General features: G+C 66.5%; 229 protein-coding genes, 1 tRNA gene and 5 pseudogenes (1 of these 235 only partly in view). 125 read left to right on the forward strand and 110 right to left on the reverse strand.

Annotation, left to right across the window (positions count from 1 at the left end; genetic code table 11):
- Positions 1–1,021 carry the 3' portion of a thiolase family protein gene (locus AC1D0A_RS02480; RefSeq protein ID WP_476945248.1) on the forward strand. The gene continues 170 nt to the left of window position 1, outside the view, so the window shows 1,021 of its 1,191 coding nt (coding positions 171–1,191); its start codon lies beyond the left edge, outside the window; the stop codon is at positions 1,019–1,021.
- A gap of 204 nt (positions 1,022–1,225) precedes the next feature.
- Here AC1D0A_RS02480 and AC1D0A_RS02485 read toward each other — a convergent pair whose 3' ends face one another.
- A complete protein-coding gene (locus AC1D0A_RS02485; RefSeq protein ID WP_243177695.1) occupies positions 1,226–2,029 on the reverse strand; it encodes an IclR family transcriptional regulator in 804 nt (267 codons plus the stop codon).
- Between the two features lie 119 nt (positions 2,030–2,148).
- Between AC1D0A_RS02485 and AC1D0A_RS02490 the strand changes: the two genes are divergently transcribed.
- The 10 genes from AC1D0A_RS02490 (at position 2,149) to AC1D0A_RS02535 (ending at position 11,309) form a co-directional block, all read left to right on the forward strand.
- Positions 2,149–2,640, forward strand: coding sequence for a tripartite tricarboxylate transporter TctB family protein (locus AC1D0A_RS02490; protein ID WP_243177693.1), 492 nt, complete (start codon positions 2,149–2,151; stop codon positions 2,638–2,640).
- Positions 2,641–2,653: 13 nt separating this feature from the next.
- The gene (locus AC1D0A_RS02495; RefSeq protein WP_243177691.1) at positions 2,654–4,156 is read left to right on the forward strand and encodes a tripartite tricarboxylate transporter permease; all 1,503 of its coding nucleotides are present in this window, start codon (positions 2,654–2,656) and stop codon (positions 4,154–4,156) included.
- Between the two features lie 64 nt (positions 4,157–4,220).
- Positions 4,221–5,222: a tripartite tricarboxylate transporter substrate binding protein gene (locus AC1D0A_RS02500; RefSeq protein WP_243177689.1), complete on the forward strand. Its 1,002-nt coding sequence runs from the start codon at positions 4,221–4,223 to the stop codon at positions 5,220–5,222.
- 36 nt (positions 5,223–5,258) lie between these two features.
- Entirely contained in the window at positions 5,259–5,888 is a 630-nt protein-coding gene (locus tag AC1D0A_RS02505; RefSeq protein ID WP_243177688.1) for an RraA family protein, read from the forward strand.
- A 20-nt stretch (positions 5,889–5,908) separates the two neighbouring features.
- Positions 5,909–6,697, forward strand: coding sequence for an NAD(P)-dependent oxidoreductase (locus tag AC1D0A_RS02510; protein ID WP_243177686.1), 789 nt, complete (start codon positions 5,909–5,911; stop codon positions 6,695–6,697).
- An 81-nt stretch (positions 6,698–6,778) separates the two neighbouring features.
- Positions 6,779–8,116: a TRAP transporter large permease subunit gene (locus AC1D0A_RS02515; protein ID WP_476945115.1), complete on the forward strand. Its 1,338-nt coding sequence runs from the start codon at positions 6,779–6,781 to the stop codon at positions 8,114–8,116.
- Positions 8,117–8,128: 12 nt separating this feature from the next.
- A complete protein-coding gene (locus AC1D0A_RS02520; protein WP_243177683.1) occupies positions 8,129–8,386 on the forward strand; it encodes a hypothetical protein in 258 nt (85 codons plus the stop codon).
- Positions 8,383–9,372 (forward strand): cyclase family protein, encoded by a 990-nt coding sequence (locus AC1D0A_RS02525; protein WP_243177681.1) that lies wholly within the window; start codon positions 8,383–8,385, stop codon positions 9,370–9,372. Before AC1D0A_RS02520 ends, AC1D0A_RS02525 begins: the two co-directional genes overlap by 4 nt.
- Before the next feature lie 198 nt (positions 9,373–9,570).
- Positions 9,571–10,026 carry a MarR family winged helix-turn-helix transcriptional regulator gene (locus tag AC1D0A_RS02530; RefSeq protein WP_028275528.1) on the forward strand — a complete coding sequence of 152 codons (456 nt, stop codon included), beginning with the start codon at positions 9,571–9,573 and terminating at the stop codon, positions 10,024–10,026.
- The gene (locus AC1D0A_RS02535; RefSeq protein WP_476945116.1) at positions 10,023–11,309 is read left to right on the forward strand and encodes an MFS transporter; all 1,287 of its coding nucleotides are present in this window, start codon (positions 10,023–10,025) and stop codon (positions 11,307–11,309) included. Before AC1D0A_RS02530 ends, AC1D0A_RS02535 begins: the two co-directional genes overlap by 4 nt.
- A gap of 224 nt (positions 11,310–11,533) precedes the next feature.
- Here the strand turns inward: AC1D0A_RS02535 and AC1D0A_RS02540 are convergent, their stop codons facing one another.
- The 3 genes from AC1D0A_RS02540 to AC1D0A_RS02550 are packed head-to-tail and all read right to left on the reverse strand — an operon-like array spanning position 11,534 to position 13,553.
- Complete coding sequence (locus AC1D0A_RS02540) at positions 11,534–12,166, reverse strand: energy-coupling factor transporter transmembrane component T family protein (protein ID WP_028275529.1); 633 nt, start codon at positions 12,164–12,166, stop codon at positions 11,534–11,536.
- A complete protein-coding gene (locus tag AC1D0A_RS02545; protein WP_243177677.1) occupies positions 12,163–12,909 on the reverse strand; it encodes an energy-coupling factor ABC transporter ATP-binding protein in 747 nt (248 codons plus the stop codon). The genes AC1D0A_RS02540 and AC1D0A_RS02545 overlap by 4 nt, the downstream gene beginning before the upstream one ends.
- Positions 12,906–13,553 (reverse strand): biotin transporter BioY, encoded by a 648-nt coding sequence (locus AC1D0A_RS02550; protein ID WP_243177676.1) that lies wholly within the window; start codon positions 13,551–13,553, stop codon positions 12,906–12,908. The genes AC1D0A_RS02545 and AC1D0A_RS02550 overlap by 4 nt, the downstream gene beginning before the upstream one ends.
- Positions 13,554–13,868: 315 nt before the next feature.
- Between AC1D0A_RS02550 and AC1D0A_RS02555 the strand changes: the two genes are divergently transcribed.
- Positions 13,869–15,467 carry an ABC-F family ATP-binding cassette domain-containing protein gene (locus AC1D0A_RS02555; protein WP_028275532.1) on the forward strand — a complete coding sequence of 533 codons (1,599 nt, stop codon included), beginning with the start codon at positions 13,869–13,871 and terminating at the stop codon, positions 15,465–15,467.
- Positions 15,468–15,492: 25 nt separating this feature from the next.
- On the opposite strand, the gene AC1D0A_RS02560 is transcribed toward AC1D0A_RS02555, so the two are convergent.
- Genes AC1D0A_RS02560 through AC1D0A_RS02575 form a run of 4 tightly spaced genes read right to left on the reverse strand, consistent with a single transcriptional unit; the run spans position 15,493 to position 17,609 of the window.
- Positions 15,493–15,972 carry a YbaK/EbsC family protein gene (locus AC1D0A_RS02560; protein WP_230011473.1) on the reverse strand — a complete coding sequence of 160 codons (480 nt, stop codon included), beginning with the start codon at positions 15,970–15,972 and terminating at the stop codon, positions 15,493–15,495.
- A 3-nt stretch (positions 15,973–15,975) separates the two neighbouring features.
- Positions 15,976–16,854, reverse strand: coding sequence for an SURF1 family cytochrome oxidase biogenesis protein (locus tag AC1D0A_RS02565; protein WP_476943911.1), 879 nt, complete (start codon positions 16,852–16,854; stop codon positions 15,976–15,978).
- The gene (locus AC1D0A_RS02570) at positions 16,855–17,148 is read right to left on the reverse strand and encodes a hypothetical protein (protein ID WP_476943910.1); all 294 of its coding nucleotides are present in this window, start codon (positions 17,146–17,148) and stop codon (positions 16,855–16,857) included.
- Positions 17,145–17,609 carry a DUF3099 domain-containing protein gene (locus AC1D0A_RS02575; protein ID WP_476945117.1) on the reverse strand — a complete coding sequence of 155 codons (465 nt, stop codon included), beginning with the start codon at positions 17,607–17,609 and terminating at the stop codon, positions 17,145–17,147. The genes AC1D0A_RS02570 and AC1D0A_RS02575 overlap by 4 nt, the downstream gene beginning before the upstream one ends.
- Positions 17,610–17,759: 150 nt before the next feature.
- Between AC1D0A_RS02575 and AC1D0A_RS02580 the strand changes: the two genes are divergently transcribed.
- From AC1D0A_RS02580 to AC1D0A_RS02590, 3 genes are all read left to right on the forward strand, one after another.
- On the forward strand, positions 17,760–18,485 hold the full coding sequence (locus tag AC1D0A_RS02580; RefSeq protein WP_230008961.1) for a beta-ketoacyl-ACP reductase: 726 nt from the start codon (positions 17,760–17,762) through the stop codon (positions 18,483–18,485).
- A 184-nt stretch (positions 18,486–18,669) separates the two neighbouring features.
- A complete protein-coding gene (locus tag AC1D0A_RS02585; protein WP_476945118.1) occupies positions 18,670–19,089 on the forward strand; it encodes an Hsp20/alpha crystallin family protein in 420 nt (139 codons plus the stop codon).
- Between the two features lie 148 nt (positions 19,090–19,237).
- Entirely contained in the window at positions 19,238–20,014 is a 777-nt protein-coding gene (locus AC1D0A_RS02590) for an SDR family oxidoreductase (RefSeq protein ID WP_028275539.1), read from the forward strand.
- Between the two features lie 99 nt (positions 20,015–20,113).
- Here AC1D0A_RS02590 and serB read toward each other — a convergent pair whose 3' ends face one another.
- Entirely contained in the window at positions 20,114–21,121 is a 1,008-nt protein-coding gene (gene serB / locus AC1D0A_RS02595) for a phosphoserine phosphatase SerB (protein WP_476945119.1), read from the reverse strand.
- 132 nt (positions 21,122–21,253) lie between these two features.
- Here serB and AC1D0A_RS02600 point away from each other — a divergent pair, with 132 nt between their 5' ends.
- From AC1D0A_RS02600 to AC1D0A_RS02620, 5 genes are all read left to right on the forward strand, one after another.
- Positions 21,254–22,039, forward strand: a complete 786-nt coding sequence (locus AC1D0A_RS02600; protein WP_026266341.1) for an ABC transporter ATP-binding protein — start codon at positions 21,254–21,256, stop codon at positions 22,037–22,039.
- Between the two features lie 18 nt (positions 22,040–22,057).
- Positions 22,058–22,843: a sulfite exporter TauE/SafE family protein gene (locus AC1D0A_RS02605; RefSeq protein WP_476945120.1), complete on the forward strand. Its 786-nt coding sequence runs from the start codon at positions 22,058–22,060 to the stop codon at positions 22,841–22,843.
- Positions 22,844–22,876: 33 nt separating this feature from the next.
- Entirely contained in the window at positions 22,877–23,686 is an 810-nt protein-coding gene (locus AC1D0A_RS02610) for a TrmH family RNA methyltransferase (RefSeq protein WP_476945121.1), read from the forward strand.
- 170 nt (positions 23,687–23,856) lie between these two features.
- The gene (locus tag AC1D0A_RS02615) at positions 23,857–24,114 is read left to right on the forward strand and encodes a type B 50S ribosomal protein L31 (protein WP_018772953.1); all 258 of its coding nucleotides are present in this window, start codon (positions 23,857–23,859) and stop codon (positions 24,112–24,114) included.
- A 124-nt stretch (positions 24,115–24,238) separates the two neighbouring features.
- The gene (locus AC1D0A_RS02620) at positions 24,239–25,345 is read left to right on the forward strand and encodes a lipoate--protein ligase family protein (RefSeq protein ID WP_476945122.1); all 1,107 of its coding nucleotides are present in this window, start codon (positions 24,239–24,241) and stop codon (positions 25,343–25,345) included.
- A 75-nt stretch (positions 25,346–25,420) separates the two neighbouring features.
- Here the strand turns inward: AC1D0A_RS02620 and pepN are convergent, their stop codons facing one another.
- Positions 25,421–28,063 (reverse strand): aminopeptidase N, encoded by a 2,643-nt coding sequence (gene pepN / locus AC1D0A_RS02625; RefSeq protein WP_476945123.1) that lies wholly within the window; start codon positions 28,061–28,063, stop codon positions 25,421–25,423.
- Between the two features lie 34 nt (positions 28,064–28,097).
- Complete coding sequence (locus AC1D0A_RS02630) at positions 28,098–29,123, reverse strand: YeiH family protein (protein WP_243177660.1); 1,026 nt, start codon at positions 29,121–29,123, stop codon at positions 28,098–28,100.
- Between the two features lie 142 nt (positions 29,124–29,265).
- Here AC1D0A_RS02630 and AC1D0A_RS02635 point away from each other — a divergent pair, with 142 nt between their 5' ends.
- Genes AC1D0A_RS02635 through AC1D0A_RS02645 form a run of 3 tightly spaced genes read left to right on the forward strand, consistent with a single transcriptional unit; the run spans position 29,266 to position 32,631 of the window.
- Positions 29,266–30,864: a circularly permuted type 2 ATP-grasp protein gene (locus AC1D0A_RS02635; RefSeq protein ID WP_476945124.1), complete on the forward strand. Its 1,599-nt coding sequence runs from the start codon at positions 29,266–29,268 to the stop codon at positions 30,862–30,864.
- Positions 30,857–31,783 carry an alpha-E domain-containing protein gene (locus tag AC1D0A_RS02640; RefSeq protein ID WP_026266338.1) on the forward strand — a complete coding sequence of 309 codons (927 nt, stop codon included), beginning with the start codon at positions 30,857–30,859 and terminating at the stop codon, positions 31,781–31,783. The genes AC1D0A_RS02635 and AC1D0A_RS02640 overlap by 8 nt, the downstream gene beginning before the upstream one ends.
- Positions 31,780–32,631: a transglutaminase family protein gene (locus tag AC1D0A_RS02645; protein ID WP_028275546.1), complete on the forward strand. Its 852-nt coding sequence runs from the start codon at positions 31,780–31,782 to the stop codon at positions 32,629–32,631. The genes AC1D0A_RS02640 and AC1D0A_RS02645 overlap by 4 nt, the downstream gene beginning before the upstream one ends.
- A gap of 114 nt (positions 32,632–32,745) precedes the next feature.
- On the opposite strand, the gene AC1D0A_RS02650 is transcribed toward AC1D0A_RS02645, so the two are convergent.
- Positions 32,746–33,243 carry a pyridoxamine 5'-phosphate oxidase family protein gene (locus AC1D0A_RS02650; protein ID WP_028275547.1) on the reverse strand — a complete coding sequence of 166 codons (498 nt, stop codon included), beginning with the start codon at positions 33,241–33,243 and terminating at the stop codon, positions 32,746–32,748.
- A 158-nt stretch (positions 33,244–33,401) separates the two neighbouring features.
- Here AC1D0A_RS02650 and AC1D0A_RS02655 point away from each other — a divergent pair, with 158 nt between their 5' ends.
- Positions 33,402–35,102 (forward strand): GAF domain-containing sensor histidine kinase, encoded by a 1,701-nt coding sequence (locus AC1D0A_RS02655; RefSeq protein WP_476943904.1) that lies wholly within the window; start codon positions 33,402–33,404, stop codon positions 35,100–35,102.
- A gap of 33 nt (positions 35,103–35,135) precedes the next feature.
- Here the strand turns inward: AC1D0A_RS02655 and AC1D0A_RS02660 are convergent, their stop codons facing one another.
- Positions 35,136–35,867 (reverse strand): response regulator, encoded by a 732-nt coding sequence (locus AC1D0A_RS02660; RefSeq protein ID WP_028275549.1) that lies wholly within the window; start codon positions 35,865–35,867, stop codon positions 35,136–35,138.
- Positions 35,868–36,167: 300 nt separating this feature from the next.
- Here AC1D0A_RS02660 and AC1D0A_RS02665 point away from each other — a divergent pair, with 300 nt between their 5' ends.
- Positions 36,168–36,617 (forward strand): universal stress protein, encoded by a 450-nt coding sequence (locus AC1D0A_RS02665; RefSeq protein ID WP_243177654.1) that lies wholly within the window; start codon positions 36,168–36,170, stop codon positions 36,615–36,617.
- Positions 36,618–36,640: 23 nt separating this feature from the next.
- On the opposite strand, the gene AC1D0A_RS02670 is transcribed toward AC1D0A_RS02665, so the two are convergent.
- The 3 genes from AC1D0A_RS02670 to glgC all read right to left on the reverse strand — a co-directional run bounded on the left by AC1D0A_RS02670 (position 36,641) and on the right by glgC (position 40,208).
- A complete protein-coding gene (locus AC1D0A_RS02670) occupies positions 36,641–37,108 on the reverse strand; it encodes a pyridoxamine 5'-phosphate oxidase family protein (RefSeq protein WP_476945125.1) in 468 nt (155 codons plus the stop codon).
- A gap of 114 nt (positions 37,109–37,222) precedes the next feature.
- Positions 37,223–38,731, reverse strand: coding sequence for an SDR family NAD(P)-dependent oxidoreductase (locus tag AC1D0A_RS02675; protein ID WP_476945126.1), 1,509 nt, complete (start codon positions 38,729–38,731; stop codon positions 37,223–37,225).
- A gap of 61 nt (positions 38,732–38,792) precedes the next feature.
- Complete coding sequence (gene glgC, locus AC1D0A_RS02680; RefSeq protein ID WP_476943686.1) at positions 38,793–40,208, reverse strand: glucose-1-phosphate adenylyltransferase; 1,416 nt, start codon at positions 40,206–40,208, stop codon at positions 38,793–38,795.
- A 102-nt stretch (positions 40,209–40,310) separates the two neighbouring features.
- Between glgC and glgA the strand changes: the two genes are divergently transcribed.
- Positions 40,311–41,516 (forward strand): glycogen synthase, encoded by a 1,206-nt coding sequence (glgA, locus tag AC1D0A_RS02685; protein ID WP_243177650.1) that lies wholly within the window; start codon positions 40,311–40,313, stop codon positions 41,514–41,516.
- Positions 41,517–41,625: 109 nt separating this feature from the next.
- Here glgA and AC1D0A_RS02690 read toward each other — a convergent pair whose 3' ends face one another.
- Both AC1D0A_RS02690 and AC1D0A_RS02695 read right to left on the reverse strand, forming a co-directional pair.
- Complete coding sequence (locus tag AC1D0A_RS02690; protein WP_476945127.1) at positions 41,626–43,806, reverse strand: acyl-CoA dehydrogenase family protein; 2,181 nt, start codon at positions 43,804–43,806, stop codon at positions 41,626–41,628.
- Positions 43,807–43,881: 75 nt separating this feature from the next.
- Positions 43,882–44,625, reverse strand: a complete 744-nt coding sequence (locus AC1D0A_RS02695; protein WP_476945128.1) for a TetR family transcriptional regulator — start codon at positions 44,623–44,625, stop codon at positions 43,882–43,884.
- Positions 44,626–44,686: 61 nt separating this feature from the next.
- On the opposite strand from AC1D0A_RS02695, the gene AC1D0A_RS02700 reads away from it, so the two are divergent.
- From AC1D0A_RS02700 to AC1D0A_RS02710, 3 genes are read left to right on the forward strand one after another with little or no spacing between them, the layout of a single operon-like run.
- On the forward strand, positions 44,687–46,072 hold the full coding sequence (locus AC1D0A_RS02700) for an acetyl-CoA C-acetyltransferase (protein WP_028275556.1): 1,386 nt from the start codon (positions 44,687–44,689) through the stop codon (positions 46,070–46,072).
- A 10-nt stretch (positions 46,073–46,082) separates the two neighbouring features.
- Positions 46,083–47,423 carry a 3-oxoacyl-ACP reductase gene (locus AC1D0A_RS02705; protein WP_476945129.1) on the forward strand — a complete coding sequence of 447 codons (1,341 nt, stop codon included), beginning with the start codon at positions 46,083–46,085 and terminating at the stop codon, positions 47,421–47,423.
- Complete coding sequence (locus tag AC1D0A_RS02710; protein ID WP_476945130.1) at positions 47,420–48,334, forward strand: MaoC/PaaZ C-terminal domain-containing protein; 915 nt, start codon at positions 47,420–47,422, stop codon at positions 48,332–48,334. Before AC1D0A_RS02705 ends, AC1D0A_RS02710 begins: the two co-directional genes overlap by 4 nt.
- 81 nt (positions 48,335–48,415) lie before the next feature.
- On the opposite strand, the gene AC1D0A_RS02715 is transcribed toward AC1D0A_RS02710, so the two are convergent.
- From AC1D0A_RS02715 to AC1D0A_RS02735, 5 genes are all read right to left on the reverse strand, one after another.
- Complete coding sequence (locus AC1D0A_RS02715) at positions 48,416–49,567, reverse strand: FUSC family protein (RefSeq protein ID WP_476945131.1); 1,152 nt, start codon at positions 49,565–49,567, stop codon at positions 48,416–48,418.
- Positions 49,568–49,648: 81 nt separating this feature from the next.
- Positions 49,649–50,767, reverse strand: coding sequence for a serine hydrolase domain-containing protein (locus AC1D0A_RS02720; RefSeq protein WP_476945132.1), 1,119 nt, complete (start codon positions 50,765–50,767; stop codon positions 49,649–49,651).
- Positions 50,767–51,834, reverse strand: coding sequence for a glutathione S-transferase family protein (locus AC1D0A_RS02725; RefSeq protein WP_243177637.1), 1,068 nt, complete (start codon positions 51,832–51,834; stop codon positions 50,767–50,769). The genes AC1D0A_RS02720 and AC1D0A_RS02725 overlap by 1 nt, the downstream gene beginning before the upstream one ends.
- 9 nt (positions 51,835–51,843) lie before the next feature.
- On the reverse strand, positions 51,844–52,632 hold the full coding sequence (locus AC1D0A_RS02730) for a M50 family metallopeptidase (protein ID WP_476945133.1): 789 nt from the start codon (positions 52,630–52,632) through the stop codon (positions 51,844–51,846).
- Positions 52,629–52,982 (reverse strand): TraR/DksA family transcriptional regulator, encoded by a 354-nt coding sequence (locus AC1D0A_RS02735; protein WP_028275564.1) that lies wholly within the window; start codon positions 52,980–52,982, stop codon positions 52,629–52,631. The genes AC1D0A_RS02730 and AC1D0A_RS02735 overlap by 4 nt, the downstream gene beginning before the upstream one ends.
- A gap of 156 nt (positions 52,983–53,138) precedes the next feature.
- Between AC1D0A_RS02735 and malQ the strand changes: the two genes are divergently transcribed.
- Together malQ and AC1D0A_RS02745 are read left to right on the forward strand one after the other, a co-directional pair.
- Positions 53,139–55,382, forward strand: coding sequence for a 4-alpha-glucanotransferase (gene malQ / locus AC1D0A_RS02740; protein ID WP_476945134.1), 2,244 nt, complete (start codon positions 53,139–53,141; stop codon positions 55,380–55,382).
- A gap of 120 nt (positions 55,383–55,502) precedes the next feature.
- Positions 55,503–56,561: an alkaline phosphatase family protein gene (locus AC1D0A_RS02745; protein WP_476945135.1), complete on the forward strand. Its 1,059-nt coding sequence runs from the start codon at positions 55,503–55,505 to the stop codon at positions 56,559–56,561.
- Positions 56,562–56,691: 130 nt separating this feature from the next.
- On the opposite strand, the gene AC1D0A_RS02750 is transcribed toward AC1D0A_RS02745, so the two are convergent.
- Complete coding sequence (locus tag AC1D0A_RS02750; protein WP_476943676.1) at positions 56,692–56,961, reverse strand: hypothetical protein; 270 nt, start codon at positions 56,959–56,961, stop codon at positions 56,692–56,694.
- A gap of 240 nt (positions 56,962–57,201) precedes the next feature.
- On the opposite strand from AC1D0A_RS02750, the gene AC1D0A_RS02755 reads away from it, so the two are divergent.
- The 3 genes from AC1D0A_RS02755 to AC1D0A_RS02765 all read left to right on the forward strand — a co-directional run bounded on the left by AC1D0A_RS02755 (position 57,202) and on the right by AC1D0A_RS02765 (position 61,990).
- The gene (locus AC1D0A_RS02755) at positions 57,202–58,719 is read left to right on the forward strand and encodes a CYTH and CHAD domain-containing protein (protein WP_476945136.1); all 1,518 of its coding nucleotides are present in this window, start codon (positions 57,202–57,204) and stop codon (positions 58,717–58,719) included.
- A gap of 30 nt (positions 58,720–58,749) precedes the next feature.
- Positions 58,750–59,889: an AI-2E family transporter gene (locus tag AC1D0A_RS02760; protein ID WP_476943674.1), complete on the forward strand. Its 1,140-nt coding sequence runs from the start codon at positions 58,750–58,752 to the stop codon at positions 59,887–59,889.
- Positions 59,890–60,010: 121 nt separating this feature from the next.
- The gene (locus AC1D0A_RS02765; protein WP_476945137.1) at positions 60,011–61,990 is read left to right on the forward strand and encodes an APC family permease; all 1,980 of its coding nucleotides are present in this window, start codon (positions 60,011–60,013) and stop codon (positions 61,988–61,990) included.
- Between the two features lie 116 nt (positions 61,991–62,106).
- Here AC1D0A_RS02765 and AC1D0A_RS02770 read toward each other — a convergent pair whose 3' ends face one another.
- From AC1D0A_RS02770 to AC1D0A_RS02790, 5 genes are all read right to left on the reverse strand, one after another.
- Positions 62,107–62,964: an oxygenase MpaB family protein gene (locus AC1D0A_RS02770; RefSeq protein WP_476945138.1), complete on the reverse strand. Its 858-nt coding sequence runs from the start codon at positions 62,962–62,964 to the stop codon at positions 62,107–62,109.
- Positions 62,965–62,989: 25 nt separating this feature from the next.
- Complete coding sequence (locus AC1D0A_RS02775) at positions 62,990–63,955, reverse strand: hypothetical protein (RefSeq protein WP_476945139.1); 966 nt, start codon at positions 63,953–63,955, stop codon at positions 62,990–62,992.
- Complete coding sequence (locus AC1D0A_RS02780; RefSeq protein ID WP_476945140.1) at positions 63,952–64,437, reverse strand: hypothetical protein; 486 nt, start codon at positions 64,435–64,437, stop codon at positions 63,952–63,954. Before AC1D0A_RS02780 ends, AC1D0A_RS02775 begins: the two co-directional genes overlap by 4 nt.
- Before the next feature lie 64 nt (positions 64,438–64,501).
- Positions 64,502–64,975 carry a hypothetical protein gene (locus tag AC1D0A_RS02785; protein ID WP_476945141.1) on the reverse strand — a complete coding sequence of 158 codons (474 nt, stop codon included), beginning with the start codon at positions 64,973–64,975 and terminating at the stop codon, positions 64,502–64,504.
- Between the two features lie 693 nt (positions 64,976–65,668).
- Positions 65,669–65,751, reverse strand: a tRNA-Leu gene (locus AC1D0A_RS02790).
- Between the two features lie 164 nt (positions 65,752–65,915).
- On the opposite strand from AC1D0A_RS02790, the gene AC1D0A_RS02795 reads away from it, so the two are divergent.
- Complete coding sequence (locus AC1D0A_RS02795) at positions 65,916–67,232, forward strand: M20/M25/M40 family metallo-hydrolase (RefSeq protein WP_028275570.1); 1,317 nt, start codon at positions 65,916–65,918, stop codon at positions 67,230–67,232.
- Between the two features lie 16 nt (positions 67,233–67,248).
- On the forward strand, positions 67,249–68,412 hold the full coding sequence (locus tag AC1D0A_RS02800) for an acyl-CoA dehydrogenase family protein (RefSeq protein ID WP_476945142.1): 1,164 nt from the start codon (positions 67,249–67,251) through the stop codon (positions 68,410–68,412).
- Positions 68,413–68,487: 75 nt separating this feature from the next.
- On the opposite strand, the gene AC1D0A_RS02805 is transcribed toward AC1D0A_RS02800, so the two are convergent.
- Entirely contained in the window at positions 68,488–68,721 is a 234-nt protein-coding gene (locus AC1D0A_RS02805) for a DUF5703 family protein (protein WP_018772920.1), read from the reverse strand.
- A 39-nt stretch (positions 68,722–68,760) separates the two neighbouring features.
- Here AC1D0A_RS02805 and AC1D0A_RS02810 point away from each other — a divergent pair, with 39 nt between their 5' ends.
- Positions 68,761–69,033 (forward strand): hypothetical protein, encoded by a 273-nt coding sequence (locus AC1D0A_RS02810; protein WP_223916379.1) that lies wholly within the window; start codon positions 68,761–68,763, stop codon positions 69,031–69,033.
- A gap of 24 nt (positions 69,034–69,057) precedes the next feature.
- Here AC1D0A_RS02810 and AC1D0A_RS02815 read toward each other — a convergent pair whose 3' ends face one another.
- A complete protein-coding gene (locus AC1D0A_RS02815; RefSeq protein WP_243177614.1) occupies positions 69,058–69,993 on the reverse strand; it encodes an aldo/keto reductase in 936 nt (311 codons plus the stop codon).
- Positions 69,994–70,043: 50 nt separating this feature from the next.
- On the opposite strand from AC1D0A_RS02815, the gene AC1D0A_RS02820 reads away from it, so the two are divergent.
- On the forward strand, positions 70,044–70,877 hold the full coding sequence (locus AC1D0A_RS02820) for an undecaprenyl-diphosphate phosphatase (protein ID WP_028275574.1): 834 nt from the start codon (positions 70,044–70,046) through the stop codon (positions 70,875–70,877).
- A gap of 15 nt (positions 70,878–70,892) precedes the next feature.
- On the forward strand, positions 70,893–72,173 hold the full coding sequence (mshC, locus tag AC1D0A_RS02825) for a cysteine--1-D-myo-inosityl 2-amino-2-deoxy-alpha-D-glucopyranoside ligase (RefSeq protein WP_476945143.1): 1,281 nt from the start codon (positions 70,893–70,895) through the stop codon (positions 72,171–72,173).
- A 75-nt stretch (positions 72,174–72,248) separates the two neighbouring features.
- Here mshC and AC1D0A_RS02830 read toward each other — a convergent pair whose 3' ends face one another.
- Positions 72,249–72,767: a DUF1269 domain-containing protein gene (locus AC1D0A_RS02830; RefSeq protein WP_476943666.1), complete on the reverse strand. Its 519-nt coding sequence runs from the start codon at positions 72,765–72,767 to the stop codon at positions 72,249–72,251.
- A 113-nt stretch (positions 72,768–72,880) separates the two neighbouring features.
- Positions 72,881–73,786, reverse strand: coding sequence for a PAC2 family protein (locus AC1D0A_RS02835; protein ID WP_018772914.1), 906 nt, complete (start codon positions 73,784–73,786; stop codon positions 72,881–72,883).
- Between the two features lie 153 nt (positions 73,787–73,939).
- Here AC1D0A_RS02835 and AC1D0A_RS02840 point away from each other — a divergent pair, with 153 nt between their 5' ends.
- The 19 genes from AC1D0A_RS02840 to AC1D0A_RS02930 all read left to right on the forward strand — a co-directional run bounded on the left by AC1D0A_RS02840 (position 73,940) and on the right by AC1D0A_RS02930 (position 95,961).
- On the forward strand, positions 73,940–74,749 hold the full coding sequence (locus AC1D0A_RS02840; protein WP_476945144.1) for an HAD family hydrolase: 810 nt from the start codon (positions 73,940–73,942) through the stop codon (positions 74,747–74,749).
- A complete protein-coding gene (locus tag AC1D0A_RS02845; RefSeq protein WP_028275576.1) occupies positions 74,742–75,929 on the forward strand; it encodes a site-2 protease family protein in 1,188 nt (395 codons plus the stop codon). Before AC1D0A_RS02840 ends, AC1D0A_RS02845 begins: the two co-directional genes overlap by 8 nt.
- 101 nt (positions 75,930–76,030) lie before the next feature.
- On the forward strand, positions 76,031–77,161 hold the full coding sequence (locus AC1D0A_RS02850) for a tRNA (adenine-N1)-methyltransferase (RefSeq protein WP_476945145.1): 1,131 nt from the start codon (positions 76,031–76,033) through the stop codon (positions 77,159–77,161).
- An 84-nt stretch (positions 77,162–77,245) separates the two neighbouring features.
- Positions 77,246–79,057 carry a proteasome ATPase gene (gene arc, locus AC1D0A_RS02855; protein WP_243177610.1) on the forward strand — a complete coding sequence of 604 codons (1,812 nt, stop codon included), beginning with the start codon at positions 77,246–77,248 and terminating at the stop codon, positions 79,055–79,057.
- Complete coding sequence (gene dop / locus AC1D0A_RS02860; protein ID WP_028275578.1) at positions 79,054–80,727, forward strand: depupylase/deamidase Dop; 1,674 nt, start codon at positions 79,054–79,056, stop codon at positions 80,725–80,727. The genes arc and dop overlap by 4 nt, the downstream gene beginning before the upstream one ends.
- 90 nt (positions 80,728–80,817) lie before the next feature.
- Positions 80,818–81,021, forward strand: coding sequence for a ubiquitin-like protein Pup (locus AC1D0A_RS02865; protein WP_026266331.1), 204 nt, complete (start codon positions 80,818–80,820; stop codon positions 81,019–81,021).
- An 86-nt stretch (positions 81,022–81,107) separates the two neighbouring features.
- Complete coding sequence (gene prcB, locus AC1D0A_RS02870; protein ID WP_476945146.1) at positions 81,108–81,950, forward strand: proteasome subunit beta; 843 nt, start codon at positions 81,108–81,110, stop codon at positions 81,948–81,950.
- 1 nt (position 81,951) lies between these two features.
- Entirely contained in the window at positions 81,952–82,659 is a 708-nt protein-coding gene (prcA, locus tag AC1D0A_RS02875) for a proteasome subunit alpha (protein WP_243177607.1), read from the forward strand.
- Position 82,660: 1 nt separating this feature from the next.
- On the forward strand, positions 82,661–84,025 hold the full coding sequence (gene pafA / locus AC1D0A_RS02880; RefSeq protein ID WP_243177605.1) for a Pup--protein ligase: 1,365 nt from the start codon (positions 82,661–82,663) through the stop codon (positions 84,023–84,025).
- Between the two features lie 111 nt (positions 84,026–84,136).
- Positions 84,137–85,072: an FKBP-type peptidyl-prolyl cis-trans isomerase gene (locus tag AC1D0A_RS02885; RefSeq protein WP_243177603.1), complete on the forward strand. Its 936-nt coding sequence runs from the start codon at positions 84,137–84,139 to the stop codon at positions 85,070–85,072.
- Positions 85,073–85,120: 48 nt separating this feature from the next.
- Positions 85,121–85,516 carry an FKBP-type peptidyl-prolyl cis-trans isomerase gene (locus tag AC1D0A_RS02890; protein WP_028275583.1) on the forward strand — a complete coding sequence of 132 codons (396 nt, stop codon included), beginning with the start codon at positions 85,121–85,123 and terminating at the stop codon, positions 85,514–85,516.
- Between the two features lie 107 nt (positions 85,517–85,623).
- Positions 85,624–87,657 carry a helix-turn-helix transcriptional regulator gene (locus AC1D0A_RS02895; protein WP_476945147.1) on the forward strand — a complete coding sequence of 678 codons (2,034 nt, stop codon included), beginning with the start codon at positions 85,624–85,626 and terminating at the stop codon, positions 87,655–87,657.
- A 5-nt stretch (positions 87,658–87,662) separates the two neighbouring features.
- Entirely contained in the window at positions 87,663–88,058 is a 396-nt protein-coding gene (locus AC1D0A_RS02900) for a hypothetical protein (RefSeq protein ID WP_028275584.1), read from the forward strand.
- Between the two features lie 35 nt (positions 88,059–88,093).
- Positions 88,094–88,363 (forward strand): Sec-independent protein translocase subunit TatA, encoded by a 270-nt coding sequence (gene tatA, locus AC1D0A_RS02905; RefSeq protein ID WP_028275585.1) that lies wholly within the window; start codon positions 88,094–88,096, stop codon positions 88,361–88,363.
- A gap of 48 nt (positions 88,364–88,411) precedes the next feature.
- Positions 88,412–89,206, forward strand: a complete 795-nt coding sequence (gene tatC, locus AC1D0A_RS02910) for a twin-arginine translocase subunit TatC (protein ID WP_028275586.1) — start codon at positions 88,412–88,414, stop codon at positions 89,204–89,206.
- A gap of 24 nt (positions 89,207–89,230) precedes the next feature.
- Entirely contained in the window at positions 89,231–92,170 is a 2,940-nt protein-coding gene (locus AC1D0A_RS02915; protein ID WP_476945148.1) for a DEAD/DEAH box helicase, read from the forward strand.
- A gap of 117 nt (positions 92,171–92,287) precedes the next feature.
- Positions 92,288–93,964 (forward strand): amidohydrolase, encoded by a 1,677-nt coding sequence (locus AC1D0A_RS02920; RefSeq protein ID WP_476945149.1) that lies wholly within the window; start codon positions 92,288–92,290, stop codon positions 93,962–93,964.
- Positions 93,965–94,429: 465 nt separating this feature from the next.
- Positions 94,430–95,176, forward strand: coding sequence for a polyprenol monophosphomannose synthase (locus AC1D0A_RS02925; protein WP_476945150.1), 747 nt, complete (start codon positions 94,430–94,432; stop codon positions 95,174–95,176).
- A gap of 47 nt (positions 95,177–95,223) precedes the next feature.
- The gene (locus AC1D0A_RS02930; RefSeq protein ID WP_476945151.1) at positions 95,224–95,961 is read left to right on the forward strand and encodes a VOC family protein; all 738 of its coding nucleotides are present in this window, start codon (positions 95,224–95,226) and stop codon (positions 95,959–95,961) included.
- A gap of 116 nt (positions 95,962–96,077) precedes the next feature.
- Here the strand turns inward: AC1D0A_RS02930 and AC1D0A_RS02935 are convergent.
- From AC1D0A_RS02935 to AC1D0A_RS02950, 4 genes and pseudogenes are all read right to left on the reverse strand, one after another.
- Positions 96,078–96,221, reverse strand: a pseudogene (locus AC1D0A_RS02935) (RNA polymerase-binding protein RbpA); the annotation flags it as partial.
- A gap of 396 nt (positions 96,222–96,617) precedes the next feature.
- Complete coding sequence (locus AC1D0A_RS02940) at positions 96,618–97,574, reverse strand: SPFH domain-containing protein (protein ID WP_028276337.1); 957 nt, start codon at positions 97,572–97,574, stop codon at positions 96,618–96,620.
- An 87-nt stretch (positions 97,575–97,661) separates the two neighbouring features.
- Positions 97,662–98,123 (reverse strand): NfeD family protein, encoded by a 462-nt coding sequence (locus AC1D0A_RS02945; protein WP_028276336.1) that lies wholly within the window; start codon positions 98,121–98,123, stop codon positions 97,662–97,664.
- Positions 98,124–98,357: 234 nt separating this feature from the next.
- Positions 98,358–99,221 carry a methyltransferase domain-containing protein gene (locus tag AC1D0A_RS02950; protein ID WP_243177592.1) on the reverse strand — a complete coding sequence of 288 codons (864 nt, stop codon included), beginning with the start codon at positions 99,219–99,221 and terminating at the stop codon, positions 98,358–98,360.
- Between the two features lie 154 nt (positions 99,222–99,375).
- On the opposite strand from AC1D0A_RS02950, the gene AC1D0A_RS02955 reads away from it, so the two are divergent.
- Positions 99,376–101,445, forward strand: coding sequence for a S9 family peptidase (locus tag AC1D0A_RS02955; RefSeq protein ID WP_476945152.1), 2,070 nt, complete (start codon positions 99,376–99,378; stop codon positions 101,443–101,445).
- A gap of 33 nt (positions 101,446–101,478) precedes the next feature.
- On the opposite strand, the gene AC1D0A_RS02960 is transcribed toward AC1D0A_RS02955, so the two are convergent.
- The 5 genes from AC1D0A_RS02960 to AC1D0A_RS02980 are packed head-to-tail and all read right to left on the reverse strand — an operon-like array spanning position 101,479 to position 106,365.
- Entirely contained in the window at positions 101,479–102,150 is a 672-nt protein-coding gene (locus AC1D0A_RS02960) for a peptide deformylase (protein ID WP_243177588.1), read from the reverse strand.
- A gap of 9 nt (positions 102,151–102,159) precedes the next feature.
- Complete coding sequence (locus AC1D0A_RS02965; protein WP_476945153.1) at positions 102,160–103,113, reverse strand: hypothetical protein; 954 nt, start codon at positions 103,111–103,113, stop codon at positions 102,160–102,162.
- Positions 103,114–103,155: 42 nt separating this feature from the next.
- The gene (locus AC1D0A_RS02970; RefSeq protein WP_476945154.1) at positions 103,156–104,349 is read right to left on the reverse strand and encodes an FAD-dependent oxidoreductase; all 1,194 of its coding nucleotides are present in this window, start codon (positions 104,347–104,349) and stop codon (positions 103,156–103,158) included.
- Positions 104,342–105,076 (reverse strand): class I SAM-dependent methyltransferase, encoded by a 735-nt coding sequence (locus tag AC1D0A_RS02975; protein WP_243177582.1) that lies wholly within the window; start codon positions 105,074–105,076, stop codon positions 104,342–104,344. The genes AC1D0A_RS02970 and AC1D0A_RS02975 overlap by 8 nt, the downstream gene beginning before the upstream one ends.
- Before the next feature lie 38 nt (positions 105,077–105,114).
- Positions 105,115–106,365 (reverse strand): type III polyketide synthase, encoded by a 1,251-nt coding sequence (locus AC1D0A_RS02980; protein WP_476945155.1) that lies wholly within the window; start codon positions 106,363–106,365, stop codon positions 105,115–105,117.
- A 104-nt stretch (positions 106,366–106,469) separates the two neighbouring features.
- On the opposite strand from AC1D0A_RS02980, the gene AC1D0A_RS02985 reads away from it, so the two are divergent.
- The 4 genes and pseudogenes from AC1D0A_RS02985 to AC1D0A_RS03000 all read left to right on the forward strand — a co-directional run.
- Positions 106,470–106,919, forward strand: coding sequence for a helix-turn-helix transcriptional regulator (locus tag AC1D0A_RS02985; protein ID WP_028276331.1), 450 nt, complete (start codon positions 106,470–106,472; stop codon positions 106,917–106,919).
- Positions 106,916–107,335, forward strand: coding sequence for a VOC family protein (locus tag AC1D0A_RS02990; protein ID WP_223916337.1), 420 nt, complete (start codon positions 106,916–106,918; stop codon positions 107,333–107,335). The genes AC1D0A_RS02985 and AC1D0A_RS02990 overlap by 4 nt, the downstream gene beginning before the upstream one ends.
- Positions 107,336–107,439: 104 nt before the next feature.
- Positions 107,440–109,854, forward strand: coding sequence for an ATP-binding cassette domain-containing protein (locus AC1D0A_RS02995; protein WP_476945156.1), 2,415 nt, complete (start codon positions 107,440–107,442; stop codon positions 109,852–109,854).
- 65 nt (positions 109,855–109,919) lie between these two features.
- Positions 109,920–110,060, forward strand: a pseudogene (locus AC1D0A_RS03000) (TetR/AcrR family transcriptional regulator); the annotation flags it as partial.
- Between the two features lie 97 nt (positions 110,061–110,157).
- Here the strand turns inward: AC1D0A_RS03000 and AC1D0A_RS03005 are convergent.
- The 6 genes from AC1D0A_RS03005 to AC1D0A_RS03030 form a co-directional block, all read right to left on the reverse strand.
- Positions 110,158–112,143 (reverse strand): CocE/NonD family hydrolase, encoded by a 1,986-nt coding sequence (locus tag AC1D0A_RS03005; protein ID WP_476945157.1) that lies wholly within the window; start codon positions 112,141–112,143, stop codon positions 110,158–110,160.
- Positions 112,136–113,104: an MBL fold metallo-hydrolase gene (locus AC1D0A_RS03010; RefSeq protein WP_476945158.1), complete on the reverse strand. Its 969-nt coding sequence runs from the start codon at positions 113,102–113,104 to the stop codon at positions 112,136–112,138. The genes AC1D0A_RS03005 and AC1D0A_RS03010 overlap by 8 nt, the downstream gene beginning before the upstream one ends.
- Positions 113,101–114,033, reverse strand: coding sequence for an alpha/beta hydrolase (locus tag AC1D0A_RS03015; RefSeq protein WP_476945159.1), 933 nt, complete (start codon positions 114,031–114,033; stop codon positions 113,101–113,103). Before AC1D0A_RS03015 ends, AC1D0A_RS03010 begins: the two co-directional genes overlap by 4 nt.
- Positions 114,034–114,036: 3 nt before the next feature.
- Positions 114,037–115,179, reverse strand: a complete 1,143-nt coding sequence (locus tag AC1D0A_RS03020) for an FAD-dependent monooxygenase (RefSeq protein ID WP_476945160.1) — start codon at positions 115,177–115,179, stop codon at positions 114,037–114,039.
- Between the two features lie 79 nt (positions 115,180–115,258).
- Positions 115,259–116,212, reverse strand: coding sequence for a phosphotriesterase family protein (locus AC1D0A_RS03025; protein ID WP_476945161.1), 954 nt, complete (start codon positions 116,210–116,212; stop codon positions 115,259–115,261).
- 50 nt (positions 116,213–116,262) lie between these two features.
- On the reverse strand, positions 116,263–117,273 hold the full coding sequence (locus AC1D0A_RS03030; protein WP_476945162.1) for a phosphotriesterase family protein: 1,011 nt from the start codon (positions 117,271–117,273) through the stop codon (positions 116,263–116,265).
- Between the two features lie 318 nt (positions 117,274–117,591).
- Here AC1D0A_RS03030 and AC1D0A_RS03035 point away from each other — a divergent pair, with 318 nt between their 5' ends.
- The 7 genes from AC1D0A_RS03035 (at position 117,592) to AC1D0A_RS03065 (ending at position 124,684) form a co-directional block, all read left to right on the forward strand.
- Entirely contained in the window at positions 117,592–119,328 is a 1,737-nt protein-coding gene (locus AC1D0A_RS03035; RefSeq protein WP_476945163.1) for an MFS transporter, read from the forward strand.
- 48 nt (positions 119,329–119,376) lie between these two features.
- Positions 119,377–120,549: a cytochrome P450 gene (locus AC1D0A_RS03040; RefSeq protein WP_476945164.1), complete on the forward strand. Its 1,173-nt coding sequence runs from the start codon at positions 119,377–119,379 to the stop codon at positions 120,547–120,549.
- Entirely contained in the window at positions 120,546–120,740 is a 195-nt protein-coding gene (locus AC1D0A_RS03045) for a ferredoxin (protein WP_243177561.1), read from the forward strand. Before AC1D0A_RS03040 ends, AC1D0A_RS03045 begins: the two co-directional genes overlap by 4 nt.
- The gene (locus AC1D0A_RS03050; protein ID WP_476945165.1) at positions 120,737–121,984 is read left to right on the forward strand and encodes an NAD(P)/FAD-dependent oxidoreductase; all 1,248 of its coding nucleotides are present in this window, start codon (positions 120,737–120,739) and stop codon (positions 121,982–121,984) included. Before AC1D0A_RS03045 ends, AC1D0A_RS03050 begins: the two co-directional genes overlap by 4 nt.
- Before the next feature lie 28 nt (positions 121,985–122,012).
- Positions 122,013–122,627, forward strand: a complete 615-nt coding sequence (locus AC1D0A_RS03055; protein WP_476945166.1) for a TetR/AcrR family transcriptional regulator — start codon at positions 122,013–122,015, stop codon at positions 122,625–122,627.
- A 35-nt stretch (positions 122,628–122,662) separates the two neighbouring features.
- Positions 122,663–123,136, forward strand: coding sequence for a MarR family winged helix-turn-helix transcriptional regulator (locus AC1D0A_RS03060; protein WP_476945167.1), 474 nt, complete (start codon positions 122,663–122,665; stop codon positions 123,134–123,136).
- An 84-nt stretch (positions 123,137–123,220) separates the two neighbouring features.
- The gene (locus AC1D0A_RS03065; RefSeq protein WP_476945168.1) at positions 123,221–124,684 is read left to right on the forward strand and encodes an MFS transporter; all 1,464 of its coding nucleotides are present in this window, start codon (positions 123,221–123,223) and stop codon (positions 124,682–124,684) included.
- A gap of 74 nt (positions 124,685–124,758) precedes the next feature.
- On the opposite strand, the gene AC1D0A_RS03070 is transcribed toward AC1D0A_RS03065, so the two are convergent.
- The 4 genes from AC1D0A_RS03070 to AC1D0A_RS03085 all read right to left on the reverse strand — a co-directional run bounded on the left by AC1D0A_RS03070 (position 124,759) and on the right by AC1D0A_RS03085 (position 128,424).
- On the reverse strand, positions 124,759–125,517 hold the full coding sequence (locus AC1D0A_RS03070) for a maleylpyruvate isomerase family mycothiol-dependent enzyme (protein WP_476944317.1): 759 nt from the start codon (positions 125,515–125,517) through the stop codon (positions 124,759–124,761).
- Positions 125,517–126,353, reverse strand: a complete 837-nt coding sequence (locus AC1D0A_RS03075) for a fumarylacetoacetate hydrolase family protein (protein ID WP_459384731.1) — start codon at positions 126,351–126,353, stop codon at positions 125,517–125,519. The genes AC1D0A_RS03070 and AC1D0A_RS03075 overlap by 1 nt, the downstream gene beginning before the upstream one ends.
- Positions 126,353–127,483: a cupin domain-containing protein gene (locus AC1D0A_RS03080; protein ID WP_243177549.1), complete on the reverse strand. Its 1,131-nt coding sequence runs from the start codon at positions 127,481–127,483 to the stop codon at positions 126,353–126,355. The genes AC1D0A_RS03075 and AC1D0A_RS03080 overlap by 1 nt, the downstream gene beginning before the upstream one ends.
- 119 nt (positions 127,484–127,602) lie before the next feature.
- On the reverse strand, positions 127,603–128,424 hold the full coding sequence (locus tag AC1D0A_RS03085) for an IclR family transcriptional regulator (protein WP_459384729.1): 822 nt from the start codon (positions 128,422–128,424) through the stop codon (positions 127,603–127,605).
- Between the two features lie 49 nt (positions 128,425–128,473).
- Between AC1D0A_RS03085 and AC1D0A_RS03090 the strand changes: the two genes are divergently transcribed.
- Together AC1D0A_RS03090 and AC1D0A_RS03095 are read left to right on the forward strand one after the other, a co-directional pair.
- On the forward strand, positions 128,474–129,799 hold the full coding sequence (locus AC1D0A_RS03090; protein WP_476944319.1) for an MFS transporter: 1,326 nt from the start codon (positions 128,474–128,476) through the stop codon (positions 129,797–129,799).
- Positions 129,792–131,078, forward strand: coding sequence for an FAD-dependent oxidoreductase (locus tag AC1D0A_RS03095; protein ID WP_476945169.1), 1,287 nt, complete (start codon positions 129,792–129,794; stop codon positions 131,076–131,078). The genes AC1D0A_RS03090 and AC1D0A_RS03095 overlap by 8 nt, the downstream gene beginning before the upstream one ends.
- Positions 131,079–131,330: 252 nt before the next feature.
- Here the strand turns inward: AC1D0A_RS03095 and AC1D0A_RS03100 are convergent, their stop codons facing one another.
- From AC1D0A_RS03100 to AC1D0A_RS03120, 5 genes are all read right to left on the reverse strand, one after another.
- Positions 131,331–132,428 carry an AAA family ATPase gene (locus AC1D0A_RS03100; RefSeq protein WP_476944321.1) on the reverse strand — a complete coding sequence of 366 codons (1,098 nt, stop codon included), beginning with the start codon at positions 132,426–132,428 and terminating at the stop codon, positions 131,331–131,333.
- An 886-nt stretch (positions 132,429–133,314) separates the two neighbouring features.
- On the reverse strand, positions 133,315–133,557 hold the full coding sequence (locus tag AC1D0A_RS03105; protein ID WP_476945170.1) for a hypothetical protein: 243 nt from the start codon (positions 133,555–133,557) through the stop codon (positions 133,315–133,317).
- 7 nt (positions 133,558–133,564) lie between these two features.
- Positions 133,565–133,978 carry a hypothetical protein gene (locus AC1D0A_RS03110; RefSeq protein ID WP_243177539.1) on the reverse strand — a complete coding sequence of 138 codons (414 nt, stop codon included), beginning with the start codon at positions 133,976–133,978 and terminating at the stop codon, positions 133,565–133,567.
- Positions 133,979–134,116: 138 nt separating this feature from the next.
- Positions 134,117–134,338 (reverse strand): hypothetical protein, encoded by a 222-nt coding sequence (locus AC1D0A_RS03115; protein ID WP_243177538.1) that lies wholly within the window; start codon positions 134,336–134,338, stop codon positions 134,117–134,119.
- A gap of 75 nt (positions 134,339–134,413) precedes the next feature.
- Entirely contained in the window at positions 134,414–134,713 is a 300-nt protein-coding gene (locus tag AC1D0A_RS03120) for a hypothetical protein (RefSeq protein ID WP_243177536.1), read from the reverse strand.
- A 256-nt stretch (positions 134,714–134,969) separates the two neighbouring features.
- Between AC1D0A_RS03120 and AC1D0A_RS03125 the strand changes: the two genes are divergently transcribed.
- Positions 134,970–135,461 (forward strand): hypothetical protein, encoded by a 492-nt coding sequence (locus AC1D0A_RS03125; RefSeq protein WP_243177534.1) that lies wholly within the window; start codon positions 134,970–134,972, stop codon positions 135,459–135,461.
- Between the two features lie 275 nt (positions 135,462–135,736).
- On the opposite strand, the gene AC1D0A_RS03130 is transcribed toward AC1D0A_RS03125, so the two are convergent.
- Entirely contained in the window at positions 135,737–137,671 is a 1,935-nt protein-coding gene (locus AC1D0A_RS03130; RefSeq protein WP_476945171.1) for a glycoside hydrolase family 15 protein, read from the reverse strand.
- Positions 137,672–137,883: 212 nt separating this feature from the next.
- Between AC1D0A_RS03130 and AC1D0A_RS03135 the strand changes: the two genes are divergently transcribed.
- Both AC1D0A_RS03135 and AC1D0A_RS03140 read left to right on the forward strand, forming a co-directional pair.
- Positions 137,884–138,327 (forward strand): VOC family protein, encoded by a 444-nt coding sequence (locus AC1D0A_RS03135; protein WP_476945172.1) that lies wholly within the window; start codon positions 137,884–137,886, stop codon positions 138,325–138,327.
- 77 nt (positions 138,328–138,404) lie between these two features.
- The gene (locus tag AC1D0A_RS03140; RefSeq protein ID WP_476945173.1) at positions 138,405–138,995 is read left to right on the forward strand and encodes a dihydrofolate reductase family protein; all 591 of its coding nucleotides are present in this window, start codon (positions 138,405–138,407) and stop codon (positions 138,993–138,995) included.
- Here the strand turns inward: AC1D0A_RS03140 and AC1D0A_RS03145 are convergent.
- Together AC1D0A_RS03145 and AC1D0A_RS03150 are read right to left on the reverse strand one after the other, a co-directional pair.
- Entirely contained in the window at positions 138,964–139,293 is a 330-nt protein-coding gene (locus tag AC1D0A_RS03145) for a DUF5808 domain-containing protein (RefSeq protein ID WP_476945174.1), read from the reverse strand. The genes AC1D0A_RS03140 and AC1D0A_RS03145 overlap by 32 nt on opposite strands.
- The gene (locus AC1D0A_RS03150; protein ID WP_476945175.1) at positions 139,217–139,669 is read right to left on the reverse strand and encodes a DUF1648 domain-containing protein; all 453 of its coding nucleotides are present in this window, start codon (positions 139,667–139,669) and stop codon (positions 139,217–139,219) included. The genes AC1D0A_RS03145 and AC1D0A_RS03150 overlap by 77 nt, the downstream gene beginning before the upstream one ends.
- A 207-nt stretch (positions 139,670–139,876) precedes the next feature.
- Between AC1D0A_RS03150 and AC1D0A_RS03155 the strand changes: the two genes are divergently transcribed.
- From AC1D0A_RS03155 to AC1D0A_RS03205, 11 genes are all read left to right on the forward strand, one after another.
- Positions 139,877–140,104: a hypothetical protein gene (locus tag AC1D0A_RS03155; protein WP_476945176.1), complete on the forward strand. Its 228-nt coding sequence runs from the start codon at positions 139,877–139,879 to the stop codon at positions 140,102–140,104.
- Between the two features lie 191 nt (positions 140,105–140,295).
- A complete protein-coding gene (locus tag AC1D0A_RS03160) occupies positions 140,296–140,988 on the forward strand; it encodes a histidine phosphatase family protein (RefSeq protein WP_243177522.1) in 693 nt (230 codons plus the stop codon).
- A gap of 24 nt (positions 140,989–141,012) precedes the next feature.
- A complete protein-coding gene (locus AC1D0A_RS03165; RefSeq protein WP_243177520.1) occupies positions 141,013–141,567 on the forward strand; it encodes a DUF3090 domain-containing protein in 555 nt (184 codons plus the stop codon).
- Positions 141,567–142,334, forward strand: a complete 768-nt coding sequence (locus AC1D0A_RS03170) for an SCO1664 family protein (protein ID WP_243177517.1) — start codon at positions 141,567–141,569, stop codon at positions 142,332–142,334. The genes AC1D0A_RS03165 and AC1D0A_RS03170 overlap by 1 nt, the downstream gene beginning before the upstream one ends.
- Positions 142,335–142,649: 315 nt before the next feature.
- On the forward strand, positions 142,650–143,081 hold the full coding sequence (locus AC1D0A_RS03175) for a LexA family protein (RefSeq protein WP_223916267.1): 432 nt from the start codon (positions 142,650–142,652) through the stop codon (positions 143,079–143,081).
- 8 nt (positions 143,082–143,089) lie between these two features.
- Positions 143,090–144,388, forward strand: coding sequence for a Y-family DNA polymerase (locus tag AC1D0A_RS03180; RefSeq protein WP_476945177.1), 1,299 nt, complete (start codon positions 143,090–143,092; stop codon positions 144,386–144,388).
- A gap of 42 nt (positions 144,389–144,430) precedes the next feature.
- Complete coding sequence (locus tag AC1D0A_RS03185; protein ID WP_243177513.1) at positions 144,431–144,751, forward strand: hypothetical protein; 321 nt, start codon at positions 144,431–144,433, stop codon at positions 144,749–144,751.
- 6 nt (positions 144,752–144,757) lie between these two features.
- Positions 144,758–145,138, forward strand: a complete 381-nt coding sequence (locus AC1D0A_RS03190) for a hypothetical protein (protein ID WP_243177512.1) — start codon at positions 144,758–144,760, stop codon at positions 145,136–145,138.
- Positions 145,139–145,284: 146 nt separating this feature from the next.
- Positions 145,285–146,223, forward strand: coding sequence for an NmrA family NAD(P)-binding protein (locus tag AC1D0A_RS03195; RefSeq protein WP_243177511.1), 939 nt, complete (start codon positions 145,285–145,287; stop codon positions 146,221–146,223).
- A gap of 111 nt (positions 146,224–146,334) precedes the next feature.
- Positions 146,335–146,937 (forward strand): hypothetical protein, encoded by a 603-nt coding sequence (locus AC1D0A_RS03200; protein WP_476945178.1) that lies wholly within the window; start codon positions 146,335–146,337, stop codon positions 146,935–146,937.
- A 115-nt stretch (positions 146,938–147,052) separates the two neighbouring features.
- Complete coding sequence (locus tag AC1D0A_RS03205) at positions 147,053–148,075, forward strand: LLM class flavin-dependent oxidoreductase (protein ID WP_476945179.1); 1,023 nt, start codon at positions 147,053–147,055, stop codon at positions 148,073–148,075.
- A 199-nt stretch (positions 148,076–148,274) separates the two neighbouring features.
- Here the strand turns inward: AC1D0A_RS03205 and AC1D0A_RS03210 are convergent, their stop codons facing one another.
- From AC1D0A_RS03210 to AC1D0A_RS03230, 5 genes are all read right to left on the reverse strand, one after another.
- Positions 148,275–149,111 (reverse strand): ABC transporter permease, encoded by an 837-nt coding sequence (locus AC1D0A_RS03210; protein WP_476945180.1) that lies wholly within the window; start codon positions 149,109–149,111, stop codon positions 148,275–148,277.
- Positions 149,108–150,052 carry an ATP-binding cassette domain-containing protein gene (locus tag AC1D0A_RS03215; protein WP_243177506.1) on the reverse strand — a complete coding sequence of 315 codons (945 nt, stop codon included), beginning with the start codon at positions 150,050–150,052 and terminating at the stop codon, positions 149,108–149,110. Before AC1D0A_RS03215 ends, AC1D0A_RS03210 begins: the two co-directional genes overlap by 4 nt.
- Before the next feature lie 32 nt (positions 150,053–150,084).
- Positions 150,085–150,930: a DUF4097 family beta strand repeat-containing protein gene (locus AC1D0A_RS03220; protein ID WP_476945181.1), complete on the reverse strand. Its 846-nt coding sequence runs from the start codon at positions 150,928–150,930 to the stop codon at positions 150,085–150,087.
- 82 nt (positions 150,931–151,012) lie between these two features.
- A complete protein-coding gene (locus AC1D0A_RS03225; protein WP_028276302.1) occupies positions 151,013–151,501 on the reverse strand; it encodes a hypothetical protein in 489 nt (162 codons plus the stop codon).
- A 119-nt stretch (positions 151,502–151,620) separates the two neighbouring features.
- Entirely contained in the window at positions 151,621–152,265 is a 645-nt protein-coding gene (locus AC1D0A_RS03230) for a DNA alkylation repair protein (RefSeq protein ID WP_476945249.1), read from the reverse strand.
- A gap of 344 nt (positions 152,266–152,609) precedes the next feature.
- Here AC1D0A_RS03230 and AC1D0A_RS03235 point away from each other — a divergent pair, with 344 nt between their 5' ends.
- Complete coding sequence (locus tag AC1D0A_RS03235; protein WP_243177498.1) at positions 152,610–153,509, forward strand: C2 family cysteine protease; 900 nt, start codon at positions 152,610–152,612, stop codon at positions 153,507–153,509.
- A gap of 9 nt (positions 153,510–153,518) precedes the next feature.
- Here the strand turns inward: AC1D0A_RS03235 and AC1D0A_RS03240 are convergent, their stop codons facing one another.
- Positions 153,519–154,097, reverse strand: coding sequence for a histidine phosphatase family protein (locus AC1D0A_RS03240; protein WP_476944154.1), 579 nt, complete (start codon positions 154,095–154,097; stop codon positions 153,519–153,521).
- Between the two features lie 72 nt (positions 154,098–154,169).
- On the opposite strand from AC1D0A_RS03240, the pseudogene AC1D0A_RS03245 reads away from it, so the two are divergent.
- Together AC1D0A_RS03245 and AC1D0A_RS03250 are read left to right on the forward strand one after the other, a co-directional pair.
- Positions 154,170–154,256: pseudogene (locus AC1D0A_RS03245) on the forward strand (AAA family ATPase); the annotation flags it as partial.
- Between the two features lie 249 nt (positions 154,257–154,505).
- On the forward strand, positions 154,506–155,093 hold the full coding sequence (locus AC1D0A_RS03250) for a hypothetical protein (RefSeq protein ID WP_476945182.1): 588 nt from the start codon (positions 154,506–154,508) through the stop codon (positions 155,091–155,093).
- 89 nt (positions 155,094–155,182) lie between these two features.
- Here AC1D0A_RS03250 and AC1D0A_RS03255 read toward each other — a convergent pair whose 3' ends face one another.
- The 11 genes from AC1D0A_RS03255 to AC1D0A_RS03305 form a co-directional block, all read right to left on the reverse strand.
- Positions 155,183–155,935, reverse strand: a complete 753-nt coding sequence (locus AC1D0A_RS03255; RefSeq protein ID WP_243177492.1) for a lytic transglycosylase domain-containing protein — start codon at positions 155,933–155,935, stop codon at positions 155,183–155,185.
- On the reverse strand, positions 155,923–156,243 hold the full coding sequence (locus tag AC1D0A_RS03260; protein WP_476945183.1) for a DUF4193 family protein: 321 nt from the start codon (positions 156,241–156,243) through the stop codon (positions 155,923–155,925). Before AC1D0A_RS03260 ends, AC1D0A_RS03255 begins: the two co-directional genes overlap by 13 nt.
- Before the next feature lie 88 nt (positions 156,244–156,331).
- Positions 156,332–157,750, reverse strand: coding sequence for an LLM class flavin-dependent oxidoreductase (locus tag AC1D0A_RS03265; protein WP_476945184.1), 1,419 nt, complete (start codon positions 157,748–157,750; stop codon positions 156,332–156,334).
- The gene (locus AC1D0A_RS03270) at positions 157,747–158,694 is read right to left on the reverse strand and encodes a TauD/TfdA dioxygenase family protein (RefSeq protein ID WP_243177490.1); all 948 of its coding nucleotides are present in this window, start codon (positions 158,692–158,694) and stop codon (positions 157,747–157,749) included. Before AC1D0A_RS03270 ends, AC1D0A_RS03265 begins: the two co-directional genes overlap by 4 nt.
- 25 nt (positions 158,695–158,719) lie before the next feature.
- Positions 158,720–159,610 carry an ABC transporter permease gene (locus AC1D0A_RS03275; protein WP_476945185.1) on the reverse strand — a complete coding sequence of 297 codons (891 nt, stop codon included), beginning with the start codon at positions 159,608–159,610 and terminating at the stop codon, positions 158,720–158,722.
- Positions 159,610–160,548, reverse strand: coding sequence for an ABC transporter ATP-binding protein (locus AC1D0A_RS03280; RefSeq protein ID WP_243177488.1), 939 nt, complete (start codon positions 160,546–160,548; stop codon positions 159,610–159,612). The genes AC1D0A_RS03275 and AC1D0A_RS03280 overlap by 1 nt, the downstream gene beginning before the upstream one ends.
- Positions 160,545–161,600 (reverse strand): ABC transporter substrate-binding protein, encoded by a 1,056-nt coding sequence (locus AC1D0A_RS03285; RefSeq protein ID WP_043435509.1) that lies wholly within the window; start codon positions 161,598–161,600, stop codon positions 160,545–160,547. The genes AC1D0A_RS03280 and AC1D0A_RS03285 overlap by 4 nt, the downstream gene beginning before the upstream one ends.
- A gap of 257 nt (positions 161,601–161,857) precedes the next feature.
- Complete coding sequence (locus AC1D0A_RS03290) at positions 161,858–162,088, reverse strand: hypothetical protein (protein ID WP_476945186.1); 231 nt, start codon at positions 162,086–162,088, stop codon at positions 161,858–161,860.
- 137 nt (positions 162,089–162,225) lie between these two features.
- Positions 162,226–162,843: a TetR/AcrR family transcriptional regulator gene (locus AC1D0A_RS03295; RefSeq protein ID WP_243177485.1), complete on the reverse strand. Its 618-nt coding sequence runs from the start codon at positions 162,841–162,843 to the stop codon at positions 162,226–162,228.
- Positions 162,844–163,003: 160 nt separating this feature from the next.
- Complete coding sequence (locus AC1D0A_RS03300) at positions 163,004–163,681, reverse strand: PAS and ANTAR domain-containing protein (RefSeq protein WP_243177483.1); 678 nt, start codon at positions 163,679–163,681, stop codon at positions 163,004–163,006.
- 52 nt (positions 163,682–163,733) lie between these two features.
- Positions 163,734–164,198, reverse strand: a complete 465-nt coding sequence (locus AC1D0A_RS03305; protein ID WP_476945187.1) for a YegP family protein — start codon at positions 164,196–164,198, stop codon at positions 163,734–163,736.
- A gap of 342 nt (positions 164,199–164,540) precedes the next feature.
- Here AC1D0A_RS03305 and AC1D0A_RS03310 point away from each other — a divergent pair, with 342 nt between their 5' ends.
- From AC1D0A_RS03310 to AC1D0A_RS03335, 6 genes are all read left to right on the forward strand, one after another.
- Positions 164,541–164,903: an ArsR/SmtB family transcription factor gene (locus AC1D0A_RS03310; protein ID WP_028276286.1), complete on the forward strand. Its 363-nt coding sequence runs from the start codon at positions 164,541–164,543 to the stop codon at positions 164,901–164,903.
- 79 nt (positions 164,904–164,982) lie between these two features.
- The gene (locus AC1D0A_RS03315; RefSeq protein ID WP_243177480.1) at positions 164,983–165,417 is read left to right on the forward strand and encodes an SRPBCC family protein; all 435 of its coding nucleotides are present in this window, start codon (positions 164,983–164,985) and stop codon (positions 165,415–165,417) included.
- A 206-nt stretch (positions 165,418–165,623) separates the two neighbouring features.
- Positions 165,624–166,391 carry an SDR family NAD(P)-dependent oxidoreductase gene (locus AC1D0A_RS03320; RefSeq protein ID WP_476945188.1) on the forward strand — a complete coding sequence of 256 codons (768 nt, stop codon included), beginning with the start codon at positions 165,624–165,626 and terminating at the stop codon, positions 166,389–166,391.
- A 211-nt stretch (positions 166,392–166,602) separates the two neighbouring features.
- Positions 166,603–167,538 carry a polyphosphate kinase 2 gene (gene ppk2 / locus AC1D0A_RS03325; RefSeq protein ID WP_028276283.1) on the forward strand — a complete coding sequence of 312 codons (936 nt, stop codon included), beginning with the start codon at positions 166,603–166,605 and terminating at the stop codon, positions 167,536–167,538.
- Positions 167,539–167,625: 87 nt separating this feature from the next.
- A complete protein-coding gene (locus AC1D0A_RS03330; RefSeq protein ID WP_476945189.1) occupies positions 167,626–168,153 on the forward strand; it encodes a DUF427 domain-containing protein in 528 nt (175 codons plus the stop codon).
- Positions 168,154–168,408: 255 nt separating this feature from the next.
- A complete protein-coding gene (locus AC1D0A_RS03335; protein ID WP_476944579.1) occupies positions 168,409–169,422 on the forward strand; it encodes a patatin-like phospholipase family protein in 1,014 nt (337 codons plus the stop codon).
- A gap of 27 nt (positions 169,423–169,449) precedes the next feature.
- On the opposite strand, the gene AC1D0A_RS03340 is transcribed toward AC1D0A_RS03335, so the two are convergent.
- Positions 169,450–170,514: a hypothetical protein gene (locus AC1D0A_RS03340; protein ID WP_243177473.1), complete on the reverse strand. Its 1,065-nt coding sequence runs from the start codon at positions 170,512–170,514 to the stop codon at positions 169,450–169,452.
- A gap of 97 nt (positions 170,515–170,611) precedes the next feature.
- Here AC1D0A_RS03340 and AC1D0A_RS03345 point away from each other — a divergent pair, with 97 nt between their 5' ends.
- Together AC1D0A_RS03345 and AC1D0A_RS03350 are read left to right on the forward strand one after the other, a co-directional pair.
- On the forward strand, positions 170,612–171,430 hold the full coding sequence (locus AC1D0A_RS03345) for an alpha/beta fold hydrolase (protein ID WP_476945190.1): 819 nt from the start codon (positions 170,612–170,614) through the stop codon (positions 171,428–171,430).
- Positions 171,431–171,596: 166 nt separating this feature from the next.
- Positions 171,597–172,232 carry a LysE family translocator gene (locus AC1D0A_RS03350; protein WP_243177471.1) on the forward strand — a complete coding sequence of 212 codons (636 nt, stop codon included), beginning with the start codon at positions 171,597–171,599 and terminating at the stop codon, positions 172,230–172,232.
- A 190-nt stretch (positions 172,233–172,422) separates the two neighbouring features.
- On the opposite strand, the gene AC1D0A_RS03355 is transcribed toward AC1D0A_RS03350, so the two are convergent.
- The 5 genes from AC1D0A_RS03355 to AC1D0A_RS03375 all read right to left on the reverse strand — a co-directional run bounded on the left by AC1D0A_RS03355 (position 172,423) and on the right by AC1D0A_RS03375 (position 175,765).
- Positions 172,423–172,575, reverse strand: a complete 153-nt coding sequence (locus tag AC1D0A_RS03355; protein WP_028276278.1) for an LPXTG cell wall anchor domain-containing protein — start codon at positions 172,573–172,575, stop codon at positions 172,423–172,425.
- Between the two features lie 40 nt (positions 172,576–172,615).
- The gene (locus tag AC1D0A_RS03360) at positions 172,616–173,209 is read right to left on the reverse strand and encodes a cation efflux transmembrane domain-containing protein (RefSeq protein WP_476945191.1); all 594 of its coding nucleotides are present in this window, start codon (positions 173,207–173,209) and stop codon (positions 172,616–172,618) included.
- A gap of 1 nt (position 173,210) precedes the next feature.
- Positions 173,211–173,675 (reverse strand): DUF1232 domain-containing protein, encoded by a 465-nt coding sequence (locus AC1D0A_RS03365; RefSeq protein WP_243177468.1) that lies wholly within the window; start codon positions 173,673–173,675, stop codon positions 173,211–173,213.
- A gap of 5 nt (positions 173,676–173,680) precedes the next feature.
- The gene (locus AC1D0A_RS03370) at positions 173,681–174,241 is read right to left on the reverse strand and encodes a Chromate resistance protein ChrB (protein ID WP_308197208.1); all 561 of its coding nucleotides are present in this window, start codon (positions 174,239–174,241) and stop codon (positions 173,681–173,683) included.
- A gap of 123 nt (positions 174,242–174,364) precedes the next feature.
- Positions 174,365–175,765 carry an MFS transporter gene (locus tag AC1D0A_RS03375; protein ID WP_476945192.1) on the reverse strand — a complete coding sequence of 467 codons (1,401 nt, stop codon included), beginning with the start codon at positions 175,763–175,765 and terminating at the stop codon, positions 174,365–174,367.
- A gap of 199 nt (positions 175,766–175,964) precedes the next feature.
- On the opposite strand from AC1D0A_RS03375, the gene AC1D0A_RS03380 reads away from it, so the two are divergent.
- The 4 genes from AC1D0A_RS03380 (at position 175,965) to AC1D0A_RS03395 (ending at position 178,498) form a co-directional block, all read left to right on the forward strand.
- Positions 175,965–176,558, forward strand: a complete 594-nt coding sequence (locus AC1D0A_RS03380; RefSeq protein WP_243177987.1) for a sulfite oxidase-like oxidoreductase — start codon at positions 175,965–175,967, stop codon at positions 176,556–176,558.
- Between the two features lie 10 nt (positions 176,559–176,568).
- Complete coding sequence (locus tag AC1D0A_RS03385) at positions 176,569–177,306, forward strand: FAD-binding oxidoreductase (RefSeq protein ID WP_243177461.1); 738 nt, start codon at positions 176,569–176,571, stop codon at positions 177,304–177,306.
- Positions 177,303–177,650 carry a DUF6510 family protein gene (locus AC1D0A_RS03390; protein ID WP_243177459.1) on the forward strand — a complete coding sequence of 116 codons (348 nt, stop codon included), beginning with the start codon at positions 177,303–177,305 and terminating at the stop codon, positions 177,648–177,650. Before AC1D0A_RS03385 ends, AC1D0A_RS03390 begins: the two co-directional genes overlap by 4 nt.
- 215 nt (positions 177,651–177,865) lie before the next feature.
- Entirely contained in the window at positions 177,866–178,498 is a 633-nt protein-coding gene (locus tag AC1D0A_RS03395) for a CG0192-related protein (RefSeq protein WP_476945193.1), read from the forward strand.
- 12 nt (positions 178,499–178,510) lie between these two features.
- On the opposite strand, the gene AC1D0A_RS03400 is transcribed toward AC1D0A_RS03395, so the two are convergent.
- The 4 genes from AC1D0A_RS03400 to AC1D0A_RS03415 form a co-directional block, all read right to left on the reverse strand.
- A complete protein-coding gene (locus tag AC1D0A_RS03400) occupies positions 178,511–179,668 on the reverse strand; it encodes a YihY/virulence factor BrkB family protein (protein ID WP_476945194.1) in 1,158 nt (385 codons plus the stop codon).
- An 83-nt stretch (positions 179,669–179,751) separates the two neighbouring features.
- Positions 179,752–180,360, reverse strand: a complete 609-nt coding sequence (locus tag AC1D0A_RS03405; protein ID WP_028276271.1) for a DUF3618 domain-containing protein — start codon at positions 180,358–180,360, stop codon at positions 179,752–179,754.
- 19 nt (positions 180,361–180,379) lie between these two features.
- Positions 180,380–180,793 carry a phage holin family protein gene (locus tag AC1D0A_RS03410; protein ID WP_028276270.1) on the reverse strand — a complete coding sequence of 138 codons (414 nt, stop codon included), beginning with the start codon at positions 180,791–180,793 and terminating at the stop codon, positions 180,380–180,382.
- Positions 180,790–181,629, reverse strand: coding sequence for a hypothetical protein (locus AC1D0A_RS03415; protein WP_476945195.1), 840 nt, complete (start codon positions 181,627–181,629; stop codon positions 180,790–180,792). Before AC1D0A_RS03415 ends, AC1D0A_RS03410 begins: the two co-directional genes overlap by 4 nt.
- A gap of 314 nt (positions 181,630–181,943) precedes the next feature.
- Here AC1D0A_RS03415 and AC1D0A_RS03420 point away from each other — a divergent pair, with 314 nt between their 5' ends.
- From AC1D0A_RS03420 to AC1D0A_RS03445, 6 genes are all read left to right on the forward strand, one after another.
- Complete coding sequence (locus tag AC1D0A_RS03420) at positions 181,944–182,447, forward strand: MarR family winged helix-turn-helix transcriptional regulator (RefSeq protein WP_476945196.1); 504 nt, start codon at positions 181,944–181,946, stop codon at positions 182,445–182,447.
- A 201-nt stretch (positions 182,448–182,648) separates the two neighbouring features.
- Complete coding sequence (locus AC1D0A_RS03425) at positions 182,649–182,915, forward strand: GlsB/YeaQ/YmgE family stress response membrane protein (RefSeq protein WP_028276267.1); 267 nt, start codon at positions 182,649–182,651, stop codon at positions 182,913–182,915.
- Between the two features lie 332 nt (positions 182,916–183,247).
- Positions 183,248–183,694, forward strand: a complete 447-nt coding sequence (locus AC1D0A_RS03430; RefSeq protein ID WP_243177448.1) for an Hsp20/alpha crystallin family protein — start codon at positions 183,248–183,250, stop codon at positions 183,692–183,694.
- Between the two features lie 159 nt (positions 183,695–183,853).
- Positions 183,854–184,201: a hypothetical protein gene (locus AC1D0A_RS03435; RefSeq protein ID WP_476945197.1), complete on the forward strand. Its 348-nt coding sequence runs from the start codon at positions 183,854–183,856 to the stop codon at positions 184,199–184,201.
- Between the two features lie 603 nt (positions 184,202–184,804).
- Entirely contained in the window at positions 184,805–185,941 is a 1,137-nt protein-coding gene (locus AC1D0A_RS03440) for a PRC and DUF2382 domain-containing protein (RefSeq protein ID WP_476945198.1), read from the forward strand.
- Between the two features lie 237 nt (positions 185,942–186,178).
- A complete protein-coding gene (locus AC1D0A_RS03445) occupies positions 186,179–188,824 on the forward strand; it encodes a PEP/pyruvate-binding domain-containing protein (RefSeq protein WP_476945199.1) in 2,646 nt (881 codons plus the stop codon).
- A gap of 8 nt (positions 188,825–188,832) precedes the next feature.
- On the opposite strand, the gene AC1D0A_RS03450 is transcribed toward AC1D0A_RS03445, so the two are convergent.
- The 5 genes from AC1D0A_RS03450 to AC1D0A_RS03470 are packed head-to-tail and all read right to left on the reverse strand — an operon-like array spanning position 188,833 to position 194,175.
- Positions 188,833–189,810, reverse strand: a complete 978-nt coding sequence (locus tag AC1D0A_RS03450; RefSeq protein ID WP_476945200.1) for a carbohydrate kinase family protein — start codon at positions 189,808–189,810, stop codon at positions 188,833–188,835.
- Entirely contained in the window at positions 189,810–190,871 is a 1,062-nt protein-coding gene (locus tag AC1D0A_RS03455; protein ID WP_476944555.1) for an NAD(P)-dependent alcohol dehydrogenase, read from the reverse strand. Before AC1D0A_RS03455 ends, AC1D0A_RS03450 begins: the two co-directional genes overlap by 1 nt.
- A 51-nt stretch (positions 190,872–190,922) precedes the next feature.
- A complete protein-coding gene (locus AC1D0A_RS03460) occupies positions 190,923–191,840 on the reverse strand; it encodes a carbohydrate ABC transporter permease (protein ID WP_243177441.1) in 918 nt (305 codons plus the stop codon).
- A complete protein-coding gene (locus tag AC1D0A_RS03465; protein WP_476944554.1) occupies positions 191,837–192,805 on the reverse strand; it encodes a carbohydrate ABC transporter permease in 969 nt (322 codons plus the stop codon). The genes AC1D0A_RS03460 and AC1D0A_RS03465 overlap by 4 nt, the downstream gene beginning before the upstream one ends.
- A 23-nt stretch (positions 192,806–192,828) precedes the next feature.
- Positions 192,829–194,175, reverse strand: a complete 1,347-nt coding sequence (locus tag AC1D0A_RS03470; RefSeq protein WP_243177439.1) for an ABC transporter substrate-binding protein — start codon at positions 194,173–194,175, stop codon at positions 192,829–192,831.
- A gap of 271 nt (positions 194,176–194,446) precedes the next feature.
- Between AC1D0A_RS03470 and AC1D0A_RS03475 the strand changes: the two genes are divergently transcribed.
- From AC1D0A_RS03475 to AC1D0A_RS03485, 3 genes are all read left to right on the forward strand, one after another.
- Positions 194,447–195,388: an AraC family transcriptional regulator gene (locus tag AC1D0A_RS03475; RefSeq protein WP_243177438.1), complete on the forward strand. Its 942-nt coding sequence runs from the start codon at positions 194,447–194,449 to the stop codon at positions 195,386–195,388.
- 93 nt (positions 195,389–195,481) lie between these two features.
- Positions 195,482–195,988, forward strand: coding sequence for a hypothetical protein (locus AC1D0A_RS03480; RefSeq protein ID WP_156945092.1), 507 nt, complete (start codon positions 195,482–195,484; stop codon positions 195,986–195,988).
- 32 nt (positions 195,989–196,020) lie between these two features.
- The gene (locus tag AC1D0A_RS03485; RefSeq protein WP_243177437.1) at positions 196,021–196,560 is read left to right on the forward strand and encodes a dihydrofolate reductase family protein; all 540 of its coding nucleotides are present in this window, start codon (positions 196,021–196,023) and stop codon (positions 196,558–196,560) included.
- A 23-nt stretch (positions 196,561–196,583) separates the two neighbouring features.
- Here AC1D0A_RS03485 and AC1D0A_RS03490 read toward each other — a convergent pair whose 3' ends face one another.
- Positions 196,584–197,174, reverse strand: coding sequence for a helix-turn-helix domain-containing protein (locus AC1D0A_RS03490; RefSeq protein WP_476944643.1), 591 nt, complete (start codon positions 197,172–197,174; stop codon positions 196,584–196,586).
- 97 nt (positions 197,175–197,271) lie between these two features.
- On the opposite strand from AC1D0A_RS03490, the gene AC1D0A_RS03495 reads away from it, so the two are divergent.
- Positions 197,272–197,967 carry a class I SAM-dependent methyltransferase gene (locus tag AC1D0A_RS03495; protein WP_243177435.1) on the forward strand — a complete coding sequence of 232 codons (696 nt, stop codon included), beginning with the start codon at positions 197,272–197,274 and terminating at the stop codon, positions 197,965–197,967.
- A 37-nt stretch (positions 197,968–198,004) separates the two neighbouring features.
- On the opposite strand, the gene AC1D0A_RS03500 is transcribed toward AC1D0A_RS03495, so the two are convergent.
- From AC1D0A_RS03500 to AC1D0A_RS03510, 3 genes are read right to left on the reverse strand one after another with little or no spacing between them, the layout of a single operon-like run.
- Positions 198,005–198,325 carry a hypothetical protein gene (locus tag AC1D0A_RS03500; RefSeq protein WP_476945250.1) on the reverse strand — a complete coding sequence of 107 codons (321 nt, stop codon included), beginning with the start codon at positions 198,323–198,325 and terminating at the stop codon, positions 198,005–198,007.
- Between the two features lie 59 nt (positions 198,326–198,384).
- The gene (mctP, locus tag AC1D0A_RS03505) at positions 198,385–200,079 is read right to left on the reverse strand and encodes a monocarboxylate uptake permease MctP (protein WP_243177434.1); all 1,695 of its coding nucleotides are present in this window, start codon (positions 200,077–200,079) and stop codon (positions 198,385–198,387) included.
- Positions 200,076–200,357, reverse strand: a complete 282-nt coding sequence (locus AC1D0A_RS03510; RefSeq protein ID WP_043435481.1) for a DUF3311 domain-containing protein — start codon at positions 200,355–200,357, stop codon at positions 200,076–200,078. The genes mctP and AC1D0A_RS03510 overlap by 4 nt, the downstream gene beginning before the upstream one ends.
- Before the next feature lie 550 nt (positions 200,358–200,907).
- Between AC1D0A_RS03510 and AC1D0A_RS03515 the strand changes: the two genes are divergently transcribed.
- The 3 genes from AC1D0A_RS03515 to AC1D0A_RS03525 all read left to right on the forward strand — a co-directional run bounded on the left by AC1D0A_RS03515 (position 200,908) and on the right by AC1D0A_RS03525 (position 202,688).
- Positions 200,908–201,363: an SRPBCC family protein gene (locus AC1D0A_RS03515; protein ID WP_476945201.1), complete on the forward strand. Its 456-nt coding sequence runs from the start codon at positions 200,908–200,910 to the stop codon at positions 201,361–201,363.
- 2 nt (positions 201,364–201,365) lie between these two features.
- Positions 201,366–201,878 carry a GNAT family N-acetyltransferase gene (locus tag AC1D0A_RS03520; protein WP_476945202.1) on the forward strand — a complete coding sequence of 171 codons (513 nt, stop codon included), beginning with the start codon at positions 201,366–201,368 and terminating at the stop codon, positions 201,876–201,878.
- An 87-nt stretch (positions 201,879–201,965) separates the two neighbouring features.
- Positions 201,966–202,688, forward strand: a complete 723-nt coding sequence (locus AC1D0A_RS03525; RefSeq protein ID WP_476945203.1) for an AAA family ATPase — start codon at positions 201,966–201,968, stop codon at positions 202,686–202,688.
- Positions 202,689–202,802: 114 nt separating this feature from the next.
- On the opposite strand, the gene AC1D0A_RS03530 is transcribed toward AC1D0A_RS03525, so the two are convergent.
- Positions 202,803–203,603 carry an MBL fold metallo-hydrolase gene (locus tag AC1D0A_RS03530; RefSeq protein ID WP_476945204.1) on the reverse strand — a complete coding sequence of 267 codons (801 nt, stop codon included), beginning with the start codon at positions 203,601–203,603 and terminating at the stop codon, positions 202,803–202,805.
- A 402-nt stretch (positions 203,604–204,005) separates the two neighbouring features.
- Between AC1D0A_RS03530 and AC1D0A_RS03535 the strand changes: the two genes are divergently transcribed.
- Complete coding sequence (locus AC1D0A_RS03535; protein ID WP_243177430.1) at positions 204,006–204,680, forward strand: ScbR family autoregulator-binding transcription factor; 675 nt, start codon at positions 204,006–204,008, stop codon at positions 204,678–204,680.
- A 454-nt stretch (positions 204,681–205,134) separates the two neighbouring features.
- Here AC1D0A_RS03535 and AC1D0A_RS03540 read toward each other — a convergent pair whose 3' ends face one another.
- From AC1D0A_RS03540 to AC1D0A_RS03550, 3 genes are all read right to left on the reverse strand, one after another.
- Entirely contained in the window at positions 205,135–205,623 is a 489-nt protein-coding gene (locus AC1D0A_RS03540; RefSeq protein ID WP_476945205.1) for a GNAT family N-acetyltransferase, read from the reverse strand.
- A 201-nt stretch (positions 205,624–205,824) separates the two neighbouring features.
- A complete protein-coding gene (locus AC1D0A_RS03545; RefSeq protein WP_243177428.1) occupies positions 205,825–206,064 on the reverse strand; it encodes a hypothetical protein in 240 nt (79 codons plus the stop codon).
- Between the two features lie 160 nt (positions 206,065–206,224).
- Complete coding sequence (locus AC1D0A_RS03550) at positions 206,225–206,554, reverse strand: hypothetical protein (RefSeq protein ID WP_476945206.1); 330 nt, start codon at positions 206,552–206,554, stop codon at positions 206,225–206,227.
- Between the two features lie 121 nt (positions 206,555–206,675).
- Between AC1D0A_RS03550 and AC1D0A_RS03555 the strand changes: the two genes are divergently transcribed.
- Positions 206,676–207,728: a S66 family peptidase gene (locus tag AC1D0A_RS03555; protein ID WP_476945207.1), complete on the forward strand. Its 1,053-nt coding sequence runs from the start codon at positions 206,676–206,678 to the stop codon at positions 207,726–207,728.
- A 46-nt stretch (positions 207,729–207,774) separates the two neighbouring features.
- On the opposite strand, the gene AC1D0A_RS03560 is transcribed toward AC1D0A_RS03555, so the two are convergent.
- The 5 genes from AC1D0A_RS03560 to AC1D0A_RS03580 all read right to left on the reverse strand — a co-directional run bounded on the left by AC1D0A_RS03560 (position 207,775) and on the right by AC1D0A_RS03580 (position 212,301).
- Complete coding sequence (locus AC1D0A_RS03560; RefSeq protein WP_476945208.1) at positions 207,775–209,148, reverse strand: FAD-binding oxidoreductase; 1,374 nt, start codon at positions 209,146–209,148, stop codon at positions 207,775–207,777.
- Between the two features lie 60 nt (positions 209,149–209,208).
- On the reverse strand, positions 209,209–209,655 hold the full coding sequence (locus tag AC1D0A_RS03565) for a cupredoxin domain-containing protein (RefSeq protein ID WP_243177424.1): 447 nt from the start codon (positions 209,653–209,655) through the stop codon (positions 209,209–209,211).
- Between the two features lie 115 nt (positions 209,656–209,770).
- Positions 209,771–210,532 carry a MerR family transcriptional regulator gene (locus AC1D0A_RS03570; RefSeq protein WP_476944473.1) on the reverse strand — a complete coding sequence of 254 codons (762 nt, stop codon included), beginning with the start codon at positions 210,530–210,532 and terminating at the stop codon, positions 209,771–209,773.
- Positions 210,533–210,599: 67 nt separating this feature from the next.
- Positions 210,600–211,790 (reverse strand): Fic family protein, encoded by a 1,191-nt coding sequence (locus AC1D0A_RS03575; RefSeq protein ID WP_243177422.1) that lies wholly within the window; start codon positions 211,788–211,790, stop codon positions 210,600–210,602.
- Between the two features lie 121 nt (positions 211,791–211,911).
- Positions 211,912–212,301, reverse strand: a complete 390-nt coding sequence (locus AC1D0A_RS03580) for a VOC family protein (protein ID WP_243177421.1) — start codon at positions 212,299–212,301, stop codon at positions 211,912–211,914.
- A gap of 162 nt (positions 212,302–212,463) precedes the next feature.
- Between AC1D0A_RS03580 and AC1D0A_RS03585 the strand changes: the two genes are divergently transcribed.
- The 3 genes and pseudogenes from AC1D0A_RS03585 (at position 212,464) to AC1D0A_RS03595 (ending at position 213,952) form a co-directional block, all read left to right on the forward strand.
- On the forward strand, positions 212,464–212,748 hold the full coding sequence (locus AC1D0A_RS03585) for a hypothetical protein (RefSeq protein WP_476945209.1): 285 nt from the start codon (positions 212,464–212,466) through the stop codon (positions 212,746–212,748).
- 106 nt (positions 212,749–212,854) lie between these two features.
- A complete protein-coding gene (locus tag AC1D0A_RS03590; protein ID WP_243177419.1) occupies positions 212,855–213,241 on the forward strand; it encodes a hypothetical protein in 387 nt (128 codons plus the stop codon).
- A 46-nt stretch (positions 213,242–213,287) separates the two neighbouring features.
- Positions 213,288–213,952 (forward strand): annotated as a pseudogene (locus tag AC1D0A_RS03595) (response regulator).
- Between the two features lie 48 nt (positions 213,953–214,000).
- On the opposite strand, the gene AC1D0A_RS03600 reads toward AC1D0A_RS03595, so the two are convergent.
- The 3 genes from AC1D0A_RS03600 to AC1D0A_RS03610 all read right to left on the reverse strand — a co-directional run bounded on the left by AC1D0A_RS03600 (position 214,001) and on the right by AC1D0A_RS03610 (position 215,349).
- Positions 214,001–214,393 (reverse strand): SHOCT domain-containing protein, encoded by a 393-nt coding sequence (locus AC1D0A_RS03600; protein ID WP_043436041.1) that lies wholly within the window; start codon positions 214,391–214,393, stop codon positions 214,001–214,003.
- A gap of 170 nt (positions 214,394–214,563) precedes the next feature.
- Positions 214,564–214,719: a hypothetical protein gene (locus AC1D0A_RS03605; RefSeq protein WP_156945122.1), complete on the reverse strand. Its 156-nt coding sequence runs from the start codon at positions 214,717–214,719 to the stop codon at positions 214,564–214,566.
- A gap of 96 nt (positions 214,720–214,815) precedes the next feature.
- A complete protein-coding gene (locus tag AC1D0A_RS03610; protein ID WP_476945210.1) occupies positions 214,816–215,349 on the reverse strand; it encodes a VOC family protein in 534 nt (177 codons plus the stop codon).
- A gap of 82 nt (positions 215,350–215,431) precedes the next feature.
- Here AC1D0A_RS03610 and AC1D0A_RS03615 point away from each other — a divergent pair, with 82 nt between their 5' ends.
- Positions 215,432–215,875 (forward strand): DUF3054 domain-containing protein, encoded by a 444-nt coding sequence (locus AC1D0A_RS03615; protein WP_476945211.1) that lies wholly within the window; start codon positions 215,432–215,434, stop codon positions 215,873–215,875.
- A gap of 88 nt (positions 215,876–215,963) precedes the next feature.
- A complete protein-coding gene (locus tag AC1D0A_RS03620; RefSeq protein ID WP_028276733.1) occupies positions 215,964–216,245 on the forward strand; it encodes an Lrp/AsnC family transcriptional regulator in 282 nt (93 codons plus the stop codon).
- Between the two features lie 74 nt (positions 216,246–216,319).
- Here AC1D0A_RS03620 and trpD read toward each other — a convergent pair whose 3' ends face one another.
- Positions 216,320–217,381 carry an anthranilate phosphoribosyltransferase gene (trpD, locus tag AC1D0A_RS03625; protein WP_476945212.1) on the reverse strand — a complete coding sequence of 354 codons (1,062 nt, stop codon included), beginning with the start codon at positions 217,379–217,381 and terminating at the stop codon, positions 216,320–216,322.
- A gap of 148 nt (positions 217,382–217,529) precedes the next feature.
- Between trpD and ctaE the strand changes: the two genes are divergently transcribed.
- The 4 genes from ctaE (at position 217,530) to qcrB (ending at position 221,871) form a co-directional block, all read left to right on the forward strand.
- Positions 217,530–218,168, forward strand: a complete 639-nt coding sequence (gene ctaE / locus AC1D0A_RS03630; protein ID WP_173403075.1) for an aa3-type cytochrome oxidase subunit III — start codon at positions 217,530–217,532, stop codon at positions 218,166–218,168.
- 86 nt (positions 218,169–218,254) lie between these two features.
- Positions 218,255–219,043, forward strand: a complete 789-nt coding sequence (qcrC, locus tag AC1D0A_RS03635; protein ID WP_028276731.1) for a cytochrome bc1 complex diheme cytochrome c subunit — start codon at positions 218,255–218,257, stop codon at positions 219,041–219,043.
- Positions 219,044–219,143: 100 nt separating this feature from the next.
- A complete protein-coding gene (gene qcrA, locus AC1D0A_RS03640) occupies positions 219,144–220,217 on the forward strand; it encodes a cytochrome bc1 complex Rieske iron-sulfur subunit (RefSeq protein WP_028276730.1) in 1,074 nt (357 codons plus the stop codon).
- Positions 220,195–221,871, forward strand: a complete 1,677-nt coding sequence (gene qcrB / locus AC1D0A_RS03645) for a cytochrome bc1 complex cytochrome b subunit (protein ID WP_028276729.1) — start codon at positions 220,195–220,197, stop codon at positions 221,869–221,871. Before qcrA ends, qcrB begins: the two co-directional genes overlap by 23 nt.
- A gap of 42 nt (positions 221,872–221,913) precedes the next feature.
- Here the strand turns inward: qcrB and AC1D0A_RS03650 are convergent.
- Positions 221,914–222,693 (reverse strand): annotated as a pseudogene (locus AC1D0A_RS03650) (GntR family transcriptional regulator); the annotation flags it as partial.
- Positions 222,694–222,810: the final 117 nt, after the last annotated feature.

Raw genomic sequence — 222,810 nt, forward strand, 5'->3', positions numbered from 1 at the left:
CGTGACCGACGTCGTGATCGGCAACGCCGTGGGCGGCGGCGGAAACGTGGCCCGGCTCGCCGCGCTGGAGGCAGGCCTGCCGGTCACCGTCCCCGGCGTCACCGTGGACCGGCAATGCGGCTCCGGTCTGGACGCGATCGTCCTGGCCTCCCGGCTGGTCGCGGCGGGCGGCGGCGGCCTGTACCTCGCGGGCGGCGTCGAGAGCATCAGCACGGCTCCGCTCCGCGCCCACCGCAACGACGACGGCAGCCCGGACTTTTACAGCCGGGCCCAGTTCGCTCCACTGAGCTTCGGCGACCCCGACATGGGGGTGGCGGCCGAAAACGTCGCCGCCCGCTTCGGCATCAGCCGGGAACGCCAGGACGCTTTCGCGCTCCGCAGCCACCAACGTGCCCTGGCAGCCGCGGCCGCCGGGACGTTCGACGCCGAAATCGTGCCCCTCGCCGCCGGCTCCGGCGAGTCCGCGGCAGCCGACGACGGGCCGAGGCCGAGTCTTGGCCCGGCCCTGATGGCCCGTTTTCCGCCCGTTTTTGCCAGCGGCGGCACGGTCACGGCCGGTAACTCCTGCTTCGACGCCGACGGTGCCGCCGCCGTCGTTGTCACGTCCATGGAGCGGGCCCGGCAGCTGGGCGCCGCCGACGGGCTGCTCGTCCTGGGAACCGACACTGCCGGAGTGGCGCCGCAGCTGCTGGGCATCGGCGCGGCCGCGGCGGCCCAACGGCTCCTGGCGGCGCACGGACTGAGTGCCGCGGACGTGGGCCTGGTGGAATTCAACGAGGCCTTCGCGGCCCAGACGCTCGCGTGCTTTGACCAGCTGGGAATCGACCCGGACCGGGCCAACCTCGACGGCGGCGCCCTGGCCCTCGGTCACGCCTATGGAGCCTCGGGCGCGGTACTGGTCACCCGGCTGCTCGCACAGGCCCGCAGGTCCCCGGAGCCGGGGCAGCTTGCCTTGGCAATGATCAGCATCGCAGGCGGCATGGGCACGGCCGCGCTGCTGGGGTACGCGCGCTTCGACTAGCCCATTGGGGGGACATGCCCATTTTTGACCGCGCAGAGCCATCGCGGGGGGCATGTCCATGCCTGGGCTCGAGGAACGGACATATGGGCCACATGTCCACTGGCGGCGCGCAGGGGAGGGCATGTCCCTCTGCCGTGGCCTCGGGAAGGGACATGCCCATTGTTGGGCACGAGGAGCAGGCACGTGGCGGCGGTGAGGCCCCGCCTAGTAGACCGACCCTTCCAAGAGTTCTGAGAGTCGGCCGGCGGCGCGCCGGAGTTCAGGAACGCCGGCCTCGAGGCCGGCTTCGGTGGCTGACTCAACGGGGCTGGTTAGTGCCATGGACTCACTGGGGCGTCGGGTTCCGTTCGGCACAGCGACAGCGACCGACAGCACGCCGGTAGCACGCTCATCAGCCGAATACGCGTAATCGACGCCGGGCTCAGGCAGGCGTGCGCGGAGCTCGTCGGCAGTAAATGTACTCTCCTCATGGCCGGATGCGACGGCCGCGGCTACCACTTGCCCGAGTTCCGTATCGGAAACGGTGGCCAGCAGGATCTTCCCGGCCGCTCCGACGGTGAGGGGGAGACGCTTACCCAACGGCAGGTCATAGCGGAGGGGCGAGTCGCCGTCGACACGTGCGACGAGGATCCTTTCAAAGCCCAGCCTGGTGTACAGCGAGGCCGTGAGTCCCGTCTGGGAGGCCACCTGTTGGAGGATCGGCCGCGCGGCAACCACGAGGGGGTCGTTCTCCAAGTAGCTCCGGGCCGCGGGCAGGACCGCGGGGCCGATCCGGTAGGACTTGTCCGTCTGGCTGACCATGCCGAAATCCTGAAGGACCCGCAGGATCCGCAACGTCGTCGGCAGGCTCATGCCGCAGGTCCTGGCCAGGTCACTGAGGCGCTGGGGCCGCTCCGCACGCTGGAGTTCGGCGAAAACCTCCATCGACCTGGACAGGGAGCGCATGTTCCCGGCCTTGGGGCCGCCCTCTTCAGCGGAGCCGGCCGAATGTGTCGAAGTCACTGTCATTGTTTCATTCTATGTAACTGCACTGCGCTTGACAGCGTTTGTGTCTCCTGTCACTATTTCTTCAGACGAAATGTTCTTTCATTCTATGAAATAGAATATCGCAACGTAAGAAGGAAACGATGACAACGGAGTCACTACTGACTAAACCCGAGCGCGCCATCCGCGTCGCTCCGTCGGTGCTTGCGGGCATCGGCACGTTCGCCGCCGTCGGCGTCTATGTTCTGGCCAGTTCGGTCGGCCTCGGCCTGTGGACGTCGTTGGGGCCAGGTCCCGGCCTGTTCCCGTTCGCCATGGGAGGGGTGCTGGTCGCGATGTCGGCGCTCTGGCTGGTCCAGGAGCTGCGCCGGCCGAGCGAGAGGGCCGAGGGGATCGACAGGGGTCTGGTGATCGCGGTCGTGGTCAGCCTTGTGCTCCTGGCGTCCGTCATGGATTTGCTGGGCTTTCAGTTGAGCATGTTCCTGTTCCTGCTCTATCACCTGAAACTGCGGGGCCGCCGGACGTGGGTGTCCTCCCTGATCATCGCCCTTGCCGGAAGCGTCGGTGCGTTCTATGCCTTCAACTACGGGTTGAACGTCGCACTCCCCGTCTCGGCATTCGCTCCGCTGAACTGATCGGACTCTAGACGTGGACACACTCAACGAACTGCTCGGCGGCTTCGCAGCCGCCATGACCTGGCAAAATCTGATCTTCGCCTTCCTGGGCTGCCTGCTGGGCACCATCATTGGGGTCCTTCCCGGAGTTGGCCCGGTGGCCGGTGTAGCCCTGCTCATCCCGCTCACTTTGAACCTGGACCCCACCGGTTCGATCATCATGCTGTGTGCCATTTTCTACGGCACCCAGTACGGCGGAACCATCACCAGCGTTCTTTTGAACACTCCGGGTGAGGCGTCGTCGGCGATCACCACCATCGACGGTTACGCGATGACCAAGGTCGGCAGGGCCGGTGCGGCGCTGACCCTGGCCGCAGTGGGTTCCTTCGTCGGCGGAACCATCGCCACCATCGGACTGGTCGCTGCTGCTAAGCCCCTTGGCGAACTGGGCCTGCTCGTCGGTCCGCCGGAGTTCTTCGCCCTCATGGTCGTCGGCATCTCCCTGCTGGTCGCCCTGGCTGGCAAATCCATGGTCAAGGCCCTGATCTCCGGAGCCCTGGGCCTGCTGATCTCCATGGTCGGCATCGACCCCGTTGCGGGTGCCCCGCGCTTCACCTTCGGGATGGACCGGCTCCTGGACGGCGTTAGTTTCGTGGCCGTCATTGTCGGCGTCTTCGGGCTCTCCGAAATCCTGTCCCACCGCAAGAACGCGGAGACTCCGTTGGTTCATGCCCCCGGACTCCGCTCACTGCTCCCCACCCGGACGGAATGGCGCCGCAGCGCCCCCGCCATGGCCCGGGGCACGGGAGTCGGTTTCGGACTCGGCCTCATTCCCGGCATGACCGGATCGGTGTCGTCCCTGCTGTCCTATGCCGCGGAAAAGAAGTTTTCGCGCTTCCGCAATCAACTCGGCAAGGGTGCAGTAGAAGGCGTGGCCGGTCCGGAAACAGCCAACAACGCCCACGCCAATGCCGCCCTGATCCCGCTCTTTACCCTCGGCATCCCGGCATCCCCGACCATCGCCGTGCTGATGGGCGCGTTCCTGCAGCAGGGCCTGACTCCCGGACCCAGCCTCTTCACCGAACACTCCGACATCGCCTGGGCCATCATCGCCAGCCTCTTCATCGGAAACGTGCTGCTGCTGCTGCTCAACGTCCCCCTGGTCGGCCTCTGGACCTCCATTCTGCGCGTCCCCACGCCGATCCTGACCGCCCTGATCCTGCTGTTCATGGTCATCGGCGCCTACACCATCAACTTCAGCGTGTTCGACGTCTTCGTCATGATCGGGTTCGGTCTCCTCGGCCTGGCCCTGCGGAACCTGGACATCCCGTTGGCACCGATGGTCCTCACACTGGTGCTGGGCCCGCTGATGGAGCGATCACTCCGCGAATCCCTGGAAATCTCCCAAGGTGACTTCAGCGTGTTCGTCAACCGCCCCATCTCCGCGGTGCTGATCGGCCTTGGCGTGCTGATCATCTGCAGCCCGCTGCTCAAGTTCCGCAAACCCAAGGCACTCACCGAGGACCCCGAAGCCTGACCCTCCTAATCCACCGTCCAAACACCCAACAGCCACCAACGCATTTCTTCAAAGGAGAAGACCCTTGTCACGCAATAAAATCACCGCAGCCTTCGCAGCAGCAGCACTCATCGCCCTCACCGGCTGCGGCGCCAACGCCAGCGCCTCCAACACCTCAGGGGAGGACTTCCCCAAGAAGGGCAAGTCCATCGACCTGATTGTCGCCTTCTCCTCCGGCGGAGCCGTGGACACCGCAGCCCGCCTCGTTCAGCCGATCCTGGAGAAGGAACTCGGCACCAACGTCGAGGTCATCAACAAGCCCGGCGCCGGCGGACAGATCGGCTACACGGCACTGACCAGCGCCAAGCCCGACGGGTACACCATCGGCGCGACCGGCTCGCCGTCAGTGGTCGTTTCACCGTTGGACCCGGCCCGCGGCGCCAAATACACCCGCGCCAGCTTCCAGCCCCTCGGCCGGCAGGTCATCGACCCCGCCGTCATTGCCGTCCAGCCGGACAGCCCGTACAAGACGCTGAAGGAACTCCTCGACGCCGCCAAGGCAAACCCGAAATCCATGACCGCCAGCACCACCGGACTGCAGACCGGCGAACACTTCGCCCTGGCCCAGATCCAGGAAACCACCGGCTCCGAATTCGCCCCCGTGCACTTCTCCGAAGGCGCCTCCCAGGCCACCACCGCGTTCCTTGGCCGGCACGTGGACGTCCTCGTTGCCAACGTCAGTGACGTGACCGACCTGACCAAGCAGGGCAAGGCCCGGGTCCTGGGCATCATGACCGCCGAACGCTCACCCTCGCTGCCGGACGTTCCCACCTTCCAGGAATCCGGCTACGAGGTGGAAGCCGGCACCGTCCGCGGTTACTCCGCACCGGCCGGGCTGCCGGACGCCGTCGCCAAGAAGCTCGAAGCCGCCCTCCAAAAGGCCATCGAGGATCCTGCCGTCAAGGAAAAGATGAGCGCCCTGGGCCTGCAGACCAGCTACCTCTCCGGCACCGACTACGAGAAGTTCTGGGCCGGACAGGAAGAGGACTTCAAGAAGGTCCTCCCGCTGGTCCAGAAAAAAGACTAGTCCAACCACCAGCCGCCACCCACGGAAGAATCCACCATGACAACTCCAGTCCTTGAGGACATCGACGCAAACTTCGTCCGCCCCGACCGGGACCTGATAGGCCGCCTTGCCAAACTTCCCGCCGCCAACATCGGCGACGCCATGGACCGCCTCGGAATCGCGGACTCAGCCATTCAGGCAATCTGGCCCGGCGCCCGCCTCGCCGGACCAGCCTTCACCGTCTGGACACGCCCCGGGGACAACCAGGGCATCCACCGCGCACTGCAGCTCGCCCGCGCCGGGGACGTGATCGTCGTCTCCGGCGGCGGAGACGAATCCCGGGCACTGTTGGGCGAGCTCATCGGCGAACGGGCCATCAATCTTGGCCTCGCCGGCTTCGCCCTGGACGGGGCAGCCCGCGACGCCGAAGCCCTCCGCGAGATCGGCATGCCCGTCTTTGCCCGCGCCATCACCCCGGCCGGACCGTACAAGAACGGGCCCTCCCGTCTCGGCACGCCCATCTCCTTCGGCGGGATCCCCGTCCTGCCCGGGGACATCATCATCGGCGACTCCGACGGCGTCGTCGTCATCCCCAGGGAACAGGCAATTGCTGTCGCCGAAGCCGCCGAAGCAGTCTTCGACGACGAAACCACCCGCCGGGCCGCCATCATCGCCGACCGACACTAAAGCAAGAAAGACAGAAAACTATGACCGCGTGCACCATCATCGGCCTCGGCGAAGCCGGAGCCACCTACGCGACTGCACTCATTGCGGCAGGCCACAGCGTCACAGGATTTGATCCCGTCGCACCATCCACCCCGGCCGGCGTCACCAGGGCAGCAACCGCGGCCGAGGCGTGCCTTGGCGCAGACGTTGTCCTGGTCCTCACCGGAGCAGCCGCAGCCCGCAATGTGGCCCAGGAATGCCTGCCCGTCTTGCCGGAGGGCAGCTGCTATGCCGACTTCACCTCGTCCTCACCGCACGTCATGCGGGAACTTGGGCAGTTGCCCAGTCCGGCACTCTTCGTTGACGTCGCCATCCTCGGGCCCGTAGCCGCGCTGGGCGAGAAGACCCCGCTGATGGTCAGTGGCCCGGGGTCCCGGGCCGTTGCCGATCTTCTGGCGCCGCTCGGTGCCGAGGTCGAAATCGCCGACGGCGAGCCCGGGGCCGCGATGGCCCACAAACTGCTCCGCAGCGTCTTGATGAAAGGCCTGGCCTCCGTGGTGGTCGAAGCCGTCACGGCGGGACGGGCCGCGGGACTGGAAGATTGGATCAGGAGTCAGATCGCCAGGCAACTGGCGGGGGACGGCCAGGCCGTCATCGACAGGTTCCTCACCGGCACCGCCAAGCACGCCCTGCGCCGTTCCAAGGAGATGCAGGACACTGCCGGCTACCTCACCGACCTCGGAGTCCCCGCCGAAATGACCACAGCCTCCGCTGCGGCACTTACGCGCATCGCCGAGAAATCAGCACAGGCGGCGCCGGCCTTGCGCTGACCCCGACCTCAGGCAGAATCGTTTACAGGAATCAATGATGAACCATCCGCAAACCAGCACTACCCCGTCAGGAGCAGCAGCATGATCGGCATCTGGGCCCTGGCAGCCTATCTGGCCGTCATCCTGCTGTGGACGACCCTTCTCAAGCGCAGCGTTGGAGAGGCCATGATCCTCGGATTCCTGGTCGTCCTGCCTTTCACGGGGGTCACAGCGGCGCAGATCGGCTGGTCCTCCCTTTACACGGCGGTGACTGATGAAATCGTCTACGCCACCATGGCGTTCGTCTTCGTGGGGTACCTGCTGGACAAGACCGGAGTGCTGGACCGGCTCATCGACCTGTTGAACTCACTGATCGGCGGTAGCAAGGGAGGCCCCGCCTGGGTGTCCACCGTGGCGTCGGCAGGCCTCGGCGGTGTGGTCCACAACCAGGCGGCGATCGCCGCGACCGTGGGTTCCGTGACCATCCCGTGGATGGAAAAGTCCCGGCTCGACAAGCCCGCGGCCGCGACCCTCGTGGCGGGAAACGCCGGAATGGGCATCACTTTCCCGTTCAGCGCCTCGATGTTCGTCCTGGTCGGCTCCGCCACAGTCGGGCCCCTGCTGAACGTCAATGAACTCGTGCTTCCGTTGTTCATCGGCGGGCTGTGGTGCTTCCTGCACCGGCTGATCGTCACCTGGCTGCTGATCCGCAAGAGCGGGATGACACCCTTGGATGCCGCGCACCGGTTGCCGGTCCGGGCGGCGTTCGGCCGCGGCTGGGCCACCCTGCTTTTGTTCGTCGTGGTGGCCATCCCACTGATCATCACCTCCGCCTTCATCGCCACCGCACTGTCGGACTGGACCGGCGGAGACATCACCAAGTCCCTGAGCGTCATCGTCTGGATCCCGGTGGTCCTGATCATCACCGGCGCCGTCCTCGGCCGAAAAAACCTCCCACGCAGCGGCCGGGGCTGGTGGAGCCTGCTGCAGGAGTCCGCCCCGAGGTTCGGGATCGTCGGCATCACTGTCGTCTTTGCCTTCGCCGGCGCCAACGCCCTCGCCGCCACCGGCCTGCCCCAGCAAATGACGGCACTGCTCAACCGGATGAACCTGCCCCTGTGGCTCCTCGCCATCCTCATCGGGTTGATCGTCATCGCCGTCGCCGCGCCCCTCTCCGCCACGGCCACCATGGCCGCCGTCGGAACCGTCGGTGTCGCCACACTCGTTAGCGCCGGTGTTCCGGCGACCACCGCCGCCGTCGCCGTGCTCGTCTTCTCATCCTGCGAAGCCGCCGTTCCCCCCGGAGGCGCGCCGCTGTATGTCGCCTGCGGTATCGCGGACGTGGACCCGATCAAAACCTTCGCCCGACTGCTCACCCACTACGCCCTGCCCCTGCTGGGCATCGGCGTGCTCATCATCCTCGGCATCCTGCCGATCTAAAGGAACCGCGACATGCACAAGATCAGACGAGCCATCGAAGTCATCTTCGCCCTGAGCCTCGCCGCCCTCCTCGCCGGCGGAGTCCTGTTCGTGACGGGCCAGGCCATCGCCCTTGCCGCCGGCCAGAGCGAATGGCTCGTATTCTTCAACGAATCCGTCAAGCCCCCGATGTGCCTTGCGGCATCGATCTGTGCGATCGCCGGGTTCTTCCTCAACTACAAGCGATACGAGAACAAAGAACAGACTCCCCAGAAGGCAGCGACGCGATGACCGACACCAGGGAATCCGGAACCTACCCGTCCTTCGCCGAACTTCTCGAACGGCAGGGCGCGCTATCCGGGACGTCGTGGGGGCTGTTTCCCCAACCTGACCGCGGAACGCCGTCCTTCATCACGCAGGACACGACCCTGGAGGCCAGGAACTGCATCAGGACCGGCGTGGTCTTCGGCCTGGACTACCCGGCCGATGCCTTCGATCCCGGAATGTCACTCAAGCGCAGCGCCCCTCGTCACACAATCTACTCCTCCCACCCGGCCCACCGGGACGACTACCTGGACGGGTATTACCTCCAGGGATCCACGCAGGTCGACGGGCTCCGGCACCGCCGGGCAGACGACATCGGCTTCTACAACGGCACCCCCGATGACCGGATTACGGAAGGCACCCCGGACCTCGGCATCCAGGAATGGGCTGACAAACCCATCGTCGGCAGGGGAGTGCTCGTCGACCTCGACGGCTACTGCACCGGCGAAGGCACTCCCATTGACCACGCAGCAGGTGAGCCCCTCGGGCTTGACCTGATCCAGGCAGCCATCCAGGCCCAATCCCTCACCATCCAGCCCGGCGACATCCTCATGCTCCACACCGGATGGTGTGAATGGTTCCTGGCCCTGGCCATGGCAGACAAGCAACAGACCCGGGAGAGCCGCCGCGCCACCGGCATCGCCCAATCACAGGAATTCGTCGCCTGGGCCTGGGACCACCGCCTCGCGCTGATTGCCGCCGACAACTTCGCCCTCGAATGCCTGCCCGTCATTCCCGAAAGCCCCTTTCTGTTATCGGCGCCCAACGACCACGGCATGATGCACCAACAGCTCCTGGCCAAACTCGGCATGCCGCTCGGCGAACTCTGGAAACTGGGACCCCTCAGCCGACACATGAAGAAGGCCGGAACCTGGGACGCCTTCGTCAGCATCAAACCGCTGAACATCACCGGCGGCACCGGGTCACCTGCGAACGCCACGGCAGTGACGTGACCCAGCGCGACGGTGCGGACCGGCGCGGCACCGGGCCTGCCCGCCGCACACTGAACCACGAGGGAAATGGGCCGTCAGGGCGGCCTTGGGCCTGCTCGCCGGCGGCCATGCAATTTCGTGGATGGACCGGTAGAATAGTAGTTAGCAATGCTAATTAGCGCAGCTAACTATTGCTGCCGTGCAGGTCTTGGAGGCGTTATGACCACCACCCGCGATTCCCGTCACGCAGGAGACAGCATCCGGCCTGACATTTTGGCGATCGAGCTTCGGACCGCCGTTATGCGCACGTCGCGCCGGCTCCGCATCGAGGCAAGCGGTGACGTTCTTACGCCGGGACAGTACACAGTCCTGGCACATCTTCGCAGCGGCTCCCAAACCCTTCGCGAGCTGGCCGAGCGGGAGCATGTTCAGGCGCCGTCGATGACCCGGATAGTCAACGCGCTGACCGATCAGGGCTTCGTGTCGCGGTCAGCCCATCCCGAGGACGGCCGTCAGGTGCTCGTCTGGATTACTCCGGCCGGTGAGGCCGTCCTGAATGAGGCCCGCAGCCAGCGGACAGCGTGGCTGGCGCAGCGCGTCGCGACTCTGAGTGATGAGGACCGTCTGACGCTGAGCCGCGCCGCCCGCATCATGCAGGAGTTGAGCGCCAGATGAGTGTCATGTTCCGGGCCCTGGGGAACCGCAACTACCGGATGTGGGCGGGCGGGGCCCTGGTATCCAACATCGGCACATGGATGCAGAGGGTGGCGCAGGACTGGCTGGTACTGACAGTATTGACCGACCATTCCGGTACCGCCGTCGGCATCACAACGGGACTGCAGTTCCTTCCGATGCTGCTCCTTGGCCCGTACGCGGGCGTGCTTGCGGACAGGTACCGCAAACTCGTGGTCCTCAAGTGGACGCAGACGGCCATGGGCCTGTGCGGACTGCTGGTCGGGCTCCTGGTCCTGACCGGTTCGGCGCAGTTGTGGCAGGTATATGTGGCGGCCCTCTGCCTTGGGGTGGCCAGCGCAATAGACGGACCTGCGCGCCAGGCCTTCGTCTCCGAACTTGTGGGGCAGAACAACATTTCAAATGCCGTGGCGCTCAACTCCGCCTCGTTCAACACCGCCCGGCTCACTGGACCCGCCATTGCCGGTGTGCTCATTGCCTGGGTGGGCACGGGACCCGTTTTCCTGCTCAACGCAGCCAGCTTCGCCGCGGTCATCGTCTCCCTATGGCGCATACGTCCGTCCGGGTTGTTCGCGGCGGTGCCGGCAGGCAATGGCAAGCATCCGGTCGCGGAGGGCTTGGGGTACGTATGGCGGCGCCCGGATCTGGTGCTCATACTTGTCATGGTCGGGATCCTGGGAGCATTCGGCATGAATTTCGCCATCACCAACGCACTGATGTCCACCGCAGAATTCGGGATGGGGCCGGGGGAGTTCGGGCTCTTGGGCTCCATCATGGCTGTGGGGACTTTGGCTGGCGCGTTGCTGGCAGCCCGCAGGTCCCGGCCCCGGCTGCGCTTCCTGCTCGGCGGCGCCCTTGGCCTGGGGTTTTTCACGCTCGTGGGCAGCGTGACCCCTTCGTTTTGGCTCTACGCAGCCGTCCTGGTTCCGGTTGGCCTTGCATCAATGACCTTCCTGAACAGCTGCAATACGAGTATCCAGCTCTCGGTGGAACCGCAGTTCCGGGGGCGTGTGCTGGCGCTGTACCTGGCGGTCCTGCAGGGCGGGACCGCCGTCGGGGCGCCCCTGATGGGATGGATCGGCACTGAATTCGGCGCGCGCTGGTCGGTGGCCGCCGGCGGCTCCATCGTGCTGCTCACCGGCTTGTGCTCGGTGATCGTGGTCAGCCGGAGCAGCACTTTGACGCTGCGGGCGCAACTGCGGACTGTGTCCGTCAGGAAGCGCACAGGCTACGGGAGGACAAGGAACCGCGAGGCCGCCCGCTAAGTCGGGGGCGTCTGAAGCGGCCAATTGCCGGCCTGCGGACTGCCAGGGGAGGGCATGTCCATTTTCCGAACCTGCGGGCGGCCACTCCGCGGGCCACCTAAGCGGGACATGTCCATTCTTGGGCCCCGCGTGTGGGCATTGGGGCCATATGTCCACTGGCCGCGGCTAGGGGAGGGCATGTCCACCAACCAGCTGAACAGGGGCCCCGGCCCGTCCAACCTGGGCTAATCCTCCGGGTCCTCCGGCTCGCCCAGCCCACGGGCGGCGAGGGCTTCGCCGGTCTGCCGGGCAAAGGCCACCGTGCTGATGAAGACGGGCAACACCAGGGCCCGCGGGTTGCGTTCGAGTCCGCGCGCCCGGGCCGAGTCGCGCACGTCCGTGTAGGCCCCGGCAACGAACGGGATGCTGCGGAGCATGATGGCGATGGTCAGGGCGAAGCGTTCCGGGTCCGCACCGAAGCGCCGGAACGGCCGCGCAAGCGACGCCACGCCGTCCAGGAGTGCCTGCACAGGAGTGGTGGCGGTCAGGATGGACGCAGCGACGACGCAGACCAGGACGTTGAGCACGATCCGGGCGGCGGTCGGTGCGCCCAGCTGCCACCACTGGAAAAGCCCGATCGCCACGAGCACCGGAAGGACCGGACGCACCGCGCGGAACAGCCGGGCCGGGCCGGCCCCGCTGAGCAGGAACAGTCCGCAGAGCAGCACCAGCATAGCGGCGGACACGGCCCAGTCTGCGATCAGGAACGACGTCATCCCGCACCCCACGACCAGCAGGAACTTAAGCCACAGCGGCGCGCGGTGGACCAGGGACGAGCCCGGCACATACGCCGCCAGCAGGAAGCCGTGGCCGCTCACGCCTGCTCCCGCCACGGCTGCTCCGGCACGGCGTGCTCCAGGGCCGCCGCGCTCAGGGCACGGTAACGGGCGACGGCGGCCGCCGGCTCGCCGTCGAACACCACCTTCCCGGCATCCACCACCAGGACGCGGTCCATGTCCAGGGCCAGCTCGAGGTCGTGGGTGGACAGGATCACCTGCTGGCGAAGCCCGGCGAGCGTGCGCCGCAGGAGTTCGCGGTTGCGCAGGTCCAGCAGCGTGGACGGCTCGTCCAGGACCAGCACCTCCGGATTAACGGCCAGGACCGCGGCCAGCGCCAGGAGCTGGCGTTCGCCGCCGGAGAGCTCGTAGATGCTCTGGTCCGCCAGCGGGAGGAGGCCGAACCGTTCCAGCACCGACTCCGCATGGGCCCGGCGCTCAGGGGCGTTACGGATGGAGCGGCGCAGGGACAGTTCCACATCCTCGCGTCCGGTGGGCATGACGAGCTGGGAGAGCGGATCGGTGAAGACAAAGCCCACCCGGCGGCGGACCTCCCGGACGGCCCGGACCGTATCGGCACCGTCGACCCGCACGGTGCCGTCGCTGGGTGCCACGAGCCCGTTCAGGAGCCGCAGGAGGGTGGACTTGCCCGAGCCGTTGGCCCCGATAACCCCAATCCGCCGTTCCGTGAGGTCGAGCGAAAGCTCCTGGAGCAGCGTCTTGGGAGCGGGGCGGCCATCAACCGGAACCCGCACCGAAACACGGTCCAGGACGATGATGCTCACGGGCGGGTGTCCACCGTCCGGATGCGGCGCAGCAGCAGGTCCGGGAAGGCCTTGTGCAGGGCCAACGCGATGCTGACGGCCAGGACGTTCTTGATGATGTCGCCCGGGTAGAACGCGAGATCGGCCAGGAAGGCTTTGGAGAAGTCCAGCTTGGCGTTGACCATCATGCCCAGGATGCCCAGGCCGTGGATGAAGATGATGCTGCTCACCATGGCGGCGGCGAACAGGAGGATGGCGCGCAGCTTGCCGGTGCGGTTGGCGGTCCACTTGAGCACGACGACGGTCAGCCAGCCGACCGCCGTGGCGGCCAGCAGGAATCCGATGATGTAGCCGGCGGAGGGGCCGGCGAGCACGCCCAGGCCGCTGCGGCCGCCGCTGAAGATCGGCAGGCCCGCGAAGCCCAGAAGCAGGTAGAGGCCGACGGCGGCGAAGGCCCGGCCCGGGCCCAGCGCCAGCCCCGTGAGCATGACGGCAAGGGTCTGCAGCGTGATGGGCACGCCGAGCCCGCCGACGGGGATGGCGGCGATCAGGGCAGAAGCGGCCACAAGGGCGGCGAAGACGGCGATGAGGCCAAGGTCGGTGGCATTCCAGCGGTCCCGGCGGCGCGGGGTCCTGGCTGCGGCGGGACGGTGGGTTTGCGTCATGATGTTCCTGTCGGGGTGCTGCGGCGGAAATATGGATTGTGATATCGACTGTACGGTCGCGGCGGGGGCTGTATTTTGTAGGCGCCCCACTAACCGGCGGCCCGGAAGCTGGAGGACGCCGCCAACGAACACCGCCAGCAGGCGGGACCAGCATGGCGACGGCGGCCGGCCACTGCCACAGGTACCCATGTCATGGAGCCGGGGCAGTGCCGGTAGACTTGTGGAGGCCGTGCTCTCGCATCGCCCTGCCCCGGCCCCGCCCAGACTCCACCCGTCGTGCCGCGGCATTCCCTGTTGTGAAAGGCCTTAGCTGCATTGATTACCGTCCAGGATCTCGAACTGCGCGCCGGCGCCCGCCTCCTCATGGACCAGGTGAGCTTCCGGATCGACAAGGGAGACAAGATCGGTCTGGTCGGCCGTAACGGTGCAGGCAAGACAACGCTGACCCGGGTGCTCGCGGGCGAGGGCCTGCCCGCCGCCGGCAAGGTAACCCGCACCGGCGAAATCGGCTACCTGCCGCAGGATCCGCGCACCCCGGACATGGAGCAGCTCGCGCGGGACCGGATCCTGTCCGTCCGCGGCCTGGACATTGCCGTCGGCAAGCTCCGCCTGGCGCACGAAGAGATGGCCAGCGAGGACCCCGCGGTCCAGCGCAAGGCGATGAACCGCTATGACCGGCTGGAATCCGAATTCCTGGCCGCCGGCGGCTATGCCGCCGAAGCCGAGGCGGCAGCAATCTGCTCGAACCTCGCCCTGCCGGACCGGCTGCTGAACCAGCCGCTCAAGACCCTGTCCGGTGGACAGCGGCGCCGCGTGGAGCTTGCGCGCATCCTGTACTCGGACGCCGAAACCATGCTCCTCGATGAGCCCACCAACCACCTCGACGCCGATTCCATCTCCTGGCTCCGTGAGTTCCTCAAGAACCACCAGGGCGGGCTGATTGTCATCAGCCACGACACCGAACTGCTCGAAGCGACCGTCAACAAGGTCTTCCTCCTCGATCCCAACCGCGCCCAGATCGACTTCTACAACATGGACTGGAAGCGCTACCTCAACCAGCGCGAAACGGACGAGCGCGCCCGCAAGCGTGAGCGGGCCAACGCGGAGAAGAAGGCCCAGGTCCTCATCGACCAGGCCAACAAGATGCGCGCCAAGGCCACCAAGGCCGTCGCCGCCCAGAATATGGCCAAGCGTGCCGAGCGCCTGCTCGGCGGCCTCGAGGCAGTGCGCGCGCACGACAAGGTGGCAGCCCTGCGCTTCCCGGACCCGTCGCCCTGCGGCAAGACCCCGCTCACCGCGGACGGCCTCAGCAAGTCCTACGGCTCGCTGGAGATCTTCACCGATGTCGACCTTGCCATTGACCGCGGGTCCAAGGTGGTCATCCTGGGCCTCAACGGCGCGGGCAAGACCACGCTGTTGCGGATGCTGGCCGGCGTCGACAAGCCGGACACCGGCGAAGTCGTTGCGGGCCACGGCCTGAAGGTGGGCTACTACGCGCAGGAGCACGAGACGCTCGACGTGGACCGCAGCGTCCTGCAGAACATGCGCTCCTCCGCCCCGGACATGAACGACGCGGAAGTCCGCAACATCCTGGGCTCGTTCCTGTTCTCCGGCGACGACGTCGACAAGCCCGCCGGTGTGCTCTCCGGCGGCGAGAAGACCCGGCTGGCGCTGGCCACCATCGTGGCCTCGAGCGCGAACGTGCTGCTCCTCGACGAGCCCACCAACAACCTGGACCCCGCCAGCCGCGCCGAAATCCTCGGGGCCCTGAGCAACTACACCGGCGCCGTCGTCCTCGTGAGCCACGATGAGGGCGCCGTCGAGGCGCTCAACCCGGAGCGTGTCGTCCTGCTTCCCGACGGCATCGAGGACCACTGGAACGAAGACTACCTGGACCTCATCACGCTGGCGTAAGCCACCCAACCGACCCACAGCCGGGTCAGCGGACCGGCATCTCTTCCGCGCCCGTGATCCGGTGCAGGTCCGCGTAGCTGATGGAGAACATCGAGTTGTGGTCCCCTGCCCCCGCCCAGAGCACGCGGTGGGCCGACAACGACTCATCCAGCAGGGTCCGGATCTTCTCCGGGTGGCCTACCGGGGCGACGCCGCCGACCTCCTGGCCGGTGTGGGCCAGGACGAACTCGGGGGAAGCGCGGCGGATCTTGCCCGTGCCCAGCCGGTCCGCGACCTTGCGGACGTCCACCTTGGCCGCGCCGCTTGCCAGGATGAGCAGCGGGGTGCCCTCGAGCTCGAACACCAGGCTGTTGGTGATCGCCGCGACATCGCAGCCCAGCGCGGCGGCGGCCGCTGCCGCCGTCGGCACCTTCGCATCGAACACCGTCACGGTGTCCTGGGCGCCCAGGGCGGTGAGGGCACGCTTGACGTTGGCCACCGGGCCGGGAAAAGCGTCAGGGCTCATCGCTCAGAACCCCTGGGCGTCGAGGATGGCGTCTTCCTCTTCTTCCGCCGTCGCGTTCTTGCGCTTCCGCGGGGCAGGACGACGGCGGGCCACCGGGCCGCTGGAGTGCAGGAACACGCCCTCGGCGGCCTCGGCTTCGGCGTCCTCCGCGTCGATCGCGGCGTTGCGGGCCTGCTGCCTGGCCGCGTAGCCGAACCCGACGAACATCAGCACGCCGAACGCGAACCACTGCAGAGAGTAGGACAGGTGGGTGCCTTCATCAGTGGTCGGCTTGGGGAACGGGAACGGCATGTCCTGCACCGACGGCGACTCGGAGGCCAGCTGTCCGTAGGCGCCCGTCAGCAGCGGATAGCCCAGCTGCGCGGAATAGGCGGAGAGGTCGATCGAGGCCAGCTGTCCGTCAGGGGCGCCGCGCTGCAGCTCGGGCTCGGCCGGCTTGAGGCGGGCAACCACCGTCACCGGCCCCTGCGGCGGGGCAGGCACTGAGTCGGGCCGTCCCGGGGTGTTGTTGCCGATGGGCAGCCAGCCACGGTCGATCACCACGGTTTCGCCGGACTGGAGCTTGAAGGGAACCACCACCTCGTAGCCGGGCTGGCCGTTGAGCGGGCGGTTGCGGACGATGCGCTGTCCGGCGGCGTCGTAGCTGCCCTTCAGTTCCACCTGGGTCCACTCCCGCTCCGGATTCAGCCGGCTGAACTGGTCCCGGACATCGGCGAACGGCACGGGGGTGGCCGAGTAGTTGGAGACCACCCGGTTGATTTCGGCCAGGGTCTCGGCGCGGCGGTCCATCTGCCACCGGCCCAGCCCGACGCAGCCGGCAGCAAAGATCACGGCCAGCAACAAGTACCCCAGCCATTTACTGGAGAAGAGAAAGCGGTACATTCAGCCGATCCTGCCTGACGGGTCGAGAGGGGCGGTCACTGCCGGGAGGGGGACGGACCCTGCGCCGAGGACCACAGTCTCTTTCCATAGTCCGCGCGTCTGGAGGTAGTCCTCAAGCCAGGCGCGGTGCTCCCCGCACGCCAGCCAGATCTTGCGCCGCTCCGGGGTGTGGATCTTGGGATTGTTCCACAGCAGCTGCCATTCCGCCGCCGCGCGGCAGGCTTTCCGCGAGCAGACGGTGCCCGGGGCCGCGGCCGTGTCCCCACCGGTCCCGGCCAGGTCAAAGAGATTCATGAAGCTGCCCGTCCGTGGTCGTCGTCGTTCTCATCTTCGATCAGCTCCCCCTGCAGCAGCGTCCCTGAACCGTCTGCGCCGTCGCTCGGATCCTGCCCGTTTGGATCCTGCCCGGCGGGGCCTGCGGTGTCCGGTGCGTCCAGCTCTGCGAGCGGAGCATAGTCCAGGAGCGAGTCACTGTGGATTTCCGCCTTGTCGCTGCCGTTGGCGATCACCACCGCCACCCAGGGCAGGAAGACGGCGCCGGCAATCGGAAGGAGTTTGAACCAGCCATCCACGACAAAAATCAGGATCAGGCAGACCATGCGGATGCCCATGGCGATGGCATACTTCACCATCCGCTGGTGCATCTCGTCCGAGTGCGCAGCAGCGGCGTCGGTGATGCTGTGCACCTCGGTACCGCCGGACTCGGAGTCCGGCCTCCCGGGCACATGCGCACCGGGTCGGTTTTTGAGTGTCACGGCTGTCAGATCACGCTCCCAAGGCTTACTTCGATTCTCTCACCATCGGCGGAGCCGCCCAAACGGAAGCGCACCGGGCGCTAAGATCGGAGGCAGGAAAATTCCAGCCCCCAGCGCGGCCCTCCCTGCCGCAGAAACCCGGAGCCCCATATGACTGACACATCCACCACTGGCCGCAGCGTTCTGATCACCGGCGGAAACCGCGGGATCGGCCTGGCCATCGCCGAGTCCTTCCTGGCCAACGGCGACAAGGTGGCCGTTACCTTCCGCAGCGAATCGTCCCTGCCCGAAGGCATCCTCGGCGTCAAGGCGGACGTCACGGACGAAGCGTCGGTGGACGCCGCGTTCGCGGAAGTCGAAGCCGCCCACGGCCCGGTGGAAGTCCTTGTGGCCAATGCCGGCATCACCAAGGACACGCTCCTGATGCGGATGAGCGAAGACGACTTCACCTCGGTGATCGACACGAACCTCACGGGCGCCTTCCGGGTGATCAAGCGGGCATCCAAGGGCATGATCCGGGCGCGCAAGGGCCGCGTGGTGCTGATTTCCTCCGTCTCCGGCCTCTATGGCGCGCCGGGCCAGATCAACTACTCTGCCTCCAAGGCAGGCCTGGTGGGCATCGCCCGGTCGCTCACCCGCGAACTCGGCGCACGCGGGATCACCGCGAATGTGGTCGCGCCCGGCTTCATCAACACCGACATGACGGCCGAGCTGCCCGAGGCCACGCAGAAGGACTACCTGACCAAGGTCCCCGCCGGCCGCTTCGCCGAGGCCTCCGAAGTCGCCAACGTCGTGCGCTGGATCGCCAGCGACGAGGCGTCCTACATTTCCGGTGCGGTCATTCCGGTCGACGGCGGCCTCGGAATGGGCCACTAGCCCCTACGCGGCAGGACGACGCAGGACACCTGCGGAGCACAGCGGACGACGGCGGATTCCGCCGGGAACCGTGCCGGGTTCCGCGCCGGGCCTTTTTGCCCTTGGCTCCGGGGCTCCTGGAGAGTGTAATGGGCTCACAGCCCCTGACCATGCCGCGGCAGGGGCGTGGACTCAGGAGGAAATCATGAGTGATCTCAGCAAATGGACGCCCTCGGACATGCTGGAACCGGTCCGCCGCTTCCTTGACGGTGATCTGTCCATAGCGCCAGGGATCAAGATCGAACAGTTCCAGGAGGGCACCACCCTGGTGGTGCGGGCGGAAGCGCCGGGGATCGACCCGGACCGGGACGTCGACGTCTCGGTCGGCGAGGGTGTGCTGAATATTGCGGTGGAGCGGCGGGAGTCGTCCGAGCACCAGAGCAAGGACGGTTACCGCTCGGAGTTCCGCTACGGCCGTGCCGCCCGGAGCATTGCGCTGCCCGCGGGGGTGAGGGAAGAAGACATCACCGCCACGTACAAGGACGGCGTCCTGGAAGTCCGCGCACCGGCGCCCAAGGTTGTGACCGGTGAAGCGACGACGAAGATCCGGATCGACCGCGGCTGACCCAGTCCCGGCACGTCCAAGCCACGTGACGACGGAACTACGCCGCCGGGGCTTCTTTGTGGATGCTGAACAACTGTAATGGCGCGGTCCGCTGGCATGATGGATTGCAGACCCACAGTATTTGGACGTTTGGAACAAAGGAGCTCGTATGGGACTGCTGGAGAACAAGACTGCGATCGTGACCGGTTCGTCGCGCGGAATCGGCGCCGAAGTGGCCAAAATCCTCGCCGCCGAGGGTGCGGCCGTCGTCGTCAACTACCGCCAGAAGGCGCCGCGCGCCAACAAAGTTGTCGCCGAGATCGAAGCCGACGGCGGCCGTGCCGCGGCCATCGGGGCGGACCTCACCACCCAGGAAGGCGTCCAGGCTCTCGCCAGCGCCGCGATGGAGAACTTCGGCTCGCTCGACCTCCTGGTCCTCAACGCCTCCGGCGGCATGGAGACCGGCATGGAAGAGGGCTACGCGCTGAAGCTGAACCGCGACGCCCAGGTGAACATGCTCAACGCCGCCGTCGCGCTCATGCCCCACGGCTCGCGCGTGGTCTTCGTGACCAGCCACCAGGCCCACTTCATCGACACGGTGCCCACCATGCCCGAGTACGAGCCCGTGGCCCGCAGCAAGCGTGCCGGCGAGGACGCACTCCGGGCACTGGTCCCGAACCTGGCCGAGAAGGGGATCACGCTCGTGGTCGTCTCCGGCGACATGATCGAGGGCACCGTCACGGCCACCCTGCTTGACCGCTCCAACCCCGGCGCCATCGAGGCACGCCGCGCAGAAGCCGGCAAGCTGTACTCGGTCAAGGAGTTTGCCGCGGAGGTCGCCAAGATGGCCTCGGCCGACGTCGAAACCGGCCACACGGAATACGTCGGCGGTGCGGATTATTTCGGTAAGACCGCAGACCAGGCAGCGGATAAGAGCTCCAGCTAGGCGCAGCCCGCCACGCGCGCCGGGATGGCGCGTCTAGAAGGCACGTCCCGGGAATGTTTTGACTAAACATTGCCGGGACGTGCCTTCCCGGTTAATGCATCAGACTCCGGCGATGTACCGCACGGCGTCGAGATAGGGAAGGTTGACGGCGGCGTCCGCGGCAGCGCGGACGGCCGGCTTCGCGTTGAAGGCTATGCCGATCCCGGCGGCGCCCAGCATGTCGAGGTCGTTCGCGCCGTCGCCCACGGCGATCGTGTGTTCCATCGGGATGCCCTCGGCCGCAGCCCATTCGCGCAGGTACTTCTCCTTGGCCGCCCGGTCGATCACGTCGCCGAGCACCTTGCCGGTCAAGGCGCCGTCGACGATTTCGAGTTCGTTCGCGATCCAGTAGTGCAGCCCCAGGTCTTGGGCGATCGGCCGGAGGATCTGGTTGAAGCCGCCGGACACGACCGCCACGGCATGGCCGGCGGCCTGGAAAGCCGCCACCAGCTCGGCGGCGCCCTCGGTCAGCCTGACCTCGGCGCGGACAGACTCGACGACGTCCGCGGGCAGCCCCGCGAGGACCGCCACCCGGGCGTGCAGGCTCTGGGCGAAGTCCAGCTCGCCGCGCATGGCCGCCTCGGTCACCGCCGTTACTTCCTCGCGTTTGCCGGCGTAGGCGGCCAGGAGCTCGATCACTTCCTGCTGGATGAGGGTGGAGTCCACGTCCATGATGAGGAACTTCCGGGGCGCGCTGCGCAGTGCTGCCGGAACCAGCGCCGTGTCGACGCCCTCGATGCCGGCGGCCGCCAGCGCACGGCGCGCACTGTCCAGACGGGCTTCCGCAACCGCGGCGGCGGTGGCGGCGCCGGCAGTCCGTCCGTCCCGTCCGGCGTCTTGGCGGCTGTCCGCTCCGCCGGCCTGGGAGGCGCCCCGGGAGGCGTCCAGCGAGGCGCCCTGCACGCTGTCCAGGGCGCAGTCGACGGCGTACACCTCGAAGCGGGCGTCGCCGGTCCGGGTTTCCGCCCCGACGCCCAGCCCGGCGGCCGTCAGGAGCGAACGCAGCCGCTGGATGTCGGGAAGGGACAGTTTCAGGCCGTAGCTCACTGCGGTCACGTTCGAACTCATGGCCTCAATCCTAGCGAGCGGGCCGCGGGCGGCCCGAATTCGTTGCGCCCGGGCAGGCGCCGCGTGACGCTCCACGGCAGGGCGCGGCGCCGGTTATCAGTCGCCCGCTTTTTTGTCCTAGTGTCTACTCCTATGAGTGATGTTCTTGAAATGGCCGGGGTCAGTGTTGTACGTGGGGCGAAGACGCTCCTGGACAAGGTCGACTGGCAGGTCAAAGAGGGCGAACGCTGGGTGATCCTGGGCCCCAACGGTGCCGGTAAGACCACACTCCTCCAGCTGGCCGCGGCCCGCATCCACCCGACCTCCGGAATGGCCGGCATCCTCGAGGAAGTCCTCGGCGCCGTCGACGTCTTCGAGCTCCGCCCCCGGATCGGGCTGTCCTCCGCTGCGCTGGCCAGCCAGATCCCCGAGCACGAGAAGGTCCTCAACGTGGTGGTCACCGCCGCGTACGGCGTGACCGGCCGCTGGCGCGAGGGCTACGAGAAGGACGACGAGCGGCGCGCCTTCGGGCTGCTGAACGAGTGGGGGATGGGCCCACTGCTCAACCGCCCCTTCGCCTCGCTTTCCGAGGGGGAGCGCAAGCGCGTCCAGATTGCCCGCGCCCTCATGACCGATCCCGAGCTCCTGCTCCTGGACGAGCCGGCCGCGGGGCTCGACCTCGGCGGCCGCGAGGACCTGGTCCAGCGCCTGAGCGAACTCGCCCGCGACGACGCCGCCCCGGCGATCGTCCTGGTCACCCACCACCTCGAAGAAGTGCCGCCGGGCTTCACGCATGCGATGCTCATGCGCGACGGCGGCGTCGTGGCTTCCGGCCCGTTGCCGGAGGTCCTCACGGCGGAAAACCTGAGTGAAACGTTCGGCCTGCCGTTGGACGTCAGCGTCAACGCGGGCCGGTACACCGCGACCGCCAGCCGCTGACGGGGCCACTGACCGCGCGTGGAGCTCTTCAATAGTGCCCTCATATTCTTCGCCGGCCTGTGGGCGGGCACCATCAACAGCGTCGTCGGATCCGGCACCCTGGTCACGTTCCCGGTGCTGATCGCCTTGGGCTACGCCCCCGTCACGGCCTCCATCAGCAACGCCATGGGGCTCGTGGCCGGCAACGCCACCGGCGCCTGGGGCTACCGGAAAGAACTCGAGGGCCGCGGCAAGCAGCTGCTCCGGCTTCTGCCGGCCTCGCTGCTGGGTGCCGTCACCGGCGCCTATCTGCTGTTGCACCTGCCCGAGAAAGTCTTCTACTACGCCGCCCCCGTCCTGATCGTGCTGGCCCTGCTGATGGTGGTCTTCCAGCCGCGGTTGCAGCGGTGGGTGAGGAACCGCGAGGAGAACCCCGAGCACGCGATCCGGGACCGCCGCCACAGTGTGCTGCTCGTGGTGCTGGTGTATCTCGCCGGCGTCTACGGCGGCTACTTCGTGGCGGCCCAGGGCATCCTGTTAGTCGGCATCCTGGGCGTGTTCATGACCGGGACCATCCAGAACGCCAACGCGATGAAGAACTTCCTGGTCCTGGGCGTGAACGTGGTGGCCGCCGCCTCCTACCTCCTGTTCGCCTTCGACCGGATCGACTGGGGTGTGGTCGGGCTGATCGCCGTGAGCTCCCTGATCGGCGGCGTGATTGGCTCCAGGGTGGGGCGCCGGCTCTCCCCGGCGGTCCTGCGCGGGGTCATCTTCACCCTGGGCCTGGTGGCGCTGGGGTTCATGATCGCCAACCTGTTCAAATAGCCCTTCCAACAGCCTCCCAGGAATGACCTGCCCGTGACCTTTCACTTTCTTGAATCCGCCGACGACCCGCGGGTTGCGGACTACACGCAGCTCACGGACGTGCACCTGCGCAAAATCCGGGAACCCGCGGAGGGGCTGTACATCGCCGAGTCCTCCCGCGTCCTGCGCCGGGCCCTGGCCGCAGGGCACCGGCCGCGGTCCTTCTTCCTGGCCGAGAAGTGGGCCGGGGACCTCGCCGATGTCTTCGAGCAGTACCCGGAGGTGCCGGCCTACATCGGCCCCGCGGCTCTGCTGGAGCAAATCACCGGCTTCCACCTGCACCGCGGCGCCATGGCCGCCATGCACCGGCCCGCCCCGGTGCCGCTGGCGGACCTGCTCGCCGGAGCCCGCCGGGTTGCGGTGCTGGAGGACATCGTGGACCACACGAACGTCGGGGCCATTTTCCGCTCGGCCGCGGCCCTGGGCGTGGACGCCGTCCTGGTCTCGCCGCGCTGCGGGGATCCGCTCTACCGCCGCAGCGTGCGGGTCAGCATGGGCACCGTGTTCCAGGTGCCGTGGGCCCGGCTGGAGGACTGGTCGGAAGGCTTGGCCGCGCTGCAGGAGCAAGGCTTCACCGTGGCGGCCATGGAGCTCACGGAGGACGCGGTGGACCTCGACGTGCTCGCGGCGCGCCGCCCGGAGCGGCTGGCCCTGGTGCTTGGGACGGAAGGCGCGGGCATGAGCGAAGGAACCCTGGCCGCCGTCGACCTCGCCGTGAGAATCCCGATGCGCCCGGGCGTCGATTCGCTCAACGTCGCCGCGGCGTCGGCGGTGGCGTTCTGGGAGCTCCGCCCGAAGGACTGAGGCGCCCTGCATCGTGCGGCGGCCGCGCCGCGCTGACGTGCGCCAATGCTGTTCGTCAGCGGTCCGGGGATCGGCTATCATTGATAGCTGGCCGTCCGGTGCTTTCCGCCGGCCATCCCACTCATACCTGGCAACTGGCAAAATCCAGTTGTGCGAACAAAGGTCCAATTATGAAGTCTAATACTCACCCGAAGTACGAAGCTGTTGTTTTCAACGACCTGGCTTCCGGCGTCAAGTTCCTGACCAAGTCCACCGTGTCTTCTTCGAAGACCATCGAGTGGGAAGACGGCAACACCTACCCGGTCATCGACGTCGAAATCTCCTCTGAGTCCCACCCGTTCTACACGGGCAAGCAGCGCATCATGGACTCCGCAGGCCGCGTCGAGCGCTTCAACGCTCGCTTCAAGGGCTTCGGCGGCAAGAAGTAACTTTCTTCCCCAAGGTCTTATGGAAAGCCCGCACCGGCAACGGTGCGGGCTTTCTGCGTCTCTGCTGCCGTTCCGGCTGACCGGGTGACCCGGGTTCCCGGGCGCATGCGGCAGGATGGAGGTCATGACATCCCATCCTGCGGCCACCGCTCCCAGCCCCGACGACGACGGCGGCGGCCGTCACCACGGCGAGTACAAGGTCCCGGGCGGCAAGCTCGTGGTCGCCGACTTCGACGTCGTCAACGGCGTCCTGGCCCACGTCTCGCTGAGCGGGGACTTCTTCCTCGAACCCGACGAGGCGCTGCCGGAGATCAACCGGGCGCTCACCGGGTTGCCCGTCGAGACGAGCGCCGCGGACATCGCGGACGCCGTGACGGAGGCGCTGCCCGAAGGCACCGTGCTGTTCGGTTTTTCTGCCGACGCCGTCGCCGTCACCGTCCGCCGCGCCCTGGCGAAGGCCACCGGCTGGGCGGACCACCACTGGAACATCATCGCCCCGTCCGTCCTCCCCACCCACGTCAACGTCGCCCTGGATGAGGTCCTCACCGAGGAAGTCGGCGCCGGGCGGCGCAATCCCACCCTGCGGTTCTGGGACTGGGAGGAGCCCTCCGTGGTGATCGGCAGCTTCCAGTCCGTCCGCAACGAACTCCACCCCGAGGGCGTGGCCCGGCACGGCATCAGCGTGGTCCGGCGGATCAGCGGCGGGGGAGCGATGTTCATGGAGGCCGGGAACTGCATCACCTACTCGCTGTACCTCCCGCAGACCCTCGTGGACGGGATCAGCTTTGCGGACTCCTACCGCTTCCTCGACGCCTGGGTGATGGCGGCCCTGGAAAAGGTCGGCATCAGCGCCTTCTACGTGCCGCTCAATGACATCGCCACCGAGCACGGCAAGATCGGCGGCGCCGCGCAGAAGCGGCTCGCCAACGGCGGCATGCTGCACCATGTCACCATGAGCTACGACATCGACGCCGACAAGATGGTGGAGGTGCTGCGGATCGGCAAGGAGAAACTGTCCGACAAGGGCACCAGGAGCGCCAAGAAGCGCGTGGATCCGCTCCGCCGCCAGACCGGCCTGGCCCGCGCCGAAATCGTTGCGGCGATGATGGACGTCTTCGCCGAACGCTACGGCGCGACCCCGTCCGTCCTCACCGACGCCGAGCTGGAGGCCGCCCGCCGCCGCGTGGAGACCAAGTTTGGCACCGCGGAGTGGCTGCACCGGGTCCCCTAACGGCCAGTTCCATAGCGGCCCGGTCTACCCCATCGATTGCTCTATAGCTGCCGTTTTCGGCCGTCAAAAGGGCCGTTACGGAGCGGTCGATGGTGCCTGGGCCGGTGCCGTCAGAGCCTGCGCCCTGAGGGAACGGTGCAGCTGGCTGCGCTGTTCGATGATGATCCGGCGCAGGGCACGCGGCGCATCAGTGTGGGCGGCCAGCCACTGGTCGGTGCGGACGATCACGGCGTGGGTTTCGGCCGTTTCGCCGTCCAGGTCCTGTACCGCGGGGTAGAAGCCGCGGACAATCCGGCTGGCGATCTCGATGCTCCGGTCCGCCCAGACGTCCTCGAGGGATTCGAAGTACGGGTCGATGAACCCGGCCAGCAGGGAGGCCGCGCCGGTGTTGAACCCGGCAATCGTGGCGCCGAGGAGCTGGTTGGACAGGCCGGTGCCGTGGACGGCGGCCTCCCAGGCGGCCGCCTTGACGGCTGCCTCGGGGCGCGCGGCGAGGGCCGTGGCGTGCCCGGACTTGCCTGCCGCCGTGTTGTCCCGGGCGAGTTCCTGGTCGAGCTGCTCCTGCGAGGCCTGGCCGTTGGCCGCCAGGGCATGCCAGAGATTCCAGCGCAGTTCGGCGTCCACGGCGAGGCCTTCGATTACCGTGCTGCCGTCCAGGATGCCCCGGAGCAGGTCCAGCCGGCCGGCGTCGTAGCGGCTGGTTGCGGCAAGGGTCCGGGCCCAGGCCAATTGCTGGTCGGAACCCGGGGCTGCCGCCTGCAGCTGTTCGGCGGCTGTGGTGAGGAAGCCGTGGCGCACGGCATCGCGCTGGCCCCGGGGCACGTACCGTTCCACCGCCGTCGAGGCGTTGCCCAGCACGTTGAGGAGGACGCCGATGCCCGGCTCCGCGGGCCCGAAGCGCTCGACGGCGTCGACATAGAGTGCGGCCGGTGTGACGGCATCCCGGGCCGAGTCCCACAGCGCCGTCCAGCACAGCGCCCGCGCCATGGGGTCCTCCAGCTTGTCCAGGGAGCCGCGGACAGTGGCCTCGGAATGCGGGTCCAGCCGGACCTTGGCGTAGCTGAGGTCCTCGTCATTGACCAGCAGCAGCGCAGGCCGCGGTTTGCCGGCCAGCGCGGTCACGTCGGTCCGGGCGCCGCGCACATCGGTCTCGACACTGTCCGTGCGGACCAGGGCGCCGGCGTCGTCGAAATCGTAGAGGCCGATCCGCAGCCGGTGCGGGCGGGGCTCCTGCCGGCCGGTGGTGGGATCCACGGCATCCTGCAGGACGGTGACGGAGCTGAGCGCGCTGCTGACTTCGGTGGATTCGGTGATCTCGCTGGACAGGGTGGAGATGCCGGAGGTCTGGAGCCATTGGCGGGCCCATTCGCTGAGGTCGCGGCCGGACGCCGCGCTCAGGGCGGCCAGCAGTTCGGCGAGAGTGGTGTTGCCGTAGGCGTGGTCCCGGAAGTACTGGCGGGACCCGGCGATGAAGGCCTCGAACCCGACGTAGGCCACCAGCTGCTTAAGCACCGAAGCGCCCTTGGCGTAGGTGATGCCGTCAAAGTTCTGCTTCGCGGCTTCCAGGTCCGGGATATCGGCGACGATCGGGTGGGTGGTGGGCAGCTGGTCCTGGACGTACGCCCACGCCTTGCGGTTGTTGGCGAAGTTCACCCAGGCCGTGTCCCAGTCCGTGGTCCGGTCCACGCCGAGGGTGCCCATGTAATCCGCGAAGGATTCCTTGAGCCACAAATCATCCCACCACTTCATGGTGACGAGGTCCCCGAACCACATGTGCGCCATCTCGTGCAGGAGCGTGTTGGCGCGGGCCTGGTACTGCGAATCGGCGGCCCGGGAGGTGAAGACGTAGCTTTCGGTGAAGGTCACCAGGCCCGGGTTTTCCATGGCGCCGAGGTTGTACTCGGGGACGAACGCCTGCTCGTATTTGCCCCACGGGTAGGGGAAATCAAAGAGTTCGTTGAAGAAGGACAGCCCGTTCCTGGTGAGGCGGAACAGGGCGTCGGTGTCGAAGGATGCGGCCATGGAGGCGCGGCAGTAGAGCGCCAGCGGTACGTCCAGAACGGTGCCGTCGGCGAGCGTGCCGCGCCAGGCGTCCTCGGCCTTGAAGTACGGTCCGGCGAGGACGGTGGTGATGTAGGTGGACATCGCCTTGGTGGGCGCGAAGTCCCAGCGGCTCGTGGCGGGATCACTCGTCAGTTGGGTGCGCAGCACCTCGGCGCCGTTGGAGGACACCTGCCAGTCGGAAGGGGCCATGACGTGGAAGGTGAACTCGGCCTTCAGGTCCGGCTGTTCGAAGTTCGCGAACACCCAGCGGGCGTCGGCGGGTTCATACTGCGTGTAGAGGTAGCACTGGCCGTCGGCGGGATCGACGAAGCGGTGCATGCCCTCACCGGAGGTGCTGTACAGGGCCGTTCCCGTGATGGTGACCTGGTTCTCCGGCTGCAGGTTCTCGAGCCGGATCCGGGAACCGTCCACGACGTCGGCGACGGCGAGTCCCTTGCCGTTGAGGAAGACGCTGTGCACGCTGCCGGCGATGAAATCCACGAAGGTCGTCGCCCCGGGTTCGCTGGCCGAGAAGGAGATGATGCTGCGGCTCGTGTAGCCGGCGACGTTCGGGTCGGCCGCCTGCCGGACGTCAAGGGAGACATCATAGCTGTGAGTGGTGATGAGGGCGGCGCGGTCCGCGGCCTCGTCGCGGCTCAGATTCTGGTTTGACACCCCGCTATCTAATCACGGGAGCGTGTGTGCCCGGTCACGCCGGCGGGAACATCAGGAAGGCGGCCGCCAGCCCGAGCAGGGCGATCAGCAGCCAGGACGCCAGCGCGGCCAGCAGCGCGCGTGCGCCGGTGTGCAGCAGCTGGCCCACCCGGACGGCGGAGCCCAGCCCGAAGAGCGCCATGCCGAGCAGCAGGTCCTGGACGGTGGCGGCCGCGTCCAGGGCCGCGGGGGAGAGCCACCCGGTGGTGCGCAGGCCCGCCAGGGCCACGAATCCGATGACGAACAGCGGGACCACCGGGGGGCGCTTGGCGCCGTCGGCTGCGGTGCCCAGCCGGTGATGGAAGCCCGCGGCGGCGACCATCGGCGCCAGCAGGATCACCCGGGTGAGTTTGACGACGACGGCGACGGCCAGCGCCGCGGTACCGGCGGTCTGGGCGGTGGCGACCACCTGCCCGACGTCGTGCACGGAGGCGCCGGTCCACGCCCCGAAGATCTCCGGACCCAGGCCCAGCGGCCGCGCGAGCAACGGCAGCACACCGATCGCCAGCGTGCCGCACAAGGTCACGAGCGCCACCGGCAGCACGGTTTCCTCCTGCCGGATTCTGCGCACGGCGGCCATCGCCCCGATCGCTGACGCCCCGCAGATGGCGAATCCCGTGGCCACCAGCAGCGCCACGCGGGGCGGCAGCCGGAAGAGCCTGCTGATCCCGTACGTCCCGGCGAAAGCGGCCAGCACCACGGCGGTCACGAGCAGCAGCGCGGCCCAGCCCAGGCCCAGGACATCGCCGAGGCTGACTTTCAGGCCCAGCAGCACGATCCCGGCCCGCATGAGGTGCTTGCCGGCGAAGTCCAGCCCGGGCCGCGCCGGCCCGGCGGTCCAGCCAGACACGCCCGGCAGGTTGGCCGCCAGCAGCCCGAGGAGCACGGCCATTGTCATCGCCGGCAGCGCGGGAAGGAGCAGGTGGGCGGCGACGGCGACGGCGACGGCCGCCGCGGCGCCGGCCAGGCCTGGCGCGGCCTCTCTCAGGGCTGAGGCGGTGGCGGATCTCTTCAGGGGCACGCCCCTACATTGCCGTACCCGGCCGGAAAAGCCGTAACCGCGGCCGTCCCGGCAGGCGGCCCGGACTGCGCGGCCAGCACTGAGCGCCGCGCCGCGGGCCGCCGAAATGATTTCAGAACAAAAAAGTGGTTGGCTAGTGACCATGTCTGACCTATTCCAGGAATACTCCGAGGCCGCCGGCCGCACCGGCGCCTACGACGAGATGTTTGCCCCCGGCCAGCAGGCCCGGAGATCCTACGGGCAGGTGGCCCTGGCTTTGCGCGAACTCTCGTTGGCTGACGTCAGCGCCCGCGCCGATTCCATGGCCCGGACCTTCCTGGACCGCGGCGTGACCTTCGACTTCGCGGGTGAGGAACGGCCCTTCCCCCTGGACATCGTCCCCCGCGTGATCCCCGCCGATGAGTGGAGCGTCCTGGAACGCGGTGTGGCCCAGCGCGTCCGCGCCCTTGAAGCCTTCCTCAATGACGTCTACGACAAGATGACCGTGGTCTCCGACGGCGTCATCCCGCGCCAGCTCGTCACGACGAGCGCGCACTTCCACCGCCAGGTGCACGGCTTTGAGCCGGCCGGCGGCGTCCGGGTCCACATTTCCGGAATCGACGTCGTCCGCGACGCCGAGGGCACGTTCCGGGTCCTGGAGGACAACGTGCGCGTGCCCTCGGGCGTCAGCTACGTCCTCGAGAACCGCCGGGCCATGGCCAAGGGCCTGCCGGAGGCTTTCGGCCAGCAGCTCATCCGTCCGGTCGAGGAGTACCCCCGCCGGCTCCTGTCCGCCCTGCGGAAGACGGCACCCTCCGGCGTCGACGATCCCACCGTGGTGGTCCTGACCCCCGGCGTGTTCAACAGCGCCTACTTCGAGCACACCCTGCTCGCCGGACTCATGGGTGTCGAACTCGTCGAGGGCCGCGACCTCATCTGCCGCGGCAACCGGGTCTACATGCGCACCACGGCGGGCGAGCAGCGCGTGGATGTCATCTACAAACGCATCGACGACGAATTCCTGGACCCGCTGCAGTTCCGTGCCGATTCCATGCTCGGCTGCCCCGGCCTGGTCAACGCCGCCCGCGCCGGCGGCGTCACGATCGCCAACGCCGTGGGCAACGGCGTCGCCGATGACAAGCTGGTCTACAGCTACGTGCCCGACCTCATCCGGTACTACCTCAACGAAGAGCCCGTGATCGCCAACGTGGACACCTTCCGGCTCGAAGAGAAGGAGGCCCGGGAACACGTACTGGACCGCCTGGACGAGCTCGTGGTCAAACCGGTGGACGGCTCGGGCGGCAAGGGCCTCGTGATCGGCCCGGACGCGTCCGGGGACGAACTCGACGCCCTGCGCAAGCGGATCATCGCCGACCCCCGCGGATGGATCGCCCAGCCAGTCCTGCAGCTGTCCACGGTGCCGACGCTCAGCGGCGACAAGTTCGGCCCCCGGCACGTGGACCTGCGCCCCTTCGCCGTCAATGACGGCGAGGACGTCTGGGTTCTCCCCGGCGGACTGACCCGTGTGGCGCTCAAGGAGGGCTCGCTGATCGTCAATTCCAGCCAGGGCGGCGGTTCCAAGGACACCTGGGTCCTGGCCGACTCCCCGCAGGTCCCCGTCGAAGTGATCCCGCGGCCCTCCATCGCAGTCCGCGAGCGGGTTTCGGTCTGGCCGGTGGAGAGCAACTGGCGCGACAGCCAGAAAGAGCAGCAACAGCAGCAGCAGATTTCTGACGCGCAGGAGGTAACCGCGAATGCTTAGCCGTATTGCCGAGTCACTGTTTTGGATCGGCCGCTACGTGGAACGGGCCGACGGCACCGCCCGGATCCTCGACGTCCACCTCGAACGGCTCAACCATCTGCCCATGGAGGAACAGCGCAGCGTGGCGCAGGAACTCCTCGCCGTCATGGGTGCCCGCGCGCAAAGTGACGATTTCGGCCTGCCCGAACTGCTCAACGCCCTCGCCTACGACAAGCAGAGTGCCACCTCCATTGCCGGTTCCCTCGGAGCCGCCCGGGAAAACGCCCGCCGCGCCCGCGAGACCGTCTCCTCCGGGCTCTGGGAAAGCCTCAACACGACCTACTACGGGCTCAACCAGCACCGCAAGGACGTGGTGGGCACCTACCGGTTCTGCAACTGGGTCCTGGAGCGCACCGCCATGGTCAGCGGCCTCGCCGACACCACCGTCAGCCACGACGAGAGCTGGCAGTTCCTGGTCCTGGGCCGGTCGCTGGAGCGTGCGGACATGACCGCGCGCATGCTGTCCACCCGCGATGTCCTCTCGGCCGGCATGTCCTGGGTGAACATGCTCCGCTGCGCCGGGGCCTACGAATCCTTCCTGCGGACCCGCCGGGCGGCGTTCGGGGACCAGCACGCGGCCGAATTCCTGCTGCTGGACCGGCTGTTCCCGCGGTCCATCGTCTACGCGCTGCGCGACGCCGACGAGTGCCTGGCGAAGCTCGACCCCTCGGCCCAGCGCGTCGGCTTCATCAACGACGCCCGCCGGATCGTCGGGCAGGCCCGCACCTTCCTGGAGTTCCACCGCACCGATGACCTCATGTCGGAGCTGCCGGAGCACATGGAGCGTGTGCAAAAGGCCGTGTCGCAGGCCTCGGACGCCATTTCCCGTAAGTACTTCAATCAGGCAGACGAACTGGCCTGGGTGGGAGAAGTTTCATGACCCGGCTGAACATCGTCCACAAGACGGCCTACAAGTACAACAAACGCGTCACCCTGTCCTACAACGAGGCCCGGATGACCCCGCTGACGGACCCGCAGCAGGTGGTACTGGAATCCTCCATGAAGGTTTCCCCCTCGCAGGCGGCCCTGAGCAGCTACCGCGACTACTGGGGCACCCGGGTGACCGCCTTCGACATGCAGATGCCGCACGAGCACCTCGAGGTGCTGTCCACCACCACCGTCGAGGTGCACCGGGTCGAGAAGATCGCAACCGAGGCCGACATCGTCGGCTGGGACGTCCTGGCCGCACCGGAACGCCTAAACCAGTTCAGCGACTGGATTCCCCAGTCCCAGCTCACAGGTCCCGGCTCCGAGGTGCTCGCCATCATTCCCGGCGTCGTCGAGGGGAAATCGCCGCACGAGGCCGCCATGGCGGTCTTTGCCTGGATGCGCGGTGAAATGACCTACATGAAGGGCTCCACCGGCGTCACCACCAACGCCGAACAGGCCTGGAACCAGCGGCAGGGCGTCTGCCAGGACCTGGCACACCTCGCCATCGGGTCACTGCGCAGCTGCGGTATCCCGGCCCGCTACGTGTCCGGTTACCTTCACCCGCGTTCGACGGCGGAGCTCGGCGAGACGGTCGCCGGCCAGTCGCATGCGTGGCTCGAGTGGTGGGACGGCGAATGGCGCAGCTGGGACCCGACCAACCACAAACCCGCGGGGGACTTCCACGTCACCGTGGCCCGGGGCCGCGACTACCGCGACGTGCCGCCGCTCAAGGGCATCCTGTCCGGCGGCGGGGGATCGGCCCTCAGCGTCAGCGTGGAGATCACCCGCGTCGCCTGACCGCACGCCGCGCCCCCGCGTTGCGCTGTCAGATCGGGCTGCCCTGAAGCCCTCACAAGCCCTCAGGGCAGCCCGATCTGATAGCGCAAGAGGTGTTTTTTTGGGGGACGCGGGTTATTCGAGGCCGGAGCGCGTGGCGTCGTCCAACGGCGTCCACCAGGTCTGGGGCGGCACCACCTTGAACCGCCGGCCCGTGACGGTCTCCGGCGTAATCCGGACGAAATGTTCCTTCTTTCCGGCCTGCCACGGGAACAGCAACAGACCCACGGTGTCCATGACTTCCTGGGGGTTCTGCACCGGCGCGGCCTGGCCCTTGATGACGACGCTCCAGGCGACTCCCGTGTCCGCGTTGATGCCGTCGGCCTCCAGCGCCACAGGCGTGCCGCCGGTGGCCGCCTGCAGCTTGGTGCCCTCCGCGGTCCGGAACACCAGCGTGCCGTGGTCCACTTTGTAGTTGATCGGGAAGATATCGGGGTGGTCGTCCACCCAGACCGCCAGCCTGCCGACGGAGACGCTGCGCAACAGCCGCCAGCATTCGTGGTGGTCGAGGTCTTCGACAGCGTGGGTCTGGTCCTTTGGCTCGTGACGGCCCGGGCTCGATTCAGTGCTCATGCCGGCGAGCGTACGCGGCCGGGCTGACGGCGGCTAGGGCAAATGGACCCAGCCGCCGGGTTAATCTCCGAGTTCTGAGGCTTTCCTGAGTCGTTCGCGCTATTCTGGCAGAGGGCCGTCAGCGTCTACATTGGCCGGAGCGAACTGGGGGCAATGACATGCATTCAACGGGTGAGGGCTCAGGCCATACCGTGTCCGAGCCAAATCCCGTAGTTGAGGAGCTACTGAAGGGGTTCGGCGCACGGGCGGAAGAGCTGCTTCAATCCAAGGAACGCATGGCCGGCCTGCTGGAAGCCGTCGTCGCCCTGGCCGAGGACCTGAGCCTGGATGCTGTCCTGGAGCGCGTGGTCGAATCAGCGTGCCGGTTGTTGCATGCCCGGTTCGGCGCCCTTGGCGTCATCGGTGATGACCACGCGTTAAGCCACTTCATCACTGTGGGCATCGATGGCAATCTGGCACGGCAAATCGGTCCGCTGCCGACCGGCCACGGAGTCCTTGGCCTCCTTATTACGGACCCGTTGCCGCTCCGGCTACATGAACTGAGCAAGCACCCCGAGGCCTACGGATTCCCCGCGCACCACCCTCCCATGCAGTCCTTCCTTGGTGTCCCGGTCCGCGTCCGGGACGTGGTGTTCGGCAACCTCTACCTCACCGAAAAAGAAGGCGGGGAGGACTTTTCCGCCGAAGACGAGGCCCTGGCCGTCGCCTTGGCGGCGGCGGCCGGCGTCGCCATCGAAAATGCCCGGCTCTACGACGACGCCCGCCGCCGGGCACGCTGGCTGGAGGCCTGCATGGACGTCTCCGGGCTGATGCTGAGCACGGACCGCGACTACACCTCGGGCGGCCTGGACCCGATAGCCGGCCGGGCGCTCCAGGAGTCAGCGTCCTCACTCGCCCTGCTGGTGGCACCCGCCGCCAATGGCGTGGCCCACGTGGTGATCGGCGTTGCCGGTGAGCGTGGCACCGCGTTTTCGGGGCGGTCACTGCATCTGGACTCAGAGCTCCTGGAAGGTGTCCTCGAAGGCGGCGAGCCGGTGCTGTTCGACGACGCATCCGAAGTGTTGGGGGAGGTCGACGGCGCAGTCACCGGCCCGCTGCTGGCAGTGGCGCTGAGTACCCAGGGTGCCCACCATGGCCTCCTGCTGCTGGCACGGGACAAGGAGTCGGTGCGCTACGCCCGGACCGACATCGAAATGGGGGCCGTCTTCGGCTCCCACGTGGCCCTCGCCTTGGAACTGGCCCGGGTGCACCGGCTGCGCGAGGAGCTTCTGGTCTTCACCGACCGCGACAGGATCGCCCGGGACCTGCATGACCTCGTCATTCAACGGCTGTTCGCCGCCGGGCTGAGCGTGCAGAGCCTGACCCGTTTCACCAAGGAGGATCTGGCGCTGGAGCGCATCCGCAACATCACCGGCGAACTCGACGAGGCGATCCGCAGTCTGCGCGACACCATCTACTCGCTCAAGAGCAACACAGGCGAGATCGAACTGCTGAGCGGCCGGATCCGTCGTGTCACGCGCAGTTCGTCGAAGTCCATGCCGTTCCCGCCGCGCCTGACCATTACGGGACCCGTGGATGCCGTGACACCTGACAAGGCCGACAATGTCGTGGCCGTGGTTTCCGAGGGGCTCAGCAACGCCATCCGGCACTCCGGGGCGGATACAATCTCGGTCTCGGTTGCGGTCGTCAGGGGCCGGGTGACGGTGGTGATCAGCGACAACGGCGCCGGATTCGCCCAACCCTCAAAACGCAACGGGCTAAGCAACCTCGAGGACCGGGCGCGCATGCTCGACGGCGAATGCACCATCACGAGCGCGCCCGACTCCGGTACCAGCCTGGAATGGTCGGTGCCGCTTTAGCCAGCACGCCCGAAGGTCCGGTTTCCGCGGAGCCTACCCGACGCTGCGGGGCCGGATTACTTCGCCGGTTCTCCCGACGGCGGCCGCCGGAAATGCCGGGCTGGCGATGAAGACGGCGGCCTGCGTGCGGCGTTCGAATCCAAGCTTGGCCAGCAGGGACGACACATAGTTCTTGACGGTCTTTTCCGCCAGGAACATTTCGGCGGCAATCTGCCGGTTGGTCAGTCCGCCGCCCACCAGCTCCAGGACCTTGCGTTCCTGGGGCGTGAGGGAGGACGTGCGCGGGTCGACCTCTTCGGCCTCCACCAGGCTGTCCACGACGCCGGCGGCCACGCCTTCCTCGAAGAGGGACTCGCCCGCTGCTGCCCGCCGCAGGGCGCCGATCAGGTCCGTGCCGCCGATCTCCTTCAGCACGTATCCGCTTGCCCCGGCCAGGACGGCGCCGCGCAGGGCCTGTTCGTCGTCGAAGCTCGTCAGGATGATGCAGTTCAAGGACGGGTCCACCGACCTCACGTCCCGGCAGACCTCGATGCCGGTCCCGTCCGGCAGGCGGGCGTCCAGCACACAGACATCAGGATGCAGTGCGGGAATCCGCCGGGTCGCCTCCACCGCGGATCCGGAACTGCCGACGACGGCAAACCCCTCGCCTTCGAGAAGCTCCTGCAGCCCGCGCCTGACAAGTTCGTGGTCATCAAGGATAAAGACTCGGATCACCGCCTGCCCGCCATCAGGTGCAGTGAGACCTGCGTCTGCCCAGGCAATCATGATTCTCCCGTCCGGCCGCTTGCGGGGCCGCTCGATGCTCTTAGTAACACGCTGATTCTTGTAACGAGATGCTGTATTTCATCTGCTGACCCCAGCCTCTGCCATTCTTGTGCACCGGGGCGGCGCGGACAAGGGTCATAGTGCCCAACAGGCCGCCTCCGGCCCGTTGCCCGGAGCGTTTCCGGGTCGCCCGCCGGCCGGGGTGCGTGCATGCCTTTTGGCCCTAGGCGCCTGGCCGGGCGAAGGCAATTATGGGAGCGTCGCCATCTGGCGCGGGAACTCGGCCGGTACGAGGCAAGGATGGCGATGAACGAAGTCAGGGACGTCCGCACGATCGTGGTAGGCGTTGACGGCTCGGACGCTTCGGTGTCCGCGCTGCGGCATGCGCAGGGCCTCGCGGTGCCCCTGGCCGCCAAGGTGGTCGCGCTGGCGTGCTGGGACTACCCGCCGGTGTACGACGGCTATGTCGCCGTCGGCATCGACGACTTCGATGTCCGGGCCGGCGAAATCCTGGCCGAGGCGGTGGCGAAGGCCTTCGGCCCGGACACCCCGGACAACGTCGAGGCCCGCCTCATCCAGGGGCACCCCCGCCGCGTGCTGATCGAGGAGAGCAAAGCCGCGGACATGCTCGTGCTGGGCCGCCGCGGCCACGGCGGATTCGGTGGGCTGTTGCTCGGATCGGTGAGTTCCGCCTGTGTGGCACATGCGCATTGCCCGGTGCTGGTGGTCCACTCGCCAGAACACGGCTGACGCCGCAATCCTGCCGGAGGATTCTATTCGAACGTGGCCCGGCGCGGATCCGAGAGCCGGGTGGTCCACACATCGGGCCGGTTGACCTTGAAGCGTCGTCCAGTCAGGGCTTTGGGAGCCACACGCACGTAGTAGGCCTTCTCGCCGGGCTGCCAGGGCTCCAGGAGCAGGGAGTCAATTTCGTCCTTCTCCTCCTGGCTCTCGATGACCTCGGCTTCCCCGCGCGCCATCACGCTCCAGGCCGTCTCGTCGCGGGCGTCGTAGCCGTCGATCTCGAATGCAACCGGCTTGCCTGTGATCGCGCCCCACAGCTTCGTGCCGCCGGCGGTGCGGAAGGCAATCGCCCGCCGTTCGAGGACGAAATTTACCGGGAAGATCTCCGGATGGTTGTCTACGATCAGCGCCACGCGCCCCACGACTTCGGTATCGAGCAGCGCCCAGCACTGGTCCATGGTCAGCGAGTAATCCGGAGAGGGCGTGGTTGAGTCCATGTCGAACCACGATACGGGCCGCCCCGTAACCCCCATTAGGGCCATAGGTCCCGCGGCGGACACGTATGTGACGGATGCCGCGGCCCGCCGGCGCCGGTCACCAGGGACTGGGGGTCACCAGGGACTGGGCTTGTAGTCCTTGAGGAACACACCGTACTGGTCCTCGCCGGATTCGCCCATCACGATGGGGTCGTACACGCGGGCGGCGCCGTCAACTAGGTCCAGGGGCGCGTGGAAGCCCTCTTCCATGAGGCGGACTTTGGTGTAATGCGGGCGCTCGTCCGTGATCCAGCCGGTGTCCACGGCCGTCATGAGGATGCCGTCGGCGTCGAGCATTTCCTGGGCGCTCGTTCGCGTCATCATGTTCAGCGCAGCCTTGGCCATGTTCGTGTGCGGGTGTCCGGGGCCCTTGTAGGCGCGGGAGAACTGGCCTTCCATGGCACTGACATTGACGATGTACTTCCGCCGCGCGGTGGAGCGTTTCATGGCGCCACGCAGCCGGCTGACCAGCAGGAACGGAGCCGTCACGTTGCACAACTGCACTTCGAGCATCTCCAGCGGGTCCACCTCGTCCAGCACCTGGGTCCAGCTGTTGATGCTGGCGAGGTCCGGGACCAGTCCGCCCGCATCGATCGCGGTGCCGGAGGCAATCCGCTCCAGCGACGCCGACCCGGTGGACAGGGCCAGGGACGTGATCGCGTCACCGGCCAGCACTGGATGGTCGAGCACGCTGCTGGCGAGGGCAAGCGGGTGCTTGTCGTGGGCGTGGCCGAACGTGACGAGCTCCGGGCCCCCATTGGCAGCCTGAAGGGCGGCGGGCAGCGGCTCGTCCTCGGCGTCCACGAGCGGCTTGTAGGCGTTGCCGGAGCGCCGCACCGTCTGGGCCGCGTTGTTGATGATGATGTCCAGCGGTCCTGCGGCATCCAGGGAATCCGTCAGGGCCATCACCTGGGACGGGTCGCGGAGGTCGATGCCCACGATCCGGAGCCGGTGCAGCCAGTCGGCGCTGTCCTCCATCGCAGCGAAGCGGCGGGCGGCGTCCTTCGGGAACCGGGTGGTGATGGTGGTGTGCGCGCCGTCCCGGAGGAGCCGGAGCGCGATGTACATGCCGATCTTCGCCCGGCCGCCGGTCAGCAAGGCCCTGCGGCCGGTCAGATCGGTGCGGGCGTCGCGCTTGCTGTGGCTGAACAGGGCGCACTCGGGGCACAGCTGGTGGTAGAAGGCATCCACCTGGGTGTAGTGCTGCTTGCAGATGTAGCACGGCCGGGACCTGATCAGGTGGCCGGCGATTTCCCCGGTGGCGGACGTGGCGAGCTTGTTGCCGCGCGTCTCGTCGTCGATCCTGTCGGGGGCCGCCGTCGCCGTCTGTGCGATCACGGCGCGGTCCGCCTCGGCGATCTCATCACGCTTGCTGACCCGCCGGTGGCGCTTGACGGCCTTGAACATTTTCCCGGTGGCGCGGCGCACTGAGACGTAGTCCGGGTGCTCCTCGTCATAGGCGTGGATCGTGTTCAGTACCTTCAGGCAGGCCTGGATTTCCTCCGGGGTCAGCTCGGCGAGACCAAGATCGGCAAGACCAGGCTCGGCAGAGGGAAAGTCGGAGGACAGATCGGGGGAGCTCATTGCCCTAATTTTACAGGGTGCGGGGAGCCCGGCCGGACGTGCCTGCCGGGCCCCCGCCTGCCTATGCCGTGGGTGATTGCTTGACCGGTGCGTCCGCGCCCACAGCGGCGGCCTGGACGTCGGCCACCTTGTCCACGGAGTCGCGCAGTTCGGGCCAGTTCTCAGTGGCGGTGCGGACGGCGTCGGGCACCAGGCGCAGGTTGGCCGCGGAGAGCGCCCGTTCCGCATCGCTGGGGTCCGGGACGTGCTGGCCCTTGGACAGGACCGTGATTCCGGAGTCCGTGACCTTGAAGCCGCGGGCGCGGTCCAGTTCGGGGTCGAGTCCGATCGCGGCCCCGGCCGGCACCTTGACGTTCTTGTCGATGATGGCGCGTTTGATGACTGCGCCTTCGCCGACGTTGACCTTGTCCATCAGGACCGAGTCCAGGACCCGGCTCGAGGTGCCGACGTAGACGTCGTTGGAGAGCACGGAGCCTTCCACGATGCCGCCGGAGACGACGACGCCGCTGGCCACGATGGAATCCAGTGCCGTGCCCACGGTGTTGGACTTCCCGCGGACAAACTTGGCCGGCGGGGAGATGGTCTGGCGGGTGTAGATCGGCCACTCGGAGTTGTAGAGGTTGAAGACCGGAACAGGGGAGATCAGGTCCATGTGGGCGTCGTAGAAAGAATCGATGGTGCCGACGTCGCGCCAGTAGGTGCGGTCCCGTTCGGTGGAGCCCGGAATGTCGTTAAGGGTGAAGTCGTAGACGCCGGCCTCGCCCTGGTTGACGAAGTACGGGATGATGTCCCCGCCCATGTCGTGCTTGGTATCGAGGCGCTCGGCGTCAACGTGGAGGGCTTCGATAAGGGCATCGGCGTCGAAGACGTAGTTGCCCATGGAGGCCAGGAACTGGCTGGGGTCGGCCGCGAGGCCCGGTGTTGACGACGGCTTCTCCACGAACGCGGCAATCTTCTCCGGGTTGTCCGCATCGGTTTCGATCACGCCGAACTGGTCCGCCATGTGCAGCGGCTGGCGGACCGCGGCGACCGTGGCCTTGGCCCCGCTCGCGACGTGCTGCTCCACCATCTGGGAGAAGTCCATCCGGTAGACGTGGTCTGCGCCGACCACGACCACGATGTCGGGGTTGGCGTCGTGAATGAGATTCAGCGACTGATAAATGGCGTTGGCGCTGCCGAGGAACCAGCTCTTGCCGACGCGCTGCTGAGCCGGAACCGAGGCCACATAGTTGCCCAGCTGGGTGGACATCCGCCACGTTTCGGAAATGTGCCGGTCAAGGCTGTGGGACTTGTATTGCGTCAACACCACAATTTGCAGATAGCGGGAATTCACAAGATTTGAAAGGGCAAAGTCAATGAGCCGGTAGCTTCCGGCAAACGGGACACCAGGCTTGGCCCGGTCCGCCGTCAACGGCATGAGCCGGTTTCCCTCGCCACCTGCGAGGACAATTGCCAAAACTCTCTTTTGATGCGGCATGGTGATAGCTCCTGAACGCCTTCGTTACTCCCCAATACAGTCCGGCATGCCCGAACGTCTTCACACTAGATCAGTTCCACCGTAACGACTACCTTGGTGCATGTGCGAATAGATATTGTGACCAAAGAATTCCCGCCGGAAATTTATGGCGGCGCCGGTGTCCATGTGGCCGAGCTCAGCCGAGTGCTGGCCCAACGCGTGGACCTTCAGGTGCGTGCCTTCGGCGCGCCCCGCGAGCCCGGGTACCACGGAGCGACTGTCACGTCGTATTCCGTGCCCGAAGACCTGGGCTCCGCAAACGCCGCCATCCAGACCCTCGGGGTGGACCTGAGGATCGTTCCGGACATCGCCGGCGCGGACCTGGTCCACTCCCACACCTGGTACGCCAACATGGCCGGACACATCGCGTCGCTGCTTCACGGCATCCCGCATGTACTGAGCGCGCACAGCCTGGAGCCGCTGCGCCCGTGGAAGGCCGAGCAGCTTGGTGGCGGCTACGCGGTGTCCTCCTGGGTGGAAAAGACCGCCTACGAGGCCGCCGCCGCCATCATCGCCGTCTCGGAAGGCATGCGCCAGGACATCCTGCGCAGCTATCCGGACGTTGACCCGACCAAGGTCAAGGTGGTCCACAACGGCATTGACGTCAGCCAGTGGAACCGGGACGAGGCTGATGACATCATCCGTCCGCTCGGAATCGATCCGGAGCGCCCCAGCGTTGTTTTTGTGGGCCGGAACACCCGGCAGAAGGGCGTGCCGTACCTGTTGCGGGCCGCCGCCAAGCTCCCGGCCGACGTCCAGCTGGTGCTGTGCCTCGGTGCCGCGGACACCCCGGAACTGGCGGCCGAGACGGCACGCCTGATCGAGGAGCTGCAGAGCCAGCGCAGCGGCGTGATCCTGATCGAGCGGATGCTGCCCCGCAACGAGGTCATCCAGGTGCTCAGCCACGCGACGGCGTTCGCGTGCCCGTCCATCTACGAACCGCTGGGCATCGTCAACCTTGAGGCGATGGCGTGCGGTGCCGCTGTGGTGGCCAGCGCCACCGGCGGTATCCCGGAGGTCGTCGAGCACGGCAAGACCGGACTGCTTGTTCCGATCGAGCAGGTCACGGACGGCACGGGAATCCCTCTGGACCCGGAGAAGTTCGTCACCGACTTTGCCGAGGCCCTCATCGAAGTGGTGTCTGATCCTGCCCGGGCGCGCGCCATGGGCGAAGCCGGCCGGCGCAGGGCCGAGGAGCACTTCTCCTGGGAATCCATCACGGAGACCACGCTCGAGGTCTACCGCGCGGTGCTCCAGCAGGGCTCCTGACCCCGCGACGGAACAGCACCACAGCGTCACTGCATTTCAGTGTCACTGCACTTCGACGATGGCGCCGCCCCGGCTGAGGGGGCGGCGCCGTCGTCGCATTTCGGCTGGGTCAGCTGCGGGCTTTGGTGCCCTGGGCCTTGGTGCCGTGAGCTTTTGTGCCGTGAACGGCGCGGGCAAGCAGGATCTTTTCGTCCAGGGGCGCCTGGCCGCTGGCCCGCTGCTTGCGGAAGTAGTCCCGGGCCTCGTCCTGGCGGACCTTCTCCGCGCCGGTGGAGATCTCAGCGCGGAGGTGCTCCGGGCCATACCCGAACGCGTCCACCAGGTCCAGGGCATGCGGGCGGATCTTCACGAGCAGGCGGTTGATGTATTCGCCCACAGTGCGTCCGCGCTGCATCGACAGCCTGCCGTTCATGAGGTACCAGGACAGGTTCTTCTCGATCAGGGACAGGCCGAAGAGATCGCGCAGCCACGTCAGGACTTTGTGCGTGCCCGGGTCTGTCACCTTGCCGAGGGCCTCGGTAAAGGCCTCCCACTGCAGCAGTTCCGCATGGGCCTGGGCGGCTTCGATGAGTTCGTGCTGGTGGGCGTTGAACAAGGCGGCGCCCTGCTGCTGCGGGAGCTTGTTCGCGCCCTTGAGGGCCGTGGCCACCTCCGCGACCATGGTCTGGACGCGGTCCGTGAGCAGAGTCCGCTGGCTTGCTTCGTCCTTGATCGCCAGCGCTGCCTTCTGCACTGATCCGGTGTCGGCCACGAACTGGGCGACGCCGCGCAGTCCGGTGCGGTGGATCGCAGCACCGGTGGCCTGGCCCACGACATAGCGGGCCAGCACGCCGACGTTGACGGTGCGGAATTCCTTGGCGTAGTCCGCCAGCAGGCGCTTGGCGACCAGCTGCAGCAGGACCGTGTTGTCGCCTTCGAACGTGGCGTACACGTCGAGGTCGGCGCGGAGGGAGGCGAACCGGTTCTCGATCAGGAATCCCGCACCACCGCAGGCCTCGCGGCATTCCTGCAGCGTATCCAGGGCGTGCCAGGTGCTCAGCGGCTTCAGGGCCGCGGCCAGGGTTTCGAGGTCCTGGCGGTCCTGGTCGGTGTCGTGGCGGCCGGAGAAGACGTCGTCGAATTTCTGCAGCAGCTGCTCGCTGGCGAAGCTGGCGGCGTACGTGGTGGCCAGCCGGGTGAAGAGCCGGCGCTGGTGCCGCTGGTAGTCCAGCAGCACTTCCTCGTCGGTCTGCGAGGAGGCATTGAACTGCCGGCGTTCGGTGGCGTACTGGATGGCGGTTTTCAGGGCCAGCTTCGACGCCGTCACGGCGGCGCCGTCGAGGGAGACCCGGCCCTGGACCAGCGTGCCGAGCATGGTGAAGAAGCGGCGGCCCGGGCTGGCGATGGGGGACGTGTAGTTGCCCTCGGGGTCGACGTCGCCGTAGCGGTTCAGGAGGTTGGTGCGGGGGATCCGGACGTTCGTGAAGTGCAGCCGGCCGTTGTCGATGCCGTTCAGGCCGCCCTTGACACCATCGTCCTCGCCCCCGATGCCCGGCAGGAACTCCTTGGTCCCGGGGTCCCGGAGGTCCATGTAGAACGCGTGCACGCCGTGGTTGACGCCCTTTGTCACCAGTTGGGCGAACACGACGGCGGCCAGGCCATCGGTGGCGGCGTTGCCGATGTAGTCCTTCCACGCTGCCCGGAACGGTGTGTGGACCACGAACTCTCCGGCGGCGGGGTCGTAGGTGGCGGTGGTGGCAATGCTGGCCACGTCCGAGCCGTGCCCGGTCTCGGTCATGGCGAAGCAGCCTGGGATCTCCAGGCTCATGATGCCGGGCAGCCATTTCTCGTGGTGTTCCGCGGTGCCGAGGTGGTTCACTGCGGAGCCGAACAGGCCCCACTGCACGCCGGCCTTGATCTGCAGCGACGGGTCGGCGATGACCAGTTCCTGGAAGCCGGCCACGTTGCCGCCGTGGTCATCGGAGCCGCCCACGGACTCCGGAAATGCGCGGTGGACGGCGCCATTGTCCACCAGGATCCTGAGCTGCCCGAAGACGCGTTGGCGGTGTTCTGTGTGGGTCTGGCCCTCGATCTTGTGCAGTTCCGGGCGGCCGGCGAGGCCCCTGGACTTCAGCCGGATGGCGGCCCACTTGCCGAGCAGCTGTTCGCCAAGGGCCGCGACGTCGACGGCGGGCGCCCCAGGGGAACCGGGCTGGCCGGAACGGCCGGCTGCCGTGGTTGCCGCCGGCTGTTGTGGTTGCGGCCGGCGGCGGGGTGCGTTGCCGGTGGTGCGGTCGGCTAGTTCAGTCATGTCGTTTCCTTCTGTGGTTCTGACAATCTTTAGTGCTGACAGTTAAGGTCGCGGGCGGGGGCCGGTGTGCCGCTGCTACGGCGCGCCCTGGCCTGCCGGGTCTGTTGATTCCGTTTGTGCTGCTTCTTCTTCGGGACGAGGTGCCTGCAGCTCCGGGGCGATGCCGAAGCAGAGCCAGTCCGTGATCTGCCGCGCCATGGCCTCCTGGCCGGGCTTGGCCGGTCCGGGCGGGCTGGCGAGCCACTGTTCGCCGGCATTCCGGACCAGGCCGATCGCGGCGTTGGGCCAGTAGCCGATCACGGCTTCCTTGTCCTGGCCGCCGCCCAGATGGCTGCGCATCGGCCGGGCAATCATGTCGCTGATGGCGGCGAAGAAGTGGCTCAAGGCTCCCGCCGTGGACATGGACGGGCCGGCCGTTTCGGCCTCGCCGGAAGTATGGCGCGTGACGAACGTGTAGACATTCGGGCTGGTCTCGGCCATTTGGAGGTACGCGGACACCATGGCGAACAGGCCTTCGCGGGGCGTCTGGGCGCTCTGGGCCGCCTCCTGGATGCGCCGCTGCATCTGGCTCAGGACCACCTCGCCCACGGCCTGCTGGAGTCCGGCTTTGTCGCCGAAATAGCGGTAAAACACGGACTTCGACGTTCCCGCGGCTGCGGCAATGTCCTCCATGGACGCATCGCTGCCGAGGGCATGCACCGCTTTCCGGGCCGACTTGATCAGCTCCCGCCGCCGTTCCTCGCGGTGGGACTGCCAGCGGGAAGCGCGGCCGTCGACGGCGGCCTGCCCGGCGGGCACGGTGGCTTTGGGGATGTTCACGATACCCAGCGTATCAGGTACGCTGGGTATCGGTAATCGCTTTGATCGAAGGAGACAGCCCATGTCCGTCAACGGACAGTCAGTGCCCCGCCCCCAGCCAGCCGCCGCATCCGCCGCCGGGAAGACACAGCACGCCGGCGCAGGCCCGGCACAACTCCGCAAGGCCGTGGTCGTGGGCGGCAACCGCATCCCGTTCGCCCGGACCGGAGGCGCGTACACGAAGTCCTCCAACCAGGACATGCTCACGGCCGCCCTTGATGGCCTGATCGCCCGCTTCGGCCTGCAGGACGAGCGGATCGGGGAAGTGGCTGCGGGGGCGGTCCTCAAGCACTCCCGGGATTTCAACCTCACCCGCGAAGCGGTGCTCGGCTCGGCACTCTCCGCCGAGACCCCGGCGTATGACCTCCAGCAGGCCTGCGCCACCGGCCTGGAAACGGTGCTTGGCCTGGCGAACAAGATCAAGCTGGGCCAGATCGATTCCGCGATCGCCGGCGGCGTCGACTCGGCCTCTGACGCCCCCATCGCCGTCAGCGAGGGACTCCGCGAGGTGCTCCTTGACCTCAACCGCGCCAAGACGATGTCCCGGAAACTGCAGGTCCTCAGCCGGCTCCGCCCCAAGGATCTGGCGCCCGATGCCCCGAACACGGGGGAGCCGCGCACCGGCCTGTCGATGGGCGAGCACCAGGCGCTGACCACGGCGCAGTGGAAGATCACCCGCGAGGCCCAGGACGAACTGGCCTTCAACAGCCACCGGAACCTGGCCGCGGCCTACGACGCAGGCTTCTTCGATGACCTCCTGACCCCCTACCGGGGACTGAGCCGCGACTCCAACCTGCGCGCCGACACGAGCCCGGAGAAACTGGCCACCCTCAAGCCCGTTTTCGGCAAGAACCTGGGCGCCGAGGCGACCATGACGGCCGGCAATTCCACCCCGCTGACCGATGGCGCCTCCACCGTTCTGCTGGCGTCCGAGGAATGGGCCGACGCCCACGACCTCCCCAAGCTCGCCGCGGTGATCGACGGCGAGGCTGCCGCCGTCGACTTTGTCCACGGCAAGGACGGGCTGCTCATGGCCCCGGCCTTCGCGGTTCCGCGGCTTCTCGCACGCCACAATCTCAGCCTCGCGGACATCGACTTCTTCGAGATCCACGAGGCTTTCGCCGGCACGGTGCTCAGTACCCTCGCGGCGTGGGAGGACGACGAATTCGGCCGCACCCGCCTGGGCCTGGACGGCGCCTTCGGCAGCATCGACCGGGCCAAGTTGAACGTCAACGGCTCCTCGCTGGCCGCCGGACACCCGTTTGCGGCCACGGGCGGCAGGATCGTGGCCTCGCTGGCCAAAATGCTGCACGAAAAGGGAGACGTCAACGGGCGTCCGGCCCGCGGCCTCGTGTCCATTTGCGCCGCCGGCGGCCAGGGCGTCGTCGCAATCCTCGAAGCACTCTAGGGAGAACCGGATGAGCGACAAGTACACCCGGCTGGTCAGCCACGGAATCGGCAAAGACCTCGCCAAGCGGCTCGGCCTCCCGCAGCCAGTGGTCCTCCGGCGGCACGAGCCCGGCCGCCCCCTCATCGACGGACCGGTCCTGGTTCAGGGATCAACCGGCGGCGCCGACGAGCTCGCCGCCACCCTGCTGGACTGGAACCTCGATGTCCGTCGACACGCGATACCCAAGGAGAAGCTCGGCGCCATCATCCTGGTGCTGGACGAGCTGGCCCACCCCGGCGATCTTGAGAAGCCGGTCCTCACCGCCGCCGCGTCGCTGCGTGACCTCGCCCCGAACGCCCGCGTCATCACTATGTCCCGCACGGCGGGCTCGGCCACGGAACCGGCAACGGCGGCTGCCAGGCAGGGCGTGGACGGTCTCCTGCGGTCTTTGGCCAAGGAACTCCGTGCCGGCGCCACCGGCAACGGCATCCTGCTCGCCGACGGCGCCCGGACCACGAGCCCGGCAGCACTGGGGGCGCTGAGGTTCTTCCTCTCGGGCCGCTCGGCGTTCGTAGACGGGCAGTTCCTGACCGTCAGCTCCGGCGCCGGCCAGCTGCCCGACGACGTCGAGAAGCCGCTGGCCGGCAAGGTGGCCGTGGTGACCGGCGCAGCGCGCGGCATCGGGGCCGCAATTGCCCGCACCCTCTACCGCGACGGCGCCACACTCATCCTCGTGGACATTCCGGCGGCGGGAGAGCATCTGGCGGCAGTGGCCAACGAGGTCCATGGGACGGCCCTGCAGCTGGATATCAGCCGCGACGACGCCGGCCAGCGGATCATCGACCACGCCGCGGCACGGCATGGCCGGCTGGACATCATGATCCACAACGCAGGGATCACCCGGGACAAGCTCCTGGCCAACATGGACGCCGGCCGCTGGAACTCCGTGCTCGCGGTCAACATCGCCGCGCAGCTGCGGATCAATGAGGCCCTGCTGGCCTCGGAGCACTTCCGCGACTCGCCCAGGATCGTGTCCGTGGCCTCCACCAGCGGGATCGCCGGGAACCGCGGCCAGACCAACTATGCCGCGTCCAAGGCCGGCGTGATAGGCATGGTCCGCGCCACGGCGGCGCTGATCGGCGAACGCGGCGGGTCCATCAACGCCGTTGCGCCCGGCTTCATTGAAACGGAGATGACCGCCAGGATCCCGTTCGCCACCCGCGAAGTGGCGCGCCGGCTCAACTCCCTGCAGCAGGGCGGCCGGCCGGGCGACGTCGCCGAGGCCATCGCGTTCCTGGCCAGCGACGCCGCGGGTGGGATTTCCGGGGAGGTGCTGCGCGTCTGCGGGCAGAACCTGGTCGGCGCATGAGCGGACCCCAGACCGTCATCCTGGGCGAGATGCCCGCACTGTCCAAGCTCTACGTCAACGCAGCGGCCGCCGCGGCACGGCGCCGGGTCCTGGGCACCCACGGCGGCACCGAACTGCCGGCCTACACCCACGAGGTCCGTGGCGTGAAGGCCGACGTCGCCAACCTGACGGCCTTCCAGCACCTGATCGGCGAGAGCGCGAGCGATGTCCTCCCCGCCGGCTTCATCCATGCCCTGGCGTTTCCGCTGGCCATGAGCGTGATGAACCGGGACGATTTTCCGCTGCCCCTGCTGGGCATGATCCATCTGACGAACACCGTGGTGCAGTCCGCGCCGGTCCTGTTCACCGAGGCCCTGGATATCCGGGCCCGGGTGGAGAACCTCCGCGGCCACCGGGCGGGCACCCAGCTCGATGTCGTGGCCGAGGTCCGTGCCGCCGGCCAAGATGAAGTCCGCTGGCGTGGGGTCTCGACCTACCTGGCCAAGGGGGTGTTCCTTCCGGGGATCGACAAGGCCTCGGTGGCCGTGCCGCCGCCGCCATTCTCCGTGCCGGATCCCACGGCCCTGTGGCAGCTGGGCGTCGATACCGGGCGTGCCTACGCGGCTGTGTCCGGGGACTTCAACCCCATCCACCTGAGCGTCCTGACCGCCAAGGCCCTCGGGCAGCGGCGGTCCCTTGCCCACGGCATGTACCTGGCGTCCCGGGCGCTGGCCGACGTCGGTGCCGTCCGAGGGGATTCGTTCACCTGGGAGGTGGCCTTCGAGGCCCCCGTGTTCCTGCCGGCCCGCGTGGCGCTCGACATCAGCACCGTGCAGGCGGACGGCGGCGGGTGGGAGCGCTCGGACTACGTGGCATGGAACCCGCTGTCCGGGCGCCGGCACTTCAGCGGCTCTGTCGCGGCGCTGCCATAGCCGGCGCTGCCACAGCCGGGCAGGACAGACAGACCGACCGGGTCAGACCGGGCCGCCCCGCCGGCAGACGGAGAGTATTTCCTAGTCTGCCGGCGCCGTGGCCGGTTTGGCCTCCGGCCGCCCGGGCGTGGCCACGCGCAGCATGCGGTGCAGGCTCAAGAGGATGGATTCGACCGCGCTCGGGGCGTCCGTGCTGTGCTGCTCGGAGCCAATCCGGGCGGCCAGTTCGCTGATCGCCGCATCGGCGGCAGCCGCCAGCTCGGTCTGGCGTTCGGGCTGTTCCTCTTCCAGAGCCCGCAGCACGTCGCCGACGGAAGCCATGGCGTCCCCGAGGGGCACTGCGTATTCGTCGGGCACCACAAAGGGGGTGTCCTCGGCCCAGATGACATCCGAGAGCACTTGGGTCACGTCCTGGACGTGGAAGGTCAGGCGCTCGAGATCCCGCAGGTTCCGGTAGTCGAGGTTCAGGTCGCGCGGATGCAGGTGGCGTCGGGGATTTGCCTGGCGGCTGGCGTCGGCTTTTTCGACGGCGAGCCGCACGGAGCGGGCGTGGGCTGCGAGCGCTTCCGAGCGGCGGGACCAGTCAACATGCTCCGGCGGCCAGCTTTCCTTCAGCGCCTTGCCCATGTCCCAGAGTTGCTGGGCGAGGGCCTGGCGCAGTTCCGCGATACTTAGCTCTGCCGCCCGGAAGTGCAGCGGCGGGAAGACCAGCAGGTTCACGACGATGCCCACCGTGACGCCGACGCCCATCTGGAACAGGTATCCGAAGGAGAACGTGTCCGGATTATGGCCGCCGACCAACAGCACCAGGAGCGCCGCCGTCGGGATCCAGTCCCGGCCCGAACCGATCTTGGGCAGGCCGGCGAGGATAACGCCCAGTCCCATGACCACCGCGACCGTCCACGGCGACGGCGAGCCGAGGCTGAACAGCATGAACGCAAGGCCCACCCCGATCGCCAGTCCGACGAGCGTCTGGACGCCCTGCCGCATGGAGCCGGCAACGTTCTCGTACATGGCCACCAAGGCGCCCAGCGGGGCGTAGTACGGATAGTCGGCCGCTGAGCCCGGCATGAAGGGTGCGATCGCGAAGGCGACGCCCGCGGCCAGCCCGGCTTTCAGGGCCAGCTGCAGCCGGGGCCACAGCACCGCCGCGGCGACAGCGCTGCCCGCGGTGCGGGTCCATCGGCGCAGCAGGGAGGGCGGGTTGCCGGCTTGCTTTTCTGGAATGGCCATTCGGCTCACCCTATGGCCGGGAGGCTCGTGCGACAACTGGACGAACCCCGGAGCGGGCCGCCCAAGCCGAAACGGGGCCGGTCAGGACGCCGCGTGGGCGGCCCGCCGCACCGCCGCGGACAGCCGCTGGGCCCGCCCCTCGGTCCGGCCTTCCTCGCTGCGGCGGGGCACATACCCGAACCCGAGGCCGTAGCCGGGATCCGCGACGCCGAGGGCCGCGTTCGCTCCCTCGTGCCCGAAGGCCAGCTGGCTGCCGAAGTTCCGCCCAGGCTGGGGTTTCATGAACACGACGGCAAAGGCGTTGTCCTGCCCGGAGCACCGGTCCAGTCCCCAGACCTGCTCAGCGGCCATGAGCTCGATGGTGGCGGGGTTCAGGAAAGCGGGAACGCCGTCCACTCCGGTGGTGGCGGCGGCGTAGAGCCTGGCCAGCCCCTCGGCTGACCCCACACCACCTGCGCTGCTCATACCCGAGGCGCGCACCAAGCGGTGGTTGGGCAGTTCCATGATGGTGCTGACCGGCGCGTTGCTGTTCAGCCCGTCGAGGCTGAGCGGGTCCAGCCACGGCTGGGCCGGGTCAGGGTCGTAGAGCACCTCGCGGTACCGGGGTTCCTGGCCCTCGGGCAGGCCCAGGAAGAAGTCGATGCCCCACGGGCGGCGGATGCGTTCGTCGTAGAGCCCCTGCAGCGTCATCCCCGTGACGCGGCGGCAGAGCTCCTCCATCAGGATCCCTATGGTCAGGGCGTGGTAGCCGAAGGCCGTGCCCGGGCGCCACAACGGCGCCGAGGCCGCGAGACGCCGCGCCGCGGCCGGGGTGGCGAACTCCGCCAGGGGAAACCCGCCGGCGACGCCGGGCAGCCCCGCCTGATGGGATAGGGCCTGCCGCACCGTGAGCCGGTCCTTGCCGTGGACGCCGAACTCAGGCCAGTAGGACGCGACGGTCCGGTCAAGGTCGAGCCGGCCGTCCTGGACGAGGAGGGCGATGACGAAGGCGGCGACTCCCTTGGAACAGGAGTAGGTGCCCGTGATGTCGCCGGGGACGAATCCCGGTCCGCCGCAGAGGTCCAGCACCTTGGTGCCGTGGTGGTAGGCCGACAGCTGCGCGCTGTAGCCCGGATCCTCGGAAAGGAAAGAGTCGAAGAGCTCACGCACACCCGCAAATCCGGGCGCGGCAAAGCGAGCCGCACCGGCCGCTGTCGGCATCAGGCTGCGCCGTGTCCCGGGGCGACCTCTTCGCCGGCCCGAACCGGTCCGGGCGGCGTTCCGTCGCCGAACGGCCGGCCGCCGAGGGATTCGCGGCCGTGCTCCGAGAGCCAGTTGCCCAGTTCCGGTCCGCGCGGGACCACTCCGGTGGGATTGATGTCCTCATGCACGATGTAGTAGTGCTGCTTGATCTGCACAAAGTCGGTGGTGTCGCCGAACCCTGGCGTCTGGAACAAGTCGCGCGCGTAGGCCCACAGGACCGGCATCTCGCTGAGCTTTTGCCGGTTGCATTTGAAATGGCCGTGGTACACGGCGTCGAAGCGGGCCAGTGTGGTGAACAGGCGGACGTCGGCCTCCGTGATCGTGTCGCCCACCAGGTACCGCTGGCCCGCCAGGCGTTCCTCGAGCCAGTCCAGGGCCGTCCAGAGCCGATCGTAGGCAGCGTTGTAGGCCTCCTGGGAACCGGCAAAGCCGCAGCGGTAGACGCCGTTGTTCACCTCGGTGAAGACACGCCTGTTGACGGCGTCGATTTCTTCCCTGAGGTGCTCCGGGTACAGCTCCGGCGCGCCGGCGCGGTGGTACTGGGTCCACTCCGTGGAAAAGTCGAGCGTGATCTGGGGGAAATTGTTGGTGACTACCTGCCCGCTGGGGACGTCCACGATTGCCGGGACGGTAATCCCGCGGGGGTAGTCGGGGAAGCGGCGGAAGTAGGCGTCCTGGATGCGTTCGATTCCGAGGACGGGATCCCTGCCGTCCGGGTCGAGATCGAACGTCCAGGACCTGGCGTCATGGGCGGGGCCGGGCTGGCCGAGCGAGATGACCGCCTCCAGGCCGAGGAGCCGGCGCACGATCACCGTGCGGTTGGCCCACGGGCAGGCGCGCGCAGCGATGAGGCGGTAGCGGCCAGGTTCCACGGGCCAGCCGGGCTCGCCGTGGGCGCCCGTGGCACCGTCCCGGGTGATCCGGTCCTCAATGTAGTTGGTATCCCGGGTGAATTCCTCGCCGCCGGTCACATACGCGCCCTTGGTGCTGAATCCCGGATCGTCGGTGTGGGTACTCAGGCTCATGGTCCCAGCCTAAGGCCGGGAAGGGAACGGCCCGAACGCGGCCGCGAACACAGGGGCCATCGGCTGCCAGGCAAACCACCATGCCCCGGCCACAACCACGGCGAAGAGGGCAATCCACACCGCGGCGGGGATGGAGGTGGCCCTGGCCAGCAGGTACGCGTCCGACGTCGGGAGCCTGTCCCGGTGCCGCAAATGGACGTTGGCCAGTTTGCCGAGGTCCCTGACGGCAGCGACCAGCAGCGCCAGGCCCAGCACGATCATCACGTGGCCGTTGAACACCGGCGGCACGAACAGCACCAGGAGCGCCGCGGCCAGTACGGCGGCGGCCGTGATGAGGAGGCCCACGCCGTTGCGGAGGAACAGGAAGGACGCCAGGAGGATGAGCGTGCCCACCGACATCGCGGCCGGCCCCCAGCCGTTGAAACCGCACCAGACCATCGCCGCCCCGACGACGGCGGGCACGGGGTAGCCCCAGAACGTCGACCAGGCGGCGGAGAGGCGGCTCCTGCTGTACGTCGTGGTGGTGCCGGAGTGGTCCAGGCCCAGCCGGATGCCGCCGAGCCGCCGGCCGGTGGTGAGGGCGGCAAACGCGTGGCCGAGTTCGTGGGTCACGGTGGCGAGCAGGCCAAAGTAGCGCCAGGACAGGCGCGGCAGCGAGACGGCCACTGCCAGCAGGATCACCGCGAAGAGCTCAATACTGCTCACGTGCGGGCTGGGGGCGTGGGTGAATCCGGCAACGATCCGCTCCCACCATGTCAGGGCGAGGTTCGGTTCCCCCAGCAGGCCGGGCGGAGTCATGCCTTGCCCGAGGCATGCGCGATGCAGTACGCGGTCCAGGGCCTGGCCTCCAGCCGGTCCTCGGGGACCGGGGTGGCGCATACAGCGCAGATTCCGTAGGTGCCCTCGTCCATCCGCGCAAGGGCGGCATCGATCTGCAGCAGGGAAGCCCTGCTCTGTTCCAGGAGCGCGGAGGCCTGAGATAGTTCGAAGGCGATCGTCGTGCCCTCGGGGTCGTGTTCGTCGTCGACGTTGGAGTCGAGGCGGGCGGCATTGACCGAGGTGATGTCCCGGCGGAGGGCGGGCAGGAGGGCAAGCTTCCGGTCACGTTCCTCGCGCAGGAGGATCCGGAACCGTTCGACGTCAACCATAGGCTTCAAGGCTAGCGCGGCCGCTGTAGCGGCGCCTAAACGGGCCGAAGGAGCCGTCCGCGCCGGGAGCCAGCCAAGGACTCAACGAACTGGTAGATGACTCCCACATCCACGGAAGGGGCGGCGGGCGGTAGGGGCAGCGTCTAGAGTGGGCGCATGGTGGACCAGACGCACCCCGAGACCCCCGCAAACCCCGAGGACCGTCCAAACCCCAATCATCCTGCAGACGCCGGCAACGCCGCGGCCCCCGGAAGTCCCGGGCAGACCGGGGACACTGATACGGCCGACACGCTCCTGCGCGAACTCGCCGCAGCCTATGGCGTCGACACCAGCTACTGGGGCTGGGACGGAGTGCAGCGTTCCGTGGCCGCCGGGACCCTGCAGGACGTGCTGTCGGCCCTCGGGGTCCCCGCCAACGGGCCCCAGGAGCAGCAACGCTCCCTGGCCAAGTCCCGGCTGGCACCCTGGCGGCGCATCCTGCCCCCGGTCCTTGTAGTGAGGGAGGGACAGGAGTCCCGCGTCGACGTCCACGTCCCGCACGGAAGCGAAGTCCGCGTCTGGATCGACGCCGAAGACGGCAGCAGCTATGAGGCCGCCCAGCGGGAGAACTGGGACCAGCCGGTCGACGTCGACGGCGTCCTCACGGGACGTGCCACGTTCGCCATACCCGGCAGCCTCGGTCTCGGCTGGCACACGTTGAGAGCCGACGCCGCGGGCACGGCGGCGCAGTGTCCGCTGGTAGTTACGCCCGGCCGGCTCCGGGCCTCGGCCCTGCTCAAGGAACGCCGCACCTGGGGACTGACGGCCCAGCTGTACTCCGTGCGGTCCTCCCGGTCCTGGGGGATTGGCGACTTCGCCGATCTCGGGGACCTCGCCGAGGTTGCCGGGGAGCAGGGGGCCGGCTTTGTGCTCGTCAATCCGCTGCATGCCGCCGAACCAGTGCCGCCGGTCGAGGACTCCCCGTACCTGCCCACCACACGGCGCTTCTTCAACCCGCTCTACCTGCGGGTGGAGGAAATCCCGGAAAACGGTTACCTGGACGCAGCCGGCCGGGCCGAGGTGGCACGCCTGGCCGAAGGCCAGCAGGCGGCCAACCGTTCCCGGGACCTCCTGGACCGCAACGCCAGTTACGCGGCAAAGCTCTCGGCGCTGGAACACGTGTTTGCGGTCCGCCGCGGGCCGGCGCGCACCCGGCAGTTCGCCGACTTCTGCGCCGAGCAGGGGCAGGGGCTCGAGGACTTTGCGCTGTGGTCTGCGCTCGCCGAAGAGCTGCCGCCGTCGGCACCGGAATGGGCCGGAGCGGCTGCATCCCCGGCGTCGCCGTACTGTGTCGAGCAGCGGCCGAGGCTGGCAGCCCGGATCGAATTCCACTGCTGGCTGCAGTGGCTCTGCGACCAGCAGCTCGAGGCGGCCCAGCGTTCGGCACGCCAGTCGGGGATGGGGATCGGAGTCATCCATGACCTCGCTGTCGGGGTAAAACCCGGCGGTGCCGACGCCTGGACCCTCTCCGGCGTTCTTGCCCGGGGCGTGAGCGTTGGTGCGCCCCCGGACATGTTCAACCAGCTGGGCCAGAACTGGTCGCAGCCGCCATGGCATCCGGGCCGGCTCGCCGAATCCGGCTATGCCGCCTACCGGGACATGCTCCGCACCGTGCTGCGGCACGCCGGCGGCATCCGGGTGGACCATATCCTCGGCCTGTTCCGGTTGTGGTGGATCCCCGAGGGCGGGGGACCGGAGAGCGGCACCTATGTGCACTACGACCACGAGGCGCTCATCGGCATCCTTGCCCTCGAGGCGCAACGGGCCGGGGCGATCGTGATTGGCGAAGACCTGGGGGTCTTCGAGCCGTGGGTCCGGGGCTACCTGGCCGAGCGGGGAATATTCGGCACGTCGATTCTCTGGTTCGAACACGACGCCGATGGCCCGATTCCGCCGGAGCACTACCGCGAGCAGTGCCTGACCAGCGTCAACACCCACGATCTCCCCCCGACGGCGGGCTACCTCGCCGGTGAACACGTCACCTTGCGCGAATCGCTCGGGCTGTTGCGGCGGCCCGTGGCGGAAGAACGCGCCGAGGCCGCGGCCGAGCAGGAGGCCGTGCTGGCCCGGGTCCGGGCACGCGGCCTGCTGGCAGAAAACGGCACGGACGTCCGGACCACGGTGGAGGCGCTGTACGCCTACACGGCGCTGGCCCCGTCAGCGCTGCTGGGGGTGGCGCTGGTCGACGCCGTGGGGGAGACCCGGACCCAGAACCAGCCGGGCACCAGCACCGAATACCCGAACTGGCGCATTCCGCTGGCCGCTCCCGAGGGTGTGGTGCTGATCGATGACCTGCCGGACAACGAGCGGTTCCTGTCCCTGCTGGGCACCGTCCGCGGCGCGATGCATCCCGGAGGGTGACCGGACACGGGGGAGCCGGGCCCTGGACCGGGTGCGGGCAGTTTCTTGACCTGAGCCTGGCCTGAGGCCGGGAATGCAGACAGCATTGGCCGCACCAATACCGGCCGCTAGCATGGACCGATGACGCGGATCGGCCGACTCTCCCTGGCCGGCGGATGGGCGCTGGCGATGCTGCTGGCGGGGTGCACGTCGGTGCACCCCTTCCAGGCCGGCCCGCCTTCTCAGTCGCCATCTGCCGAGTCCCCACCGGCCGGGTCCCTGCCTGCCGGGCCGGCGGGGACCGAATCGCCGCCCGCGTCCCCCGGCCAGAACCCGACCGCCGCGGCCCCACCACCATCCCCGTATTTCGCGCAGCCGGCCCCGCACCCCGCCCCGGGCGGGCAGGCCAGCAGCGGAATCGCGCACATTGTGGTCATCGTCCAGGAGAACAAGGCGGCCTCGCAGATCATGGGCGCCAGCGAAGCGGGCTACTTCAACAAGCTTGCGGCGGAATTCTCGGTGGCCGCCAACTACCGGGCCATCACCCACCCGAGCCTGCCCAACTATCTCGCCCTCACGAGCGGAACGAGCGCGGGGATCACCAGCGACTGCAAACCGGACTCGTGCACCGCCGATGTGCGTTCGATCGCCGATGAGATCACCCAATCCGGACGGACCTGGAAAATGTACGCCGAGGGCATGCCCGCGCCCTGCGCCGCGCATGACTCCCGCCGGTATGCGGTGAAGCATAATCCGTTCATGTATTACCCTGCCGTGACGGACGACGTGGCCTCCTGCTCGGACCATGTTGTTCCGTATGACCGGCTGGGGCAGGACCTGCAGTCGCCGTCGACCCTGCCGGACTACGCTTTCATCAGCCCGGACATGTGCCACGACACCCACGACTGCTCCATCGGCACCGGAGACGACTGGCTCGCCCGCGAAGTGCCCAGGATCCTGGGATCCCCGGCCTTCACGACGCAGAACTCCCTGCTGGTGCTCACGTGGGATGAAGGCAGCAAAGACGACAACCGGGTGGCTACGGTTTTTGCCGGCCCGGCAGCGCGGAAGCACTTCACATCCAACGCCGCCTACTCGCACTATTCCTTGCTGCACACCATCGAGGACGTGTGGGGGCTGAGCCCCCTGACCGACGATGTCCGCAATGCGCCCCTCATGGGCGAATTGCTGAACCACTAGCGGTCAGCCTATTCCCGGCCAATACACAGGAACCACTGCCCATAATGGACCCGAAGCTCCGGTCAACCGCTATTTGACCGGAGCTTCGCCACATCCGCCTGCACCGCCGGCGGTGTCCGCCCGGGTGAAGCTAGGGCTTGGCCTCGACCAGGATGACCAGGGTCTCGGGCAGTACGCCGTCGTAGGCCATCGCCTCGCCCATTACGTCATTTTGCATCGCGGCCATGAGGGCATCCACGTCAGGGACATCCATCATCACTGCGACTTGCGTCGGGTTCTGGGGGTTGACGAACGTACGAATGTTGGTGATCCCCAGTGGGCCGAACACCTCTTCGCGCTTCGGCGAGGCAAGCCAGTGATCCTTGTCCTTGACATCGTGGTGGCCGATTATGGTTGGCATGGCGGTCCTCTCGCAGGGGGCCAGCGGTCCGCCGGCCCACTGCTCCGAAAGTTACTCGCCGCCGCATGCCCGGGCAAGTCATTTTTCCAGCCTCATACCGCCGCGTCTGTGCGCCTTCCGCGGGGCCGTGGCCTGAACTGGGCGGCCACCCGTCCCCAGCACCCGGTTCCCGTGACAATCTCCTCCGATAGGGGCCTTTGGGCACACGCCCGGCGCGTGCAGGAGTTCCTAAAATGAAGCATGGCCGCCGACGCGATCGAGGTGGAACGCAAGTACAGCCCTTCGGAATCCGACGCCCTCCCGCCACTGGCATCAATCCCAGGGGTGGATCGCGCCGGGCAGCCCGTCAACGAAATGCTGGACGCCGTCTACTTTGATACCAAAGCACTGTCATTGGCCAGGCAACGGATCACCCTGTGCCGGCGGTCCGCCGGTCCGGATCCAGGATGGCACCTCAAACTGCCGGTCGCCGTGGGGGAGCGCCGGGCTATACAGGAGCCGCTTGGCGGCGATCAGGATGCCGTGCCGGAAAATTTGCGGCAGCTGGTCCTCGTCCACAGCCGCTGCCACGCGCTGATTCCGGTTGCACACATCCGGACCAGCCGGAGGTTGACGCCGTTATACGCCGCCGACGGCGCAGTCCTTGCCAACTTCAGTGACGACCGTGTCGAGGCCCAATCCCTGCTAACCTGCGCGGGACCGTCGCGGTGGCGGGAATGGGAACTGGAACTCGCCGACGGCCCCCGTCGGCTGCTCCAGGACGCTGACGCTCTGTGCGCCGCAGAGGGAGTCACCATCGCCACGCACCCGTCCAAGCTCGCCCGGGCGCTCGGACCGGACTATCCGGAGAATCCGGCCACGGCTCCAAAGCCGAGCCGGGACGGTCCGGCCTCGGACGTCATGCTCTCGTACGTATCCCAACAGGTACGCGCCGTGAAGCTGAATGATCCTCGCGTACGGGTCAATGCGCCCGATGCCGTGCATCAATTCCGGGTGGCCGCCCGCCGGTTGCGGTCGGCACTGGCAACCTTTCGAACGCTCACAGATACGACGTCGGCCAGGTTTCTTAGGGGCGAGCTCCAGTGGCTCGCCGGCAACGTGGGCCAGGCCCGGGACGCCGAGGTCATCCGTGCCCGGCTAAAGGACATGATCAGTGCCGAACCTCCGGAGCTGTTAATCGGACCAGTCGCGCAGCAGATCCAGGAGCACCTCGGCACCGTCCAGCAACAGGGCCTTGCCACCGGCCTGGCCGCGCTGGACAGCACCCGCTACTTCCGCCTCCTCGATGCCCTCGATGCCTTCCTTGCGGTACCTCCGCTGAGCGGCGGGGCAGGCAACGATGCGCCGGGGACGGTTGGACGGCTCGTCTCCGCGGAACGAAAACGCCTCAAGGCGGCGGTCCGGTCCCTTGACGGCGGCGCAGGCGGGACACCGCAAGATGCCGCATTGCATGAAGTTCGGAAGGCTGCGAAGCGGCTGCGCTATGCCGCAGAGGCGGCTGCCCCCATTTTCGGCACTCAAGCAACGAACGTTGCCCGGGCCGCGGAGGGCATCCAGGAGATCCTCGGAGACTTCCAGGACAGCGTCGTCACCCGGGAAACCCTACTGGTGCTGGCGGGGCAGGCCGCGGCTGGCCCCGGCGCCGGATTTACCTTCGGGCGCCTGCACGCCCTTGAGCAGCAGCGCGGCAACGAAGCCCGCTTGCGGTTCTACTATGCGTGGCAACAGTCCAGGCCGAAACCCCTGCGCTGGGCCTAGCCACCGCGTCCGAACGCCGGGAGAACCCCTATGATCGAACCCCGCAGCGCAATGCCGGCCATCTGGTCGGACGGACTGGGCCGCGCCAGCATCCGCTCCGTGCAGGTCCTCGCCGTGTCCGCCCTCGCATGGGCGATCATCTGGGCCGCCAGCCGCATCCCGCTCGTCATCATCCCCGTCCTCATCGCCGTTATCCTGGCCGCAGCGATCTCCCCGCTGGTCCGCTGGCTCACCGGGCACGCGTGGCCGCGCGCCCTCGCGGTGGTTGCCTCGTTCGTGGCCATTCTCGCCGTTTTCGGCAGCGTCATCGCCGGCATCGTCATTCTGGTCTCCAACCAGTGGGGCGAGCTCACGGCCCGGGCCGCTGCGGGAGTCGAACAACTGCACTCATTCCTGAACCACGGACCTGTCCCTGTCAGCGACCAACAGATCACCGCCGTCATGGACTCGGTGCGGGAGTTCTTCACCTCGAGCACGTTCAGTGCAGAAGCCCTCACCGGTGCCCGCACCGCGGTGGAAATCTTCACCGGCGCGGTGCTGATGGCCGTCACCCTGTTCTTCTTCCTCAAGGACGGGCCCGAAATCCGGGCCTTTCTCATTGGCATGCTGCCGGCCGACCAGCGCGCCAAGGCACGGCTGGCGGCGGATCGCAGTACCGTCGTCCTGGGCGGGTATGTCCGCGGCACGGCCATGGTGGCCGCGGTTGACGGTCTCGTCGTCGGGATCACCCTCGCCATCATGGGAGTGCCGCTGGCCCTGCCGCTGGGAGTGTTCATCTTCATCGGCGGATTCATCCCGATCGTCGGCGCTACCGTCGCTGGCACCCTCGCCATTGTCGTCGCGCTGGTCTCCAACGGACTGGTCCAGGCGCTCATTGTTGTGGCCGTGGTCATCGGCGTGAACCAGCTCGAACACCACTTCCTGCAGCCGGTCCTGATGGGCAGGGTCCTCAGCATCCACGGCCTGGCGATACTGCTCGTCCTGGCTGCCGGCACCATACTGGCCGGCATTGTCGGCGCGCTGCTGGCCGTGCCGATCACCGCCGTCACGTGGACGGTCGTGAAGACATGGACCGGCAAGGACCCGCTGCCCGGACTTGAGCCGCCCGGTCCGGAGCTGGCCGGACCTGAGATGTCCGGACCGGAGCTGCCCGGACCGGAGCCGCGGTAGGCTCGCCGTTCCGGACGCGGCCTGCAGCTGGCCGCCGCAAAGGGGGCCCGGCACTACAATTGACCGGTTCCCAGGACTTGCTCCTGCCCGGCACACGCCCGGCCACCAACAGAAAGATCCGATGCAGACCACTTCTGACCACGCCGTCCCGGCGCAAGTTGACCTGAAGCAGGCCGACCGCCCGGACCGCAAGCCCCTGGTCCGCTGGCTACTGGCCAACCAGGTCGCACCCGCCGGCCCCGAAGCCGAGGAAGATCACAAGCCCAACGCCTGGTGGAAAGTCATGTGCCTGACCGGCGTCGACTATTTCTCAACCCTGTCCTACCTTCCCGGTATCGCCGCCCTGGCCGCCGGTGCCCTGTCGCCGCTGGCCACCCTGCTCATTGTGGCCCTGACCCTGCTGGGCATGCTGCCCATGTACCGCCGGGTCGCGCAGGAGAGCCCGCACGGGCAGGGCTCGGTTGCCATGCTGGAGAAGCTGCTTCCGTTCTGGCGCGGCAAGTTCTTCGTGCTGCTGCTGCTCGGGTTCGTGGCGACCTCGTGGATCATCACCATCACCCTCTCCGGAGCCGACGCGACGGTGCACCTGCTCGAGAACCCGATCGTCCCGGCGGGATTGAAAGGCAGTGCCGTGATCATCACGGTGATCCTGCTGCTGATCCTGGGCGGGGTGTTCCTGCTCGGCTTCAATGAGGCCGTGGGCGTCGCCATTCCGCTTGTGGCCGTCTACCTGCTCCTGAACGCCGTCGTCGTCGCCGCCGGGTTCATGCACGTCTTCTCCGATCCGTCCCTGATCGCCGGCTGGACCGACCGGCTGCTCGCCAGCGCCGGCGGCGGCCCCATGGACCTGATCGGCCCGGCCGTCATCGCCTTCCCCCTGCTGGTCCTGGGCCTGTCCGGGTTCGAGACCGGCGTCTCGATGATGCCGCTGATCAAGGCCACCGGCGACAGCCCCGAGCAGGTCATGGCGTCCCGGGTCAGGAACACCCGCAAGCTGCTCACCACGGCGGCGGCCATCATGAGCGTCTACCTGATGTCCACCAGCTTCCTCACCACGGTCATGATCCCGGCCAAGGAGTTCGAGGAGGGCGGACAGGCCAACGGCCGCGCCCTGGCGTTCCTCGCCCACGACCTGTTCGGCGCCGGGTTCGGCACCGTATACGACATTTCCAGCGCCCTGATCCTCTGGTTCGCCGGAGCCTCCGCCATGGCCGGGCTCATCAACATCGTGCCCCGGTACCTGCCGGCCTACGGCATGGCGCCGGAATGGGGCCGGGCCGTCCGCCCGGTCGTGATCGTCTACACCGTGCTGAGCGTCGGCATCACCATCGCCTTCAACGCCGACGTCAACGCCCAGGCAGGTGCCTACGCCACCGGCATCCTGGCCATGATGGTTTCCGGAGCCGTCGCCGTGACAGTCTCCGCGATCCGCCGGCACAGCCGCGCCGGCACCATCGGCTTCGGTGCGCTGACCCTGGTCCTGCTGTACGCGCTGGCCGCCAATGTCATCGAAAAGCCCGACGGCATTGCGATCTCGGCTTTCTTCATCGCCGGCATCATCGTCGTCTCGCTCATCTCCCGGGTCCAGCGCACCACCGAACTGCGGCTGGAAACCATCGAGTTCGACGAGGCGGCCCGGCAGTTCATCACCGATTCGATTGCCTTCGACGGGCAACTGAACGTCATCGCCAACAAACGCCAGGCCGGTGACAAGGCTGAGTACGCGGACAAAGAGTACGAACAGCGCGGGCTGAATCCCGTCCCGGGCCCGGCGGATGTCATCTTCCTGGAAGTGGAAATCTCCGATCCTTCGGCGTTCAGCCACACGCTCCGGGTCGAAGGCATCGAAGTGGAGGGCTACCGGGTCCTGCGGGTGAAGTCCCCGGCCGTGCCGAACGCGATCGCGGCGGTCCTGCTGGCCATGCGCGACTCGACCGGCACGAAGCCCCAGTGCTATTTCGAGTGGTCCGAGGGCAACCCCGTCGGCCACCTCATGCGGTACCTGTTCCTGGGTGAGGGCGACACCGCGCCGCTGGTGCGCGAAATCCTCCGCGAGACAGAGCCCGACCAGGCACTCCGGCCCGCCATCCACGTGGGTTAGGCAGAGCGCACTCTGACCACAACAATCAGCCCCGCCGGGATTTGAGCAGTTCAGATTCCGGCGGGGCTCTCCGTGTCCTGCGACCCGTATCTGCTCTCACACCCGGTACCCGGGCCTCAGACGTTGGCTGATTTCCCCCACGGGCCGATCTGGTCCAGGGTGTATCCGTCCGGGTATGCCACGACGTTCATCTTTCCCGGCACAAATATGGGCTCCGTCGGCAACGGACGCAGCCTGGCCTTGAGGGAGCGGAACCGCAGCACCGCATTGAACGGCACGCGCAGCACTGCCGGGGCAGGTTTCAGGCCCAGGGCCACAGCGACCTGGGTTTTGTCCATCATCAGCGCCAGGATGGTCGGGGTGAACCGGCGAAGCAGGGCGGGGATACGGCTGGCGAAGGCCGCGACGGTCGCGTTGAACAGCATCGAGCCCTCGGGGCTCGGGCCCATGTTCCGGTCCTCGTATTCGTCCAGGAACCGCTCCGCCTCCGCGAAGGTGGCCGGGATGCCCTCGAGCCCCATCTGCCGGCCCAGTTCGGCGTAGAAATCCGTGGCGGCCCGCTTCTCCAGCTCCGTCAGCCGGCGCCAGCCGTGACGTTCGGTCCAGCGCAGCGGCAGGACAAGCAAGGTCATGAGGACGTAGACGAAGTCGTCCGGGGTACCGGGCACCCCCTTGTGGACCCGGCGGAGCAGGTTGATCATGGCCTGGCTGCGTTCGTGCTCGAACCCGTTGGCGATGATCTCGTGGAGGACGATGCCGGTGTCGTAGGAGCGCTTCATCGGCCGGGATTTCATCTCCCCGGTCGCCGCCAGGGTCCTTGCTGTGGAGGGGATGGCGAAGTTGCGGTAGTAGGCGACGAAGAAGCCCGAATGGATTTCAGTCTTGAAATCGAAGAGGACCATGTTCCGGTAGATCCCGTACATGTCCGTACCGCTCGGGCGTGTTCGGCGGGTCGGGTGCGTGAGGAGTTGCATGGGGGCTTTCCGTAGCTGTCGCAGGCTATGCCGGGGCAGGGGAGTTATGGAGCTTTGCTTCAACGCAGAGCAGGTAGCTGCGCTCCTCCGCGGTCAGGAAGGTCGCCGAAGTGCCCGCAGCGAGTTCAGCGTCCCGGATTTCGACAACCATCCGGTGCAGCCTGTCCTGTACCGGCGCCTGGGGGTCGGCCTCAAGGGTCCGGTCAAGCGACGTGCTCTGCAGCGCCTTGGACCAGATGGCCTCGACGCGTGCGAGGGTTTCGGTGTTCCGGCGGTGCAGGTTTTTGCGGGCAGCCCTGCCGGCAACCGCCGGGATCGTGAGTCCGGCGCCGGCCAGGACGGTCGCGACCAGTTCCAGCTGATGGTAGGGGAAGTCAGGCCTGACCAGTACGGCCAGGAATGTCAGGTGCCGGGCCAAGAGGGACAGACACATCTCGGCCATCACCAGGAAGCCCATGATGCAGCCGGCACCCAGCATGGAGAAACCGACGCGGAACGGGCGGCTCATCCGCGGGACGTAGCGGAAGCAGATCACGGCAATTTCCGCGCTCATCGAACAGATGAAGAGGGTGAGCATCAGTGAGAACAGGAGAGCCGGGAAACGGTCCTCGTAGATGCCCCAGGCGGGGGTCGTGACGGTGGGTCCTGTGAGGAGGAAGAACGCGGTCTGCAGGCTCAGCGTGAGCGTCAACGGAAGTGTGCGCGTCCACCAGGACCGGCGGCCGCCGGCTTCCGGGGCGATGGCGGCGTATGCGGCGAGGCGCAGATACCAGAGAGAGACAATCATCAGGGAGTTCAGGACCAGTTTGACCAGGTTCATGCCGCCCAGGGCCGTATCGACGGGGACGTAGACAACCGGGGACATGAGCAAAGAGCCCACGCCTCCGTACACGGCACAGGTGAACACCAGGTCGCTCCGGCTGCGAAGCAGGGCGGGAATGCGGGCACCGGCCAACAGGAACAGCGCCGCGGCCATCAGGAACTGCATCATCCGAAGACCGCCCCGAAGTTGCCCGGCTCCGCGTCCGGCTGCCGGTAGGAGCGGCGGATGCGGGAGGCAAGCCGGTCGGCAAGGAGTTCGGCCGTTACCTCGAGCTCGTCGGCGAAATCGGTGCGTTTCAGGGCCGAGACGACGCGCTCCGGGTCGAGGTCCGGGAAGAAGACCTGGGCGTAGTCGTGCGAGAGGACTTCCTGCTCGTGCCGGAGGATCATGTGGGCGAACTCGTGCAGGACGATCTGCTGGCGGTGCACCTCTGACGCCGCCTTGGCGTGGAGGATGAGGTCCAGGCCGTCCAGGCCGAACCACAGGCCACAGACCTTGTCGGTGGGGGTGTTGTCGATCGGCTTGATGACAATCGGACGCCCGCTCGCGGTCTCAAGGTGGGTCTGGATGGAACTCATGGAGACCGGTTCCTGCAGCCGCAGGCCTTCTTCCGCGGTCCGGGCCCGCGCTCGGGCGTCGCTGTAATCCATGGAGCTGGTCCTTGGGATGGTCCGATAAGGGGCCGGAGTCCCTCCGACTCCAAGGAGGAGCGTATCAGCCCTGTTCAGGGGCCTTTCCGGCGCCCGGCGTGTCGGAAGAAGTGACGTTCGTCTCCGCCAGCTGCTCGTCGATGAGGTCCCGGATCTGAAGGAGCGTCTCGGGTGACAGGCCGCCGAGCTGCCGGGCAGCGAAATTGCGGACCTTGTTGGCCCGCATGCTGGCCAGGAGGTCGAGCTGGGCTTCGACTTTCTGGGGCAGCTCGTCCTGGTCGTGCAGCAGGTAGTCGCGGTTCACGCCGAAAAACGTTGCGAGGTTCTGCAGGAGCTCGGTCTTCTTCACCTCGGGCCCGGACCCGGTGCGCATGTAGTGCCAGCGGGCGCGGGAGATCGGGGTGCCCGCCGTCTTCATGGCGGCGCTGACGTCGTTGAAGGTGATCTTCTTCCCGGCGGCTTCCGAGGAATCAAGGAGAAGGTTCAGCTTCCTTGCGAGTGCCGCGCCCGGCCCGGAATCGACTGACGCGTCGTTCATCGCGCGGCTCCTTTTCTGCGGTCGAAGGGTGGATCCAGAAGACGATATCATCCGATTGGACATGTCCAATAATTTTGCATTACCCTCTGAAAACAGAATTGGACATGTCTATTTCTGCACCGGAGGGGTACCGGGCCACGCCTCCGGTACCGCCTCCATAGTGGAGGCACGCAGCCTAAGGGTTGCCCGTCAGGGGAGCCGCGCTCCGGCTGACGCCACGACGGCCGCATTCCTGCAGGAGCTTTTGGGGGGCCGGCAGGGATGCGGTCTTTTGGTGGCCCGGCCGCGGGGTGAGGTCAGAGTGTTCCTGTCGACGGCGGCGGCCGCCGCGGGAGACGATGCGCTCCCCGGTCTGCGGGTCGTTAGTCCTTGGACGTCCGGCCTCGGGCGCGTCGAGCTGCCCAAACCATGAAGACGACGATGAACGCGACGGGCAAAAGCACCAGCGGGTTCCAGCCTTTAACTGTCATTTGTCATCCCTCGATCCGCTTGCAAGTCTCTTGCGCAGACTCTACGCCGGCGGCCACGAGGCGAGAACGTTGTGCGGCCATCCTTTGGTGGGCACGTCGGGTGGGCTACTGGCCGGGGTGGCGGGTATTGGTATTCAGCGGCAGCGCGGGCGAAGCCGTAGCCCGTCTGCGGGGAAGCAGAAAAAAACCCCTGGAATCCGTGGATTCCAGGGGTTTTCCCTTGTGCGCGGAGGGGGACTTGAACCCCCACCCCCTTTCGAGGACTAGCACCTCAAGCTAGCGCGTCTGCCATTCCGCCACCCGCGCAGGTGGTAATTCCGAGTTCGTTTCGCCTTTCAGCGTTTTGCTTTTCTCGGAAGCAGCGAGAAAGACTCTAGCACGACTTTTCCGGAAACAAATAATCGGGGTCCGCGGGGGTGGTGTGGGTAGGCTGAAGCAAGCAATTGAGCCACCCGCCACGAGGAGCCGCTATGACCGACAACCGGACCGAAACCAGGCCAGAGGATGAGGTCGTCAGGATCTGCCAGGAGCTGATCCGGATCGACACGTCCAACTACGGCGACGGCTCCGGCCCCGGTGAACGCGCGGCCGCCGAATACACCGCCGGGCTCATGGCAGAAGTCGGGCTGGACGCCGAAATTTTCGAAGCAGCGCCCGGCCGAGCCAGCGTAGTCACCCGGCTGGCGGGGGAGGACCCCTCCGCCAGCGCCCTGGTGGTCCACGGCCACCTGGACGTCGTCCCGGCCCTGCGCGAACAGTGGTCGGTTGACCCCTTCGGCGCCGAACTGAAGGACGGCCTGATCTGGGGACGCGGCGCCGTGGACATGAAAGACATGGACGCCATGATCCTGTCCGTGCTGCGCAACTTCGCCCGCACGGGACGCAAACCCAAGCGCGACCTCATCTTCGCGTTCTTCGCCGACGAGGAAGCCGGCGGCACCTACGGCGCCCGCTACGCCGTCGAGAAGCGGCCCGAACTCTTTGAGGGCGCCACGGAGGCGATCTCCGAAGTCGGCGGCTTCTCCGCCACCATCGGCGGCCAGCGCACCTATCTGCTCCAGACGGCGGAAAAGGGCCTCTCCTGGCTCCGCCTGGTGGCCCACGGCCGCGCGGGCCACGGCTCCCAGATCAACACCGACAACGCCGTGACCAGGCTTGCCGGAGCGGTCTCCCGGATTGGTGCCTACAACTGGCCGATCGAGCTCACGCCGACCACCCGGCAGTTCCTCGACGGCGTCACCGAACTCACCGGGGTCGAATTCGATCCCGATGACCCGGAGAAGATCCTGAAGGAACTCGGTACGGTGGCCCGCTTTGTTGGCGCCACACTGCAGAACACCACCAACCCCACCCTGCTCAAAGGCGGCTACAAGCACAACGTCATTCCGGAATCGGCCGAGGCCCTCATCGACTGCCGGACCCTGCCCGGGCAGGAACAGCAGGTGCTGGAAATCGTGCGCGAACTCGCCGGCACCGGAGTGGACATCAGCTACGTGCACAACGACGTCTCGCTGGAGGTGCCGTTCGCCGGCAACCTCGTCGATTCGATGATCGATGCCCTGCATTCCGAGGATCCGGGCGCCAAGGTGCTGCCGTACACGCTCTCCGGCGGGACCGACAACAAGTCCCTGAGCCGGCTCGGCATCACCGGCTACGGCTTCGCCCCGTTGATGCTGCCGGACGAGCTCGACTTCACCGGCATGTTCCACGGCGTCGATGAGCGGGTCCCGGCGGATTCCCTGAAATTCGGCGCACGGGTGCTGGACACCCTGCTCACCAACTACTGAGCGGACACTGCCTGCCATGACGCCCGAGGACATCCTGAGCGGGCCGCTGCTGGAACGGATCCGCGGCCGCGCCGCCGGCTACGACCGCGACAACGCCTTCTTCCACGAGGACCTCGCGGATCTCACGGCGGCCGGCTACCTGAAAATTTTCGTCCCGGTGATCGACGGCGGGCTCGGACTCGGGCTGGCGGAAGCGGCGCAGCTGCAACGCAGGCTGGCGACCGCGGCGCCGGCCACGGCCCTGGCCGTCAACATGCACCTGGTGTGGACCGGCGTCGCCCACGTCCTTGCCGCCCGCGGTGACTCCTCGTTGGATTTCATCCTTCAGGAAGCGGCCCAGGGTGAGGTCTTCGCCTTCGGCAATTCGGAGGCAGGCAACGACTCCGTGCTGTTCGATTCCCGCACGGAGGCCGTCCCGCTGCCCGGCGGCGGCTACAGCTTCACGGGCCGCAAGATCTTCACCAGCCTGTCACCGGCGTGGACACGGCTGGGCATCTTCGGGAAGGACGCCAACGCCGCGGACGGCGCCGGGGAACTGGTCCACGGGTTCATCACCCGGGATACCCCCGGCTACGAGATTTTGCCCGACTGGGACACTCTCGGCATGCGGGCCAGCCAGTCCAACACGACCCTCCTGGAGGGCGCCGTCGTCCCGGCCGAACGGATTTTCCGGAAACTGCCGGTGGGCCCGAACGCCGACCCCCTGATCTTCGCGATCTTCGCCTGCTTCGAGACCCTCCTCGCCGCGGTGTACACCGGAATCGGCGAACGGGCCCTCACGCTCGGGGTGGAAGCCGTGCAGCGCCGGACATCGTTCAAGAACGGCGGCCGCAGCTACGCCCAGGACCCGGACATCCGCTGGAAGGTGGCGGAAGCGGCGATGGCCATGGATGCGCTCTACCCGCAGCTGTCCTCCGTAGCGGCCGACGTCGACGGCCTCGCGGACCACGGCAGCCAATGGTTCCCCCGGCTCGTGGGGCTCAAAGTCCGGGCCACGGAGACGGCCCGCACCGTGGTGGACCTCGCCATCCGGGTATCCGGCGGCTCCAGCTACTTCCGCGGCTCCGAGCTCGAGCGGCTGTACCGGGACGTGCTCGCCGGCATGTTCCACCCATCAGATGACGAATCGGCGCACAATACCGTGGCGAACGCCTGGTTGGGCCCGCTGGAGACACCCTAGAGGGCGCCCAGGACTCCCCGCGGCGTTCGCGGCTGCCCATCCGGGGCCGATGCGCGGCCGGGATCCGTGTGCGGCCTAGACGGTGCGCTGGACCTGGATGACTTTGCGGCGCAGCCAGAAACGCCGCCCGCCGCCCACGTAGAGGCGGCTGCGTTCCAGTTCCCATTTGCCGTACTCGGAATGCTCCACGAGCCGGCGGCGGGCCTCGGGGAGCGAATCCTCAGGACCGACCGTCAGAACGAGGTACTCGTACTGCTTGACATAGTCCCGTTCCCGCCGGACCGAGCTGCTCAGAAAATGTTCTTTCATTGCTCTCCATTTTCGTCTTTTTCCGACTAACGTGAAGTCATGAGCATCGATCCGCGTGTCGCGCTTCAGTCCCTGACCTCTGCACTGGAAGAACACCTGGCGGCGGCCTCCGCCCGCAGAAGTGACGGGGATCCCGCGGTCGAGGCGGCGTTCTTCGCCGTTGCCGATGCCTTTGAAGTCTACGACGATGCCCTGTATGAGGCGTATGGGGAAGTGACGCCCCTTGAAGTGATCGACGGCGACGAAGACGGCGACGAAGATGATGTCGACGACGAAGAGGACCTCGAGATCCTCGAGAATTCCGAGAACTAGGGGGACCTGCGGATCTCCGCGGCCTCAGCCGGGGTCGGACACGTCTTCGAGCGCCTGCGCGATCTCCGGCGGCAGCGGCGCGAGCGCCGAATCCAGGATCTCCTTGAGCTGAACCGGTGTCCGGGGGCCGACGACGGCGGTTGCCACCCCCTGTTGGGACAACAGCCAGCTCAGCGACACATCCAGGGCAGTCCGGCCGAGCCCCTTCGCCGCCATGGCGACGGCTTCCACCACGCTGGACGCCGGTCCCTCGAGATAGGGTTCCACGTACGTCGCCAACCGCTGGTTGGCGGCCCGGGAATCAGCCGGGATGTGGCCGCGGTATTTGCCGCTCAGGACGCCGCGTCCCATCGGAGCCCAGGCCATCAGGCCCAGCCCCGCGTCCTCGATGGCCGGAATGAGCTCAATCTCCGCGTTGCGTTGCAGGAGCGAGTATTCGGACTGGTTGGCCACGAGGGGGAAGCCCGCGATTGCGGCGGCCTTTGCAGTCTGCCAGCCGTTGAAATTGGAGACGCCGGCGTAACGCGCCCGGCCGGACCGCACCGCGTGGTCCAGCGCTGACAGGGTTTCCTCCAGCGGAACATTCGGATCCCAGGCGTGCGCGAACCAGAGATCCACGTAATCGGTTCCCATCCGGGCCAGGCTCGCGTCCAGCCCGGAGAGCATGCCGTTGCGGGATGTGTCGACGCTGCGGCGACCGTCCGCCGTCGTCAGTCCGGCCTTCGTGGAGATCACCACTTCGGAGCGCGCCACGACGTCGCCCAGTATTCCGCCGAGCATCGCCTCGGCCTGCCCGTCGGCGTAGGACGCCGCCGTATCGATCAGGGTTCCGCCGGCATCGACGAAGGTGCGCACCAGGGCGGCGGCATCCTGTTCCTCGGTTTCCCTGGCCCAGGACATGGTGCCGAGGGATAGGGCGGACACGCGCAACCCACTGTTGCCGACATAACGCTGCTGCATGTCAGCTAGCTTACGGGGTCGGGCTGCTTCGTAACGTAGGGTCTATAAACGTGAACTGGATACAAGCGGCTCTGCTGGGCCTGGTACAGGGGCTGACCGAGTTCCTCCCGATTTCCTCGAGCGCCCATCTGCGGATTGTCGGCGCCTTCCTCCCGGAAGCGTCCGATCCCGGCGCCGCCTTCACGGCCATCACGCAGCTGGGCACCGAGACGGCGGTGATCGTCTATTTCTGGCGCGACATCCTGCGGATCATCCGTGCCTGGTCCGGTTCGCTGACCGGCAAAGTCTCCCGGCAGGACCCGGATGCGCGCATGGGCTGGCTGGTGATCCTGGGCAGCATCCCGATCATCGTCCTGGGCCTGCTGTTCCAGGACCAGATCGAATCGGTACTCCGCAGCCTGTGGGGCGTCGCGACCATGCTGATTATCTTCGGCATGGTCCTCGCGGTTGCCGACACCATCGGCCGGCAGGACCGTGAACTGACGCAGCTGACCTACAAACATGGCCTCTTTTACGGACTGGCGCAGGCCCTGGCGCTGTTCCCCGGTGTGTCCCGCTCCGGCGGCACGATCAGCGCCGGGCTCCTGATGGGCTACACCCGTGAGGCGGCGGCCCGCTACTCCTTCCTGCTGGCCATCCCCGCCGTGTTCGGCAGCGGCCTGTACCAGCTGTACAAGGTGGTCTCCAAGGAAGGCATCACCGGCCCGTACGGGCTCCCGGAAACTGCCCTGGCCACCGTGATCGCTTTCATTGTGGGTTACGTCATCATCGGCTGGTTCCTGAAATACGTCTCCACCCGCGGCTACCGGCTCTTCGTCTGGTACCGGATCATCCTGGGAATGTCGCTGTTCCTGCTGCTCGGTTTCAATGTCATCAGCGCCTAGCACTAGGCTTGGTCTGTGAAATCCTGGACCTCCCGCCCTGTTGCCCAGCTCCCCGGCAGCATGCCCGCCCTGAGCCTCTTCGATACCGCCAAGGGCGGAATTGTCACCCTGGAGGCCACGGGTGAGCAGTCCATGTATGTCTGCGGCATCACCCCTTATGACGCCACGCACATGGGCCACGCGGCCAGCTATGTCGCCTTCGACCTCCTCAACCGCGCGTGGCGGGACGGCGGCCAGCACGTCGCCTACGTCCAGAACGTGACCGACGTCGACGATCCCCTCCTGGAGCGCGCCACGGCCACCGGCGTCGACTGGCGCGACCTCGCCGCGAGCCAAATCGAGCTGTTCCAGACCGACATGGAGGCCCTGAATGTCCTCGCCCCGGACCACTACATCGGTGCCGTCGAGGCCGTTCCCCTGATCGTTCCCGCCATCGAACGCCTGCTGCGCAACGGACTCGCGTACCGCGTCCCCGGCACCGGCGGCGAGCCCGACGGCGACGTCTACTACGACGTCGAAGCCGCCGGGAAGCACTCGACGGACGACGTCGACGCCTGGACCCTGGGATCCATTTCCGGACTCTCCGACGCCGAAATGCTGGAACTCTTCGCCGAACGCGGCGGCGACCCTGGCCGGGCCGGGAAGCGCCAGGCGCTGGATCCGCTGCTCTGGCGGGTTGCCCGCGAAGGCGAGCCCAGCTGGCCCGGTGGCGAGCTGGGGGAGGGCCGGCCCGGCTGGCACGTCGAATGCACCGTGATCGCCCAGGAGTACCTGCCCAGGCCGTTTACCGTTCAGGGCGGCGGCTCGGACCTTATTTTCCCCCACCACGAAATGGGCGCCGGCCACGCGTACTCGCTGGCGGGCGTGCCGCTGGCCCGCCACTTCGCGCACGCGGGCATGGTGGGCCTCGACGGGGAAAAGATGAGCAAGTCCAAGGGCAATCTTGTCCTGGTTTCCAGGCTCCGGGCTGACGGGGAAGAACCTGCCGCGATCCGCCTCGCGATCCTGGCCCACCACTACCGCACGGACTGGTCCTGGACCGCCGCCGGATTCGCCGAGGCCAAAGACCGGCTCCGCACGTGGCGCGAGGCCCTCGCCGTGGCGCCGGAAGGCTCCGCCGCAGCCCTGCTTGGCGGGTTGCGGACCGAACTCGCCAACGACCTGAACGCGCCCGGCGCACTCGCCGCTGTCGATGCCTGGGCCAAGGCCGCCCTGGCCGCCCCGGGGGAGGCCTCGGCCACGGACGCCGCGCTGGTCAGCGACGCGGTCGACGCCCTGCTCGGCGTCGAACTCTAACCGGATTTCGATCGGCCCCGGCCGGAGAAGATCCCAAAACCCAGCTGCCGTCTCCACGGTGGGAGCGTCGGCCGGTCAGGACGAAGCGGCCTCGATGATTTTCTCGTCGCCCTCGTTCACGGCTTTGACGACGGCGTCGTAGTCACCACTTTCGACAGCCTTGCTGACCTTTTTGGTGGCCTTGCTGATCGCCTTGTCGACGCGGTCGAGGTAGAGGTCATCGACGATGGCAACGATCGCCGAGGAGCCCGGCGGCAGAAACTCCTCCGCGTTGACGCCGATGGACTTTTCCTCATGCCGCTTCCTGATGGCACCCACACCAGCGCCGATCCCGGCACCGATCACGCCGGACAGCAGCAGTGGCGGAGCGAACAGTCCGACCACCAGGCCGCCGACTGCGCCGGCCTTCGTGCCGCCGGCGACCAGTCCGCCGCCGTGCTCCTTGACCTCGGTCTTGCCCGAGGAGTCTCGCGACAGGACGACGGCAGCCGCGACGGCCGCGTCGTCCATGCCCTTGATCGCCTGGAAATCCTCTGCCGCCGAGCCCTCGTCGGCGTACGACGACACGAACAAGATGTAGTTGTGATCTGTCATGGTGTGCCCTCCACTCGGTGTTGGCCGGCGTCGCGGCCAGGTCCAACTCTCGCCGCGACAGGCGCCCGCCGTCAGGGTCATAAGACTCTGGTCCGGGGAAAGCGGGACGCGGGCTAGGGCTTGTCCTTGCCCCGGCGCTTGAGGTAGCGCTCAAATTCTCGGGCTATCGATTCGCCGCTGGCCTCCGGGAGGTCGGCGGTGTCCTTGGCCTCCTCGAGCTGGCGCACATACGCCGCAATTTCCGGATCCTCTGTAGCGAGCTCGTCCACGCCGCGTTCCCACGCGTCGGCCTCCTCCACGAGTTCCGTGGTGTCCAGCGGGACCTGGAGCAGCTCCTCGACCCGGTGCAGCAGAGCCAGCTGAGCCTTCGGCGACGGGGCCTGGGCTACATAGTGCGGCACGGCCGCCCAGAGCGACACGGTCGGGAGCCCGGCCAGCAGGGCCACCTCGCCGAGCACGCCCACAATCCCTACCGGGCCCTCGTACTGCGAGGCCTCCAGGTCCATCCGCTCACGCAGTGCGGCGTCGTCCGTGGAGGTGCTGACCGGAATGGGCCGGCTGTGCGGCACGTCAGCCAGCAGCGCACCGACCAGGATGACGTAGTCGACATGCAGGGCCTCGGCGTGCACCAGCAGTTCCGCGGTGTAGGCACGCCACTTGTAGGACGGCTCGGTGCCCTGGACGAAGATGACGTCCACGTTCGAGTCGGGGACGCTGGCCTTGAAGATCCGCGTGGACGGCCACTTGATCTTCCGCTCACCGGCCGCTGTCCGCCGGATCGTGGGCCGGGTGAACTGGAAGTCGTAGTACTCGTCGGCGTCGATCGCCCCGACCTTCTTGCCGCCCCAGAGCTTGTTCAGGTAGCGCAGGGCATCGCTGGCGGCCTCTCCGGCGTCGTTCCAGCCTTCGAAGGCCGCGAGCATGACGGTGATGCGCCGGCCCTCGGGGACTGGCTGCAGCAGCCGCTCCGGCTCGGAGACGGCGCCTGGTTCGGTGGGGTCTGCCTCGAAGCTGTTCATGCCATCACCCTACGTCCAAGAACCCGCCGAGCGCAGGCAATCGCGCGCCAAGGAACCGCAATTTCCGCCCGGAATCCCACGGTCGGGCGCGTGGAATTCGCCGTAGGCGTAGCGCGGGCGCCCGGCCGCGGGCTTCCCCGTAGACTGGAAGGCATGCGATCCTCAGCTTCCCGGCCCCTCCTTAAAGCAGCGCTCTGGGACATGGATGGCACTATTGTCGACACCGAGCCCTACTGGATCGCAGCCGAACACGCACTCGTCGAAGCCCACGGCGGACAATGGTCCCACGAACAGGCCATGCAGCTCGTGGGACAGTCCCTGATGTTTTCCGCGGGAATCCTGCAGGAAGCCGGCGTGGCCCTGGAACGGCGCGAGATCATCGACACCCTCACGGGCCACGTGATCAGCCAGGTTCGGAGTTCCATTCCCTGGCGCCCCGGGGCCCGCGAACTGCTCGACGAACTCTACAACGCCGGCGTCCGTTGCGCCCTCGTCACCATGTCCGAGGCCCCGCTGGCCCGGGAGATCGTTGCGAGCCTGCCCGAGCCCTACTTCGAGTTCCTGGTCACGGGAGACACTGTGACCCAGGGCAAGCCGCACCCGGAGGCTTACCTCACGGCCGTCGAGCTCCTGCAGCAGCAGGATCCCGAGCTCGGCCTGCACCACTGCGTGGCCCTGGAAGATTCCGTGCCGGGTGTCGCCGCTGCCGTGGCCTCCGGCGTCGTCACGGTCGCCATCCCGCACATCCTGCCCCTCCCGCACGATCCCCGCCGCGCCACCTGGAACACCCTGGAAGGCCGGACAGTCGCTGACCTGGAGGAACTCGTGGCCCTGCGGCACGACTTCCCCGACGCCACCTCCGGTGGCACCTTCGGCGCCGCCGCGGACCCAACCGGCGGCTTAAGCGCGGTCTCGACCACAGTCTCGACCACGCTCTCGACCGCGGGCCACTCCCGTGGCTGACACCGGCAGCCAGGGGCAGCGCGGAAAGACTCCGGCTAACCGCCGGGAAGGGATTCCGCTGGGCCGGATCGCCGGCATTCCGGTATTTCTGGCGTATTCCTGGTTCATCATCGCGGCCTTCACGGTGATCGCCTACGGGCCGGTCCTGCAGAGCAACAATCCGCGGCTCGGCGTCACCGCCTTCTTCGTCGCCTTCGCCTACGCGCTGCTGCTCCTGATTTCCGTGCTGGCCCATGAACTCGCGCATGCGCTGACCGCGAAGCTGTTCCACTGGCCCACGGAGAAAATTGTCCTCAATCTCTGGGGCGGCCACACCCAGTTCCAGAGCTTCACGGCCTCACCCGGCCGCTCCGTCCTGGTGGCGATGGCCGGCCCGGCCGCGAACTTCGTCCTTGCCGGCGCAGGCTGGCTCCCGCTTGCCTACGGCGACCTGAACGGCGTGGCCGACATCCTGGCCAACATCTTCGTCTGGGCCAACCTGCTGATCGGCATCTTCAACGTCCTTCCCGGCCTTCCGCTGGACGGCGGCCGGCTGGTCGAATCCGCCGTGTGGAAAGCCACCGGCAGCCAGGAGAAGGGCACAATTGCGGCAGGCTGGGCCGGCCGCATCATCGTGATCGCCCTCGCCCTGTGGTTCATTGTCCTGCCGCTGGTCAGCGGCGCGCGGCCGGATATTTCCTTCACCCTCATCACCGCGCTGGTGGGCAGCTTCCTGTGGATGGGGGCGTCTGCCTCGATACAGCAGGCCCGCCTGCGGGGCCGGCTGCACCTCGTCGACGCCGCGGCCCTCGCCGAACCCGCCCTCGGCCTTCCGGAAACCGCGACGGTCGCGGACCTCCTGGACCGGGCGCCGGGCGGAAAGCCCGCCGTGGTGCTGTGCGACCGGGACGGCCGTCCCGTGGCCATCGTCGACGCCGGCGCCGCCGCCAGCGTGCCTGCCGGACTGGCCGCAGCGACCGCCCTGACCGCGGTCTCCTACCCCCTTGGCGCGGGCGCCTATGTCCCCGAATGGTCCAAGGGCCAGGAGCTCGTCCAGTACCTGGCCCAGCTCGAGGGCCAGGAGTACGCGGTGGTGAACCGCGAGGGCGCCGTCACCGGGCTGCTGCGCCAGTCCGCCGTCGTCCGGGCCATAACGGGCAAGTACCGGAACGAACGCCAGAACCAGGGGCAGAACCGGTAGAGTTACTGGGCGGTCGTGAATTTCCGGCCCCCACGCGCAAGGACCGGTGCCCGCCGGCATGTCCGCGGCCACACAGCTTTACAGGAGCGAGGAACATCTTCATGAGCAGCGACACCGCCGCAGGCACTAACACTGCCAACACCACCGCCGCCGCAGGCACTAACACTGCCAACACCACCGCCGCCGCAGGCACTGACACTCCCACCGCCGGGGCCAGCAGTCCCGCCGGCGCGAATGGTGCCACCGGCGCGGCGCGCCGCCGCGGACCCTTCCGTGAAGGCGAACGCGTCCAGCTCACGGACGAGCGTGGCCGCATGAACACGATCACCCTCGAAGTCGGCGGGGCTTTCCACACCCACCGGGGCTTCCTGAACCATGACGAGATCATCGGCAAGCCCGACGGCTCAGTCGTGGTCAACAACGTCGGACAGCAGTACCAGACCCTGCGTCCGCTGCTCTCGGACTTCGTGCTCTCGATGCCCCGCGGCGCGGCCGTGGTCTACCCGAAGGACGCCGGCCAGATCGTGACCATGGCGGACATCTTCCCGGGCGCACGCGTCGTCGAAGCCGGCGTCGGCTCGGGCGCCCTGTCCATCTCCCTGCTGCGCGCGGTGGGGGACAACGGCTACCTGCATTCCTTCGAACGCCGCCAGGAGTTCGCGGACATCGCCCGCGGCAACGTCGAGACCATCTTCGGCGGACCGCACCCGGCCTGGAAGATCTCCCTTGGCGACTTCCAGGAGGAAGTGGTGCGCACCGAGGAACCAGGCTCCGTGGACCGCGTGGTCCTGGACATGCTCGCGCCGTGGGAGTGCCTCGACGCCGTCGCCACCGTCCTGGCCCCCGGCGGCGTATGGATCAATTATGTCGCGACTGTGACGCAGCTTTCGCGGACAGCCGAAGCCATCCGCGCGGACGGACGCTTCACCGAACCCGACGCGTGGGAATCCATGGTCCGCGGCTGGCATCTCGAAGGCCTGGCCGTCCGCCCGGACCACCGCATGGTCGCCCACACGGGCTTCCTGCTGGTAACCCGCCGCCTCGCCGACGGCGTCACGGGAATTTCGGTAAAGCGCCGCCCCTCCAAGACCGACTTTAACGAAGACGACGTCAACGCCTGGACCCCGGGCGCCGTAGGCGAGCGTGCGGTCTCGGACAAAAAGCTGCGCCGCGCCGCCCGCGACGCAATCGCCGGAACGAACGTCGTCGACGCCCCGGAGATAACGAACTAGGCAGCATATTTCGGATGTCTCCAGCGGCACCCGCCTTCTTAGGGCTATGGTCTTAACAGAAGAGCAGGAAGGGGCTGATGCACGATGGAGACTCCGAATACTGACCCGGGCCGCACACCGGCCGAGGACGCAGCGGATGCTGCCGCCCGCACGGATGCGGCCCGCGCCGCAGACGGCGAGGGTGACCGGTATGCCACCAATGAACTGTCCGTCGCCGAGCGGCAGGTCAACATCCTCCGGGACAAGCTCCGCCACATTGACCGCCAGCTCGCCGCCGCGACGCAGAACAACTCCAAACTGGTCAGCATGCTGGAAACGGCCAAGGCCGAGATCCTGCGGCTGAAAAACGCCCTCGACCAGGAGGGACAGCCGCCGTACAGCTTCGGCACCATCCTCCAGCTCAACCCGAAACGGCAGCCGACGGCCGGGAACAGCGGCCAGGCGGCCACGGAGGAATCCGTGGACATCTTCAACGCCGGCCGCAAGATGCGCGTGGGAATCAGCCCGCTGGTCAACATCAGCCAGCTCGCCGTCGGGCAGGAAGTCCTGCTCAACGAGGCCCTGATGGTGGTCGCCGGACTCGGCTACGAGCGGGCCGGGGACCTGGTCACGCTCAAGGAAATGCTGGGGCCCGACCGTGCCCTGGTGGTGGGCCGCGCCGACGAGGAGCGGGTCATCCGGCTCTCCGGCGCCCTGCTCGCCCAGCGGCTCCGGGTAGGCGACGCGCTCTCGATTGATTCCCGGACCGGGTACGCGCTGGAAAAGATCCCGCGCTCCGAGGTGGAGAACCTCGTGCTCGAGGAAGTCCCGGACATCACCTACCAGGACATCGGCGGACTGGGCCCGCAGATCGAACAGATCCGCGACGCCGTCGAACTGCCCTTCCTGCACCCGGACCTGTACCGGGAGCACGGGCTCAAGGCGCCCAAGGGCATCCTGCTGTACGGCCCGCCCGGCTGCGGCAAGACCCTGATCGCGAAGGCCGTGGCCAACTCGCTGGCCGCCCGGGCCGCCGAGCGCGCCGGCAAGACGGACATGAAGAGCTACTTCCTGAACATCAAGGGACCCGAGCTGCTCGATAAGTACGTCGGCGAGACCGAACGCCACATCCGCCTGATCTTCGCGCGCGCCCGGGAAAAGGCGTCCGAGGGCAGCCCGGTGGTGGTGTTCTTCGACGAAATGGACTCGCTGTTCCGCACCCGTGGCACCGGCATTTCCTCCGACGTCGAAACCACCATCGTCCCGCAGCTGCTCAGCGAGATCGACGGCGTCGAACGGCTGGACAACGTGATCGTGATCGGCGCCTCGAACCGGGAAGACATGATCGATCCGGCGATCCTGCGCCCGGGCCGCCTGGACGTGAAGGTGAAGATCCAGCGCCCCGACGCCGAGGCCGCGGCCGACATCTTCAACAAGTACATCACCACGGACCTGCCCTTCCACGAGTCCGACCTCGGCGAGCACAACGGCGACGTGCAGGCGACCGTGGACGCCATGGTCCAACGCACCGTCGAGGCGATGTACTCCACCGAGAAGTCCAACGAATACCTCGAGGTCACCTACGCCAACGGCGACACCGAAATGCTCTACTTCAAGGACTTCAACTCCGGCGCCGTGGTGCAGAACGTCGTGGACCGGGCCAAGAAGTACGCCATCAAGGACCTGTTGACCATCGGCCAGAAGGGCCTGCGGATCGACCACCTGCTCCGGGCGGTCGTGGACGAGTTCCGTGAACACGAGGACATGCCCAACACCACCAACCCGGACGATTGGGCACGCATCTCCGGCAAGAAGGGCGAGCGCATCACGTACATCCGCACCATCGTCCAGGGCAAGGCCGGCCAGGAGCCCGGGAAGTCCATCGAGACGATGCCCAGCACAGGCCAGTACCTGTGACGGCTGTTGTCCCCGGCAAGCCCGCCGACACTGCGGGCGGGCTGCCGGTCGGCGGGGCGATGCGGGTCATGGGATCGGAGACCGAATACGGCATCCACGCGCCCTCGGCCCCGGGAGCCAACGCCACGATGATGTCAGCCCGGGTCATTCAGGCGTATGCCCAGGTGACCCGGCAGCGCGCCGCCGGCGGCGCCGAGACCCGGTGGGACTACACGGACGAGGAACCGCTGCACGACGCCCGCGGCTGGACCTTGGAGCGCAGCAGCGCGGACCCGGAACAACTCACCGACCAACCTCCCGTTCTCGACGCCGAGGCGATCGCCCTCGCCTACGGGCGGCAGGAACTCGAGGCCGACGGCGAGGACGAGTCCGGCACGCTGCTGATGAACATGGTGCTGGGCAACGGCGCACGGTTGTATGTGGACCACGCCCATCCGGAGTATTCCAGCCCCGAAGTGACCAACCCCCGCGCCGCCGTCACGTGGGACGCCGCCGGCGACCTCGTGGCACTGGCCGCGGTCCGGCGCCTCGCCGCGGATCCCGAACTGCCGCCGATCAACCTGTACAAGAACAACACGGACAACAAATCGGTCTCCTACGGCTCGCACGAGAACTACCTGATGCCCCGCTCGGTGCCCTTCGGCGAAATCGTGCGCGGCCTCACGCCGTTTTTCGTCACCCGGCAGATCATTTGCGGTGCCGGGCGGGTGGGCCTCGGGCAGGACAGCGCCCGGGCCGGCTACCAGATCAGCCAACGCGCTGACTTCTTCGAAACCGAAGTGGGCCTGGAAACCACCATCCGCCGCCCCATCATCAACACCCGGGACGAGCCCCACGCCACCGCGGACAAATACCGCAGGCTGCACGTCATCATCGGCGACGCCAACCTTAGCCAGGCCTCCAACTTCCTCAAGTTCGGCACCACCGCGATGGTCCTGAGCCTGATCGAGGCCGGGCTGGCGCCGCGGATCGAAGTCCATGAGCCCGTCGCCGCGCTTCAGGCCGTCAGCCACGACACCTCGCTCACCGGGCTGCTACGCCTGGGCGACGGCCGGCGGATCAGCGCCCTGGACCTCCAGTGGATCTATTTCGAGGCCGCCTCCAAGCACGCGCAGGACACCGGCGTCGCGGACGCCGTGGACGGTGACGGCCACACCCACGAGGTCCTGGAGCGGTGGTCCGCCACGCTGAGCGAACTCGGCGGTGACCGGGCGGCGGCAGCATCCTCAGTCGAGTGGCTCGCCAAACTGTCCCTCCTCGAGGGCTACCGCCAGCGTGACGGCCTGGGCTGGGACAACGCACGGCTGGGCCTCGTGGACCTGCAGTGGGCCGATATCCGCCCCGAAAAAGGGCTCTACTACCGGCTGCTGGCCCGCGACCGGATGCGCCGGATCGTCGACGACGCCGCGATCGCCCGTGCGGTGACCGAACCGCCGTCGGACACGCGGGCGTACTTCCGCGGGCGCTGCGTCAGCAGGTTCGGTGCAGACCTCGCGGGGGCCAGCTGGGACTCGGTGATCTTCGATGTCCCCGGCCGCGGCAGGCTCCAGCGGGTCCCAACCCGCGAGCCTCTGCGCGGGACCGAAGCCCTCACCGGCGGCCTGTTTGCCCGGCACCGGGAGGCCGGGACGTTCCTGGCAGAACTGCTCGGACTCAGCCCCGGTTCCTGAAAACAAAGCCCCCCGCGGGCGCCCCGGGCGTGGCACTATTGCTACAGGATGTCCCTTAGGAGAAAAGGGACGGACATGAAGGAGAAAACAATGGCAGGCCAGGAGCAGCAGCAGCCGCAGTCGCGGGACACCGAGGTTGACGAGGACGTCCCCGCCGCGCCGCCGGCCCCGGCGGACGCCCAGGCGTCGGCAGCCACCCAGGGCGTCGATGATCTCCTCGATGAGATCGACGGCGTGCTGGAGTCCAACGCCGAGGAATTCGTGCGCGCATTCGTCCAAAAGGGCGGCCAGTAGGAGCGCCGCCGGCCGCCGGATGAGGGCGGCGGGAGGGGCTAAGGGCCGGAAGAGTCGTTGATCCACCACGTTGAGGGAGAGCGTTAGTGCAGGAAACAACAGCCAACCGAGTAGCAGCCAACGCGACGTCCTCATTCACCGAGCATCTGCAGCGCGAACGGCCCGATTTGATGCCCTTCGGCCAAGCGCCTTTCAACCAGTTGCCCGCCGGCGGGCACGCCAGCCAGCCAGGAGCACCGCTGCAGGCCCCGCACGGGACCACGATCGTGGCGATGACCTACGCCGGGGGAGTGCTGATGGCCGGGGACCGCCGCGCCACCATGGGCAACGTGATCGCGAGCCGGCACATCGAGAAGGTCTTTCCCGCCGACCAGTATTCAGTGCTGGGCATTGCCGGGACCGCCGGCATCGCCCTGGACATCACCAGGCTGTTCCAGGTTGAACTCGAACACTACGAGAAGATCGAGGGCACCCTCCTGAGCCTGGACGGGAAAGCGAACCGGCTCGGCGCCATGGTCCGCGGCAACCTGCCCATGGCCATGCAGGGCCTCGCCGTCGTGCCCCTGTTCGCGGGATTCGACCGGCCCGCAGGTTTCGGCCGGCTCTTCTCCTACGACGTCACGGGCGGCCGCTACGAGGAACAGGAGCACCACGCGGTGGGATCCGGTTCGATGTTCGCCCGCGGCGCGCTGAAGAAACTCTGGCGTCCCGGCCTCTCGGAGCAGGACGCCGTGGCGGTCGCCGTCGAGGCCCTGTACGACGCCGCCGACGACGACTCCGCCACAGGCGGGCCGGACCCCGTCCGGCAGCTATGGCCGGTGGTGTACATCGTGAACCGGACAGGCGCCTTCCGGATCCCGGACCGCGACCTTGCCGCCGTGGCCGGCCGCGTCATCGAATCCCGCACCGTCGCCCAGCGGGAGGCCTGAGATGACCCAGCAGTTCTATGTATCTCCCGAACAACTGATGAAGGACCGTGCGGATTTCGCACGGAAGGGCATCGCCCGCGGACGTTCGGTGGTGGTCATCAGTTGCCGGGACGGGATCGCCCTCGTGGCGGAGAACGCGTCCCCGTCGCTGCACAAGATCGGCGAGATCTACGACAAGATCGCGTTCGCGGCCGTCGGGAAGTACAACGAGTTTGAGAGCCTGCGGCAAGCCGGGGTGCGATATGCCGATGTCCGGGGCTATTCCTACGACCGCGAGGACGTCACAGCCCGCGGCCTCGCCAGCGTGTACGCACAGAGCCTCGGCGCGGTGTTTACGGCCGAACAGAAACCCTTCGAGGTCGAACTGGCCGTGGCCGAAGTCGGCCAGGCTCAGGAGGCGGACCATCTGTACCGGCTGACCTTTGACGGGTCCATCGCCGACGAGCACGGCTTTATTGTGATGGGTGGCCAGGCGGACAAGGTCTCCGAGGCTGTCGCGGCGGGCTGGCAGGGCGAACTCGACTTCGCGGGCGCCATCCGGCTGGCCCTCGCCGGGCTCGTGGCGGACAAGGAAACCACCACCCTGCCCGTATCCGCACTTGAAGTTGCGGTACTGGACCGGGCATCGGAAAGCGGCCGCGGCACCCGCCGGGCGTTCCGCCGGCTCGAGGACCCGGACATCGTGGCATTGCTGGCTGAGGAGAAGTGAGATGGACAAGCGCATATTCGGCATCGAAACCGAATTCGGAATTTCCTATTCAAGCCCGGAGTCCCGGCCGCTGGCACCGGAGGAAGTAGCCCGCTACCTCTTCCGCAAGGTGGTCAGCTGGGGACGGTCCTCCAACGTCTTCCTGACCAACGGCTCGCGCCTTTACCTGGACGTCGGGTCGCACCCGGAATACGCCACCGCCGAGTGCGACGACCTCGCCCAGCTGATAGCCCATGACCGTGCCGGGGAGCTGATCCTGTGCGACCTCGTGGACGAAGCCCAGGAACGGCTGGCGGCGGAGGGATTCAACGGCACCGTATACCTGTTCAAGAACAACACGGACTCGGCCGGGAACTCCTACGGCAGCCACGAAAACTACCTCATCCCGCGGCGCGGCGAATTTTCCCGGCTCGCGGAAATCCTCATCCCGTTCCTCGTGACCCGCCAGTTGATCGCCGGGGCCGGCAAGATCCTCAAGACCCCGCACGGGGCGACCTTCGCGTTCTCCCAGCGGGCCGACCACATCTGGGAAGGCGTCTCCTCCGCCACCACCCGCTCCAGGCCCATCATCAACACCCGGGACGAGCCGCACGCGGACGCCGAGTTCTACCGGCGCCTGCACGTGATCGTGGGCGACTCCAACATGTCCGAAACAACGGCGCTGCTCAAGATCGGCACGGTGGACCTGATCCTGCGGATGATCGAGGCCGGGGTGATCATGCGCGACATGCGGATGGAGAACCCGATCCGCAGCATCCGGGAAATCTCCCACGACCTCAGCGGCCGGGCGCTGGTCCGGCTCGCCAACGGCCGGCAGCTCACGGCCCTGGAAATCCAGCGCGAGTACCTGGGCAAGGTGACCGCGTTCGTGGCCGAACACGGCGCGCACAACCCCCACGTGCCGCTGATCCTGGACCTCTGGGAGCGCACGCTGGACGCCATCGAAAGCGGCGACACGAGCACGATCGATACCGAAGTGGACTGGGCCATCAAGAAGAAGCTCATGGACAACTACCGGGTACGGCACGGGCTGGGCCTTGACGCTCCCAGGATTGCGCAGCTGGACCTGACCTACCACGACATTTCCCGTGGCCGCGGCCTCTTCTACCTGCTCCAGGCCCGCGGGGCCGTGCGCCGGGTGGTGGACGACACCGCGGTCAAGGACGCGGTGGATGCCCCGCCGCAGACCACGCGCGCCAAACTCCGCGGCGACTTCGTCCGGCGCGCCCAGGAACTCGGCCGCGACTACACCGTGGACTGGGTCCATCTGAAGCTGAACGACCGCGCCCACCAGACCATTCTGTGCAAGGATCCCTTCCGGAGCGTGGACGAACGGGTGGATGCGCTGCTGGACTCGATGGGCTGATACCCAGCTTCGCACGTTATTCTGGGGTAGGGCCGCCCTGCGGCCGCCGCTTTCTTTGCCACGGGAAACCGAACGGCATTGAGTCCACCCTGCCTCGACGAAAGTTTCCAATTGCGCCGACTACTAGCAATTCTTCTTCCCGGACTGCTGCTGCTGACCGCCTGCGGCGGCAGCGAAGCGCCTCCGGCTCCGGAACCCACCAGCCAGTCCGCGGGTGAGACCGCCAAGCTGGACTCGGTCAAATTGACTGAGAACGGTGACAAGAAGGCCCCAGGCGTCGACTTCACCAAGCCGCTCGACGTCAAGGAACCCACCGTCAAGGTGGTCACCGAGGGCGGTGGCGAGCGGGTCAAGGCCAACCAGATCGCCAACATTTCGATCGTGGCCTTCAACGGCACCGACGGTTCCACCCTCGAAGACACGTTCCCGAACGATCCCGAGCCGCTGGAGCTAAACGACGAGCTCAAGGGCAGCAGCCCCGTCATCTACAACGCGTTCGTGGGCGCCAAGATCGGCTCGCACCTCGCCCTTGCCGTTCCCGGCCAGGCCGCAGCCGAGGGTACCGCGGCCAAGCCGACCCAGCTCCTTATCGTCAAGGTGCTCTCCGCCAAGGACGCTCCGCCGGTCCTGGACAAGCCTGAGGGCGACGCCGTCACCCCGCCGGCCGGACTGCCGACCGTCAAGGAAAACGACAAGGGCGTCCCGGAGATCTCCGTCGCCGGCGTCAAGGCGCCGACCGCGTTGGTCTCCCAGGACCTCATCACCGGCAAGGGCCAGGCCCTCAAGGAGACCGACACCATTACCGTGAACTACGTGGGCGTCGCCCTCGCCACCGGCAAGGTCTTCGACTCCAGCTTCGAGAGTGGCAAGAAGGCCACCTTCCCGTTGACCGGCGTCATCAAGGGCTGGACCCAGGGCCTGACCGGCAAGACGGTCGGCTCCCGTGTCCTTCTGGTCGTCCCGAAGGACCTCGCCTACGGGGATCAGGGCCAGGGCGACGCCAAGGGCGACCTCGTCTTCGTCGTCGATATCCTCGGCGTCAAGTAACCCACCGCTACAACTGCAACCACTACACGTCACCTCAAAGGAGCAACCATGTCATTTGGACAGCGCAACCTCGACCGCGAGAAGCCGGAAATTGACTTCCCCGTAGGAGACGTCCCCACCGAACTGGTCATCACCGACCTGATCGAAGGGGACGGCGCCGAGGCCAAAGCCGGCGACACCGTTTCCACCCACTACGTGGGCGTCGCCTGGTCCACCGGTGAAGAATTCGACGCTTCCTGGGGCCGCGGCGCGCCGCTGGACTTCCGGGTCGGCGTCGGCCAGGTCATCCAGGGCTGGGACCAGGGCCTGCTGGGCATGAAGGTCGGCGGCCGCCGCCGGCTCGAGATCCCGTCCGAGCTTGCCTACGGCTCCCGTGGCGCCGGCGGGGCGATCGGCCCCAACGAGGCCCTGATCTTCGTCGTGGACCTCGTCGCCGTCCGCTAGTCCCCACCCGCCCCCGGGGAACGAAGCGCGGTAACAATCGGAAAAGTTCTTCCGGCTGTTGCCGCGCTTTCGTCATTTTCCGGGACCGGCTTTAGTACCCTTGCGGGGTGTCCGCCTCACGTACAGAACGCCTCCTGAACCTGCTCATCGCCCTGCTCAACACCAAGTACGGCCTGCGCCGCAGCGAGCTGCGCGAAAAGGTCTACCACGACACCACGAGCAGTGACGTCGCCTTCGGCCGCATGTTCGAACGCGACAAAGGCGAGCTGCGCCAGTTTGGCTTCGACGTCGAGGCCGTGACGGACACGGGCTGGGGCTCCGACGACCCGGCAACCACCCGCTACCGGATCGGCAAGGAATCGAACCGGCTGCCCGACGTCAGCCTCACCCCCGAAGAGTGCACGGTCCTGATCCTCGCGGCCCAGCTCTGGGAGCACGCCGCCCTCGGCTCCGCCGCCGTCGACGCGGTCCGGAAGCTGCAGGCCGCCGGCGGCCTGGTCGACGCCGAACTCCCCACCGGCGTCCAGCCGCGCATCCGCCCCGCCGGCCAGGCCTTCGAGGACCTGGTCGCCGCGATACACGCCCAGCACCCGGTCCGGTTCAGCTACCTCGCCGGCAGCACCGGCCAGGAGCAGGAACGCCTGGTGGAGCCCTGGGGCCTGGGCAGCCGCTTCGGCCAGTGGTACCTCGTGGGCCACGACCGGGGCCGGGGGGACAAACGGTTCTTCCGCCTGTCCCGCCTGACGTCCGCCGTGACCGTCCTGGAGAAGGAGAGCTTCACGCCGCCGGCCGGGTTCAACGTCCGCGCGGAGCTGGCCGGCCTGGCCGAGCTGCCGGTGCAGAGCGCTGTGGTCGACGTCGAACACGGGCGGCTCCTGGGCCTCCGCAAACGCGCCCAGCCGCTTCCGGACGCAGCGCCGGAAGCCGCAGCGCCGGAAGCCCGAACACCGGGGCACCCGGCCGGGACGGACCGCCTCGCGGTGCCCTTCCGCGATGCGGAGACCCTGGGCGAGGAGCTGGCCTCCTACGGTCCCCGCGTCACCGTGATTTCACCCCCCGAACTCGCCGGCGCCGTCCACCGCCGCCTCACGGCGGCCGCCGAGTTCGCCGACAGGCCCCTGCCGGACGTCGCCTTCCCGGCGGCGGGCCGCGCCGGCCGTACCCGTAAACGAACCTCGGAGGACCAGCTCAAGCGGATGCTGCAACTGGTCCCGTTCCTTGTCCACAACCAGGGACTGCACATCAGCGAGGTCGCCGCCAGGTTTGGCATCACCCGCAAGGCACTCGAGGACGACCTGCGGATCCTGATCTGCTCGGGCCTGCCGGAGGGCTACCCCGACGATCTGCTGGACATCCAGTGGGACGATGACCACGTATTCATCACCCAGGCCCTGGACCTGACCCGCCCCGTACGGTTCACCGTGGACGAGGCCTGTGCGCTCCTGACCGGCCTGGAGACGCTCAACAGCCTGCCCGAGCTCGCCGAAGGCGGCGCCCTGGAATCGGTGACGCTCAAACTCATGGCCGCGGCGGGGGAGGAAGGCGTCAAAGCGGCCGCGCTCTCCGGCCCCGAGGTGGCCCCCGGTGATTCCGCCATCCTCGACACCGCCCGCGCCGCCCTCGAATCCGGCGCGCAACTGCACCTGAGGTACTTCTCGGCGCAGCGCGACGCCGTGTCCGAACGCGACGTGGACCCCCTGCGGCTCTATTCGCTGGACAACACGTGGTACCTCGAGGCGTACTGCCACTCCGCCCAGGGCCTCCGCAACTTCCGGCTGGACAGGATCGAAGCCCTTGAGCCCAACGGCCGGCGGGCGGCCGCGCCGGCAAAGCCGGCGGACAGCTTTCCGGTGAAACTGTTCACCCCGAACGACGACGACACGGTGGTCGTCGTGGAACTCGCGCCCCGCGGCACCGGCCTCGCTGATGACTATTACGCCGAGCGGACCGCGGCTCTGCCAGGCGGCGGCATGCTCGCCGAAATCCGGTTTGGCAGCACGGACTGGCTGCCGATGTTCGTGGCCCAGCACGGCGGGATGGTGCGGATCCTGCAGCCAGAGGCCCTCGCGGCCGCGTCGCGGGAGTGGCTCGCCGCGGCCCTGACGCAATACGAAGCCTTCTCAGATCGCCCGATAGACTGATCAGCATGCCTTGGTGGTCCTGGATCGTTATTTGGATAGCGCTTGTCGCGTTGTCGCTGTTGTTCTTCGGCGTGCTCGGCTTCCGGCTGTTCCGGCAAGCCACAACGACGCTCACCGAATTGGGTGAAGCCGCGGACCGCTTTTCCACCCTGCCTTCACCAGCGGGCACCGGCACCGTTTCAGCGGCTGGTTCGACAGCGGCCGGCGCCGGTGACCCGGGCAGCGCGGACGAATCCCTTCGGCCGGTGCCCGGCGACGCCATTTTTGCCTCGCCCGCGCGGATGCGACATGATTACCACGCATCCAAGCTCGCCCGGCAAAACGCCCGCCGGCTGCGCCGCATCCAACGCAAGAAGGACCGCGGGCAACCCCAGGCGCTGCGCGACATCGAAACGCGTTAGACATAGGATGTATTCAAACGAAAGGACCTCTCCCCATGAGGCTTGAAGGCTGGCATCTCATCATCATCATCGTTCTGGCACTGGTGCTGTTCGCTGCGCCGAAGCTGCCGGGTATGGCCCGCAGCCTGGGCCAGTCGATGCGCATTTTCAAGTCGGAAGTCCGGGAAATGAAGAAGGACGGCACCACCGATGCCAAGGATGGCTCCGAGCCGGTTGAAGGACGGGTCATCAACCACCCGCAGACCGGCGCACCGGAAAGCCGCACGGGCGACGGAACCGACGTTCCGCCGTCGACCCGCGCCTAAGACCGCATGGCAGTAACCATGAGCCGTCGATCGAACCCCGAGGGGAGGATGGCGCTCCTCGACCACCTCAAAGAGCTGCGCAACCGGCTCTTTAAGGCGGCAATCGCCGTCGTCCTTGGGACGGTAGTGGGTTTCCTTGTCTACCAGCCAATGCTGGCGGCGCTGATCAAGCCGATCCGCGACCTGAACGAACATGAAGGCCGCCAAGCCACGCTAAATTTCGACGGCGTCGCGAGCTCGTTCGACCTCATGATCCAGGTCTCCGTGTTCCTGGGCCTGATTATCGCCAGCCCCGTCTGGCTCTACCAGCTCTGGGCCTTCATCGTGCCGGGGCTGCATAAGAAGGAACGCCGCCTGGCCCTGTCCTTCGTGGCGGCGGCCGTGCCGCTCTTCGTCGGCGGCGTCCTGCTGGCCTGGCTCGTGCTGCCCAACGCGGTCCGCGTCCTGACCGACTTCACGCCGTCGGGCGGCTCCAACTTCATCAGCGCCCAGGTGTACCTGTCCTTCGTGCTGCGGCTGCTGCTCGCCTTCGGCATCGCCTTCCTCCTCCCGGTGGTCCTGTTCGGGCTGAACCTGGCCGGACTCATCAAGGGCCAGCAGCTGCTCAAGAGCTGGCGGATTACAGTCTTCCTGGTCTGCCTGTTCGCCGCGATGGCCGCTCCCGGCGCCGACGCCATGAGCATGTTCTACCTGGCCGGACCCATGCTGGCGCTGTTCTTCGCCGCGATCGGGCTGTGCCTGCTCAACGATCGCCGGCGCGAGCGGCGCGCCGTCAAACGCGACGCCGAGACCGAAGCCACCGCCGACCACGCCACCCCCAGCTCCGAGCTGGAGAATCTCTAGCCTTTCGCGCACTAGGCTGGAAACATGTCCTCACACCCCGGGCCGGAATCACCGTCCGAACGTTACCGCGCCAGCGTCGAGCGGGCTGCTGAAGCCAAGACCTATCTGGGCGGGTTCATCCGCTCGCTCGAATTTGAACTCGATGACTTCCAGCGCGAAGCATGCCTGTCCCTGCAGGCCGGCCGGGGCGTGCTGGTGGCCGCCCCCACCGGCGCCGGGAAGACGATTGTGGGGGAGTTCGCCATCTATCTGGCCCTCCAGCGTGGGCTCAAGGCGTTCTACACCACCCCCATCAAAGCCCTGAGCAACCAGAAGTACTCCGAACTGGCCGCCAAGTACGGCGCCGCCCAGGTGGGCCTGCTCACCGGAGATACCAGCATCAACGGCGACGCCCCGGTGGTGGTCATGACCACCGAAGTGCTCCGCAACATGCTCTACGCGGATTCGGACACCCTGGATGATCTCGGCTTCGTGGTCATGGACGAAGTCCACTACCTCGCCGACCGCTTCCGCGGCGCTGTGTGGGAGGAAGTCATCATCCATCTGCCCAGCGAGGTCCAGGTGGCGTCCCTGAGTGCCACGGTCTCCAACGCCGAGGAGTTCGGTGCGTGGCTCGACACCGTCCGCGGGCAGACCGATGTGATCGTCTCCGAGCACCGCCCGGTGCCGCTGTGGCAGCACGTCATGGTGGGGCGGAAGATCGTGGACCTGTTTGCCGGCGACACGAGCTTTGACGAGATCGCCCTGCCTGTTGGGGCAACTGCCAGTGAGGCAACTGCCGGGGAGGCATCCGCCGTAGCCGATGCTGTTGTCGGCGGCCCGGCGGCCGCCGTCACCTCGGAAGTGCCAGGGCGGGCCGGCTTCGAGGTCAACCCGGAACTGCTGTCCATGGCCCGGGCCGAGAGCCAGATGAATTTCCGTGGCCGCTTCGGCCACGGCGGCCGGAACCAGCGCCGCCAGCAACGCAGCCAGCGGGACGAACCGCAGGGCGCCCAGCGCAGCCCGGTGCGGAAGGCCAGCCGGCCGCAGGTCATCGCCAGCCTGGACCGGCAGGACCTCTTGCCGGCCATCACATTCATCTTCTCGCGCGCCGGCTGCGATGCCGCCGTGGCCCAGTGCGTCGCGGCCGGACTCTGGCTGACCAGCGAGGCCGAACAGCAGATCATCGCCCGGCGCGTCGACGAGGCCGCCCAGGACATCCCCTCGGATGACCTCGATGTGCTCGGCTTCTGGAGCTGGCGGGACGGCCTGCTCCGCGGGCTCGCCGCGCACCACGCCGGCATGCTGCCGACCTTCAAGGAGGTTGTGGAGAAGCTGTTCGTCGACGGGCTGGTCAAGGCCGTCTTCGCCACCGAAACACTCGCCCTGGGCGTCAACATGCCGGCCCGCTGCGTCGTGCTCGAAAAGCTCGACAAGTTCAACGGCGAGGCCCACGTCAACATCACGGCGGGGGAGTACACCCAGCTGACGGGCCGCGCCGGCCGCCGCGGCATCGACGTCGAGGGCCACGCCGTAGTGCTGTGGCAGCCCGGAACGGATCCGGCCGCCGTCGCCGGCCTGGCCTCACGGCGAACCTACCCGCTGAACTCCAGCTTCCGGCCCACGTACAACATGTCGATCAACCTTTTGGCGCAGTTCGGCCGGCCGCGCGCCCGGGAGATCCTCGAATCATCCTTTGCCCAGTTCCAGGCGGACCGATCCGTGGTGGGACTGGCCCGGCAGGTCAGGAGCCGGGAAGAATCCATTGCCGGGTTCAGCAAGGCCATGACCTGCCACCTGGGCGACTTTACCGAATACGCGCGGCTGCGGCGGGCCCTGGGCGATGCCGAAACCATGGCCTCCCGGAGCACGTCCCGAGCCAGGAAGTCCTTGACCGAGGACTCCCTGAGCAGGCTGCTTCCGGGGGACGTGGTGGATGTTCCGGCCGGGAAGTCGCCGGGGCTCGCGGTGGTGCTCAGCTCCGACCACGAATCCCGCGAGCCCCGCCCCGCCGTCATGACGCTGGACAACCAGCTCCGCCGGATTGGCCTGCACGACGTCGAAGGGCCGTTGTCGCCGATCACCCGGATCAGGATTCCCAAGACCTTCAACGCCAAGGTTCCCAAGTCCCGCCGCGACCTGGCGTCCTCGGTGCGCAACGCCATCCGCGAGCATCGGCCGCCGGCGCCGCCGCGCCGCGACGACGACTTCGGCCGGGCCTCCGCTGCGCCCAACCAGGAGAAGCGGATCGCCGAGCTGCGCCGGGAACTGCGCGCCCATCCGTGCCACGGCTGCAGCGAACGCGAGGACCATGCCCGGTGGTCCGAACGCTGGTGGAAACTCCGCCAGGAAACGGATGGGCTCATCCGCCAGATCCAGGGCCGGACCAACACCATCGCCAAGACGTTCGACCGTGTCTGCGGCGTCCTGACGGGCTACGGCTACCTGGAAACCTCGGACACGGGCGCGCTGTCCATCAGCCCGGACGGGCAACGCCTGCGGCGGATCTACGGCGAAAAGGACCTGCTGATTTCGCAGTCACTGCGGATGGGGGCCTTCAACGACCTCGACGCCGCCGAGATCGCCGCGCTGGCCAGTGTCCTCGTCTACCAGGCCAAGCGTGAGGACCGCGGCCTGCGGCCCAAGATGCCGAGCGTGTCCCTGGAATCCGCGGTAGACACCGTGGTGCGCGAATGGTCCGCGCTGGAGGACGTCGAGGAAGCCAACAAGCTGCCCCTCACTGGCGAGCCCGAGCTCGGCCTTGTGTGGCCGATCTTCAAATGGGCCAAGGGCCGGCACCTCCAGGACGTGCTGAGCGGCACCGACCTGGCCGCGGGCGACTTTGTCCGCTGGGTCAAACAGGTGATCGACCTCCTGGACCAGCTCGCCGACATCCCGAACCTCGACCCCCGGATTGCGCGGCTGTGCGCGGAGGCCATCAAGCTCATCAAACGCGGCGTCGTCGCCTATTCCTCCGTGGCCTAGGGCGCGGGCCGGACCGGCCCGCTCCCTGGACCACTCGCTGGCCCGCTACCGCGGCCTCGCAGATTTTCGAACCCGCCGGCCCTCGGCCGGCCCCCAGCAACAAGGAGTTCCCGCCCCATGACCGATTCGCCGGCCGCCCCCGCCCCCCGCAACGTCACGCTGTACCGCAACGGTTCGGTCTACACAGCTGCCGATCCCTTTGCGACTGCGATGCTGGTCGACGGCGACACCGTCGCCTGGGTTGGTTCCGAGCAGGCCGCCACTTCCATCGCCGATGCCTCCATGGAGGTGATCGATCTGCAGGGCGCGCTCCTGGCCCCCGGCTTCGTCGACTCCCACATCCACCTGACGGAAACCGGAATCGCGCTGGAGGGCCTCCAGCTGGCCGGGGTGCGCTCCTCCGCTGAACTCCTCGACGCCGTCGCCGCCGCCTCCGCGTCCAGCGCGGGCGGTCCCGTCCTGGGCCACGGCTGGGACGAGACCACCTGGGCCGATCCCGCCCTGCCCTCCCGGGACGAAATCGAACGCGCGGCCGGCGGCCGCCAGGTCTACCTGTCCCGCGTCGATGTCCACTCGGCCCTGGTATCGAACTCCCTGGCCGCGTCGGCCGGACTGGACGGGCTCGACGGCGGCGCCGGAAGCCAGGTCAAACGCGACGCCCACACCGCGGCCCGCCTGGCGGCCCGCCGGCTGCCGGCGGACGCCCTGCGCGCATACCAGCAGCGCGCCCTCGCCGAGGCAGCGGCCAACGGCTACGTGGCCCTCGCCGAGATGGCCGCGCCGCATATCGGAAGCATCGAGGACCTGCGGCTCGCGGTGGCCTGGAACAGCACCTCCGGCGGCGGACCGAACGGGATGGACGGCGTGGCAGTGCCGGAGGTCCTGCCGTACTGGGGCGAGCTCGCCGGATCCGCCGAACATGCCCAGTCCATCCTGGACGAATTGGGCCTGCCTGTACTGGGCCTCGCCGGTGACCTGAACATCGACGGCTCGATCGGCTCACGGACTGCCGCCCTGCGTGCGGACTACACCGACGCGCCCGGAGAGCGCGGCAGCCTGTACCTCTCCGTGGCCGAGGCAGCCGCCCACCTCGCGGCGTGCTCCCTCCTGGGGATCCAGGCGGGTTTCCACGTGATCGGCGACGCCGGCCTGGACGCGGCCCTCGACGCCCTCGGCCTCGCCGCGGCTGAGGTGGGGGAGCAGCGCGTCCGTGCCGCGGGGCACCGGTTCGAGCACGTCGAACTCGCCGATGCCGCGGCCATCAGCCGGCTGGCCCGCTATTCGGTCAGCGTCAGCGCGCAGCCGGTCTTCGACGCCCTGTGGGGTGGCGGGGACCGCCTGTACCAGCAGCGCCTCGGCTCCCGCCGGCTGGGAATGAATGCCTTTGGCAGCCTCTACGCGGCCGGTGTGCCGATCTGCTTCGGCAGCGACAGTCCGGTGACGCCGCTCCGGCCGTGGTCCAGCGTGCGCGCGTGCCTGCAGCACACCAATCCCGCCGAACAGATCTCCGCCCGCGCCGCGTTCCTCGGCCACACGCGGGCCGGCTGGCGGGCAGCCCGCTACCCCAACCCCATGGCCGGGCAACTGGTGCCGGGCGCTCCGGCCAGCTTTGCGGTCTGGGGGGTCGAGGAGCTCATGGTCCAGGTGGCCGACGGGCGCGTGCAGTCGTGGAGCACCGACCCGCGCGCCCGTACCCCGCTGCTGCCGGCGCTCGACACCGGCAGCGATCCGGCCTGCCTCCTGACGGTACGGGACGGCCAGGAACTCTATGCCAGCGGCGCCCTCCACGCCTGAACACCTGGCGCCTGATCCGGCCCGTCATCCAGCGGACGGAGCGGAAACATTTCCACCCGCGACCCCGCCCTGAACTGCGCCGACAGACGAAACGGCAGGTCACGGCTCGGTTGACAGATCGGCCCGCCCCCGTAGCATTGAGGGGCAACGGAGGGTTGCGTACCGCGCAGACTCCGGCAGTCCCCGGTCCTTCCCAGGTTGCCGCACCCGCGGGAGCTTCACTTGGTCATGACCACGGGCACCCCCAGGGGGCGGGTCTACTTCGCAGCAGAAAACGGTTCCGGCGCCGCAATTCGTGGCCTGCCGGAACTGGCCCGAAGCGGGTGGACCTGCCCGGGCGGCCGCMCGGCCGCCTCGCGGGCGCCCCACGGGCGCGCAACTCCCTATAATGGGAAGTTGCGCCTGAATATCCGGAACCATTGACTTTCGGCGCACCGACCGCTCCCTTCAAGGAAAGGCCTCGCTGTGCGTGTCCTCACCATCATCCCGACCTATAACGAGCTGGAATCGTTGCCCAAGACCCTCGGTCGCCTGCGCACAGCCGTGCCCGCCTCCGACGTGCTGGTTGTCGACGACAACAGCCCTGACGGCACGGGGCAGCTGGCGGACCGCATGGCCGCAGAAGACGGACAGGTCCACGTCCTGCACCGCGCCGGAAAGGCCGGCCTGGGAGCGGCGTACATCGCGGGCTTCAAGTGGGGCCTGGAGGCCGGCTACGACATCCTGGTGGAGATGGACGCTGACGGCTCGCACCAGCCCGAGCAGCTGCCGCAGCTGATCGAGGCCGTGGAGCAGGGCGCGGACCTCGCCATGGGCTCCCGCTGGGTTCCCGGCGGCCGTGTGGTCAACTGGCCGCTCTACCGCCAGGCCATCAGCCGCGTCGGCAGCACGTACGCGCGGATCATGCTCGGAGTAAGGATCAAGGACGTCACTGGCGGCTTCCGCGCCTTCCGGCGGACCACGCTGGAGAAGCTGAACCTGGATGCGGTCGACTCGGTAGGCTATGGCTTCCAGGTGGATCTTGCCTGGCGCGTGGCCAAGCTCGGCCTGACCATCGTGGAACGGCCCATTACCTTCGTGGAGCGCGAGCTCGGCGCTTCGAAGATGAGCGGCAACATCGTCGTCGAAGCCATGATCAACGTCACCAAATGGGGACTCACGGCCCGCTGGAACAAGCTCCGGGGCAAGCAGGACAGCAGGCAGGACGCCTAAGGCGTGTCTCCCGGTCCGGCCATCACCGGGGTATAGGGTCGGGCGGTATGGCGCTGCGACTTGTTCAGGTGAATTTCAAGGCTCGGGATGACTCAACGCTCGGCCGGTTTTGGGCGGAGGCACTCGGCTGGGGTGTGTCCAGCGAGGGACCCGGTGTGACCAATGTTGAACCCCTGGGTTTCGTCTGGCCGGACCCCGCCGCCGTCTGCGTCGATGTCGTCAGCGTCCCGGACCCCGAGACGGTGGGGTACCGGGCGCGCCTCGATCTCGCCGCCACCTCTGCGGCCCACCAGGCGGAGCTGGTGGCGCATCTCTTGGGGCTCGGCGCGACGCCCGCCGACGTCGGCCAGGGTGCTGAGCCGTGGACGGTTCTGGCCGACCCGGAGGGCAACCTGTTCCGCGTGCTGGAGCCCCGCCCGATCTACCAGGACACCGGGCCGATCGCCGCGGTGGTGGTCAGCTGTGCAGACCCACGGGCCATGGCCGGGTTCTGGGCCGGGGCGACGGACTGGACCCTGCACGAGGTGGACGACGATCACGCGAGGCTGCGTTCGGCCAAGGGTGTCGGGCCGTACCTTGAGTTCCTTCGTACGCCCGGCGTGCCTGCCGTGTGGGGCCGTGTCCATCTCGACCTGATGCCGTACCCGGGTGATGATCAGGCGGCGGAGGTGGCCCGGCTGCGGACTCTGGGCGCCACTGACGCCGACGTCGGCCAAGGCGATGTGCCCTGGGTCTGCCTCGCCGACTCGGAGGGCAACGAGTTCTGCGTCCTCACCCCCGGCTGACGCAGTATCCCGGCTCCTGTGCGCATCCAGGCGATGCAGCCGCAGGAGGCGCAGAGGAGCCGCAGAGCATGGACGCGCAGGAACAGGAAAAGGGCCGGGCCCGCATCGAATGATGCGGCTTCCGAGGAGAATGTCACGAACACCTGCTCGCCATCCTCGCAACGGTATTCAACCCGCTGGCGCGGAGCCGGTTCGACGCCGGATTCGGTCTCCATGCTCTGTGCGCCAAGGCGCATACCCCGCAGGCTGCGATCGCTCATCTTTTCTCCCTCTATTCGGTTCGCAGGGTCAAGCCCTGCGTTGTCCGGGGACCGTCAGGCGCCGGACTTCTGGTTGCACCGCGCTGTACCGTAACTGGCCCGGTGTGGCCCGGCCAGATGACAGTCACCAGTGGACAAAACTCTTTGGAACGTCATTGGAATCAACGCTGTGCGGAGCGTTTTTGTTCCGGACGGCTGAACTGACCGGACAAATATTCAAGTATACGGGAGTGGTGCGGGCGCGGTAAAGCGAGTAGCCCCGCGGCATGAACTGCGTATCCTGTACCCGACCGGTCCGGGCTTAATCCGGCTGGCCCCCGCAGCCGGCCGAAATGGCCGGTCCGCGGGGGCCAGGACGGAGCTATCCGATCCGACCGATCCAGTGCGGGAGCAGGCTCAGGGCCGGTTCCCTTGGCCGTCGGCTGCGGCGGGCGGTGAGTACGGAGCCACGTCCGGCGTTGAGGCCGTCTGCTCCTGCACCGCGCCTGCACCCAGTACGCTGCCGATCCCTTTGAGCGCCTCGCCAACCTCGCTGGGAATGATCCACAGCTTGTTTGAGGATCCCTCGGCAATCTTCGGGAGGGTCTGGAGGTACTGGTAAGCCAGCAGTTTCTGGTCCGGGTTGCCCTTGTGGATCGCGTCGAAGACCTTCTGGATGGCCTGGGCCTCGCCGTCGGCACGCAGGATGGCCGCCTTCGCGTCGCCTTCGGCCTTCAGGATGGAGGATTGGCGCTGGCCTTCGGCGGTGAGGATCGCGGACTGCTTGGTGCCCTCGGCCGTCAGGATGGCGGCGCGGCGGTCACGTTCGGCCCGCATCTGCTTTTCCATCGAGTCCTGGATCGAGTGGGGCGGATCGATCGCCTTGAGCTCGACCCGGGAGACCCGGATGCCCCAGCGACCGGTCGCCTCGTCCAGGACGCCGCGGAGCTGGCCATTGATCTGGTCGCGCGAGGTGAGCGCTTCCTCCAGGTTGAGGCCGCCAACCACGTTGCGCAGGGTGGTGGTGGTCAGCTGTTCCACTGCCTGGATGTAGTTGGCGATCTCGTAGGTGGCGGCCCGGGCGTCCGTGACTTGGAAATAGACCACGGTGTCGATCGAGACCACCAGGTTGTCCTCGGTGATGACCGGCTGCGGCGGGAAGGACACCACCTGCTCCCGCAGGTCGAGCAATGGCAGCAAGCGGTCCACAAACGGGATCAGCAGGGTAAGCCCGGGATTCAGGGTGCGTTGGTATTTACCCAGCCGTTCAACGACGCCGGCACGGGCCTGTGGAATGATCCGGACCGACCGGACCAGCACAATAATTACAAACACAATTAGTACCAGCAGCACAATTGCGACTGCGATATTCATACATCACCTATTCCCCAGTTGTTTTGTTTTAGTCTCGCGCCGGCAGCGCCGCACCGGCGGACAGCAGTGCCCGCCGGACAGCGCCCCTTATTGGACGGCGGATTCCGGTTGCGGGGCCACGATCGCGGTGGCCCCTTCGATGGCACTGACCACAGCCTGCTGTCCGGGCGCCAGCACTCCCGATTCGGACCGCGCACTCCAGACGTCCCCGCCAATCTTGACGAGCCCGCCGTTTTCGCTCACAGCCTCCATGACGACGGCGGATTCGCCGATGAGGCGTTCAATGTTGGTGCGCTGATCCGCCGGTCCCCGGTGGAGATGCTTGAGGGCCACCGGCCGGACGAAGCCGATCATGAGCAGGGACACCACGCAGAAGGCGATAATCTGCAACCACGGATCGGCGCCGGCGAAGTCCGCCACCAGCCCGGCGAGGGCGCCGCCGCCGAGCATGATGAAGAACAGGTCGAGTGTGATCATCTCGACCACGGCAAACAGGAGAAAGAGCGTGAGCCACAACGCCCACCAATTCTCGATCAGCCATTCAGACATCAATTCCCCCCTTGAGTTCCGGGAGCTGCAGGCACAGGTCCCCAGTAACTGTGATTCCATCCTAAGCGGAACGGCAATAGCTGGGACCGGCGGTAGGGAATTGATGGCCAAAGTGGCCAAGTCGTTATTTCGCGGGTCGATTCCCCGGCCTGGCCTTCCGCCCCGGTTCCCCTCCCGGGGGTGGTTTTCGGGGCATGCCGGACGGCACCCGCGAACCGGCGGGAGCGGGAATGGTCAGCGGATGGGTTGAAAGACGCTGATCCGGAAGCGGGCCGAGACGGAGGTCCGCTCCGGAAGCGCGGATTCGAGGGCTGCCAGTGCGGCGCGGTCCAGGTGGTGGCCGGCCGGTCCCATGTAGGCCAGGTTGGCGACGTCGCGCGGGCCAAGGGCCAGTGCCAGGTCCAGATCAGATGCTGCGACGGGCGCGAAGTGCTGGCCCAGGGACGCGGCGAGCCGCTCGTCCTTGGCCGGCTCGATCCCCAGCATCCCGGCCGGCCCGGCAACCTCCGCCAGGTGACCGGGCCGCGGTGTGACCACGACCAGGCGGCCGCCGGGGCGGAGAACCCGGGCGAACTCGGGCGCGTTGCGCGGCGCAAAGACCACGGTGACGACGTCGACGGCGTTCTCCGCGACCGGCAACGGCTGCCAGACGTCCCCGACGACGTTCAAAGCCTCGGGGTTCAGCCTCGCTGCGCGGCGCAGGGCGAACTTGGAAATGTCCAGGCCGATTGCCGCGGCAGGACCGCTGTCCGCGGCCCGGTCCAGTACGGCCCTGAGGTAGTGGCCGGTGCCCGTCCCGGCGTCGAGCACGAGGGGCCGGCCGGCGGGGGCTTCCCGGAGCGCCGGTGTGGCGAGCCCGGCCACGGCATCGGCCAGCGGCTGGTAATGCCCCGCGGAGAGGAAGTCGAAGCGGGCCGCCACCATGTCTGCGCTGTCGGCTTCAAAAACCGTCCCCTTGCCGACCAGGAAGTTGAAGTAGCCCTGCCTGGCCGCGTCAAAGCTGTGGCCGGCTCCGCACACCAAGGTGCGGGCGCCGCCAGTGAAGCGGAGGCCCTGGCGGCACACCGGGCACAGGAGGGGGAGATCGGCGGCGGGCATAGTTTTCATCCTATGCGCGGATCCCCGGCCCGCCGCGCGGCCGGGGCACTGGCTACAGGGGCGCCGCGCACCGGGCACACCGCGGCGCGCCTCGCCGCACCGGCGCAACGTGAGGTGTTTCACAGCGGGCGCGCCACGGGCTAGGCTCGCAATCGTGAAATCTGAACATCTTCCGCTGCTCAATTCCGTGTCCGCCCCTGCCGTGCACCCCGACGGTTCCCGCGCCGTGGTCTCCGTGCTCCGCCCGGACTTCGATGCCGATGCCTACGTGGGCCAGCTGTGGACCGTGCCCCTGGGTCAGGACCTGACCCACCCGGACTTCAACGACCCGGACCAGAGGCCACGCCGGCTGACCCGGGGCTTCCGCGACACGGCACCGGACTTTTCACCAGACGGCCGTGCCCTTGGGTTCCTGCGTGCGGCAGCGGACGGAAAGCCGCAGCTGTTCGTGGTGGAAGCCGCCGGCGGCGAACCCCAGCTGTTGACGGAGGCCCCACTGGGGGTCAGCTCCTTCACGTGGTCGCCTGATTCCCGCAGCATTCTCTTCAGCGCCAGGACGCCTGACGAGGGCCGGTATGGCAGCGTCGACGGCGTGAGTGCGGGCAGCGAGGACGCCCGGCTGATCACGGATTTCCAGTACCGGATGAACGGTGTTGGCTACACCGCTGACAAGCCGCTTCAGCTGTTCATCCTCGAGGTGCCGCAGCTTGACGCCGAACCGAAGGTGGCGCCGGCCGGACGCGCCCTGAAGGCCCGCGGCACCGCGGCCGATCCCGCGGAGAATGCTGCCGGGCTGTTGCCGGCCGCCAAACAACTCACCACCGCACCAGCGGACCACAACGGCGCCGGCTTCAGCGCCGACGGCGGCACCATCTACTTCACTGCAGCCCTGCACGATGGGCGGGATACTGACCTCGTCAGCGGAATCTACGCGCTGCCTGTTACCGGAGGGCAGCCGCAGGCCGTGGTGCCGGCCAACGCCGGACGACAGAGCATCAGCGCCGTGCGCCAATCCGCCGATGGGCAGTGGCTCTTCTTCCTGGCCCAGGACCTGGGCGCATCCGGGCTGGACTTCGTGGCCAGGAACACCGCCCTCTATGCGATGCCTGCCGCCGGCGGACACGCCACGGCGCTCAGCGATGCCGAGGCGCTGGACCTGTCCGGCGGCAGCCGGCTGGAGCTGCGCGGCGGCGCGGGCGCCCTGGTGCTGAACAATGCGCGGGGAACCGTGGAGCTGCACGAATTCGTTGCGACGGGCGGCCACACCGTCCTCCTGGAAGGCAACCGGGTGGTGACCGGCGCCGCGGAGGGTGGCGGAACGCTCGTGGTGAGTTTCAGCGATTCGACGACGGCCGGTGATGTTGCCGTGCTCGAGCGCGGGCAGGTGCGCCGCCTGACGGACTTCTCCGCCCAGCTGCGGAGCGTGGCGGGGATCAGCGAGCCGCAGGAACTGACATTGGCCTCGGCCGACGGGTACCCGGTCCATGGCTGGCTCGTGAAGCCGGCGGGCCCGGGACCGCACCCGGTGCTGCTGAACATCCATGGCGGCCCGTTTGCCCAGTTCGGGGTGGCGTTGTTCGACGAAGCGCAGGTCTATGCCGGGGCCGGTTACGCCGTGCTGATGTGTAATCCGCGGGGTTCTGCCGGTTACGGCCAGGCACATGGCCGGTCCATCAAGGAGCGGATGGGAACCGTGGACATGCAGGACGTTCTGGCGTTCCTGGACGGGGCCGTAGGGAAATTCGAGGATCTGGACGCCGCCAATGTCGGCATCATGGGCGGATCCTACGGCGGCTACCTGACGGCGTGGACCATCAGCCACGACCACCGTTTCCGGGCCGCCATAGTCGAGCGTGGTTTCCTTGACCCCGTGAGCTTCACCGGTTCTTCCGACATCGGCTGGTTCTTCGGTGGCGGATACACCGGCCCGGCGGCGGAGCAAATGGCGGCCCAGAGTCCCATGGCGCGCGTTCAGCACGTACGGACGCCGTCGCTGGTGATCCACAGCGAGGAGGACCTCCGGTGTCCCGTGGAGCAGGGCCAGCGGTACTTCACCGCCCTCAAGCAACAGGGGGTCGAGACCGGATTCCTGGTCTTCCCCGGCGAAAACCATGAGCTGTCCCGCTCCGGCACGCCGCACCACCGGAAGCAGCGGTTCGATGAAATCCTGAAGTGGTGGGCCCGCTACCTGCCGTCCGCATCGAATCCGGCGCCGCAGCCCTAGCCCTAGCCCTGGCCCTAGCCCTGGCCCGCAGGCTTAGTCCGCGGCCGGGTCCGGCAGGAACCCGAGTTCCTGCCGGGCGCGGCTGATGTCCGGCTGGGCCCAGCGGGCGGAGTATTCGGCATTGTTGCTGATGGAGCGCAGCTCGGCCCGGTCCAGGAAGAGGATCCCTTGGAGGTGGTCGGTTTCATGCTGGACAATCCGGGCCTGCCAGCCGGAGAAAGTCTGCTGGAGTTTCGTGCCGTCCGGCGCCGTGAAATCGAGCTGGACTGATTCCGGCCGCACGACCGCCGCCTGCAGGCCGCCAATGGAGAGGCAGCCTTCGTAGAACGCCGCGGACTTCGCGCCCAGGGGACGATAGCTCGGGTTCAGCATGGCAAAGAACGGCAGCGCCTCCCGCCCGCGGACGGCAGCGACGTCGGGATCGACGTCGAACTGGTCCTCCAGGACAGCGATCTGCAGCGGAATCCCCAGCTGCGGGGCCGCCAGGCCCACGCCTGGGGCCTTGTGCATCACGCTGCGCATGAGGTCGATGAGGTGCCCGAGGTCGGCATCAGTCAACTGGCCATCGTACGGCGCCGCCACGTGCCGGAGCACCGGGTGTCCGGCCTGGACAATCGGCGGGAGGATGCCGGCGCTCAGGATCTCCTGGACGGTCTCGCTCATCCGGGCGGCGCTGTAGTCAGTGGGCCTGGCGTCAAAGGGCATGCCCCCACACTACTGGCGCCCGCACGCCTTTGTAACAAAGTCGTAGATGCGGGCGCGAAGTTGGCTGCCAGCGTCGATCTTCACAATTCCTTCGCGGCCCGCCACCCTGACCTGCAGGGGAAGGAGTGTGCCCACTTTGTCTTCGGCCACTGCATGGGGATCGCAGCGGGAGGGCCTGATGCCGAGGCGCACTTGGGCCGGGGCACCGCCGGCGCGGACCGTCACCGACCGGGGCCACGGGGCTTGTGAGGCCTCCGCCAGCAGCGTGGTTTCCTCGATCCGGTCTATCACCAGTTCACCGCCGCCGCCGGCGGCGCGCGGTTGCAGCAGCAGACGAACGACGGCGGTCTGACCGTCCGCGGCGACCTCGAGCTCGCGATCCAGCGCGATCGTGGCGACGGCCGAGGCTTCCCGGGCCAGGCACAGCTCCGAATTGTTCCGCGCGAGGACGCCGAACGGGTCTGTTGCCGGGGCCATGGCCGGGACCGGCACGGCACCTTCCGGCGTGGCCAGCCGCAGGGATACCTGGGCGTCGCCCGCAGCCCCGGAGGTGGCTCCCGGTCCGGCCGGGCTGCCGCAATCCGGGGCGGGCAACGGTGCCGGCAGGCTCTTGGGCTGTCCGGGCGGAAGCTCGATCCCGCCGGTGCGGGCGGACCAGATGATCGGGGCCGCGAAGAGAGGGCTGGTCAGTTCCGCGCCGAGGACCGTCAGGGCATGGCCGGTGGTGTTCGTGAGCTGGATTTCGATGATCTGCTTGCTGTAGTTGTCGCGGAACTGGCTGATTTCCGCGGTCACGGGGCCTGTGGTGATCGGGGTAGCCGACGCCGTCGCGCTTGCCGGGGAGGCGGTGCCGCCGGCCGTTCCGGAGCTGCATGACGCCGCCGCGCCGAGCAGCACCGTGGCGGCGGCTGCCCGCAACACCCAATACGATGCGGCGCCGCGCATCACGGGAAGTCCGTCCATGCGCACAGTCTATTCCGGGGCAAACCCGTACCAATGCGCTGCCTAGTGCATCGTGAAACGGCGGGCGATCAGGGAATTCACCGGCGGAACTGCGGCGACGCCTGCGATGCCACGGTTCCGCAGCGCCAGGAGACGGTCCGTGAGGGGCCGGCCCAGGGCCATGTTTATTTCGGCCTGGCGTGCGGCTCTCGCCGCCGCCCGCAACCGGGTCCGCTCAAAGGTCCGGAGGCGATCCGTGACATCCTGGCCGCGCACGGCCGCAGAGACGATCGGTGCCAGCGCCGCCGCATCCAGCCAGCCGAGGTTCATGCCCTGCCCGCCGATGGGGCTCACCTCGTGGGCCGCATCCCCGATCATCACCACCCGGCCGGCCACCATCCGGGGGGCCAGGCGCGTGCGGACGCCGAAGCGGCTGAGCATGCTGTTGGTCCCGGCGTCGATGGCGAGCCCCGTCCGTTCGCGCACGCAGCCCATGAGCCACCGGGCGTCGACGCCGGGAGCGCCGGCTGCGGGTCCGCCGGCTGCTGGTCCGCCGGCTGCTGGTCCGCCGGCCGGGGCGTCGCCGGTACCCAGCCGGACCACCCAGCGGCGGAGCTGGCCGGGCAAGGGGAACGACTCCACGATGCCGGCGCCGGAGAGGAACAGAGCCGCGTCCGGACCGAACCCGGTGCCGTCCGCGAAGTCACCCATCAGGTAACTGTCCGGGTACTCTTTCACGCGCACGTCGGCGCCCTGCAGCGCCCGCACCGTGGAACGCACGCCGTCGGCGGCAATGACCAGCGGCGCCGAATAGCGCAGGGTGCCACTCTTGGAGTCGGCTTCCACGCTGACCCGGCCGCCGTCGTCGGACAGTCCGGTGAGGCGGACGCCGCGGTGCAGGGCGCCGTCGCCGAGCTCGTTGACCCGCCGTTCCAGGTGCGCCTCAGTACGGGCCTGGGGCAGGGACAGGACGAACGGAAAGCGGTCCGAGACGCCGGCAAAGGACATCCGGGCGAGGCATTTTCCGCCGGCCATTGCCATACCTCGGCGGATCTGGACCCCCTCGGCAATCATGGCCTCGGCAACTCCGGTTCCCGCGAGCGCGGCCAGCGCCGGCGGATGGATGCCGATGGCGCGCGACTGCGGCTCCGGTGCGCCCCGCTGTTCCAGGACCTGAACATCCACGCCGTCCTGCAGCAGCAGCGCGGCCATGAACAGCCCCACCGGACCGGCACCGATGATCAGAACCTCAGCCACTGGCACCGGGCCCTGACTGGTAGAGGCCGTCGGGAGTGCCGTGCAGCAGCAGGTTCCGGAAGGGGGCGTGGCGGGCGACGGTCCAGCCCGGGGGAGCGGCGGCGGTCAGCTCCGCGGCGGTGTAGCTTCGGCGGATGGAGGTCAGCCCGTCCCGCCGGATGTAGGAGCCGGTGAGCACCCAGGAGCCGGCAGAGAACAGCGCGTAGGCGGCGGGGCTGCGGCGGATGTCGTTGTGGACCACCGTGCCGCGGGACAACCGGGCCGACTCGGCGAGAAACTCTTCCAGCCCGTCAAGGTGGTGCAGGACATGGTTGGACACCACGAGGTCGTACCGGTTGCCCTCTTCGAGCAGCTCCGCGCTGGCCGCCTGGCGGAACGTCACGTCCGCCGTCGCGTGGCGGGCGCGGGCGAACAGGATCGCCCGCGGATCCGGGTCAATAGCGGTGACCTCGAGACGCAGTCCGTCCCGGGCCGCCCACCGGGCCAACAGCACGGAAACGTCGCCCCCGCCGCACCCGATATCCAGCAGGGAGGTAGCGGAAGCAGTGGACAGCCGGGGCCTGATCCGGGACCGGTAGATGCCGCGCCAGCCGGCGACGGCACGGTTGACGAGCGCAAACTGGGCATACGTGCGCTCCAGGCGGCCGGGGTCGCAGCCCGGCAGGTCCATTTCCTCGACGGCGTCGGATGCGCGGTCCCGCAGGAGGGCCGCCCGAAGGTGTTCCATGCCCCGCTTCGCGCTGAACGGTTTCAGCGTGGCCGCTTTCAGACCCGTACCGCTACGGACTGCGCCGGCTCCGCCGGTTCCGCCGCCGGTTCCGCCGCCGGCTCCTGCCGCGGATCCGCGGCGGGCCGCGGGGCAGCCACCCGGGTGAAGAGCGCCGTCTCGACCGTCAGGCCCGGGCCGAAGGCCATGGAGCAGATCCGTTCCGCGCCCGGGCCGGCCCAGCCGTCGTCCGCGGCGTCGTCTGCTGCCGGCAGTTCGAGGATGTGCTTGAGGACGAACAGGACGGTGGCGCTGCTCATGTTGCCGAAGTTCCGGAGGGTTTCGCGGGCCGGGACCAGCTGCTCGTCGCTGAGCTCCAGCCGGGACTGGACCTTGTCCAGAATGCTCCGGCCGCCCGGGTGGATGCCCCAGTGCTCGATCTCCCGGTAGGGGAGCCCCTGCAGCGAGCCGTCGCGGGACAGCAGCGGTTCCAGCGCGCCAATGATGTGGTCGTCGATGATGTGCGGGACATAGTTGCCCAGCACCATCTCGAAGCCCTCGTCGCCGATGTTCCAGGCCATCGAGTCCTCCCCGACGGGCGTCAGGACGGTTTCGAAGTGGTCCAGCCGCAGCAGGGGCGCTTCCCTGGGGATGTCCCGCGCTGTGATGATGGCCGCGGCAGCGCCGTCGGCGAACAAGGCCGACCCCATGATGGTGTCCGGATCATTGGAGGTCCGGACGTGAAGGGAACAGAGTTCGGCGCAGACCACCAGCACCGTTGCCTCCGGATCGGCCTCGCAAAAGGACTTCGCCGCCCGCAGCGCCGGGAAGGCTGCATAGCAGCCCATAAAGCCAAGGTGGTACCGCTGGACAGCCGGATTCAGGCCGACGGCCCGGACAATCTTGTAGTCCGGGCCGGGATTGAAGAATCCGGTGCAGGAAACCGTGATCAGGTGGGTGATGTCCCGCGCCTCGACGCCCGGGCAGGCATCGAGGGCTTTTTGGGCTGCTTCAATGAAAAGCTTGGTCGCTTCCGTGGCGAAGATGCCGTTCCGGGTTTTGGTGCTGGGGCTGAGCACCAAGCCGGTGGCGGGGTCGAAGAACTGGGGGTTTTCCGCCTGGCTGTCCGCGGTGAGTTCCTCCACCGCCGTGTGCCGGGTGTCGATGGCTGCGGAGTCAAAGCACGTGTTGACGAGCCGGGATCCGAGCCGGGTGAGGCCCGGCTGGGCGGCGAACACGGCCCTGGCCTCGGGCTGGACCAGGATGGTTGGCGGGACTGCAGTTTCCAGAGACCTCAGGTAGACCGTCATGGTTCATTCTCAGCGAGCCTGCCGCCAAAGACAATGGAACGGCCGGAGATTCAGGAACACCTTCGGGCTGGACAACTCCGGCACGACGTAGCACGATCGCACTTGTGACCAGCAAACCCGACCGGGCGCAGCGCTTGCGCGACCTCGCGCTGTTACGCCGCGTCCGCGACCGAATGGACCGGGAATACGCACAGCCGCTGGATGTCGAGGCCCTCGCCCGCGGCGCCCACATGTCCGCCGGGCACCTCAGCCGCGAGTTCCGCCTGGCGTACGGCGAGTCGCCGTACAGCTATCTCATGACACGGCGCATAGAACGCGCGATGGCCCTGCTGCGCCGCGGCGACCTGAGTGTCACCGAGGTCTGCTTTACGGTCGGCTGCTCGTCGCTGGGCACCTTCAGCACCCGCTTCAACGAACTGGTTGGCGTGCCGCCCAGCGTCTATCGGCGCGAGGCTGCGAGGGCGACCGCGGGGATGCCCTCGTGCGTCGCGAAACAGGTCACCAGACCGGTCAGGAATCGAGAAGTCCCGGCCCCCGAACCGCAACTAGCATGAAGTCCATGGACATCAACATTCACGCGAGTTTCCTCCCGCACAACGATCCCGACGCCGCTTTGGCCTTCTACCGGGACACCCTCGGCTTCGAGGTCCGCAACGACGTCGGCTACGGCGGGATGCGCTGGATCACGGTCGGCCCCGCCGGCCAGCCGGACACATCAATCGTGCTGGAACCGCCGGCCGCCGATCCCGGCGTCACCGACGAAGAGCGCGGCACCATCGACGAGATGATGGCCAAGGGCACCTATGCGCGCATCCTCCTGGCCACCAAGGACGTCGACGCCACCTTCGAGCGGCTGCAGGCCAGCGGCGCCGAGGTGGTCCAGGAACCGACAGAGCAGGCCTACGGGGTGCGCGACTGCGCCTTCCGCGATCCCGCGGGCAACCTGATCCGCATCCAGCAGCCGATCTAAGGTGGCCGCCGGCCACCGCCGGACCAGCCGCCAGCTGGTTAGATAGAGCCAGTCGACGACGACGGGGACGCGTGGGGCTGCCCCGCCCAACAGATGGAGACACGATGAGCATTGCCACGAGCACGGACACGCAGCCGCCCGCGCTGCATGAAGCGGACAGCCACGACCTGATCCGCGTGCAGGGCGCACGGGAGAACAACCTCAAGGACATCAGCGTCGAGATCCCGAAGCGCCGCTTGACGGTGTTCACCGGCGTGTCCGGCTCGGGCAAGAGCTCGCTGGTGTTCGCCACCATCGCCGCAGAGTCGCAGCGGATGATCAACGAGACCTACAGTGCGTTTGTGCAGGGCTTCATGCCCAACCTGGCACGGCCCGAGGTGGACCACCTTGAGGGGCTGACGACGGCGATCATCGTTGACCAGGAGCGGATGGGCGCCAACCCCCGATCCACCGTCGGCACCGCCACCGACGCGAACGCCATGCTCCGGATCCTCTTCAGCCGCCTGGGCATGCCCCGCATCGGGCCACCGACTGCCTTTTCCTTCAACGTCCCGACGCGCAAGGCGAGCGGGGTGATGAGTACCGAGAAAGCCGGCGGCCGGGTCGAGCGGAGTGTGGTGCGCGATGTGGTCTACCTTGGCGGCATGTGCGCACGCTGCGAGGGGATGGGCGCGGTTTCGGACTTCGACCTCACCGCGTTGTACGACGACAGCAAGTCGCTCAGCGAGGGTGCCCTGACGATCCCCGGCTACAGCATGGACGGCTGGTACGGCCGGATCTTCAGCGGCGCCGGCTTCGACATGGACAAGCCGATCGCGAAGTTCACCAAGAAGGAAATGCACGACCTCCTCTACAAGGAGCCCACCAAGATCAAGGTCGAGGGCATCAACCTGACCTACGAGGGCGTGATCCCGAAGATCCAAAAGTCGATGCTCTCCAAGGACGTCGACGCCATGCAACCGCACATCCGGGCCTTCGTGGAACGCGCCATCACGTTCCAGACCTGCCCCGAGTGCGACGGCACCCGGCTGAGCCCGGAGGCCAGGTCCGCGAAGATCCAGGGCAAGAACATCGCGGACCTCTGCGAGATGCAGATCAGCGACCTCGCCGCATGGATCCGCGAGCTTGACGCCCCTTCCGTCGCACCCCTGCTGAAAGGCCTGCAGCACCTGCTCGACTCGTTCGCCGAAATCGGGCTGGGTTACCTCTCGCTGGACCGGACGGCGGGCACCCTGTCCGGCGGCGAGGCCCAGCGCACCAAAATGATCCGGCACCTGGGCTCGTCCCTCACAGACATCACCTACGTCTTTGACGAGCCGACGATCGGCCTGCACCCGCATGACATCGAACGGATGAACCAGCTGCTGCTGCAGCTGCGGGACAAGGGCAACACCGTGCTCGTCGTCGAGCACAAGCCGGAGACCATCGCCATCGCCGACCACGTCATTGACCTTGGCCCCGGCGCGGGTACCGCGGGCGGCAGCGTGTGCTTCGAGGGAACCGTGGGAGGCCTGCGGGGGAGCGACACCATCACCGGGCGGCACCTCGACGACCGGGCCAGGTTGAAGGACTCCGTGCGCACCCCGTCCGGCACGCTCGAGGTGCGGGGCGCCTCGACGCACAACCTCAAGGATGTGGACGTCGACGTCCCGCTCGGCGTGCTCTGCGTCGTCACGGGTGTTGCAGGTTCGGGCAAGAGCTCGCTGATCCACGGTTCGGTGGACGGCCGGGACGGTGTGGTGGTGATCGACCAGGGCGCCATCAAGGGTTCGCGGCGCAGCAACCCTGCGACGTACACGGGCCTCCTCGAGCCGATCCGCAAGGCATTCGCGAAGGCCAACGGCGTGAAGCCGGCGCTGTTCAGCTCCAATTCGGAGGGTGCATGCCCCACCTGCAACGGCGCGGGTGTCATCTTCACCGAGCTCGGTGTCATGGCCACCGTCGAATCCACGTGCGAGGACTGCGAGGGACGGCGGTTCCAGGCAGCAGTTCTGGAGTACACGTTGGGTGGCCGGAATATTTCCGAGGTGCTGGCCATGTCTATGACCGAGGCCGAGGTGTTCTTCAGCGAAGGGGAGGCCCGCACCCCGGCGGCCCACAAGATCCTCGACCGGCTCGTCGACGTCGGGCTCGGCTACCTCACCTTGGGCCAGCCGCTCACCACGCTGTCCGGTGGCGAGCGGCAGCGCGTCAAGCTCGCCACCCAGATGGCGGAGAAGGGTGACGTCTACGTCCTCGACGAGCCCACCACCGGCCTGCATCTCGCCGACGTCCAGAACCTGTTGGGACTCCTGGACCGGCTCGTCGACTCCGGCAAATCGGTCATCGTCATCGAGCACCACCAGGCGGTCATGGCGCACGCCGACTGGATCATCGACCTTGGTCCCGGCGCCGGGCACGACGGCGGCCGGATCGTTTTCGAGGGCACGCCCGGCAGCCTTGTGGCCGCCCGCTCCACCCTCACCGGCGAGCACCTGGCGGCCTACGTCGGTTCAGTGGCTGAAAACGGCATCAAGTGAACGAATGCGGTGAATCGGGGGACTAATCTGGGGGCGTGGCAAGCATTCGAGACGCTCAAAAGCAGATGACCCGCCGGCTTTTCCTCGACAAGGGGCTGGAGCTTTTCGAGGAGAAAGGGTTCGCCGCCACCACGGTGGATGACATTTCCGCTGCCGTGGGCACCACCAGGGCAACCTTCTATTCGCATTTTCCGTCCAAAGCCCAGCTCATGCGCTCGCTCGTCGAGCGGTCCAACGCGATGCTGACGGAGGCCGATGTCCCGCCGCTGCATTCGGTGGTGGAGTCCGGGGACCGTGAGCTGATCAGGGTCTGGCTGGCCCGGAAATTTGACCAGTGGGCCGACATCCGCCCCTATGTGGTGGCGGCTCACCAGGCCGCGGCCAGCGAACCGGACATCCAGGCGGCTTTGGACCAGTGGTTCGACACGGCGATCGATGACATGCAGGCGGGCCTCGACAGCGCCGGGCGTTTTGACCCGGCCAGCCGCCGGGTCCGGTGCGCGCTGGCCTTCGGCGAACTGGAGTTCTTTTCCCGGCGCTGGATGCGGCTCGGCTGGACCGTGGACCGCGATACTTCACTGGATCTGATGGTCGAGAACTGGTGCTTCCTGCTGGCTGAGTGAGCCGGCAACGCCGGGGCGCAGCCTGTTGGCCCGGCAGGTGGAAGGCGTCCGGCGGCAGCAGCGCGTTGTGCTCGTCGGCCAGCGGCTCCCCGTTGGAGAGCTCTGCGGTGAGCTTGTGGCCCGGCTTGAAGGTGTTCGCGAACGGATAGAGGCGCAGGACGTACTCCTCGATCGTCCCCGGCTCCACCGGCACAGTGCGGGTGTGCGGGTGGTGCGGGTTGCCCTCGGTGCTGCGGTCGTCAAGTTCGCGGTGCGAGGCCTTCAGGTATCCGCTCGTGATCAGCTGGCGCGCGCCGGTGGGCGCGTAGTCCCACAGGCGGAGGATGAAGTTGGTGTCCGGCTGGTCGATTTCGGCGAAGATGTGAGCGGCACCGGTGCCGATCATCTCCGTGTCCTCCTCGAAGGCAGGGGTGGACCAGCTGATGATCTCCACCTTGTCGGTCACTGTCAGCGGCGCCTGGTAGAAGCCGTCCGGGGCGGCGTACTCCGCGCCCATCAGCTCGGGCTCGGTCGACAGTTTGTGCCGCGGGCGCAGATAGAGGGACCTGTACTCGACGTCCTTCGGCGGCCACGCCTCCGCAGTCACCAGCTCACGCGAGCCCTCCACGAAGACGCTCACGGCCGGCTCGTCCATGACGCCGTTGTCGATGCCCTTGATCCAGTAGTCGTACCACCGGAACATCTTGTCGTGTTCTTCGATGAAGGGACGCGACTGCATCGGCGGGTACGGGCCGATGTCCAGCTTCTTGGGGCCCTTCAGCTCGTTGAACAGCTCAATCGTGCCGTCCATCGTCCAGCCGCGGCCCTGGTCGATCTGCAGGTAGACCGGGATGTCGATGTTCGGGGCCAGCGTGATGGGGTTGCGCTCCTCGTACCAGTCCCCGTCGAGCTCGTTCATCACAATGTCGAACCAGGCCTCGTGGTTCTTCGGGTAGTTCAGGACATGGACCAGGTTCGGCCAGGCGGCCACGTCGGGATCCTCCAGGCGCGCGGCGACGAGCTTCTTCAATTCCGCGGGGGAGTACTTCTCGATCATGCGGGACTTGACGTTGTCGGTGAACGCCCAGCCGGAGTCGCCGCCGCGGCCCTCGCGTGCGGCACGCGGCATGAACCACATGATGCCGCCATGGTAGGTGGTCTCGTAGAAGTCGTAGTGGCCGCCGGAGACAAAGATCGCCTTCAGGTGCGGCGGCCGCTCGGCCGCTGCCAGCACCTGCATGGAGCCGAAATAGGAGATGCCGACCATGCCGACGTTGCCGTCGCACCACGGCTGCCCGGCGACCCACTCGATGAAGTCGTAGGCGTCCTGGCCAAGCGACACGCCACCGGCGTTGTAGTTGCCGATATGTTCGCCGCCGGAGTGGCCCGAGCCGCGCAGGTCGCCGATGACGTGGACGTAGTCCTCTTTGACGATGCGGGCGATGTCGCCGGCCTCGATGCAGCCGTCCCACATCGGGCTGGGGCGCCGCTGTGGCGGGGTTGTGAGGGCCAGCGCCTGCAATTCTTTGCCGTAGGGGCTCAGGGCCACGAGGGCGGGGCGCGGTTTGTCCCCGGTACCGTGATAGGCGTCCGCGGCGAGCTCGACGCCGTCCCGCATCGGGACCCGGAGGTCCTTGCGGACGGCGATTTTCTCTCCGCCGGCATCCAACATCTTCAGGTCATCCATGGGTGCGAAGCTCCTCATCTTTGGTCAGGCGGTCAAAGGCCGTGCGGTAGCCGTGGAGCGTCGTGAAGAACGGGGACGGCTCGAGGCTGGGGTCGCCCGCGTAGCCGAGTTCCGCGGCGACGCGGGCGAAGGGCGAGTATGGCGAGTCCGTCTCCTGGAGGCCGTCGCGAAGGTACCGGCGGGCGGCGTCGTCGATTCGGGCCTCGAGGTCCAGGCTTCCCTGCAGGGCGTTCCGGGCCGCGTCACGGTCCAGTTCAACGCCATACGGCACGCCGTCAGCGCCCCGGTATGGGTGGCCCAGGTACAGGTGTTGCGGGCGGACGTCGTCGAGCAGGTGCTGCAGGCTTGAGCGGTAGGCGGCCGGATCCTCGTAGCCGGGGAAGCCGTTGGCCGCTCCGTGGATCTGCACGGCGTCGCCGACGAAGACCGACTGCTGCCCGTCCACGACGTAGGCGACGGACCCGGCCGTGTGGCCGGGGATGTGGTGGACCGAGACGGTGACGTCCCCGCCCAGGGCGAGGGTCTCGCCGCCCTTAACCAGCATGGTCGGCTCCATCTCGCCGGAGATGACGTGGTTCGCGGCTTTCGTCTGCTCCTCGACGGCATTCGGATTGTCGATGTACTGCTGGCGCACGTCCACGTACTGGTCGACGTGCGCGCGCCGGGAGCGCAGCAGAGGCGCGTCGGCCTCGTGGATCACGACCTTCGCGCGCCGTCCGGTGAGTTCCCACAGGGCGTGCGCACCGCCGAGGTGGTCGATGTGGCCGTGGGTCAGCAGGATCCAGCGCACATCCTCGATCCGGCGGCCGATCGCCTCCAGTGCCGGGATCATGCCTTCGGCAGGCGAAGACGCGATCCCGGTGTCGACGATGGCGGGCTCGGGAGCGTCGATGAAGAAGCTGTAGAGTCCGAACCGGCCCCACGGCGAGACCAGGGGATGAACAGCGACTGGCCCCGTCATTGCCCGGCCCCCGCGTTCAGGAAGTCGCCTGCCTCCTCGAAGGCCCGGTAGAATTCCGGGATCCAGGAAAAGTTCTGGACGAAGCCGTGGTTGGCCCCCGCGTAGCGGCTGACGGTCGCCACGACGCCGGCCTCCGACAGCCGCTGGCCGTAAAGTTCGCCCTCATCGCGCAGGGGGTCGTGCTCGGCGGTGATGATGAGGGCCGCCGGCAGGCCTGCGAGGTCATCGCGCTTGATGGGGGAGACGAGCGGGTCGGCCGGGTCCGCCCCGTTCTCAAGGTAGAAGGAGTTGAATGGCTTGAGGCCCGCCGTCTCCAGCCCGAATCCTTCGGCGTTCTCCCGCAGCGAGGCGTAGCGGTCGACGTCGAAGTCCAGGTCCAGGGACGGGTAGAAGAGGACCTGATGCGTGATCCGGTCAAACCCGTCGTCGTGGGCCTTCGCGGCGACGGCGGCGGCGAAGTTGCCGCCCGAACTGTCGCCGGCGATGGCGAGGTTCTTCCCGTCCCAGCCCAGGCTCGTACCCTGCTCGGCGGCCCAACGGACCACCCCGTAGCAGTCGTCGAGGCCGGCAGGGAAAGCGGCCTCAGGCGCCAGGCGGTAGCCGACAGAGATGACCTTATGACCGGTCTCCTTGGCCAGGGCCCGGGCAACGTGGTCGTGCGTGTCCAGGCTGCCGAGGAAGAACGCCCCGCCGTGGAGGTACACCAGAAGCCCATGAGCGTCGGCCCCGGCCGGCGTGTAGATCCGCACGGGCACCTCGCCCGATGGCGTCACTGCGGTGGCGTCCTCGACGGAGTGCAGCGGCAGACGGTCCGCCAAGGCGGGAATTTGCGCGGCCTCGCCGGCGCGCATGGCCCCGGGGTTCAGCGGCGACCCGTCGGGCGCCGGCAGGGTGCTGAGGATCTTGGCAATTTCGGGATGGATGGTCATGGGTCAGGCCTTCGACTCTGCTGGTGCGTTGACGGCGGCGGGCTTCTGGGACGTGGGCTTTTGCCCCGGGAAGACGTCATTGACCTCGTCCTCGGTCCACCCTTGACGCGAGATGCGCTGCAGCTCGTCCGTTACCGGCTTGCGGGTTGCCTGGAACAGGGCCAGTGCATCCTTGACCGTGCCGGCCTCCGCCAAGGCATCGGCGAGCGCGCCGGCATCCTCGATGGCCGAGTTGGCGCCCTGGCCCTGGTGGTGCAGCATCGAGTGGGCCGCATCGCCCATGAGCACGACGGAGTCCGTGTGCCATGTGTCGACCGGGTCGATGTCGTAGACGGCGCGGATGTTGACGGTGTCCATGTCGAGGCCGCGGGCGATGTTGACGATCCGCTCGTCGAAGCCCTCCACTGTCGCCACGAGGTCATCCTTCGTGATGGTGGGGGCCCAGGTGCTGTCCGGGCACAGTGCGGTGATATCGAAGGACATCTGGTTGCGGTGGCGCAGCGGCAGCAGGTAGACCTTCGTGCCCCTGCCCATGTACATCCGCAGGTTGTCGTCCACCACCATGCCGTGGGCGTCGTCGGCGGAGATCACAGCGCGGTAGGCGTGTTCGCCGGAGAACACCGGGCCCTTGCCGCTGAAGAGCTGCTCGCGCACGACTGACTTGATGCCGTCGGCGCCGACCACCAGGTCCGCCTCGACCGTCTTGCCGTTGGTGAAGGTCAGGACGGAGCGGCTGCCCTTGTCCTCGATGGTCTCGAGCTTGTGGCCAAGGTGCACCATGCCCTGCGGCAGCACGCTCAGGAGGGCATCGATGAAGTCGCCGCGGTGGATGAGGTGGGTCTGGCTCTGCTCGCCGAACTCAGGCCAGGTGTCCTTCATGATCGGCTCACCTGTGGCGGTGAGGATTTCGAAGTAGTCGCTCGGGGAGCTTACGTTCGCGATAGTGTCGAAGATGCCCCACTGGCTGAACCGGTGCATGGTGGCAGGACGCAGCCCGATGCCGGCGCCGACCTCCCGCATCTGGGATGCCTGTTCGTACACGCTGACGTCGGCACCGAGCAGGCTCAGGGCCTTGGCCGCCGCGGCGCCGCCGTACCCTGCGCCGACGATGGCGATCTTGAGGTTCTTGATGTCTTCAGCCTTCATGGTTTCATCTCTTTCTTGACTCTTTCTGGGCCCGGGCCATGTGTGGCGGAACGGGCAAGTTGTGGTGGTCTGTCCGGGATCAGGCGTGAAGGGACAGGAAGTCGGCCGGGTTGTCCTCAAGCAGGAGTTTGACCGTGGCGTCGTCGATGCCGGCCGCGCGCATGTCGGGGATCATGTCCTCGAAGATGTAGTTGATGGTGTGGCCCTTCACTCCCGGCCAGCCCAGCGGGCTGCAGTTTGCGTCCGCCGAGACGAGGAGCTTGTCCGCATAGCCCTTGTTCACGAGGTTGACGAAGTGCTCCATGCGTTCGGCACGTTTGCGGCCCCAAAACGGTGGATCCGGCAGCTCGAGGTCGTAGCCGAACGTGTCGAAGCCGATGCGGCCGCCCTGCTCGTAGATCCAATCGTGCGGGGTGACCGGAGCGTTGAGGCCGTCGTCGGCGTGGCCGAAGAGCACGCGGTCCAGCGGGAGGCCCTCTTCGTTGAAGATGTTCACGGCCGGTTCCGGGTCGATGGCCAGGTGGGTCAGGACCGGAGCGCCGGTGACGACGGCGGCGCGGGCCGCGGCCCGGTAAATGCGCTTGTCCAGTTCCGTCATGCGTCCGCCGCGGCTGACGCCGACCTTGATGACGCCGGCCTTGGCGCCTGTGTGGCCGATGCCGACGGTGATCTCGTGGATGAAGACCTTCGTGAGGTAGTCCACGCTCGCGCGGGAGAAGTGCGGCAGGGCGGTGTCGCCGCCGACGAAGCCGGTGCAGGCAACGATGTGCACGCCCGTCTTCCGGGACAGGGACTTGTAGTAGTCGACGTCGCGGCCGTTGCAGATGCCCGTGGCGTCCACGAAGGTGCCGCCGCCGTATTCGCGGAACTTCCGCAGCTTCGGCACGGTTTCCTCGTAAGCCTGCTCCGGCGACTTCCACCATTTGGTGTCCAGTTCGGACCCGGGCATGCCGTAGCCGATGTGTTCGTGGACCGCCACGATTTCCAGTTCTTCGGCCGGGATGGTTCCCAGCACGGTGTTGACCTTGGTCATTCGTTCACCTCATGGTTTCGAAAGCTTGTTGTGGGTGGGCCGGGGCGTGCTTAGTGCACGGTCAGCAGGTTGCGCGGGTTATCCACGAGGATGCGCCGGGCGTCTTCGTCGCTCAGGCCGTGGGCCTTGAGGAACGGCACGAACGTCGTCAGGACGTGGCTGTAGGGCAGGTTGTACTCCGGCAGACCTTTGGCAACGCCGATCGAGTTGCCGGAGAGGATGATCCTGTCGGCATGGCCTGCCTTGACGAGCCCGAGCACCAGTTCGGCGCGGTCATGGTCGGTGAGGTAGTCCGCGTGGTCGTTCAGGCCCACGTGGTCGATGCCGACGAAGGCTCCCCTCCCGGCCACTTCGATGGCGGATCCGGCAGCGTCCTTGCGGTCCAGGTCGCCGACGAGTACCCGGTCGGCTCGGATCTGCTCGTCCAGGACGATGTCCAGATCGTGCAGGACATCGGCGCCGAAACGGATGGAGACCGGGACGCCGGTGTTCCTGGCGGCGCGGGCGGAGCCGCGGAACAGGCTTTCCTCGGTCGGGGTCATGCCGGCGCGGTCGGCAATGGTCGCGACGATGCCGGCGGCGGCGCGGCGCTCGACCCGGGGAACCACCATCCCCTCCGTGACTTCCTTGCCGAAGAGATCGGCGAACTTGTCGGCCGGCCACGGGGTGGGCGGGTTGGTCTGCGGCGTCAGGAAGTATCCGCCGAGTTCTTCCTCCGGGCCCAGGCCCGTGGAGGCGACGATGTGGACGCCGGTGGTGCGGGACAACGCCTCGTAGAGCTTGAGGTCGCGGCCGTGGAACATGCCCGTGCTGTCGACGATCGTCTGCCCGCCGTGCTCGCGGAAGTCCGCGAGCTTGGCCGCCAGGGCCTCGAAGATCTCCGCCCGGTCCATGGAGATATCAGGGGCGTATTGGGCGCCCGGGACCACTGACAACAAGGCCTCATGGAGCGCGACAACGCCCAGTTCCGCGGCAGGGACGGGGCCCAATACGGTATTGACGGTTTGCCCGGTGGGGGCGTGGAACGCGTTACCGCTGTCGACGGGTGTGGTGTGACTCACTTGGCTTCTCCCTTGAAGATCGGGTGCTGAATACGGGGGCGCCGCGGTGCCTGACCGTGCCGTAGCCCCGTTGCGGTGTAGCCAGCATCACACCCTTCTTTACATGGTGTCAAGAAAACATACGAGCCGTATAAGGCTCTGAGCTGTCGATGCGTTCATGAAACCAACGGTAAGTACATTTTCTTGACATCCTGTAAAGATTCATATCAAACTGTGGTGAGCGCCACATCCGCCATCCGCCTGCCGGCTCTTGCTCCGGCAGGGCACCAGTCGTGGCGCATCACCGGAGAATCGACCGGAAACAAAGGAGTTTCATCGATGAGTCAGACCATTTCGGTACCGAGCCGCGGCTCGGTACGAGCGACGTTCGTGGCCGCCTACAGCGCTGTCACACTGGCCCAGATCACGAACGCGCTGCCGGGCGCCCTCAGCGGCACGTTCGCCGCGGAATTCCATACTTCAGGCGCGGGTCTGACCTGGATCGCGGGCATGTTCTTGATGGGTATTGTCGTGTTCGAGCTCAGCTGGGGCCTCCTGGGTGACCTGTTCGGACGCAAGAAGCTTCTGTACATCGGAGCCGGGGTCAGCATCGTCGGCTCCGTCCTGGCAGCGCTGGCACCGACAACCGAGATGATGATCGCCGCCCAGGCCGTCGGCGGCATCGGGGCGGGTATCCTGTTCCCCATCTCGCTGTCCATGATCGCCGCGATTACCCCGGGTCACCGCGCACGGGCGAAGGTCATCGCCACGTGGGCTGGGTTCCTGTCCCTCGGCGCGGTGATCTCCCCAGTGCTCGCTGGCTTCACCGCGCAATTCTTCACAGTGCCGGGTGCTGCGCCGGGTGCGCCGAACGAGTTCAGCGGCTGGCGGGCGGCCTACTTGGTTGCGGCCGCCATTGCCGTGCTCGTACTCCTCGTCGCGCTCCGGGCGAAGGACTCCGCAGCAGCCGAGGGGCGCAAGTTGGACATCCCCGGCCAGATTACGCTCGCGCTTGGACTTATCGCCGTCCTCTACGCCACGGTGACAGCGGTTGATGCCGGCTTCGGCAGCGCCCAGGTGATTGCAAGCTACGTCGCCGGCGGAATCCTCCTGGTCTCCTTCATCGTCATCGAATCACGCACCGCGCAGCCACTGATTCACCTGTCGCTGTTCAAGAACAGCGCCTACTCGATCACCGGCATTGTGGCGGTCACCGGCATGTTCGCCTTCCTCGCGATCTGCTTCAGCACCAGCGTCGCCGTCAGTGGACTCGCGCTGGCCGAGACCTGGAAGGTCGGTGTGCTGTTCGTCTTCATTCAGGGCCCGGCATTCGCCTTCATCCCGGTGGTGGGGTGGCTCATCCACCACGTAGCACCGCGCTGGGTGCTCACCGCGGGCTTCGTCCTCATGGCAGTTTCCGGTTTCTGGCTCTCGACATTCGCCCTCGGCACTCCGGAGGCCTTCGGCGGCACCCCTTGGACGGCCTTCATTCCGCCGCTCCTGCTGTTGGGTATCGGATTCGCGCTCACCGTCGGTTCCGTCACCGCTGTTGCCATCAACACCGTCCCGCCCCAGCAGATCGGCATGGCTTCGGCGACAACGAACCTCCTGCGCGACCTCGGCTTCGCCCTCGGCCCCGTTGTAGGCTCAGCCATCGCCTTCGGCATCGGAGCCACGGCCTTCGCGGTTCCCCTTGCCGGGATCCTCGGCGGGGCGGGACTGCCCGCAGAGGCCGTCAGCGGGCTGGCGAACGTGCCGCCGCTGGGCTTCCTCGCCGGCTGGGACGGGGTCATCGCCCAGTTCTCCGGCCAGGCACTGGCCGGCGGCGCGCCCACCCCGGCGGTCGACGGTATGGTCCAGGCCCTCAACGCCGCACAGCCGCAAATCCAGGGCGTGGCAGGGACCTCGCTGGGCCAGGGATTCCAGGCTGTATACCTCACCGCGGGCATCGCGGCGATCCTCTCCGCCACTCTCACCCTCTTCATCTCTGCCCGGTCCTCGGCGCCCGCGCCCGAGGCCATCACGGAAACCTCGACAACCACTGATTCCAATGCCGAAGCGATCGTCCAAGCCTGACGGCTTCCGGCCCCGGGCTGACCACCTACCATCCACAAGGAGAACACTGTGACTGCACCCACCGAATCCGTCATCGACATCTGGGACGACGACATCCTGGTCGACCCTTACCCCACCTACGCCGCGCTCCGCGAGCAGGCCGCAGTGGTCCACCTCCCCAAGAACGACCTCTACGTCCTGACGCGCTACGACGTCATCCGCGACGCGCTCGGCGATCCGGAGACCTTCTCGTCCACCAGCATCGGCTTCAACCCCATGGTGAACGAGGCGCTGCAGGGCACCTCCCTCGCCTCCGACCCGCCCGTCCACACCCAGCTCCGCGCCACGCTGTCCCAAAACCTCACCCCCCGGGCGCTCCGCGGCCTGAAAGTCGTCATCGACGACAAGGCGGACAAGCTCGTCGCCGAGCTCGCCGCCAGCGGCAGCTTCGAGGCCATCGATTCCCTGGCCCGGGCCTTCCCGATCGAAATCGTTGCCGACCTCATTGGCTTCAGCGGACACGTCAAGGACAACATGCTGCGCTGGGGCCAGGCCGCGATGCAGGTCATCGGCCCGCTGAACCAGCGCACCCAGGAGAGCTTCCCGATCGCCGGCGAACTCTACGGCTGGTGCTCGTCGGTCACTGCAGAAGACCTCACACCCGGCTCAATCGGCCGCGGTATTTTCGATGCCGAGACACGCGGCGACATTCCCCAGGGCTCTGCGGGGCACATCATCCACCAGTACCTGGGAGCCGGCGTTGATACGACAATAGCGTCAATCGGGAACATCATCGCGCTGTTCGGCCGCCACCCGGAGCAGTTCGAACTGGTCCGGAAGAACCCGGACCTGGTCCCCGCAGCGTTCGCCGAAGTGCTGCGCTACTGGGCCCCGGTTCACATCTGGGGCCGCAAGGCAATGCGCGACGTGGAGATCGAGGGCGTCACGATTCCCGCAGGTGCCCAGGTGGGCATCCTCTTTGGGGCCGGCAACCGCGACCCGCGGCACTACGGGGATCCCGACACCTTCGACGTGATGCGGAACCCGGTCGACCACCTGTCCTTCGGCTACGGACCGCACGGCTGCGCCGGCCAGGGCCTGGCGAAACTGGAAGCGCATGCGATCATTGAGGCGCTTGCCCGCAGGGTGAAAACGCTGACGATCTCAGACGAGGTCCGGGAGCCGAGCAACATCACGCGGAGCCTCGAGTCGCTCCAGGTCGCCAAGGTGGTGGCAGCATGAGGATCCAACTCGACCGGCCGCGCTGCGAGGGACACGGCCTCTGCGAAGAAGCCGCGCCGCGGCTGATGCACCTCGACGATGACGGCGAGCTGGTACTCGACGTCCCGGACGTGGAAGGGGCTGACCTGGACGCCGCGAAGGCAGCGGTAAGGGTCTGCCCGGTTGCCGCACTGCGATTGGCCGCGGCATGACGATGCGAAAGATCGTGGTGGTCGGCAACGGCATCGCCGGACTCACGGCCTGCGACTCACTGCGCTCGGCCGGCTTCGACGGCGAGCTCACTGTTGTGGGCGCTGAGCGCCACCAGCCCTACAGCCGGCCGGCCCTCTCCAAGGCGCTGCTGCACGCTGTCGATGACAACACCGCCGACGAGAACAGCGACGGCGGACTCCAACCCCATGTGCTCCCCGAGCCGACCCACGAGGCAACGGAGCTGCTCGGAGTCAGCGCCACGGGTCTGGACGTCGAGGCCCGGCTGGTGCGCCTGGACGGGGGAGGGGAGGTGCCGTATGACGGCCTCGTCATCGCTTCGGGTTCCCGGGCAAAGCGACTCGGGGCGGGTGCGCAAAAGACGCAGAAGAAGGGAGCAGCCGGACCGCAACGGGACGGCTCCCACCGGGAACTCACCCTGCGCACCATCGAGGATGCGATCCTCCTCAAGGAACGCGTCGCATCGCGCCCGTCCGTTATCGTGATCGGCGGCGGAGCGCTGGGCATGGAGGTCGCGTCCGGTTGCGTGCACGCGGGCTGCGAGGTCACCCTCGTCTCCGACGGCAAGCCCCTGGCGCGTCAGCTCGGCGACCATCTGGCGGATATCTTCACCGCCGCCGCCATCCGGCGCGGACTGCGCGTGGTCGGCGGCGGGAAGGCCCGGCTTGTCGATCACGGTGCCGGGGCAAAGGTCGTCCTGGCCAACGGCACCGCGCTGGAGGCCGACCTGGTGGTCACCGCCATCGGGGACGCGCCGAACATCGGCTGGCTCGCCGGCTCGAACCTTCTCATCGACGGACAGCTGCGGGTCGATTCCCGCGGCAGGCTCCGGCCGGACATCGTCGCCGCCGGCGATGTGGCGTCCTTCCCGACCCGCCGCGGGGTGGAACGGGTGCCCCTGTGGACCAGCGCCATCGACCAGGCCAGGATCGCCGGCGTCGGCCTCCTCAAGGGTGACGCGGCGCCCGAGTTCGACTTCCAGCCGTACTTCTGGACGGAGGGCTTCGGCCTCTCGCTCAAGTCGGCGGGCTTCGCGCCGGCTGTCGGGCCTCCCGACTACTGCGAGCCCGGCGGGGCCGAGGACTCGATGCTGCTTCGCTGGGACAACACGGACGGTTCCGGCACCGCCGCCGCGCTCAACTACCGGATCCCCGTCCCCAAGCTGCGCCGGTTCGCCGACGCCGGTCCGGCCGCGCTGCGTGCGGCGGCGCCCGCTCGAACCTGACGCCGCACAACACCGTTAGGATTGATCCATGTCGTCGTTGCGAGAAGCCCAGAAGCAGCTGACCCGCGACGTGATCGTCGAACGGGCGCTGGAGCTCTTCACCGAGAAGGGGTACGCCGCGACGACGATCGATGAGATCGCCGCTGCGGCCGGCACCACCCGGGTGACTTTTTACGCCTATTACCCCACGCGCGGCGACCTGATGCGGGACTTCATGGCCCGCGTCAACGCCGTACTTGACCGCGCGGCCGGCCCCGACCGGGGATCGACCGCGGCCGAGCTCGTCGACGTCGTGCGTGCGGGCGAGCTGGCGGGCATCCTGGCCTGGCTGGAGTCGCGGGCGGCGCTCTGGCCGGTCTTCCGCCCGTACCTCGACGTGCTCGAGGAGGCCGCCGCCATCGATCGCGAAGTGCGCGCCTTGGTCGAGGGATGGCATGAGGAGGTCATTTCGGACCTCGTGCGCGGAATGGAGCTGGCAGGGCGCTTCCCGGAGGAGACGCACCACATTCGCGGCACCCTTGCCTTCACCTCGCTCGACTACGTGGCCACGCTCTGGACCCGACGGAAGTTTGAACCAAACCGGGAACACGCCCTCGAGGTGCTCGCCGATAACTGGTATCACCTGCTCTGCGACGAAGGCTAAGCCTGCCCTCGCAGACGGACGCCTATGCTTATGGAATGGAAAGCATTGGCGCAGGCGAAGCGCTGGACAAGGCCGTCGACCACCGGGCCCTGGCCGTCGCCGTGATCGACATTTCCGCCGACGTCCGGCGGAAGTCACACAATGACACCGGCGTCCGGCCGCTGTCCAACGGCGTGCTGGAAATCCTCCGCGTCATCGAAAGCAACCCCGGCATCACCGTCGCGGAAGTCGCTTCCCGTCTGGGCCGGCAGTTCAGCAACGTCAGCGTCCAGCTGCGTGAGCTGGTCGCCGCAGGCCTCGTCACCAGGATCCGCGACGCCGCGGACAAGCGCTACGTCGCCCTCCACCCCACGGCCGAATCCCAGCGGATCAAGGCGCTCCTCGAGGGTGCCTGGGCGGGGGCGCTGGAGTCGGCCAGTTCCCAGCTGCTGCCTGAAGAGCGCGAGCAAATTGCCGCCAGCCTCCCGGCCCTGCAGCGCCTCGCCTCGATACTGTCCGAACCCGGGTAACCCACATCACCCCCTTCCACGGTCACGATCCGTCGCTCTCGATAGTTATACTTTTATAAGTATTACTACTTTGGAGGATGGGACATGGGTATGGCAACACAGTTGGAAGAGGCAGTCGTCCGACAAGGGAGCAGGCCAGGGAACCGCTGGTGGGCGCTGGGGTTCCTCGCCCTCGCGCAGTTCATGGTGGTGCTGGACGGCACGATCGTGAACCTGGCGCTGCCGCGTCTCCAGCTCGAGATGGGGATCAGCGACGCGACGCGGTCCTGGGTGGTCACCGCCTACGCGCTGGCCTTCGGCGCGTTCCTGCTGCTCGGCGGACGCATTGCAGACTTCTGGGGCCGCAAGCGGACGTTCCTTGTGGCCGCCGTCGGCTTCGCCGCCGCGTCCCTGGTCGGCGGCATCGCGCAGCAGCCCTGGGAGCTGATCGGCGCCCGCGCGCTGCAGGGCGTGTTCGCTGCGCTGCTGGCCCCTGCTGCATTGGCGCTGCTGACCGTCGCCTTTCCGGGCGGAAAGGACCGCGGCACGGCGTTTGCGATTTTCGGCTCCATCACCGGCGTCGGCGCGGCCGCCGGTGTCCTGCTGGGCGGGTTTTTGACCGAACACGTGAGCTGGCGCTGGTGCTTCTTCGTGAATGTGCCGACTGCCGCCATCGCCCTCTTCGGCGTGTGGTCCCTGGTCAGTGACAGCAGGGCCCAGGGGTCCACCAAGTACGACTGGCCCGGGGTTATTCTGGCAGCCCTCGGCCTGGGATCCCTCGTCTACGGCTTCACCAACGCCGAGCACGGCTGGGATGCCCCCGAAGCCTGGGGCTTCATTGCCGCCGGTGCAGTTCTCCTGGCAGTCTTCGTCCTGGTCGAGACCAAAGTCAGGCATCCGCTCCTGCCGCTGCGCGTGGCCACCGAACGAAACCGCGCGGCCGCCTTCCTGGCGTCGTTCCTTTCCGGCGCTGTCCTCATTGGCGGCATCCTGTTCATCAACTTCTACATCCAGATCGTGCTGGGCTTCGCTCCGTTCCTCGCCGGGCTGGCTTCGCTGCCGATGACGGTTGCGGTAATCATCACGGCAGCGCTCGTCGCGAAGAACCTGCCGAAACTGGGGGCCAAAATCCCGACCGCCGTGGGGCCGGTCTTCATGGCGGCTGCGATGCTGTGGCTCACCCAGGTCAGCGCCGAGGGCAGCTACTTCGTCAACATGCTCCCCGCCCTGCTTCTCCTAGGCGTCGGGCTGGGCATGGTGTTCGTGCCCATGCAGAACCTTGCCCTGTTCGGCGTGGACAAGGATGACTCCGGTGTGGCCAGTGCGTTGGTCAACGCCTCGCAGCAGATCGGAGGCTCCCTCGGCATCGCCTTGTTCAGCACCATCGCCGCAGCAGCCACGGCCGGTGGCGTGACACTGGCGGCCCTCTCTGCAGGTTATGCCTTGGTGTTCCTCTGGGCCGCAGGCGTCGCGATCCTGATTGCCCCGGTAGCCCTGCTGCTCATTAACATCGACCGCGAGACGTTCACCGGATCAGCTGGCGATACTCCAGTCGTGCACCTGGGCTGACGCAACCAGGCACGAAAAGCGGAAGGCCCCCTCGCCAAGGGGGCCTTCCGCTTTGACGGCTGTTGAGCCAGTGCTCAAATCCACTTCGGGGCGGCTGGAACCGTCCCGTCTTTCGCTTCAGTGCCGGGCCCGGTAGCTGTGACGCCGCCATTGCCGCGGCCGGCGGCCCATTCGACGACGGCGGCCAGCGGTCCGGAGACCACGGTGGGGGTCGCCGACGCCGTGTCCCCGAACGTGAGCTCGCGGTCGGGGACCTTAACCACGAGGCCTTTGTCGGTGCCGCGGGTGTGCCAGGCGCCGGTGATGTCCGCCAGCAGCCGTTCCAGCACCGGTGCCGGGATGTCTGCGAAGCTCGCGCCGTTGGCCAGGTCGACGGCGTGCATCCAGACTTCGCGGCTGCGCATCCACACCGTTTCCGTGGCGGGCACTTCCCGGCCCTGGATGGTGCGGACTTTGTGGTGCCAGGCGTCCCCGGGCAGGTCGCGCCATTCGACGTTCAGGTGCACGGCCGAGTGGTCGAAGAGGTGCCGGAGCGCGATCGGGCTCAGCGTGGCGCCGAAGTCGATCTCGTGGTCCCGGACCGCAGTGGAGGCGTACATCGGGGTCTCCACTCCGGTGGCCGCCCACTCGATGAGCCGGGCGATCGCCCGGGCGTTGTAGCCGATGTGCGCCGTGATGTGGCGGCGGGTCCAGCCCGGCAGCAGCGAATCGCCGTCGAGCTCCGAGTCACTGAGTTCATTGAGCTTGCGGGCGAAGAACGCCGTGCCGCGCCGGGCCTGCAGCAGCGCCGCGAGCAGTTCCGGGTCCGTCGTCTGGTCCTGGCGGGCAACCATCAGGCTTCCTTGATGACGCGGTTCTTCAGCTGGCCCAGTCCCTCGATGGTGGTGACCAGGACCTGGCCTTCCTGCAGGTAGCGCTTCGGGTCCTGGGCGTGGCCCACCCCGCCCGGGGTGCCGGTCGCGATCACGTCGCCCGGGTTCAGCGTGATGATCGTGGAAATGTAGGAGACCAGGAACTCCGGGGTGAACACGAGATCCCCGGTCGGGGTGCTCTGCTGGACTTCGCCGTCGACCGCGGAGGTCATCAGCGGGCCGGCGGTGAACTCATCCTTGGTGACCAGGGCCGGGCCGAACGGGGTGGACTTCTCCCAGGTCTTGCCCTGCAGCCACTGGATGGTGCGGAACTGGTAGTCGCGCATGGACACATCGTTCAGGACGGCGTAGCCGGCGATGTGGTCCGCGGCGTTGGCTTCGCTGATCCGGCGGCCTTTTTTGCCGATCACGACGGCGAGTTCGGCTTCCCAGTCGACGGCGTCGGATTCCTGCGGCAGGGCCAGGTCATCGTTGGGGCCGATCAGTGATTCCTGGTACTTGGCGAACAGGGTGGGGAACTCGGGGACTTCCCGGCCCATTTCCTTGATGTGGTTGCGGTAGTTGTGGCCCACGCAGATGATCTTGCCGGGGGAGGGGACCACGGCGTCCAGGTCGGCGCCCTCGGCCGGGTACGTGGCGCCGTTCGCCGCCTTCGCCGTCGCTTCCCAGCCCTGGGTGCGGAGCAGTTCTCCGACGTCGGCGAAGCCGTCGATCTCGGTCAGGGTGTCGCCGTCCTGGCGGACGGCCTTAGTTACTGTCTTGTCTCCAACAGAGGTGCGGAGGGTGAGGAGTCTCATTACTTGTTGCGTCCTTCGATGTAGGTGCGGTTGAAGTTCAGCCGTTCAAAAATGGGGGCGTCACTGAAGCGGAACAGATCAAACTGGGTTCCGGCCTGCAGCGACCATTCCTGCCAGGACGGGACCACGAAGAGGTCGCCCTTGGCCAGGGTCCTGGTTTCGCCGTTGAGGACCACGGAGCCGGAGCCTTCGAAGACCTGCCAGACGCTGGAACCGACCTCGCGGACGGCCTCGGTGCTGGCCCCGCCGCGCAAGCGGTGGAATTCGGCCCGGATGGTCGGCATCACGTCCCCGCCGGTGGTGGGGTTGGTGTAGCGGACGGCGGCGTGGCCCTGGGACACAGTGGCCGGGTGGCCCTCGTCCTCGAGCAGCAGCTGCTCGGACAGGGCACGGTCCGTATGTTCCCAGCGGTAGGCCGCAATGGGGGAGCTCGTGGTGTCATCCAGGCCCGACAGCGGGCGCAGGCCCGGGTGCGCCCAGAGCCGCTCGGAGCGGGAGATGTCCGGAGTGGCCTCGTCGGTGACGCGCTCGGTGCCGAATTCGAAGAAGCCGGCGTCAGCGTAGTGCACGAACGGGATGTCCAGGCCGTCGATCCAGGCCATCGGCTCATCGGTGTCGTTGTGGTGCCCGTGGAAGTTCCACCCCGGGGTCAGCAGGAAATCGCCGCGGGACATCCGCACCGGGTCCCCGTTCACCACAGTCCAGACCCCTTCGCCCTCGACGACGAAGCGGAACGCGTTCTGCGAGTGCCGGTGCTCCGGAGCCGTTTCCCGGGCGCCGAGGTACTGGATGGCCGCCCACAGCGTGGGGGTGGCGTACGGCGTCCCGGCCAGGCCTGGATTGGCCAGGGCAATGGCCCGGCGTTCCCCGCCCCGGCCCACCGGGACCAGGTCGCCGGCACGGGCAGCCAGCGGGTACAGGTCGCTCCACCGCCAGACGTGGGGGACCGCCTTGGGGGTCGGGACCATCGGCATGAGGTCTGCGATCTCGGTCCACAGCGGGATCAGGTTTTCGCGGTCAAAATCCCGGTACAGCTCTTTGAGCTGGGCAGCTTCTTCGGGCGTCGGCTCCGGAGCAGTGTGCCCCGCGGCCACTGATTCGTGAGTCGTGTTCTCGGCGCTGATGGACACGTGGGCCTCCTCGGTAGGTCAGAACAGTTCTTTGGCGTAGTTCGACTCTACGGATGCCGGTGTGTGACCCCCAACATATTCTGCTGGTCAGAATTCCCGGAACCGGGCGGCCGCGGTGCTCAGTCCGGCTCGGCCGGGTTGGCCGCGATATCGATCTCCAGCTGCCGGCAGGTTTCCCGCAGGGCGGGGACCAGTCCGGCGTCAAACACGCGGCGGAAGCGGGTCGCCGGAGTGGCGACGCTGAGTGCGCCGACCACGTGCCCGTGCCGGTTGTGAAGGGCCATCCCGAGCGCGCTCACGCCCTCTTCCGTGCCTTCGAAATTGGCCGCGAATCCGTTGCTGCGGACGGAGTCAAGCTCGCGCAGGAACGCCGGGTACTCCGCGGCCGCAATGGTGTCCCCGCCAATCTCGGCATTGTTGCTGCGAAAGAGCTGGTCGATCATCGGCTGTTCCAGTTCGGCGAGCATGGCCTTGCCTCCCGACGTTTTGTTGGCGGCCATCACCGTCCCCTGCCGGTCACCAACCCGCAGCACATTGCTCCCTTCCACCGTCGCCAGGAAGCGCACTTTCGTCCCCACCCGCACCATGAGGTTCACCGTCTCGTTGAGCCGTGCAGAGAGAAGCTCCATGTGCGGCTGGGCCAGTGACCGGAGCAGCCGGGTCCAGCTCAGGCCGGCCGGCCCGACGCCCATTGCCGGGCCGGGGACATAGCGGCGGTTTTCATCCTGCACGGCGAAACCCCGGTAGACCAGCATCGCCAGCAGGCGGTGGGCGGTGGAGGGCGCCACGCCCAGCTCCTCGGCGGCGTCCTTGAGCCGGAGTGCTCCGCCGTCGCGGAGCAGCTGGAGGAGCTGCAGCGCGTTGTCCACCGCCTCGATGGAATAGGTGGGCCGTTTCTGGACGGGCTTCCGGGCCGCTCTGCCGGATGGGTTGTTCTGCACATCAGAATTGTATTGTGGTTCACCTGCGGCGGCTAGGACAGTGAGTGGCATGAATCACACACAATCTGTTGCAGTGCCGCAACGGTCTTCGCCGGGGGCCCCTGCCCCCTCTACCGTTGGTGGGCCTGCATCACGGTTCTCCAAAGGCTCGGCAGCCGCCGTCCTGGTCTGCTGGCTGTTGGTGGTCTTCGATGGCTACGACCTGATCGTCTACGGCACGGTCCAGTCCTCCCTGATCTCCGAGACCGGTTGGGGGCTGACCAAGGCCACCGCCGGGACCATTGGTTCCATGGCTTTCGTCGGCATGATGATCGGGGCGATCTTCGCCGGCCGGATGGCCGACTCGTGGGGCCGCCGCCGCACCATCCTGGGCTGTGCCATCGTCTTCTCGATTTTCACCATCCTCTGCGCCTTCGCCCCCAACGCAGCCGTCTTCGGGGGGCTGCGGCTCTTGGCGGGCATTGGGCTCGGTGGCCTGGTGCCCTCGGCGAACGCCCTCGTTGCCGAACTGGTCCCCACTAAGTGGCGGTCCACCATCGCCACCCTGATGATGTCCGGCGTCCCGATCGGCGGGTCCATCGCCGCCCTCGTCGGCATCCAACTGATCCCTGCTTTCGGCTGGGAGTCCATGTTCCTCGTGGCCGTGCTCGCACTGATGATCGTGGTGCCTCTCGGACTGAAATACCTGCCCGAGACGCTGGCCCCGGTCAGCGCCGAGGACAGGCGAACTCGCAACCTCAAAGAGCCGATCGGCTTCAAGTCCCTGCTCCGCGCCCCTTACCTGGGGGTGAGCCTGCTGTTCGCCCTCGCGACAATCGCTACCCTGTTCGCCTGGTACGGGCTGGGAACCTGGCTGCCCAACCTCATGCAGCTGGCCGGGTACAACCTGGGCTCAGCCCTGACCTTCGCCCTGGCCCTCAACCTGGGTGCGGTGGCCGGCTCGGTCATCACGGCCTGGGCCGGGACCCGGTTCGGCCCGATCCCGACGGCGATCGCCGCGGCCGCCGTCGCCGCCGGCGCGCTCGTGGTGCTGGTTACGGGACCGCCCGTGACGGTCGTCTACCTCATGCTGGTCCTCGCCGGCGTCGGCACCCACGGCACCCAGTGCCTCATCATCGCCGCCGTCGCGAGCCACTATCCCGGGCACCTGCGGGGGACCGCGCTGGGCTGGGCGCTGGGGACGGGCCGCATCGGCGCCGTCGCCGCACCCCAGATCGGTGGCCTCCTGCTGGCTGCCGGACTGGGCGTCAATTCCAATTTCCTGGCCTTCGCCGGTGCAGCCGCGATAGCAGCGGTCCTGCTGGCCGCCGTCGGGCTCAAACTCAAATCAAAACTCTCAACCTCCCCTTCACTAACAGGAGCAAGCAATGTCTGAGCACGTCCCGTCAACCAGTTTCCTGTCCACCGACGGACTGTCCACTGATGTCCTCGTCATCGGAGGGGGAATGGCCGGATTGGCCGGAGCCCTCGCGCTGCGGGAAAGCGGCGCCAACGTCACCCTCGTGGAGCGGGCCCCCGAATTCGGCGAGGTCGGCGCTGGGCTGCAGATGGCGCCCAACGCCTCCCGCGTCCTGAAGCGCTGGGGCCTGCTGGACAAGGCCCTGGAGATTGGCGTCCAGCCCAAGCACCTGGTCTTCCGCGACGCCGTCACCGGCGAGGAGCTCACGCGCCAGAGCCTCGGCGGGGAATTCGAGGAACGCTACGGTGCGCCCTACGTGGTGATCCACCGCAGCGACCTGCACCGGGTCCTGCTCGAGGGCTGCGAAGCGGCGGGCGTGAAACTGGTCAACGATGTCATGGTCGAGAGCGTGGAGACCGTGAACGGCAGGGGAGTGGCCCACACGGCCGCCGGCGTGGACTACGAGGCCGACGTCGTCATCGGCGCCGACGGGCTCAAGTCCACCCTGCGCCCGCTCGTTGCCGGCGACGAGCCGGTCCCCTCGGCCTACGTCGCCTACCGCGGCACCGTGCCCATAACCGAACACACACCCAAAGCGGACCTCGAGGACGTCATTGTCTACCTCGGACCGGACTGCCACCTGGTGCAGTACCCGCTGCGCAAGGGCGAGCTGCTGAACACCGTGGCCGTTTTCAAGTCCGCCTCCTTTGAGCGCGGCGAGGAGCAATACGGGGGAGTCGACGAGCTCGAGGCCGCGTACAAGGACTGCGTACCCGCCGTCCAGGCTGCGCTGAAAAACCTGGGCACCAGCATGCGCTGGCCCATGTACGACCGCGATCCGATCGAAAACTGGGTGGCCGGCCGGATGGTGCTGATGGGCGACGCCGCGCACCCGATGCTGCAGTACCTGGCCCAGGGCGCCTGCCAGGCGCTCGAGGACGCAGCAGTGCTGCAGGACGTCACCAACGGCACCGTGTTCACTGCCGCCGGCGTCAACCCCGCAGCCTGGGACGGCGCGATCAAGGAATTCAACAGCCTCCGCGCCGGCCGCACCGCCAGGGTCCAGCGCACCGCCCGCGTCTGGGGCGAATCCTGGCACGTCTCGGGGCTGGCCCGGACGCTGCGCAACCTGCTCTTCAAGAGCCGGATGGACAACGATTTCCGGTACAACGACTGGCTGTACGGCCAGGACGGCGACGGCGTGCCGGCGGCCCGCGCGGCACACTCCGGCATGGCGGACAAGATTTCCGCCTGATCCGGGCTCCGGGCCGGGCGCCGTCATTGAGTAACCCGTTACGAGCTCCGGGCCGGCTTCCTCAAGGAGCCCGGCCCGGAGCTTCTTCCGTCATGATCCGGTGCGGACTTTCCGCCGATTCCTGGATGTTGTCGACGCACGGTATTCGTCAACGGCAAGAATTCCCGGCCCCCTAGGCTGTGCTACGTCCGCGGCCCCGCCGGAATCATCATCGGGCTGGTCGAGGAGCTCCGCTGACGTTCCGTCACTGCATCAGGCCGACGCTGTTTCGCGGAGGTATTGGCGGAGTCCGGGGATTGCGAAGTCCACCCTGCCGTAGCCGGCTGACTCGATCAGGCCCGCGGCGATGAGTCTCTTTCGGTACTTGGAAACCACGTTGGGCTTGGCCGTCATGATGTTTCCGATCAGGCCCGCTGCCGATGATCCATCCTGAAGGGCCATGGCGTCGAGGAACTCGCGGTCCTTGTCCGAGATATCCGATAGCGCTGACTCGACGACTACTAGTGTGTTTCGTCGTTGAGCGGCGCTGATGGCGCTGTGCACGCTGCTCTCATCCAGTTTCCAGTCGGCCTTTCCGGCCTCCAGCCAGAGGTAGTAGCCCACAAGCTGAATAAGGAAGGGGTAGCCCTCCGTAGCCTCCGCGGCTTCACTGACGAGGCCGGGGGAGACGTCTATCCCTCCCTCACTGAAGAGCTCGCTGTAGGACGCGGTGACTTCGGCGATGGCTGCCTCGTGGAGATTGATCCTGTCGGCGCGTCGCAGGAAGGTCGCCACTCCTTCATTGAGGAGGTCGGAGACGGCGGATGGCAGGCCGGCGAAGATGAGGCCGATGGGCAGTCCGTCGCGGATGAAATGCTGCACTTCAGCGGCCAGTTGGGAAATTTCTGTGCGGTCCACCGCATGTATCTCGTCGATGGTGATAACGAGTCCTGTACCTTTGGCGTCCAACAGCCGCAGAAGTTCGTTCCCGGTCCGTCGCCAGTCGGCACTCCGTTCCTGGGGGAGTTGCGTTGTTAGTCCGAACCCTGCCGCCGAGAATGCTGTGATTTTCCGTGTTGGGGGCCCGTCTCCGAGTTCCTCGACAAGCCGGAGCATGTCGTCGCCGATTCCGGCGAGGAAACCGGGGTTTGCTGTTCGGGAGATTACCGCCCAGCCGTGAGTTCCCGCGATCCGTTCCGCGGCGCTCAGCATGACTGTCTTGCCGATGCCTCTGGATCCGGTGATGATGGTCAAAAGCCCGGGTGCTCCCGAGCCTTGCTGCAGGCCGTACTCGAATTCATCCAAGAGCCCGGCCCGCCCAATCAAGTCCGGCGGCGTGGCCCCTGCGGTGGGCTTGAACGGGTTCCGCACCGGGACCTCCAGGGTGAAAGTAGGTGAAAGTGGTGAAAGTGGTGAATTTGGGGCCAGCCTACCACCCTTGACACCCCGGCCAGAAGCTGCGGCGAAGCGGCCTAAGTGAGAGCCGGCGGGGGAGTAAGCCCGTCGGCACCCTGCGGAAGAATTGGCCTGATGGCCTGTTTGCCTGTTTGCCGCTGATCGAGTCCTGGCGTTAGCTTGGCTGACGTGGACCCGCAGGAGGCTGGGGTGACGCCTCGGAGCCACGCCACTTCACCACGCCGCAAGTTGCATCAACCTGTGAACGGGCGTACCCGCACGGCTAAAAACAACGACTGAGCGCGAGCACTCACCTGCGGCAGTTAGTCTGACCTAGTGCATGATAGAAGGTGGCCCTTACTGATCGGCCGGATCTGCCTCGCAATTGTCAGCGCGGGCCTCCTGGCATTCGGCGCGATTGTCGCTGCGGTTCCGATGGGCGCAAACGTGGGGCTGTATCGGGCGAACGGTCTCGCCTCGTTCGGGCTGGGACTTTTTGGCGGTCTTATCGTGCTCGTGCCATATCGACGAGGCGAACCCTGGGCGTGGTACGCACTTTGGTTCTACCCGCTGTTCTGGGCCGCCCACCTGATTGGTCAGCTTCCGCCGGGTACTGACCATATCCACCAGGTCGTCTTCATCGCTCTTTCGTTGACCGGGCTCTTACTGCCGGCTCGGGATTTCTTTCCTCCCGCAAAGAGGTCAGAGCTCGGTGACGAAGATGCCGCCGCCCAGAGCAACATTTCGACCAGCTTCCTCCGCCTCAAGGCCCCGTCCAAGGCCTCCCACCGCACAAGATCTAAACGCCGATAATCAACATTATGTAAGGTAACTATGTATAACGCTACAGAAGGGGCTTGGTTCAGTCGTGATACCGCTCCCCTCTGGAGTCAACCCGAGACCCGATTTTGTACTTCCCCCAGATCACGCCCTTGGTGAATTGGAAGCCCATCACGTCGGCGTAGTCACTGGCGCTTTGCTCGTCGCCGAACACGCCAAGGATCGTGTCGTGCGGCGACTCGTCATGCTGGACGATCCACACATACCCCTTCCGGGTGCGGAACCGTTCGAGCGACTTTCGCATCCAGCTCAGTAATGCATCCATGCCGCCATCATCCCCCGCCTGCCGGATGGCCCCCGGGAGGTAGACCCTGCTCCTGGTGGCCGCTCTCCGGCCGCCCGCCCGCCACCAGCCCGATGATGAGCCCGATGAGCGCTGCCGGTAGAGCTAGCACGGCCCCGAGGTGCGGAATGAAGCTGTCGGGCATGACGGCATCCGGCCAGCCGACCAGCAGGGCCGGTGCCGCGACGGCCAGGACTATCGGCCATCCAAGATCCCTCAGGCGTGCCCAGGCGGCTGCAGCGGCCGAGGCGGCAGTTCCGGCGAAGATTAGGGCGTGGCCAGGGCCTTCCCCTGGGGTGCGGATGAGTGAGAATGTCATGGCCAGGCCCGCGGCGGTGAGTAGGAGGGATGCCAGGATGGCCAGGGTCCACAGGGTGGCCTGTCGGCGGCGGCGGGTGTTCATGGGCTCAACCTACGCCATGGGCTTTTCGGGTCCTACTCCCCCGCGTTTTTGTAGTGTTATGCAGAGGGTGCGCAAAGCGGAAACCCCCGGGAATCCAGTGATTTCCGGGGGTTTCCGCTGCGAGTAGCTGGGTTGGCGTCAGCCTGGGAGGCTGCCGCCGCCGTTGTAGCCTCCGTTGACCCGGGTGGCGTTCGGGTAATAGCGGCCGTCATTGCCCAGTTCGCGGTCGCGGGTAGCGCGCGGTTCGAAGTGAGGGTGCTTGTTACCGGCGCCCACCTTCTTGCGGACGACGAAGTAGACGACCGTTGCGATCAATGCCGTGATGATGAGGGCTGTGATTACTGCTTGTGTTGTGTCCATGGTTCCTTGTCCGATCCGTTCCGCGCGAGTGGTGGAGTAGCTGGGGTGGCGTCATGACCCGCCGCTGCCGCTGATTCAGTGATTGGCGGCCGTGGAGGTCGGGTTGGTGCTCCCGTTGTGAGGTGCGGTGTGGTTGTGGCTGTCGCGCGCGTCAAAGTGCGGGTGCTTGTCCGTGAAGAGGAGGTAGTTCAGCTTGGCTGCCAGACCAGGCTTTCGCGGCTGGTCGGTGCCGACGGCGATTGCCGCCTCCCCCTGGGTGTTGGCGTTGTCTGCGATCCTCTTGGTCGTGCGTCGGTAGGTGACGGTGAAGTAGATCGCGGTTGAGATGAGGGCTGCGATCATGAAGGCCGCGAATGCTGCCTGGGGTGTGGTCATGGCTTCATTGTCCCTCCCACCCTAGGGCTGGGGGCGGATATTTGCCGTTGGGTTGCTCGGCTAATGCGTGGTCAATTATTCGTCCCCCTCCCCGCTTACCCATGCAAGAAGGGGCCCCAAAAATTGGTCACCCAAACCTAATGACAATCAGAGGTCCTACGTCTATGGTCAGGTTCAGCGTTCATTCCTAGGGGGAATAATGGATCGTGCTCGGCATCTGCCACTCAAAATTTCCGTTCTACTGGCTTCACTGCTCATGACCTCATGTGCAGCGACGCCACCTGGCGGGCAGTCCACGCCGACGCCCCTCTCAACATCCGCTCAAGCTGACAAAAGTGCACCCACTCCCCTCCCGGCCACCACATCCCAGCCGCAGCAAACGTGCGCCCCATTCCTGCCCGGAGCGCCGTGCACCACCTACGACAGCGTCTCAGCCGCATCGAACGGTAAAGCCCTCCCGTGGGCGGCGAACGGAGCCGTCAAGGCTCAGCTCACGTCCATCAACGGTGAGCTGCTGCTGACCGTGCGGACCCCATGCGGGCCCCTGGGCGCCCCGGTGGTCATCAAGGGCAACATCCTCACCGTCGCCGGGAAGATTGCGACAGGCGCTGAGGGATGTGTAGGCGCTGAGGGTTACCAGCGACTCTGGGTTCAGGAATTCCTGAAGCGGCCCATTGCAATGACGTATGAAAGCGGCAAGCTGCTCTGGTCGAGCGGCGAAGATTCGCTCACCTTCAAGGCCGAGTAACCATCCCATTCACACTTGGCGGACCGCCTCACGGCGGTCCGTTTCTTTGACCTACCCATGTCCGCATCAGGAAAACCAAGGAAGCAATCAACAACGGAGGGCCCGGATTCCTGCACGTCACTCCACATGGGCTGCTCCTTGCCTCTCCGGATCGGTCACCTCTCCGCACGGCTGCGGCGGGGCAGAACATCCGGTTCCGGGACCCGCGTCAGGGCGGCTTCCCGTGGAAGCGTGAGCCCGTCGTTGCAATCCATACCTTGACCTTCGTCTGCGTATCAGGGCGTGCGGTGGGCCGGGGCGAACTGCGCCGCGCGGTTGGTTTCTTCGGCGCGGATGAGGTGCACGAGCGCGTTGATGAGGGCCAGGTGGGTGAACGCCTGTGGGAAGTTGCCGAGGTGACGGCCGCTCACTGGATCCAGCTCCTCAGCGTAGAGGCCTAAGGGACTGGCAAGGGACAGCAGACGTTCGCACAGTGCCTTGGCGCGTACCACCTCTCCGATCTCGACCAGGGCTGAGACGAGCCAGAACGAGCAGGTCGTGAAGGTCCCTTCGTCGCCGGTGAGACCGTCGTCGGTCTGCTCGGGGCGGTAGCGCAGGACGAGTCCGTCCCGGGTGAGTTCATCGGCGATGGCCAAGACCGTGGCGCGCACGCGTGGATCGCTGATGGGCAGGAACCGGACGAGCGGAACAAGGAGAAGCGAGGCATCGAGGTTCATCGTGCCGTAGGACTGGACGAATACGCCTCGGTCGTCGACACCATTGCGGCAGATGTCCTCGTGAATCTCCGTGGCGACGGCGTCCCACTTGCGGGCGTAATCAGCCTGACCGTGCAGGCGCGCCAGCCGGGCACCACGATCCAGGGCGACCCAGCACATGAGCTTTGAGGAGGTGAAGTGCTTCGGGTCGCCACGGACCTCCCAGATGCCGTGGTCGGGGTCCCGCCAGTGCGCGGCGGCTTGCTCGACCTGGCGGAGCAGGACGGGCCAGAGCGGCTCGGGAAGCTGGTCACGGGATTTGGCGTGGAGGTAGACGGAGTCCAGCATCATGCCCCAGACGTCGAGCTGGCGCTGGTGGGCGGCAGCGTTGCCGATCCGGACGGGGCGGGCGCCGTCGTAGCCGCCGAGTCCCTCAACAGTGACCTCGGGAAGGTCCCTTTCGCCGTCGATGCCATACATGATCTGCAGGTCGTCCTCGGCGGCGACGTCGCGGATGAAAGCGAAGAAGTCGTCGGCTTCCCGGTCCAGGCCGAGGGTGTAGAGGGCCCAGAGCGCGAACGTGGAATCGCGCACCCATGTGTACCGGTAGTCCCAGTTCCGCTCTCCCCCAGGCGTCTCGGGCAGCGAGGTGGTGGGCGCCGCGACCAGAGCTCCAGTCGGCGCATAGGTGAGGCCCTTCAACGTCAGCGCGCTGCGCTGCAGCTGCTCCCGCCACGGGTGGTCGGGGAACTCGCCCCCGGTGATCCATTGCCTCCAGAACTCAGTGGTCTGCCACTGCTTGCGCGTGGCTTCTTCCCAGGTCCGCGGCGGGGGCAGCGACCCCCAGGAGAGCGCGACAAAGGCCTGCTCGCCCTCGGTCATCCGGCTGCGGATGACCGCGATGGAGTCCTCGATGCCCAGCCGGCGGTCGGTAGTCAGATGCAGCACCGGCTCCCCCTCATTGCCACTGACGGTCACGGCCTCTCCGTATCCGGGGCTGGAGAACTCCCACCGTGCCCGGCGCTGGCCGTAGCCGAAGACCGGCTCGCACAGCACGGACAGCTCAACCGCACCGTTGACGCACCGGACGGTGCGCAGCAGGCAATGCTCGGCCTCGTAGTTCGTCGGCGGGCGGCGGTACCGGCCGGCCCTCTCGTCGGTGTGGTGCCACGGACCCATCACCAGGGCATCCCTCACGATCAGCCAGCCCGTCCTGGTCTGCCACGTGGTCTCCAGGATCAAGCTGCCGGGGAGATAGCGGCGCGCAGTGGGCTCCCGGACGCCGTACGGCGCCACCTTGAAGCCACCCGCGGCGCGGTCGAGGATAGTGGAGAACACACTCGGTGAGTCGTGACGTGGCACGCACATCCACTCGACCTGCCCGCTCGATGCAATCAAGCAGTTGGCCTCACAGTCAGACAAAAACCCATAGTCGGCGATCGGCGGATACGGGCTCGTGCCGGCCCCGGGCCGCCGCCTCCCCTCTGCCCCTGACCGGGCGTCGATGCTCACCACCCCAGTATGTTCCCCTCAGGGTGGAAACGGGACCCCGGCTACCTGGACGGCTTCCTCCCCAACGGTCAGTGCTTCATCAACGGTCAGTGCTTCATCGCAGAGGACGACGGCGAATGCGGCGGCGAAGGATTTCGCCGATGATTGTGCTGAGAATCCCCGTCGGCTCCGCAAGTCCGATGGATCGACAAGATGAACAACGGAGGATTGATCTCATGTCACAGGTACGGCGTTTCGATCATGTTGGTATCACCGTTGCCGATCTCAAAGAGGTGACGGCGTTCTTCGTCGGGCTGGGTCTCGAGGTCGAGGGCACGCCGATGTTCGTCGAGGGCGAGTTCCTCGACACGGTGATCGGCATCCCCGACGCCCGTACGGAGATCGTCATGCTGCGGCCGCCCGACGGAGGTACCCGGCTGGAGCTTTCGAGCTTTGTCCGGCCCGACCACCAGCCTGGATCGCCCGCGGCGATGGCCAATGAGTTGGGGCTGCGCAACGTCGCCTTCGAGGTCGACGACCTCCAGACGGTCGTCGACCAGCTGGCCGCGGACGGCTACGGGCTGGTCGGCAACATCGGCCAGTACGAGCACATCTGGCGCATGGCCTATGTGCGCGGTCCGGAGGGGATTATCGTGTCCCTGGCCGAGCGGATCGGCTGACCCGCCAACTCCAAATCCGCTAGCACGCCTGCGCCTTGATATGTCAGGGCCCCGCCGAGTGCTGGCATGATGGGCGCATGAGCAGAGTCACATGCGATCTGACTATTTCCCTTGACGGATTCGTTGCGGGCCCAAACCAAAGCATGACGGAACCCCTGGGCCGGGGTGGAGAACTCCTCCACAGGTGGATGTTCGAAGAAGCCGAGTCCAACGCAGCCGAGCTCGAAGGCATCCTCGCCGCCGGCGCCTACATCATGGGCCGGAACATGTACGCCGGTCCAGGGGCATGGGATGAGCAGTGGCGGGGATGGTGGGGTGAGGAACCGCCGTATCACGCACCTGTGTTCGTTCTCACCCATCACCCCCGCGAGCCCTTGGAGATGGAGGGCGGCACAACGTTCAACTTCGTGGCCGATGGGATCGAGTCGGCTTTGGCCCAGGCGCGGAAGGCCGCTGGCGGCAAGGACGTGGCCATAGCCGGAGGAGCGCAGACCGCCCGACAGTTCCTTTCGGCGGGGCTGATCGACGAGCTGCGGCTCCACATTGCGCCCATAGTTTTGGGAGCGGGTGAGCGGTTGCTGGACGGCGTGACGGACCTCAAGCTTGAGCCGACGGACGTGAGCGGTACCAGCCTCGTCACGCACGTGCGCTATCGGGTAATCCGCTGACAGGCCGACCCTTAGCCCTCGGAGGTCGCTCGCCGGACACTGGGGCGCCCGCGGCGCCGTCCAGAAGCATCGCTGACCTTGGATTGCCGAAGTTGAGCGTCCACCCCAGTCCGAACCGTCGCGGAACCATCAGCGAGTGGTCTTCGAGGTTGATGTAGACCAGGCCACCGCGCCAGTACTTGTCCTCGTCCCGGTGGGTCAGCACTGTGTCCTTCTCACCCTCATCGCGCTCGCGGTTGTTCCTGGCCAGGACCACGACGGCAACCACGACGGCGGCCGGGATCGGGAGCGTGACCACCAGTCCCGCCCACTGCCCACTGCGTGACCGTCCCGGTCCACATCAACGGCGACGAGCCCAGCATCCCCACGTCGATCATCGCGACCAGCCCGACGAGCGCTTTGACGCCCAGTGACATGTACTGCCGGTACCAGCGCGCCGAGGCCAGCGGGCGCGCCGGGTCGAGGTCGGGCCGGCTGTGGAAGATGGGCGCCGCGAGACCCATTAGCAACCCGGTCACACCGGCTTGCACGAACACCTGAGAGAACGCGGAGCCCACCGACTTGGCTGCCAGCCGGTTGGGCGCGCCGTTCGCGCCCTGGTGGACCGCGAGCGCGTCGGGCATCGACGGGTAGCTGATCACGCCTGTTATGACCGTGACGACGATGACGATCACTGCAGGGGCCGGCCAGAGCCAGGGAAACCGCGGAGGATCTGTCCTCAGGCCGGTGTCCACTGTGTTGCCTTGGCCCATAACTTCTTGAGAAAATGCCGCCCGTGAACAGAATCCTGATCTAGTTCTAGCCAGGCAGCTCACTTCTGTCGCGAGCGGGGCCAAGTCTCCGAGGATTACTGCGCCTACACAGCTTGAAGGGGGCTCTCAATGGGTGATCGCACAGGCCTCACCATCGACGAGGTCAAGATCCGCAGGGTGAACACCGACGCACTGTTCACCCAGGGATTCCTCTGCAAGCCTGACGGCGGATCGGACCAGCCATCAGCTGATGACATCGACGGCGCTATCTCCGGAATCAGAATGCCGGAGCACCCCGATCAACGGTTCCATGCGGTTGAAGTGAGCAACCGCGAACCATCTGACTGCGATGCTTGACGGTATCCAGTGAAGAAACCCATCCCAATTCGGCTCAAATCAGCAACCGCAGGGAGGGCGCCTGCGCTCCGTCTGGGCGGCTTTGAGCGCGTCGGCGCGCCTGAAGAGTTCCGCCAGGGCTTTATCTGCCTGTTCGGCGCGCGACCCGGTACGGTGCACACCGCCGTCGATCGAGTGGTTAGGCTGGGTGGATGGCGACAGTTATTCTCGTGCGGCACGGCCGCACCACAGCCAATGCCACTGGACTGCTGGCCGGTCGGGCCGTCGGCGTCAGCCTGGATCAGATCGGGCGCGACCAGGCGGCTCTGACCGGAGACCGGCTCGCGGCCGTGCCCGTAGTCGGGGTGGTGTCGAGCCCTCTTGAGCGTTGTCAGCAGACCGCCCAGCTCATCCTCGATCGCCAGGCTGGCACGCCGTACGCGCCGGTCGATCTCGATCTCACCGAGTGCGATTACGGCCAGTGGCAGGGCCGCACCCTCAGTGATCTCGCGACCGAGGATTTGTGGCCGGTTGTGCAGTCGCAACCGTCCGCCGTCGTCTTTCCCGGCGGTGAATCCATGGCCGCGATGCAGGCTCGGTCGGTGGCAGCGATTCGACGCCACGATGCAGCCTTCGAAGCCGAGTACGGGCCAGGGGCCGTGTGGGTGGCGGTGAGTCACGGTGACATCATCAAGTCAATCCTCGCCGACGCGCTCGGCATGCACCTTGACCTGTTCCAGCGTATTAACGTGGGCCCCGCCTCCGTATCGATCGTGCGCTACGGCGCTAGTCGGCCGAGCGTCTACGCGACCAACACCGACGCGGGTGACCTGTCGTGGCTGTCGAACGGCATCCACTCTGGCGATGCGCCGGTGGGCGGCGGTGCAGGGCAAAAGGCGCCATGAACCTCATGTGCCTAAAATACTGACATGCCTACACGTGTTCACGAGTTTGCCTGGCCTGATCGAATCGTCGTCGGCACCATTGGCCTTCCAGGGGCGCGCACGTTCTACCTGCAGGTGCGCGCAGGGACGCAGATCGTGAGTATTGCCCTGGAGAAGCAGCAGTCGGCTCTGCTCGCGGAGAAGATCGACGAAATTCTCGACCAGCTCATCACCGTCGAGGGCAACCCCTTCAGCGTTCCCACGAGCACTCCCATTGAACTTGTCGACAATGACCAGCTCGAGGCCGTTCAGGAGCAGTTTCGCACCGGCGCCATGAGCTTAGGTTGGGACCCAACCACGGCCCAGGTCGTAATAGAGGCCTACCCCATCGCCGATGTCGATGCTGATGACAACGACGAACCGCTTGATGAGGGCGGCGCTAACGAGTCCGAAATGCTGCTGGTGCGAATGCCGGTCGGCACCGCCCGCGCATTCGCCAAGCGCACCCGTGAGATCGTGGGCGCCGGGCGTCCGACGTGCCCGCTCTGCGGTTACCCCATAGACGCCGACGGGCACATCTGCACCCTTCCCGAGGTCTGATGCCAGCGCCGGACCTAGTGGCCGCCGAGCTGACGCTCACCGGCCGCATCACGACGGCTTCAAACGCTACATTTCTGGGCAGCATCGGCGACGTGGTGGTCGTCTATAAGCCGATAGCAGGCGAAAGTCCGCTGTGGGATTTTCCCCACGGCACCCTGGCTCACCGGGAGGTGGCCGCCTACCTGGTCTCGCAGGTCTTAGGCTGGGACGTCGTGCCGCACACCTGGCTGCGCGATGGTCCTTTGGGCGAAGGAATGGTGCAGCTCTGGCAGGAGCAAGACCCCGCCCGATGCGCCGTGAACCTGGTCGCGACGGACCAGGTGCCGGAGACGGGCTGGAAACATGTTCTCGAGGGACGGGATGAGAACGGACGGATGGTCGCCCTCGTTCACGAAGACTCGCCAGCGCTCAGACGCATGGCGGTGTTCGACATGGTCGTCAACAACGCCGACCGCAAAGGCGACCACATTCTTGCCATGACGGACGGACACCGGCACGGCGTGGACCATGGGCTCACCTTTCACCGTGACCACAAGCTGCGCACGGTGCTGTGGGGATGGCTGGGAGACGCGCTGACCGCCGAGGAACGCGACGGCATCGATCGTGTCAGCGAAGGACTGCACGGTGGGCTGGGCCGGAACCTGGCGGACTTGCTCAGCGCCGAAGAAATCGCATCGCTCGCCGCGCGCTGCGCACGGTTGCGCTTGGCAGGGCGGTTTCCGGCTCCGAGCGGTGAGATGTCGGCGGTGCCCTGGCCGCTGTTCTAAGGGAATTGCGGCTACGGGCTTCGCAGGCTGTGTCACGACGGCATGGATCTTAAGGTAGCGACGGAGCAACTGTCACCAAGAACTCGCTGCCCAAACGCCGATAGCAGCGCCTACGCTCAACCAAGCCCGCAGGCCCCATCTTCCGCAAACGACGCGGCGAGCGTCCCATAAGAAGCACCCCTTCAGTCAGTTGTTGCGATGTTGAGGAGAAACCGCGCTGCTTACGCAGCCGAGGGATATGGGCAGAGTCCAACTTTTGTCGGTACGTCCGGCTACACTGAATGTATCGAACATATATTCGAATAAGGGTGTGTTGTGGGCGTTGTTGTCGGTCCCCGCGTGATAGATGCGGGCATGTCGTTGCTGTCGGTGCTGATCTCTCCGGTCCCCGTCGCGGCCGGGTACCCCTCGCCGGCCCAGGACTACTTTGATGGGCGGATTGACCTGAACGAGCATCTGATCAAGGACATCACCAGCACGTACGTCGTGCGGGTCTCCGGAGACTCGATGGAACGCGCCGGCATCAGCGACGGGGATGAACTGATCGTCAACCGGGCCCTGGAACCCAAGGACGGGTCCGTAGTCATAGCCGTCCTGGACGGAGAATTGACCATCAAGCGGCTGCGAATCACGGCCGCCGGCGTCGTGCTGCAGGCGGAGAATCCGTCCTACCCGGACATCCGGGTTCCGTCCATGTCTGATCTGGTCATCTGGGGCGTCGCGACCCGCTGCCTGCACCATGTTTGAGGCACACCATGTCTAAGCCCTCCCCGATGCGGCGGATGCCGCAGATCGCGCACGTGGATGTGAACTGCTTCTACGCCTCGGCCGAGCGGGCATTCGACCCGTCCCTCGAAGGCCGGCCCGTCGTCGTCCTGTCCAACAACGACGGGTGCGCCGTCACCCGGTCCCCGGAAGCCAAGGCTCTCGGGATCGGCCTCGGTGAACCATGGTTCAAACTCGCCCCGCGGGCCAAGGAGTGGGGACTTGTTGCCCTCTCGAGCAACTACGAGCTCTACGGGGACATCAGCGCCCGGGTGATGGAACTGCTGGGCCGCTACAGCGCTTGGTTGGAGGTTTACAGCATCGACGAGGCCTTCCTGGGCGTCAAAGGCGCGCCGGAGGACCTGCTGATCCTGGGCCAGACCATGAAGGCAGCCGTGCGGCGCAACGTCGGGGTTCCGGTCTGCGTCGGGATCGCCGGAACCAAGACCCTGGCGAAACTCGCCAACAAATGGGCCAAGCACAACCCGGCCTTCGACGGGGTCTGCCACTGGGACTCCGTGCCCGCCGGGGACCGGGAAGCGCTGATGGGCCGGCTGTCCGTGATCGAAATCTGGGGCGTCGCGACGCGGCTGACCAAACGCCTCAACGCCTTAGGGCTCCAGTCCATCCTTGACCTGTCCCGGGCCGACCCGGTGATGATCCGGGACCGTTTCTCCGTGGTCGTGATGCGCACCGTCCTGGAACTGCAGGGGACCCCGTGCATCCCGATGGAAGAAGAACGGATCGGACGGGACCAGCTCATCTTCTCGCGCTCCTTCGCCACCCCCATCACCACCGCCGCCGGCATGCGGCAAGTCCTGTCCGTCTACGGCCAGCAGGCTTCAGCACGGCTGGCCAAACACGGCCTCCAGGCCAAGGTCCTCACCGCCTTCGCCGGCACCTCGCACTTCAACCCGAACGACACCTCCTACCCCTCGGTGTGCGTGCCGCTGCCAATGCCCACCGCCGATCCCGTCCTACTCACCCGGGCCGCCCACGCCCTCCTGCCCCACATCCAGGAAGGCATCAAATACGCCCGGGCGGGCATCATGGTCACCGACCTGCGGCCCACCGGAAACCAGGCACCGCTGGCCCTGTTCCAGAACCCGCACGAGGAACGCCACATCGGAACCCTCCTGGAAGATGTGACACGCCGATACGGGCGCGGCTCCATCGGCCTCGGCCACGCCGGCATTCGGGGCGGCCCGGACTGGACCATGAAACGGGACATGCTCTCCCCCCGCTACACCACCCATTGGGACGAACTCCCCCTCGTCAAAGCCGCCTAACGCCACCACACCCCGCAGCACCGCACCACGAAAGACCACCCCATGACCCTCAGCACCGAAAACCCCACACGAACCCTTGACCTTCAAGTCCGGCTCGACCCGGCAGGCAAGCCCCTTGCCATCCGGCACGACGGACGGATCTGGCTTGTCGATCCGGCCACCGAATCCCGGCACTGGATCGGCGGTGACGCCGGGCGGGGCACCCGATGCACGGCCGCCGCTGGCGGCGCCAACCCGGCCGGTATCGAATACTGGCGTGTCGAGGCCCGGCTGGGGTCGAATTCAGCGCTGCACACCTTCACGCTGCGCCGGAATCCACGCTCCGTCCAGTGGCTTCTGGACGACATCAGCGATGGCGGCTAGGCAACGGTGACACTGAACCGTCAGCCGATCAATGACCAGACCTGGGCGGGGATCAGGGCAGAATTCACGCTGCCCGCCCTGGAACAGGTCCGCCGCCGACTCGCCGAACTGATGGACGACCCCGACCCTGTAGTGCAGCAGCTCGTCCGCGTCTTCATCGACGACGGCACGTTCTGCCCGGGATTCCAATTCGTCGCCGGCGGCCACCTCCACCCGACCGTCGTCGGACTATTCCAGCGCGCCATAGAACTGAAGGTTCCGCACAACTACTTCGCGGTCTGGATGGTTACACCCTGCCGGGAACTCGGCGGGTCCCGCCCCGTTGACCATCTGAAAAGCGGCGGCGCTCCCCTGTTTCGCGCGCTGGAATCCCACCGCTGGCAGTAGAGCCGGCCCGCGAACCGACGTCCAACGGTTCCGCTGATCAGTCCGGCCCGGGGATGTATCGAGTCACACCCGGGAATCGCGGCTGCCCTGCCGTTGGTAGTGTTTAGCCCACTATCCCTTTCCGCCCGACACTTGAGGTGCGAACCATGATCCCGACGACTCCCACTCCGGGCACTGTCCTTCTTGCCGGCGCCACCGGCGATCTCGGCGGGCGTATCCTGCAGAATTTGGTCGCCCTGGGGGCCACCGTTCGGGTCCTGACACGGCCAGGAACCAGCACGGAGCGCATTGCGCAGCTCCGCGCCCAAGGCGTCGAAGTGATCCAGGCGGGCTACGACGATCCCGCGGGCCTCCGAAGGGCCTGCGCGGATGTTGACTGCATAGTCTCCGCGATCAACGGCGTGGACAGCGCAATTTTCGACGCCCAATCGCGCTTGCTGGAGGCGGCGGCCGCGGTGGGCGTACCGCGTTTCATCCCTTCCGATTACTCCATCGATTACCGTGGAATCCGCCCCCGAAGCAACCGGAACTTGCAGTTCCGCCGAGACTTCGCACAGCGGCTGGATGCCACCGAAATCCGGGCCACTTCCATCCTCAATGGCGCCTTCACCGACATGCTCTCCGGGCAGGCACCCATGATCCTCTTTTCCCGGCGTCGTGTGCTCTTCTGGTCCGACGCCGACCAGGTGCTCGACTTCACCACGAAGGATGACACTGCCTCCTACACCGCCGCTGCCGCCCTCGACCAGCGGACTCCCCGCGTCCTCCAGATCGCCGGAGACCAGGTCACGGCAAGGACCCTGGCAACCACCATGTCCGACCTGACCGGAACGCCATTCCGGCTCCTCTACGCGGGCAGCGTCGGTTCCTTGACTGCTATGAGCCGGGCAGTCAAAGCCTTCATGCCGGCCTCTGACAAGCCGTTCCCGCCGTGGCAGGGCATGCAGTACTTCGCCAGCATGTTCAGCGGCGACGCGACCCTGAACTACGTCAGCAACGACCGGTACGGGAGCCGGACGTGGACAACCGCCCGGGACATCCTGGACCAGCACGTGCAGCAAAGCTCACCGGCCCCGGTCGCCTAGCCTGGGGGTTGTTGCACGGACAAGCCCCGAACCCCTAGGGTTCGGATCATGGCCGCGCCCGGGGGACCCGCTCGTTATGGAATGCACACGACGCCGACACTGCTATCCGTAGTGAGCCTCGCCGTTGTCGCGTTAACCGCGGCCTGCGCATCTACTCCCCCACAAAGCATGCCGGCCGGCGAGCAAACCGTCACCAAACCGCCCGCCGCCAAGGCCGCACCGTCGACGGGCGCCGGACTGTCACCGGGCATGACCCTCGCCCCGGCTCCGCCGATTCCGCCTGCCCCCCGGCAGGGTTTAGATGAATGCCTGCCACAGCGTGCAGAGAACGCCGTAGCCAGCGGAGCGCTGGATTGCCAGTACTTCACAGCCGGTTCCATGACGCCGGCTTCTGTGCCCCGTGATCCGGGAATGAGCTCCGGCGACTACGCGATACGGTTCGGCAGCGTTGGCGGCCGCACGTTAATGACCGTGCGCATCCCCTGTGCTTCGTATGCGGTCTCGGTCAGCATTGCCACCGAAACGATCACGCCGGATCCGGGGACACTGGAAAGTTCCCTGGGCACGTGCAACTTCCCGTGGGAGCAGGAACAGTCGCGGATGAAACGATACCTTCAAGCTCCGCTTCAGTTTGCACAACGGGAGACTGGAATCGTGCTGCACAACCCGGAATGGGGAATCACCCTCTTCCGGACCCCCTACGAGGCCGGCTGAGCCCGCGGTCCCGCCTAAGGGGCGCCAGGCGTGCCGCGGGAGGGGCCCGCGGGAGGGGTGCGAGGCTGAGGGCCCGGGGGGAATAAGAACCGCCGCCACCATGTTGGTTTCCGGTGTGAAGAACATCGGATTCCTGTCCTTCGGCCATTGGACCGACCACCCGGATTCCGGCACGCGCACCGCGTCGGACGCGCTGTTGCAGGCGATCGACCTCGCGGTCGCGGCCGAGGAGCTGGGTGCGGACGGCGCCTACTTCCGAGTCCACCACTTCGCGCAGCAATACGCCTCCCCGTTCCCGCTGCTCGCTGCGGTCGGGGCCCGGACAAGCCGCATCGAGATCGGTACCGGCGTGATCGACATGCGCTACGAGAACCCGCTCTACATGGCGGAGGACGCTGGCGCGGCCGACCTGATCGCGGGCGGCCGGCTGCAGCTGGGCATCAGCAGGGGTTCACCCGAGCAGGTCATCGACGGGTGGCGTTACTTCGGCTTCGCCCCCGCCGAGGGCGAGTCGGACGCCGACATGGGCCGCAGGCACACCGAGCGTCTGCTCGAGGTGCTCACTGGCGAGGGCTTCGCGGCACCGAACCCGCGTCCGATGTTCCCGAACCCTCCGGGCCTGCTGCGCGTGGAGCCGCACTCGGAGGGCCTGCGCGAGCGCATCTGGTGGGGTTCCGGCTCGAACGCCACGGCCATCTGGGCGGCGAAGCTCGGCATGAACCTGCAGAGCTCCACGCTCAAGGATGACGAGAGCGGCAAGCCGTTCCACATCCAGCAGGCCGAGCAGATCGAGCTCTACCGGCAGGCCTGGAAGGAGGCGGGGCACGAGCGGGAGCCGCGCGTCTCGGTCAGCCGCAGCATCTTCGCACTGACGGACGAGCGCGACTGGCAATACTTCGCCCGCGACCGCCACAGCTCCGACCAGGTGGGCAACATCGACGAGAAAACGCGCGCGGTCTTTGGCCGGTCCTACGCGGGTGCCCCGGACGAGCTGGCCGCGAAGCTGGCCGAGGACGAGGCGATCGCCACGGCAGACACCCTACTGCTCACGGTCCCGAACCAGCTCGGAGTCGACTACAACGCCCACGTCATCGAGTCGATCCTGAAGTATGTGGCGCCGCAGCTCGGCTGGCGCTGACCCCTCGTGACAGATTCCCCGGGCGCCGCGCCGTCGACGCTTGCGGGGTCCAGCATTGCAACGCCAGTGCGACGACGCCGGTCCAGCCGGCACTCACCAGCGCGGCAGCCTTGACGCCGGACGCCACCTCGGCTGAGGCACAGGACGGGCGGCCGCGATGCGCTCGCGACCGCCCGCAGCGACCGGGTGCACCCTGGGCTTAGCGCACCGACTTGCGCTCGTAGATCGCCATCGACCAGGCGTACCCCGCGACCACAAGCACGACGCACCACCCGATTGCCAGCACCGGGCTCCAGCCGAGCGGGGTGCCGAGCAGCAGCCCGCGGATGGCCTCAATGAACGGCGTGAAGGGCTGGTACTGCGCGAACCACTGCAGCCCTTCCGGCATCGACTCGGTCGGCACAAAGCCGCTGCTGAGGAAGGGCAGGAAGGTCAGCACGAGGGGCAGGTTGCTGGCGGTCTCGGCCGACTTCGCCTGCATGCCCATGGCCACCCCGAGCCAACTGATCGCGTACGCGATGAGCACGATCAGACCTGCGGCGGAGATCCATTCGACAAACCCGGCGGTCGGGCGGAAGCCAATCAGGAGGCCGACGCCAAGCACGAGCACGACGGCGATAATCGCCTGGATGGTATTGCCGAGCACGTGCCCGGCGAGCACCGCGGCCCGCGAGATCGCCATCGTCCGGAACCGCGCGGTGATGCCCTCGGTCATGTCCATCGACACGGTCGTCGCGATGCCGCCTGCGCTGCCGGCGATGGTCAACAGCAGGATGCCCGGCATGACGTAGGCGACATACGCCTCGCGCCCGCCGGCCGGATCAGCGCCGGGCAGGCCGGCCCCGAGCGTGCCGCCGAACACGAACACGAAGAACAGCAGCAGGACTACCGGCCCCACGATGGTGAACACCGACAGGCCCGGGTAGCGCAGCATGTGCAGCAGGTTGCGGCGCAGCATCGTCACGGAGTCGGCAATGACGTGCGATTGCTGGCCGGTGCCCGGGGCCGTCCGGCGCTTGGCGGCGATGGTGGTCATGATTCGGTTCCCTTCGTCTCGACCCGGCCGGTGAGCGCGAAAAACACGTCATCGAGGTCCGGGGTGTGGATGCTGAGGTCGTCGACCTCCAGGTTGGCCGTGTCGAGGCGGTCCAGCACGGTGCGCAGCGTGCCGACACCGCCGTCGCTCGGCACGGTGAGCGAGAGCCCGGCGTCGTCGCGGGCGGATTCGCCGAGCAGCCGGGAGGCGGCGTCGAGCCGCGCGGCATCGGCGAACCGGAGCCGGATATGTCCGCCCGGCACCAGGCGCTTGAGCTCGTCCGGCGTCCCCTCGGCGACGAGCCGGCCGCCGTCGAGCACCGCAATGCGGTCCGCGAGCTCGTCAGCCTCGTCCAGGTACTGGGTGGTGAGCAGCACGGTGGTGCCGTCCGCGACCAGGCTGCGGACGATGTCCCACATGGTGTGGCGGCTGCGCGGGTCCAGGCCCGTGGTGGGCTCGTCCAGGAAGATGACGCTGGGCGCCGAGACGAGGGTCATGGCGAGGTCGAGGCGGCGCTGCATCCCGCCCGAGTAGGTGGCGAGCGGCTTGCGGGCGGCCTCGACGAGGTCGAACTGCTCCAGCAGCTCGGCCACCCGGGTCTTCGAGCGCTTCGCTCCAAGATGGCGCAGCCGGGCCATCAGCAGCAGGTTCTCCTCGCCGGTGAGCAGCCTGTCCACCGCGGAGAACTGGCCGGTGAGGCCGATCGCGGCGCGGACGCCGTCGGGGTTGCGCACGACGTCGCATCCGTTCACCAGTGCCGTGCCGCCGTCGGGCCGCACCAGGGTGGACAGGATGTGCACGGTCGTCGTCTTGCCGGCGCCGTTCGGGCCGAGCAGCGCGGTGACGGTGCCCGCGTCCACGGTGAGGTCGACGTCGTCGAGCACTGCCTTTGCGCCGTAGGACTTCCGCAGCCCGCGGACTTCGATTGCTGGCGTGTTCATGTGCTTCGTTCCCTTCTGTTGGTGGCCCGGAGTCATTGGGCGCGCTGGATGCTGATGTCGCCGTGCTGGGTGCGTGCACGCACTGCGACGGTCTGTTCGGACGCGTCGGGAGCGCGGTCGCTGTCCAGCTGGTTGCGGACGTGCCCCTCTTTCGAGGACAGATCGAGCCAGGCGGGAACGCCGGGCCGCACGCCGATGGTGACCTGGCCGAAGCCGCTCTCGACCTGGATGGAACCACTCGAGACCTCTGCGAGCTGGATGCTGCCGTAGGCGGTCTTCGCCGCGACGGAGCCGAGTGCCTTCGAGATCTCGAGGTCGCCGTAGGAGAGCTTCGCTTCTAGGTCGCCGCCGGACTCCCCGATCAGGATGGTGCCGTGCGACGCCTTGAGGATCGCGTCGCCGGTGACTTTGCCGATCCGGATCTGACCGTGGTCGGCCGTGATCTCGATCCCGCCCTCGGCGGTGCCGAGGGTCGCGTTGCCGTGCGAGGCGCGCAGCCACAGGTCGCCGGTGGAGTCGAGATCGACGCGGCCCATCGAACTCTTGATCCGGGTAGCGCCGAGGCGTCCGACGGCGCGCACGCCGCCGACCCCTATCTCGGCGGTGAGCCGCGACGCGGCCGGCAGCTCGACCTTCACATCGACCGACTCGGTGGGGCCGATCCAGCTGATGCGGGGCCGGGGGCCGGTGATGATGAGCCGCTGGCCGTCGACGTCGACCCTGGTCTCTTCCGCGCCCCGCCGGTCGACCGCTTTCGCGGGGTTCGTCGGCGAGACGGTCACGACCGTGTCGTCGCGGTCAGTGGCGATGATTTCGATCGCGCCGACCTGCAGTTTGATGGCGAGGTCGATGGGGGTGGGGGTGTCGTAGGTGGGCATGCTGGGGCCTTCCTTTTGGGTGTGTTTGATCGACCCCGCGGGTCCGCGTGGTTGGTGGGTGTCGTGTGGTGCGGTGGGCGGTTTAGCGCGCCCAGCCGGCGAAGTTGTCGCCGGTGCGCAGCGTGCGCTGCGCGGATCGTCGCTGCTTGGGCTGGAGAGCGGCCGCGACCGCACGGACCAGCCAGGTGTTGACGGACAGGCCGTCTGCAGCCGCGGCCTCGTCCACCCGCGTCTTGAGGGCATCCGGCAGGCGGAGCGTCGTGCGCGAGGTGCTGGCGTCGTCGAGGTCGAGGGGTGCGGCCGGCCGCTCGTCGGTGTCAGATTCCGGGTTCGGCTGGGTCACCACGAACTCGACGTCGCGTCCGCGCAGCCGCATGTCGACTGATCCGGGTGCGAGGTCGCGGGTGATCTCGCCGGCTGCAGCCGAGAGAACGTCGAGGAGCACGAGCCGGGTCGCGGCGTCCAGTCCGGCGGCGAGCCGCTCGGCCACGGCGCGGGTGTCCTCCGAGCCGTTCTCCGCGGCATCCACTAGCTGCCGCTGTAGGTCGTTGACGTATTGTCCGAGTTCCATGGCACCATGGTGACACCACGGTGGTGTCACGTCAAGCCTTCGTGGTGTCACGGGTGATCCGCAGGTTGGTGCGGCGGCTCGATGAGGGTGGGGACGGGCGAAGGGCCTCGCCCTGAGTCCTAGTTGGCGTCCTGTCGGTTCACCATTTCGGCGATCCAGATCGGCGCGAACGGAGAGGTGCAGTTCGGCGGCGTCGGGTAATCCTTGAGCACCTCCAGGCGCTCGCCGATGCCGATCGCGCGGGCGCGGTGTTCGGGGTGCTCAATCCCGATCTGGGCCAGGCAGTGGTTCATCGCCCACTGCAGGCGGTCCGGGGCGTCCTTCATCTGCGCCTCGATGATGTCGAGCAGTCCTGGCAGGTCGAGGCCCTCCGGCTTCTTCGCAACGCGGTCGGTGGTCAGCGCCCAGGCGGCACTTGCCACCAGCGGGTCCGGATCGGCGAACCAGGCCACGCGCAGTTCCTCGGCATGCGGGTTCTTCTTCACCACATAGTTGACGAGCCAGTCCTGCACCTTGGGAGTGTGCGCCTGGCGCAACATGACGTCCAACTCATCACGATCGAACGCCTTCGGACGGCAGATCAGGAGCGCCAGGAGCCGCGCCGCGGTATCACCGGTCCCCCACAGCTCACCGGCCAGCTCCTGCTGCGTCTTGAGCCGCTTGGCCAACGCCCGCAGCTTGCCGAGGTTCACCCCGTGGTCGTCACCGTGCTTGGCGTTCACGTCCCGGATCCTCGGGTCCTCGAGGTCGGCCAGCTCGGCCATCACCTCGGCCGCCGTCGTTCCGGTTTCCGTCGTCTGGGCCACCTCGGCCTCCTGTCCGTTGCTTGTGCGATTCAGCATACGTCGGCGGTTCGGCCGCCCGCGGCGATAAGCGGCTTGGCGACGAAAACAGACGACTGCACCGTGGCCGCGCACGCCGGTGAGCGTCCGGTGCTCACCTGTGAATCGCCCGCTGCCCCTTGCCCCAGACTGGTTGCCTGCGGCAAGCTGTTGATCAGCTGATGAATTGATCAACCGGGAGAGACCCGACGGCGGCAGCCCTCGGAAGGTTGCCGCGGCGGTGCCGTTGCGGGGCTGGAACCCCGCAGGACGGGAGGGCTCGGAACATGGAACGTGCAGGATCCAGGCCGGCAAAAATTCGCGCCGCCGTCATTTTCTCAGTGGTGGCGGTGATGGTAATTCTTGGAATTGCGTGGATCGTGACTACCCGGTCACCGGTCACGCCGCCTCCGGGAGCGTCCGGGGCCCCGGTGAGTAATCCTTCGGTATCGGGACGGGCGACTTTCCAGAAGGTCCCGAATCAAGTTCTGTTTGCGCTTGATGATTCCGGAAACCCGGATCTCTCCGGAGACTTGACGAATATCAAGCAGGGTGACGCCGGCGATTGCTATTTCCTCGCAGCGTTGATGACAGTGGCCTCCCGGGCCCCCGCGACCGTCTTGAACATGGTTCATGACAACGGCAACGGCACCTACACCATTTCTTTCCACAGCAAGTACGACGGGGTGTCCAATCCGGTGACGGTCACGGTCAACGGTGATCTTCCATACCGCCGCGGCAAGCCCTTTGAAAACAGCATCGAAAATATCGATGGCAAAAACGTGTCATGGGCCGCGATTATCGAGAAAGGGTGGGCTGCCGCGAACGGCAACAGCTACAGCGGCATCGATGGCACCGACCTCAGCAACGCCCAGGATCATGATGTGCACAACGCCCTCTATGCCATCACCGGCGAAGTGGGCGTCGACCGCAACCCCGGCGGCCCCATGACGGGAGTGAGCTTTGAGCAGATGCAGCAGGATTTCGCGAAGGGCCTCGTGACCTTTGGGACGTCCAACTCCGACGGCGAGCTGGTCTCCGACCATTCCTACGCATTGCTGGGTCTGAATCCCTCCGACCAAACGGTCGTGGTGGGTGATCCGGAGGGTGGCCACACCACGCTGGCTTTTGCGACCTTCCAGTCAACGAACATCAACCAGTACATCGCGATACCGACATATCCTTGAGCGGCAGCCCTAAACGGCAGCCATGGCCCGCTCGCCGTTGAAGTATTCGAGCTGCCAGCCGTCGACGGCATGGTGGTGGGCCAGGTTGAGCACGGCGTTGTCGATGCTTTCCAGGGTGCGGCCGACGGCGCGGCTGAGACTCACGCGCAGGAGCGTGCCATGGGCGACGGCCAGGACGCGGCGGCCACGGAACTCCTCGGCCAGCGCCTCAAGCGCGGCCAACCCCCGGCCGGCGGCCTCGTCCTCGCTTTCCGCTCCGCGGAACCCATGAGGAATGCGCAGTGCGTCCAGTTCAGGACCGTCCTGCAGGCCCTCCGCGGGTCCGAAGCTGCGCTCGGCGAGCTCCGGCACGCGCCGGGCCACGCTGAGGCCGAGCCCGGCGGCGATGAGATCGGCGGTTTCAGCGGCACGGCTCAGCGGCGAGGACACGATCGCGTCCCATTCATAGCCGGACAGGACGGCGACGGCGTCGCGAGCCTGGCCGCGGCCGACGTCGTTCAGGGGAATGTCGGTGGATCCCTGCAGCCGGCGCTGTGCATTCCAGTCCGTCTGGCCATGGCGGATGAGGGCGAACGTCGTAGAGGTCATGCCTTCCATTCTGCCCTGACGGCAGGCTGGCGATGACAGAGGCGCCGGCCCGGGAGCGCGGGACCCACGTGCCAGATCACCCGCGTCCTCAAAATCAACCAGCTCGAAACCCTCACCGACGACGTCATCGGAGCCGCCGCGAGCATCCTCGTCATCGGCAAATGCGACAACGAGCGATCACAAAACACCGCCCTTTCGCATAGTCCCTTGACGCATGGCCAGCACCGGACGCAGAGTTCACACGAGAGTCATTCCGCAGATGGCCGATAACCGTCCGGGCCCAGCCCTCATGCCGCAACAACCGCTGCACGGCGGAGCATATTGCATCCCTTGAGCCCCTCCCAGGCGGAGCCGCTTGCGGTCAACAACGGGAGCGCTCCGGTCACCTCTTGGACAGGAGAAGTAAGGATGGATCTCGAGCAACCGCCCCCAGGCCCAAAGACGGTAACTGCGGCTAGGGCCGCCAAAGACGCGGCGCTGGCGTCCACTTCCGCATCGCGGAAGAAGGTTTCGTACGGTGCGCAGGACCGCAGAGGACCACTTCTGTGGAATTCAGGCCTGGAAAGGCTCACCAACCGAACTCGTCTGCCGGGACAGCCAGCCGATGTGGGCGTGAACCTGTTCTACGAGGACCCTGAGTGGAATCCCCTCCTTGGCCCGGGCGATCCCTCGGGGATCATTCCAAGGGACACAGATCAGGTTCCGCCTGGAAATATGGCTAATGCGGGAGGGCTGATTCTGCCCTGGTGCTCGAATTCGCAAGAGGTCCGCCGGAAGGCCGTTGTTGTGTACCGCCTTGGGGAGGACCTGGATACGATCGAAGATCCCCTCCTGTATGTCTTCCAGTATTACTGGGACAACGTGGGGTACTTCTTGCCGGCCACCTTTGGGTCTTTCGACGAGAAGATCTCTATGGGTGAGGGGCCCAGCGCATCCCTCGATGTGGACTTCGTTCTCGGCCCGACAGGAGACCTGGTTGCCAGGGCACGGGCATAGGGGCCTGGCCGGAACGCGGCCGGGCCGCTGCCAATCACTTTGGGAGTCGGCAAGGGTGTCCGGATACTAAGTCGAGTTGCACGGTGGCGCTATCCGGGAGTACCCGACTGTGCGGCGTAGGCAGTGGCCCGGTCGCGGACGTGGTCCACGTACGGACCAGACTGGTTGTAGGAGTAGATCGCGTCGGCCCAGCCGGCGGCGGTGGTCAGGTCACCGCCGTGGGCGCACAGGTACGAGGCGGCACTTAGCGCGGCGTCATCGATGTTGAACGGGTCGGCTGTTCCGTCGCCGTTCCCGTCCCGGCCTGCGAGCTGCCACGTGGAGGGAATGAACTGCATGGGTCCGACGGCGTGGTCCCACCGGGCGTCGCCGTCCAGGGCGCCGGCGTCCGAATCAGGGATCGCGGCGAAGCCGTCGCCGTTGAGGCTCGGACCGACAATTGGCCCGCTCGCCTGGCCTGTGGCGGTCAGGCTGCCGCCGCCGTACGTTCCGTGGCCGGATTCGACGAAGCCCACCGCTGCCACCGTATTCCAGCCGATCCCGCACGTCGGGGCCGATGTGTTGGCCGCACTGGCCGCGGCCACGTAGGCCTGGAGGGCCCGGGCGGGGATGCCGGTCTGCGCGGCGGCATGGGTGAGCCACTCGGCGTCCGCGCTCCGGGTGATGTTCACGGCGGAGGTGATGCCGGCGGACAGCGATTCGAGTTTCGCCTCTGCCCGCGGCGGCGCGGGCAGGGCCACGCGGGTCTCCGCCCCGGAGAACCGGAAGGCCCAAAACAAGAACCCGGTGATGACGAAAAATACGAACAGGCCGAGTACGGCAAGGCGTTTCAGACGGAGCATGGACTAAACGGGCCGGCCGGGGACGGTACTGACCCGCGTGTCCGGCGCGGCACGGAAAGGGACCGGTGCCGGACCAGGAAGCAGGAGTAGCAGGTGAATTCGTCCTGCGCCTGCGGGATGACCTGCACGACGAGTTCCTCGGCGACAATTTCCCCGCCCGGGCTGATCGCATCGTCAAAAGCGTCGGCTTCATCCAGTTCTCGGACAACGCTGCGGGCATCCGGGGCGTTGGCGGATTGCAGCGCCTGCAGGGAATTATCCTGCGACTCCTTGACGTCGGATCGGACTTCGTCGTAATCGGTTGCCACGGGGGTGACTCTCATTCCTGTGTTTAGTTCTGACGGGAAGCCAACGTACACCATTGCGCGCGCCGCCGCCTCATGTGAACCAAGTCCTTCAGGCCGAACGGAGTCCCGCGACCGCGTCGGCCGGCACCGGCGCGGGGTCCGGGGACCCCGCCGGGTCCGGGCCCGCCGGACTGCTGCGGGCAGCCGAGACGAAGGTGTTGGCCGGCCGGGGCAGCCCGTAGTGTTCCCGGAGCGTCCGTCCACTGTATGCGCGCCGGAAGAGTCCGCGGTCCCGCAGGATCGGGATGACGTGGTCCACGAAGGCGTCCAGGCCGGACGGAAGCACGGGGGGCATGATGTTGAAGCCGTCCGCCGCCCCGGCCACAAACCATTCCTCGATCGCGTCGGCCACCTGCTCAGGGGTGCCAGAGAAAGTACGGTGGCCGCGGCCGCCGCCGAGCCTGCCGATGAGCTGGCGCACGGTCAGCCGTTCCCGCCGGGCGAGGTCCACGATCAGCGTGTACCTGCTCTTGGCCCCTTCGATCTCGTCCTCGGAGCGCAGGTCGTCCGGCAGCTCGGCGTCGAGGGCCAGGGATGCTGCGGGGACCCGCAGCACCCCGGCGAGCTGCCTTTTGGCGTGCTCCGGGTGGATCAGCTCGTCGAGGTCTTGCTCCAGCCGCCGCGCCTCGGCCTCGGTGGAGCCGATGACGGGAACGATGCCCGGGAGCACCTTGATCGTTCCCGGGTCACGGCCGGCGGCGGCGGTTCGCCGTTTCAGGTCGGCATAGAAGCGCTGTGCGTCGGGCAGCGTCTGCTGGGCTGTGAACACCGCTTCGGCGTAGCGGGCGGCGAAGTCCTTGCCGTCCTCCGAGGAGCCGGCCTGGACAATCACCGGGTGGCCCTGGACGGAGCGTGGCACGTCCAGCGGCCCCTGGACGCTGAAGAACGTGCCGGCGTGGTTGACCGGGTGGACCCTGGTGTTGTCTCCCCAGGTCCCGGCTTCCTTGTCGCCGAGGGCGGCGTCGTCCTCCCAGCTGTCCCAAAGCTTGCGGGCCACGTCGAGGAATTCCGCGGCCCGCTCGTACCGCAGCGCGTGGGCCGGCTGGTCCCGCAGGGAGAAGTTCCTCGCGGCGGCGTCTCCGGCGGTGGTGACCACGTTCCACCCGGTCCTGCCGCCGCTGATGTGGTCCACGGAGGCAAACCGGCGGGCCAGGTTGTAGGGGTCGTTGTAGGTGGTGGACGCCGTGGCGATCAGCCCGATGCGGTCGGTGACGGCGGCGATGGCGGCGAGCAGGACGGTCGGCTCGAGTGTGCCGTAGGGCCGCTGGCCGACGTCGCCGTGAAGCACCGGTGAGTCCGCGAAGAAGATCGAATCGAACGTCCCGCGTTCCGCCGTTCGGGCCAGCCGCTGGAAATGCGCGACGTCCGTCCCCGCGAAACTGTCGCTTTCCGGCAGCCGCCACGAGGCCTCGTGGTGACCGGTGCTCATGAGGAACGCGTTCAGGTGCAGCTGCCGTGCCCCGCTCACAGCTGAACTCCGGGAACGCCGGCGCGCAGTTCGACCGTCTCGGAATAGGTGGAGGAATCGCCCTGGATGGACGTGCTGCTGCGTCCGTCGACGCCCTTGGGTACGTCGCCGGCCACCGTGACCCGGTTCAGCTGCCGGGGCTGGCCGTCATAGTTGTCCGGGGCGTAGTGCTGGGTGATGCGGTTGTCGAACAGCACCAGCTGGTCCGGTTCCCAGTTGACGCGGACCACGTTCTCGGGGCGGGTGACGTAGGCCTGGAGCAGCCGCAGGATGTCCTTGGATTCGGTGTTGGACAGTCCCACGATGCGCAGCCTTTGGGCGAAGCCGCCGATGAAGAGGCCGCGCTCCCCGGTCAGTGGGTGGACCCGGACCACGGGGTGGGCAGTCTCGAAGTGGATCCGGGTGAATTCCTTCCGCCGCTCACCGGCGCTGGCGTGCTCGAGGTTTTTCGGCACGGAGTAGTCGTAATCATTGGTGTGGACGGCCCACAGGGTATCGGCGAAGTTCCGCAGCTCGTCCGGCAGATCGGCGTAGGCTCCGGCGGCCGAGGCGATCAGGGTCTCCCCGCCGTAGGCCGGCAAGGTGATGCTGCGCAGGGTGGAGGCCTGCGGCGGGTTCACGACGAACGTGACGTCGGTGTGCCAGTTGTTCGCGCTGCCGTTTTCGCTGTCCACCGGCAGGACGGCAGGTTTTCCCTCGACGGAGGCCACCGTGGGGTGGGCCTGGGTGAGCGGGCCGAAGCGGGCGGCGAAGCGGACCTGGGCTTCGTCGTCGCGGACGTTGGCGTCCCGGAAGACCAGGGCCTTGTGCGTGTTCAGGGCTTCACGGATCTGGGCGATTGTGGCGTCGCTGAAGTCGCTGCTGAGGTCCAGGCCGCGGATCTCGGCACCGATGCGGGCGCTGAGTTTCCGGAATTCGAGGCGGGTTTGGGTGGTTATGGACATGGTGGACTCCTTTGGTCTGCGGGGGTTAGTTCGACTGGGATCCGACGGCGGTCCGCCACCGGGAGAAGTGCCGTTCGACGGCGACCAGCAGGTAGTTGACCAGCAGGCCGAGCAGCGAGACGGTGAGGATTCCGGCATACATGTCCGGGATCAGGAAACTGGACTGGGCGTTGACGATCAGGTACCCGAGGCCCGCCTTGGCACCGACCATCTCCGCCGCAATGAGCACCAGGATCGAGGACGTTCCGGCCATCCGGATTCCGGTGAAAATGGTCGGCACCGCCGAGGGAAGGATGACCTTCAGGAACAGCCGGAAGTTGGAGAGTCCCAGCGAGCGGGCGGCCCGGACGAGCAGCGGGTCTACGGTCCTGACGCCGGCGATGGTGTTCAGCAGCACGGGGAAGAACGCGGCGTAAGCCACGATGCTGATCTTGGAAGTCTCCCCGATCCCCAGCAGGAGGGTGAAGACCGGGAGCAGCGCCAGGGCCGCGGTGTTCCGGAAGACCTCCAGCAGTGGGTTGAGGAACCGGTCAAGGGACCGGTACCAGGCGACCAGCAGGCCAAGGGCGACGGCGAAGACCACGGCGATACCGAAGCCGCTGGCGGAGCGGGTCAGGCTGGCTGCCAGATGGTTCTGCAGTTGGCCCTTGGCGATGAGTGATCCCAGTGCCCGCAGGACCTCGTGCAGCGGCGGGAGGAAGACCCTGGTCGAGGCCGTGGCGAGGTAGGTTGGGCCCAGTTCCCAGAGCAGGAGGAACAGCACAATTGCGCCCGAGGCCCAGATCCCGCGCCCGGCCCTGCGGGCTCCGGAACGGGCCACGGCGGGAAGGCGTCGGGTTGCGGCGGGCTGTGGGGGCCGCCCGGTAGCGGCTGCAGCGGGCGCAGTCAGGTCTTTGGTCAGTGTTGGTGCGGTCATCAGGCGGCCCTTCCCTTGCTGAGCTGTCCCTTGCTGGGCTGTCTCTTGCTGAGCTGCGGTGCCTCGTCGGGCGCGGACCCGTCGGGCCGGATCTTGGCATGCCCGGCTTCCTGGGCTTTCCGGACCTCGTCGTGCAGCAGCGACCAGACTTTGTGGCGGTGTTCGATGAAGACAGCGTCGGAGCGGACGTCCCGGTCACCGCTCCGCTCCCCCAGGTCAATGTCGACAATCTGCTTGAGCCGGCCGGGTCGGGAGCTGAGCACGGCGACCCGCTGGCCCAGGTACACAGCCTCGTCGATGCCGTGGGTGATGAAGATGATGGTCTTGCCCGTGGAGCGCCAGATGCGCAGGAGTTCCTCCTGGAGCTGTTCCCGGGTCTGGGCATCCAGCGCTGCGAACGGTTCATCCATGAGCAGGACGTCCGGCTCGTACGCGAGGCTCCGTGCGATGGCAACCCGCTGCTTCATGCCGCCGGAAAGCTCATGGGGATACCGGTCCTCGAAACCGGAGAGGCCGACGAGCTCAAGGTAGTGGCGGGCCTTGTCGGCACGTTCCCTCCGGCTCAGGCGGCGCCCGTCGCTGCCGGTTCCTTCGAGGCCGAAGGCGACGTTGGCGGCCGCGGTGCGCCATGGGAAAAGGGCGTACTGCTGGAAGACGACTGCACGGTCGCGGCCGGGCCCGGTCACCTCCTTGCCGTCCACGAGCACCTGGCCGGCGTCCGGCCGGGTGAGCCCGGCGAGGAGGTCCAGGAGGGTGGTTTTGCCGGAGCCGCTCGGCCCGACCAGAGTAATGAACTCGCCCGCGGCGACGTCCAGGGTGATGCCCTCCAGCGCCGTCAGGGTGGAGCCCTCGGGCTGGTCCTTGCTGGGCCGGACGGTGAACTGTTTCCCGACGTTGCGGAGGCTGATTTTCGGCGTCGGTCCGGCACCGCGGGTCATGATGCCGCCCCGTTCAGCAGTCCGTTGAAATCGTTGGTGTAGTACTTGGACGGGGTGATCCCGCCGCTGACGATGCCGGTGTCGTTCAGCCATGCTGACCAGCGGGTGAAGTCCTGGTCGCTGATGGCCCCCTTGGACGGGACTCCGACGCTCTTCCAGTACTTCAACGCCGCGGTGCTTTCGGAGCGCTGACGCTTGTTGATGATGTTCGTAAACCGCGCGATCACCTCGTCGCGGGGGGTGGTGCGTTCCCATTCGATGGCCTTGGCCACACCGGTGGTGAAGATCTTCGTGGTTTCCGGGTTTTTCTCGATGAAGTCCTTGCGCAGGACGTACTGGCCGCCGGCGAAGGTTCCAAAGAGTTCGAAGTCGCTGAACAGGGACCGCAGGCCGCCCGTGGCGACAGCGTTATCCTGCAGCACTCCGCCGAGCGCCCCGACGTCGACTTGGCCGCGGCGGATGGCCTCCTCGGTGTCGTTGGGCGGAACGACGACGAGCTGTACCTGCCTGATTTCCTCCTGCGACAGTCCATTCTTCTTCAGGTAGCTGTTGATCACGGCGTCCGCATGGGCGCCCAGGGTGTTGACGGCGATCTTCTTGCCGATCAGATCCCGCGGCGTCCGGATCGGACTGTCCTGGGTGACGTAGAAGCCGTTGAACGTCTTCTCGTCCTCGCCGTAGTAGTTGATCACCGCAGTGACCGGCGCGCCGGCTTCGATGAGCTTGACCACGGCGCCGGAGAAGGCGCCGCCGAAGTCGGTGGCTCCTGTCGCGGCTGATTGGATGCTCGCCGGCCCGCTGATGGTGTTGCCCACCCAGTTCAGCTTGACGTCGCCGAGGTAGCCGAGGTCCTCGGCCAGCTCCGGCAGGCTCACGTTGTTGGCCGAGCCCTCGTAGCGGAGTTCGGTCACTTCGGGTGCCCCGGGGGTATTTCCGGCAGGGGACTGGGCGCTCGCAGGGCCGCCGCAACCGGAGACCACCAGCGAGACCGCCACGGCGGCAGCAACGCCCAAGGTGGAGAAAAGTCCTGCGGGTAAGTGTCGGTTTTTCATAGCGGATTCTTTCTGGATTCGATGGTGCGGCCCGGGGCTACCGGACCGTGCCCACCATCAGAGCAGAATCGAATTCGTTCCGCAGGCGCCTCGACTCCCGAGGAAACCGTGCGTAATCCGGCGACGAAATCAGCCGCGGGGCACAATCGCTACCCGGGAGGTCGCATTGGGAAGCAGTCCGCAACAGGGCAGACTCAGGCCGTCATCTGCGGCCATTCCGGGACATGTCCGCGCCCCATCGGACGGTCGCTGTGAAGTCATGCTGACGCGCGGTGACTGTGCATGACGGGGCCGGCACCGCGCCGCCGCAGTCCGCGCACGAAGAAAATTCGCAGGATATGGCCGAATGTTGCGTTCCCGACGCGGCTCCGGCAGTCCTGGCCCAGAACGTCGAGCCGGACCAGCAGGACGAACAAGGGCGTGTCGGGCGCGGGCAGCTCGGCGAAGCCCATGTCGATGGTGCCTTCAAAGCCGCGGCGACTGAACACCTCCACCCTTGCGGATCGCGGCGGATCGCAGCCCGGGCATGGCGCAGCTGTTTCGGAAGGGTTTGTCAGGGCGCTATGGCGCGTGCCGGGCTAAAGAGATGCCGGTAGCCAAGACGGAGAACCCCCGGGCGCAGCGGCTAGAGGCCCCGGTGGTGCTCGATGAGCCATCGCGCCATCTGCTGGGCGCGCTTGGAGGCCAGCGCGTCCCCTTCGGTGGCGGAAATGATGGAGCCTTTCATCAGGATGTGCCAGGATCGGGCAAATTCCTCGGGGCGGTCCAGCCCGGCTTCCTCGGCCAGTGCCTGGATATGCCCGCGGATGCGGCTGAGGTAATCGATGCTCGCCTTGCCCAGCGGGTGCCCGGCGCCCATTTCCAGCAGCACGTTGATGAAGGAACACGCCTCGAAATCCTCGCGCTGGAACCAGTCACCGAACACGTCAAAGACGGCGAGAAGCCTCTCCTCGGGGGTGTTGCCCCGCCGGCTGGCCTCGGCCACGATCAGGTCCACGGTCCACACCTGGTCGCGGAGTTCCAGGAAGGCCAGCACCAGTGCGTCCTTGGACGGAAAGTGCCGGTAGAAGGTTGCTTTGGAAACCCCTGAACTGCTGATCAGCTCATTGACCCCTACTCCGCGGATGCCGCGGCGGGAGAACAACTCGTAGGCGGTGGCGAGAATGCGGTCCACCGGCTCGTCGCGGCCGGCCATGGCTGTGGCGGGCAGCAGCGGAGGACCCTCGGCGTCGTTGACAGTCATGATAAAAAAATTTTACACCGGACCGAGGCGTACAGACCGGTCTGCCTCGGAGTGTGCTATCAGTCTCCCCCGGATTTTCCCCCCGGCGCTTTCGGCGCGTAACACGCTCGCACGACGCCGGGCGGGCCGGCGAAGGGCCCTTCCGGCGCCCTACCTCCACCTAGGGATGGAGAACCCGGCTGCCATCCCGGCGTTGTGAGAACCGACTGTCCAGTGCGTGGACGAAGCTGCGGAGGGTCGCTGACTCGTGCGTGCTGTTGGCCAGCCGGACGATGGCCGAAGCCGTGTGGGCCAACTTGATGTTGTGATGCTGGCTGTAGGCGGAAAGCCGTTCGAAGGCGTCGTCGGAACCGATATGGAGTATCCCCATCAGGATGCCCTTGGCCTGTTCGATAAGGCCTCGGGTGCCGATGGCTCCGGCGACGGCCTCGCGGGCGGACCGGTCCGTTTCAACTTGAACTGTTCTGGTGAGGTCCAGGATGAACCCGTCGACGAACGACAGCTTCCCGTCACTGTCCAGCACGCCCTCCCCCGCCGTCAGGACTCGCCGTTCACGCCGGCGTGCGTCGAAGAGACGATGATAATTGGCGAAAAAACCTCCGCCACGGCACACATCCTCAAAGATTTCCCTGCACGGCGTCCGGTCGTCAGGATGCACGTGCTGCATAAGAACACCCACCGTGGGCACCACCTCGCCGCGCTGATAGCCGTGGATCTGGTAAATCTGCTCGGACCACTGCAGCTCCCCCGAGGCCACATCGTAGCGAAAGGTCCCGGCGAGGCAGTCCTCGGTAGCCAGCGCGCTGGAATAGGCCTGCAACGCCTTCAACTCCGTCATGGCCGGGCCTGCCTGCCCGGCCCGCCGGCGGGCGCCCTGTCCCGGGACACGGTCAGCACGAGCTGAGCCCAACCTGCGCAGTCCGCGCCTCCAGTGCCTGCCGCCACCGCACGATCAGCTGCTGGTTCCGGGTCCCTGCGAGTCGGGCCAAGAAGCGCGCTGCGGACGGGATGCGGAGGCGCGGCGGCCCTTCAGGAGACCTGGGCGCCCCGCCAGGGGCCGGTCTCGCCCGGGCGCGCCGGCCCTGCACGTGCGCCTCGTGAACTCCGCGCCTCTGCGCGCTGGGTTCCACGGGAATGCCCTCGGCCGCGGACTGGAGCAGCGCGTCATCCCGCGGCGCCGAAATTTCCGAGACCAGCCCCATGCCGGCGTACTCCCGCACTGCTGCGATCCCAGCCACCGCCGCCGGCAGGTCTGGAAAGGGCCTGGAGAGGGCCATGACGGTCCCGTCCGGGGCCGTCAGTCGAAATCGGTAGGACCTGTCGGTATCGGTGAACAGTTCGAACATGCCTGTCATAGAACCCTCCTGGAAGCCGGGACCCGATTGTTCCCGGCGACGCCGTTGTCACCGGGAACAGCCTGAATCCACCCGAACGATGCCAGTCACTCGTACCGGCCGAATCGAATTGATGAATTCATGAAAGTCTGAACTATGCAACTCACCTGCGCAAGAGGTACCACCCTGTCTGGCGGCGGCGACGACACTGCAGCGGTCCGGCGCTACGATATGTAAGCGGGCTGACCAAATCATGGGTGTGCAAGACAGACTTTTCTGTCTTGCTCGTGCTAGTTTTCCTGTCGCCGGGGTCTGCACAGACGCGCGGTTCAGAATAGTTGAATGTGAAGGAGGGAGGCCCCAATGCCGGATGATCTTCCTGCAAGTCCGGTCCAGACCGATGTGAAGGCAGAACTGTTCAAGGCCATGGGCCACCCTGCCCGAATCCAGTTGCTGGAAATGCTCGCCGACGGACCAGTAGCCGTAAGCCGGCTGCGCGACAACACGGGCCTTGAGCCGTCAAACCTCTCCCAACATTTGAGCATTCTCCGCCGCCAGCGCCTGATTGTCCCCTCACGGCGCGAGGGCAGATTGTTCTATGAACTGGCCAGCCCTGAGGTTAATGTCCTGCTCGCGGCCGCCCGATCCCTGCTCGGATCTCTCCTGGTCACCACCCGGATGACCCTGAGCCCCATGGCTGAAGAGCCTGAAGAAGCAATCCGCTAAATACCGGCGCACGACGGACTATGGACAACATCGATCGACCGGCCTGGATGCGTCCGGACTAAAACCAGTAGGGGTAGCAATGGCTCACGCCGAGAACGAGACCACCATCAACCGATCTCCGGAGGACGTCTATGCGTTCCTCGCGGATGGACTGAATAACCGCGCATGGCGCTCCGGGGTTCAGGACATAACACTGAAGAGTGGAACACCCGGGGACCTCGGTGCCGTGTACAGCCAGACTCTCTCGGGCCCCGGTGGCCGGCCCATCGTCGGGGACTACGAAATCACCGCGGCGGACCCCGGAAAGCTCCTGGGCTTCCAGGTGGTGGCCGGTCCGGCCCGTCCGGCCGGTGCGTACCGGCTCAGTGAAGCGCCGGGCGGAACGACTGTTCGTTTCAGCCTGGACCTGGAGCCCAAGGGACTCATGAAGCTCGTGGGCCCGGTGATTGTCCGCACCATGAAGGCCGAGGTCGCTCAGTTGACCAATCTCAAGAACGTTCTCGAATCCGCCTAGATGAAGGCGCAGGGCGTTCATTCTTGAGTGTGCCCGTCCGTAGCTGAAGCCATCAAGTGGCAAGCACCCACGTTCATGTGCAAGGGAACATCGCGTCCTTCTTGCCCAAAGCCAAGAAGAACGTCCCCCTGATGTTCCACCAGGGCGTATCAAACCAGAATGATGCGCGGCTTCTGGAAGGTAACGGTGAAGAAAGGACCATCCTCATGGCTCGCATTTTCATCACAGGCTCTACCGACGGACTTGGCCTCGCCACCGCCCGGACGCTCCTGAACGGCGGCGACGAGGTCCTGCTGCACGCCCGCTCCAGGGAACGCGCCTCCTCCCTCGATGAACTCGCGCCGCTTGCCATCGGCATCGTGATCGGTGACCTCAGCAGGGCCTCCGAAACCCGGGAACTGGCGGCGCAGGTGAACGCTTACGGGCGGATGGACGCCGTCATCCATAACGCAGGCGTCTACCTCTCGCCGGGGCGAGTCGCGACCCCGGAGGGACACTCCCGCACCCTGGCCGTCAACGTTCTGGCGCCCTACATTCTCACCGCGCTGATCGAGCGGCCGCACCGGCTGATCTACCTCAGCAGCGGGATGCACCGCGCGGCCAGCAGCAACCTCCAGGACATCGATTGGACCCGACGGCGCTGGGACGCCAGCGCGGCCTACTCCGAGAGCAAGCTCTACGTTTCCGCGCTCTCCGCTGCCGTCGCCCGGCAGTGGACCGACGTGCTCAGCAACTCCGTTGACCCCGGCTGGGTGCCCACCAAGATGGGCGGCGCCGGCGCCCCCGACGACCTCGCCATGGGCCAGGACACCCAGGGCTGGCTCGCCGTCAGCCCTGACCCCGCCGTCCAGGTCTCAGGAATGTACTGGCATCACCGCCGGCCGCGGAAGCCGGCTCCGGAGGTCACCGACGCTGATTTCCAGGACAAGCTCACCGACAAACTCGCCGAACTCACCGGCATCACGCTCTTCTGAAGCGAAGCATCGAACCGGCCCCACCGGCACCCACGGGTAGGTAGTCCCGCCCGGCGGGTCAGGTGACGCAGAGTATCCCCCAGCCCGTCCCTATCGTGAGCTCCACTTGTCGGCTTAGGCTGGTCGCATTCTATGAACGCAGTTGAGCATCGAACACCGCCGGCATCTGGAAGTCCGGCAGCTGGTTCGAGGGGGCCGGAAGGAGGCCGGGATGACGCCGGCGGACAGGACGTGGACACCCGAGGACCAGGGCTGGCTCCGGGAAAACCTGCGTGAGGCCATCGACCATCTGGTGGAGATGGGGTACACGGTGCGTGGGGGGCAAGGCGAAGATCCGGAACTGATTCACCCCGGCGGCTCGGCCGTGCAGACGTGGCGGGAAGACTACCCCTACGAGCAACGGATGTCCCGCGAAGAGTACGAGCTGGAGAAATACCGGCTGCAGGTTGAACTGCTGAAGTTCCAGTACTGGGGCCAGGACCAGGAGCTCAGGCACGTGATCGTCTTTGAGGGCCGGGATGCTGCCGGCAAGGGCGGAACAATCAAGCGCTTCACTGAGCACCTGAATCCCCGCTCGGCCCGGGCAGTGGCATTGAGTAAACCCTCTGACCGTGAACTGGGCCAGTGGTATTTCCAGCGCTACATCCAGCACCTGCCCACGGCCGGGGAGATCGTGATGTTCGACCGCTCCTGGTACAACCGGGCAAATGTGGAGCGGGTCATGGGCTTCTGCACGGAGCAGGAGTTCGACACCTTTATGGTTCAGGCCCCGCTCTTCGAGCGGATGCTCGTGGACTCCGGGATCCACCTGACCAAGTTCTGGTTCTCGGTGACCCGCCACGAGCAGCGCACCCGTTTTGCGATCCGGCAGATAGACCCGGTGCGGCGCTGGAAACTCTCGCCCATCGATCTCGCCTCCCTGGACCGGTGGGAGGAGTACACGGCCGCCAAGGAGGAGACATTCCTGCGGACCGACACCGACCATGCGCCGTGGATCACCATCAAGTTCAATGACAAGAAGCGGGGTCGGATCAACGCCATGCGCTACTTCCTCAACCAGTTCGACTACGAGGACAAGGACACATCCGTGGTCCACAGCCCCGACCGGCTGATCGTACGCCGCGGCCGCGAAGCCGCCGGCGACTAGCGGCCGGCTCGCGGTCGGCGGAAGCGCGATCGCACGGATGCGTCACGCTCACGGTGGGATCCCAGCAGAAAATGGCAACATGGGGACATGACTCCTGCACACGGTTCTTCCGGCCTTTTCCGGCGTCCCCAGCCCATCAAACCCAAGGCGGGCCAAGAATCGGTGTGGGACTACCCGCGGCCGCCGAGGGTCGAGCCCCGATCCGAACGGGTTATCGTGCGGCTTGGCGGGCAGGTGATTGCCGACACCACCGATGCAGTGCGCGTCCTGGAGACAAGTCACCCGCCTGTCTACTACTTGCCATTGGACTCATTCCCTGCCGGTGTACTCGTCCCGGTCGGGGGCACCAGCTTCTGCGAGTTCAAGGGAGAGGCGCACTACTTCGACGTCGTTGCCGGCGGCGTCGTCGTTCCCCGTGGCGGGTGGACCTACCCCGAACCCACCCGGGGTTTCGGGGCGCTCAGCACCCGAGTGGCCCTCTACCCGGCTCACATGGACTCCTGCCAAGTCAACGGCGAGCAGGTGACCTTCCAGGAAGGTGACTTCTACGGCGGTTGGATCACCACGCAGATCGTTGGTCCGTTCAAAGGCGGCCCGGGCACGGCCGGGTGGTGAGCACATCGCCCTCGCGCCGGCAAGACTTGCTGACTGTGCGTGTGGCGACTCAGCCGGTGCGCGCTCTGGCGGCTGGATGCCCGTTGTGCCCGCCTTGCCGGCGTGATAGCTTTCCGGTGATCGTGATCAATCTTCAGGAGGTGAGACCCATGAACGCAGTATCCGTAATGGGCGCTCCCCCGAAGTCCACGGTCGCGCGACTGAAGTAGTCGTCTCCGGGAGTGCCGCAAGGCAAATTCGCGAAAGGCGACTCCCATGAACACAACACCTTCTTCAACTCCGCGCATCCATTCGACGACCGCCTCCGGTGCCATTGCAGTGACACGGACACCACAGCCCGGAAATTGGCCCGTTCCCGGCCAACAGGCCCACGCCGCACGACAGACCGACAACTCACACAAGCGGGCCTTGGTGCTCGCCGGCGCCGGAGCGGCAGGCAATGCGTGGGAGCTCGGTCTCATCGCCGGCCTGTCCGATGCCGGCATCGATGTCACCGAGGCCGACCTCATCATCGGGACATCGGCAGGATCAACAGTGGCTGCCCAGATCACCAGCGGGACTCGGCCGGCCGAACTGTATGCCGCCATCCTCGCCGAGGTGCCTCGGCCACAAGCCGGCCACTCCGGACCGGACAGGGGACGCGCTCCGAATCTCTCGGGGCAAACCTACCTGGAGTGGTCCAACGGAATCATTGGTTCTGCTGCGGATGCCTCCGACATGCGCCGCAGGATGGGCGCCGCGGCACTCGAGATGGAAGCTTCGGACGGCTCTGCCCAGATGCGCTGGCGCGACATCGTCGCGGCCCGGCTTCCCAGCCGGCACTGGCCGCAACAGCCCGTGCTGATCACGGCTGTTGATGCGGATACCGGGGACCCGGTCGTGTTCGACCGCCACAGCGGAATCGATCTGGTGGACGCCGTCGCCGCCAGCACCAGCAACGGCTACCGCATCGGTGGGACCCGGTACATCAACGGCGGCTATCGACGCAGTGAGAACGCCGACCTGGCCGCTGGATACGGGCGGGTGCTGGTGCTGTCACCCTTTGGCGGCAGGACGCGGATGCCGCTCGAGTGGGGCATGGATCTCGCCGCCCAAATCGACGAACTGCGCGCCGGGGGCAGCAGGGTCCAAACAGTCTTCCCGGATAGCGCCGCCGAGCACATGTTCGGCGCCAACGCGATGGATCTGTCTCTGCGTCCGCCTGCGGCTCGAGCTGGTTACAGCCAGGGCAGAGCCCTCGCGGAACTGGTCGCCGAAATCTGGCGGTGATGGCTGAAACCTGTCGGTGTTCGACTGTTACGGCGCGAGAGTCCAGGGGTCTCCGTGCGAGGCGCGGTGCCATGTCTGCCGCGGGCCGCCCGTTTCGTGCGCGACATCTGTCAGCCAGATGGTGCTGTCCGGGGCCCATCCGGCGATGACCGTCGCCGTTTCGGCGTCGACCGTTAGTGGGCGCGTCGCGCCGTTGAGGTAACCCAGGACGGAGAGGTGCGCGGCGTCCCACTCCCCTGCCACTTGTTCCCAATCCGGGATGACCCATCGGCCGTCGCGTCCGGTCAGGCGGAACCAGTCGTGTCGCCGGGATGCAGTGACCTCTAGTGGGAACCTGCGGCACAGCGTTATCCAGTCTTCTGCTGTGCCGATCTCAAGAGTCCGGCCCGCTCCCCGAACCGGAACCGTGGTCGCCTGCTCCCACCCCAGGGAATCTTCCACGAGGCTCAGTGCGGCCGGGACCTGCCCAACGGTGTGGAGCAGCCCGTGCGGGATCGACCACCAAGTTCCTGACCAGTTGGCGCGAGGATCGCCCGGGCGTTCGCGCGCGGCCCGCAGTTCCCCGGCTCGTTCGTCTCGGCCCCACCCAGCCAGTGTTTGTCGCGGATTCTTCGGCAGCGGTGCCTGGCCGTTTGTCGATCGCAAGCCGATGGCCCACTGCTCCGCCCGGCGAGGCTGCCAGAACCACTGGCTGTCGGGCAGCGCCATGACCTGTTCCGCGACGGGCGACAGGGCCGCCGTCACACTCGGGAGATCCGCGAGCACGTCCTCTCCATCGGGTGCCTGCCAGTACCTTGCCGTGTCCACTGACCGCTCGAGGGCCGCCTGCACCAGGTCGCTGTCAAGTCCGGTGAAGTCCAGGGAGGCGAGCCTGGCAGCCAGCTGTTCTGGTGACGCGGCAAAGGCCGGCGTCGAGGCCTCCCGGGAGGCAGCAGCGCCCAGCTGGACCCGCGAGGTCCCCGGTCCACCATCAAGTTCGTATCCCCACCAGAAGACCGCCGTTTTGACGTCCGGATCCAGCTGCATCGCCAGTTCAAGGCACAGACGGCGCCCTCGGGGCCCCCGCAGAAATGCGTCCACACTTGGCGTCATCAAATCATCCTCCCACCAGAGCGCAGCTTTACCTGGAGCGGTCCCGGGTGCCGTCGATGATGGCGGGTATCGCCGCGACGCGTTCTACCATTGCGGGATGGACACCACGGTTAGCGGAGTGCCTGTGCATTACGCCGAGTACGGCAGCGGCACGCCGGTTCTCGCTCTCCACGGCGCCGGTGTGGATCATCGCGAGATCGCCAGTGCCCTTGAACCGATTTTCGACGACGTTCCTGGCTACCGGCGCCTGTATCCGGACCTGCCCGGGATGGGCCGGACCCCGGCGCCCGAGACGATCACGAGCAATAACGACGTCGTGGACATTCTGCTCGGCCTTATCGCCAGCACTATTGGTGACGAACCGTTTCTTATGATGGGTCAGTCCTACGGCGGCTACCTGGCCCGTGCGATTGCGAACCTGCGACCTGATCAGGCCGTCGGGCTGGCGCTGATCTGCCCCGTTGGCCCGCAGACGCGCGACGTGCCTCAGCACGAGGTCCTTGTTTCGTCGGTCGATTTGACCGGTGCACTCGACTCGGATCTCGAGGCCACTTACCGCAGCTACTTCGTTGTGCAGACGCCTGAAACGCTGCGTCGGTTCCAGGAGTATGTGGCTCCCGCAACGTCCCTGGCTGACGAGTCGAGCCTGATGCGGATCTTTTCGCACTGGGAGTTGCGGGATCGGCCGGAAGCCGCGAAAGCCTATCCTCATCCGGTGTTGGTCGTTGCCGGGCGACAGGATGCCACCGCCGGGCACACAGGACCGTCGGAGCTGATCCGGCACTACCCACGCGCTACGTTGGCCGTACTCGACCGCGCCGGCCATGCCTTGATCCATGAGCAACCCAACCTCGTGCGAGCCCTTGTCGCCGACTGGCTCATGCGCGTGCGCGTGGCATCAGACGACAAAACCTAGTGGGCAGTGGCGCCCGCATGCGGGCGGATCCCTGTGTTATGGCTCCGCCGAACAAAGGCAAGACGATCCGTCCGCGGCGTCCAACCGGCGTCATGTAATGCACGGTAAGCAGCAAACCATCGCGACGGATTGCAGTCGGGCTGCCAGCAAAAGGACAATGGTGCCCATGACCGTCGTGACCCTCCTGGCCTTTGCCGGGCTGTGCCTGCTGCTTTCCGTCACCCCCGGCCCGGATACCTTCCTGGTGCTGAGGATCTCGTTGCAAAGTGCCGGGGCCGGCCTGGCGGCGGCGCTGGGCTCAGCTCTGGCATCCCTGGTCTGGGCCGCGCTGGTGGGAGTGGGGCTCGCCGCCGTGCTGGAGGACTCGGCGGAAGTGTTCCGTTGGCTGAAGATCGCAGGCGGGTTGTACTTGCTGTATCTGGGAATCTCGTCGCTGATCCGGGCGCGCCGCACAACTGCATCCCCGGCGGCCGGGCACGCTCCCCGCCGGAGCTACAGCCGAAGGACCGGCTTCGGTGCCGGCGCGTTCTCCACACTGCTCAACCCCAAGGTCGGCCTGTTCTACCTCGCCGTCGTGCCGCAGTTCATTCCGCACGGCGGCAACACCCTGGACACCGCCATGGTGCTCGGTGCCATCGAAAGCGCCATTGGATTCCTTTACCTGGCGGCTGTAGCCGTCGCGGCAGCGAAGGCAATGGCCTGGCTGCAGCGCCCCCGGGTGAGCAGTTGGCTCGAACGCGGCAGCAGCGGCATCATCGCCGCGCTCGGCCTGGGCGTACTGGCATCCAGCACCAGCTCGTAGCGGCGCGCCGGACCTCGACGGACAGGTGCAGTTCCCTATCCGGCAGAATGCCAACCCACTCAAGAGCCGAGCTGGTTATTCGTCTCCCTCCTCTGGACCTTCAGTTGGCACATTGACTCCGCGAATTTCACGAAAACGGCGGCCGGTCCTGAAGAGGACCGACCGCCGCCGAATGAAGATCAGGGTTGCATCAGGCCTTGGCCTTTCGCTTCACCCAGCCCCATACAGCCGTAGCCACCAGGAGCACCAGGCCGATGATGGCCAACCAGAGCAGGCCCTTCACGGCGAAGCCCAGGATCGAAAGAATAAGCCAAATAATAAGTAGTGTGATTATTAGTCCCATACGGAAAGCCTAAGCCACCCAGGTGGCTGTTTCCGAACGATCAGTGATCGTGGCGGAAGATGGCCACGGCTTCGCGGACCGCGTAGTAGACGATGACCATACCGGCCACGGGGTCGGCCCACCACCAACCGGCAAAGGTGTCCAGCAAGATGCCGGCCAGCACGGCGGCTGCCAGAAGACCGTCGATAAACGTCACCTTGCCCTCTGCTGTGAGAACGGGATTGCCCAGCGCCTTGCCCGTGCGGGCCTTTCCGGCTGAGAGGGCGAACATGACCACTGCCGTGACAGCCGTCCAGATAATTCCGGTGGGGCTCGGCCGTGCGTGGTGCCCGCCTGCCAAGGCAAGTCCGGACTGGACGAGCAGATAGAGAGCCAGGGCAACGAACGCCCCGGCGATCAGCCTCAACGCGAACCGTTGACGCCGTTCCCCGGCCCCCGAGAGTTCCCAGATCACCACGGTGCTGGCACCGATCTCGATCAGGCTGTCCAGGCCGAAGCCGGCCAGCGCCACCGATCCGGCCGTGATGGAAGCGACGGCAAGAACTGCCACTCCGACGACGTTCCAGCCCAGCGTGATGCCCTCAAGGATGAACCCGCGACGTCTCAGGCGCGCGATCTCAGGGCGCGTCAACATTTCAGGCAGCATCCGTGCCCTCTTTCCCGGCGCCCCCGGCGTTTCCGGCGATGGGTGCCGGCAGGCCGGCCAGCCGTTCGATGACGGCAAGCCCGGCCGGGGTGCCCGGCCAATGCCGCCGCAAAGACTCCGGGCCTGCGGAGCGGATCACGGAACGAAGAACCAAGGCCATGACGATCACGTCATCGGCATAGCCAATCAGCGGGAGGAAGTCCGGGACAAGATCCAGCGGCAAGAGCAGATATCCCAACAAAAGGAACAGCTTGATCCGGGCGCCGCGGGATACCGCCGGGTCGGCCGCCAAACGCCTCAGCACGCGCAACACATCCGGCAGCAGCCGCAACGCTTCCCGCATACCCACCGTCTCCGGATGGGACCTCGCATAGACCCACAACCCCAGCAGAAGAACCGCGTAGACAGCGACCAGCCCGGCCAAGATCCCCAGCGCCGCGTGCCACCACTGCACGGCCCCTACTCCCCGGCCTCAGGCAGGCCATGGCCTGACGGGGCATGCAGAGTCGCGTAGACCTTCTCGGCGTACTCGTCGAATACAGCGGAACACTCGCGCAGTCGCTCGTCGGCGGCCTGCGCTTCCGGCAGTTCCAGAACGTCACGGCTTTTCAGATCACGGTACCAGCGCCGCAAGCGGTCCAGGCTCTGCTCTTCCTCTTCCAGCTCCGCCAGAGTGAACTTGGCGTTTCGGGTTTCCTTGGCGATTTCGTCCTCGAACGCCCCGCAATCGCCGGTGAATTCCTTCCACTCATCCAACCTGAGCTCCTTGAATGCCGAGCGCAGGCCTTCCACTCCCGCATCGCCGCTACCCGGCGTTGCCAGGACGAGGACGCTGCCGGTTCCGCGGCCGGCCAGCTCCACGACCCTAGGCACGGCCTCCGAGAAGAACGGCGTGTCTGGAACGGTCCACACCCCCGAGGCCACTGGCGCAGCACCGATCCTCCGGAGCTCCCGCCACACACCGACCCTCGTCCGTGAGGTCTCACCAGTCAACCGGACAACAAGAACCAACCAATCCATGCATCAATCATATACTGCTACAACAAAGTAAGTAACAGCTGTTACATACTCCCTGCTCGGGAGGGCACAGAACCCGAGGACCTCGGCCGGTAGGTTCGGTCGGTCCGATGGAATCCCTTAGCCCTATCTGCCCAGTCTGAAAATACGGTAGTTCCGGGTGATTTGGGATGGGACTTTCTGTCTTGCCCGGACTGCAGGCCGCTCGCGTGGGTTCTGGATACCGACGGCGGAAACAATGCCCCCGAGGATGAGCAGCACCGCCGTCACGGTCACCACCCGGTGAAATCCGTCGAGATCAAGTTTGCCGCCCATGACGAGGCCGACCAGCGAGATGCCGATCAGACCGGCAACCCTGCTGACGGCGTTATTCGCTGCCGAGCCGATGCCGGCCTGCTGTTCCGAGATCGAACCGAGAATGGCGGCGGTGAGCGGTGCGACTGTCGCCGATAGCCCGACCGCGAACAGGAGGATCCCGGGCATCAGCTGGGTCCAGTAGTTGACCGGGATTTCCGACGCGAGCATCAGGAGGTAGCCAACTCCGGCGAGAACAGGTCCGAATGCCATGAACCACCGCGGGCCGAACCGCCCGGCCAGTGAGCCAAACCATGACGCCAGGAGAATGTTGACGAGGCTGACGGGAAGCAAGGCCAGAGCGGCCGACGTCGCCGGAAAACCGGCAACCTGCTGCAGGAAAAGCACGATGATGAACCCGCCGATCGAAAGCGCGGCGTAGACGAAGGCCGTAGCCACGTTGCCGACGGCAAAGTTTCGGACGGCGAAGAGGCTGAGCGGCAGGAGCGGGTGCTTCGCGGTCTTTTCCCGCCAAATGAACCCGGCGAAGCACAGGATGCCGAGGACGAGGGGCATCAGAATGAGTGGGCTCCCCCAGCCGTAGTTGCCTTGTTCGATCAGCGCGTAGACCGGCCCCGCCAACCCGAGCACACAGAGCACGGCGCCCGGGTAGTCGATGCGCACACCCTCCTCGCGAACATCCTTGGCCCGCAGCACGGCTAGCAAGTACAAGGTCACGGCAATGGGCAGGACATTGATTCCAAAGATCCAGCGCCAGCCCACCGAATCAACGAGCACTCCGCCGAGCAGGGGTCCCGCGATGAAAGCCACGGTCGTACCAGCAGTCCACTGGCCGATTGCCTTCGCCCGGGGCGCTTCGTCGAAGTTTGATGTGATCAGAGCCAGGGAACTGGGCACCAGCAAGGCGCCGGCGACGCCTTGAAGCGCCCTGGCCAGGACCAGCCAGTCCGCTGTGGGTGCCAGCGCACACATCACTGATGTCGCGCCAAACCCGACCAGGCCTGCCCGGAGAACGACAACCCGGCCCAACAAATCAGAGAGCGAACCGGCGACCAGGATCAGTGACCCCAGGGTGATCAGGTAGGCATCGACAACCCATTGCTGCGTTGTCAGTCCGCCGCCCAGTTCACGGGAAATGGCCGGCAGCGCTACGTTGATGACGCTGCCGTCGAGAAACGACACAAAGGACGCGAGAATCGCGATCCACAGCACGAGCCTCTGCGTACGCGCCGACGGTAGGGAACCCATCCTTCAAGCTACACCCGCCCCGGCGGTTGCCGGACTCACATATGGAAGGACGTTCAGCCCGTCGCCGGAGTATATTTTTATGTCTGGTCTCTGTCCCGCCGTTGCCCTATCGTTGGGGCACCGATTACATTCGACCGGCGGAGCTCCGCATCGGAGGTACATGATGGGAATCATCTCGTCTGGTTTTCATGGAAAACGGCGCACCGGCAATCCAGCGTTACCACCCGGCCAATACGAGACGCCAAGCTTTCCCGTACTGACGGCGGGCCCTGCACCTTATATCGCCCGGGCTGACTGGGAATTCTTCATTACTACGGAGACTGGGCAGCGCCGCGCCTGGTCCTGGGATGAGCTCTTGGCACTACCGCAGGTCGACATCCGGACCGATATTCATTGCGTGACCAGCTGGTCCAAGCTGGGCACCTCGTGGCGCGGGGTGTCCCTGGACACCTTGTTCGCGGATGTGGAAACAACGTCCGAGTTCACTACGGCTCACTCCTACGGCGGCTATACGACCAATGTCCCGTTGCAGGACCTGCTGGACGGCCAGGCATGGGTGGCGTGGCAATTCGACGGTGAGCCACTGGAACGGGCCCACGGTGGCCCCGCCCGCCTGCTGATACCCCACTTGTACTTTTGGAAGAGTGCGAAGTGGATCAATGGCATCGAGCTGATGCCGCACGATGTTCCCGGCTTCTGGGAATCGAACGGGTACCACATCTACGGCGACCCCTGGCGCGAGGAGCGCTACTCATGAGGCAGGACAGATGAGCACCCTGTGGCGCGTCGCCGAGGTGATCCGCGGCGTTCCTGAAACGGAATCCTCCAGAACCATCGGCCTGCGCGTGGACGGGCTGAACGGCAACCTTGCCGGACAGCACATCGATATCCGGCTCACGGCGGACGACGGATACACGGCAGTGCGGTCCTACTCAGTAGCCACAGCCGGCATGGACGAACTCCTGGAGATCACGGTCGACGAACTGGCCAACGGGGAGGTCTCCCCCTATCTGGTCAGAGACCTGATGGTCGGGGACCAGTTGGAGATCCGGGGGCCCGTCGGTGGCTGGTTCGTCTGGCTTCCGACCGACCCCAACCCGGTTCAGCTGATCGCCGGGGGATCCGGCATTGTCCCGCTCATGTCCATGATCCGCGCCCACGAGGCATCCGTGAATCCTTCACAGTTCCGGTTGCTGTACTCGCTGAAATCGCCCGAGGCAGGGTTCTATCGGGAGGAGCTGCTCACCTTGAACCAGGGATCTCCCAAGCTGACGGTCGACTATGTCTATACACGCAAAGTTCCGGAGGGCTGGCCAATGGCCCCGAAGCGACTCACCGCCGAAACACTGTTGGCAAGCATCCTGCCGGCGGACATGGCACCCGACATTTTCATCTGCGGTCAGACGATGTTTGTCGAAACGGTCACAGTGTGGATGGTGCAGGCGGGCTATCCTGCCGCCTCGATCAAGACCGAACGCTTTGGCGGAACGGGAGGAACACGGTGACTGGCAACAACGGCTCCGCTTCCCCTGGTGCTGAGGACCCGCGCCTCGAGGACCAGGATATCGCCGGGACCGCAGGCAATCCGATACCTCATCTTGACGGGAACGCGGCAGCAGGACCCCTGTGGGAACTGTTCCGCATCGACATCATTGCAGCGATCGGTCGGTGCAAGAATTGTGGCGCGGTCAGGGTCTTCGGGGAAGCAGCGGTCTATGCCGATGCCCCGGGAATGGTTGTGCGCTGCAGTTCCTGCGGGGGCGTCCTGCTGCGTCTCGTAGAGACTCCGACCAAATTCTGGCTCGATGTCAGCGGACTCAGCTACCTGCAGATCGACCGGGAGACCTAACGCGCTGCTCTGCTATCCGCACCCCGCCGTGCTCAAGACCGCAGGGGGCGTGAAGAGGTAGTCTGCGACGATGCTGAACACCCTCAACGCTTCATCATGGGCGCCACTGGATCTGGAACAACGACACTCGGCCGGGCGATCGCCAACCAGTGGTGAGTACCTTTCCTCTAGTTATTTGATCAACGTGTCGCCAGTGCGCGGTTAGGCTTACAGTCATGGCGATCATCCACCAGGCAGAACTGCAGCCGACGAAACTTGAGCTTCTCGCAGCGTGGCTGCCCCGCCAGCCCTGGTTCACGGAACCCGGCACGGCAGCGCTGCACAAAGTTGGCTCCTACCGGTTCGACGACCCCGCCGGCGAGGTCGGCATAGAAACCATCATCGTGTCGGTGGGTAACTCCACTTTTCACGTCCCACTCACGTACAGGGCCCAGCCCTTGGCCGGCGCGGAATCCTGGTTGGTCGGAACCATGCAGCACTCGGTCCTCGGCCCGAGGTGGGTTTACGATGCCTGCGCCGATCCAATCTACGTGGCAGCGCTGGCGGCGAGCATCATGCTGGGCCGGCCGCAGGCAGAGCAATACCTCCAAAAAGGGGAAAACCTGGAACTCCTGGCCCAGACGGTCTACGTGCGAAGCACCGGGCCGAAACTCGGTTCAGTCCCTCACGTCTCTTCAGCGGCACCGCGCGCCACCGACGCCGGCACCGCCATCGAGACTGCTGACCTTCACCTGCTTGTTATCCGGCGGCTGGACCTGGATGTGCAACCGGCCGGCCCGCTCGCGCTGACCGGCACCTGGGAAGGTCAGACGGACAACGTCAAACTCGCCGCCATCAGTGATGCCTGACATTTCCGCGGGTTAGGGGCGCCCCACTCCGTCCGCGTCCCGGGGTTGGGTATTGCCTTCCTGCCGTTCAGGCTGGATTCCGTGCTGTTCCCGGAGCTCGCGCCCGCGGCGAATGTCCTCTTCTTCGCGGGCCTGGAGCTTGTCGCTCTGTTTCGTGTCCCGTGGCGGCAATTGGATGGTCTCTTCGGCCTCAATGCCGGCCTGGAGTTGGCGTCCACGCTCCATCTCGGCGTCGAACTCGGCACCGAACAGCAACGACATGTTCAGGATCCAGAGCCACAGCAGCGAGATGATGACGCCGCCGATCGCACCATAGGTCTTCTCGTAGCTATTGAAGTTGGCCACATAGAAAGCGAAGGCCAGGGACGCCAGCAGGAAGATGACCAAGGCGATAGCGGAACCCAGGCTCATCCAGCGGAACTTGGGCTGCTTTACGTTCGGCGTAGCGTAGTAGAGGATGGCGATCACCAGAATCACGAGCAACAGAATCACCGGCCACTTGAGAATGTTCCACGCCGTCAGGACGGCCCCGCCCAGGCCGATCGCGTTGCCGACGGTGTCCGCCACCGGCCCGCTCAGCACGAGCATGGCTGAAAGCACGAGGACGATCAGCACGGCGGCAATGGTGACGGCGAGCATCGTGCCCCGAAGTTTGATGAACGGCCGGCCCTCGTCAATTTCGTAGATCCGGTTCATTGCCCGGCCAAAGGCTCCGACATAGCCGGAGGCGGACCAGAGGGCGGTGAGGATGCCGAGTACCAGGGTGAGGCCGGCAGCGGAGGAACTGCTGAGCTGCTCGATTGGCTGGCGGATCGCGTCCACGGTGTCACCGGGCGCGAATCCTTGAACGATCTCCATGAGAGCGGACGTGGTCTTCTTGGCGTCCCCGAAAATGCCCAGCAACGACACGAGGGCCAACAGCGCCGGGAAAATAGAAAGCACCGCGTAGTAGGTCAGTGCTGCGGCGAGATCCGGGCACTGGTCCTTGGTGAATTCACGCAGGGTCTTTTTGGCGATGTACTTCCACGAGGGCTTAGTGACGTCGGCCGGGCTGTCCGGTTTACGGGAGTCGTCCGGGGCAGGTGCCGTGCGGGCCTTGGCGGTGCTGCTCTCGTCCGTTTCGGCGTCGGTCATGGATTCATTTTCTGCCTTGGTTGGGTTCTTGGCCATTGGAAATTCCTTCGTGGGGTTAAGGGAAATGGCCGGCCGCCCAGCGCATCAGCGAGGGCAGCCGGCCTTATTCAGACGCGGCCTCAGGCCTGCTGAACGTTGTCCTTAGCTTCTGCGGTCCGATCCTTGACGTCCTCCACAGCGGCCTGCCCGTCTGCCTTGAGGTGATCGGTTGCGTCCGCGGCAGTGGCCTTGACGTTCTCCACAGCTTCCTGGGCGGGCGCCTTGAGCCCTTCGGCTACCTGCTTGGCGGCGTCCGTCAGTTCCGTGGTGAGTGGCTCAGCTGCCGATTTGAGGGCATCAGCGGCTTCACGCTCCTTCTGACTGGCCGGGATCAGGGAGGAAACGAGCAGGCCGGCACCAAAGGCGATCAACCCGGCAGCCAGTGGGTTCCCCTGTGTCCTGTTCTTCAGCTGGCCCGGCGCGCCCGCAACTGCGGAGCCCGCGTCGCTCACATGCGAGCCGACGCTTCCGGTGGTGGAGTGGACGTGGTCGGCGGTATGGTCTGCGGCTCCCATGACTTTATCCTTCACTCCGAAGACGGCGTCTTTGACGTTCTCTTTGACTCTGTCCGTCTGCCGCTGGACGATATGCGACGGCGTGACTTTGTCAGCGACGGCGTCCACGTTTGTGCCCAGGCGGGCACGGGTTGCTTCAATATCTGCTCGGATGACATCCGGGTTTTCGCTCATCGTGTTTCCTCGCTGAATCTTAGGAGTTGGGTTTTAGGGTGGGCGGGATTTCCTGGAGGGTTTCAGCCGTCCTCGGCATGCCCTTGATCGCGTTCAGTTCCTTGCGGCCCATGGCTGCCAGAACGGCGGCGACAACTGCCCAGATGACGGCGACAACAACGCCGGACCAGCCCAGTCCCATCACGATCCCCAGCGCCCACCAGAGCGCCAAAGACAGGAACAGGAGCACGAAATGGCCAGCGACGCCGGCGCCGGCGAGCATGCCGGTGCCTTTGCCTGCCCGGGTGGCGGACTGCTTGAGTTCGACCTTGGCCAGTTCCACTTCCTGTCGCATCAGGGTGGACATGTCCCGTGTGACCTCACCGAGGAGGTCACCCAGGGACGTCGATTCAGCCTTTGCCTGCGCGGCTGTGGGAGGCATTTCGCTGCTCATCGACGGCCACCGTCAAAGGGGTCATCGCGCAGCGGATCAGCCTGCTGCAATGGCTCGCCGGCCACGGACTCTGAGGACCGGCGGCCCTGCCCGGCGTCGCGGAGCGGATCGGGAGTTCCCAAATCGGAGTCCAGCGGATTCGGCGGGTAGGTGTCAGCGAGGCCCGCCGTCGTGGTGTGCGGAGCGGGCATCTGTACCGGCGGCGGCGGAACCGCTACCCCGGTATCGGGGATCCGGCCAGCAGTGGACGTGCCGGTAGCGGTAGCGCCCGTCGCTTCGGGGGCGCCGGCGCTCAAGCTGCGGCTGAGACGCCCAGCCAGGACACCGGCTCCAGCCGCGAGCAGGAGGAAGGTGCCCGGGCGCTGCCGGGCAAAGGACTTTACCTCGGTCAGAAGCGAACCCGGATCCCGGCCATCGAGCCAGGACGCAACAGCGGAGGAGCGCTCGGCAGCCTGGCGGACGAGGTCAGTGGCCACGCCGGGCTGGTCAGAAGCGGCAGCCATGGAATGCAATTCGCCGGCGACGGACCGCAGACCTTCGGCGACCTTCTGCTGCTGGGTTCCTGCCTGCTCGGTGAGATCGGACTTTGCCTGGTGCAGCAGGTCCCGGGCATTGGTCTTGACCTCGGCGGCAACGTTGACTGCCTCCGCCTTGGCCGTCCCGGCGACGTTCTGGGCAGCGTCTGCCGCGTGCCGCGTTACGTCCGCAGCTTCGTCCTTGGCCGCTTCCTGTTTGGAGTCAGCACGTCCAGTGCCTTGCGGGGGCACAACTCCAACACCGGCGTACCGGTCCGGGGAAGCTTCGGGTGCTGCCTGGGCCCATGGATTCTGTGTCATCGTTGCTCTCTTTCAGGAATGGTCCGCTTGGGATCGTGACTAGCGCTACCGGATGAAATTAGTAAGCACGGTTACTAACTAGATACTAAGCACACTTGCTATATGTCGCGCAAGGCCTCGACGAAAATCGGACGGTCCACCTTCCGCCCGTCGGGTGAATCGCCGCGCGCCTGTGGGCTGCGCGTGAAAAATAGTAAGCATACTTGCCAAAAGGGAGCCCGGCATGCATAGGGTGGGTATCCAGCGTCGGCGCTTCGTGCCGACGTCGCAGGCAGCGTGACTTTCGTTGCCACCCAATCAGGAAGGTCTTCTTCGTGATACTCGCCCGTGAGCCCAACGCCCGGGACGGTTACCGGCTTCTAACCTCAGCGGCCCGTTTAGTGCAACGCCTCCACGACGACGCCCTGGCGCCACTGGGGTTGACGCGTGCCGCCGTCATCGCGCTGGAAGCCGTGGCACCCCGCCCGATGTACCAGGAACAGCTCGCCGCAAGAGTTCATGTCCAAAGCCAAACGCTCGGCCGCGTCCTTGCCCGGCTCGAGGACGCGGGTCTGGTCACGAGGACGCGAAACCCTGAGGATCGGCGCCAATTTCAGGTTGAGATTACCGACGCCGGCACCGCGGCACTGCAAGCGGCCTCCAGGGCTGAGCGTGCGGCCGTTCCCGCCGACTTCGACGGGTGGGAGGCACTGTCTGAGCAACTCGCCCGGTTTGTGGATTTCTTTCAGACTCCACGGCCCGGCGCCCCAGGCTCCACGGCCCGGCACCCCAGGCTCGACGTGCCCTCCCCGCCCAAGGACGGCCTCCGGCGCCAATGAACTAGCCTCCCGCGGCTGGTTGCCACTGAGCCTCCCCCGCCCGGCGCCACGGCCAGTCGCCGCTTCCAATGCAGTTCGGACCGGCAAGGGGCGAGCAAGACAGAAGGCCGCTGAGCCGGGTATTGCGCGTTACTATGCATGCTGATTAAATCGCCGGTACGGCCGCATTCCACGACCGGTCTACCGAAAGGAAGTACAAAGATGGGAATTCTCGCTTTTCTCATTCTCGGCCTTATCGCCGGAGCTATCGCCAAGGCGGTCCTTCCCGGCCGTCAAGGAGGCGGCTGGCTGATCACACTCGTTGTTGGCGTCGTGGGCGCAATCCTCGGAGGTTGGATCGGCTCGTTGATCTTCGGCGGAGGGCTCGCTGACTTCTTTGACCTGCGGACCTGGCTCCTCTCCATCCTCGGGGCCGTTATTGTGCTCCTGATCTATGGGGCTCTTGCCGGTCGCAGGACCAGGGCGTAGCAGCCTCGAACCTCCGGATGCAGGGCTGCCGCTGAGGACGCCTTGCGACTTCTGTCAGACGGTTGCGGGCCGGTTCTGGAACACCCCGGGAGGAAACTCCCGGCGTTTCTCGGCCCGCGCCGCCGAGTCCAACCTCATGACGTTTCACCTCATGCCGGGCGACCGCCCGCAACGCCTCGCCGAGAACAAGCTTTGAAAGCCTCCGAGCGCAGCTCCGACGGCCGGTTCCGGCGTCGCCGTCGTAAGTAGTAGTCGCCAAAGCGGCAGGAGTCATTGCTCCGCGCGCATCCGGCACCGTGAGACCAGAGATGCTAAACAGCAAGGAGATAGACATGGACAACCTATTCCGCCGCACGGGCATCGACGTGCCCGAACCAGTCCGGCGCTTCCTGCAAGGCGAGACGGACACCTGGCTCAGGGTCGAAGAATACCGGGACGGAAACACCTTGGTGGTCAGAACCGACATCCCCGGCATCGACCCGGACAAGGACATCGATATCACCGTCACCGAGGGCAGCCTGAATATCGCTGCCCGGCGCACCGAGCCCGCGCACAAGGATCAACCGGGTTACCGAAGCGAAGTGCGGTACGGCGAATATTCGCGAAGCGTCCCGCTGCCCCGCGGCGCGGACCCTGACACCGTGGAGGCCAGCTACATCGACGGTGTCTTGGAAATCCGCGCCCAAATCCCGGAGCAGTCCGGACCGTCCGCCACGAAAGTCCACGTCTCCCGCGGTGGAAACCAGTCACCGGAAGCACCGGAGAACTTCGTGACATGAACGGCATTTCCGGCACATGACTCACCCGGCACCCACCGGCGACCGCGTGCGCCTTCTGGCATGGCAAAGGGGCGGCCGGTCTTGGTGCACTGGCGCCCAGCCTCGCCACGCCTCCGCAGCCCCCGCCCCGGAAATTTGAGACAGAGCGGAAACCACCTCATGACTATCAAGATCAACGACGCGGCGCTGCGTCATGCTCGGCAGCTCATCAAGGACTCGAGGTTTGCCCGGGATACCCGTGACGATTGGAGCGAGCACGCGCCCGACGCCGAGGCAGAAAACGCATTCATCGACAAGCACGGGTACAAGGAGTACGGCACGTGGCATCTGGGCGAAGACGCCGAGAAGACGCACGACACGAAGGGGCGCTACAGCTTTCCCTTCGGTGATTTCCGCCGGCTGCATCGCTGCGCGATTCTCGCCATCCAGAGCCGGGCCGCCCAGAATAACTACGATGACATCGCCGCCGCAGCGAAGTCCCTGCTCGACGAACTGGACCAAGACTAGACCTGGTCCAGTTCACCATTCTCTCTCCGCCATCGCCTCGCGCAAGGACCCCACCTGTACGGCCTGGAATGCCCGCCACGGGTGTCCTCACCGGCCCGTCTCTTGGGCGCCGGGCTTCCCAGCGTGCCCTCCGGCGGAGCCCAGCCGCCGGGAGCCCACCTATTCATAAGGGGGCTTCCTAATCTAACCGGGCTCGTGATATAACACGGAAAACGGCGCGGGAGAACTCCCTGCGCAACGGGACCGGTCCCAGCTCCTAATCGAATGGCGGCGCATTCCATTGGACATTTCCCACCGGCTCCAAGCCGGACTGGCGGTGGCGACAACGTTCATCCCCAGTCTCCGCTCTCTTTCGGCTTCAGGCCGCCGCTCGCGAAGGTCTCGCGCAGGACCCTGACCGTGCCAGAACTGCGGGTCGGCCTCGGAAGTTCTCAGCTGAGCACACTGCCGGCTGATCATCGCCCCTCCCGGAGTTCGCAGTGCCGCGGACGCTTCCCAAGCACCGGACAGCACCAAAGGGTCCTGTCCGGTACCGGTCGGGCGGTCCATCAAGGGCTCCTGACCGGAGCCACTATTTCAACCGAAGAGATCCAAGGAGAGGTCATGCTCACCACCGAACAAATTGACCGTCTGCTCAGCCAAGGCGCAAATGTCCTGTCGGGAGACGGAGAAAAGATCGGCTCCATCGGCCAGGTCTTCGTAGACAACGAAGCCGGCCAGCCCAGCTGGGTAACCGTTCGTACGGGCCTGTTCGGGATGTCGGAATCATTTGTTCCCCTCGAGGGTGCTCGGCTGGAGGGCAATGACATCGTCGTCCCGTACAACAAAAATCAGGTCAAGGACGCGCCAAGGATCGACGCCGATCGGCCTCTGGAGCCTGCCGAGGAAGACCGGCTCTACCAGCATTACCGGATGGACAGCGGACGCACCTACACGGACGCGGATACAGCTGACGCAGCATCCGCCACACGACAGGACGCCTCCGGAACCGAGCGCGCCGAGACCCGCGACGCCACGGGCACAGCCGGATACGGCACAGCGACACCCACCACCGACGCCGCGACGCCACCCACGACACGACAGGACGCCTCCGGAACCGACCGCGCCCAAACCCGCGACGCCGCTGATACGAACCGCGCCGAGACCCGCGACGCCACGGGCACAGCCGGATACGGCACAGCGACACCCACCACCGACGCCGCAACGCCACCCACGACACGGCAGGACACCACCGGAACCCACCGCGCCCAAACCCGCGACGCCGCTGATACGAACCGCGCCGAGACCCCCGACGCCACGGGCACAGCCGGATACGGCACAGCGACACCCACCACCGACGCCGCAACGCCACCCACGACACGGCAGGACACCACCGGAATCGACCGCGCCGGAACCCGCGACGCCACGGGCCGGGGGCGCCTGCGCAAATACGTCACGACGGAAACCGTCACCAGGACGGTGCCAGTGCAACGCGAAGAGGTTCGAATCGAGCGGGAACCGATTGCCGAGGAAGACCGCGGCGAGGTCTCGAACCGACCGGCCAGCGACGACGAGGTAATCCTTCACGAAGAGCGCGTCATAGTGACCAAGGAGACCGTCCCGGTTGAACGGGTCCGCATCGTTACTGAAACGGTCGCAGATGAAGTCACCATCCGTGAGAAGGTCCACAAGGAACACTTTGACGGCGAAAGCGGCGAGGACAGCGAGGGCACCGAGGGCACCGACGCCAGCCGCGGCTGAACATGCGGATTGTTTAGATGCCCCGGGCAAGGGCTGCGACCCATAGCCCCGGGCATCTTGTTGTCGGAACGGGGGTGCGAGCGATTGGTGGCCCCCGGCCGCACCCCTCCGCCGGCGGGGCTATTGGGATCCCCTGCCCACCGGTACGGCTATGGCCTCTCGCCTGCGGCAGTGCCAGTATGTTGGGAATCAGGCTGAACCACGGAGCCTGGCTCCGGGCGGAAAGGACTCGAGGTCATGACCTACATCAACAACTTCGACGATGTGGGGCGCGGCGMCGTCGCCGCGGCAGGCGGCAAGGGCGTCGGTCTGGGCGGCCTCAGCCAGGGAGGACTGCCGGTCCCGCCGGGGTTCGTGTTGAACACCGCAGCATACGCGGATTATGTGGCTGCCAACCATCTCGAGGCCGGCATCCATGAACTGGCTGTTCTGTCGCCGCACGCGGCGCCACAGGACTACGAAGAAGCCTCGAAACGGATCCGCGCCCTTTTCACCGGCGGCACCATGCCACACGCCATCGCGGCGGAACTCGGCGGCGCCTACGGGAGGCTAGGCGACGCAGACACAGCCGTGGCGGTGCGCTCCTCCGCCACGGCCGAGGACCTCGCCTCAGCCAGCTTCGCCGGGCAACAGGAAACCTACCTCAACGTCCGGGGGACGGAGGCTGTGGCCGCGGCCGTGATTGAGTGCTGGGCCTCCCTGTGGACAGCGCGTGCCATGGCCTACCGCGCCCGTGAAGGCATCGACCCGGACACGGTGCGCCTCGCCGTCGTGGTCCAGCAGATGGTCGACGCCGAGGCGGCCGGGGTGATGTTCACCGCCAATCCGGCCAACGGGCGCCGCGACCAGACGGTGATCAGTGCCGCGTGGGGCCTGGGCGAGTCCGTTGTCAGCGGATCGGTCACCACGGACGACCTCGTCGTCGAAGCCGGGACGGGCCGTGTGCTGTCCCGCCGGACAGCTGACAAGGAGGTCATGACCGTCAACGCGGAGCGCGGCACCCTGGAGCAGCCGGTGCCGGCGACGCGCCGCCGGCAGGCCGTATTGGACGACCGGGCGGCGGCCGAGCTGGCCGGTTACGGAACACGGATTACGGAGCATTTCGGGACGCCGCAGGATATCGAGTGGGCACGCGCCGGTGGCGAGTTCTTCATCCTGCAATCCCGGCCCATCACCGCGCTGCCCGACCCGGCAGCCGACATCCCGGACACCTGGCCGGTGCCCTACCGGCACGGGCTCTACTTCCGGGCAAGCATCGTTGAGCAGCTGCCCGACCCCCTCTCGCCGCTGTTCGCCGACCTCATTGACGGCTCGGTGTCACGGTCGCTGAGGGCCCTGATGGCCGGCGCCGTCGGCAAGGAGGTCATCCGCGAGGACGACGTCGGGCTGCCCACTATCAACGGCTACGCCTACTACTATTACCGCAACTCGGGAATGTGGCGGGTGATGGGCAAATCGCTGACGGCGATGCGTGCGCTGGCCCGCGGCAAGGCGCATATGGGAGTGGCGGGCTGGCGGGAATTTTCGCATCCCCGCTACGAGCAGGTGATCAAGGACTGGTCCGCGAAGCCCGTCGGGGAGCTCTCCGGAGAGGAACTGCTGGCGGGTGTGCAGACGCTGCTTGACGCCGGCACGGTGTACTACACGGCCGTGCAGTCCATCATTCCGATCGCCGCAACAAGCGAAATCTCCTTCCGGGCCTACTACGACAAGTTCGTTCGGCGCGACGGCGATCCCCCCGCCCAGACTTTCCTCCTCGGTTACGACAGCGAACCCATCCGCGCAGAGAAGTCGCTGTACGACCTCGCAGCCTGGGCCCGGGACGTCCCGGGGCTGGCTCCGGCGATCCTCAACGAACCCACCGCCGCGCTGGCCGGGCCGCAACGCACCGGGTTCCCGCCTGCCGGAGTGGACCCGGCACCCTGGCAGCAATGGCAGGCCCGCTTCCAGGAGCACCTCGGCCGGTTCGGCCATGCGGTCTATAACCTGGACTTCGTCAGTCCGGTGCCTGCCGACGATCCCTCGCCGCTGCTGGAGACGGTGAAGTTTTACCTGCGGGGACAGGGCAATGACCCTTACGAGCGCCAGCGGCTCTCGGCCGCCCGTCGCGAGGATGAAACCCGCCGAATCGTCGCCCGGCTCGGGCCGAGGCGCCGGGCCGCATTCCTCCGGCTGCTCCGGTGGGCGCAAAACGCAGCCCCGATCCGCGAGGACGCCCTGGCCGACGTCGGGCTGGCGTGGCCGCTGCTGAGGCGGATGCTGTTCGAGCTGGGCCGACGGCTCGTCGGCTCCGCAGTCATCGCCGAGCCCGCCGACGTCTTCTGGCTGCGCCACCGGGAGTTGCGCAGCGCCGTCGAGTTCGGACTTGCCGGGTCGGGCACACCGGCAGCCGTGGCAATTACCGGGGCAGACCGGCCCGTCCGCGCCGGCGCCGTCGAGGAGCGCAAGATGCTGTGGCGGGGCCAGGCCAAGGCCGCTGCCCCGCAGCTGTTGCCGGAGAGCCGGTGGATGGAGCGGGCCTTCGGCTCAATGATGCCGGCAGGCCCACAGGATCAGCTCGGCGACGTCATCAAGGGCGTAGGCGCCAGCGCGGGCCGGGTCACCGCCCCGGCCCGCGTCCTGAGGGGCCCACAGGATTTCGGCCTGATGGAGCCCGGGGACGTCCTGGTAGCCCGCATCACCACCCCGGCCTGGACCTCGCTGTTCGCGATGGCCTCCGCCGTGGTGACCGACGTCGGCGGGCCGTTGAGCCACAGCTCGATCGTGGCCCGCGAGTACGGCATCCCGGCCGTGCTTGGCACAGGCGTGGCCACCCAGCGGCTCACCAGCGGCCAACGGATCCGCGTTGACGGCGACGCCGGCACCGTCACGGTCGCAGACTGACCGCGTCATCAGGACAGTTCCCCGAGTTCCGCCGACCACGGAGGATTGGCGCCCTTTCGGGAGCAGGTGATCGCCGCTGCACGGTTCGCGTACGAGGCGACTGCGTGGAGCTGATCCAGGGTCAGGGTCTGCAGTTGCCGTCTTCCCTCCGCCCCGAGCGCTCCAAGTTTGGCGAGTCCGGAAATAAGCCCCGCCATGAAGGAATCACCGGCGCCCACAGTATCTGACACTCGGATCGGTTCAGCTGCCATCTCGGCCCGCCCGTTTCCGGACAGGATGACCGGGCCTGAGGCTCCGCGCGTCAGGGCCACCACCGCCGGCCCCAGTTCCAGCCAGGCCCGCAGGGATACTTCCGGTGCCCGGTCCGGGTAGAGCCAGCGCAGGTCTTCGTCGCTGGCTTTGACAATGTCGCTCGCCGCCACGAACACTTCCGCCTGCCGGCGTGCCGCAGCCGCATCGGGGCTGATCGCGGGCCGGCAATTGGGATCGAAACTGGTCGTCGCGTGTTCCCGGGCGGCCTCTACCAGGGCAAGGGTGGCCTGCTCCCCCGGCGGGAGCACCGTGGCGATAGATCCCGTGTGGACGTGGGTGGAACCTTTGACGGCAGCGAGGGCCAGGAGAGACGCCCCACTGATTGCCCAGGTGATCGAGAAGGCGTATTCGGCGGCACCGTCAGATCCCAGGGTGGCGAGGGCTGTAGATGTGGCCGCGCTTCCGCCGTTGACCACCTGGACGCCGTTCGTTTGCAGATGCTCTTCGAGCAGGTGTCCGTGCGGGTCAAGGCCATAGTGGGTCACCAGGATTGTCCTGAGGTCGAGGCGTGCAGCCCCCACTGCCACGTTGAGGGGGCTGCCCCCGGGGTGGGCCTGGCCGCCGGCAGGACCGCGGGGGTCGCGGATGATGTCGACAAGGGATTCGCCAATGACCGTCAGGACACCGTCCCCCGCGGGGAGGCGGGGCGCCGCGGTGGCGTCGGTGATGCGCATCAGCGGCCCGGGTAGACGACAGTTTTGAGCTGACCGGCCTGCTTGCCCGCTTTGAGTGCTTCTTCCGAGTCGGCCAGCGCAAACTTGCCGGTCACCAGGATGTCCAGATCTACTTTTCCGTCCGCGATCAGCTGGATGGCCAGCGGCCAGGTGTTGGTGTAGCGGAAGACGCCCGAGAGCCAGATTTCGCGGTTCTGGATGTAGGAGACGGGGAGTTCGACGTCGTCGGCTCCGAGCCCGACCAGGATGACCCGGCCGGCCGGTCCAACGGCTTTGATGCCGGAACGGACAGCCTGCGGGGCGCCGGAGGCGTCAATGAAGGCATCGACGTCGAGCCCTTCGGTACTGTCCGTCAAGGCGTTCAAGGCATGGGTGGCGCCGTGTTCCAGGGCGAAAGCGAGCCTTTCTTCTGCAATGTCCGTGATGTAGATTTCGGTCGCCCCGTAAGCGCGGGCGGCTTGGGCGGCGATGATGCCGATGGGGCCGGCTCCGGCGATCAGGACCCGGCTGCCGGGCTTGATCTGGGCGCGTTCGCAGGCCCAGAGGCCGACGGAGAGTGGTTCGATGAGGGCTGCCGCCTCGTCGCTGACGCTGTCTGGGATGTCGTAAGCGAAGTCGTCCTGGATCCTCACGTATTCGGTGAAAGCTCCGTCGATCGGCGGGGTGGCGTAGAACTCGATGTCCGGGCACAGGTTGTACCGTCCGGCCTTGCACTGCTTGCAGGTGCGGCAGGGCCGCTGGGGTTCGACGGCGACCCGCCGGCCAACCCGGGAGGGGTCCACGTCGCTGCCGACGGCGGCGATGCGTCCGGAGAGCTCGTGGCCCAGGATCAGCGGGTGGTCCACGACGTAGTCGCCGATCCGGCCGTGCTCATAGTAATGGACGTCGCTGCCGCACACACCGACGGCGGCGACCTGCACCAGGACCTGGTCCGCGTCCAGCTCCGGGACGGACAGTGTTTCCATGGCCATGTCGCCCTGGCGCTTGAGCACGGCGGCGCGCATGGTGGCGGGCACTTCCGGATGTCCGGGGGTGCGGGACTGTGCGGTTGATGTGGTCATCGAAGGGATCCTTTGCGGTTTGAAGAGGCGGTGGCGGGCTATTTGACGGCGCTATTTCACTGCACCAAGGGAGAGACCCTGGACGAGTTTGTCCTGGGCGGCGAACCCTGCGAACAGCACCGGCAGGGAAATCACGACGGCGGCGGCGCAGACCTTGGCAATGAACAGGCCCTGGCCCGAGACAAAGCCGGTGAGGAAGACCGGGGCGGTGCCGGCCACGACGCCGGTGAGGACCCGCGCCAGGAGGAGTTCGTTCCAGCTGAAGATGAAGCAGATCAGCGCGGTGGCGGCGATGCCGGGCATTGCCACCGGGGCGATGACCTTTCGGAGCGTGAGCAGCAGGGTGGCGCCGTCGATCTGGGCGGCCTCAAGCATTTCGACGGGCACTTCGGCAAGGAAGGACCGCATCATCCACACGGCGATGGGCAGGTTCATCGAGGTGTACATCAGGACCAGGAACCAGATGTTATCCAGCGCGCCGGCGGTTTTGGCGAAGAGGTAGAGCGGCAGGACTGCGGCGACGACGGGCATCATCTTCGTGGAGAGAAAGAAGAACAGAACGTCGGTCCACTTTTTAACCGGCCGGATTGACAGGGCGTACGCGGCGGGGATGGCCAGCAGCAGGACGAGGATGGTGGAGAAGATCGAGGCGGTGGCGGAGTTAATCAGCGACGGCCAGGGGCTGACGCCGGAAGTTGCGCCGAAGAACTCCTTGTAGGCGTCCAGGTTAAGGTCGGCGGCGATCGACGGCGGGTTGGTGGCTGCGTCAATTTCGGAATGGAACGAGGTAAGGATCATCCACAGGACCGGCACCGCGAACAGCAGGGCCAGCAGCCAGGCGGCAATGCCGGCGGCGGTGTTGTTGCGGGTGGGGTCCATGCGTGACTTGCCCCGGCGTCGTGATCCCGTGGTCGAGGTGGACGGGGTGGGGACTGATGACCTGGGCCCGGCGGGGGTGAGGGTGCTCATCGTGCTGCCTCCTTCTTGAAGAGCGAGAATACGGTGCGGAGTGCGAAGGTCGCCACGAAGATGGTGCCGATGACCACCACGACGCCGGCCGCTGAGGCCAGGCCGTATTCGTTGGCGTAATAGAACGTCTCGTAGATGGCGTAGGGCAGGTTGGCCGTGCCGAGGCCGCCGGAGGTGATGACGAAGGTGGCGTCGAAGTTCTGCACGATGTAGATGGCCCCGAGCAGTCCACCGAGTTCCAGATACTGGCGCAGGTGCGGGAGGGTGAGGTGGCGGAAAATTGCCCAGGGAGTGGCACCGTCCATCTGGGCAGCTTCAACGGTGTCCATGGGGCGGGACTGCAGGCCGGCGAGCAGGATGAGCATCATGAACGGGGTCCACTGCCAGACCAGGGAGACGATGATGGCCATCAGGGGTGCCGACGACAGCAGGTCCGGCTGCGGCGGGGCGTCGGAGCCGAAGAGCGACCAGATCCAGGTGAGGGAGCCGTTGATCAGACCGTAGACCGGGTTGAGGATGGCGTGCTTCCAGATGAGTGCAGCCGCGACCGGAACGATGAGGAAGGGTGCGATCAGCAGAGTCCGGGCCAGGCCCCGGCCAATGAACTTTTTGTCCAGGAGCAGGGCCAGGCCGAGGCCGAGGCCGAGGCTGACCAGGACCACCGAGACGGTCTCGACGATGGTGGTGAGGATTGCCTGGAGCATGTACGGGTCGGTGACCACCTGGATGTAGTTCTCGAACCCGGCGAATCCGGTCTTGTCCGGGCTCAGGCTGTTCCAGTTCATGAACGAAATGATCAGGGTCACCACGAATGGAAGCTGGGTGACGATGATGAGGAAGATCAGGGCCGGCAGCAGCGGTGCCCGCCGTGCCCAAGCCACTGCGCGTTCCCGCGCCCTGGCGTTCCTGGATGGTTTGGCTGTGCTGCTCCCTTGCCGGGAGACGCGCGCCGTTGCGGTAGTCATAATGTTCTCCTGCGGTTGGGTTGTTACTTCTTGTACTTGTCGCCGACTTTTTGTGCGGCTTCCTGGCCCTTGGCCACCGCATCGGCAACGGAGCCCTGGCCGGCGATGGCGGAGCTCACACCTTGGGACACCCGGGTGCCCAGGGCCGCGAACTCGGGAATACCGACGAACTGGATGCCGACCGCCGGCCGCGGCTGGACACCGGGGTTGGTCGGATCCGCGTTCTCAATGGCGAAGCGTTCGGCCTTGAAGAACGGCGCGGCCTGCTGGAACTCGGTGTTCTCGTACGTGGAAATGCGCTTGCCGGATGGGACCTTGGACCAGCCGAGCTTGGACGCGACCAGTTCCTCGTACTTCTTCGAGCTGGCCCAGGCGATAAATTTGGCGGCAGCTTCCTGTTTCTTGGAGGCCGCCTGCATCGCCCAGGACCAGGTCCACAGCCAGCCGGAGGACTTGGTCTCTTTCACGGGCGCCTGGGCATAACCGATCTTTCCCTTCACGGGAGAGGCCTCGGCTTCCAGGGCTCCGGCCGCGGAGGTGGCGTCGTACCACATGGCGACCTTGCTTTGACTCATGTTGTTCAGGCATTCGGTGAACCCTGCCTGGGCGGCGCCCGCTTCACCGTGCTCCCGCACCAGATTGGTGTAGAACTCCGTGGCTGCGGTGAATTCGGGGGCATTGACCTTCGCATTCCAGTCCTTGTCGAACCAGGTCCCGCCGAAGGTGTTCACCACGGTGGTCAGTGGTGCGAAGACCTGGCCCCAGCCGGGCTGGCCGCGCAGGCATATGCCCTTCATCCCTGGCGCCGCCCCGTCAGCCTTGGCGGCGAGGTCGGCGACCTGGTCCCAGGTCGGCTTCTCCGGCATGGTCAGCCCTTTGGCGTCGAAGATGTCCTTCCGGTACATCAGGAAGGAGGATTCCCCGTAGAAAGGTTCGCCGTAGAGTTTGCCGTCCGTGCCGGTCAACGACGCCGTGTAGGCCGGCAGGATGTCCGCCTGGTTGAACTCGGCGTCCCTGGCCACGTTGTCCAGCGGCGCCAGCCAGCCGTTGGCGGAATAGAACGGGATCTCGTAGTTGGACAGTGACGCAATGTCGTACTGGCCGGCCTGGCTTGAGAACTCCTGGCTGATCTTGGCGCGGACGTCGTTTTCCGGCAAGACGGTGTAGTTGACCCGGATGCCGGTTTCCTTCGTGAAGTTATCAGCGGTGAGCCGCTGCAGGTCCTCCATTTGGGGGTTATTGACCATCAGGACATTGATGCTGTTCGGGTCGCCTGCGGAATTGCCGCCGCCGGCGCCTGCACAGGCCGAGGCGCTGAGTGCCACGCACAGGGCGCCTGCCGCCATGGCGACGCGTGTTTTTGCGCGCATTAAGGACTCCTTTGTTCGTCAGGGGGTGCGATGCTGCCCTACTCCGATTGCTGTGTCGGGGTGCGGGGCGGTGAGCGGGTCGAGGGCCTCAATGCCGGGTGCCTCGCTGGTGTTCCTCAAGATTAGGCTTGTGGCATAGGGCACAACTAGCGCGATGCTTGCTGAATTCTGATACTAATTTTCCGGGGGCGGCCCCATCCGGGCGCTATTCTGGGAAGAGCCGGCACAGATGCCGCACATTTGTCATGATCCGAACGCAGGGAGAACCACGATGAGCGCGGCGGACCCAGGCGGCGGCTCGGCCATCAATGACGGCGCAGCGGCCAGGCTTGCCGAAAGACTCCTGGGGATGCGGGCCAACCGTGAGGTGATTCCGGAAGACCCCAACCATTCCGTGCGCTGGCACGAGCACGACTACCCCAGCCCGGTCGCACGTTGGAACTACCATCCTGAATACGAGCTGCACCTGATCCGGAAAGGCACCGGAAAGTTCATCGTGGGAGACCACATCGGCACTTTCGAGGCCGGACACCTGGCCCTGGTAGGTTCGGGGCTGCCGCACGACTGGGTCAGCGACCTGAGACCCGGAGAAGTGCTTCAAGGCAGGGACGTCCTCATTCAGTTCGACGGAAAATGGGTCGAGAGGGCCGCCTCGATTCTGCCGGAAATGGCCGAGGTTAAACCCTTGCTGGAACAGTCCTCGCGTGGGATCGAGTTCCTCGGACGATCAGCCCGGGCCGCCGCCGTTTCCCTGGAGGCGATGGGGACCTCCACCGGATTGCAGCGGGTTCAGCATCTCTTTGACGTGTTGGCGATTCTTTCGCGTGCGCCAGAGACCGAACGGCGCTACCTCGCCGACGAATGGTTCAGGCCGCAACTGGACGGGCAGGCCGCGGCGGTGGTGGACCTCGTCCTCGAGTATGTCTTCAGCAACCACGCCGGCAGCGTCAGGATGTCCGAGGCGGCGGCGCTGGTGGGTATGTCGGAACCGACATTTTCGAAGTATTTCAAGCGCGCGACCGGCCAGAATTTCAGTGATCTGGTGCGCAAACTTCGGCTGGCCCACGCCCGCCGCCTGCTGGAGCGGAGCGACAAATCGATCTCGGACATCTGCTACGAAGTGGGTTTCACGAACCTGTCCAACTTCAACCGGCATTTCCGCAATGACGCAGGCGAAACCCCCCGGGACTATCGTCAGCGGGTGCAGCACTGACGGCAGCAGCGCGGGGTTCTGCATTCTCCCGCCCCGGAGCGCGCGAGCTGGTCACCATGGCCTGGCGATGGGCATCGGCGGTAGATTGTGGGCATGGGACAGACTTCCTCGGGCCGCCGGGATTTTCTCGCTGATCGGATCTTGGGCGTGGCGGAGTTCAGCCACGCGCATTGGTTTTTCGGCAATCTCTATGAGGTCCTCGTCAAAATCCCGCACCGCGTCGCGGCCGCTGAAGCAAGCCGTGAACTGCCCCGCTCGCCCTTTGGAGCGGGAAGCCCGGGCCGTTATTACGCACCGATTGCACCGATCAATGCGCCGGCGGCGATCGCTGCCCTCGTGGCAGGCTGGAATCATGCCGACAGCAGACCATGGCTGCTAGTTGCTGCGGCCAGCTCGACGACGGGTGCGGCCGCCACCGCCTATCTGCTCCGGTCCATCAACCCAGACCTGTTCTTCAGCCCACAACCGCTCAGTGAGACGCGCCGCAACCCCCTGCTGAAGCGGTGGTACAGGGTCCACGCCGTCAGGCTCGCCGCCAGCGCAGTTGCCCTGGCCGCCATCCACGAGGCACGAACACTCCGGCTCAGAAACCGCGGATAACAGCCAGGCGCCACAACCTGAAGGAGATCTTCATGGGCAAGCTGACAGTGACTGCTTTTTCCACTCTGGACAACATCGCCGAGGAGCCCCAGCTCTGGACGGGCCCGTTCTTCAGCGACGCCACCGTGGCCTACAACGAACAAGTTCTGGCCGGGGCGGATTCGATGCTGCTCGGCCGGGTCACCTATGACGGCTTCGCCGCCTCGTGGCCGTCGCGGTCGGGCGACTTCACCGCCGACACTTTCAACGCGATACCGAAGTATGTCGTGTCGACCACACTGGACCACGCCGGCTGGAACAACAGCACGATTATCGCCGACGACATACCCGGCCAGGTCCGCGAGCTTCGCGAGCGGGAGAACGTGCTCGTGTGGGGAAGCCCGACGCTGACCAAGACGCTCATGGAGGAGAACCTCGTGGACGAGTACGTCCTGCTGGTGTCCCCCATCGTGCTCGGGCGTGGCAGGAAAATGCTGCCGGAGGACGGAACCCGGTACACACTGCGGATCGTCGAACTTGAACTCCTTGAAGGCGGGATGCTGGCCCTCCGAATGGCGCCGGCAGGGTCCTAAGGAGAGCACATCAGAGGATGCGCCTAGCTATCGCGCTTGGGTGCCGCCCGGACATGGGTGCGCTGACCTTGTTTGCCGATAAGGCTGAGGAATTCGACCGGACCGGCGCTGGTTGCGCCGAACCAGTGCGGGGTTCGGGTGTCGAACTCCACGGCTTCGCCGGGCCTCAGGATCAGGTCATGTTCACCGAGGACCAGGCGCAAGGTGCCATTGAGGACATAGGCCCAGTCGTGGCCTTCGTGGGTGCGCAGCTGAGGCTCCTGCCCATCCCTGCCCTTGGGGAGGATGAACTTGTAGGCCTGAATGCCGCCCGGGCGGCGCGTGAGAGGCAAGATCGTCGACCCGTCCGGACCTGCGACGGGACGCAGATTGAGCCGGGGGTCGCCGGTCGGCGGCGCATCGACGAGTTCGTCGAGGGTTACCCCGTGCACGCGGGCCAGGGGGAGGAGCTGCTCGAGAGTGGGCCGCCGGAGGCCTGCTTCGAGTCTGGAGAGCGTGCTGGCGGAGATGCCTGTCTGCTCGGCGAGGTCTGCGAGGGTGACGTCCCGGCGGAGTCGCAGGCGCTTGAGACGCGGCCCGACGGCGCTGAGTGTGTGGTCGAGATCGTCGTTCATGAGGGCTATTTTGCCATTCGGCAATACCGCTTGCACATCCACCTGCCAGCCCGGGAGCATGGAATCTGAAGGCACATCAGATCGTAAGGGGTTCCACATGGCCGGGACGGCAGAGACATCGCCAGGGGAAGCAGCGGGCGGACGCGACGGTGACGCGATGACGCACAGCTTCGACAAGGACTACTGGCAACAGCACTGGGAACAGGCCCACGGTCCCGCCAAGGCAGATTCGGGAGGGGCTGCCCCGAACCCGCATCTCATCCGCGAAACCAGCGGACTCGCACCGGGAACAGCGCTGGATGCCGGGTGCGGGACAGGGGCAGAGGCGACCTGGCTCGCCGCGCACGGCTGGCAGGTCACCGGCGCCGACATTTCAGGCGCTGCCCTCGCCCAAGCGGCCGAGCGTGCCGAAGGGCAGTCTGTGTCCGGCACGGTGACCTGGGTCGAGGCGGACCTGACGTCATGGGCGCCGGGAGGCCGGTTCGACCTTGTGACCACCCACTACGCTCACCCGGCGATGCCGCAGCTTGCCTTCTACGAACGCATCTCGGATTGGGTAGCCCCCGGCGGCACGCTGTTGATCGTCGGGCACCTGCACGCTCCCGCCTCCCCGGGGCACGGGCACCGCCCTCCCCCGGAAGCGACTGTCACCCTCGCGGACATCACCGGGGGTCTCGACGCTGCCGTATGGAGCATCACGAGTGCCGAGGAGATCACGCGGACACTCCCCGGACCCGGTGACCGTGCGTTGCCGCTGCACGACGTCGTCGTGCGTGCCACCCGGCGCGGGTGACCTCACAGTTTCCGCCGCGCTGCACCCCCGGTGTTGCTCAGTCCGGCCGGCTGGCATCTACCGGGTAGGTCATGAACGCCGGCGTCTCATACGGATGGACGGACAACGCGGCATTGACGACGGCGTTACGCCGGGATCGGGGGAAGATTGCCTCGATCCGGGTTTCCGGCACCTCCTCGGAGGAACCGACGACGCCGACGAACGGGGTCGCGCCGGGTAACGGGGTAAAACGCCCGGTGCCGTCGAGGCTGAACGAGCAGTGGGCGTAATTGCCGAGCCTGCCCGCCCCGGCGTCGCCAATGGCCTGCCGGACCGCGGGCGCAGCGTCGGTGGGGACGTAGATGACCAGACAATCCATGGGCTCCATGGCAAAAAGTCTGCCACCGGGTGCCTCTCAGCGCCTAGGGTTCCAGCGAATCAGAATGTGGATGCTCCGGACTCGCCGAGCGGGTGCTCGCGCTCGATCTGGGCGACCTTCGGATCGTTCTCGTCGGCGCCGTAGTCGGAGTTGCGTGTGATGTCCTTCCCGTCGGGGAGCTTCATTGCGTGGAAGAGAAGAGACAGACCGGCGGCGACGATCAGGTTGATCGCAAACGCTGTGACGGCGATGTAGACCTGCGTGTCCGTGCCGGGAATGGCCGCGATTGAGCCGCCAAAGTGGGCTTTCGTGACGGGGTTGACCACGTTGTACGCCGCGATGGTGCCGTAGGTGATTCCGGCTGCCCAGCCGCCGAAAAGCGCCCACCGGTGGAACCAGCGCGTGTAGAGCCCGGCAACGATCGCCGGAAAGGTCTGCAGGATCCAGATACCGCCGAGCAGCTGCATGTTAATTGCCGCCGACTGGTCCATGGCAATGACGAATACCAGGGCACCGAATTTCACCACGAGCGACGCGATCTTAGAGACGTGTGCCTCCTGCCGGGGTGTGGCATCGGGCCTGATGAGATCGACGTAAATGTTGCGGGTGAACAGGTTTGCCGCTGCTATTGACATGATCGCGGCCGGGACAAGAGCACCGATGGCGATAGCGGCCAGTGCGATGCCGGCAAACCACGCAGGGAACTGGTCCAAAAACAGCTGCGGCACCACCAGTTGCGGGTTGATGGCACCGTTCAGGTCGACCGGCACGGTACCGGCAAATATGGCCGCGTAGCCCAGCAGTGCCAAAAGCCCCAGCATCAATGAGTACAGCGGGAGCACAGCGGCATTCTTACGGATCGTGTTCCTGCTCTTGGTTGCCAAGACGCCGGTGATGGAGTGCGGGTACATAAACAGCGCCAAGGCAGAGCCCAGGGCCAATGTCCAGTAGGCGGAGTAGCTGGCGGCGCCGGGGATGAACACGCCGGTGGGTTTGCCGGTGGCCGGGTTGGTCGCACCCAGTTTCGCCTCGGCGGAGTTGAAGATGGGGTCCCAGCCGCCGAACTTGATCGGCAGGTAGATGACCGCAACGATCACTGCCAGGTAAATCAAAAGATCCTTCACAACGGCGATCAGGGCCGGAGCCCGCAGGCCCGACGTATAGGTGTAAGCGGCCAGGACCACGAACGCGATGATCAGTGGCAGGTCCGTCAGCAGAACGTTCTCCGAACTGCCCAATCCCAGCACAGTGAGCACAGCCTTGATGCCGACCAACTGCAGCGCGATGTACGGCATGGTCGCGACGATGCCGGTGATGGCGACGGCAATGGTCAGGGACCTGCTGCCATAGCGGCCGCCAATGAAGTCGGCCGGCGTGACGAACCCATGTCGATGCGAGACGGACCACAACCGGCTCATCAGGAGGAATACGATTGGGTACAGAACGATTGTGTACGGCACCGCGAAGAAGCCGGTCACGGCCCCGGTGGCCCACATCGCAGCGGGAACGGCCACAAAGGTATAGGCCGTATACAGGTCACCCCCGAGAAGGAACCAGGTCACCCAGGTCCCAAACCCGCGGCCGCCGAGGCCCCACTCATCGAGGCTGTGCAGCCCCGTTTCCTCGCCCCGGCGCCACCGCGCGGCAACAAACCCCAAAACGGCCACCAGGACGAAAAGAATAATCACAATAGTGAGTGCCACGACGTTAACGGGCCGGTCCGGAGCGGCCAGCGGAAGGGCCATCCCGCTCATCGCTCCTCCCCGGGACTGGTCAGGCCGCGCACCGATTCGCGCCTGCGGCGATCCTCCTTGATCACTAGCCAGTAGGAGACCCCGACCAGGGCCGAGGTGATCGGAATCCACATCATCTGGTACCAGTAGAAAAACGGCATACCCACCCAGCGCGGCTCATCGACCGAATACGCGGGCACAAACAGCGGAACCACAATGGCGATGGTCAAAAGGATTCCGGTGATGACATATGGACCGGATCTGGCCGGCCCGCGTGTTGGCACATCGGGACTGGACATCGATGCCTCCTCATCGAGACGGCCCCGGAGCGGGAAGGCTTCCCGGGAGGTGCCGGGACCTGCAGACCGCATGTCGCAACGGTCTTTACAGAACAGAATAGACACCGGCCTTCGTCTCCGACAGGGCCAGCACGCCTCGGCGGAAGGCCGAACGGCGCGAATCGGGATGCGTGCGCCGGGTTCCGAGTTTCCGGCTCAGGCCGCTCGGTCGATCAGTCGGACCTTCCGGGGGAAATACGGCGGCTGCGCTGCGACCGTCTCAAAGACGACGAGACGGCGCACGTTTTTGAAACGATCCGGTCCGAAGACGGCATCCTCGATCTGCTCGTAAATTGCGCCTGGGGCGGCTACGAGAAGCTTCTGGTCAGCGCAGCGCCACCTCGGCAACACGATCTACGGCAATCCTCGTCCGCACCTCGGACAGCGGCGAGCAGGCGATCAATTTCAAACTGCCTTTCCCGGTTCCCCACCGTGGGTGGTCCTGCGGCCGCTGCCGGGAATTGGGGGCCAAACCCCAGGCGGAGTCGCGGCGGGCTGACATACTTTGGCGATGGCCGTCTACTTCGAATGCACAACGCGGACAAGCACGCCCAGGTCGGAATTGTTTGATCTTGCCCGCAGCATCGACGTTCACAAGGACTCGATGGCGGGGTCACGGGAGGATGCCGTCGCCGGCGTCAGGTCCGGTCTCATCTCCTTAGGAGAAGAGGTCACCTGGCGGGCCTGGCACTTCGGGATCCCATTCCGGATGACGAGCCGGATCACTCAGATGGAGGCGCCGGGGTATTTCGTCGACGAGCAGATCAAGGGTCCGTTCCGGCGGTTCAGGCACGTCCATGAGTTCAGCGAGGACGCGGAGGGAACCAGAATGGTTGACCGGATCGAGTTCGCAGCCCCATTCGGTCCAGTCGGGCGCGTAGCCGAGAAGCTCGTCCTGGCCCGCTACCTCCGCAGGCTCATCGAGGCACGCAACCGTCACCTGACCGCGGATCCGCAACCCAGATAACGATGGATTTCGCCGACCAGTTGACCCGTCCCGCTCCGGGAGCCCAGGGTGTCCATGAACAAATGGCAAGGCCATGCAACACTGGTCGGATGCCGGCGTTCAGCATCTTCACATCCAACGAGTTTTCCGATGCCGAAGTTCTCTCGTTGTACGAATCTGTGGGGTGGGCCGCCTATACCCGGTTTCCAGAACTGCTCACCAGAGCGATCCGAAGTTCCTCGTTTGTCGTGACGGCCCGGAACGCGAATGGTGAGCTTGTTGGCCTCGCGAGGGTTGTGTCGGACGATGCGACCATCTGCTATCTGCAGGACATCCTTGTATGGCCGCCTTTCCAAGGCGCGGGCGTAGGCCGGGCTCTGGTGGAGCAGGTCACGGCACGATACGCGCATGTCCGGCAAACAGTGCTCATCACTGACAATGAACCAGGGCAACGCGCCTTCTACGAAGCCATGGGCTTTATGGAGGGGTCAAACTTCGCCCCGGAACCCGTGCGTGTCTTCGCTCTATTTCGGTAGTCCCGGAGTTTCAGTTCGAAATGACTGGTATTTCCCAGGACCTTTCGTCCTGGCCGCTGCGAACAACTCAGCCTGTAAGAATGGGGCATGCCCCCGCATAGTTTTCCGATCAGACGGTTGGCCGAAGACCCGGCCCACGTCCTCGACCGCCGTCGGTGGCCAGGTAACCTTCCCCCTGTCGCACAGGTTCTGGACCAAGGGCTCGACCTGACCCCGGCCACAATCTTCGTAGGCGAAAATGGGTCGGGAAAATCCACTCTCGTGGAAGCCATTGCACAGGCTTATGGCTTGTCTCCAGAAGGCGGATCTACAGGGGCCCGCCACAGCACCCGATCCACGGAGTCCATACTTGCCGATCACCTGCAGCTTGTCCGCAACGCCGGCGGCACAAGACGCGGCTACTTCCTGCGCGCGGAAACCATGCACGGCTTCTTCACCTATCTCGAGAAGAACCCGAACACCGTGGGTCCGGACATCTCGTTCCACGACATGTCACACGGCGAATCGTTCCTGGAACTGGCAGTGGATCGTTTCCGGGGACGCGGATTGTGGGTGCTCGATGAACCGGAATCAGCGCTGTCCTTCGCGGGATGCCTCAGCCTCCTTGCGGTCTTGAAAGATCTCCTCGCCGACGGCTCCTCGCAAGTCATCATGTCCACTCACTCCCCCGTTCTTGCAGCGCTTCCAGGCGCGCAGATTCTCGAAGTCGGCCCGTGGGGACTTCGTCAGCAGGAATGGCCGGACCTCGATCTGGTTTCCAACTGGCGATCATTCCTGGACTCCCCCGAAAGATACCTGCGACTCCTATAAGCCCGGCCTGGTCGGGGTTGAACTAACGGCGTCCCCGAACGGACAATGCCTGACAACGCCAAAGGGGAACAACGAACCGCCGATCTCGGTCAACGCTAATGCGTCGAGTTTTCCCTACTGCTTTTGGGCGAGGCGCTGGAGTTGCCATGCATGCACGCCGCTCACCCAGTCCCACCCTGGAGCGGCCGATGGGCCGACCCGCGGGTCGCTGGGATCATGGGCGTCACGCAAGGCGTGCACGTACGCCCGATCCTGGTCGATCCGTGCGCGTACCTGATCAGCTCCGCCGACGGACCCGTGGCCGGGGACGAGGACATCGACGTCGCGCGCCACGCCCTCGAGCAGCCGCAGCGCGGCGAGGTAGTCCTCGATCGGGTCAGCGGTGTCGTTCAAGTCGAGCATCGGGATCAAGAGATCAGAAAGCATGTCGCCGGCGACGAGAACCCCTCGTTCCTCAATCAACAGCGCGGCGTGGCCCGGGGCATGTGCTCGATGCTCGAGGATGCGGACTTGGGGCCCATCCCAAGGAATCTCCGCCGTCCCGACGGGCAGGCCGGTAATAAGGCCGAGGAGATCCAGCGGTACCTGTTCGGGGATGCCGGCCGCCTTTGCGACCGCCTCCACTCCGCCCGACAGCCGATCCCGGGCGGTAGCCGCGCAGCGCGCGGTGCCGTAACGGGGAACCGCGCCGAGCCCGGCGGGCCAAAGCAGGTGATCCCAATGAGGATGCGTCGAGAAGCCTGCCACAACCGTCTGGCCCGAATCAGACAAATCCTTCGCGAGGCATTCCATTTCGTAGCCGTGCACCCCGGGGTCGATGAGCAACACACCAGCCCGGCCCCTTACAACAACGGCATTGCTCTGGCAGAACTCGCTCTCGTGGATCAGCACACCCTCCGCGACCTGCCTCAACACGGGCTGGCCTCGTTTACATCGCGGGTGGCGTAGTTGTCCCCCGGAACCTGCTCGACCCGCGGGTCGGTGGAGACATTCATCCAATGGTCGATGCGGCCCATCATCTCCTCTTCCTAGCAGTGTTGCGTTCTGCAACTCCTATAGCGAGGACCAAATACCTGTCAAGGATGACGCGTGGGATCACGGTTCCAGGAGAGGCACTTATCCCGATACAAGACGGTTGACCGTTTTGCTAGGATCGGACCAGTCTTTCGTCTCCCTTTCAGTGGGCGACTGCTGGATCCCGGAATTGCGACGCGACAGGGTGCTTCAGAGAAGGCCAGCGGAACTCCCGATCAACTCGCGCAGCGGGTGGGTGACGATCCTGCTTCCACGTCCCAGAGTTGAAGTTGAGGTTCACAGATGGTCATTCAGGATCGCGCGAAGGCCACCCGCGGTGCCATTGTCGTCGGCGCCGCTGCGGTCTTTGAGGAGCACGGCTACGGCAGTGCCAGCTTGACCCAGGTCTCTGAGGCGGCCAGGGTGACCAAGGGCGCCCTCTATTTCCACTTTCAGTCCAAGGAAGATCTCGCCAGGGCGGTCATCGAGGAGCAGCATCGGATCGTCGTGGCCGAAAGCGAGAGCATCCTTGCCGGGGACTGGCCAGGCCTGACGGCAATGATCCTGCTGTGCCGCGCTTTCGGTCTTCAACTGGTGCACGAGCCAGTTGTCAGGGCCGGCATCCGATTGACGTTTGAGGCGACGGCTTTTGGTCCGCCCGTGCGCGGCCCTTACGAGGACTGGGTCGCCGTAATGCAGCAGCTTACCGAACGGGCCAAGGCAGAATTGCAGGTCCGGCCCTCCGTCGACGCCGGGACATTTGCCCGATACCTTGTTGCTTCGTTCACCGGGGTTCAGATGGTCTCCGGAGTACTCACCGACCGCGCGGACGTCATGCAACGGATCGAAGAGATGTGGGAAATTGTGCTGCCGGGGATCATGCATGACGATTTCAATGGTGACCCCCATGCTCTCTCCGGACTGGTTTCCGCTGGAAGCCCCAACCCGCCGCGGAGTCCTACCCCACCATCACCGTGACAGCCTCGCACGGCCAGCGAGGGCTGCAGCCCCCGGGCAGGTGGTGCCTTGCTTGCCATCGTCGAGATTTTCTGCGAGTCCGCCTCACATAAACCGGATGACCGCCTTGTTTTAGGGTGAGTGGTCATCTATTCTTGTCTCGGATCCATTGGGGACTCCGCTCGAAGAGCGGCTGTGTCGGCGCGCATTTTTTGGGGGGCGCCGGCACAGACCCCCGGCCTGGACTGTCCGCCATGGCGATCCCAGTGAGTTCGCGGCGGCCGCCGCCGTCACTTTTGAACTTGAACAAGCCTCCGCCTATGGTGGTGGGAGGCGCCCCGATGCATCCCCCAATAGCATCGGGGCGCCCCCATTGTGCCGAGGATTGGAGCGGGACGAGTGAGGCCGTTCGGGAGCCCTCCCCTCGGCCACTACCCACGGCACAACTGCGCCGCCTACCGTCGCGACGCAAATCTCAGAGGGACAGTTTGAAGCCCACGTGCGACGCTTCGAAGCCAAGACGCTCATAGAACCGGTGTGCTGCGACCCTGGACTCGTCAGATGTAAGCTGAACCAGCCTTGCGCCACGCCGGCGCCCTTCAGCGATCGCCCACGTAATCATCGCCCCTCCAAGGCCGTTGCTCCGAAGATTAGACCGGACCCGCACTGCCTCGATCTGCAGTCGTGTAGCTCCGCCTCGGGCGAGGCCGGGGATGAATGTCAGTTGCATGGTCGCAACCACTTCATTTTCGGTTGAGACAACTACGAGAAGAAGCTGCGCGGGGTCCTCATCAATTGCCTGGAAAGCAAGATCGTAGGGATGCCGGTGCTCGATTGCAATCGAGTCGACAGAGGCCCGGAGCTGGTCGGCAGCCAGAAGCCCAACAATCGAAGCCACATCACATGATTGAGCTTTCCTGATGGTGAATGGGCCGCCAGGCAGTTCCAGTTCAGCGAGAGTCATTTCCCCAGTATTCCAGCCGTCTGAAATCAGTCAGACGCCGACCTCCGCCGGCTCGAAACTACATGGTGAATTCTGGACTGCCAATGACCAAAAAGCCGCAGGCTAGAGCCACGCGAAATTGCGGCTCCAACTTTCGGGCCACCGTTCACGAGTCCATTGAGACCTTCGGAATATCGGGCCGGGAACCCTGGGCGGGACGGATCAGGCAATAGCGGACGGATTTGCGGGCTGCGTGGCGTTGGGCCGCCGGCGTGAGGCCAGCACGCCAATGATTGCGGTCACGACGACGACAAACGTTGCCAGAACTGACGCGTTGAGGACGAGCGAGAGTTCCATTTGGTGCGGGAGAAGCATAGATTCGTCCCACCCTGCATTGTCGGCGCGATTGATGAAGTCTGCGTCGATCGGATTCCACAGGATGGCCGCGACACTGGTTGCCACCAACGCGCAGAGACTGAGGGCCAGCTGGACGAGGGACCCGACTGACGGCTTTCCATTGCGGCTTGACGGACGTTTGTCCATAACTTCCCCCGTTTAGTCTCAGTCGTGGCCGTTGCAGCCGCCGGTAATGCATTGCCCGTTGCCCACCGCCGAGGCGATGTCAGCCGGTCCGGTCGCTTCGATAAGCCCTGAGTGCGTCTTCTCTGATCCACTTTCGGGTCAGGAAAGCGTCCAGAACGCAAGAAACGCCGAGGATCGTCCAGGACGTCCAAACCGGTGCAAGGCCGGCAATCACCAAGACCCCGACAGCAACAACGAAGCCGACGGAGACGTAGCCGTAGATCCGGCGTGCACGGGTTGCAAATCTCGCCTCTTGCGTTTCGCGAAAGTAGTTCAGCATCAGTCCCCCAAGGTTCGAATCGGAGCCTACCGCACTGGCTGCACCAAATACCGAAAATGGATGCGCGCCAGATCCGGCGTTGACCCACAAGATTTCTCATCGGCACCGCTATTTGGTCTTCGCCTCCTCCGCAGCACGTTGGAGGATCCTGCACCGGCACGTCGGGTCGTCGGGTTGCCTCGAACCACGCCCCGTCTGGTTCGATGAGTGCATGGATCATTCGCAGCTGAAACTGTCCGCCCCGAAGCTCAATGCGGGCGATCGAGTCGCGGTTCTCTCCCCGTCGTTCGCCGCCCCCGGATTCGCCCCGGCCGTGCATGAGCAGGCGATGCGGCGGCTCACATCGGCCACGGGTTTGATCCCTGTGGAATTCCCGACGACGCGCAAGCTCGGTTCCAGTCCCGGGGAACGGGCGGCGGACATCAATGCGGCGTTCGCCGATCCCAGCATCCGCGCGATTCTCGCCACCATCGGCGGCGACGACCAGATCACGGTCGTACCTCATCTCGACGAGGCGACCGTGCGGTCGAATCCAAAGATTTTCGTCGGATACAGCGACAACACCAACCTGCTGAACTGGCTGTGGTCACTCGGGATACGCGGATATCACGGAGGGTCGACCCAGGTCCACCTCGGCGCCGGGCCGGGTGCTGACGACGTCCACCTCGCTTCCCTGCGGGCCGCGCTGCTCACTGGAGGCGAGCTCGAGATCACCGATCCCGGGGAGTCGGAGGACTTCGGGCCGGATTGGCTCGAGCCGCGGGCACTCGTCGAATACGGCGACCGCGAACCCACCGAACCCTGGACGTGGACAGGTCCCGGACGCACGGTCTCCGGTTACACCTGGGGTGGCTGCATCGAAGTCCTCGACCAGCTCGCCATCGCCGACAGGCTGCCCTCCGTCGACGCGCTCCGGGGCACAATCCTGATCCTCGAAACCAGCGAACTGCTGGCTCCCGCAGATTGGGTCAAGCGATGGGTTCGAGCGCTCGGCGAGCGTGGTGTCCTGGGGGCGGTCGACGGCGTGCTGGTCGCCAGGCCTCCAGTCAGCAGCCACGGACAGGTTCCGTCTGCCGCCGAACGGGCTCGGCTCCGCGCCGCACAATGCGATGCGGTCAGCACCGAAATCGCCCGATACAACCCGGCCGCCGTCGTTTGCATCGGGGTTCCCTTCGGGCACACCCGCCCGCAGTGGATCCTCCCCTACGGCGGTCGAATCCAACTCGACGGCGAAGCCAGGACGGTTACAGCCAGCTATGCCTGATCGTGGCAGGCAGTGCCAGGAGCACACGTCGGGTCATCTTCATTTCCTATGCGGTCGGACGCACGTTCTGATTTGATCGGAAGAGGTTGATGGGGTCATATGCGGCTTTGACGGCGGCCAGCCGGTCGTAGTTGGCGCCGTAGGCTGCCCTCACCCGTTCCTCCCCTTCCTGGCCAAGATCGTTGACGTACACCCCGCTAGCGGCAAAGGGCTGCATCGCTTCGAAGAAGGCGCGGGCCCAGCCGACGTGGCGCTCCGTTTCTGCCGGCTTGGACCACTGGCCCAGGATGAGGAGTTCGCTCTGGGACCGGCGATGCGGAAATGCCGTCGCCGCCGGGGGAACCCGAGCGGCCACACCGTGCAGTTGTTGCATTCCGATGCCGCTTGCCGCTGAAGGCATCTCGGCCGCAAACTGGAGCAGGACATCGATGGCGTCGGCGGTGAGGTCAGTCAAAAAGCTCGATTTCCAATAGTGGTGCCGGCCCGGCGGAAAGCCGCCGTCGTGGGCGCTTTGCCAAACGCCATAATCGGTGGGCACCACCGCGTCCACATCTGGGCCGAGGTCGCGCAGGGGCCGGAGCGCCAGCTCCGCCTCATCATGCGCGCCGCTCCAGCAGACGCCGATGCCGAAGACAGGGCGTCCTGAGGTGTCACACCCCAGACTGGCCGACATCGAGAGTTCGTCGGGGCACGAAGCGGCGAATCCGGGATAAAAGCCCAGGACCTCCCTTGTCCGTTCGGCCGGGAATGAGAGCGCTCCGGCAAGAACCTGTCCGACGGGATGCAAACGATAGGTGAAAGACGTGACAACACCGAAGTTGCCGCCGCCTCCGCGGATGGCCCAATAGAGGTCTGTGTGTTGGTCGGGGCTCGCCGTCAACAACCTGCCATCCGAAGTCACGATGTCGGCGGCCAGCACGTTGTCGCAAGCAAGCCCGTGTTTGCCGTTGAGCCAGCCGATGCCACCTCCGAGGGTCAAACCGGCGATGCCGGTAACCGACACAACTCCGAGCGGCGTGGCCAGGCCGTGCGCCTGGGTGGCGACGTCAAGGTCGACCAGGAGCGCACCCGCTCCAGCCAAGGCGACGCGCCGTTCGGCGTCGACCTGAACGTTCTTCATGCCGGAGCAATCCAGCATGAGCCCGCGGGCGCCGACGGCGTTCCCTGCCACGTTGTGGCCGCCGCCCTTGATAGAGACAGGGAGATCATTTTCCCGGGCGAAGTTCACGGCACGGCGAATATCCTCGGCGTCGGCAGGGCGGACAACGACGTCCGGACGGCGGTCAATCATCGCATTGAAGACCTTCCGGGCGTCGTCGTAGCCGGCGTCTCCGGGCCGGAACAGCCGGCCCCGGAGCGCCGAACCCAGGCCATCGACGGCGGATGGGTCAAGCGACGGTGCGGGGGTCCGGAAAGCCACGCCACGGCACCTTTCTCGTTCGAGATCGTCGAGGACGCGCGCCGGCCGGCGGCGCCGCGCTCATTTGACCGTCAATGAGCCGTGCATGTTGGGGTGGTAGTTGCAGTGAAAGGCGTAAGTCCCCGGTTCGGAAGGTGCCTTGAATGTGGCCGTGCCGCCGTTTTCCTTGACCTCGACATCAAAGAGGGTCGCATTCTGGTCCGCGGTTACCGTGTGCTCTGCGGTGTCCATGTTGATCACCTTCACCTCCGCCCCGGGAGCCACCGCACCCGGGATCTCGTAGGCGAAGTTGCTGATCGTGATTGTCGCGGCGGCGGCGTTCGCCGCCCCGCTTCCCGGCCCCGAAGTGGAGCCGGCCGGGGCAGACGGTTCCATCGACATGCTGGGCGAGGTCCCGGCGGTCGTGGCAGGGGCCGACGCCTGCGTTCCGCCGCCTCCGGCACAGCCGCTCAGCCCGATCAGTACCGTTGCCAACACAAGTGCAGTCCGTGTCTTGTTGCTCGTCATGATGTGCCGTCCTCAACGCTGGAGGGGGCTGAGAAATCAGCCCGGCTTCTTTCCATTCTGCATCCGCCACCATCAAAAAGCACCGCTGAAAAGCTCCGACAGAGAGCACGGGCCATCAGGGCTGCGTCCTGGCCTTTTGCAGGTAGGCCATGAGTCCGGCCAGTTGCTCCGGGGTCCAGGGCAGATCGGCGCTGAGGGCAGTCTTATTGTCCTGCCACATGGAACGGGCAGCGGCTTTGGTCTCTTCGCCTGCGTGGAACATGGATCCGATTTCGTCCCATGCCGTGGCCCATTCCCGGATGGACGGATCGGATACCGGCGTCCCGTTTTCGACATGCTTGAGACCCTCCTCGACCAATGCGGCCCACCGGACTTTGGCGGCCTCGATGCTGTCGCTGCCAAGTTCGGCTCTGCGGCCGGCCAGTTCCTGGCGCTGTTCTGGTGTGAAGTAGTTTTCGAGCATGGTGATCATCTCCAAAGTTGCCATGAACTGTTCCGGCACCGGCATGGTGGCCCCGTCGATACGTGAAAGCAGGTCGCGTATCCGGTCCTGGACCGCCTGGACCTGCTCGGCGTGCTGGCTAAGATGCAGCAACTGCCTTTCCAGGAGCGTGCGCAGCGAGCCAATGTCATCGGCAGGGGTTCCCAGTGCAACGCCGATTTCGGCCAGCGGGAGGCCGAGCATCTGCAGCGACCGGATCCGGTAGAGCCGCCGGACATCTTCCTCGGTGTAGCGGCGGTGGCCGGAAGCCGTCCGCCGGCCTGCCGACAGCAACCCAATCTCGTCGTAGTGATGGAGCGCCCGGACCGTGACGCCGCACGCTTTGGCAAGTTCGCCGATGCTCCATTGACCTGCGGCACCGCTCGTCTCTGTCATGTGAACAACCGTAGATCCTCACCCCGCGTGAGGATCAAGAACCTACTGGCCCGGCTGGCCGGTCCGGTCAGCCAGTCTTCCCGACGTCGGCCAGCCGGTTGTTCAGCCGGTCCACCTCGTCGAGGACTTCGGTCGCCGCCCAGGCACGGCTGCGCTTGGACTGGGTGACGGGGGTAATGACCCCGGCGGTGGAGAGCCGCTGCAGTGCGGCGTACACGGAGCTTTCGGCGACGCCGGCAATGTGGGCTGCGCTGTGGGCCTCGAATACGGGTCGCTCCAGCAGCCACGGAATGATCTTCTCGTCCGCGGATCCTCTGCGTGGCCTGGCCAGCTCCAGCCACATCGCCGGCAGCGCATCGAGGGCGGCGACGGATTCGCGGGCGGCATCCGAGGCGCGGATGGCGGAACGGGCCAGGTAGAGCACGAACGGATCGGCATCACCGGAGCGGTAGTTGTTGAGCAGGCTGAAGTAGGTGTCGACGTCGGCAACCATCGCCGACGCGATTGGGGTGACGGTGTTCCTGGTGAGCCCACGACGCCGGGAAATCGCCCCGATGAGTGCCCTCCCGATCCGGCCGTTGCCGTCGGTGAACGGGTGGATGGACTCGAAGTGGGCGTGCGCGACCGCCGCCTGCGCCATGATCGGCACGTCGCTGCGGTTGCAGAAGACGATCAGGTCTTCCATCAGGTCCGGCACGAGCTCCGGCGGGGGCGGGACGTGGATGGCGCCCCGCGGTGAATGGTCACTGCCGCCGATCCAGTTCTGAACCTCCCTGAACCGGCCGGCGTGTGGGCCGTCCATCGGGTCGTTCTTCATGAGCGTGTGATGGGCGGCCAGCATTGCCTCCAGCCGGATCTCGCCGGTTCGCCCGGCGTCGTCGATCATCCCTTGTACGGCGTCGGCGGCAGCCACCATGGAGCGGGCGTCATCACTGGCCTTGAGCCCGATCATGGCCCTGGCGTAGTCATCGCGGTTGGCGTTGACGTGCTCGATTTTGGAGGAGGAGACCGCCTCGCTGCGGAGCAGGAACCCGCTAATGGCGGCCATCCGCGTACCGGCAGTGACGTCCAGGGACGCGATGGCGACGGCGGCCTCTTCCAGGGCGACGATGGTCTCACGCCCCGGATCGAACCAGCTCCCGGCGATCAAGGGTGGCAGCGAGACCACCACCTCGGTGAATTCCCGGTCTTCGCGCGGCGGCCGCCCGGACGACTTCCAGGGCATCATCTTGCTGCCGTGCGCGGGCCAGCGGGTCATGGATCCTCCGGAAGTCTAAATAGTCACCCTACTATTTAGATTTTAGGGGCTAAGCATGAATAACGCGACGCGTGCTTAGGAAAACCCCTCGGCGGGGCGCGCTGCCCTTGATCGTCCAGCCCTAGGAGCCGGCTTCCCTCATGTCCGGCCGCGTGGCTTCCTGCAGCACCCAGCGGTTGCCATCCGGGTCGCTGAAGTAGGCGAAGGCGATTCCACCCATGTCCTGGACTTCGCTGATTTCCGCTCCCCGCCGAAGCAGCTCAGCCCGCGTGGACGCCATATCGGGGACCACCAGTTGCAGGCCCTCCAGGCTGCCCGGCGGCATGCTGGTCATTCCGGTGCCGACGACGATAGAGGCGGCGGAGCCCGGTGGCGTGAGTTGCACGACCCTCATTCCCGGGATGTATTCGACGTCGTGGTCCAGAACGAACCCGAGTCGGTCCGTATAGAACGACTTGGCCTTGTCCACGTCACTGACGGGTACTTGTACTACCTCGAGGCGCATCTCCATGCGGCTCAGAGTACCCCTGATTCCTGCTGCGCACAGGCCGTGGATCAACGGCGCGCCCTACAGTTGATGCCAGATTTTGGTCGGTCACCGCGGAGTGGAACGTGCAATCTGCGACGTACAGGAAGCATCCGATGGAGCGCCCGGGTAGTACCCAGGTACCACTTGTCCCTGTTCAGGAGTGTCCTCGGGGCCGATGTAACCTCCGGCATCCCCGGCGCCCTGAAAGTCTTGGAGGACCTGGCCGGCACGGCCGAAGCAGAGCGAGTCGGTCGGCTGATGAATTACCCGGGGTGGCAGGGGGCGGCGGCAGCCCAGATACCTGACCAGTCCTTCGCCGCCTCGGATATTCCCGTCGGACTCAACGCCCTCCTCCCCTGGTTCCGGCCGACGATCGCCGTCGGCCTCTTCAACGTGGTGGGTGAAAGGCGCGGATTGCGGGTCCCGTAATTGCACCGGGTTCACGAATATGCTCTCCACAGCCACCACAACACGGCGTGCATCGCACGGCGCAACACGCGTTGCTGCCTAGGACTCGACAAGGGGATGGATCCAGATGCTGTTGGACCAGCTTTCCGCAATACTCGCCTGCGCACTCTTGGCCGGCCTGGCTGTTTTCCAGGTGGCGCTGATCGCCGGAGCACCGCTGGGGAGAATGGCGTGGGGCGGACAACACCGCGTCCTCCCGGCCAAACTCAGAATCGGGAGCGCAGCATCCATTCCCCTGTATGCCCTCTTCGCTTATGCGGCGCTGGCCAAGTCCGGCTTTGTCCCGCTGTTGGTCAGCGAATCATTTACTGCGATCACCGTGTGGGTGCTGACGGCATACTTCGTGCTCGGAGTCCTTATGAACGCAATCTCCCGGAGCAAACCCGAACGCTTCGTCATGACCCCCACCACGATCGCCCTTGCAGCCCTCTACCTGGTCATCGCACTCCACTGATCTCGTGCCGGTGTTGGAAGCCGTAGCTGCCTCGTCCACGCGGCCGATCCGGGTGCTGCTCGTCGATGACCAACACTTGTCCGGACGGGCTTCCGCATGGTCCTGGAAGCCCAGGACGGCGTGGAAGTCGCCGGTGAAGCCGCTGACGGCAGCAGTGGCGTCGACATGTGTCGAGCTCTGGCGCCGGACGTCGTGCTGATGGATGTGCGAATGCCCGGCACGGATGGGATTGCCGCGACCCGGCGCATTGTGGAGGAGTGCCCGAACTCACGGGTCATTGTCCTCACGAGGTTCGATCTCGACGAGTATGCCTTCGCGGCCCTCCGGGCCGGTGCCAGTGGTTTTCTGCTCAAGGATGTGGGGCCAGTTGAGTTGCTCGTTTCCCTTCGGGCCGTCGCCGGAGGAGACGCCGCCATTTCCTCCCGGGTCAGCCGCCGGATGCTGGACCTCTTCAGCCAAAGGCTTCCCTCCGGTCCCCCGGCCGCGGGTGATGAAGCGGTGGCATCACTGACACAGAGGGAACGGGAAATACTCTCGGCCATTGCCCTGGGACTTACAAACACCGAGATCGGGGAACCACTGACTGTGGCGGAATCAACAGTCAAAACCCACGTGGGCCGCATCCTCATGAAACTCGGGCTGCGCGACCGTGTGCACGCCGTCATCTTCGCCTACGAACATGGCCTGGCCAGCTACCGGCGGCCGAACTGACTGCTGGTCCGATGGCGAGAAATGCACCTATAGGACGCAGCGGGACGGTCAGGCCTGGCTCAGCGCCTTGGCCTTTACGGCGTCGAATTCGGCCTGGGTCAGGGTGCCGGCGTCGAGGAGTTCCTTGGCCTTTGCGATTTCCTGGGAGGGGGACGACTTGGCCACGGAGCGGATGTATTCCGTTGTTGCGGCTTCGGCCCGCTGGGCACTGCGGGCCTGGCGCTCGGCCATGCTGCGGCCCCGCGCGATCAGGTACACGAGAACCGTGAGGAACGGCACAAAGACCAGGAAGATGATCCACACAGCCTTGAGCCAACCGCTGAGTTCGTGGTCCCGGAAAATATCCGAGATAACTGCAAACAGCGCGAAAAGATACGCGATGAACGCGAATGACCAAAAGAACAGCCAAATGAAGTTCCAGAATTGCTCCACGGGAGCCATCCTTCCGTTCTGAGGACGCCCTGCTGGCATCCTTAAGCGCCAAACTAGCCCCCCGGGCCGTACGCCGTTAGGACCAAAGGGCCCGAATTCAGCGCGGGAGCGCCACTGTGCGGGGTCAGCAGAAGGAAGTGCGGAGCAGGCGCGGGATGGCGGAACCGGAAGCGGCGGGCCTAAAAGAAATGCAGCTCACTCGCAGCATCCGGCGAGGGGTGCACCACGGGAGCCTGGCCAAGTTCGAGCAGGATGTCGTTAATACTCAGCTGGCCGTCCAACTGAGGATCCAGCTGCACCGGAACACCAGCCTCCGGAACGGCGTCGCTACTCATGCCACGATCATATGTGCGGACAGCCCCTGGGTCGGGGGGCCACGCCGACCGGGATCACGGACGGGGGTCCCCCCGGGGCCACGCGGACCAGGGGCGTCATTCGCCGTCGTAGGCCTCTTGCAGGGCGGCGATGTCCAGCTTGCGCATGGCGAGCATTGCCTGCATGGCACGCTGGGCGCCGTCGGGGTCGGGGCCGGCGAGCAGTTGTCCCAGCACGGCCGGAACCACCTGCCACGAGACCCCGTACCGGTCCTTGAGCCAGCCGCACTGGCCTTCCTGGCCGCCGTCGGTCAGGGCCGACCAGTAGCGGTCCACTTCCTCCTGCGACGCGCAGTCGATCACAAAAGACACTGCCTCATTGAAAGTAAAGGCCGGACCCCCGTTCAATGCCGTGAAGGTGCGCCCGTCAAGCAGGAACTGAACGGTGATGGCCTGGCCGGCGGGCCCGGGACCGCCGTCGCCATACCGCGAGACATCGAGGATTTTGCCGCCGTCGAAGATGGAGACGTAGTACTCGGCGGCTTCCTCGGCCTGACTGTCGAACCACAGGCAGGTGGTGATCTTTTCGCTCACAGCGCTCCCCTTGCGTTTGCCGTGCCGCCGGCAGACTCCGGCGGCGATCAGCGGCATGGGGCCGAGCCTAGCCCGGAGGTGACTTCATACACAACGGTGCCCGCCCGGAGCCCATCCGGACGGGACTAGGCTTGGATGTATGCCTTCTCCAACCCCCAGACGCCCCCGCCCGTCCGCCCCGGACGTTCCCCATTCCGGCCTCCGGCCCGCGCAGACAGCAGCCCTGGCCGCATGCGCGGATGCACTCCTGATTCTGCTCTTCGCGGCGATCGGGCGCGACGCGCACCAGCGCGGGGAAATTATCACCGGCGTCTTTGCGACGGCGTGGCCGTTCCTGGCAGGCGCGGCACTGGCATGGCTGGTCCTGCGGCTGTGGCATGACCCCCTGCGGGTGTGGCCCGCCGGCGTCGCTGTCTGGCTGGGAACCGTCGGCGTCGGGATGATCCTGCGTGCCCTCACCGGGCAGACGGTGGTGCTGCCCTTCATCATCGTGGCCCTGCTGAGCCTGGCCGTTTTCCTCCTGGGTTACCGCCTTGTGGCCGCGGGCGTTCGGCGGTTGCGTTCACGCCGCCGCCAGGCCTAATGCACTAGGCTTGCAGAAGATGGCAGTGCCCGTGCAAGGGCCGCCGACAGGCCCGCAAACGGCGCAACCGATCCGGAAAGGTTCACACGTGGTCACCGCATTCGTCCTGATCAAGACAAACGCTTCACGCATCCCGGAGACCGCCGAGGAAATCTCCGCCATCGCCGGCATCAGCGAGGTCTATTCCGTAACGGGCGAGTGGGACCTGATCGCCATCGCCCGGGTCGCCAAGCACGAGGACCTGGCGGACGTCATCGCGGACAAGCTCTCGAAGGTTCCCGGCGTCGCGCACACCACTACGCAGATCGCGTTCCGCGCTTACTCCCAGCACGACCTCGATGCGGCCTTTGCCCTCGGATTCGAGCAGTAGCGAACAACCGAATTGCGACCAGCTCACATGAGACGGGCCCGGCAGAAATCTGCCGGGCCCGTCTCATATGATCTTTAGGCGGTCTGCGACAGGGCGACCCACCTGTCCAGCACCGCGGCCGCGGCGCCGGATTCAATGGACTGCTCGGCGCGGTTGAACGCGGCGGCCATGCGCTCCGCCAGCGGACCCACGGCGTCGAGGTCGAATGCCACCAGCCCGGCCGCGGCGTTGAGCAGGGCCGCATCGCGGGCCGGCCCCGGCGCACCGCCGAGGACAGCCCGGACGACGGCGGCATTGTCTACCGCGTCCCCGCCGCGCAGCTCCTCCAGCGTGGCCGTCCGGATGCCCAGATCGCGTGGATCAAACATCTCTTCAGTTACCTCACCGTTGCGGATCTCCCACACCCGCGACGGGCCGGTGGTGGTGAGCTCATCCAGGCCGTCATTGCCGCGGAAAACCAGGCCGCGGCTGCCTCGCTTGGCCAGCACTCCGGCCACCAGCGGGGCCATTTGCTCATTGGCGACGCCCACCGCCGACGCCTGGACATGTGCCGGGTTGATCATGGGGCCCAGGAAGTTGAACGCCGTCGGCACGCCGAGTTCGCGGCGGGCGACGGCGGCATGCCGCATGGAGGGGTGGAACACCTGGGCGAAGCAAAACGTGATTCCCGCCTCTTCGGCGTTGAGTGCCACGCGGGGAATGGGGAGATCCAGCCGGACGCCGAGGGCCTCCAGGACATCGGCGGATCCCGACGAGGACGACGATGCCCGGTTGCCGTGCTTGACCACCCGGGCCCCCGCTCCCGCGGCGATGAGGGCGGCCATCGTGGAGATGTTGACCGTGTTCTGCTGGTCGCCGCCCGTGCCCACGATGTCCAGCTTCTCACCGGCAATGTCAATGGGGTTGGCGTTGGCGATCATTGCCTCCACCAGGCCGGCCAGCTCATCCACGGTCTCGCCCTTGGCACGCAGCGCCACCAGGAAACCCGCCACCTGGGCCGGCGTCGCCTCACCGGACATGATGGAATTCATGGCCCACTCAGTGCTCCCGGCAGTGAGGTCGGCACCGCTGATGAGTGCGTTGATGAGCCGCGGCCAGGTGTTGCCTGCCGCCTGTGCAGATGCCTGTGAAGTCACCTCCCGATGCTATCGAGGTCGGCCCCGCAAAGACCAATGTGAACCCCGCCGGGAACTTTTCCGCGCGAATTCGCGTCTTTGTAGAAAAAGTCCTCCGAAAACGCGGTTTGCGTTGGGCAGGACGGACTTTTATAGACATAATGTCTATGTGACATCTGCGACCCATGCCCCCAGTACCCCGGCGCACCCGACGCTGAACCGCCCGAACATGGTTTCTGTTGGAACCGTTGTGTGGCTGTCCAGTGAGTTGATGTTCTTCGCCGGTCTCTTCGCCATGTACTTCACACTCCGTTCGACTTCCGGACTGATGTGGGCCGAAGAGACAGCCAAGCTCAACTTCCCGTTTGCGCTCGTTAACACGATCGTCCTTGTGGCAAGTTCCTTTACTTGCCAGATGGGCGTCTTCGCTGCCGAGCGGCTCCAGCCGCGCCGAACCGGCGGACGCTTCAGCTTCACCCAGTGGGGGATGAACGGATGGTTCATCCTGACGTTCCTCATGGGTTCCTTCTTCGTCGCCGGCCAGGCGACCGAGTACGCCATGCTTGTTTCCGAGCATGTCTCGCTGTCTTCCAACGCCTACGGTTCGGCCTTCTACATAACGACGGGCTTCCACGGCCTGCACGTCATCGGCGGTCTGATTGCCTTCCTGCTCATCATGGGCCGCTCCTTCGCCGCGAAGAAGTTCGGACACTTTGAGGCAACTTCAGCGATCGTCACCTCGTACTACTGGCACTTCGTGGACGTCGTCTGGATTGGCCTCTTCCTGGTCATCTACGTCCTCAAGTAGTCAGACTTGACTCTTTTTCTACAAGAGGCAGAATTTCAAGAAGCGGCTCCCGGAGCCACCGCAGGATCGAATAAAGGAACCACCACGTGAAGGCACTCTCGCAGAAGCGACGTCACCCACTGGCAGCAATTGCACTGCTGCTGATGGGCCTCTTGGTCACGGGTGGGCTGTACGCCGTTGCCACCACCGTCAACCAGGCCAAGGCCGACACCACCACCTATAGCGCAAGCGACGTAGAGGAAGGCGGCAAGCTCTTTGCCGCCAACTGCGCCACCTGCCACGGCATGGGTGCCAGTGGTTCGCAGGCCGGGCCGTCCCTTGTGGGCGTCGGCGCCGCCGCTGTTGACTTCCAGGTCGGCACCGGCCGCATGCCCATGCAGATGAACGGCCCGCAGGCCTACAAGAAGCCCGCCCAGTTCAACGAGGAACAGACCAAGCAGCTGGCTGCTTATGTTGCCTCCCTCGGCCCCGGCCCGGCCATCCCCGAGGCAGGCGTGCTCGATGAGAAGGGCGACGCCGCCAACGGTGGAGAGCTGTTCCGCACCAACTGCGCCATGTGCCACAACGCCGCCGCTGCAGGCGGCGCACTGACCCGGGGCAAGTTTGCCCCTGCCCTCGCGGGTGTCTCCGGGCAGCACATCTACGAAGCAATGGTCACCGGCCCCCAGAACATGCCGGTTTTCAGTGACGCGAACATCTCCCCCGAGGGAAAGCGCGACATCATCACCTACCTGAAGCAGATTGAGGCCAACGGTTCACCCGGCGGCGCCGATCTTGGTGCTTTGGGACCGGTCTCCGAAGGTCTCTTTGTCTGGATCGCCGGGCTGGGCGTCATCATCGCGTTCACCATTTGGCTGACTTCCCGCACTTCATAAGCGGACCTTGCACCTGTAAGAATTTTCTGCTGACCCGTCAGCAGTTTGAATTGAAACCTAACTCGGCACTCGCCGAGACGAGAGAAGGATGAGGCGAATTATGGGCAACCATAGTGACGGCGGTCCGAACGACTCGGGCACCGTAGCTACGGCTGGTCAGAATGAGGTGGAGAAGTTCCAGGATCCTGGAATTCCCCCGCACCGTTTGCGCCTGGCTGACACGGACCCGAAGGCCGCAAAAAAGGCAGAACGGCAGGTAGCCCTTCTGTTCGGCATCTCGGTCGTTGGCACCTTGATATTCCTGGTGGCGTATTTCGCGATCGATCTGGGGCAAGACTCGGCGATCGCCACGATCCGCCTCCAGAATGCCCTGCTGGGCATCGGCACCGCTTTCGCGATGCTGGGCATCGGCACCGGTATCGTCCACTGGGCCAAGGCCCTTATGCCGGACCACGAGGTCTCGGAAGAGCGCCACGCGATCCGCACTGAGGAAGACCGCCAGGCTGCCGTGCGCATCGTCGATGACATCGTCGAGGAAACCGGCATTAAGCGCCGGCCACTGATCCGCAACACCCTGCTCGGCGCCGTCGCCCTCGCCCCCCTGCCGGCCCTGGCCATCTTCGGTGACCTCGGCCCCCGGCCGGACGACAAGCTGGCCCACACTCTGTGGGCCCCGGCCCCGGACGGCAGGCTCAAGCGGCTGGCCCGCGACCCGGATGGCACCCCCATCAAGGCTGCGGATGTCACCATGGGCTCCGCGTTCCACGTCATCCCCGAAGGGCTGAACGAGCTGAGCGAAGGAAAGCTGAACGAGAAGGCCAAATCGGTCGTTCTGCTCATGCGCCTGGACCCCGCACTGCTCAACCCCTCCCCCGAGCGCGCTGATTGGGCCTACAACGGAATCGTTGCATACTCCAAGATCTGCACCCACGTTGGCTGCCCTGTTGCCCTGTACGAACAGCAGACCCACCACCTGCTGTGCCCGTGCCACCAGTCAACCTTCGACCTGACCCAGCAGTGCAAGGTTATCTTCGGCCCGGCCAGCCGCCCTCTCCCCCAGCTGCCTATCGCAGTCGACGCTGAGGGCTACCTCGTCGCCACGAGCGACTTCCATGAACCCGTTGGACCGACCTACTGGGAGCGTGAGCAGCATGTCCTCAACAACAACGCCTGATGCCCCTGTCTTCGTCGCCAAAACTACAGGCGGCCGCATCACCGATTTCGTCGACCAGCGTGTTGGCGGCTCCGGAATCCTCCGTGAATTCGGCCGGAAGGTCTTCCCGGACCACTGGTCGTTCATGTTCGGCGAAGTGGCGCTGTACTCCTTCGTCATCCTGCTGCTCTCGGGCACGTTCCTGACGTTCTTCTTCGATCCGTCCATGGCGGAGACGCATTATGCGGGCTCGTACACGCCGCTGAAGAACGTTGAAATGTCGGTGGCCTACAGCTCCTCCCTGAACATCTCCTTCGATGTCCGCGGCGGCTTGTTCATGCGCCAGGTACACCACTGGGCAGCCCTGCTGTTCGTCGCATCTGTCTCCGTACACATGCTCCGCGTGTTCTTCACCGGCGCATTCCGCAAGCCCCGCGAACTGAACTGGGTGGTGGGCAGCGTCCTGCTCATCCTCTCCATGGCCGCAGGCTTCACCGGCTACTCGCTCCCCGATGACCTGCTCTCCGGCAACGGCCTGCGCATCATCGACGGCGTCATCAAGTCCATCCCGGTCATCGGCACCTACACCTCGTTCTTCCTATTCGGCGGCGAGTTCCCGGGCACCATGATCATCAGCCGCCTGTACATGCTCCACATCCTCCTGGTTCCCGCGCTCATCCTGCTGATGATCGTGATGCACCTCTTCATGGTGGTTGTGCACAAGCACACGCAGTACCCCGGCCCGGGCCGCAACGACGGCAACGTCGTCGGCTACCCCCTGGGACCGGTTTACGCGGCGAAGGCCGGCGGCTTCTTCTTCATCGTGTTCGGTGTCGTTGCCATCATGGCGGCGTTCTTCACCATCAACCCGATCTGGAACTACGGCCCGTACGACCCCTCCCCGGTTTCTGCAGGCACCCAGCCTGACTGGTACATCGGCTTCGTTGACGGCGCCCTCCGCCTGATGCCGGGCACGATCGGTGACTGGAAGGTCGAGCAGATCTGGTTCGGCCACATGTTCACGTTCAACGTGCTGCTGCCGGCACTCGTCCCGGCGGGCATACTCTTCACGGTCATGTTCGCCTACCCGTGGATTGAACGCTGGATCACCAAGGACAACCGCGAGCACCACGTCCTGGACCGCCCCCGCAATGCTCCTACCCGTACGGCAATCGGCATGGCCGGTTTCGTCTGGTACTGCGTCATGTGGGCAGCGGCCGGCTCGGACCTCATCGCCACCCACTTCCACGTGGCCCTGAACGATGTCACCTACTGGCTGCGCGCACTGTTCTTCATCGGCCCGGTTATCGCGTTCATCGTCACGAAGCGGGTCGCCCTGGCGCTCCAGCGCAAGGACCGCGAGATTGCCCTGCACGGCCGTGAAACCGGCCGCATCGTGCGCCTGCCGCACGGCGAGTTCATCGAGGTCCACGCCCCGCTGGATGAATACAAGCGCTACAAGCTGGTCGGGTTCGAGTCACCGGCCCCGCTGCCTGCGGTGCCGAACGAGCACGGCGTCGTGGACCGCAAGGAAAAGCGCCGCGCGAAGCTGTCCCGCTGGTTCTTCGAGGACCGGGTTGCCCCGGCCACTCCGGCAGAGCTGGAGGCCGCTCACGGCCACCACGGCGCCCACGAAGCGATTGAAACCGCTGAGTCGAAGTCGCTGAGCCACTAGGCGGCACCAAGCACCACGCAGGAAGGCCCGGTCCCCTTGGGGACCGGGCCCGTAGTTCCGGGTGGGCCGGACGCCAGGGCGCTGCAGGGGCACCCAGAGCTTGTAGCGGTCAGCCCGGTAGTAGGACACGGAGTAGTCCACCATCGCGCGGGCCACGAACGCGTGGCGCTGGATCTTGAGCAGCGGGGTTCCGACCTCGACGTTCAGGAGACGGGCCGTGGACGGCGACGCAGCCGTCGCCTCGATCATGTCCTCACCCCATTCCATCACCAGCCCGTAGCGTTCGCTCAGCACGTTGTAGAGCGATGTGGGCGGTTCGCCGTCCAGCAGGCCGGGAACCCGGTGGGCCGGGATGAAGTTTTCATCCACGCTCATCGGTTCGTTGTCGGCCAGCAGGAGGCGCCGGAACCGGACCAGGGGTGTCCCCTCCTCCAACTGCAGCTCACGGGCCAGGAAGGCGCTGGCGCCAATCTGCTCGAAGCTCAGGACCTTGGCGGCCGGGACCATGCCGCGGCGCTGCATCTCTTCGCTGTAGGAAGTCAGCTTTACCTGGAGATCCAATTTGGGTTTGCGCACAAACGTACCCAGGCCCACGACGCGTTCAATCACTTCCTCACCTACGAGGGCATCGATGGCTTGGCGCACGGTCATCCGGGCGAGGCCGAAGCGCTGGGCGAGGTCCCGTTCGGAGGGCAGCGCAGATCCGGGCGGGCACGCGGCGGCGATGTGCGCGCGGAGGATCTCGCGCAACTGCACGTAGATCGGCACCCCGCTCTGACGGTCGATCTCGCCAATCATCTTGGACGCGTTAGTGGACGCCATGGTCCACCCTCCGGTTGCGGCCCGGCGCGGGAAATACACTCATATCTCAAGGGTAAGCCCGTGACGCGGCAGGTCTAGACCACGCCGCCGACTCAAGTCGTGCCGGGTACTCCCCCG

Source organism: Arthrobacter sp. P1_D4, from assembly GCF_056406115.1.

Coding starts and splice junctions, on each gene's coding strand:
- AC1D0A_RS02640 (WP_026266338.1), top strand. CDS start 30,857: ATGCTTAGCCGTATTGCCGAGTCACTGTTTTGGATCGGCCGCTACGTG.
- AC1D0A_RS02665 (WP_243177654.1), top strand. CDS start 36,168: ATGGCGATGAACGAAGTCAGGGACGTCCGCACGATCGTGGTAGGCGTT.
- AC1D0A_RS03010 (WP_476945158.1), bottom strand. CDS start 113,104: ATGACGGGGCCAGTCGCTGTTCATCCCCTGGTCTCGCCGTGGGGCCGG.
- AC1D0A_RS02510 (WP_243177686.1), top strand. CDS start 5,909: ATGACCGCGTGCACCATCATCGGCCTCGGCGAAGCCGGAGCCACCTAC.
- AC1D0A_RS02785 (WP_476945141.1), bottom strand. CDS start 64,975: ATGAACGACGCGTCAGTCGATTCCGGGCCGGGCGCGGCACTCGCAAGG.
- AC1D0A_RS03065 (WP_476945168.1), top strand. CDS start 123,221: ATGGGTATGGCAACACAGTTGGAAGAGGCAGTCGTCCGACAAGGGAGC.
- AC1D0A_RS03055 (WP_476945166.1), top strand. CDS start 122,013: ATGTCGTCGTTGCGAGAAGCCCAGAAGCAGCTGACCCGCGACGTGATC.
- AC1D0A_RS03320 (WP_476945188.1), top strand. CDS start 165,624: ATGGCTCGCATTTTCATCACAGGCTCTACCGACGGACTTGGCCTCGCC.
- AC1D0A_RS02865 (WP_026266331.1), top strand. CDS start 80,818: ATGGCAGGCCAGGAGCAGCAGCAGCCGCAGTCGCGGGACACCGAGGTT.
- AC1D0A_RS02520 (WP_243177683.1), top strand. CDS start 8,129: ATGCACAAGATCAGACGAGCCATCGAAGTCATCTTCGCCCTGAGCCTC.
- AC1D0A_RS03225 (WP_028276302.1), bottom strand. CDS start 151,501: ATGGAACTCGGACAATACGTCAACGACCTACAGCGGCAGCTAGTGGAT.
- AC1D0A_RS02945 (WP_028276336.1), bottom strand. CDS start 98,123: ATGTCTGAATGGCTGATCGAGAATTGGTGGGCGTTGTGGCTCACGCTC.
- AC1D0A_RS03315 (WP_243177480.1), top strand. CDS start 164,983: ATGGCTCACGCCGAGAACGAGACCACCATCAACCGATCTCCGGAGGAC.
- AC1D0A_RS03440 (WP_476945198.1), top strand. CDS start 184,805: ATGCTCACCACCGAACAAATTGACCGTCTGCTCAGCCAAGGCGCAAAT.
- AC1D0A_RS03470 (WP_243177439.1), bottom strand. CDS start 194,175: ATGCGCGCAAAAACACGCGTCGCCATGGCGGCAGGCGCCCTGTGCGTG.
- AC1D0A_RS03075 (WP_459384731.1), bottom strand. CDS start 126,353: ATGAGACTCCTCACCCTCCGCACCTCTGTTGGAGACAAGACAGTAACT.
- AC1D0A_RS03480 (WP_156945092.1), top strand. CDS start 195,482: ATGGGACAGACTTCCTCGGGCCGCCGGGATTTTCTCGCTGATCGGATC.
- AC1D0A_RS02995 (WP_476945156.1), top strand. CDS start 107,440: ATGAGCATTGCCACGAGCACGGACACGCAGCCGCCCGCGCTGCATGAA.
- AC1D0A_RS03535 (WP_243177430.1), top strand. CDS start 204,006: ATGGTCATTCAGGATCGCGCGAAGGCCACCCGCGGTGCCATTGTCGTC.
- AC1D0A_RS03555 (WP_476945207.1), top strand. CDS start 206,676: ATGGATCATTCGCAGCTGAAACTGTCCGCCCCGAAGCTCAATGCGGGC.
- AC1D0A_RS03155 (WP_476945176.1), top strand. CDS start 139,877: ATGGGTGATCGCACAGGCCTCACCATCGACGAGGTCAAGATCCGCAGG.
- AC1D0A_RS02765 (WP_476945137.1), top strand. CDS start 60,011: ATGCAGACCACTTCTGACCACGCCGTCCCGGCGCAAGTTGACCTGAAG.
- AC1D0A_RS02795 (WP_028275570.1), top strand. CDS start 65,916: ATGACCGACAACCGGACCGAAACCAGGCCAGAGGATGAGGTCGTCAGG.
- AC1D0A_RS02690 (WP_476945127.1), bottom strand. CDS start 43,806: ATGACTGAACTAGCCGACCGCACCACCGGCAACGCACCCCGCCGCCGG.
- AC1D0A_RS03160 (WP_243177522.1), top strand. CDS start 140,296: ATGGCGACAGTTATTCTCGTGCGGCACGGCCGCACCACAGCCAATGCC.
- AC1D0A_RS03465 (WP_476944554.1), bottom strand. CDS start 192,805: ATGACTACCGCAACGGCGCGCGTCTCCCGGCAAGGGAGCAGCACAGCC.
- AC1D0A_RS02980 (WP_476945155.1), bottom strand. CDS start 106,365: ATGACGGTCTACCTGAGGTCTCTGGAAACTGCAGTCCCGCCAACCATC.
- AC1D0A_RS03435 (WP_476945197.1), top strand. CDS start 183,854: ATGACTATCAAGATCAACGACGCGGCGCTGCGTCATGCTCGGCAGCTC.
- AC1D0A_RS02670 (WP_476945125.1), bottom strand. CDS start 37,108: ATGGACTCAACCACGCCCTCTCCGGATTACTCGCTGACCATGGACCAG.
- AC1D0A_RS02810 (WP_223916379.1), top strand. CDS start 68,761: ATGAGCATCGATCCGCGTGTCGCGCTTCAGTCCCTGACCTCTGCACTG.
- AC1D0A_RS03330 (WP_476945189.1), top strand. CDS start 167,626: ATGACTCCTGCACACGGTTCTTCCGGCCTTTTCCGGCGTCCCCAGCCC.
- AC1D0A_RS02990 (WP_223916337.1), top strand. CDS start 106,916: ATGAAGTCCATGGACATCAACATTCACGCGAGTTTCCTCCCGCACAAC.
- AC1D0A_RS03460 (WP_243177441.1), bottom strand. CDS start 191,840: ATGAGCACCCTCACCCCCGCCGGGCCCAGGTCATCAGTCCCCACCCCG.
- qcrA (WP_028276730.1), top strand. CDS start 219,144: ATGGGCAACCATAGTGACGGCGGTCCGAACGACTCGGGCACCGTAGCT.
- AC1D0A_RS03125 (WP_243177534.1), top strand. CDS start 134,970: ATGACCTCATGTGCAGCGACGCCACCTGGCGGGCAGTCCACGCCGACG.
- AC1D0A_RS03540 (WP_476945205.1), bottom strand. CDS start 205,623: ATGACTCTCGCTGAACTGGAACTGCCTGGCGGCCCATTCACCATCAGG.
- AC1D0A_RS02590 (WP_028275539.1), top strand. CDS start 19,238: ATGGGACTGCTGGAGAACAAGACTGCGATCGTGACCGGTTCGTCGCGC.
- AC1D0A_RS03395 (WP_476945193.1), top strand. CDS start 177,866: ATGGCGATCATCCACCAGGCAGAACTGCAGCCGACGAAACTTGAGCTT.
- AC1D0A_RS02490 (WP_243177693.1), top strand. CDS start 2,149: ATGACAACGGAGTCACTACTGACTAAACCCGAGCGCGCCATCCGCGTC.
- AC1D0A_RS03220 (WP_476945181.1), bottom strand. CDS start 150,930: ATGCCCACCTACGACACCCCCACCCCCATCGACCTCGCCATCAAACTG.
- AC1D0A_RS03455 (WP_476944555.1), bottom strand. CDS start 190,871: ATGACCACATCAACCGCACAGTCCCGCACCCCCGGACATCCGGAAGTG.
- AC1D0A_RS03400 (WP_476945194.1), bottom strand. CDS start 179,668: ATGGCCAAGAACCCAACCAAGGCAGAAAATGAATCCATGACCGACGCC.
- AC1D0A_RS02800 (WP_476945142.1), top strand. CDS start 67,249: ATGACGCCCGAGGACATCCTGAGCGGGCCGCTGCTGGAACGGATCCGC.
- AC1D0A_RS03250 (WP_476945182.1), top strand. CDS start 154,506: ATGGATCTCGAGCAACCGCCCCCAGGCCCAAAGACGGTAACTGCGGCT.
- AC1D0A_RS02525 (WP_243177681.1), top strand. CDS start 8,383: ATGACCGACACCAGGGAATCCGGAACCTACCCGTCCTTCGCCGAACTT.
- AC1D0A_RS03570 (WP_476944473.1), bottom strand. CDS start 210,532: ATGACAGAGACGAGCGGTGCCGCAGGTCAATGGAGCATCGGCGAACTT.
- ppk2 (WP_028276283.1), top strand. CDS start 166,603: ATGACGCCGGCGGACAGGACGTGGACACCCGAGGACCAGGGCTGGCTC.
- AC1D0A_RS03300 (WP_243177483.1), bottom strand. CDS start 163,681: ATGACGGAGTTGAAGGCGTTGCAGGCCTATTCCAGCGCGCTGGCTACC.
- AC1D0A_RS03050 (WP_476945165.1), top strand. CDS start 120,737: ATGACGATGCGAAAGATCGTGGTGGTCGGCAACGGCATCGCCGGACTC.
- AC1D0A_RS02650 (WP_028275547.1), bottom strand. CDS start 33,243: ATGAGCACTGAATCGAGCCCGGGCCGTCACGAGCCAAAGGACCAGACC.
- AC1D0A_RS03600 (WP_043436041.1), bottom strand. CDS start 214,393: ATGGCTCCCGTGGAGCAATTCTGGAACTTCATTTGGCTGTTCTTTTGG.
- AC1D0A_RS02750 (WP_476943676.1), bottom strand. CDS start 56,961: ATGCCAACCATAATCGGCCACCACGATGTCAAGGACAAGGATCACTGG.
- AC1D0A_RS03515 (WP_476945201.1), top strand. CDS start 200,908: ATGGCCGTCTACTTCGAATGCACAACGCGGACAAGCACGCCCAGGTCG.
- AC1D0A_RS02715 (WP_476945131.1), bottom strand. CDS start 49,567: ATGGCCATTCCAGAAAAGCAAGCCGGCAACCCGCCCTCCCTGCTGCGC.
- arc (WP_243177610.1), top strand. CDS start 77,246: ATGGAGACTCCGAATACTGACCCGGGCCGCACACCGGCCGAGGACGCA.
- AC1D0A_RS03450 (WP_476945200.1), bottom strand. CDS start 189,810: ATGCGCATCACCGACGCCACCGCGGCGCCCCGCCTCCCCGCGGGGGAC.
- AC1D0A_RS03385 (WP_243177461.1), top strand. CDS start 176,569: ATGAGCACCCTGTGGCGCGTCGCCGAGGTGATCCGCGGCGTTCCTGAA.
- AC1D0A_RS03270 (WP_243177490.1), bottom strand. CDS start 158,694: ATGTCCATAACCACCCAAACCCGCCTCGAATTCCGGAAACTCAGCGCC.
- AC1D0A_RS02585 (WP_476945118.1), top strand. CDS start 18,670: ATGAGTGATCTCAGCAAATGGACGCCCTCGGACATGCTGGAACCGGTC.
- AC1D0A_RS03235 (WP_243177498.1), top strand. CDS start 152,610: ATGGAACGTGCAGGATCCAGGCCGGCAAAAATTCGCGCCGCCGTCATT.
- AC1D0A_RS03215 (WP_243177506.1), bottom strand. CDS start 150,052: ATGAACACGCCAGCAATCGAAGTCCGCGGGCTGCGGAAGTCCTACGGC.
- AC1D0A_RS03185 (WP_243177513.1), top strand. CDS start 144,431: ATGACCCTCAGCACCGAAAACCCCACACGAACCCTTGACCTTCAAGTC.
- AC1D0A_RS03180 (WP_476945177.1), top strand. CDS start 143,090: ATGTCTAAGCCCTCCCCGATGCGGCGGATGCCGCAGATCGCGCACGTG.
- AC1D0A_RS02535 (WP_476945116.1), top strand. CDS start 10,023: ATGAGTGTCATGTTCCGGGCCCTGGGGAACCGCAACTACCGGATGTGG.
- AC1D0A_RS03310 (WP_028276286.1), top strand. CDS start 164,541: ATGCCGGATGATCTTCCTGCAAGTCCGGTCCAGACCGATGTGAAGGCA.
- AC1D0A_RS03335 (WP_476944579.1), top strand. CDS start 168,409: ATGAACACAACACCTTCTTCAACTCCGCGCATCCATTCGACGACCGCC.
- AC1D0A_RS03295 (WP_243177485.1), bottom strand. CDS start 162,843: ATGACTGTCAACGACGCCGAGGGTCCTCCGCTGCTGCCCGCCACAGCC.
- AC1D0A_RS03425 (WP_028276267.1), top strand. CDS start 182,649: ATGGGAATTCTCGCTTTTCTCATTCTCGGCCTTATCGCCGGAGCTATC.
- AC1D0A_RS03410 (WP_028276270.1), bottom strand. CDS start 180,793: ATGAGCAGCGAAATGCCTCCCACAGCCGCGCAGGCAAAGGCTGAATCG.
- AC1D0A_RS03255 (WP_243177492.1), bottom strand. CDS start 155,935: ATGCTCCGTCTGAAACGCCTTGCCGTACTCGGCCTGTTCGTATTTTTC.
- AC1D0A_RS03610 (WP_476945210.1), bottom strand. CDS start 215,349: ATGCCGCTGATCGCCGCCGGAGTCTGCCGGCGGCACGGCAAACGCAAG.
- AC1D0A_RS02660 (WP_028275549.1), bottom strand. CDS start 35,867: ATGATTGCCTGGGCAGACGCAGGTCTCACTGCACCTGATGGCGGGCAG.
- AC1D0A_RS03135 (WP_476945172.1), top strand. CDS start 137,884: ATGTCACAGGTACGGCGTTTCGATCATGTTGGTATCACCGTTGCCGAT.
- AC1D0A_RS03615 (WP_476945211.1), top strand. CDS start 215,432: ATGCCTTCTCCAACCCCCAGACGCCCCCGCCCGTCCGCCCCGGACGTT.
- AC1D0A_RS03015 (WP_476945159.1), bottom strand. CDS start 114,033: ATGACCATCCATCCCGAAATTGCCAAGATCCTCAGCACCCTGCCGGCG.
- AC1D0A_RS02645 (WP_028275546.1), top strand. CDS start 31,780: ATGACCCGGCTGAACATCGTCCACAAGACGGCCTACAAGTACAACAAA.
- AC1D0A_RS03605 (WP_156945122.1), bottom strand. CDS start 214,719: ATGAGTAGCGACGCCGTTCCGGAGGCTGGTGTTCCGGTGCAGCTGGAT.
- AC1D0A_RS03380 (WP_243177987.1), top strand. CDS start 175,965: ATGGGAATCATCTCGTCTGGTTTTCATGGAAAACGGCGCACCGGCAAT.
- tatA (WP_028275585.1), top strand. CDS start 88,094: ATGAGGCTTGAAGGCTGGCATCTCATCATCATCATCGTTCTGGCACTG.
- AC1D0A_RS02770 (WP_476945138.1), bottom strand. CDS start 62,964: ATGCAACTCCTCACGCACCCGACCCGCCGAACACGCCCGAGCGGTACG.
- AC1D0A_RS02940 (WP_028276337.1), bottom strand. CDS start 97,574: ATGAATATCGCAGTCGCAATTGTGCTGCTGGTACTAATTGTGTTTGTA.
- AC1D0A_RS02600 (WP_026266341.1), top strand. CDS start 21,254: ATGAGTGATGTTCTTGAAATGGCCGGGGTCAGTGTTGTACGTGGGGCG.
- malQ (WP_476945134.1), top strand. CDS start 53,139: ATGGTGGACCAGACGCACCCCGAGACCCCCGCAAACCCCGAGGACCGT.
- AC1D0A_RS02615 (WP_018772953.1), top strand. CDS start 23,857: ATGAAGTCTAATACTCACCCGAAGTACGAAGCTGTTGTTTTCAACGAC.
- AC1D0A_RS02805 (WP_018772920.1), bottom strand. CDS start 68,721: ATGAAAGAACATTTTCTGAGCAGCTCGGTCCGGCGGGAACGGGACTAT.
- AC1D0A_RS03165 (WP_243177520.1), top strand. CDS start 141,013: ATGCCTACACGTGTTCACGAGTTTGCCTGGCCTGATCGAATCGTCGTC.
- AC1D0A_RS02840 (WP_476945144.1), top strand. CDS start 73,940: ATGCGATCCTCAGCTTCCCGGCCCCTCCTTAAAGCAGCGCTCTGGGAC.
- AC1D0A_RS03210 (WP_476945180.1), bottom strand. CDS start 149,111: ATGACCACCATCGCCGCCAAGCGCCGGACGGCCCCGGGCACCGGCCAG.
- AC1D0A_RS02890 (WP_028275583.1), top strand. CDS start 85,121: ATGTCATTTGGACAGCGCAACCTCGACCGCGAGAAGCCGGAAATTGAC.
- AC1D0A_RS02920 (WP_476945149.1), top strand. CDS start 92,288: ATGACCGATTCGCCGGCCGCCCCCGCCCCCCGCAACGTCACGCTGTAC.
- AC1D0A_RS03500 (WP_476945250.1), bottom strand. CDS start 198,325: ATGGATTGTCTGGTCATCTACGTCCCCACCGACGCTGCGCCCGCGGTC.
- AC1D0A_RS02735 (WP_028275564.1), bottom strand. CDS start 52,982: ATGGTTGACGTCGAACGGTTCCGGATCCTCCTGCGCGAGGAACGTGAC.
- prcA (WP_243177607.1), top strand. CDS start 81,952: ATGACCCAGCAGTTCTATGTATCTCCCGAACAACTGATGAAGGACCGT.
- AC1D0A_RS02975 (WP_243177582.1), bottom strand. CDS start 105,076: ATGGAACACCTTCGGGCGGCCCTCCTGCGGGACCGCGCATCCGACGCC.
- qcrB (WP_028276729.1), top strand. CDS start 220,195: ATGTCCTCAACAACAACGCCTGATGCCCCTGTCTTCGTCGCCAAAACT.
- AC1D0A_RS03575 (WP_243177422.1), bottom strand. CDS start 211,790: ATGACCCGCTGGCCCGCGCACGGCAGCAAGATGATGCCCTGGAAGTCG.
- AC1D0A_RS02485 (WP_243177695.1), bottom strand. CDS start 2,029: ATGACAGTGACTTCGACACATTCGGCCGGCTCCGCTGAAGAGGGCGGC.
- AC1D0A_RS02730 (WP_476945133.1), bottom strand. CDS start 52,632: ATGACTCCGCCCGGCCTGCTGGGGGAACCGAACCTCGCCCTGACATGG.
- AC1D0A_RS03045 (WP_243177561.1), top strand. CDS start 120,546: ATGAGGATCCAACTCGACCGGCCGCGCTGCGAGGGACACGGCCTCTGC.
- AC1D0A_RS02635 (WP_476945124.1), top strand. CDS start 29,266: ATGTCTGACCTATTCCAGGAATACTCCGAGGCCGCCGGCCGCACCGGC.
- AC1D0A_RS03345 (WP_476945190.1), top strand. CDS start 170,612: ATGGACACCACGGTTAGCGGAGTGCCTGTGCATTACGCCGAGTACGGC.
- AC1D0A_RS03110 (WP_243177539.1), bottom strand. CDS start 133,978: ATGAACACCCGCCGCCGCCGACAGGCCACCCTGTGGACCCTGGCCATC.
- AC1D0A_RS03105 (WP_476945170.1), bottom strand. CDS start 133,557: ATGGATGCATTACTGAGCTGGATGCGAAAGTCGCTCGAACGGTTCCGC.
- AC1D0A_RS03005 (WP_476945157.1), bottom strand. CDS start 112,143: ATGGATGACCTGAAGATGTTGGATGCCGGCGGAGAGAAAATCGCCGTC.
- AC1D0A_RS02915 (WP_476945148.1), top strand. CDS start 89,231: ATGTCCTCACACCCCGGGCCGGAATCACCGTCCGAACGTTACCGCGCC.
- AC1D0A_RS03195 (WP_243177511.1), top strand. CDS start 145,285: ATGATCCCGACGACTCCCACTCCGGGCACTGTCCTTCTTGCCGGCGCC.
- AC1D0A_RS03140 (WP_476945173.1), top strand. CDS start 138,405: ATGAGCAGAGTCACATGCGATCTGACTATTTCCCTTGACGGATTCGTT.
- AC1D0A_RS03370 (WP_308197208.1), bottom strand. CDS start 174,241: ATGGATTGGTTGGTTCTTGTTGTCCGGTTGACTGGTGAGACCTCACGG.
- AC1D0A_RS02930 (WP_476945151.1), top strand. CDS start 95,224: ATGGCGCTGCGACTTGTTCAGGTGAATTTCAAGGCTCGGGATGACTCA.
- AC1D0A_RS03430 (WP_243177448.1), top strand. CDS start 183,248: ATGGACAACCTATTCCGCCGCACGGGCATCGACGTGCCCGAACCAGTC.
- serB (WP_476945119.1), bottom strand. CDS start 21,121: ATGAGTTCGAACGTGACCGCAGTGAGCTACGGCCTGAAACTGTCCCTT.
- AC1D0A_RS02720 (WP_476945132.1), bottom strand. CDS start 50,767: ATGCCGACAGCGGCCGGTGCGGCTCGCTTTGCCGCGCCCGGATTTGCG.
- AC1D0A_RS03525 (WP_476945203.1), top strand. CDS start 201,966: ATGCCCCCGCATAGTTTTCCGATCAGACGGTTGGCCGAAGACCCGGCC.
- AC1D0A_RS02700 (WP_028275556.1), top strand. CDS start 44,687: ATGTCCGTCAACGGACAGTCAGTGCCCCGCCCCCAGCCAGCCGCCGCA.
- AC1D0A_RS03520 (WP_476945202.1), top strand. CDS start 201,366: ATGGATTTCGCCGACCAGTTGACCCGTCCCGCTCCGGGAGCCCAGGGT.
- AC1D0A_RS02530 (WP_028275528.1), top strand. CDS start 9,571: ATGACCACCACCCGCGATTCCCGTCACGCAGGAGACAGCATCCGGCCT.
- AC1D0A_RS02580 (WP_230008961.1), top strand. CDS start 17,760: ATGACTGACACATCCACCACTGGCCGCAGCGTTCTGATCACCGGCGGA.
- AC1D0A_RS02775 (WP_476945139.1), bottom strand. CDS start 63,955: ATGATGCAGTTCCTGATGGCCGCGGCGCTGTTCCTGTTGGCCGGTGCC.
- AC1D0A_RS03580 (WP_243177421.1), bottom strand. CDS start 212,301: ATGGAGATGCGCCTCGAGGTAGTACAAGTACCCGTCAGTGACGTGGAC.
- AC1D0A_RS03340 (WP_243177473.1), bottom strand. CDS start 170,514: ATGACGCCAAGTGTGGACGCATTTCTGCGGGGGCCCCGAGGGCGCCGT.
- AC1D0A_RS03360 (WP_476945191.1), bottom strand. CDS start 173,209: ATGTTGACGCGCCCTGAGATCGCGCGCCTGAGACGTCGCGGGTTCATC.
- AC1D0A_RS02565 (WP_476943911.1), bottom strand. CDS start 16,854: ATGTACCGCTTTCTCTTCTCCAGTAAATGGCTGGGGTACTTGTTGCTG.
- AC1D0A_RS02950 (WP_243177592.1), bottom strand. CDS start 99,221: ATGCCCGCCGCCGATCTCCCCCTCCTGTGCCCGGTGTGCCGCCAGGGC.
- AC1D0A_RS03415 (WP_476945195.1), bottom strand. CDS start 181,629: ATGACACAGAATCCATGGGCCCAGGCAGCACCCGAAGCTTCCCCGGAC.
- AC1D0A_RS03565 (WP_243177424.1), bottom strand. CDS start 209,655: ATGACGAGCAACAAGACACGGACTGCACTTGTGTTGGCAACGGTACTG.
- AC1D0A_RS03485 (WP_243177437.1), top strand. CDS start 196,021: ATGGGCAAGCTGACAGTGACTGCTTTTTCCACTCTGGACAACATCGCC.
- AC1D0A_RS03095 (WP_476945169.1), top strand. CDS start 129,792: ATGTCTGAGCACGTCCCGTCAACCAGTTTCCTGTCCACCGACGGACTG.
- AC1D0A_RS02725 (WP_243177637.1), bottom strand. CDS start 51,834: ATGAGCCTGAGTACCCACACCGACGATCCGGGATTCAGCACCAAGGGC.
- AC1D0A_RS02560 (WP_230011473.1), bottom strand. CDS start 15,972: ATGAGCCCTGACGCTTTTCCCGGCCCGGTGGCCAACGTCAAGCGTGCC.
- AC1D0A_RS02815 (WP_243177614.1), bottom strand. CDS start 69,993: ATGCAGCAGCGTTATGTCGGCAACAGTGGGTTGCGCGTGTCCGCCCTA.
- AC1D0A_RS03510 (WP_043435481.1), bottom strand. CDS start 200,357: ATGTCCAGTCCCGATGTGCCAACACGCGGGCCGGCCAGATCCGGTCCA.
- AC1D0A_RS03275 (WP_476945185.1), bottom strand. CDS start 159,610: ATGACCGCACCAACACTGACCAAAGACCTGACTGCGCCCGCTGCAGCC.
- AC1D0A_RS03120 (WP_243177536.1), bottom strand. CDS start 134,713: ATGACCACACCCCAGGCAGCATTCGCGGCCTTCATGATCGCAGCCCTC.
- AC1D0A_RS02655 (WP_476943904.1), top strand. CDS start 33,402: ATGCATTCAACGGGTGAGGGCTCAGGCCATACCGTGTCCGAGCCAAAT.
- AC1D0A_RS02570 (WP_476943910.1), bottom strand. CDS start 17,148: ATGAATCTCTTTGACCTGGCCGGGACCGGTGGGGACACGGCCGCGGCC.
- AC1D0A_RS02755 (WP_476945136.1), top strand. CDS start 57,202: ATGGCCGCCGACGCGATCGAGGTGGAACGCAAGTACAGCCCTTCGGAA.
- AC1D0A_RS03115 (WP_243177538.1), bottom strand. CDS start 134,338: ATGGACACAACACAAGCAGTAATCACAGCCCTCATCATCACGGCATTG.
- AC1D0A_RS03070 (WP_476944317.1), bottom strand. CDS start 125,517: ATGGTTGCCCGCCAGGACCAGACGACGGACCCGGAACTGCTCGCGGCG.
- AC1D0A_RS03240 (WP_476944154.1), bottom strand. CDS start 154,097: ATGACCTCTACGACGTTCGCCCTCATCCGCCATGGCCAGACGGACTGG.
- AC1D0A_RS03280 (WP_243177488.1), bottom strand. CDS start 160,548: ATGACCCGCGGTGCCGGACCGACGCCGAAAATCAGCCTCCGCAACGTC.
- AC1D0A_RS03305 (WP_476945187.1), bottom strand. CDS start 164,198: ATGACAGGCATGTTCGAACTGTTCACCGATACCGACAGGTCCTACCGA.
- AC1D0A_RS02710 (WP_476945130.1), top strand. CDS start 47,420: ATGAGCGGACCCCAGACCGTCATCCTGGGCGAGATGCCCGCACTGTCC.
- glgC (WP_476943686.1), bottom strand. CDS start 40,208: ATGCCGCATCAAAAGAGAGTTTTGGCAATTGTCCTCGCAGGTGGCGAG.
- AC1D0A_RS02780 (WP_476945140.1), bottom strand. CDS start 64,437: ATGGATTACAGCGACGCCCGAGCGCGGGCCCGGACCGCGGAAGAAGGC.
- AC1D0A_RS02960 (WP_243177588.1), bottom strand. CDS start 102,150: ATGCCCTTTGACGCCAGGCCCACTGACTACAGCGCCGCCCGGATGAGC.
- AC1D0A_RS02965 (WP_476945153.1), bottom strand. CDS start 103,113: ATGGACGGACTTCCCGTGATGCGCGGCGCCGCATCGTATTGGGTGTTG.
- AC1D0A_RS02745 (WP_476945135.1), top strand. CDS start 55,503: ATGACGCGGATCGGCCGACTCTCCCTGGCCGGCGGATGGGCGCTGGCG.
- AC1D0A_RS02515 (WP_476945115.1), top strand. CDS start 6,779: ATGATCGGCATCTGGGCCCTGGCAGCCTATCTGGCCGTCATCCTGCTG.
- AC1D0A_RS03475 (WP_243177438.1), top strand. CDS start 194,447: ATGAGCGCGGCGGACCCAGGCGGCGGCTCGGCCATCAATGACGGCGCA.
- AC1D0A_RS02705 (WP_476945129.1), top strand. CDS start 46,083: ATGAGCGACAAGTACACCCGGCTGGTCAGCCACGGAATCGGCAAAGAC.
- AC1D0A_RS03285 (WP_043435509.1), bottom strand. CDS start 161,600: ATGAAAAACCGACACTTACCCGCAGGACTTTTCTCCACCTTGGGCGTT.
- AC1D0A_RS03230 (WP_476945249.1), bottom strand. CDS start 152,265: ATGGCCGAGCTGGCCGACCTCGAGGACCCGAGGATCCGGGACGTGAAC.
- AC1D0A_RS03350 (WP_243177471.1), top strand. CDS start 171,597: ATGACCGTCGTGACCCTCCTGGCCTTTGCCGGGCTGTGCCTGCTGCTT.
- pafA (WP_243177605.1), top strand. CDS start 82,661: ATGGACAAGCGCATATTCGGCATCGAAACCGAATTCGGAATTTCCTAT.
- AC1D0A_RS03490 (WP_476944643.1), bottom strand. CDS start 197,174: ATGAACGACGATCTCGACCACACACTCAGCGCCGTCGGGCCGCGTCTC.
- AC1D0A_RS02675 (WP_476945126.1), bottom strand. CDS start 38,731: ATGAGCTCCCCCGATCTGTCCTCCGACTTTCCCTCTGCCGAGCCTGGT.
- AC1D0A_RS03090 (WP_476944319.1), top strand. CDS start 128,474: ATGAATCACACACAATCTGTTGCAGTGCCGCAACGGTCTTCGCCGGGG.
- AC1D0A_RS03405 (WP_028276271.1), bottom strand. CDS start 180,360: ATGAGCGAAAACCCGGATGTCATCCGAGCAGATATTGAAGCAACCCGT.
- AC1D0A_RS02900 (WP_028275584.1), top strand. CDS start 87,663: ATGCCTTGGTGGTCCTGGATCGTTATTTGGATAGCGCTTGTCGCGTTG.
- tatC (WP_028275586.1), top strand. CDS start 88,412: ATGGCGCTCCTCGACCACCTCAAAGAGCTGCGCAACCGGCTCTTTAAG.
- AC1D0A_RS02505 (WP_243177688.1), top strand. CDS start 5,259: ATGACAACTCCAGTCCTTGAGGACATCGACGCAAACTTCGTCCGCCCC.
- AC1D0A_RS03495 (WP_243177435.1), top strand. CDS start 197,272: ATGGCCGGGACGGCAGAGACATCGCCAGGGGAAGCAGCGGGCGGACGC.
- AC1D0A_RS02760 (WP_476943674.1), top strand. CDS start 58,750: ATGATCGAACCCCGCAGCGCAATGCCGGCCATCTGGTCGGACGGACTG.
- AC1D0A_RS03355 (WP_028276278.1), bottom strand. CDS start 172,575: ATGGGACTAATAATCACACTACTTATTATTTGGCTTATTCTTTCGATC.
- AC1D0A_RS03170 (WP_243177517.1), top strand. CDS start 141,567: ATGCCAGCGCCGGACCTAGTGGCCGCCGAGCTGACGCTCACCGGCCGC.
- AC1D0A_RS03025 (WP_476945161.1), bottom strand. CDS start 116,212: ATGACCAAGGTCAACACCGTGCTGGGAACCATCCCGGCCGAAGAACTG.
- AC1D0A_RS02550 (WP_243177676.1), bottom strand. CDS start 13,553: ATGACGCAAACCCACCGTCCCGCCGCAGCCAGGACCCCGCGCCGCCGG.
- AC1D0A_RS03035 (WP_476945163.1), top strand. CDS start 117,592: ATGAGTCAGACCATTTCGGTACCGAGCCGCGGCTCGGTACGAGCGACG.
- mctP (WP_243177434.1), bottom strand. CDS start 200,079: ATGAGCGGGATGGCCCTTCCGCTGGCCGCTCCGGACCGGCCCGTTAAC.
- AC1D0A_RS03020 (WP_476945160.1), bottom strand. CDS start 115,179: ATGAAGGCTGAAGACATCAAGAACCTCAAGATCGCCATCGTCGGCGCA.
- AC1D0A_RS02830 (WP_476943666.1), bottom strand. CDS start 72,767: ATGACAGATCACAACTACATCTTGTTCGTGTCGTCGTACGCCGACGAG.
- AC1D0A_RS02620 (WP_476945122.1), top strand. CDS start 24,239: ATGACATCCCATCCTGCGGCCACCGCTCCCAGCCCCGACGACGACGGC.
- AC1D0A_RS03060 (WP_476945167.1), top strand. CDS start 122,663: ATGGAAAGCATTGGCGCAGGCGAAGCGCTGGACAAGGCCGTCGACCAC.
- AC1D0A_RS03590 (WP_243177419.1), top strand. CDS start 212,855: ATGCTGTTGGACCAGCTTTCCGCAATACTCGCCTGCGCACTCTTGGCC.
- AC1D0A_RS02850 (WP_476945145.1), top strand. CDS start 76,031: ATGAGCAGCGACACCGCCGCAGGCACTAACACTGCCAACACCACCGCC.
- AC1D0A_RS02835 (WP_018772914.1), bottom strand. CDS start 73,786: ATGAACAGCTTCGAGGCAGACCCCACCGAACCAGGCGCCGTCTCCGAG.